The following is a 230,686-nucleotide window of genomic DNA, read 5'->3' as shown; positions in this document are numbered from 1 at the left end:
TCGAGGGTGCGGGGCATTGCGCCGAATGCCACACGCCGCGCAACTTGATCGGAGGGTTGCAATTATCCAAATGGTTGTCGGGTGCACCAAACCCAGATGGGCCAGGGTTCATCCCCAATATTACCCAGCATGATGATGCGCTTGGCACATGGTCAGCAGGCGAAATTGCGGAATATCTTGCCACAGGTTTCACACCCGAATTTGATGTGGTTGGCGGATCAATGGGATCTGTTGTTGAAAATATGGCGAAACTGCCCGATACGGATCGCGCAGCGATTGCGGCATATCTGAAATCGCTGCCAGCACTCGAACGCAGCCAACCGCGCCAATAAGGATCATTCATGAAATATTCGGATTACGGTAAATGGACCGCGCGGGCGACAGCGTGGATTGAACGCTATTTTTCCACCCTGCCCGATCAACCTGTGCGCGCCCAAACCAGTGCGGGTGACATCGCCGCACGCCTGCCCCAATCGCCCCCTGATGCACCTGTTGATATGGATGTTATCATGGCGGATTTTGAACGGATTGTGCCCGATGGTTTAACCCATTGGCAGCACCCGCGATTTTTCGCATATTTCCCCGCCAACGCCGCCCCGGCATCAATGATCGCAGAACAGCTCACCAATGCGATCGCGGCGCAATGCATGTTATGGCAAACATCCCCCGCCGCGACAGAGATTGAAACCGTCATGGTCGATTGGATGCGCCAAGCGCTTGGCCTGCGGGATGGATTTGTGGGAGTGATCCAAGACAGCGCATCATCCGCAACCCTGTCCGCGGTGTTAACCATGCGCGAACGCGCACTCGATTTTCAGGGAAACACAACGGGGTTATCAAACACGCCCCGCTTGCGGATTTATACATCCGAACAGGTGCACACATCAGTGGACAAGGCCGCATGGGTTGCGGGCATCGGTCAGGACAATTTGGTGCGCATCCCAACAGATAAAAACCACGCCATGCGCGCGGATGCGTTACAAACCGCAATTAATGCCGATCGCGCCGCGGGCTACACCCCCGCTGGGTTAATCATGTGCACAGGGGGTACATCGATTGGCGCCTGTGATGATTTGACCCCATTGATCAAAATAGCCAAGGCCGAAGGGTTATACACCCATCTGGATGCCGCATGGGCGGGATCGGCAATGATTTGCCCTGAGCTTCGCCATATCTGGGCGGGTGTCGATGATTGCGACAGCATCGTATTCAACCCCCATAAATGGCTGGGTGCGCAATTTGATTGTTCGATTCAATTCCTATCCGATCCATCAGCACAGCTAAAAACCATGGGGATACGGCCAACGTATTTGCAAACCCAAGGCGCGGATGAGGTGACGAATTACAATGAATGGACTGTGCCATTGGGGCGGCGTTTTCGTGCGTTGAAAATCTGGTTCCTGATCCGTGCATATGGGCTGGACGGGCTGCGCACACGTATTCGCAACCACATCAAATGGGCGGAAATGCTCGCCGATAAATTACGCGACGAGCCCGATTTCACAATCACCACAGAATGCCAATTTTCGCTGTTCACATTTCAATACACGCCGCGTGGCGGTGATGCGGACAGCGCCACGGCCGCATTGTTGGAACGTATCAACGATGATGGGCGGATATATCTGACCCAAACCAAGCATGACGGCAAATTTTGCATCCGTTTCCAAGCGGGGCAATTCGATTGCACGCGCGACGATGTGATGTTGGCGCATAACGTGATTTTGGAACTGGCGCGTGGTTGACCCCAAGATTTAACCGTCAACACCTCTGGGGATAAAGGTATCACAAAAATTATCGACGCTCAGGTCATCAAGCGATGTGTCATGCAAAATAATGCGGTTACCATCAATCGTTGTGACGACATTCGCGCCACGCTCAAACGCGTTTTCCATAAATAAATCAAATGCCTGTTGGGCCGTAATCGTTTCATAGCTGATATCATAATCAAAGGCGACGCAGTCCTCATCGACGTTGAAATCCTTTATCCGGACATCGTAATCGCCAGCATCACGTGTAAACAAAAACCTGTCAGCATCTGCACCACCAGAGATGTTGTATGTTCCTTCGTCGATCAAAAAATCATCACTGCCTTCGCCGCCATATGCACGTATATTTTCGCCATTTTCAAGAAATATGGAATCATCGGCACCGCCACCATAGGCAACGCCATTGCTGCTGGTTGTTGTTCCGACTAGCTCACCATCGATGTATTCAGCATAAGAATTGATATAGATGAAATCCACTACGTGGCTACCAGCAATGCGAAAATCATCACAACCAGCTACGCCTGTTTCATTGTGGGGGGTGAATGGCTCTGGCAATGCTCCGCCGCCTGTGGAGATGTAAACATCCGAAGATAAGCGCACACCGATCGAATCTCGACCATCACCCCCAAGAATGCGGATACTGTCAGAATCAATGACGGTAAGGGAAGAACGATTTTCGCCAATTTTAATGCGTGTTTCTGCCACATCTTCTATCCAAACATGCGAAGGAGTGTTCATGAAAATATTGCTGTTCACGCCACCAATAAGACCAAAATTAATTATCCCATTTGCACCTGCATCCATTCTTAATTGAACGCCATTTGCATCGCCTAAATCAAACGGCGCAGTCGTACCAAAACTAGCATAAACCGAAAGCGATGCATTATCGTTTTGGGCAAGCCACAGATAGGGATCGTTTTCCAATTCATCCAAATGATCGCCGATTTCGACACTAAGATTTGTCGCACGCCACGCAGGCGTAGTTGTTCCGTCAACTTCGGAATAACCAATAACACGCGTAATAATTCCCGATACCGGCATGCCAAATTCATCAAAGGTAAAATCGCCATAATATCGATACAGGCCATCTGGGGTTTCGTAATATGTAATCAACAGTTTATCCTTTTGAATTTATGAATGCTTTGCCTTAACCAATCGGCCCTGAATCGTAGAAATTATCAACGCTCAAATCATCAAGCGATGTGTCGTGTAGCACGATTTGATTGCCCTCAACGGTGGTAAAAACATTGGCGCCGCGTTCAAATGCATTTTCCATGAACATATCAAATGCCGCCTCTGCGCTGATCACGGGGCCTGCTTCAGTATAAAATGCAACGATGTCTTCGGTTGCATCGAAATCTTTGATGCGTACGGAATAACTGGTGTCATCTACATCAAAAATAAAAGAATCCTCGTCCGCACCGCCAAATATATTTGCGCTCCCTTCGGTGATGCTAAATTGGTCGCGACCATTACCGCCAAAAATGCGAATGTCATCGCCATCAATCAAAACAATTCGATCGTCGCCATCACCGCCATAAACAACGCCATTGGTGCTTGCATTTGTGGCGACTACCTTGTCGTCCACGTATTCGTAATCGGCATCAATATAGATGAAATCAATTTCATCTCCACCGACAATGCGAAAATCATCACAACCAAACACGCCTGTTTGGTTTAACGGAGTTGAGCCACCATCCGTGGTGGCCGACCCTAACGAAATGTAAACATCAGAGGAGGACGCCACCTGAATTTGGTCTTGGCCATCACCGCCCAATATGCGGATACCCTGACCATCACTTGCCTGAACGTATGAATCACCGTCGCCAAGTTTGATGCGTGTATCATTAAATTCCCGAACAAAAATACTGTCAGCGCCATTTGCAATGATGTTGGTTCCAACGCCGCCATCAATCAGAAAATCCTGCGTTCCATTTTCACTATCCAACTTGAAACGCACGTCACTTGTTTCACCAAGGTCAAAGCCAAACAGCGAAACACTATAGTCAAAAACCGAAAGCGATGCGCCGTCGTTTTGTGCGAGCCAGAACTGAGGATCGTTTTCGAGTTCATCCAAATGATCGCCGATTTCGACACTTAGATTTGTCATGCGCCACGCAGGCGCAGTGATACCGTCGATTTCAGAATATCCAATCACACGAGTGATCATTCCCGATACCGGCATGCCAAATTCATCATAAATAAAATCGCCGAAATAACGGGTAAGGTTATCTGGCGTTTGGTAAAAATCTGGCATTTAAAAATTTCCTAGCATTTAAAAATAGATAATCTTGGCCCCACGTTAGTAAGGGTCAATTGACATCGCAATGATTTAAAGAAAGATTTTCGTGGTGCGGGCGGGGGGACTCGAACCCCCACTCCCTTACGAGAAACAGATTTTAAGTCTGCAGCGTCTACCATTCCGCCACGCCCGCACTACTGCCCAAAGGCTCGCGCAACATGGCGATTTGTGGAACATTTGTAAAGTTCAGAAAACAAGATTAGCCGAAGAAATTTTCGCCCATCTGATCGCGCAGGATTTTTGCCATATCGGCGCCGATTTTCGCACCGTCCTTGGCCGCGCCTGTCATCATATGTTTGATGCTTTCTGATCCATCGGGGCGCAAAACTTCGCCGCGTAATGTGATAGTATCGCCATCCAATGTGGCAAGCCCCGCAATCGGTGTATGGCACGATCCATCAAGCCCAGCCAATAACGCACGTTCTGCATTCAAACGAAGCCCTGATTCATGATCATGAATAAGCGCAAGTGCCGCCGTCGCATCCGCATCATCCACGCGCCGTTCAATCCCAATGCACCCCTGTGCAATTGCTGGCAGGATTTCATCGGTTTCAATCGGGTTTGCAATGTCGGCACTGCCCAAACGGTTCAGCCCCGCCATCGCCAAAAACGTGGCATCGGCAACGCCATCATCCAATTTGCGTAAACGCGTTTGCACATTGCCGCGAAACTCGACCAGTTTCAGATCGGGGCGCACGGCGGCCAATTGCGCGCGGCGGCGCAGGCTGCTTGAACCCATCACAGCACCTTTGGGCAATTCGGAAATGGATTTGTATTTACGCGAGATAAACGCATCGCGCACATCTTCGCGGGGCAAATAGCAATCCAACATTAAACCATCGGGAAATGCCACGGGCATGTCTTTCATCGAATGAACGGCAATGTCGATATCGTGGGACAGCATCGCATCTTCGATTTCTTTGGTGAACAAACCCTTGCCGCCAATTTCGCCCAACGGGCGATCCTGTACACGATCCCCCGTGGTTTTAATCACCACGATGTCAAATGCGATTTCGGGCAAGCCAAGTGCATCCATCAGACGTGTGCGTGTCTCATGTGCCTGGGCCAGTGCAAGTGGCGACCCGCGGGTGCCAATTTTCAGCGGTGTATCTGGGCTAAATCTCATGAGCGCAAACTATCGTCCGCGGCAAAGGGGTGCAATCACAATGATCGCCCTTTCGCTGGGCGTTTTGCCGCGATAGAAGGGCAGCATGAAAACTGATGAAAAACTGATGATGCGCGCCCTTGCGGGTGAAACCTTAACCACGCCACCCGTATGGATGATGCGCCAAGCGGGACGGTATTTGCCCGAATATAAGGCCACACGTGCAGAGGCCGGCGACTTTTTATCGCTGTGTTATAATCCAGATTTGGCAACTGAGGTCACATTGCAACCCATTCGCCGATATGGGTTTGATGCCGCGATTCTGTTTGCGGATATTCTGTTGGTGCCCCAAGCATTGGGTGCGGACCTGTGGTTTGAAACCGGCGAAGGCCCGCGTTTATCAACGATTCAATCAAAGGCCGATTTTAACAAATTGGGCAATCCAGAGGATGTGCACGAAACCCTGTCCCCGATTTATCAAACCATTCGCAACCTGCGTGAAGCATTACCAAAAGAAACCGCATTGATCGGTTTTGCCGGTGCACCGTGGACGGTTGCCACATATATGATTGCGGGTCGTGGCACCCCTGATCAGGCCCCAGCATTGGCATTGATGAAAGAACACCCAGCAGTGTTTGATGCCTTGATGGATAAAATCACGGATGCAACGATTGAATATCTGATTCAGCAAATCAAAGCAGGCGCAGAGGTGATTAAATTATTTGATAGCTGGGCTGGTGCGCTCACCGGATTCCAATTCCCCAAATATATCACGCGCCCCGCCGCAAAAATTGCATCCGTATTGCGCGAAGAACAACCACATGTGCGTCTGATCGGATTTCCCCGTGGCGCCACACCCGATGGTTATGTCAATTTTGTGCGTGAAACGGATGTGGATTGTGTGGCAATTGATGGATCAATTGATGCGCAATGGGCGGCGGATAATCTGCAAACGGAAACCTGTGTTCAGGGCAATCTTGATCAACGTTTGTTGGTTGCGGGTGGTGACAAGCTGGTTTCAGAAACCAAGCGGATTGTTGAAACCCTGTCGCATGGGCCGCATATTTTCAACCTTGGGCATGGGATTACACCAGACGCGGACCCCAAGAATGTTGAAATCATGATCAAGGCCATTCGCGGTTAAACCAGCACAACTACCCCGCGGCGCGTGCAATTTTTGCACGATCTGCGAGGGGAAACATGTGTAAGACATTGTTTCAATAATATAAGGCGGGCCCACCATTGTGGTTGTGTTTACGGGGGTGATAACCCCGTTTTCAATGGCGATCCTGCCACGGATTGCCATGCTCACCAGTGATTGCGAAAGACGCGGGCGTTACACCGCGCCAAAACCACGTTTTGTCGACGCTTAGGATATTGCCAGAAATGGATTGCGATTGCGTTACAGTTGCGTTCGCTGTCTGGGGCGCATGTTAATCGCAATGATCCCCAGCAACACAAGGATCAGACCAACACCCACCATCGGTGTGATCGTCTCGCCCAGAAAAATAACGCCGAGCATGACGCCAACGCCCGCGCGTAAATATGCTTGGCTGGCGACCCCCATCGACCCAAGGGTTTTCAGCAGGCGAAAATAAATCAGTAACGCAAAGCCTGTGCAAAACACCGATAACATCAATGTGGCACCAATCGCTTGTGCAGTTGGGCGCAGCTCTGTTGGGTTTTCCAAAACAAATGCCAGTGGCCATAACACCACCACCGCCCAGATCATGGTACATGTTGCTGTCACAGGTGCGGATAAATGCGACAAACGTTTGCCATAGATCGCCGCAATCCCATAAAGGAACGCACCCATCAGCGCCGCCAGTTGCCCCGCCACCTGTTGGCCAAGCCCTGCTAAAACATCGACCCCGATAATCAACACCACACCAAACAGGCCAAGCACCGCGCCGATAAATCGCAACGGATTGGTTGGTTCGTGGCGCGTGATAAACAGGGTTATGAAAAACACGAATATCGGTGATGTGGAATTAAGGACACTTGCCAATCCGCTATCAACGAATTGCTGTCCCCATGCCAAAATCACCCATGCGCCAAAGCTGTTGAAAAAGGATTGAATGAACAATTTGCGCCATGATTGCGCATCGCGCGGGAATTGATCGCGCCGCCACGCCATGACGCCCATCAAAAACACCGCCGCGATGGAAACGCGACAGGCAATCAATGTGATGGGCGGAATTTCGGTGACCGCGATTTTTAAGAATAGATAGGATGATCCCCATAACAACGCCAACACGCCCAACAGGGCAAATTCAAACGCTGGCTTTGGTGTGGTGGTCAATACCATTTCGCCACGGGTGGCAGGCTCATTAACACCGCACTTGGGTCATGTCCGCTTTGCAATCCAAAATGTGTGCCACGATCATAGACCAGATTAAATTCCGCATATCGCCCGCGCTTGCGCAATTGAATTTCTCGATCTTCATCTGTCCACGCTTCTGTGCGGCGTTTTTCAGTGATGGGCAGGAATGCGTTTAAAAATGCGCGGCCTGCGTCCTGTGTAAACGCAAAATCAGCATCCCAATCGCCCGTGTCGAGATCGTCAAAAAATATGCCGCCAACGCCGCGGGGTTCATTCCAATGTTTGATCATGAAATATTCATCGGCCCATTCTTTGAACCGTGGGTAATATGCGGGGTCGTGTTTATCACAGGCCTGTTTTTGCACATCGTGGAAAAACGCTGTGTCCTCTGGGACTTCGATCATTGGGTTCAGATCAGAACCCCCGCCAAACCATGCGGCATGGGGTGTCCAAAACATGCGCGTGTTCATGTGAACGGCGGGGCATTTGGGACTGTTCATATGGGCGACCAACGAAATGCCCGATGCCCAAAACCGATGATCATCGCCAAAATCAAGATCCTTGCGCGCCGCCATGGATTTTTGCGCCACGGGTGACAGGGTGCCATGCACGGTGGAAATGTTCACACCCACCTTTTCAAACACACGCCCACCACGCATCACCGACATTTCACCGCCCCCACCAGCGCCACCATCGCGCATGGTTTTTGTGCGCTCAAACCGCCCAGCGGGCAGGTGCGCATGCGGGCCTGTGGTTTGCGTATCCTCAAGCGTTTCGAACGCGGTGCAAATATCATCGCGAAGTGTTTTGAACCAATCGCTTGCACGGGTTTTGCGGGTGTCAAAAATATCTGTCATGGCGTTGCTTTAGCGAAAGTTATGCGATGATGCCAGTGGGCAAGGTGCATTGCAACTTATTGTCGCGCTGGTTAGCGTGCCGCGTAATATCAAAGGATTCGAAATGCCCACCCCAGCTGTTCACGACAATTTCCGAGGCATGGTCTGGGCGTTGATCGCCGTTATCACCGCAAGTGCCATGACCATCGCCATTCGTGGTGCCGCTGCCGAAATGGACAGCAACATGATCGCCATGGCGCGGTTTTCCATCACGGTGATGTTGGCAATCATTGCGATGTGTTTATTGCCAAGCCTGCGCAAACAATTGCGGTTTTCGCAACCTTGGCGTCATGTGTTGCGCGGCATCTTGGTTGGGTTTTCCACATTGCTCGGATTTTATTCCATCACCCAAATTGATCTGGCAACGGTATCAGTTCTGTTTTTTACTGCCCCGATTTTTGCAACTGTCTTAAGCGTTTTGTTTTTCAAAGAACAAATTGGCCCGCGACGCATCATCGCCATTGCGCTTGGCTTTTTGGGGGCGATCATCATTTTGCGCCCCGGTGTAGAATTAAACAGCGGCATGATCGCCGCCTTGGTCAGTTCGCTTATGTTTGCGGGTGTCTTGGTGATGTCGCGGGGATTGGCCGATGCGGATGGCCCGTTTTCAACGTTTTTCTCTGCCAATGTGATGACCGTAATTGTGACGGTTCCCTTTGTCTGGTCCGATCCAGCACTACCATCACAAACGGCGACTTGGGCGTGGGTGATTGCGTTGGTGTTGCTCGGCATCGTGCGCCAATTTGCGGATATTTTGACATATCGTTATGGCGATGCGGCGGTGGTGGCACCGTTTGCATATCTGCGTTTGGTGATTTTGGGGATTGCGGGATATTTGATGTTTGATGAAACACCAGATCGATTCACCCTGATCGGTGCAACGGTGATCATTGTATCAACGTTTTACATCACACAGCGCGAACGCAAAGCGATGCGCACCAAACCCTAAACAGCCTTTCGCGCATTTAGCGCCGCTGTGATTGTACCATCGTCCAGATAATCCAATTCGCCACCAATGGGCACACCTTGGGCCAATGATGTGACGCTGACACCCAGATCTTCCAATTGATCGGCGATGTAATGCGCCGTGGTCTGGCCATCGACAGTGGCGTTCAACGCAAGGATCACTTCGGTAATGTTTTCATCGCCAACACGCGACACCAGATTGGGAATGCGCAATTCTTCGGGGCCAACACCATCAAGCGCGGATAATACACCGCCCAACACATGATAGCGCCCCTTGAACACAGCCGCGCGTTCCATCGCCCAGAGATCAGACACGTCTTCGACCACGCAAATCTGACCAATGGCGCGGCGCAGGTCAGAACACACATCGCATTGATCCATCGTTCCGATATTGCCACAGGTCACACATTCGCGCGCAGTTTGCGCCACGGTGAACAGGCTGTCGGCCAAGGGTGATAACAATATATCGCGCTTTTTAATCAGATGCAGAACCGCACGGCGTGCCGAACGCGGGCCAAGCCCTGGGAGCTTGGCCATCAATTGAATCAGAATATCGATGTCTTTGTTGTTGCTGTTCACGCGTGCGATCCGAACACCCTAAAACGGGAGCTTCATTCCCGCAGGCAGGTTCAAACCTTCGGTGACTTTGCCCATTTCTTCGGCTTGTTTTGCCGCGGCTTTGGTTTGGCCGTCTTTGACAGCGGCGATGATCAAATCTTCGACCACCTCTTTATCATCCGCATTAAAAATGGATGGATCAATGTCCAATCCACGCAATTCGCCTTTGGCGGAAACGCGCACCTTGACCATGCCAGCACCTGCTTCGCCTTCGACCTCTATGTCGTTCAGCTTGCTTTGTGCATCTTCCATTTTGGATTGCATATCTTTGGCCTGTTTCATCAACTTGGCCATATCGCCCATGCCTTTAAGCATCACAATTCTCCGTCGTTTGTGTTTGATTAATATGTAGCATTAGATTGTCCAAAATGCCAGTCATCCCGTGTGATGGGTTAGTCATCCTCGAACGGGTCCCAATCATCGTCAACCTCTGGGATTTCTTCCAAAAATTCGTCGCTGTCGATATCTTCGGGTTTGCGTACCTCTAGTATTTCGGCACCTTCAAAGGTGCTGAGCGCGGCCTTGACCAAGGGATGTTCTTCGGCCTCTGCCTGTAAATTATCGCGTTCTTCAAGGCGCAATTCGTTGATTGTGGCACCACCACCATCATTCACCAGTGTTACACCCCAACGCGCACCTGTCCACGTTTGCAAACGTTGCCCCAGACGTTGCGCCAGATCATTTGGCGCCTCGTCCGTCGGTTGAAATTCAATGCGCCCTGGTTTGTAGCTGGCAAGGCGGAAATAGGTTTCAACCTCGACCAACAATCGCATATCACGCCGTGCACGGATCAATTCGACCACTTGGTCAAACCGCGCATATCGTGCCAATGCCTCTTCGGGTTGGGCAACGGCGACAGCGGCATTGCTGCCTGCGATCATGGTTGTACCCGCAGTCGCACCCGATACGCTGCCCGCTGCACCCATATTCACATCACCCCCACCGTTTGGTGCAGGTGCGCCGCCACCCGTTGGCGGCGTAGGTTGTGGGCCGTCTTGTAATTTACGGATCAACTCTTCGGGGCTGGGCAAATCGGCGACATGGGTTAATCGGATAATTGCCATTTCGGCGGCCATCATCGCATTTGGTGCATTACCAACCTCTTCCAGCGCTTTCAGCAGCATTTGCCACATGCGGGTCAATGCGCGCATCGGCAAATCCGTTGCCGCCGCTTTGCCCCGTTCGCGTTCATCAGGGGCAACCGTGGGATCATCCGCGGCCTCTGGTGAAATTTTGATGACTGATACCCAATGTGTGATTTCCGCCAAATCGCGCAACACCGCCATTGGATCGGCGCCCTCGGCGTATTGACCAGATAATTCGGTTAAAGCACCCGCCGCATCGCCCTGCATAATAAAATCAAACAGATCAAGCACGCGCCCGCGATCGGCCAAACCCAGCATCGCACGCACCTGCATGGCGGTGGTTTCACCCGCACCATGCGCGATGGCCTGATCAAGCAAGGATAGCGCATCACGCACCGAACCTTCGGCGCTTCGTGTGATTAATGCCAGTGCGTCTTCGGCGATTTGCGCGGTTTCTTGATCGGCAATTTTGCGCAAATGTGACATCATCACTTCTGGTTCGATCCGGCGCAGATCGAAACGCTGACAACGTGACAGCACGGTCACGGGAATTTTGCGAATTTCGGTGGTGGCAAAGATGAATTTCACATGTTCTGGCGGTTCTTCCAGCGTTTTGAGCAACGCGTTAAACGCGCTGGTCGATAACATGTGCACCTCGTCGATGATGTAAATCTTGTAACGTGCGGATGCAGCGCGGTAATGCACGCTGTCGATGATTTCGCGAATGTCGCCCACACCTGTGCGGCTGGCGGCGTCCATTTCCATCACGTCAACATGGCGCCCTTCGGCAATCGCCTTGCAGGGTTCACATTGATCACAGGGTGAAATTGTGGGGCCGCCGTTGCCATCGGGACCGATGCAATTCATCCCTTTGGCGATAATCCGCGCCGTGGTGGTTTTGCCCACCCCGCGCACACCCGTCATCACGAATGCATGGGCGATACGATCGGATTCAAACGCATTTTTCAGCGTGCGCACCATCGCATCTTGTCCAATCAAATCTTTGAACGTGGCAGGGCGATATTTGCGCGCGAGCACTTGATAAGCAGTTTGATTTTCGACAGATTCGTTTGACATGAGGTCCGATGCGTTAAAAGTTCACAATCAAACGTAAAGCCTTGGCACGGTCACGGCAAGGAACAGTTTGGGATAACCTGCGATTTGGGCCAAGTTTTATCCGCTTTGGATTAATCGCCCGTGTGGGTTTGGAAAAATTTCCACGTCTCTTCGCTAATCTTATGGCCGATGATGTAATACCAATGCGTATGATTGGGGATTTCGGTAAAATAGACATCATGCCCATTTTCGGCGAGCTTTTGTGCGGATGCCAATGCCTGTCCCATCGGGAAATTATGATCACGTGATCCAAGGAATATTTGCACGGGTGCCGCATCGGTGCGCGGTGTGAAATTTCGCCAGTAAGGCGTGCCCGCATGTGCGCCCACGCCCGCCCATTTCAACGTGCCACCATTGGCAATTTCTTGGGCATGTATTGCACCCGCTGAATGGCCGAATAGATAAATACGGTCAGGATCGATCCCGTATTTTTCATCCGCTTCCTCCAAAACATGTGCAAAAAATTCTTCGGTGTCATATTCGCGAGACCAACTGGCACCAAATGAATCGGGGGCGATAAGCACCACATCATTGAGCCGCGATACGCCTTGCCACATGTCCAACATCGACACGCCCGTGCGTTTGGCACCGTGCAACAACAATATCGCAGGCTTTGGCGTGTCTGATCGTTTGCCAAACCCGCGCCATACCCGTGATTTTCCATCAAAGGTTGTTGAAAACCGCTGATCGCCGAAAATACGCGGGTTATATGCGCCGTTGCTGGGTGCTTTGGGGGTTAAATCGCCCCGCTGGTCATAGAAAAATCGCCCTGTGACAAACCCATCGGTTTGATCGGTGGTGGTTTTGGCAGTGCTGGTAGAGCCGATAGGAACGGGGGTTGGATGAAACAAAAACCGCTGCACACCAATTTCCGCAAACAAATAGATGCAGAAAAATATAACTGCGGCGCAGACGATGCCAAAAACAAATGAAATGAACTTTTTCAAAAAACCGCACGCATTCAGAATAAAAGTGAGAGGCTGGACAGCGACCCAAACGGGGCTCGTTGCGGCTGCTTCCTTCCGGATCTGACCGGGTTGGCGAGGCGTTCACCCGCGCCAACCTCTCGACTCGTCATATAATGAAAGTCTTGCGCGGCATCAAGGGCGCGATTGCACTTGTTATTTTTGCGTGGCAAAAGGCAAGCATGAAACATGCAGAGACAGTGACATTTGGCGGATCGGGTTTTGATCGAGCAGCCCATATGCGTGATGACAGCGCAAATATGGTGCTTGAAACATCGGCGCGGTTTACGTTGATTTGGCGCGGAAAACCGTTGATCGACACCCGCGATCACAGCTTGGTTTATTTGGATGGTGCGCATCCGATTGTACGCGAACACCAAAAAACCGCGCTGTTTTTGGGCGTGGCGGAAAAATCACCGTTGTTTGCGATTGATATTTCACATTGGCAAGACCCCAATCTGGATGCCGATGAAATGAAAGCGTTTTTGGATCAATCCCAAAACCATCATCCCGATTTTCCAGAACATCAATTGTTCTGTGAATTGCGCGGTGCCATGGCGATGTTAACCCCGCGCGATGCCGAATTGGCCGCCACCAAGCGTGGATTGTTTGCGTGGCAACAAGGACATAAATTTTGCCCCCGTTGTGGTGGCAAAAATACATTTAGCGCTGGCGGGTGGCGCGCGGATTGCATTGACTGCAAGCACCCCCAATTCCCGCGTACTGACCCCGTTGTCATCATGTTAATCACCCATGGAAATGATACATTGTTGGGGCGTGCACCCAACTGGCCCGAGGGCATGTATTCCTGTCTGGCTGGTTTCATGGAACCGGGCGAAACCATCGAGGCCGCTGTTCGGCGCGAAACATTAGAGGAAACAAATGTAAGCGTTGGCGACGTAAGCTATCTGGCCAGCCAACCTTGGGCGTTTCCGTCATCATTGATGATCGGCTGTCATGGTGTTGCCACCAGCCGCGACATCACTATCGACCCCGTGGAAATCGAATCTGCCAAATGGGTTTCGCGCGAAACGGTGCTTGCGGCCTATGCCGGCAAGGATATTGGCCTTAAACCTGCAAGAAAAGGCGCGATTGCCGCATTTTTGCTAGAGAACTGGTTAAAAGACACGCTGGAATGATTAACTGTTACATCACATATTTGAATTAGGGCAATTTGATGGAATTAAAAACGAAACGCACCGTACAGGCACCAATTGATTTGGTGTTCCAAGAATTCACAAATTTCGTTTGGTTTGAAAGTGTCGCGTTATCGCGAGGGCTGAACATTGAACGCACGGATGCGATGGTGGATATTCAGACGGGCATTTCGTGGCATTTGTCAGGGCGCATTCGTGGAAAACAACGCGATGTTGATATTGCGGTGACACAATTCATCCCACAAAAATCCACGGGTTTTCGTTGCGAAAGCAAGGCACTCGATTCACAGATCGATATCAATTTTACACCCGATGGACCCGCCCGCACCAAAGTGAAAATCACCATCGCACCCACCGCCAAAAACATATCAGCACGGCTAATGTTGCAATCGGTCAAGCTGGCGCAAAAGACGATTGAAAAACGCATTTCATCGCGGATGAAAGATTTCTGTACCACAATCGAAGAAAAACACGCATCCGCGTGATTGGTGAACGCAGGCATCGCGCCGATTGATCAGGGTGATTTGGCGCGCCCTAGCCCGGGTGTTTTGATTTATAAACGCCCAGAATTTCCAAATGCGTGGTAAAATATCCCAGCTCTTCCAATGCGCGTGCAACTGCGGGTTCATCGGGGTGACCAATGATATCGGCGTAAAACTGTGTTGCAGTGAACGAACCATCAACCATCGCGGATTCCAGCTTCACCATATTCACACCATTGGTCGCAAATCCTCCCATCGCCTTGTATAATGCAGCGGGGATGTTGCGCACGCGAAATACAAATGTGGTTTTCATTTCCTCGCCATTCAATGCAGGGCGCGCATAATCGCGCGATACGATCAAAAACCGCGTAGTGTTGTTTGACGCATCTTCGATGTCTTTGGCCAGCACATCCAAACCATAAAGTTTGGCCGCAAATTCGGATGCAAGTGCCCCTTGCGATGGATCATCTGATTTTGAAACGTCTTTGGCCGACCCTGCAGTGTCGCCACCCTTGATCGGTTTAATACCGTGTTCATTTAAAAATGTAGCACATTGCCCAAGCAATACAGGATGGCTGAGCGCGGTTTTCACCTGTTCCAGCTTGACGCCCTTTTGCGCCATCAAGCTGATGCGCACACGCACGTAATGTTCGCCGATAATTTTTAACCCCGATTGGGGCAACAGGCGGTGAATATCGGGCACACGCCCATAGGTCGAATTTTGCACGGGCATCATCGCCAAATCGGCGTCGCCATCCTTGACCGCATTCAATGCATCCTCAAACGAGTGAAACGGAATAACATCTGCATCTGGGTACGCTTCGGCGCAGGCTTGGTGCGAATATGCGCCCAGCGCACCTTGGAATGCGATTGTCAGATTTTCACGCGTCATTTTGGCTACCTTTGCAATCAGGGCGATTGGTCGCGGTTCTACAGCTTGCAACGCCCTATGGGAAGAGGCTAGAAGGTGGCGAAGATTCGAAAACATGCAATAGCTAAAGTGAGCAAAGCCATGGACACAATGGAAACAACAAAAATCGTCGGCGGTCTGTGCGGCGCATTACTGATTTATCTGATGATCAATTGGGCTGGTGAAATTATTTATCACGTTGGTTCAGACGATCACGGCGACAGCCACGGCGAAGAAGTGGCAATGGCACCTGCTGATATTTATCAGCCAGAAGATGCTGGCGCTGGTGCAGCAAACGCATCAGAAGGTCCATCATTGGACGAATTGCTGGCAGCAGCGGACGTTGATCGCGGCGGCAAAGTTTTTGCAAAATGTAAGGCATGTCACAAATTGGACGACGGTGCGAACGGCACTGGCCCACATTTGTTTAACATCGTTGATCGCCCCAAAGGTAATGTCGATGGTTTCGCATATTCTGGTGCAATCACTGGTTTGGGTGGAAACTGGGACGCGGCTGCGTTGGATGGCTTCCTTGAAAATCCGAAAAAATACGCATCAGGTACAAAGATGTCTTTTGCAGGCCTTAAGAAAGCAACAGATCGCGCAAACCTGATCGCCTATCTGGCAACAATCAAATAATTTGCCCAAGATTTCGACGAAAAGCCGCCTATTTGGGCGGCTTTTTTGATTCTAACGTTAAATTTACGCGATTTGACATAAACGCGTATTGCAGTTGATCAATTTTGCCCGATACTCTGCACCGCAGAATAAACGGGAGTATCAGGGTGAATTTATTATCGAAATCAATCTGTGGCGTAGTGATAAGCATAAGCGTTGGCGCAATCAGCGTATCGGCCGAAACGATTATCAAATCCCACGGTATTTCCACATTTGGTGAATTGAAATACGACGCAGGCTTCGCACATTTCGATTATGTGAATCCAGATGCGCCCATCGGGGGCACCTTTTCCACATGGGGATTTGGCACATTCAACAGCGTCACCCCCTATATTCTAAAAGGTCAGGCAGCAACGCTCGCATCTGCCCCGTATGAATCTTTGATGACGGGTGGCGCGGATGAACCCGATGCGATGTATGGTCTGTTGGCCGAAACCATCGAATACCCTGAAAGCCGCCAATGGGCGATTTTCAACATCCGACCAGAGGCACGTTTCTCCGATGGATCGCCCGTCACGGCAGAGGACGTCGTATTTTCCTATAACGTCTTATACGAAAAAGGCCGCCCCAGTTTTAAGGCCGTGTTTAGCGATTTTGAAACGGTCGAGGCCTTGGACACATTAAAAGTTAAGTTCACCTTCAAAGAAGGTTCCAACACTCGCGAATTACCCCAAACCGCCGCAGGGCTCCCAATTTTTTCCAAAGCCTATTACGAAGATCGCGACTTTAGCGAAAGCACGCTTGAACCCCCGCTGGCATCTGGTCGGTATGTCATCGACAAGGTAGTGCCAGGTAAAAGCATCACATTCAAACGTCGCGATGATTATTGGGGCAAGGATTTGAACGTGAATATCGGGCGCGAGAATTTTGAAAAAATTCAGATCGAATATTTCACTGATTACACCGCCGCATTCGAAGCGTTCAAAGGTGGCGCATATCATTATCGCCAAGAATATTTGTCCAAGCTTTGGGCAACATCATATGATTTTCCATCGCTTGAAAAAGGATGGGTAAAATCCGAAACCCTACCCGATGGCAATCCTACGGGGACGCAGGGGTATTTTTTCAATCTGCGACGCGAAAAATTCCAAGACCCGCGGGTGCGTGAAGCGATTGGTTTGATGTTCAATTTTGAATGGTCAAACAAAACGCTGTTTTACGGGCTGTATAATCGCACTGACAGTTTTTGGGAAAATTCCAATATGCAGGCATCGGGTCCCATCACCCCCGAAGAGCTAGCCATTTTGGAACCTTACCGCGATGAATTACCAGAATCCGTTTTCACCGAAGATGCGTTTACCCCACCCGTATCCAAGCCAAGCCAAGTTGACCGATCCGCCGTGCGTCGTGCGGGGAAACTGTTGGATGACGCAGGTTGGAAAATTAAAGATGGCGTTCGTCAAAACGAAGCTGGCGAATATTTGACCGTGAACTTTTTAAACGATTCACCATCATCCGAACGCATCACCAATCCGTTCATCGCCAATCTGAAACGTCTGGGCATTCAGGCATCAATGGATTCCGTTGACGCCGCACAAGGTGCAGAACGTGAAAAGATTTTTGACTATGATATCACCACCGTGCGTTATGCGATGTCATTGTCACCAGGCATTGAGCTGCGCCAAATTTTTGGATCGGCCACCGCGGATTCCGAAGGTTCGGCCAATCGCACAGGTCTGTCCAACCCCGCAATTGATGCGATCATCGAAAAGGTTGAACAGGCCAAAACACGTGATGATCTTACCGTTGCTGTCAAAGCATTGGATCGTGCGTTGCGCGCCATGCACATCTGGGTACCGCAATTTTACAGCGGGCAATATTTCGTCGCATATCTTGATATTTACGACCACCCCGAAAATTTACCGCCCTATTCTCTGGGCGAAATGGATTTCTGGTGGTACAACGCTGAGAAATACAAAAAACTACAAGCGGCAGGTGCAATAAAATAGCACCCTAAACCGCCAGCAGAGAACAGATATGGGCGCTTATATATTACGCAGGTTATTGCTGATGATCCCGACATTGATTGGGATTATGGTAATCAACTTTACGCTGGTGCAATTTTTGCCCGGCGGCCCTGTGGAACGCATCCTGAGCCAATTGGAACAAGAATCCAGCGCATCCGATCGCATCAGCGGTGGCGGCGGCGAGGTATCGGGTGGCCAAGGCGAAGGCGGATACCAAGGTGCGCGTGGTCTGCCCGATGGATTTGTCGAAGATTTGGAAAAGCAATTCGGGTTCGACAAACCACCATTGCAACGGTTTTTCCTGATGATGGGGAATTATTTACGCTTTGATTTTGGCGAAAGCTATTTTCGATCCATCAGCGTGATTGATCTGATCTTGGAAAAAATGCCTGTGTCGATCACGCTTGGGCTTTGGTCCACTTTGCTTGCCTATTTGATATCCATCCCGCTTGGCATCAAAAAGGCTGTCCGCGAAGGGTCGCGTTTTGATACATGGACATCAAGCATCATCATTTTCGCCTATGCGATCCCCAGTTTTCTGTTCGCGATTTTATTGCTGGTGTTATTCGCAGGTGGTTCGTACTGGCAGATTTTCCCATTGCGCGGATTAACATCCGAAGGTTTTGCCGACCTGAGCTGGTTCGCCAAGGTAAAAGATTACCTCTGGCATATCGTTTTGCCCGTGACGGCCGCATCAATTTCGGCATTTGCCACGCTCACATTGTTGACCAAAAACTCGTTTCTGGATGAAATAAACAAGCTTTACGTCATGACTGCACGTGCCAAGGGGCTGTCGGAAAACAAGGTGTTTTATGGCCATATTTTCCGCAACGCGATGTTGATTGTGATTGCGGGGTTCCCTGGCGCATTCATCGGCATTTTCTTTGGCTCATCTCTGTTGATCGAATTGGTGTTTTCGCTGGATGGCTTGGGCCGTTTGGGGTTCGAGGCCGCGGTTGATCGCGATTATCCTGTGTTATTTGGCACGCTGTACCTGTTTGGGATGATCGGGTTATTGGTGCGGCTGATTTCGGATTTAACCTATGTCTGGATTGATCCGCGTATTGATTTTGAGAGCCGCAACACATGAGCCGTATTTTCAAATCACCCATCGCCAAACGCCGCTGGAACAATTTCAAATCAAACCGCCGCGCATTTTGGTCATTGTGGATTTTTTCGGTAATTTTCATCATCTGTTTGTTTGCTGAAATGGTAGCTAACGACAAACCATTATTGGTATCTTACAAGGGTGATTTATACACGCCAGCATTCAAATTTTATTCCGAAACTGATTTCGGCGGCGAATTTGAATCAGAGGCCGAATACCCCGCACCAGAGGTGCAATGCCTGATCCGATCTGGTGGGTTGGAATCCTGTTTGGATGATCCAGAAGGCATCTATGCCGATGCCGACGATGGGATTGTGGACGGTCAAAAAATCGACAAAGGCTGGATTTTAAATCCACCCATTCCTTACAGTTTTAACACCATCAATTATGATGTCGCCACCGCACCATCCGCGCCCGATTCAAAACATTGGTTGGGCACGGATGATCAAACCCGCGATGTTGTTGCGCGGATCATTTACGGGTTTCGTATATCCACAATCTTTGGATTGCTGGTTGTGTTCATGTCGTCATGCATCGGGATTTTTGCAGGTGCCGTGATGGGATATTTTGGTGGTTGGGTTGATCTGGTTTTTCAACGTTTGGTGGAAATCTGGGATTCAACCCCGTCACTTTATATCATCATCATATTCTCGGCGATTTTTACGATGAATTTTTGGATATTAATGTTCCTGATAACCTTGTTCAGTTGGACAGGATTGGTGGGATTAATCCGTGCAGAATTTTTGCGCGCGCGCAATTTTGAATATGTGCGCGCCGCACGTGCCTTGGGTGTGTCAGACATGAAAATCATGTTCCGTCATTTGTTGCCAAACGCGATGGTGGCGACACTAACATTCCTCCCGTTTTTGGTGACAGGTGCGATTGGTACGCTGACCTCGCTTGATTTTCTGGGATTTGGTTTGCCTGCATCATACCCATCATTAGGTGAATTGGCATTGCAGGCGAAAAACAATCTGCACGCGCCGTGGCTTGGTTTTAGTGCGTTTTTCACATTCGCGATTATGCTCTCGCTATTGGTGTTCATCTTTGAAGGTGTGCGCGATGCGTTTGATCCACGAAAGACATTCAAATGACCACAGTTCTTGATGTCAAAAACCTGACCATTGCGTTTAACAAAGACGCCCCTGCCGTTGATAACATCAGCTTTGATGTATCGGCGGGTGAAACCGTGGCATTGGTGGGCGAAAGCGGGTCTGGCAAATCTGTCACCGCGTTATCGTCGGTGAAATTATTACCCGACAGCGCGAATGTTTCGGGCAGCGTGCAATATCGTGGCACCGAAATGATTGGCGCAGATGCCGCCACGTTGCGCCGTGTGCGCGGCAATGACATCAGCTTTATTTTTCAAGAGCCGATGACATCGTTAAACCCCTTGCATGTGATTGAAAAACAATTGGGCGAAAGCCTTGCGTTGCACCAAGGGGTGCGCGGCGATGCCGCTCGTCCGCGCATTATCGCATTGCTGGAACAGGTTGGTATTCGCGATGCTGAAAGCCGATTGAACGACTATCCGCATCAATTATCTGGCGGACAACGTCAACGCGTGATGATCGCGATGGCGCTGGCCAATAAACCCGATCTGTTGATCGCGGATGAACCAACAACGGCGCTCGATGTCACAATACAAGCACAGGTTCTCGAACTGCTTGCGGATATTCAAAAACGCGAGGGCATGGGCATGTTGTTCATCACCCATGATCTGGGTGTGGTGCGCAAAATCGCCGATCGTGTTTGTGTTATGCAACATGGCAAGATTGTTGAATCTGGCAATACGGGCGAAATTTTCGATAACCCGCAACATCCATATACCAAAATGTTGCTCGACGCCGAACCAACAGGTACACCCGAAACCATTGTTGACGATGCGCCAAAGGTTTTATCGGCCAAAGATTTGCGCGTATGGTTCCCGATCAAACGCGGATTTTTGCGCAAAACCGTGGGCCATGTTAAGGCTGTGAACGGCGCCGACTTTGCCATTCGCGCGGGTGAAACTTTAGGCGTGGTCGGCGAAAGCGGGTCGGGCAAAACCACCCTCGCCCTTGCGGTGATGCGGCTGATTTCATCAAACGGTGAAATTATGTTCCAAGGGCGCGATGTGCAGGGTTTGAAAAACAAACAGCTCACCCCATTGCGCCGCGATATGCAAATGGTGTTCCAAGACCCATTCGGAAGCCTGTCACCACGCATGACCGTTGGTGAAATCATCGCCGAAGGTTTGGGCGTACATGGTTTGGAACAAGGGCAGGATCGCGAAAAGCTGGTATCAGATATATTGATAGAGGTCGGATTAACCCCCGATATGGCGCATCGCTATCCCCATGAATTTTCAGGTGGTCAGCGCCAACGCATCGCCATTGCGCGCGCGATGATTTTAAAACCAAAACTTGTTGTCTTAGATGAACCGACATCCGCACTTGATATGACCGTACAGGTGCAAATTGTCGAATTGTTGTTGGATTTGCAGAAAAAATACGGTTTGGCCTATTTGTTCATCAGCCACGATTTACGCGTTGTGCGCGCATTAAGTCATAAGGTATTGGTGATGAAACAAGGCGATATCGTTGAAACGGGCACAGGCAGCGAAATTTTCAATGCCCCAAAAACCGAATACACCCGCGCATTGATTGCCGCTGCATTCAATTTGACCGCGAGCGATGCGGTGTCTCAATAAAATACCTGTTAAAACTTGCATTTGCCTCTTGCAAACCCATGCCAGCCCGCGTAAATCCCCCCTCACGGACCGATAGCTCAGCTGGATAGAGTACCTGACTACGAATCAGGGGGTCGGGGGTTCGAATCCTCCTCGGTCCGCCATTTCCCCATTTTTGACAGTTTGTTTTGATCGCTTTCATTGGCGTATTTCACTGTAAAATATAAATAATATTACAGTTGTGCTTTTTATTAGGTTTTGTTCAGTTATGCTCATATCGTTACCTTGCGTGGTACATAATGGGGTATATTTGAGATGGCGATTTCTGGAAAGCTAACAAAGAAGCTGGTCGAGAATCTTGGCAAGGGTCGCCACGGTGATGGGAATGGGCTTTATCTAGTTGTTGATGCCTCTGGGGCGCGGCGCTGGATTGTTCGTGTTGTCGTAAAGGGGCAGAAGGGTAGGACAGGCGCACCGCTCAGAACTGACTTTGGTTTGGGTGGTGCGGATATTGTCACGCTAAACCAAGCCAGAGAACGCGCATTGGAATATCGGCGCATGGCAAAGCAGGGGTTAAACCCGCGTTTCAATGCCAAACGTGAAATACCGACATTCGCAGAAATCGCCCAGCAAGTGCATATTGACCGTTTGCCAACGTGGAAAAATCCCAAGCACGGGCAGCAATGGATTAACACCTTGCGCGATTATGCATTCCCCAAGATCGGGCGGATGCCTGTTGATAGCATTGGACAGCCAGAGGCATTGATGTGCCTTGCACCAATCTGGACAGAAAAACACNCAAACGCAACACCATCAATCAGCGCCGCTTGCAACACTTCAGAAAAGCGGCATAATCAAATCAACGACGAACCAGAGCCTCCATTAATTTATAAGCTCACGTGTTCCAATTTATCTGACGACGGACACATTCAAGAATAACACGTAGTGCAGCAGATTGATCGTCACCTTCGATTTGGATATGACTTGTCGTACGCGCCAAATATTTTCCACCGTGTTTTGTGATGATATCTGTCACTGAACCAACATAATTTGGTATCCAATCTTCGTTAGTTGGCGTGACGGCAAGAACTGAATAAGCGGTCATGATCGTAGTCCTTTTGATTAGGGTAGTTGCCCAAATCACAATATTCGCTGACAATGAAATAAAAATGATTAAAAAGAGAATTCATAATTTCGATTTTAAATATAATGAATGAACAGTGGAGCATCCTTTAGCAACAGTTTTTGAACTACTCATGTTTAGGAAACTGGCTTTCACCCGAGTGATATTTCTAATTTTGGCATGCGCTTATTCAAGCCCACAAATCTGTCCAACCTGCGCTGACGTCAGACACTATTGGCATACCATTTCGGGATTGAGGGTTTGTCAATCAGGCTAGTTTCACCGGGTTCGAGATAGGCAGTACGCCAGCGATAAAAGCTCGCACGACCAATGTCGAAATGACGACAGGTTTTAACGACAGAACCGATTTCGGCGGCATAATTCAAAATACGAAGTTTGCGGCTAATAGCCCGTTGATTATCATTCTTAAGAAACATCCTCTCTCTTCTATATGAGAATACAGAAAATATCTCGCGAGTACGCTAATATCTACAGGCAATCCACCACTAACCATTAGGCATTTCATTTCTAGTCGCGCCGAGGGTTAAGCCCAAACTGTTTGCGAGCATGTCTGGCGTCGCTCGACTGGCAATGTAGCAAATCCGAAATCCCATTACCTACCTCTCCGTAACATTTTTCAAAAACCCTAGTGCCGTAATAGGCCAATTACAACTATCGTATTGTCTGGATTTAATTTTGAAAAATAGTGATCCAAGGGTCATGCTGGTTCGTATTTAAACTATGACACAGCAATGTTTTGATATACCTTGTGCGATGACGCTTACACCTATTGCAGTTGGACGTGAAAGAAAACTAGTGACGAATAAACGCACAAAGGTATCTGAACAAACAGAATGGATGCTTGCGGTGCGCGATTCTCGTGACCGTGATGCGTTTTCCCATTTGTTTGATTACTTTGCGCCCCGCCTGAAAGGTTTTATCATCAAAACAGGTGTGTCAGGCGCACAAGCAGAGGAAATCGTGCAAGATGTGATGCTAACAGTTTGGCGCAAATCAGCGCAATTTGATCCCCACCGTGCGCAGGTTTCTGCGTGGATTTATCAAATTACACGTAATCGCCAAATTGATATGATGCGCAAAGGTGGCCGCCCAATCCCAGAAGAATTGAAAGCAGAGCCACATCAAGAAGACGATGCCATGCAAATTTTGGCAATGGATCAAGAAGCACAAAAATTGAAACACGCCATTTCGAAGCTAAGCAAAGATCAGCGGATCGCAATTGAGCAAGCCTATTTGGGCGAGTTGACCCATCAAGAAATTAGCGATCAAAGCGGTGTACCGCTTGGAACGATTAAATCGCGTATCCGTCTGGGACTAGAACGCCTCCGACTAGAGTTAAAGGGATTGCGATCATGACCCATGCTAATCACCATATCCCTGATGCGATGTTAAAAGCCTATGCCGCAGGTAACATTTCGCCCCATTTTGCGACACTTGTCGCTGCGCATATTTCCATGTGCGAAACCTGTCGAGTTGCACTTGGTGCGCATGAGGCCGTTGGGGGTGCATTGCTTGATGTGACGAAAGCTGTGGATGTTTCATCGTCGCTCAAAACAGATGTATTTTCAAAACTTGATGCGCCGTTTGTGCCAAAACCTGTGTTTGATCGTTCTGGCATTTATCCAGGCCCTATCGTGCAAGCGATGAAAGGTCAGGAGCCGCGCTGGAAATCTTTGGGCATGGGAATCCGCCAGCACATTATTTCATACGATAAACAGGGATCGTTACGTTTGTTGTATATCCCTGCGGGACAGGCTGTGCCCGAGCACGGTCATAATGGTCTTGAACTCACGCTTGTCTTGCAAGGAAGCTTTAGTGACGAGACAGGTCAGTTTGGCGTTGGCGATGTCGAAGTTGGCGACGAAGATTTAGCCCATGTGCCAACGGCGGATGCAGGGGCGCCTTGTATCTGTTTGGCAGCGACGGATGCGTCGTTGCGATTTGCAGGGTTGATCCCACGTATGTTGCAACCAATTTTTAAAATTTAGCGCGGGATTATTTTCCGCGATAAATCAAAATATCGGGAAGATAGGGCAACAGGCGAATAAACCATGAAAACGGAGCGGGGAAATCTGTGCGGAATCGATTTGATTTCATTGCTTTGTGCACATGTAACGCGGCCTGTTCTGCAGACATCAACATGGGCATCTTAAACTCATTTTTCTGGGTCAACCGCGTTTTAATAAAACCAGGGTTCACCACACGCACAACAATCCCTGTATTTTTTAGGTCATGGCGCATGGTTTCTGCCAAGCTGATCATTGCAGATTTGCTCGCACCATAACCGATTGATGCGGGCAATCCGTGATACCCCGCCAATGATCCAATTAATGTAATGTCACCTTTGCCGTTTTTTGTGAACTGCGGGATTACGCATCCAAGTGCGCGTATTGCGCCCGCGAAATTCACATCAACCATCTTTAAAATTGCACGAGTATCCCATTTTGTTGTGCGCATCGGCTCATAGGTTCCAACATTATATATCACACCATCAATTGCACCGACATCTTTTCCAGCCTGTGTAATCGACGCGTTATCTGTTATATCAAGGGGAATGGCGTGCGCATTGCTCAATTCTGCCGCAAGGCTGTTCAACCGATCCGCATTACGGGCAGACAAAAATAGCGTTGCACCATCTCGATCAAGGCGTTTTGCCAATTCGCGCCCCAAACCTTCGCTCGCACCAATCAACCAATAGGTTTTGTTGTTAAGGTCGTTCATTGTCTGGCTTTCTAAAATTGTAGCTGTCACTCATGAGGTTTTTGGGCGGCGCAGGCGTGCGTCTGAAAGGTGCGCGTTTGATATAAAGAAACAACGCTTGCCAATATATCAATGTCAAAACGCGTACCGCACCAAGAGGGCGGGTAATTGCGGACTGTATTAGCGAGCGATTGGTTGCAGGCTTTCGTTTTCCCGCAAGTGTAGCAAGGACACCCTGATCGCCATTTTTGTAATGTATACGGATGTTTATATCGTCATCGTTAATGTCAAAATTAAAATGATATTGGCCTTCAACCCTTTGAAATGGGGACACATGCATCAATTTTTCGGCGATAATATTAGTATTCTTTGTAATGGGCTTAAATTTATCCAAGGCACAGAAATAGCAATGGCGATCACCAAATGTATTGTTCACCTCTGCTACGAAGGCACAGGGCTTCCCTTGTTTCAGGGCGATCCAGAAGCTAACTGGGTTGAATTGAAACCACAAAAACTTAGGCTGGGCGAGTAGTAAAATTTCTGTTTCCTTAGTGGGAAATCCGCGCTGTTGCAGAATGTTTTCAAACCATTCTTTGCCATGTCCGAAATTGCGTTCACCGCCGTGGTTTTTATCCCAAAGTGACCAAAGGTTGAAACGGTTGTGTGATATGACATGTGGCGTGAATTCACCAAAATCGGTCAACACTAAATCCACGCGATACCAAAAGGAATTTTTGATTCCACCAGATCGGGCATGAAATGTTTTCGCGCGGATGTGTTCTAACATAATTGTAATACGTGCGCTGTTCGTCGGTGGATCAGTTGGTTGCTAAATAAAATTAATTTTCAGTTTATGATCCAAAGCGCACTGGGCAACGTAACCCTTATACAATAATAAGGAAAACGTTTAAATGTTGGACCAAACACAGGGTAGACGACGAAAAATAGCAGTCGTCGGGGGGGGCATATCTGGATTGTCCGCGGCATATTATTTATCTGCGCAACACGATATCACGCTTTTTGAATCCGCCGATCGGCTGGGTGGACACGCCCGCACAGTGCTTGCAGGTAAAAATGGTGATCAACCTGTTGATACCGGTTTTATTGTTTTTAATCACGTCACCTATCCTCATCTAACAAAGCTGTTTCGTGAACTGGATGTACCTACAATCAAAAGCGAAATGAGCTTTGGTGCCAGCATTGATGATGGCCGCTTAGAATACGGTTTGAACAGTTTGCGCGCAATCGTAGCGCAAAAACGTAATTTGTTGCGGCCACAATTTTACAAAATGATATGGGATATCCTGCGGTTTGGAAAATTGGCAGAATCGGCCGCCACGGATGATGACAAAACCATTGGTGATTTGGTTGATGAATTGAAATTAGGGCGGTGGTTTCGGGACGATTATTTGATGCCCATGTGTGGTGCGATATGGTCGACGCCTGTGGATGATGTGGATGCCTTCCCCGCAAAATCATTGGTCCGGTTTTTCAAAAACCACGCTCTTTTGGCTTATGGAGGTCAACACCAATGGTGGACGGTCAAAGGGGGGAGCATCGAATATGTAAAACGTCTGGAGGCTGCGTTGATCGCGCGTGGATGCGATTTGCGTCTTAAATCACCCGTAACGAATATTGCCCGCGAAGGTGGTCGTGTGATCGTGCAATCACAAACTACACAAGAGAGCTTTGATGAAATCATTTTTGCGTGTCACTCTGATCAGGTTTTAAACATCCTCAAAAACGGTGCAACAGCAACAGAGCGCCGCGCGCTTGGTGCGATCCGTTATCAACCAAACCGCGCTGTTTTGCATTGTGACACAGGTCAGATGCCAAATCGCCGTGCATCCTGGACAAGTTGGGTTTTCAAATCGCAGCAAAAATCGATTTGTGTAACCTATTGGATGAACAGTTTGCAAAATATCCCAAATGATGACCCACTCTTTGTCACGCTCAACCCACCTAGCGATATTCACAACGACAAAATTTACGACAGCGCGGAATTTTCCCATCCGATATTTGATCGCGCTGCGTTGCGTGCGCAAAAAACGCTGGCAGGGATTCAGGGTGAAAACAACACTTGGTTTATTGGCGCATATCATCGCCACGGATTTCACGAAGACGGGATCGCAAGTGCGATGCGCATCGTCAGAAAACTAAATGCCCCCGAATTTACGAAAGGACTGAGCCATGAGATTGACCGACAAAGCGTTGAAGACGGAGTTTCTTGCGACCTGTGAGCGCCTCTCTGATGGCCAATTGACGCTGCGCACGCCAGAAGGGGAGCGTTACAATTTTGGCAATACGGGTGATCATGCGGAAATGATTATCCGCGATTGGTCGGCCGTGTCGGCCATGGCCGCACATGGGCAAATTGGATTGGGCGAGGCGTATGTCCAAGGGTTATGGGAAACACCATCGGTTGATGGTCTGATGTCTATGGCGATGCGCAATCGAGATCAATTGAGCGGGTATGACCAAGCAAGCCTGTTTAATAAGGCAAAGTTTCGATTGGTTGATACGGTGCTGCGCGCCAATTCACGCCGTGGGTCGCGCAAAAATATCCGTTCGCATTACGATGTGGGAAATGAGTTTTACCAACTGTGGCTGGATGATGGGATGACCTATTCCTCAGGGTTGTTTGATACGCATGACGATGATCTGGGCGTTGCCCAACATCGCAAAAACACACGTGCATTGTCACGTTTGAGCGCTGGTGAACGGGTGTTGGAAGTTGGGTGCGGGTGGGGTGGCTTTGCGGAACACGCCGCAACAGAAGGGCGCGATGTAACGGGGATCACGATATCGCGTAATCAATTTGGGTATGCGGATTCTCGTCTTGATGGGCGCGCGGAAATATTGTTTCGCGATTACCGTGATGTGAACGAAAAATTCGACAATATCGTTTCCATCGAAATGATAGAGGCCGTTGGCATGAAATATTGGCCAAGCTATTTTTCAACGTTGAAGAACAATTTGGCCATAGATGGACGGGTTTTGCTACAGGCGATCACTGTTGATGACGATTATTTTGATACCTATAAAACCCAATCCGACTACATCCGCCAATATGTGTTTCCAGGTGGAATGTTGCTCAGCGATAAAGTGATTGCAGAACAGGCGAAAGCGGCGGGTTTCAAGGTGATGGACAATTTCGCCTTTGGACAGGACTATGCAAAAACCTGTCGGATTTGGGCCAAAGATTTAGTCGCCAAAAAAGACAAGATTCATGCGCTTGGATTTGACACGGCATTTTTTCGCAACTGGCAATATTATCTTGAGATATGTGCCGCATCATTTGCGATTGGGCACACAAATGTGGTGCAGGTGGAATTGGCGCATGCCTAGGCTTATCACCGCAATATTATTGGTTTTGGCATTGCCACATCTGGCAATGGCAAACTCTGTTGACGCGGTGTTTGCTGGCGCAGAAAAAATTGGGGAATCCACATTTAGAGCCCTTGGCCGCCCAATTTATAATGCGCGATTATATACCCAAAATGGTCGCGCATTTGATTGGAACCAAGATTTTGCATTGCTGATAAATTACCAACGAAACATATCGCAAAAAGACATTGTTGAAACGACTTTGCGTGAAATGAAACGCATGGGGAGTCGTCCGCCAATTGATAATCAATTACGCAATTGTTTTTCTGCTGTCGGCAAGGGGGACCAATATCTTGCGGTTACGGATGGCCCCAACCAGGTTTCGTTTTGGCGCAATTTCAAACCTGTTTGCACGCTGATAAACCCGCAAATCAAACGCCGTTTCATGTCGATATTTTTGGGTGAGAATAGCCGTTCGGCAAAATTCACAAAAGAACTGCGAGGGGAATGATGGTTCATGCTCGCGTAGGTTTTTATGCGTTGATGTTAGCGACCGCTGGCATCCCATTATATATTCATTTGCCACGATTTGCATCGGTGAATTTGGGCATTGGATTGGGAACTGTTGGTGCGATATTGCTATTGATCCGATTGATCGATCTGATCCAAGATCCGCTGATTGGTTGGATCATAGATCGCTGGCCAAAGGCGCAGAGCATGTTTGCGATGGCGGCGGCGGTTGGGCTAGCGATCGGGTTTCCATTGTTGTTCACACGCACTGCCGAAGGAATTGTCAATTTAGAACTTGTTGTCATTCTGATCTTACTGTTTTCGGCATATAGCCTTGGTATGATCCTGCTTTACGGGCGCGCGGCAACATTCGCAAAAACCCAAAACCGGTCTGATATGATGACTTTAGCAGCATTTCGCGAAATGGGTATGTTGGCGGGTGTGATCATCGCTGCAATCGCACCAAGTATATTCGTCGCGCTTGGCTGCGCGGGTGGTGGTTACCCCGCATTTGGATGGTTTTTGGGGGCAATTGCAGTATCCACTGCGGTGATTACGCGCCCTATATGGCATCGCGCACCCATTTTGGGGGATTGTTTTTCAATGTCCGATTTGGCATCGGGCGGGGCGCTTCGATTATTGATACTGGCCCTGATTAACAGCATGCCAGTTGCAATCACATCAACATTGTTTCTCTTCTTTGTCGAAGATCGGCTACACCTTGTTGGTAAATCTGGCCCGCTTTTGATTTTATTCTTCCTTTGCGCTGGGATCAGCGTGCCAATTTGGGCGCGGGTTAGCAGCGGCATTGGTGGCAGGAACACATTGTTGATTGCGATGCCTCTTACCATTGCAGGGTTCGTTTACGCAGGCTTTTTAAACGCTGGTGATATCGTTGGATTTTCCATCATCTGTGTCGTATCGGGGATTGGATTGGGCGCCGACATGGTTGTGCTGCCCGCAATGTTTAGCGTGTCGTTAAACCGCGCTGGTATCAAAGCATCACAAGCGTTCGGAATCTGGTCATTTGCAGGCAAACTTGGCTTGGCCTTGTCCGCATTTATTGTGCTCCCGCTTCTTGAATTTAACGGGTTCAAACCTGGCCAGGCAAACACGGCGTCTGCATTAGCGACCCTTAATATCGCCTATGCTGTTGTGCCGTGCTTTCTAAAACTTATCGCATTTGGCTTCGCCCTTATGCTTCCAACTGAGGACGAAATCTCATGAAATTAGTTACGTTTATACTCTTGCTGATACTGGCACTTATCACTGTTCGAAGTTTATTTTTAAGCTTTCGTTCGCAATCACCATCAGATTACGCACAGTTGGGGCCAGAGTTTGTTCTTAAAAAACACCTCTCTGGGCGGTTCCAATCCGAGGGTTTGATTTATGGCCCAAATGGTAAGGTTACAAATACCTTTGTTGCGGTCATGAATGCAGAATGGGACGGCGATACGGGCACAATGACCGAAGATTTTACCTATTCCAACGGCACAAAGCAGCAACGAATATGGTATATGACCGCGGGGGCGGACAATACGTTCACTGCGACAGCTGATGATATTGTTGGTAAAGCAACGGGAGTACTGTCGGGTGCAACGGTGATGTTAAACTATAAAATAACACTGCCAGACGATGCGGGCGGGTATACGTTGACTGCGACCGATTGGTTATATTTAACTCAAGATGGGGTCATTATGAACAAATCAGAAATGCGAAAATTTGGGATAAAGGTTGCCGAGTTAATAGCGACGATGCGTCGCGAATAATTTATCAAGTTACTCTCAAGATTCAAAGGGTTTAGCGCTTGTGTATTTGATTTGAAAATACGCAGTGGGCTTGCCCAATGAATGCAATGGATTGTTGCGTGCTACTGTTCGTCAACAACTTAACGATAAAAATTTCCACATCATAGCTTCGTCCAGCGTTAGTTTGATTATTCGCTTTAATGAATTGGCGTTTGTCACCCTACTGTTCTTGCAAAATTGAACTAGCCCATTCCTGCATCAACCGTTTCATAAAACCTCAAGGCAGTTATTCGTCCTTTAATCGTTTTGTAGCGATACTGGCTTGTGCGGTTAGCACGAGCATATGGCGGTGTTACCTTGCAACGCTAATCTAGCTTTATCTCGAAATTTATCCCATTATTACAAGCTAATGAAAAGCTTGTGTTATCGAAAACTAGTGGATGGTGTGTGGCGTGTTCATTTTGCTTGGCTCAAAGAGAGATGATGCTCTGTTTCAATGCAAAACTTCCCCAATTTTCCATCATGTCACGTCTTTGTTCCAATAAATCTGTACGATGATACGCAGATTCTGTTTCGCTTTTAATTGCATGTGCAAGTGCCCTTTCCGCGAGATCACGAGCATAACCGTTTTCTGATGCCCAATCGCGAAAGCTCGAGCGAAATCCATGAACTGTGGCAAAGCGCTGGGCAGTATCACTTGCGATTTTTGAATCACGCAATATTTTGCTCAGCGTCATGTCACTGAGCGGGCTACGCCCGGACTTTGAAAATACCAAAGGGCCTTCGTGTGCAAAGGGCTTGCGATGCTTTAGTAGATTGAGGGCGGGTGGCGATAATGGAACATTGTGCGGTTTGCCGGTTTTGGTGCGATGTGCAGGGATTGACCAAACATTATTTGGAAAATCAATTTCATCCCAGGTTGCTCCGCGGACTTCTCCTGATCGCGCTGCAGTCAAAATGAGAAACAGTAATGCTTGTTTCCCGCAAGTCATATTGTCAGCTTGGAACAGTTGTTTTGCTGCGCTGGGCAGATCCCGCCACGCAACTGCTGGGAAATGTTGAACACGGTCGCGTTTTTTTGGTTGTTTTGGAAGCAGAGCACTCACAGATGACACAGGATTATGTTCGATATACCCCTGCGCGATGCACCAAAGCATCACACGTTCGCAGCGCTGTTTTAATCGACTGGCTGTTTCGGGTTTTGTGAGCCAGATCGGGCGGAGCGCATCTGCAAAATCAGCAATTCGTAATTGATCAACGGTAACATTTCCTATCTTTGGAATGGCATAGCTACGTAACGTGTTTATCCATTGCTGCTTGTGTTTGTTGTTTTTAAAGGCTGGAGAAATATCCGCAAAAACCTTTTCGCAAGCTGTCGCGAAGGTTGGAATATTATTCTCTTGCTCTTGAATACGTGCATCCCGTTCGCGCTGATCAATAGGATCAATGCCGTCAGCGATGAGCGCTTTATATTGAAGGGCTGTGGCCCGCGCTTGGGCAATGCTGACATGAGGATAAGTACCCAAACCCATATCGCGCCGCTTACGCGTTTCTGGTGAGACAAATCGCAATGTGAACTTACCTCTTCCATTTTGCGAAGAGGGCTCAAAGCGCAGGCCAGGTACACCACCAACACTTACCGGTTTATCACCAGCTTTGCATTTTCGCGCTTTTGTATCGGTTAACAACTCTTTCTCAGCCCCACATCCAGCCCCACATTTATTCTGTGATTTGTTGATATTGATTGAGGTGGAATGAAGCAAGGTAAATTATTTGAGTGTTAAAATACATTTAATAACAAATGTTTAGTGCGCGAATATGATACTTCATGCAACATGACGTTGGCGGACTGTCTGTCCGCCAACTACCCATCTTTAGCAGTTTGTTTTGATCGCCATCACTGTCATATTGCGCTTAAAAATATAGGTCTTATCGCAATTATCCTTTTTACTGGTTTTTGTTCAATTATGCTCATATCGTTACCTTGAGTGGTACGGAATGTGGTATTTTTGAAATGGCGATATCTGGAAAACTTACAAAAAAGCTGGTCGAGAATCTTGGCAAGGGTCGCCACGGTGATGGCAATGGGCTTTATCTGGTCGTTGATGCCTCTGGGGCGCGGCGCTGGATTGTGCGTGTTGTCGTAAAGGGGCAAAAGGGCAAGACAGGCGCACCGCTTCGTACAGACTTTGGTTTGGGTGGTGCGGATATTGTCACGCTGAACCAAGCCAGAGAACGCGCATTGGAATATCGGCGCATGGCAAAGCAGGGGTTAAACCCACGTTTCAATGCCCAGCGCGAAATACCGACATTCGCAGAAATCGCCCAGCAAGTGCATATTGACCGATTGCCAACGTGGAAAAATCCCAAGCACGGGCAACAATGGATTAACACCTTGCGCGATTATGCCTTTCCCAAGATCGGGCGTATGCCTGTTGATAGCATTGGACAGCCAGAGGCATTGATGTGCCTTGCGCCGATCTGGACAGAAAAACATGAAACCGCCAAACGATTAGCCCAACGCATGAAGGTTGTTTTGGATGTGGCAAAATCCAAAGGGTTTCGCGATGGGGAAAACCCGATAACGGCAATTAAAGAAGCACAGGTCTTGCCCAAGGTAAAAGCCAAGCCCAACCACCACAAGGCAATGGCATGGCAGGACGTACCCGCGTTTTATGTCGATCTGAGTGGGCGCAGCGCTATGGCAGCCAAGGCGTTGATGTTTACGTGCCTAACAGGATCGCGCACGTCAGAGGTATTGGGAATGCGCTGGGCAGAGATTGATTTTGATGCAAAGCTTTGGACATGCCCCGCTGAACGGATGAAAACAGGCGAAGAACACCGCGTACCGCTTACAGATGAAATGCGGAAAATCATTGAACCGTTGCAAGCGATGCAATCGGAATATGTGTTTGAGGGGCAGAAACGAAACAAGCCGCTATCAAACATGTCTATGTTGATGTTGTTGCGGCGCATGAAGGTCGAGGGCGTCACCGTCCACGGGTTCCGCTCAACATTCCGCGATTGGGCGTCAGAGGTTGCAAATGCACCCAGAGAGGTTGCGGAAATGTCATTAGCGCATAAAGTGGGTTCAGATGTTGAACGCGCCTATGCGAGGTCTGATTTATTGGAGCGGCGCAGGGAGTTGATGGAGAGTTGGTCTAGCTTTGCGGCTGGGGAGAGTAAATAGGAAGAGGGGAGATTATATGGCCAAGCGCAAACTGTTGGAATTGCCCGAAGGTATACAAAACAAATACCAACGTGCGCTAGGTCTATCCGACGACGATATCCGCTTTCAATTATGGGAGGTTGCTACAGACTGTTTACCTGCATTCCCAAATTGGGATGAAATAGAAGCTCTGGTTGAACAAAAAATTGATGAGAAAGCGAAAAGTGAAATTGAAGATTTGTTCAGATTAGAATTTCAACGTCGAATGGTTAATTTTCTAATGGTATCCGTCCATGACTTCCCTGCATCGCCAGAAATTACCCAGACCGAACTATCGCGTAAATTCGAAAAAATTAGTGGGTTAGCTGCGAAACTGGAGGAAGAAATAAATCAGCTAGCTGAAATTGGGTCTGGCTTAGTTTTCAGACCTAAGACGACTGGATGGCGTATTTCTGTGGATAGAGAAGAATTTGATTTAAGTCCATTTATAGTTAGGCAAAAGTTGCCAACTGACGAAGATTTCTTTGACTATATTGGTTTTCGCAAAAACCTAGACTATTATAAAAGAATTGGCGAAATTCATTCGATGTTTCATACGTATATCGGTAGAAGAAGCCAGTTTGCTCATGGCTACAATTGGTACGAAACTTTTATTCGCCGGGTTTTTTTTGCTCTTTTTCCTACAGGTTTTGACCTCTCCATAACAATACCGACCGATACAAATATCGATTATGAATCCAAATTGATTGTTTTGCTAAACATATTATTAGAGCATTTTAGAATTCATTCAAAGAAGCATGAATGTTGGAGCGATTTGGATGTTGAATTTTCGTACCGTCAACACGCCAGATTGCTCTTGAAGCTTAGAAAGGAATTTGAATCTTTTCCATCTGAAGAAAGTCTTTTCTGGCTTTATAAATACGCGAAAGAATAATCCGAATTTGCATCGTAAAAAAAATCATTAGCGGATTATGAAGCCAAAATAAGCTTGGTTAATCATGTGTCATTGAAGCCATAAAAGGAAAATTCAATGACTGAACAAACCTCCCTGTTCGATACAAACCGCAACTATCAGCCCACTGATCCTGAGATTGTCGAGCTACTTGGCAACACAGCCAAACAAGCCCAGATGCGCCACTATGGGCGTTCCCCAAGCTTTTACCGCCTAGGGCGCAAGATTATCTATACTGGGGCAGATTTGAACGCATGGGCAGATGCCCAGCGCGTGGATACTTTATGCAAGGAAAAGCGCACCCGCGCAGGAGGTGCATAATGAAAAACCCCAACTCGCCAAAAGCTGGGGCTTTTCAGATGTCATTTATGAACACCTTGATCGGCTCTATGAATGACACAAAAGCCCTTAATAAATCAACCCCACCGTCGCGCCGCTTTTATTGGGATAAGCGTTCCAATTCCTATGAGGTCTGGCATTCAAGCAAGGGGGTGATGTTATGAAGATAGATCGCCCAGATAATTCACATTGTGAATACGCGCATGGCTATTCCAAGGTGATTGTCGTCTCTGGCAAATATCGGATTATTATCTGCAAGGATGACTGGCAGTGGGTAATTCAAAAGAGGCGCGGAATAAGACGTGCCCAGCCGCGTTGGTGCAATCTTTCCTACTGTCGTAGCAGCAAGGCATTGTTGCGGCTCTGGTCTGGGCTTCACGGTTGTTTGGGTGATATTACCCATTGGCCTGAGCTACACGATTTACCGCCAATCTTTGGGGGTCATTGCGATGGGTAAGGGCAAGAGATCAAAAGAGGGGCAGTATATCCCATTGCTCTATGCCCAAGCCAAAAGTGCAGCGTGGCGTTCCCTATCTGGGAGTGCTGTTAAGCTCTGGGTCGAGCTACACACGCGCTATAACGGTGGTAACAACGGCAAACTAATCCTATCACAAGGAGAGGCCGCCAAGGCGCTGAGCATGGGTAAAGCAACGGTAAAACGTGCTTTTGACGAATTGCAGGTCAAAGGGTTTATCGTTTTGAAAAAACAGGGAAGTTGGTATTCTAAGAGGGCGAATGAATGGCAGATTACCACTAAGCGCGACGATGCCGATCCAAAGGCCAGAGTTCCGACAAATGATTGGCGAAGCTGGCAACCAGATTCTAAGGGTCAATCTTAGGGTGATTGCAAAAGGGCGGCAAAGGAATGCGCCGCCCAGTTCACAGTTCAACTTGTCTGGTTATATGCAACGTTTAGCAGCTTGTTGACGCTCAATTGCGTTTAGCTTGCCTTTGGTCACCGCAATTTCCGTTTCCTTGTCAGCACCCGCCATTGACGACATTGGAACACCAATCAAGAATACACCCAATGCATCACCTGTTTGAGCGCTCTTTTGTGCCGCGCTTTGCGCTTCTAAGTTTTGGCGAAGAGTAATTTGATTCTTTGCTAATGTTGAGCAAGATGCGTCCGAATAATGACTTGCACCCAGATTAGCTGCTGGAATTTTATCAGGTGATTTGGCGCAAGCAGAGATCAATAGAATGGTGGAAATGGTTAGAATTTTTTTCACAATATTTGCCTTTCAAAACAAAAAGTAATTTTGGGTGACGATAGTTGTCACTGTTCACCTTTTATTAACTAAATTGTGATCGCAATGAGGCGAAACTTGAGCCAAAAAGCAGCTTGTGGTTGTTTTTCTGGGGATAAGTTGTTTTCTATTTTTTGTAAAAATGGGCGTCATGTGTGTGACTTAAAAACAAAACACGGTTCTGAAATGGAACTGTAGAGGTTTGTTAAGGTTCCGTTATAGAACCGTGAGCGTTTTTATGGTTCCAATCTAGAACCTGTTGGGCATGTTTCTGGCAGGTTCTACGGTTCTGAAATGGAACACTAATATATACCACTCCTTAGTGAAGAGAGAGGGGGTAGCGCAAAGTTTACGGGCATGGAGGATCAGTACCGACTGCCTAGGCTTATTCGCGTTTCCACAGTTCAGACATTTGAGCCACAATCAAAAGTTGTTCAAATGTTGACACGACATTCCTTATTTGGTGAGCTTCGATCATATTTGAGACGTAATTTAATTTTATTCTAAAGCCATTAGGGATTTTTTATTGGAGTTGTATGCAATGCTAGAGATTGTAGTAGTGTTGATTTTCTTGATATCTGCCGTTGGAATAATAGTAACCGACTCAGTTGTAGATGGGGAAGACGTTACTGCTGCCGGTATTGCCACCGGTGCAGCCACAGGTCTTGTAGGCGGGGTCTCTGGAGCAGATCCAGATTTGGACTGAGAGGTTACCAATTGAAGTCAAAAGACAATCAAAAGGCAGCTTTCAAGAAGCTAAAGGAAACCTTTCTAAGTGACGTAATACCTGTGCTAGAAATCGTCGAATTTCAGCCCTCCACCTTCTCTTCTCATCATTTTGGAGATGACGGCAGGGACGCCACTTACACCTTTGTTTCTATGCAAGATTCTCGAACTCTGGATATTCTTCGCTTCGAACTAAGTTTCGAAGGGCTGTCGATTATGGTCATATACAATAGAATTGGGCTAGACCAAGCTGTGAGTGATGTAAGCAAGCTCAAAGGTAAAAATGGATTAGAACTGCTCTTAATGCCTTTCCGGCGGACCGAGAAAGAAATCCATCGGTGGGTTCCAATTCCTTTTCTAAAAATACCCAAAAGCTACTCCGTAAAAAGAGGCACTTCCGAAAGCGATTTAGAAAAGGCCATCAGCAAGGTCATCGCCGACCTTTCCAACGACATCATGCAATTCGACATCATTCGATCCGAGTGGGATCGCGAACACCGCCCCATTACGTTGGAAACGTCTAAACTAAAATAGAATCTAAACTCTATCCAACTAGGGTCAGGACCCATTAATTTCGCACCTCTGGCTTGGCAGATTTTTTGTCTAGCAAGGCGCGGAGCTGATGAGGGGATTACCGAATGCCAATGATCTTTGACGAGAGCACTTACGCATATAATCAGTAACCGACGGAAGCTGAGGACATGGCCGATTGAGGCCAAGGCGGAAAATCCTTGCCATCCTTCATCGTAACCGGTGCGCCAACCCCTCACCCGCAACAGTTTCTTTAAGATATTCAAAAAATATGTGGCACTGGTGGCGCTACCAGATACGATTACGCCTCACTCAGCTCGCGCTACCTTTATCACCCAAGCCTATGAAGCTGGTATGCAAGGTGAGGATATTCAACGCACCGTTGGGCATAGCTCGATAACGACCACGGAGGGGTATAATCAATCAGCGAAGAAGCTGAGGAAAAGCGCGAGTTTGGGGATGCGGTATTAAGAGGTTTTGACACTATTTCAGTGCAAAATTTCCTGTTCTTCGGCTTCTTTCCAAACATGGCTATTACCTGAGATTTCAATATTGAACATCCAACCACTTGGTAAGCCCAAAAACCTTAACACATTCAGATTATATTGTTTTAATAACTCGCCAAGCGAGGCATTTAGAAATGGGTTTCCTTGTTCCTGATCCATGGCCGTATAAACAAACCACCCACAATCATGCTCACCCTTGGGAATATCTCTAATTCCTTCAATTGTACTGACCGCTACTAGATTAAATGCATTTGGTGTAAAAAATACCTGATGTTCTAGCTCAATAGAATGCCAATCAATTTTCTGGGAATTATTTACGGCACTTTGTTCTTGCCATAACTTTAACGACTTATCCAAATTATCCACGTAAGATTTAGCATCAAAGTCATACTCATACAGTCGTAAATTGCTACCGATTTCACATAACTTTACTGGCCACATACCAAAATAGAAAACCTCTCCAACATTTAAATCTAATACCTCGTTAACAAATTTTTGAACGCCAAAAAGCACCTCATCAGAATAGGCCCCGCTATACTTGAACGTGGCAGTATTGGATTTAATAGCTATAGAATGCTCATTCATTGTAAGCGTTGTTTCACTTCCCAAAATTCCACGGCAATAGCAGTTCGATATCTTTCTGTTTGTGACCATGCGCAATGGCTGTGAGGACACCTGTCAAATAAGCATGCGGTTCGATCTTGTTGAGCTTACAGGTTTCAATGATTGACGCAAGCATGGCCCAATTTTGTGCACCAGCATCATGCCCTGCAAACAATGCGATTTTGCGGTTCAGCGCAATGGGGCGCATGCAGCGTTTGTTCAGTATACTTCATCTGATTGGTTTCGTTGAAAAAGTGACTGCTTGGCATGATGGGGTCTCTGAGCCTTTCGTGGCGGCTAGGTTCCAGAGAGATAATAATTCCTCAATCTGGGAATGGATTGATGAGCAGCCAACAGTTTTGCAGCGTGAAATTCTAAAATCTTTATCTACGTCCAAAGAGAGCATTCTTAGATCTCATGGCAGTCAATATCACAAAGACATAACGCTTCTTGCTAAAGATAAGCGTGCCATACGTGACATGTTGCTAGCTTACGATACGATGCGGGGGAGGTAGGGGAGTCTGATCCTAAGATCAAAGGCTATCTAGACCGCCGCATTCCGTATATTTTTTGTCTGTCCAGTTGAAAAGTTTTGAATGTTGTCCTAGCGCTGGGCGTTCATTGGATATGATTGGACATACAGACCAGGATTGCTAACATCACACAATGTGTGGTGCGCAAATATCAGGAAATATGACTTGGGCTGAGATTTACAGTATCCAACGCGCATTTCTTGACAGCTTTGAAATGGTGCAACTGGACGCGCCGCCAGCCGATTTGGGATATAATATCCGACCAACGCAACAAGTGCGCATGGCAACGCTTGGCAATGGGGCATTTAACATGTCCACAGCACGGTGGTGGTTTGTGCCAGAGAGTTTTCAAGGCGTGTCTAAGGATTGGAAGGCAACCACATTCAACGCCAGAATAGAAACAGCGAAAGAGAAACCAACATTTGCAAACGCATGGCAAAGCAAGCGATGCGTTATCCCAGCGATTGGATACTATGAATGGACGGGCGATAAGGGGAATAAGCAACCTTGGTTTATTGCGCCCAAAACAAATGAACCGTTCTTTTGGTTTGCAGGGTTGTATTCAGAACGCAAAGGTAAGGGGGCAAGCTGCACGATCCTAACGCGCCCCGCATTATCTCAGATTGAACATATCCATGCTCGATCCCCTGTGATGCTGTCTTGTGCAGAGGTTCAGGAGTGGTTGGAAACGGATAACGTGGATCGCGATGCGCTGGGCACAAGATTTGATAATCGTATGCAGTTTCATATGGTAAAACCCATTAAGCCCAAAGATGATGGGGAAAGCCTGATAGAACCATTTGACCCACCTGAACAAATTGGGTTTGCGTTTTAATGAAATATGGCATCAGGCATAACAAGTATGGTATTGATAGATAACACCGAGAAGCAATTTGCATAACACCCAAGTTTGATTTCTTTGATTGTTTTTCAAAGTATCATTGATCGAAAAGCTTGCGCATAATTCCGCAATAAATTGTTATTGTGAGGTATTAAATGTGGTACTTTTTTATACTAAAATAATTTAAGTTATTTAATACAATGACTTATGTAATAATTTAGGCGGATCCTCGGTCCGCCATTTCAATATATTTATTATTTTAAAACAAACATTTGTGTATGAAGTTGTCTAAATTACTTCAGATTTAGACAAAATGCAGATCTGTAATTTCCTCCTTACAGTAAATCCGTGCGTTATTTTGATTGCGATTATGATTTAGGTGTAGTCGGTAGACAACAGTAGACTGGGTTATAATCGCTAATAAAATAAATCAGATTTTATTAGTGAATGACTCTTTGCTTTGTTCCTGCCACAGCCGGATCGAATACGTCTAAAAATTTTAGCGTCCTGTTTCCGATTTTCTTCTACCTGCCGTTCACTATGAGAAATGAATCGCCACATGGCCTTGAACTTTTAGTCAACACATTGATCCAAATGGCTTACCAGAGGAAAAGCGGCACTACACGTTTCATGCAACGAAGGTCAAAATAAGCCCATATTGGCAGATGCTGCGCATTGCATGAGCGACCGCTTTTTGATCAAATGGTTTATTGGCTAAATTGGAGGTCAACTCTTAGAGTGCGCATCATGAATGAAATTAAAAAACTCAGTTTACCTAAGATTCAAGCCATGAAGGGTAGAGATCGAAATGCCCCATGCTGGTGCGGGTCTGGCAAGAAGTTCAAAAAATGCCATTTCGGCCGAGATGCTCAGCCGAAGGGGAACCCTTGGGACGCTGTGGATGTAAACCGAAAATCCTATTCCCAAAAGAAGTGCTGTGCGCGAGACGTAGGTTTAGGTGAATGCGATGGCCGCGTGATCAAAGCTCACACTGTCTCGCGCGGACCGAACCTGGCCAAGATCGCCAAAGATGGCCACGTGCTGCACTATGTTGCGAGCATACCGGACATGAACAAGAACGGCGGAAAGCTTTCTGTGAAGAAGATAGGCATCAAAGATGCCTCAGTTTTCCATGGCTTTTGCAGCAAGCATGATCGAGAGCTTTTCTCCTGTATCGAAAATGAGGTGTTTGTTGGACGACCCGATCAGTGCCTTGCTGTAGCNTCAACATTCCGCGATTGGGCGTCAGAGGTTGCAAATGCACCCAGAGAGGTTGCGGAAATGTCATTAGCGCATAAAGTGGGTTCAGATGTTGAACGCGCCTATGCGAGGTCTGATTTATTGGAGCGGCGGCGTTTACTGATGGAGAGTTGGTCGGGATTTGTTGCTAGGGAAGTGGAAAAGTTGTGAGGACTGGTTAATGTTTTGCCCCCCCCAAATTATATGATTACGGACAATGCTCAATTTTTGACGCAAGGGGGCCACCACTATGGGACGGCTGATGTTACATGCGCGAATGTCGGAACCTGAGAACCAATACTGGTTAAAGCTATTCTCAATTCAACTCGCTGACGACCATATCGATGAAGCTTCTGACTTTAGGTTCAAGATATTTTTTGTGAGGATAAAGAGCGGCTAAAGGCACTTCGTCATGCACCACATTCGGTAACACCATTATCAAACGACCGGAGGCTAAATCGTCTTTCAAAAGTATTTTGGGCAGGAGTGCAACGCCCATCCCGCAAAGGGCCGCTTCGTGCAGCGCCGCTGCGCTATCGAACCTCAATCGAACCCGCCCTGGCGCATTTGTCCAGAATTCAGAGTTATCTTGCAGTTCCCAAGGTTGACGTTCACCGCCGCTGGCAAACTGCAAGAGGTCATGTTTGCTCAAGTGTTCAATACGCGTGAGCGCTCCATGTTTGCTAAGATAGTCTGGTGAAGCGCACAATGCTGGCGTGTCGGTGAAGATTTTGCGCGAAATCAAAGATTGGTCAGGATTGGTGACACCAAAACGCAGGGCAAGGTCGAACCCGTCTTCGATAATAGGAGATACCGCATCGGAAAAGCTGACGTCCAACCGCATTTCCGGCCATGTTTGAAGGTACGTCCGAATTATTGGCATCAATAGTTTACGACCAAGGGCATCGGGCGCTGTTATCCTTAATGTGCCACTTGGGACACCGAGCTTTTCGGTCATGGTTTGGTCAGCGGTGTCCATCGCCGAGCGGATGGCGAGACCATGTTGGTACAATTTTTGACCTTCTTCGGTGAGGCTTACAGCCCGCGTTGTGCGGTTAAACAGTCTCACCCCATAATTGTTTTCAAGGCGTGCAATAGCCTTGCCTGCCGTTGAGCGTGTCAGTCCGTGTATCTTTCCGCCCTCAACAAAATTTCTGGCATCAGCGACCGATAAAAAGATCAGAATGTCGTTTACCCGCGCGCCGTTCATTTGTTGGCCCCTTTGTCGCCTTTAGATCGCCATAGAGACGATCACCATTCGTTCATCTCTAGCCATATGTAGGGTTAAGAAACATCAATGCAAGAGGAACAAGATGTCTAAATCAATATCACGACTAAACCCAAAAACACTGCCCGATGCCGCGAGCATAGGCTATTCTCAGATATCAATTTCTGGTCCAACGCGGCTCGCTTTAGTATCAGGTCAAGTCGCGTGGCGCCGCAACGACGGCAGTGTTTCTGACCGCTTGGAAGAACAGACAGAGCAGGTCATAAAGAACTTGTCATCTGCATTGGATGCATTGGATGCGACAACGCATGACATCGTTCAGATGCGGATTTACATGACTGACCTCAACGATGAAACAATGGCCGAAGCGATGGGACAGATCATTGCGTTCCTGGATGGAAGCCAACCAAGTCTGACTGGTGTTGGGGTTTCAAAACTGGCAGCCCCCGAGCTGCAAATCGAAGTTGAAATGGTCGTTCACACAGCAGGTTAAACCTATTCATTATTTGACGTTTGTAGGTTATTCAGTGCTCTGCGCGTGTCCGTAACTGATGATGGACACTTAGATATTAACGTACTCGCGAGACATTTTCTGTAATCCTCATATTGAAGAGGGCGGATGTTTCTTATGAATGATGATCAACGGGCAGGATCGGATTTAGCGAGCACCGCCGCCGTCGCGAATCCAGCCAAAATAATCTTTGCTACCCATTTGTCCGCCTTTTAATGCGAGTTCCAGGCCATCCATTTCCCCCTCTGCATGTGCCTTGCAGATGGCGGCACCAGCAATTGTAGGGGCAAGGGCGGAAAGTGCGAAGATACCCAATTGGTGAGTAGCATATCCAGAAGTGTCACCTCCCGAAACAATCGCACGTCGAATACCACTTTGACTTAGAATGCGCTGCAAAATAATCCCAAGAGATTGGCCGATAATTTCACTAGCTTGCGACATCCCTAACGATGATTCAGCGAGTGCTGTTCTAAATTTACCGACGGCTGGGTCATCGGGACCTTCGGCAGTGTGAATGAGCGGGTCTAGATTGTTGGAAAGAGCATCAAACGCGCAGTTTATGCAATGTTCAATTTCCGTATCGATCGCAGTTTGACCACGGAAAACAGATGTTGCATCAAAAGATATACTGGCGAAACCATTGTCTTTGGACCAAGCTATTTGTTCCGCGGTGGTCGGTGAAACCGAGCCAGATATGGCTACAATATTCTTTGCTTTCCCGATGCCAAGGTGGGGCTCCGCGGTGGGTAGGGCGCCAGTATCGCGCCAATGCTGAACCAAAGCATATTCAACACCTTGAGAGCCGACGATAAACGGATTTTCATGTCTTTTGGCCCAGATAAATTCGCCGATCAGAGACTCCGATATTTCATCTGTGCAATCGAACGTTAAGGTTTTTATTTTGCCTGCTCTGGGTGGTTGAAATTGTTGATTTTGCGCACTGAAATTTAGCGGTACATAGTCAATATCCAGCCGCTTGGATTGGTTCCCGATATGGATGGCTACGTCAGATTCCGTCATCGGGGTTACTGGGTGGCGCGACATGACTGGATGGCGGTCCAATCGGTAAGTCTTGTCTCCTGAACGCGCGAAGAGATGACCAAAATATTGGTATCGGCCCATTTGCGGCGCTGCGACCAACACAGAAACCATTTGCGGGTGAAAAAGGTCTGAGCCAATTTCAATAACTCGTCCAATGGAACCAATTTCTGGTGATGAATCGAGTGTTGTGCATATTTTGTAATGGATCAACGCGGGATCAAGTTCATGCAGTTGTTTGAAAATTGAGGGAAGATGTTCATCCATCCATTGTGGTGATTTTGTCCGGGCGGTTGATGCAACACCAACCGCGCGTAGTTTTGGGTAGCGCTTCAATTGATCGCTTGTGGGGGGCTGTAAAAATAACATTGAAGGAATTCCAGAAAATTCCAACACTTCCATCACAGCGGCCGCGCCTGTAAAATCGTCAGCATACCACGCTAGCAAAACATCATTCGTCAAAGATGGGTGAATAGTTTTCATTTTATCATCAAACTTTGCGCTGATATGCTTCTCCAACGCGATCAATTGCTTCTACGTTTTTTGAAGAAGCACCGTTTGCGTCAAACACAGATTGCAACCAAACATCTGCGATGTTTTTCGCAATCTCAGCACCAATCACACGTGCGCCCATTGTGATAACTTGGGCATTATTTGATGTTGTTGCTTTACCAGCCGAATAGGTATCATGAGCCAATGCTGCGCGAATGCCTGGAACCTTGTTCGCGGCGATACACACCCCAATTCCAGTACCACAAACAAGAATAGCGCGATCAAATTGACCATTTATGACACTGTTACATACACGATCTGAAAGATTGGCGTAATATTCGACACTCCCATCTGGGGGAGCCGATAGGTTTACAACTTCTAACGTCGCATTTGCGCTCAGATGATCAGTTAATATTTGTGCTAACGTTGCGCCTGCACTGTCGCCTGCAATTGCGAGTTTCATATGTTTTCCTTTCAAATTTATAAGACCGCGGCACATTTGTTTAAAATGGAAAGATATCCAGCCAATTCCCAAGCCGAACGACCAATGAACAATCCATCAATATGTTCGCATTGAATGAATTCGGCACAGTTGTCTGAATTGACACTTCCTCCGTAAAGACAGGGAACAGGGCGGTTCAAAACGGCTAGTGCGGTTTGTTTGATCAAATCATGTTGAGCGTTGGCATATTGCGATGTTGCGGGAATACCTGTGTCGCCAATTGCCCAAACGGGCTCGTATGCAAACAAGATATCTGTTTGGTGTGCATTCGTGTCCACGTATTGCAATGCGTGATGTACCTGATTTTGCAATACCTCTGCCGTGCGATTATTTTCGCGCTCTGCAAATGTTTCCCCAATGCAAATCAGCGGAGACAAATTATGTCGTAATGCTGCGGCAACTTTGCGACCAACGGTTTCGTCTGTTTCGTTGAAAAACGCTCGCCGTTCTGAATGCCCAAGTTCTACTATGTCACAACGGCAGTCGGTTAACATTGTGGGGGATATTTCACCTGTCCAAGCTCCAGCATCATCCCAATGCATGTTTTGCGCACCGACCAAAATATCGGTGTCGGTCAACAAGTTTTTAATGTGACGAATATGCGTGAAGGGTGGGATGACAAAGCGTTGAATATTAGCGTTTTTTGGCATTTCGAATTCAACCAAACCGTTGGCAAAACCTTCTGCTTCTGCACGGGTCTTGTTCATTTTCCAACTTGTACCAATCCAAACTTTTTTAGCGTTCACGAAACATGTCCCCTTTTCACAAAGTTTGTTGAGTAAGAATTAGCGTTCGAGATTTAAGCGTTGATGCGAAACGCGGCTTTGCTTAAAACTGGTATAATGACTTAATGAGTATGTCAATACAGGAAGGCGGAACGCTAACCAAGATTCCTGTCTTCTATAGGGAAACGCGATCCAATCATATATACTCATCATACCTGTTGACAGGGTGATGATTATGGGTAAGTGTGGAGTAATTCAGTAGCGTCGGTAAAGAGCGGCGTCATGAAATCGAAAATTTTGGGAGGAATTATAATGCAAACAAATCGTCGTATATTTGTGTCTGGGTTGGCCAGTGTCGTAAGCTTAGCATCATCAACCATTAGCTTTGCTGCCGATGGTAAGCTGATTGCAATTTTAACACCAAGCCATGATAACCCGTTCTTCAAAGCAGAAGCTGTTGGTGCCGAAGCGCGTGCCAAAGAGCTTGGGTATGAAACGATCGTGTTGGTTCATGATGATGATCCAAACAAGCAATCAGAACTTTTTGATACTGCAATCGCGCGTGGAGCGTCGGCGATCATACTGGATAACGCGGGTGCGGATGCAACCGTTGCCGCAGTTCAGCGCGCGAAAGATGCCGGTATTCCGTCGTTCCTAATCGATCGCGAGATAAAAGAGTCGGGCATCGCTGTCAGCCAAATCGTGTCCAACAATTATCAAGGGGCACAGTTGGGCGCAGAAGAGTTTGTCCGCATTATGGGCGAAGAAGGTAATTATGTTGAATTGGTCGGGCGCGAAGCTGATACCAACGCTGGCATCCGTTCGTCAGGTTATCATGACATAATTGATCAGTATACAGATATGGTAATGGTTGCTCAGCAATCTGCCAACTGGTCGCAAACTGAAGCGTTTGAAAAAATGGAATCCATTTTGCAAGCAAACCCTGATATCAAGGGGGTAATTTGTGGTAATGATACAATGGCAATGGGGGCATGGGCCGCACTAGAAGGCGCTGGGCGTACCGATGTATTGGTTGTGGGTTTTGATGGTTCAAACGATGTGCGTGATAGCATTCTTGCTGGGGGTATCAAGGCAACTGTCTTGCAGCCAGCTTATCGTCAGGCTCAGGTGGCAGTTGAACAAGCCGATCAGTACATCAAGACGGGTTCGACGGGCCAAAAAGAAAAGCAGCTGATGGATTGTGTTTTGATCAACGCAGAGAATGCGGCAAAACTAGAAACCTTTGCCTTGGTTGAATAAGTTCGATCAAAAATTGAAGCGCGCGCTGTTACTTTGCAGCGGGCGTTTTACTGTCTCAAAGAGGGTGAGGGCATGCGAGTAATAGGTGTAATACCTTTGATTGTTTTGAGCTTGGTGAACGCGGTATCTGGGTGCAAAGTTGTACGCAATCCATCACCCGAGGCAAAAAATGCGGCTCAAACAGATCAAAGTGACGAGGCGCGTATGGCGAATTACGCCCAGGAAATCTGGGAGCCAAAGGTGTTGCCCGCTGTACAAGAAAATCTTGTGCCATTACTCGAATTGCGCAAAATTCTTGACCAGGACATCGAAAAGGCAGGAAATGCTCACGGTTTACGACCAGAAGGCGAAGCCAATCTTTGGAATTTTGCTGTAAGCGGCACTGGAAAAATCATCGAAGCAAAAACAAAGAGCAAGGCTGCCAAATTACAGGTTGATACCGATGCGGATGGGATTGCAGATGTCACAGTACAACTGGGTCCCATCATTCGTGGAACCGCATTTCGTGACGCGATGCCATTTATAAATTTTTCAGATTTTCGAGACCAAATTGAATACGCAAAATTGGCGCGGGCAATGAATGATTTGGCTCATCGAGGAATAACAATTCCAGAGGGCGATGTTGTTGGCCAAACCGTTACGTTTGAGGGTGTTTACACGCTGAACAATCCAACGGACAAACCTGAAATTGTGCCTGTTTCAGTGATTTATGGTGCACAATAATGAGCCATAGTATTGGTCTTTCTATTCGTAATGGAACCAAAGTTTATCCAGGCACTGTTGCGTTGGATAAGGCCGACTTTGATTTATATATGGGTGCGGTCAATGTGCTTGTCGGAGAAAATGGCGCCGGAAAATCCACAATGATGAAGGTCATCGCGGGTGTCGAGCAGCTTACCAGTGGTGAAATTTCAATGGAAGGGGATATTATCCAGTTACGCAATACCGATGATGCCGCAAAGCGCGGCATTGGTATCGTATTTCAGGAATTGAATTTATTTCCTAACATGACTGTTGCCGAAAATATTTTTATTGCTCGCGAAAAAACTCGCGGTGGAATTGATATCGACACAGAAGCGCAAGAACGCGAAACACGGGCATTAATGGAGCAATTGGAACAAGATATTGATCCCAACGATCTGGTGGGTGATTTGCGTGTTGGGCAACAACAAATTGTCGAAATTGCAAAGTCGCTCGCACAAAATGCGCGCATACTGATCTTGGATGAACCAACCTCTGCGCTTTCTGCTGCCGAAGTGGAAATTTTGTTTCGTGTCATTGCTGATCTAAAACGCAAAGGTGTTGGTATTGTTTATATCTCGCACCGCTTAGAGGAACTGATTCAAATCGGGGATTATATCACCGTCTTAAGAGATGGGGTCATTACCGGATCGCGGTCGATGGATGGCGTTGATGTCGATTGGATCGTTCGCAATATGATCGGCGATAGCGGCAAGGATTTCGCCAAAGAAATTGAACATCCATTTGGGGGAGAAATTTTCCATGCGGAAAATGTATCTCTTGGGAATTCTGCGGGCGGATTGACCGTAGATAATGTTTCGTTGTCGTTGCGCGCAGGCGAGATCCTTGGCGTATACGGGTTAATGGGGGCAGGGCGCTCTGAATTTCTAGAATGCGTTATCGGCCGACACCCACATGCCACAGGTAACATGTTTATCGATGGTGAACCGTTAGTTGAAAAATCGGTATCTGCACGCATTGGTCGAGGACTGGCCCTGATTCCTGAAGATCGAAAAAACGATGGTCTGGTGCAAATCCTGTCCATTCGCGAAAACATGACTTTATCCAGTCTGCATAAATTCACCCGTGGTTTTGATATGAATTTGAGATTGGAAAAAGAGACCGTAGCGGATTTTGTGAAAAGCATGACCGTTAAGATCGCATCGCCAGAACATGCCGTTTCGTCTCTTTCAGGGGGTAATCAACAAAAGGTGGTAATTTCCAAGGCTTTGATGACAAACCCCAAAGTTTTGTTAATGGATGAACCATCACGTGGCATCGACATCGGGGCAAAGGCCGAAGTTTTTCGCGTAATGCGCAAACTCGCGGCCGATGGATTGGGGATCATTTTCGTGACCTCTGACTTGGAAGAGGTTTTGTCTCTATCTGATCGTATTTTGGTCATGTCCAATGGCCGAATAACAGGCGATTTCACACATGATACGGCAACAAATACCGGTTTGGTCGAGGCATCTGCAATTGGTCATACCCCGTTAAATAACAATAAGGAGCTCGCATAATGGCTACTCAAACTACCAGTTCATCGCTCGCCGCGCGTTCCAATGTGTTACTTGTTTTGCTAAAGGCACGAACGTTTATCGCACTCATAATTGTATTTGCATATTTTGCATTTTTTGCGCCCAACTTTCTGTCAACAGCGAATATGGTGATTATGTCAAAGCATGTCGCTTTAAATGCATTTTTGGCGATTGGCATGACGTTTGTCATTGTCTCAGGTGGTATTGATTTGTCCGTAGGCTCTATCGTTGGGCTTTGTGGAATGGTAACGGGATACTTGTTGTTAAATGGAATTGATGTCGGGCTGGGTTGGTCAATTCAATTCAATACATTTGAAATATGCTTATTGGTCATTCTCGTGGGGGTCGGGATCGGCGCGATTAACGGGTTTTTGATTACAAAACTAAATGTCGCGCCGTTTATTGCCACACTTGGTACGTTATATGTTGCGCGCGGTGCAGCGATGTTAAGTTCGGATGGACGTACATTTCCAAACTTAAACGGAAACCCCGAATATGGTTCACACACCTTTCGTTGGATTGGTTCTGGTGAAATTCTGTGGGTGCCCGTTTCTATTTGGATGTTAATTGCGGTGGGATTACTTGCGGCATATATCGCAAAAAGAACCCCTTTGGGCCGTCATATTTATGCGGTTGGTGGCAATGAACGCGCTGCGGGATTGTCCGGGATCAAAGTTAATCGCACAAAGTATTTTGTTTATATTTTTTCTGGCTTTTGCGCAGCATTGGTGGGGATAATTATTTCGTCACAGCTTGTTGCTGCACATCCTGCAACTGGTAATACGTTTGAGCTTAACGCAATTGCGGCGGCGGTTTTGGGCGGCACGTCCATGTCTGGTGGGCGTGGTAAAATAGGTGGCACAATTATCGGTGCGTTTGTGATTGGTGTGTTGTCAGATGGCTTGGTGATGATGGGGGTTTCGTCGTTTTGGCAAACCGTTATCAAAGGATTGGTCATCATAGCAGCGGTTGTCATCGATCAAGCACAACAAAAGGTTCAAGCGCGCGTTGCTCTACAGGCGCAATCCGCAATTGGAAAGTAAGGGATTCATCATGAAAGGCGCACTTATTGGTTGCGGGTTCTTCGCACAAAATCAACTTCATGCTTGGCGCGATATTGACGGGGTGGAAATTGTTGCACTGTGTGATCAAAATGAAATTGCGCTGAATGCCAGCGCGAAATTATTTGGCATTGACCAGGTTTATACCGATGCTCAAGAAATGTTTGCTGATGGTGGGTTTGATTTTGTCGATATTGCCACAACCGCGCCATCACATCGCACACTGGTTGAAATGGCGGCTAAGGCAGGTGTGAACATTATTTGTCAAAAACCTTTTGCCGAAAATATGGATGATGCACGTGCCATGGTTGCGTCTGCAGATGCGGCTGGTGCAACCTTGATGGTACATGAAAATTTCCGTTGGCAATCTGCCATTCAATCTGCATTAAAAGTTGTGCGATCAGGCGCCATCGGTGAACCATTTTTTGGGCGGGTTAGTTTTAGATCGGGATATGATGTATTTTCAGGTCAACCATATCTGGCCGAAGGACAAAGGTTCATTATCGAAGACCTCGGTATCCATATTCTCGATATCGCGCGTGCTTTTTTTGGTGATGTTGATCGTATTGCGGCGACCACACAACGCATGAACCCAAACATTAACGGAGAAGATGTGGCAACCATGCTTCTTGAACACCATAGCGGGGTATCGTGCATTGTTGATTGTTCATATGCAACCAAACGCATTCCAGAAAACTTCCCTCAATCACTGTTAGAAATTGATGGAAGTATAGGCTCGCTTCGACTTGATGCTGGATATAAATTGACGGTTCAAACTGATGATGAAATCACTGTTGATGTATCACCACCATTGTTACCATGGGCCGAGCGACCTTGGCACAATATCCAAGAAAGTGTGAAGATTATTCAGCAGCATTTTGTGAATTGCATCAGATCAGGTTCACAACCAGAAACATCAGGTGCTGATAATTTAAAAACACTTGCGTTGGTAGAGGCTGCCTACATATCAGCAGAACATGGCCGCACTGTATCGTTGTCAGAGATATGACCAACTTGCAAAGCCTCTATGGAACAGACATAGCGCCGCTGAAAGCGTCAAAGCTCAAAGCGGGGCCAATATCATTGACTTTGGAAAATGGTATATTACGACATGTCAAATTGAATGGTTCTGAAATTATCCGTTCCATTGCGTTTTTGGTTCGCGATGCTGATTGGGGTACTCTGGCACCTGATATTGATAATCTTATCATAGATGAACGTTCGGATCAGTTGGTGATCTCCTACAGCGCGCAATATCAAAGTGGTGATGCTTTGTTGAATGTTGATATTTCTATTGATGCTTCTGCCGGTGGTTTGAAAATGTTGGCGAATGGTGTTGCAAATGGAAAGTTTGAAACCAATCGCGCGGGATTTACAGTATTGCATCCAATCAAGGATGTTGCAGGTTGTCCCGTAGAAATTCAACACTCAGATGGTTCAGTTGAACATGGCAATTTTCCAGCGTTAATCGAGCCTTGGCAACCTTTTGTGGATATTAACGCGATAACCCATCAAGCTGGTAATCATACAATAAGATGCCAGCTTGTTGGTGATACGTTTGAAATGGAAGATCAGCGCCAATGGGGTGATGCGTCGTTCAAAACTTATAATCGTCCGCTTGCGCAACCTTGGCCTTATACAATTGCTGATGGGGATTCAGTGGAACAATCTGTTTCGCTGACTTGGGCGCAAAAACCAGCAATAGTTGCACCTGAATTCTTAGAGAGATGTATCGATGCTAATTTTCCCGAAATGGCGCTCGTTATTTCCCCAGAGGATGCTGTGCGACTGGCGGCAAATCCGAACGATTTGAATGTGGTTCAGCCCCAGCGATTGTTGTGCCATCTCGACACACAATTAGGGGATTTACGGGATCAATTTAACGCATTTGCACATGCGCAATCTTGCTGTCCAGATGTTGTCTACGATCTTGAGTTAATCATTGCGAATGACGATAACTTAGATCAGATCGCGACTGTCATGAATAGCACTGGGTTTTCACCAGACAGTGTAATGATCTGTCCGTCAGTTGACCGTCAATCAACACCTCCAGGTTCTGAATGGCCGGATTGCCCACCATTGGAAATCATTCACAAAGCTGGCGAAAGCGCATTTCCAAATCTGAAACGTGGTGGAGGAATGGTTAGTTTTTTTCCCGAACTTAACCGCAAACGACCACCCATTGAAATGTTGGATTTTGTAAGCCATGGTTTGTGTCCAATTGTTCATGCCGCCGATGACTTTAGTGTGATGGAAACGCTCGAAACGATTGCGCATATTACAACGTCTGCAAGGGCAATCATCGGGACGTTACCGTATCGCATTGGCCCTGCAACCATTGCTATGCGTCAAAATCCATACGGTAATCGCACAATTCCAAATCCAAACAATGACCGTGTTTGTATGACAGATAACGATCCTCGTCACCGTGCGAAATTTGGTGCTGCGTATGTGGTTGGCCTTGCTACTGCTTTGGCGCAATCTGGAATTTCTGTTTGGACTCCTGCCTATTTGTATGGTCCACGAGGGTTAATTGGCAGCAAAGGTTGTTGGCCGATCGCAGAGCCACTTGCAGCATTGGCCAAGATGGCAGGGCAGGGCGTGAAGAAAGCGGATATATCGGACGGACGAGCACTGTTGTCATCGCGTAAGATGAAAATTGTGGCAAACCTAACACCCTTACAGAATGATGGGTTGGCTCCTTTTGGCGTTGATATTTCGCCTGTTCTCTAGGATTTTTTGAATTGTTTTATTGCGGCTGCTAGCTCTTGATGTGTTTTGGAATATTCTAACATGTCTTGACCTTGAATGGCTGCATCCCATGCTTGGCGAATGGCCTTCACACCCGCACTCGCGCCCATTGGGTGTCCATGAATTCCGCCGCCGCCAAGATACATGAGATCAAGCGCACCCTTGGTCCGTTGATAGGTTTCAGCTGCTTGTCCGCCCCATTGACCCGAACACACAACAGGAAGTGCACGATCAAGGTCAGAGAAAATTGGCGTTAAGCAATCGGAAAAACTTTTTACAAAGCTTTCATTTGGCTCCCAATATTTCGCATCGATACCGTTGACTTGAAACTGATCAACTCCTAGCAAGCGCCAAATTTTTTGATAAACACGAAATTCCATACCCAGAGAGGGGTGTCGCGTTAAAATATCCCAGCCATTACGATGCGCATGAAGACATAAATTAGATCGTTTGCGCAAAAAGCTCATGCCGCCATAACCAATCGAATTGATATTAATAACGGCCGCTTGGCCTCCAGCAGCACAGACAATATCGTGGTTGCGCATCATTTGATCGGGGTCAGCACTTGAAATGCCAAATGCGTATAACACGCGCTTTCCTGTTCGCTGTTCATAATCCTTGATAACAGGCATGATCGCACTCACTCGCCGCTCAAGGGGGGAATATGTCGGTGACATCAGTTTCTCGTCATCCTTTATAAAATCAACTCCAGCTTCACACAGTCGTTTCACGACATCAGCCGTGTCGTGCGGGGATAAGCCCAAAGAAGGTTTGATAATTGATGCAATCATGGGGCCATCCGAAACGTTCATCAATTTTCGTGATCCCATAACCCCAAATTGCGGTCCTGGATGAACAGACCATGCCTGTGGTAGGGCGATATCCATTACGCGCACACCCGATAAGCCGCGCACGGCATAAACCCCGCCAACGGTTATTGTCATCAAGGCCGCTATGTCCGTCCCAATAGCATCAAGAGGAAAATCGATAATCGCATCACCGCGTAAATAACGCGTACCCGTTGGATCTTGTAGTCTGGGAAATGCTGGGGTTGCGACCGATCCTAATTCGACGACATCCACAACACGTGCCGCATATTGTGCCTTCAAGGCAGTGGTTTCGTTTGGGAGCGCCGTAAACGTTCCAGTTGATTGATCCGATGCTATTTTCTCAGCCATCGCAAAAACGCTCGCACCTGCCATATCTGGAACTTCTAGGCGGTATGTAACTCGGATCACATTTTGCAACGTTGCTAACGACATGAAATCCCTTTCTTCGTATTGCAATTGGAATACTCATTATACCTATTATTGTAAGCTTGTATTCGAAATTTCATATAAATCGTGAAAAATAACGGCTGTTGTAACATTTGCTATGCAGTAATGGATTGAAATTTCACATTCAGCTTGATGATCCAAAGTATGGTGGGTAGGTTAATGTGACATAATCTGATTATACCAATTAACCTGTCAAACGGTGCCGGAGAAATTGGAGCCAACATGGCGTTCCCAAAATGGGCCAGCGGCGCCGACAAAGAGAGCAATTATGTCAGCAGATTTTTCAACCGAAACCAATACTCAGAAAACAGTTAAAAGCGAAAAGATCGTGCGTCGAAAACTGTCGGACGAGGTTTTCGACCGTTTGCGCGAGATGATGACATCTGGTGAGCTTGAATCAGGTGATCAGATGCCGTCCGAACGAACGTTGATGGAACGTTTCGGTGTTGGCCGACCGGCTGTGCGTGAAGCGATGCAATCAATGCAGTCCATGGGTTTTATAACGATTTCACATGGCGGACGCAGCCGCGTGAATGAGTTGTCGGTGGACAAAGTTCTTGATCGTGCGGACGAGGTTGCGCAGATGTTATTGTCGTCTGAACCCGATCAGCTAGAACATTTAAAAGAAGCGCGGCGTATGTTTGAAACGGGCATGGTGTCCCTGGCCGCAAAGCGTGCAACGCCAGAAAATTTGGATGAATTGAGTGGAATTCTTGAAGAACAACGTAGCTATCTTGGACAGGCCGAGCGTTTTATGGAGGCCGACACTCGGTTTCATACTTGTATTGCGAATATGACAGGAAACCCGATTATGGGTGCCGTAAGCAGCGCGTTGTTGCGCTGGCTGTTTAAATATCACACCTCGACATTGCATTGGTCTGGAAACGAAGAGGTAACGTTATCAGAGCACGCGGCAATTTTAGAATTATTACGTGCAGGTGATGCCAGTGGCGCTGTGGAAAAAATGCGAGAACACCTCGATCGCAGCAATGCACTTTACCAGCACGAAAAATAGATTGAGTGGCAAAATTTGGTCGTGCCATCAATTGATTAGGTAATGCGTTCAACGCTCGCGCGGATTTCGTCGCGATCAAAAACCTTTTTCCAATCATCCTTCATTAACGTTGGTACACCGTATTCAATTGCGCGGTTGCATGCATCTGAAAATACGCCGTCGACCTCGTCAAAAATAACTGCGCCAAGTATGTTCATATGACCGAGCAAAAAGTCACGCGCGCAGTCATAGGAAACACCAGTTTTCACAACCTCGTCCATCGCTTGTCGCATAACGACCAAGAGTGATGCGCACACAGTCTCGGATAAACCTGGTTCCAAAAATGCCATCTGTTCGACGGTGCAGCGGTGGCTGCGGGCGACGGGGGCATACATGGCACGAGCGACTTTTTCACCCAAGTCATAATGTTCTTCGGGCCCTTGCATCAAAGCATTTACGATCCCTTGGTGTGCGGCGATTCCCCCAAAATGATCGTTACGCCCAGCTTCGGTTTTTTCATTGTTGAAAATCGGGGGATGGCAGGGGTGAGAAATGAAATATGTTATATCTTCGCGTTTTGGCAAATGCCCCGCATATGGCGCGGCGGCGTCCAAGATCACTACGATAGTGCCAGGTGCGATCTTGGGAATTAGATTTTCGCAAACTTTGCCGATCACGGTATCAGGGATGGCTAAAATCACGACATCCGCGCCATCAATAGCAGTGTCCATAGCGATGGGATCAGCTCCGATTTCCTGCTTTAATCGTGCGATGCCTTCTTGTGCCACTTCAACGTAGCGCATATCGAAATCAGATTTTGCTAGGTTCGTGCCAAGACGAACTCCCATTTTTCCACCTGCACCGAATAAAGCAATTGTTGTCATGGCCATTCCCCAAATTTGCGTGATTTCAACTGGTATGATGAGATAACAATATAATCATACTGTCAAGTGCAGCAAGCGATTAAGTATCAAAATATTTCGCTAATTTATACGACGGGTGATGACCTTCGGTTGGGTGGATTGAATTTTTGGCTATAGAGATACCTGTAACATCAGCGTAGTCGCGCAAGTTTGTGTCGCACAGCAGGCGGCATCAAAATTCTACTAAGGCTGAAGGAAACCCGGGGTGCAGGTCGGTCATAGCAACGCCAATCGCGGTCTATTGGAGTTAGTTGGCACTAACGTTTTGAGGGAAGGGGCTCCCAGAATTGTTTTTACGATATCAGGTGCGCTCATAGCCTGCATGACAGCACTGTAGTTCATTTGAAATTTAACTTCCTGTCCGACTTGAAGATGCGCATGGGATTTGCACACAATCATGTGGTCGCTCGTTGCACCAAAACTGGTGACACCTTCAGGCAATTTGAGTCCTCCTATATCCGTATCTTGAAGGCCAATTGCAAGTATTGAACGCGCTACTGATCCTGTGCCATGAACAAGAGACGAAGGATCCTTCAGATTTGTGTTAATAAATTTAAGCTGCACAACGTCGGTCTTGATTTTTGTTTCGATTACTTCTGCTACAAGTGTAAAAGCATCAGTATGCAATCCGCTGATTTGTGTGCCGCAAACTGGGTCAACCCCTAACAAGATGGCTTCACCCAATCTAAGATTGTTTACACAGCCATTCTCCCTATTCCCAAGCGCCCATGTTAAACTTGCTGAGTTCCCCCCCGATACAGTCGTGAAAGCTAAACCACATGCGGTTTCAACTTCGCGGACAAGTGAAGAAAACTTATTCATAATATCAATATCTGGAGGTATTCCACCTAAACAGGCGAAGTTAGTTCCTATTCCCGTTAGCGTAAGGCCTGGAATTTTAATTACACGCAGTGCAAACGATTTTAAATCTTTTGGCATAATTCCTTCACGCATATCCCCCATTTCGACCATAAGTACGATATTGTGGAGTTCGTTACTTTTGCGTGCTGCAGCAGCAAGGCCAGTGACGGTGGAAATTTCGGTGTTAAAGCTGGTATCGCTGTTTTGAACGATAGCATCCAATTGACTTAACATTGGCGAGCGGATCATCGCCATAGAACATGCTATACCCGCTTTGCGCATTCGCAAGATATTCTGAACCCTTGAGTCGGCGAGATTAATTGCTCCACCATCTAGCATTGCTTTTGCTACGGCTGGATGACCGCAGACGGCTTTGGTCACGCCAGTTACAGTAATGTCACGCAAGTTTAGACGTTCAACAAGGTAGCGTGTATTGTATCTTATCTTGTCTAAATCAATTTCGATGCGGGGAGTGATCATGTTTCCGCAACTAAGGGAATTTTTCGCAAGGCAGGATAGGCTCTGACTATAACATTCAAGAGATGTGCAGGAGGGTAGATCAGAACGTCAGTTACAGGCATGTCTAGCTTCAAAGTGTAATCCGTAATTGCCTGTTTGACCTCACTCTTTGTCATGTTTTCATGATTGATTGTTAGGCCAATTACTTTGGTGTTGGCGAATGACTCAATGAGTGCGATCTCATCCGCTGGATCAGGCATAGACATATTGGGAAAGTCACAGCGGTGAACACGTTTGGGTGCGTGTTGAAGGATAACTGCATCTGGTTGGCTACCGCGCAATATGAATGCAGACGTGCAGAATGCAGGATGGCTAAGCGCCCCTTGGCCTTCGATTAAAATTACGTCGGGTTGTTCACAATCAGAGGCCGCAACGATTGCCCCTTCAAGCTCGCCACAACAAAATTGCGGTGGAATCGCGTCCATCGCGACACCATATTTGGCACCCTGCATAAGCCCGGTTTGCCCCGTGCCAACAAGCACTGTTTTGATACCTTTTTCGTTCAATACACGTGCAAGAATTGTTGCGGTTGTTCTCTTGCCAATAGCGCAGTCTGTACCAAGTACAGCTATACGAAGCGCTTTCACATTGGCAATACTACCGTCAAATAAGCGCATGTCTCTACTTGCCTTGGGTTTTCGAATGTCTCTGATTGTCGTGCCCATAAATTTTGCACAGCCCGAAATTTCGGCATCCTCACTCAAAAATTCATGTAGTCCGCTGACAATATTCATACCCCGAGATATTGCATCCAATATGACACGGCGATCTGCCAAAGTTAGCTTGCCGGTGGTTGGTGCCATGCCATAAATTAACGTATCTGGCATAACTGCTTTGTGTTTTATGGCTGCATCTAGGTTTTGAAAGATTGGGATATGATTGGCGCCCATACCCAAAATCTCTCCGCTGTCTTGACCCGCGTGGCAGCTATCTATGACAGAGACGATGTTATAAGCTTGGGAATGCCGAATAAGACCATTTGCGGTTTTTCCATCTATTCTTGCGAAATTTCCTTCACAATAAATGATTGCGGTCGGCGGTGAATATATGCCCGCTGGTGAGTGTAATACAGAGTGTAATGGCTGATCTGGTGGCAAAGCTTGCGTCGTACAGTTATTATTTTGGGTGGAGTGTGCCATTTTGGGTTCGGTTTCCATGTGTAATCCTTTGCAGAATCCATCCACACGACTGGTAAGTCGTGGAGATAGATTTGAGTTCAATTGAAAAAGAGAGGCAATGATGACTAATTATCGAGAATGCACTGGCCTTTTGTTTTTCTGAAGTTTTGGTGGCATTCCCACCTGTTTCCCGATCTGTTGAGATGGGCGTTTGTCGGAATTATCAACGCTTCACATATGTCACCAGATTCTGAATAACCTCGTTCACACTTCCACCCTTTGCCATAAGTAGCTGTGTCAAAATAACCGTTTGTCGGAATTACGATTGCTTTACACTGATCGTCGCGTTGAAAAAATTTACGCTCGCATGTCCATGGCTGACCATAGCTTGCGCCGTTGAGAAACGCATTGGATGGAACCTTTATTGCGGTACATATGTCATTGATCGCTTCATATCCGCGTTCACATTTCCAAGCTGAGTGATAGGTGTCAGCAACAAGATAAGCATTGGTTGGAATGATTAACTCTTGGCAGCTATCTTTGAGTTTTTGGTATCCACGTAGGCAATGCCACTTATCTCCGGATGGGGCCAGAAACCCGCCAAGAGGTACATCCACCTTAACGCAGGCAGCAGCTTTCGTTTCTTTGTATCCGTGATGACATTCCCAACCCGGGCCATAGCTCCGGTTGGTTAATAATCCGTTTTCAGGCACAAAAACGGCAAAACAACCACTGTCCTTAATTCTATATCCAATATCACATTCCCATCCGTCACCATAGCTCTTGGCGTGCGCGTGTTTTGGCACCGTCTCAATAGAAATCTGGGCTAAAACAGATGATGAAAATATATTCAGAGCGCAAACAAAACCAATCAAAATAGAAAGTAATCTTTTGGGCTTCGAAATCGCGAGCAATGAAAGGGAAAGCCAAACAAATATGCTACTTCTTTGCAACTTAATATTAGAGAAATTATACTTCATTATGTGCATATCCTTAAGGGTGTTGGAAACGAAGCCACGAAAAGAAAATTCCGTGACCGCTCGCTCCATTAATAGGATCGTCTTTATTGAATTTTGCGTTGTTCCTTTCGATCCTGAGATGGGTCGAACACTGGAGTGATATTTTTTTTAGATACCTGCGAACGCGCACGATCATTAGCAAGCGCTACTTCCAAATCGCGATGATCAATTGAATGCAATTGACAGCGTCCAGATGTTGCAATCGTAAGATAGGTTTGTGCTCGTCTATATGCGAAAAAACTAAGGCTTTCTAAAATTTCATCTTCTGCGATGATTTCGTAGCTTCCTGATGGAAATACACCTTTGTGCCCACCCAGTATAAATGGGTAACAGAAGGTCACAATCGATTTGGTCGTACGCGATGTCATCGGCAAAACTCCCAAAAAATCAAATCCTCCGAAAAGGATGTGACAATTTATTTTTTGATGATTAAGGAGTGCTATTTGCTTTGGTAGGCGATGCGCCCAAGCGTTGGAAATAACACTTCTGATATGACACGCCTAACACTATAATGTCCGAATAGCAACGATGAAGTGTCCATCATGAAAACGTAAAGGATGCTTTTGGCGGCGAAGATACAGGTACTATGTCTACCTTCAGTGACGCGACGGCCATGCGTTCTGATTTGGTTCAACCACGAGAATCCCAAGTAATATCAAGCCGATTACAGACTAAATCCGCATCGTTGCTTGGCGGTCAAACCGCAAATGAGCTGTTGTCTGTAATAGAAAAAGTTTCAGACGCGCCAGATTTGTCTAAAATGACCGATCTGTTATTCACTTGAATATGTGTTTTGGTTTGGCGCAGTCCCGTAATGGTCAGAATTATGTACCATAAACCAAACGAAACCCTTGGTGTGATGTTGAGCTGTCGGGTGATGTGCCAGAACGCGCCGCGATGCGATATCGGTAACAATAGCTGGCGTGGCATAAAAACGATCCCCCTTTCAAAAGTTTGAAACCTTGTTTGCCGGCATGTGCGGCCATCACATCCTTTTTGAGGGATCGAATTTTAAATGGTTGTGATGTCCATTCCCAGACATTCCCGACCATGTTGTATAACCCATATCCATTGGGCTCATATGATTGCGCAGGAGCGGTTGCAAAATATCCATCTTGCGCCGTGTTATGATCGGGGAATTGCCCCTGCCAAATGTTGCACGGAAAGAAATCCGTATCATTTGGTTCATGATCCCCCCAAGGAAAACGTACATCGGCCAAACCACCGCGCGCGGCGTGTTCCCATTCGGCCTCGCTCGGTAATCGTCCACCCGCCCATTTGGCAAATGCTTTGGCGTCATGCCACGTTACATGCGCGACGGGATGATCGGGTTCGGGGGATTGCCCCGTGCCAAAGGGGTCGTGCCAACATGCGCCCGCAACTGCGTGCCACCACGGTGCGGATTTAAATTGGGGGGCGTTTTTTTGATCATCGGACAACAATCCTTTGAACACAAATGAATCGCCGATGCGTTCGGGTTCGGTGACATAGTTTGTCGCATTTACGAATGTTTCAAAACGCGCGTTGGTGACGGTGGTGCGATCCATGCGAAACGGTTTGATCCGTGTTTTGCGAAGTGGGGATTCTGCGTCAATTGGCAACTGTGGGTCATCTGTTCCCAGAAATGATTGCCCACCTGGGATATCAGCAATGCCATTATGGTCTTGGTCGCCACTGGCCGCAGATACCGCATCCATTGGTCTTGAAATCGGCGCGACGGTGGTATCCGATTGACGGGTTGGTGAACAGCAGGACGACATTTCAGTCAGTTTGGCTTGGATTGATTGGCAAGGGTTGCGTTGCGCTCTGCAAGTGCCAGTTTAATGTTATCAACTGCGTTGTTCATGTGTTGACGCAGCGCATCTGATGCGCCCTGTGCGTCGCGTGCCATCAATGCATCAACAATACGCTGGTGCATATTTTGTTGATTATGTTGGCGCGATCGTGTTTTCGCAGAAACAAAACGTGCGCGCCACAAACGCGCGTTGAATTGGCGGTGCGCTTCTGTCAGGGATGGATTGCCCGCGGCCTCTACTATTTTGCAATGAAACGTCATGTCCAAGGTGAATAATTCAACGGGGGCAAGCGTGTCTTTTTGTGTTTGCATCTGGGTGTTGAGCGTCTGTATTTCCGCAAGCATTTCATCGCTGGCATTGGCACAGGCCTGTTCGCCTGCCAGGCCCTCCAATGCGCCAATCACGGACAGGTCGGCAGCCAGTTCATCAATGGTCGGGTCGGCCACATAAAACGTGCGCCGCGCGCCTTGGTGAACAACTAATCCTTCGGAGACCAAAATACGCAACGCATCGCGCAGCGGTGTGCGGCTGATGCCCAATGCATCGGCAAGCTCGGTTTCAGGTAACTGTTCGCCTGCGGGATATTTTTCCGTAAGGATCATATCGCGCAACTTATCCGCCGCTTCTTCGCCCAAACTGGGACGGCGTGATAGTTCGTCATTTTTATTGAACAGTTCTTTTACCTTCACGATCAATCCTTTTGTGCTTTGTTGTGAATAACTTAACTTTTGAAATTTGTCTTGAAAATATGATCGTTACGGCCCCAACGGGATTGCTGATACCAATCCGATAGGGGCCGTAGCGTTATTATGCTTGGACCAGCTCTGGATGCAAGAGGTCTGGTGCACGGGAACGCTCACAACGCTGAGCCGATTTTGTTGGTGGGATGGTCCCAAACAAATATCGCCAGCGATCGAAACTGGCGAATAAGCGAGGGGCGCGCATTTGCACGCCCCTGGTGTTTTTTCAACGGCATTAGCTGACTTGGTCCAGCCAACTATCAACTTCTTTTTCCGCTTCTGACTTTGCCTTGCCATAGCGTTCTTGAACCAAGCCAACGAGCTTGTCGCGTTTGCCTGATGCTTGATCAAGCTCATCATCGGTCAGCTCGCCCCATTGTTCTTTGGCGTTACCTTTAAGTTGTTTCCATTTACCTTCGATTTGGTCCCAATTCATAATGGTCTCCTTTGTTGCTGTGTAATGATTCAACGCATCAAACCAGAAAGAGTTCCAAAAAAATATGGATCAAGTATCTGCCTGAAAGGCTTGTTTTTTAAATGAAATTGCCAGCGCATACTTATCGCCGTTATCTGTTATGGATGATTGCGCCTCTAGCTGTGAAACAAAGGCTGAGATCAGCTGTGTACCAAGTCCGGTGCCTTCTTCGGTTGTGGTGGTGTTGGGCTGTGCGGGGACGGAATTGGCGATGATAAGTTGAATATTTTCACCATCATCTGCAACGTCCAGTGTGATTGATAACCACATGTTTTGATCATTCGTTGGCGTACCGATGTATTTCAGCGCATTTGTGACAGCCTCTGCCGACAACAATGAAAATGGCACAGCTTGATCGGGATAGAGCGATACTTCGTCAAGGTTCATCGTCAGATCAATCGTGGCATCGGCCGTTTCACCTAGAACATATAGTTTATCGACAATTTCGCGCAGCAACGCATCTGCGCGAACTTTGCTTAACGATGGGGTTTCGTATAGTTTTCCATGTACCATAGCCAAGCCCATCACGCGATCTTGGATACGTTTTAACGCCTGTTTGCCTTCTTGGCTGTGCAACTTTCGCATCTGCAAATTTATGATTGATACGATCAATTGCAGATTATTTTTGACGCGGTGGTGAACCTCTTTCAACAATACATTTTTTTCGTGAATTCGGTTTTCGTTTTCCGCTTCTTCATGGGTGATTTGTTCGGCCATATCGGCGAATGTTTCTTCTATTTCACGAATTTCAGATGGTGCGGGAATCTCCGGTGTTGTTGGAAATTCGCGTTCACCTTCGGCAAAACGCTGCATCTTTTGGCGTAAATCATCAACATGGCGAATGACCAGCCGATGCACGGCCAAAAATGCGACACAGATACTAACTAAAACCATTAAAAGTGGGAAAACCAGCGCAAGGCGGCGTATGCGTTCTGAGCGTAGTGTAATGCGGTCATTTGGCCAAATGGCCATCGAATAAACCGCATCAGACATCAACGGTGCGACGGTATAAATAAAGTCATCGCCAAATTGCGAGCGATCCGCAAAGACTTGTGCATCGGTTCCAAACAGGTCTTTGAATGTTTGGTTTGCGGGTAGGCGCGGTGCAATTTCCATTGGCGATGTGTTTGCTGTTAAAATTTGCCCGCTGTCATTAAAGGTTAGCAAAAAATCGGGCTTTTTCTGATCTTGAGGCAGGTTTTTAAAGGCATAGATATCTGGTAAGAGCGACAGGGATAAGTATCCGATCAATTGATCGTCGGAAAAAATTGGCGTTTCAACTGACAGATCAGATGAATGGGATTGGTCCGACGGTACAGACCAATAAACGCGTTCTTTTGGATCGTCGATCATGTCTTGCACACGCGAAATTGGTATGCTGTTTTCGGTATCGAGCGCAGAAGTACAGGTAACCGCACCGTTCAAATTTATGAACCTTGCGCGTGAAACCACGCCGCGTTGATCCACCAATGTTGACATGATTTTGGCGCAGGCAAGGGGATTATCCAACAGCGCAACCACCGCAGTACCAAGCGTCTTTGCCATACCAAATGCATTTTGCACCGCTTGGCTTTGTTCGCGCGCATCATTGATGGTTTGATTGATCAACGCAGTTTCGGCGGTTGCGACGGTGATTTGCGTTACTTTGTTGGTTTGCCAGACCGCAATTAACCCAACAGGGGTGAGCGCGATTAACAATAACACAGCGATTTTTACGCCAAGGTTTTGGGGCAAATTGCGCAGGTTCACGCGATGAAACCTTTGGCTGCGTTCAATACAGCCATGGATGCATTATCGGTTAACTCTAGGCTTTCATCGTCATCAAGTTCCATTAACTCTGCGAGGTGTTCTCGCCCACGGTTTACACGGCTTTTGATTGTGCCTACGGCACAGCCACAGGTTTGGGCGGCCTCGGCATAAGAAAAACCAGATGCACCAACCAAAATCAATGCTTCGCGTTGTTCATCCTTTAATTGTTTAAACGCTACCCAGAAATCTTTGAGTGCAAGTCGCCCATCGTGATCGGGTTTTTGCGCCAGCTTTGATGTGTGGATGCCATCAATATCGGCCACTTCGTGTTTGGCTTTGCGCCGATCCGAATAAAATGTGTTGCGCAGGATCGTAAATAACCACGCGCGCAGGTTTGTGCCCACCTCGAAAGTGTCAATTTTTGTCCATGCTTTGACGATAGTGTCTTGGACCAGATCATCGGCCGCAGAGGAATTTCGCGTCAAGCTCATGGCAAAGCCGCGAAGAGCGGGCAGATGCTCCACCAGCTGATCTCTTGGATCTTGATGGGTCATTTTGATTGCTCTTGTTTTTTCAACTGCTCAAGAAGTTCCTTGAAACGGTCGGGCAATTCTTCTTCCACCTTGTCTTGATAAACACGGCGCAAATTTTCATCGATCTGTTTTTTGATATTCTTTTTTGTCATTTGCTTAAAAGGGTCATAAGGTTTCCAAGATTTATTTTACTTTATTCGGAACCCAACGCATGTACCAAGCGTTTGGTTCCCGAAAATAATAAAAAAGGTGAAAACCATGTCGGAAAACAATGATACAAACGATTTTGCAGCCTCGATTGCGGATAATTTACCTTATTTGCGCCGCTATGCACGTGCGCTAACGGGAAACCAGCAAACGGGCGACCGGTTCGCAGAGGCAACATTAGAGGCCATTATTGCCGATGCAGAGGCTGCAGCGCGATACGCAAATCCAAAGGTCGCATTATTTGGTGCGTTTCACAGTATCTGGTCATCCACCGGCGCCCCTGTGTCAAACACAGATACCGCGCTGGAAGCGCGCGCGCATGAACATATGCAGGATTTAACCACAAACACCCGCGAAGCAATCTTGTTACATGTGATCGAAGGATTTTCATTCACTAACATCGGATTGATCATGGGTGTCAGCGCAAAAGAAGCAGAAGAAAATGTTTCTATTGCCCTGTCTGAAATGGCGAATAGTTTTAGCGGAAAAATCATGATTATCGAAGATGAAGCAATCATCGCGATGGATTTGCAAGGGATTATATCGCAAATGGGTCATGCAAACACGGGTGTTGCGCGCACACATACCGCAGCGGTCGAACTGAGCAAGAAAGAACGCCCCAATTTAATCCTGGCAGACATTCAGCTTGCGGATAATTCATCTGGTATCGAAGCGGTGAGCGAAATTTTAGGTGCACTTGGCGATATTCCTGTCATTTTCATCACGGCATTTCCAGAGCGTTTGTTAACAGGCGAACGCCGCGAACCGGCGTTTTTGATCGCCAAGCCGTACACAGAAGAGCAAGTCAGCTTGGCGATTAGTCAGGCGATGTTTTTTGCATCGACTGAAACGTTAAGCGCATAAATTATTGGGATGCTGTCGCGCGCAGCATCCACGCCGCTTGTTCGTGGAAACGTGACCGCCCCACGGCCATGTCTTCGGTGACGATATCATTGTTATCACCTGCGATTTTCGCCAGCGTGTGCATGCGCGTGGATACCAGAATATGATCATCGGCAAGTTGGCTTACCATTTCACCAGCGGTGGGCGATTTTTCAGGTTCCGTCAAACACGATTCTTTAATCATTTTTGTCAGATTGATCGGCGCGAGTTGACCAAGCGCGCGCAAGCGTTCCGCCAATTCATCTATCGCACCAAACAGATCTTCGTAATGCTCTTCGGTCAGTTTATGGATCGGGAAAAATAACGGCCCTTCCACATTCCAGTGATATGCCTGCGATTTGAACATCAAATGATAGGTGTCCGACAATGCATCTTGTAACGCGCTCGCAATATCGGTGGTGTTTTTGACATCTGTTTCAATGTCCGTTTGATGTGGTACAACGTTAAGTGGTTTTGTCATGATTTGTCTCCTTTTATTGAATGTTTAATGCGTGATCGTTAGGGTGCTTTGCCCTGCATAAGACGCATGAATACAACGACAAGAAACAGGATGATAAAGATCACAAAGAGTAGCTGTGCAATACCTGCAGACGCACTTGCAATCCCGCCAAAACCAAAGAATGCGGCGACAATTGCAATAAGAAAAAAGACGACGGCCCAATATAACATTTTATATCCTTTCAAAGTGTAAGCGCGTTTTGCGCAATCTGTAAGAACAACGCTTGATCACCATCATGGTTCCAAAAATTCTTTAAATTTTTTTTGGAACCTTTTTTGATCGATGAGCGTTGACCTTGCATGAACGAACAAAAAATGGAGACTTAAAATGGCTACTGCTAACGCTAAAAAAACCACGACCGAAGATCTTGCTAAACAGATTGAAACGTTAAAGGGCGACTTGGTCGATTTGACGGAAATGATGGGTAAAGTTGGCAAAAACAAAGGCCAACAAATTGCGCAATCCGCACGCGAAACTGGCGAGGCGCAATTGGCCAAGGTTCAGCATGGTGCAGAACGCGCAGTTCACAAGGCCGATGATTTTGTGAATGAAAAACCTGCAATGGCGCTTGGTATTGCCGCTGGTATTGGTTTTTTGGTCGGCATGACCGCGAGCCGTCGATAAGGATGATCAGATGTTGAACGGCATCAAACAATCCGCACAGCGCGCTGCCAAGAAAAGCGCGCTGACGGCACTTGCGATCATTGCAGTGCTTGTCGGCTTTGGATTTTTTACGGCGGCGGCCTGGACGGGGCTGGCGCTGGCCTATGATCCTATGATGGCATCACTGATTATTGGCGCTGCTTTCATCGGTGTCGCAGTAATCTTTACGATTTTTTCGCTGACGATGGGGCATCACACGGTCGAACAATCATCGCATCACGATCAAATGAATTTCACACAATCCGCGTCGTCGTCTGAAAACAGCAACCTATCAAAGCTGATAGAGGCGTTTGTTTTTGGCATGAACACGGGCATGAAATCGGATCAAAAATAGGCGAACACCCGTTTTATTAACGGCTCTGTCAGCAGCCAAAACGCGCTGATGCGTGTTGGCTGGTGGGCGAAGTGAACCTAATCCAGCGTTCCAATTTTATAGATATTTTTTGGAACCAAATGCAAGTTTAAGCATTTAATTACATATGGCTACCGCGCATTGTTCATGTCGAACGGTTCGGGCGGCGCCAATCAAAAGGAGAAATATAATGCACGGTATTATTTATCTTGTCGGTCTTGTTGTTGTTGTTATGGCGATCCTGTCATTCCTTGGCATTGGATAATTGACGCATCTTTTTCAATTTTCTGAAAGGAATAGATTATGACAAATACACCACCAAATATCATTCACGCCAACGGCGGCGATACCAGTTATGTGGATTGGTCATCAATCCTATCTGGCGCGGTCGTTGCTGCGGCGATTTTTTACGTATTTTCAACCTTTGGCGCGGCCTTGGGATTATCACTTGTTTCACCCTACACAGGGTCAGGTTCCGTGGTTGCCGCCATTGTGGCGACCGGCTCATGGATGCTCTGGTCTACGATTTCGAGCTTTGCCACAGGTGGTTATATCGCGGGACGTATGCGTCGACGCATTGATCCGATCAATTCGGACGAAGTGGATATTCGTGATGGCATTCATGGGCTAACCGTCTGGGCGGTTGCGGTTTTGTTGGGCGCGGTTGCAATTTCATCAACGGCCGGCCCTGCAATTGACGCAGCACCAAGCATTGCAAACGCAGTCATCATCCCAGGTGATCAAACAGGAACAGTTGCCGAGAACGGCGACATTTCCAAACAAGCCTTGGAAAATGTGCGGATATATTCCGTGATCTCCGCCTTTGTGGTTGCGTCTGCTTTGCTGATTTCAGCAGCGTCGGCATATTGGGCCGCTGGCGTCGGTGGGCGCCACCGCGACGAGGGTACAACATTCGCGCGTTTTGGCCGTTGGATATAGGAAAGGAAAAATCATGAGAGTTTTATTTTTATGGTTACTGGGTGTTCCAGTTTGGATAATCCTACTGTTTATCTTTCTGGCATAATAATCGACAATTATTGGCCATAGTCTGTCGTTGGTTCAACGTTTGCAATCAGCGACAGATTGCGCCTCTATCGCAAGTTCACACACTCGAAACGTGCGTGATTGTGGGCAAGCGGTTTCTGTGCGGTTTCGAATATCGGCGAGCAGATTATCGAAATACGGAAGCGGGGCATCGCGACAATCGATATGCTTGCAGGTATCTTTGTTGACCAAAAACAGGTGGTTATCGCCAGTGCGCCCATCGACATCGACATATTTTCGCAATTCAATTGAACCTTCAGTTCCGGTCAAAAATAGCCGCCCATCGCCCCAGTTGGGCAATGCATCGGCAGTGTACCAATCGACACGAATATAACCCTGCGCGGTTTCAGATCGCAAAGAAAGCTCGCCAAAATCTTGAAACTTCGGATGATCTGGATTGGCAAAATTTCCGACATTTGCCATGGTGATTTCTGCGTCTTCGCTGTTGGTAAAATGCAAAAACTGTTCGATTTGATGGGACGCAATATCGGTTAAAATCCCACCATAGGTGGCGGAATCGAAAAACCAATCTGGTCGGCTTGGCGCGTTTAATCGATGCGGTCCCAGACCCGTTGTGTGAACAACACGTCCAATAGCACCATTTGATACCAGTTCTGTGGCACTGGTCACGGCGGGAACCTCGAAGCGTTCCGAAAAATTCACCGACCAAATCTGGCCTGTTTCAGCAACGGTTTTGCGCAAGCGTTCAACCTCTGCTTGGTTGATACAACCAGGTTTGTCGACCATCACATCTTTGCCAGCGGTCATCGCCTTTATTGCAAGATCTGCGCGCAGATCAGGGCGACATGCGATTAAAACCAACTGAATGCTTGGATCCTGTAAAATCGTATCAAGGTTATCAATGCGCGGCGCGTTGGGAAAACGTTTTTCATACCCTGTGGTGGGTTGTGGCTGACCATCAGTCCACCAACCCGCCAGTTCACCACCCGCATCAATGATACCCTGTGACATGCCATAGATATGGCGATGATCCATCCCAAGTGCTGCGAAACGTATTATATCCATCAAACCTGTGCCACCTTGGTTGTTGTACCATCTGCGCTGGATCGTATCATCGCATCGATCAATGCGTGAACGCGCAATGCTTCGCGGCCCGAAATACAAGGCGCGTGTTTGTCACGAATAGCGCTGGCAAAATCAGCGATCAAATCGCGATGCCAATCGCAGGGAAATGCCATCGGATCGGCGCCACCCCCTGTGCCCGACACATCGCCGATGTTCTCGGTTTTTCCATCGCGCCAAGTGACGGTTAACTGTCCGCCTTTTAATGATGCGGTTGCTTTGGTGCCATCAATTACCAGCCGCTCTTCTTCGCCGGGGTAGGTGGCGGTTGTGGCCACAACAGACCCGATGGCGTTATTTGCAAAACGGATGCCTGCGGTGGCGAAATCTTCGGTTTCCATATTATGGAGCTGGCTTGTCGCGGTGAATGCCTGCACTGTTTCTGCGGGGCCTGTCAGGCTAAGCATGAGGTCGAGCACATGAATCGCTTGTGATATTAAAACCCCGCCGCCATCGCGGGCAAGCGTACCGCGCCCAGGGACGTCATAGTAACTTTGATCGCGCCACCACGGGATTTCTGCGCGTACCAATGCAATATCGCCCAATGCGCCCTGATCGATCAGGGTGCGTAACCGCCGCGCACCGTCACGGAAACGATGCTGAAAAACAATGCCAAGCGTGATGTCGTGATTTTCACAGGCCGATACGATATCCTGTGCCCGATCAAGCGTGCGTTCGATCGGTTTTTCCATCAAGACATGTTTGCCAGCCTTGGCCATTTTTGTGACAATTTCTATGCGCTGGTTAGGTGGCGTTGCAATGATGACGCCATCGGTATTTGGATCATTTGCGATGTTATCAAGGCTTTCAAACACTGGAAATCCAAATGTTTTGCCAACTTCGACAGCTTTGGCATGGGTGCGGTTGAAAACGCCTGAAACATTCACGCGACCTTTGAGTTCTGCCAATGCCTCTAGATGGGGTTTTGTTGCCATGCCAAGACCAATGACGGCAAGGTTTGCAATGGGGGTGTCTTTCATCGGTAACTCCTTACGGGCCAAACCATTGTATTGGCAACAGCGTTATTTGAGGGATCATCGTCACCACCAGCAAGACGATGATTTGCGCGGCGATGAACGGTAGGATTGCACGAAATACCGCGCTTGATGGGGCGCCACCAACGCGCGCAGTGGTGAAAACCAGCACACCGAGCGGGGGTGTTAGCGCACCAATAACAAGGTTCATCACCATGATTATGCCAAACTGTAACGGATCAACACCCGCGGCAATCACAACGGGAACAAGGATAGGAACAAGGATCACCATCGCCGCGATCATTTCAATGAACAGCCCGACAAAGATCAAAAACAGATTGATCAATAACAGCAAGTAAATCTTGTGACCTGTTAGTGCCGCAAGCCATTGCGCAATTTTTTGGGGTGTTTGTTCAAACGTTAATATCCACGCAAATGGAGATGCAGCGGCGATGATGACGGCGACGGCGACGGTGTCTTCGACCGCTTCACGAAAGGCTTCGGACAGGTTTTGCGCGGTCAATCCACGATAGATCAACGCACCACAGAACAAGGCAAAAACAAAGGCCATAGCACCTGCTTCGGTTGCGGTGAATATGCCGAAACGGACACCACCAACAATCATCACAGGCAAACAAAGTGCAGGTGTTGCCAGCAACAATGAACGCCAGCGTTCGGGCGCGGTTGATCGATCTTTGGTCCCGCCATATCCGCTTTTGACTGAAATGATCCAGGCGACGATGGACAAGGCAGTAGCGACAAGCAAGCCAGGTAAAATCGTGCCGACAAACAATGCGCCAACGGACACAGATGCAAGGGCGGCATAAATGATCAATCCCAATCCGGGTGGAATCATATTGGCAAGGGTCGATGACGCAGCCGTTAACGCACAGCTGAACGCGCGCCCATAGCCGTGTTTTTCCATTTCTGGAACCAATAACTTGGCCGTGGCGGATGCATCCGCCGTGGATGATCCCGAAACACCCGCAAGCATCACATTGGTGACGATATTTGCCTGTGCGAGCCCGCCTCTGAAATGGCCAACCAGATGATAGGCCAAATTTACAATGCGCACCGTGATACCACCCGCATTCATTACCGCGGCCGCGAGGATAAAGAATGGAATGGCAAGCAATGTGAATGAATTCAACGCACCCGACATATTTTGCGTGATCGTCACCAACATCAATGGTGGCAATGGGGTCAGACCCGCAAACGAACCAACGACAAGCGCGTAAACGATGGGGACTTCGGCAAAGATTAGTAACATGGTGACGATCATCAAGATTGTTGTACTACTTGCACCAGCAAATATAACGCCGCCTGCTTCGCGCAAGGCATAATAACCGATCAGCCCCAGAACCAAGGTGGCAAGCCCGCTCCACCAGCCGAAACCACGGATGGGTGCGCTCAAAAACACCAAGGCGATGGCGCTGCCAACGGGGACGGCCATAAACAGATATTTCAGTGGAACGCGCAGGGCAGGTAACACCTGTAACGTGCGGTTCATAAAATCAATGCCGTGAATAACGAGAATTATACAGGCAATGACGGTGATCACCTTTGTGAAAACCGTATGTATTGATTGGTGTTTTGGTGAAAGTTTAGGAACAAATAACGATATGGCGATATGTCTGTCGCGAAATGTCAGTAACGCCATCCCCAAAAAGACAGCCCAGACAAAACAGAATTGTGCGGCCTCTTCTGGCCAAGGGAGTGATGCGTTTAAAACATAGCGACAAAACACCTGTAAGACGACAACACTGGTGGCGCAAAGCATTAGCACAACCGCAATGGTTTCCAATGCTTTTTCCAGACCGCGATACGGCAACGCCGGTGCGTTCACCGTATTTGATATATTTTCCAAAACCTTCTCCTCGTTGTCGCCTGCCTTGCGCATTATTGTGCAAGGCAGGCGAAACAAAACCTACTAGCCAAGCGCGCGGATCTTTGCGATCATCTCTGCGGTTTCTGGGCTGGTTGCCCCGAATTCATCAAAAAGACTTGCGGATTTTTCTTCCCATTTGGCTTTCTCTTCCGCGGGGAACGGGCTTACGGTACAACCCGCGGCCTTAAGGTCTTCGAGCGCTTGATCTGCACCGGCGCGATTGATTGCGCGCTGTTCACCAAATGCTTCTTTTGCAGATGTGCGACACAGCTCTTGCAGATCATCAGGCAGGCTATCCAACCACGCCGCATTCATGCGGATCGCTTTGGGCAAGAACCAGTGGTATGTTGGCAAAACATATTTCGCTTGTTCATGCCATTTAAAGCCAAGCACAGAGAAATAATCTGAATCAAGCCCATCAATAACACCTGTGGACAAGGCAGAGTATTGCTCTGAATAGGGCAGCGGAGTTGGGTTCGCGCCAAGTTTTTTCCAAAAATCAACCCATATGCGCACTTCTGGAACGCGCAGTTTAACACCCTGCAAACTTGCCAGGTCCGTAACTGGCGTTTTCGTCAACAAATGGCGAAAACCAACTTCGCCATAAGCGATAAATTCAACGCCGGTTTTTTCACGCGCGATTTGACTGATTTCTTCACCAATGTCGCCTTGTAAAACAGCGTCAACATGGGCCTCGTTTTTGTATATAAAACCAGGTGCACCAGCGGTTGCCGCGATTTCGGGTGCGATTGCCTCTTCGCTATCGGGGCCCGCGGCGGTGACTTGGATTGTGCCAATGCGGCTCATTTCAAGAAGTTGGGCTAATCCGCCAAGCTGGCTTGCGGGGAAATGCTGTGCATCGATGCGCCCATCGCTGCGTTCATTCAGCATTGCGGTCCATTTATCGAACGCATTGGTAAATGGTGATCCGATTGCTTCGGAGTGGGCTATTTTACAAACGAATTTTTCTTGTGCCCAAGCTGTGCGCATCAGGGCAGGTGTGGCCAATGCCGCGGCCCCAAGTTGTAAAACGCTCCGCCGTTTAAAATTGTTATTCAAAGTCATGTCTCTCTCCCATGGTTTTCCCTGAAAATTGGCATTATGCCGTGCAGGGATTGTTTTGATCAGGGCAGAACCCGATCATTGAAATGTCATAATTTATACGCCTTCTTTGCCAGTCCATGCGCGAGCAACGCGGCAATGTCATAGGCTTCTGTTTCGTCTAATCGATGTGTTACGATCATCTCTGCCAACCAACCGCTATCAACGCGGCGTGCAACATCGTGACGGGCAGGGATCGAACACAGCGCGCGCGTGTCATCGTTAAAACCAACTGTGTTAAAAACACCTGCGGTTTCCATCGCCATTTCGCGAAAACGGCGCATGCCTTCAAAACTGTCATGAAACCACCATGGCGGGCCAAGCCGCAGACACGGCCAAACACCCGCAAGTGGTGCAAGTTCACGCGCATATGTTGTTTCATCCAAGGTAAACAAAATCAGCGTTAATCGCGGGTCCATTCCCACCGCATCAAGCAATGGGCGCAATGCGACGGGAAAGCTGACGGGAATAGGGATGTCAAAACCACGATCAGGGCCATAATCACGATAAACCTGCGATGAATGCCCGCGAAATGCGCCTGAATGAAGCTGCATCACCAACCCATCTTCAAGCGACATACGCGCCATTTCGGTGAGCATTTGCGCACGGAACAATTCCGCATCGCCATTGGTCATTTTACCGCCGCGAACACGATTAAATAATGCGCGCGCATCAGCAATGGATAAATCGGCGGTCATTGGAGTAGGGTGCCCGTGATCGGTCGCGGTTGCGCCCAATGCGCGAAACGCCAAACGGCGCGAACGATGCGCATCCAGATAACCATCCCAAGTGGTTGTGTCACATCCGGTTATTTCACCTAGCCGATCAAGATTGGCGTTAAAATCCTGTGCGTCGGGGTCGATAATTGCATCGGGGCGATACGTTGGCACAACACGCCCATTCCAATCGCTTTCACGCGCGGCGATATGCCATGACAGATCATCCAATGCACTGTCGGTGGTTGCAATTGCTTCGATCCCGAAACGATCAAACAGGGCACGTGGGCGCGTGTCCGGGTGGGGGAGACGTTCTGCAATCGCATCATAAATGTCATTGGCGGTTTTGGGTGCGAGGCGTTCATTCACATTGAACAATCGGGAAAACGCATCATCAAGCCATATCCGCGACGGCGTGCCTGCAAACAAATGATAATGCTCTGCAAATGTTTGCCAGATTTTGCGCGGATCAGTTTCGCAATCTGTGCCAATCCCCAGTGATTCAAAGCTAACACCTTGGCTAATCAACATGCGTGTGACGTAATGATCTGGGGTCACGAACAGTGCGGCAGGGTCAGAAAATGCAGGGTTTTCACCCCACCAACGCGGATCGGTGTGACCGTGGGGCGAAATGATTGGCAGGTCTTGCACCGCGTAAAATAAATCCCGTGCCAATGCGCGGGTGGCGTGATCGGCGGGAAACAATCGATCTGGATGCAACAACCCGTTTTCCATCATGCTCTCCCGGAAACGAAATGCGAGGGTTTTGATGCCGCAACTGTGTGCAAGTCTTCTAATATTCGACGCAAATGAATGCGCATGTTTTGTTCGGCGACACTTGCATCCCCAGATTTTATCGCATCCACAATTTGACGATGCTGTGCCAACAGGATTTCGCGCGGAAATTGACGCGCGCTGAGATGTCTTACGCGATCCATCTGGGTCTTAAGTGGTTGTAAAAAATCCCAACTTGCATCTTGGCCAGCGCATTCCGCCAGTTTGCGGTGAAATGCTTCGTCTTGGACCATAAACGGGTGGGGATCTGTGATGTTAATTGCATTGCTTTGAAGGGTGAGGATGGCGTCAAGCTCTTGCAGCATGGTGTTATTTGCGCGCTCTACAACTGCGTTTACGATATCGGCTTCGACGGCTTCGCGCACGAATTGCGCGGCCAAGACAGATGCGATGTCGATTGGGCTGACAAAGCTTCCGCGTTGCGGGCGAACGTCGATCAATGCGGCTTCGGACAGTTTAATGAATGCCTCGCGCACGGGTTGGCGGCTGGTGCCATATGCGCTGGCAATGTCCACCTCTGACAGACGTGTGCCAGGTTCCAATTCGCCGCGAATGATCCGGTCGCGCAGACGTAAAAACAACTGTGGCCCGACAGGTCGGGTTTCATCAAGCGGCTCGCCCGATTTGGTTTTGTTGTCTAGGGTCTGTGGCATGTTTCCTCCCGGAATTATCTTGCAAGATAACTACCATACTAGTCAACAATAAAAATCCGTGCTATCGTAATCCAAGATTTGTAATGATAACCTTAGGTGATTGGGTGGAGAACATATGAAGCAAACATGGCGCTGGTTTGGCCCCGTAGATCGGACATCGGTTGATGATATGTTGCAGGCGGGTGTTGAAGGGGTCGTTTCGGCCTTGCATCATATCCCGTCGGGGCATGTTTGGTCTGTGGATGAAATTTCCAAGCGCCAACGCGAAGTTGCGATCAGACCAAATGGTGCGCCGTCCAATTTGGCGTGGGATGTGGTTGAAAGTTTACCCGTGTCAGAGGACATAAAACGCCAATCGGGTGATTGGCGAAATCACCTCGCGGCGTGGAAACAATCGCTTCACAATTTGCATGCTTGTGGGATCAAAGTTGTTTGTTACAATTTTATGCCCGTTCTGGATTGGACCCGAACAGACCTTGGGTTTATGTTGCCAAACGGTGCGACATGTATGCGTTATGAATTACCAGTGTTTGCGGCATTCGATATTCATATTCTGGAACGCGATGACGCGACAGATGATTATCCATCCGAAATTGTCGCTGCTGCCAAATCCATTTTCGCATCAATGAATGATGCTGACAAAGCAGCGCTGACGCGTAATGTTGTTTTTGGGCTGCCAGGGGCGGCGGAAAACTTCTCGCTTGCCGATTTACGCGTCCATCTTGCCGCTTACGCTGAATTGGGCGAGGATCGTTTGCGCGCAAATCTGATTGATTTCCTGTCAGAGGTTGCACCGATCGCACAAAAATTGGGGATGCGTTTATGTTGCCATCCCGATGATCCACCCGTGCCGTTGCTTGGCTTGCCGCGTATTATGTCAACCGAACAAGATTATGCACATGTTTTGGGTGCGGTCGATTTAATGGCCAATGGTGTGACCCTGTGTTCGGGTTCTCTTGGGGCGCGGCCCGATAATGATTTGCCTGCGATGATGGATCGTTTGGGTGATCGCGTGCATTTCTTGCATTTGCGAAATGTGAAACGCGAAAGCAATGATATTCAAGGAAGCTTTTACGAAGCAGCACATTTGGAAGGGGACACAGATATGGTTGCATTGATCGCAGCCGTATTGAAGCAAGAGCAACGACGACGTGCCGCTGGCAGAGATGATATATCCATCCCGTTTCGCCCCGATCACGGACAAAATATATTGGATGATATCGGGCGAAATGCGCAACCGGGGTATCCATCAATTGGACGATTAAAGGGGCTCGCGGAATTGCGCGGTATTGTGACGGCGCTGTCCCATCCAGATGTGCAAGGTCGGTGATAGCAGATCGACGATTGGCAAAATATACCAATCACCTGGCAAATTTATTGATGCGCTAGGCATCATACAATTTATGGGCGCGGGCGCCTCGCAGCGTTGGATCGAAAACCAACGGCGGTATTTGCGGTTATATTGCGTTATCCGTAAACCAGTTGTGGTTTCCTGATTTTATTTCCTTAATCAAGATGAAAATCCGATTGAGATGTTTGGAAATCGCTTGTGATGCAGCATCTTCGTTCTGCGCTTCAATCGCGTCGATCATTTGGATATGTTCATCCAGCGCAAGCCGCTGAGATGTTTGATCAAGAGACAACATTCGGATGCGATCCATATGTGCCTTGTTATCGCGAATAATATCCCACACATATCCAACCCCTGCGACGATGCAAATCTCTTGATGGAATTTGTCGTCCAGCGCATGAAACAAAACACGATTATTGGATTCTACCGCCTCTCTTTGCGCGTTTATCAATGATCTCAGCGATTTGATATTTTCGCTCGTCACCGTGTTACAAGCGGTTTGACATGTTTGAATTTCAAGCGCGATACGGATGAAACGCGCGCGTAACACCGCACTTTCAGAAATAAGGCTCACCTTTGTGCCGCTTTGCGGGCGGATGTCCAAAAAACCCAGCTTTGACAACCGTTTGAATGCCTCTCGCACGGGTTGGCGCGACACGCCCATTTTGGTCGCGACTTCGGTTTCAGAAATTTTTGTATTTGGCGGAAGTTCCAAAGTTAAAATCCGTTTTTGCAATTCGTCAAAAACCTGATCCGCCACCGTGGGTATGGGGGATTGTTGAATCGGTGACAGGGGCAATACCTTGTCTGATTGTTTGGTGCGTCCACCCATATTTTTGCGCCCTCTGATCGCCACGTTTACCATTCCAATCATACAGCCCACGTCAAATTTCGCAACTGGGATATTAGTTGACATGATACCATGCTAAAACTAGGTTATCAGTTTGAGGCGCTGAAATTACTTTTGGCTGAGTGCCAATGGGGGATCAATGTTATTAGACGAAAATCGGTTGTTTCCAACAGACCCCAAGGTGCGCGATTTGGCACGCACCCTGTACGAAGGGGTGCGCGATTTGCCGATCATCAGCCCACATGGCCATACCGACCCACGTTGGTTTGCAGAAAATCAACCGTTTGATGATCCTGCACAATTGCTGGTGACACCCGATCATTACATTTTTCGCATGTTACATTCCCAAGGCATTCCATTGGATGCACTGGGTGTGCCCCGCGCAGATGGGCGCGCCGTGGAACAAGATCCACGTAAAATATGGCAAGTTTTCGCAGATAACTATCACCTGTTTCGCGCCACGCCATCACGCATTTGGGTTGATCACGTTCTACAAGAGGTATTCGGTGTTGATCAGCCGCTGTCAGCGTATACGGCCACCGCGATTTACGATCATATCGATGATTGTTTATCCAAAGATGGATTTCGTCCGCGTGCATTATTTGAACAGTTCAACATCGAGGCAATCTCGACCACCGAAAGCGCCATTGATGATCTTAAGTGGCACCACATGATCCGCGAGAGCGGGTGGGGTGGCAAGGTTGTCACCGCATATCGCCCTGATGCTGTGATCGATCCAGAATTTGATGGGTTTGCAGAAAACGTGCAAAAAATGGGTGAAATGGCGGATGAGGATGCCACCACTTGGCAGGGATATCTGGCCGCACATCGTAATCGCCGCGCATTCTTCAAATCATACGGCGCCACGTCATCGGATCACGGCCATCCAACCGCACGCACCGAAGATTTTGCGCCAGACGTTGCTGCCAACCTGTTTGACAAAGCGCTGCGCGGCGATTGCACCGCAGCAGAGGCCGACGCATTTCGAGGGCACATGTTAACTGAAATGGCGCGGATGAGCTTGGATGACGGGTTGGTGTTGCAAATCCATCCTGGATCATCACGCAATCATTCTAAGGACATTTTTAGATTGTTTGGTCGCGACAAAGGGTACGATATTCCATCGCGCACCGATTATGTGACGGCGTTGAAACCCCTGTTAAATGCCGTTGGTGGTGAACCGAACCTGACTATTATTTTATTCACGCTTGATGAATCCACATATGCGCGTGAATTGGCACCCCTTGCGGGTGTTTATCCCGCGCTAAAACTTGGCCCGCCGTGGTGGTTTCATGACAGTTACGAAGGCATGATGCGATTTCGTGAAATGGCCACGGAAACAGCGGGTTTTTATAACACGGTCGGGTTTAACGACGACACGCGCGCATTTTGTTCCATTCCTGCACGCCACGATGTGGCGCGCCGTGTTGATAGTTCATTTCTGGCCACCCTGATCGCCACTGGTCGGTTGAATGAGAACGAAGCGCACGAAGTTTCATATGATTTAGCCTATCGACTGGCGAAACAGGCCTATCGCCTTTGATCTATAAATTCACTCAATAACAGAGAGACGTATTATGCTAAAAACTCAAGTTCGACATGCCATTGATCCCGTATCCGCAAAATCATTGGATACCGATCAATTGCGCAAACATTTCCATGTGGGGGGATTGTTTCAGGATAACGAGATTAATTTGGTGTATAGCCATTATGATCGCCTGATCCTTGGCTCTGCTGTGCCCAATGGCAAAACGCTCACGCTTGATGCCTGTGCGCCCACGGGAACGCCATCCATTCTTGATCGTCGTGAAATGGGTATATTGAATATCGGCGCCACGGGAAACGTTCGTGTGGCGGATACCGATTACACCATCAATAATGGCGAAGTTTTGTATATCGGTATGGGTGCTGGGGCGATTGAATTTAGCGGCGACGGTCGGTTTTATATCCTGTCCGCGCCTGCGCATCAAACCTATCCCACACGGATGATTAAACCCGCCGATGCGCGGCGTGTTGAAATGGGTGCACGTGAAACGGCAAATGAACGTGTGATCATTCAGTTTTTGCACCCTGATGTGTGCCAAACATGTCAACTTTCGATGGGGTACACGCAATTTGTGCAAGGGTCTGTTTGGAACACGATGCCCGCGCATTTGCATGATCGACGGATGGAGGCGTATTTGTATTTCGAACTTCCTGATGATCAACGCGTGTTTCATTTCATGGGCGAACCATCCCAAACCAGACATATCGTTATGGCGAACGAAGAGGCGGTGATTTCACCCCCATGGTCAATCCATTCAGGGGCAGGGACAGCGGCATACACATTTTGCTGGGCGATGGCGGGCGACAATGCCGATTTCACAGATATGGATATGGTCGCGATGGAGGAATTGAAGTGAGCAATCCCTTTTCTTTGGACGGGAAAACTGCATTGGTAACGGGTGCTAATACGGGCATCGGCCAAGCCATCGCAATTGGATTGGCGCAGGTAGGTGCATCCGTGATCTGTGTTGGGCGACGTGAGTGCAGCGATACGGTTGATCAGATTAACCGTGCGGGTGGCCGCGCAACATCTGTGTTGGCCGATTTTGCCGATCCGATGGCGGGACAAGATTTATTCAACGACGAAAATGTTGATATCTTGGTCAATAACGCTGGCATCATTCGGCGCAATGACGCGATTGAATTTACTGAATCCGATTGGGATGATGTGATGGATGTGAACCTAAAGGCGCTATTCTTTACAACCCAATCATTTGCCAAGGCTGTATTTGCGCGTGATGGGCAGGGCGCGGTGGTAAACATCGCATCGCTTTTGTCATTCCAAGGTGGCATTCGTGTGCCATCCTATACCGCATCAAAACATGGGGTTGCGGGGCTTACGAAATTATTGGCCAATGAATGGGCGAGTAAGGGGATAAATATCAATGCCGTCGCGCCGGGTTATATCGAAACCAACAACACCAAAGATTTGCAAAATGATCCTGTGCGCAACGCTGCCATATTGGATCGCATTCCGGCTGGGCGTTGGGGGCACGCATCCGATATTGCGGGGGCTGCAACGTATTTATGCACCCCAGCGGCGCGTTATGTCCACGGTGCAATTTTAAACGTAGATGGAGGCTGGCTTGCCCGTTGATAGTTTGAAACCATCGGGCGCACCGCGCCCAAACACAGGAATTGTGCATTTGGGCTTAGGCGCGTTTTTTCGCGCATTTGGCTGTGTATACATCGCCGATGCCATGGCTGCCTCTGGCGGTGATTGGGGGGTGGTTGGCGTTTCATTGCGCAGTGCGGACACCGCCGATGTACTACGCCCACAAGGATGGGCATATACATCCGTGAGCCTTGGCGCAGATGGCGAACAACCCCGCGTGATAGAGGTGTTGAATGATGTCCTGGTTGCACCTGAAAATCCAGCGGCGGTTCTGGCGCATATGTCAGATCCAAATGTTAAAATCGTATCTTTGACCGTTACCGAGAAAGGATATTGCCACAACCCAGCAACGGGGGCGTTGAATTTGGACAATGGCGATATTCAACATGATTTGGCACATGAAACGCCAAAATCGGCCATTGGTTATTTGGTGCGCGCATTGCAAATTCGCCGCGCGGCGGGTTCTGCGCCGTTTACGGTAATGACCTGTGATAACCTACCAGAAAATGGAAAATTGGTGCGCGGTTTGGTCTTGGAATTTGCGGAATTGATCGATCCTAAATTGGCATCTTGGATTGGTTCTAATTGCCGATTCCCATCCACAATGGTTGATCGCATTACGCCGGCCACCACCAAAGATGACATTGAACGCGTGGCCAAAATCACAGGCACATATGATGGTGCACCCGTAATGCACGAACCCTTTTCGCAATGGGCGATTGAGGATGATTTTGTGGCCAATCAGCGCCCCGATTTTGCCGCCGCAGGGGCGGAAATGGTGGCTGATGTTACCGCGCATGAACATATGAAACTACGCATGTTGAACGGTACACATTCGGCACTTGCATATACTGGGTATTTGGCTGGGCATGAAACGATTTCGGATACTGTTGGCGATCCAGTATTCGCCAAATTTGCGCGCCGGTTGTGGTCTGAAATCATCCCAAGCGTGATTGCACCTGATGGTGTTAACTTATACGATTATTCCGATGCTTTGTTCTCCCGATATGCAAATCCTGCAATCCGCCACAAAACATGGCAAATCGCCATGGACGGAAGCCAAAAGCTCCCCCAACGTATTTTGGGAACGATGCGTGAAAATTTGGATGCAGGACGTGATAATACCGGGTTATATCTCGCGGTTGCTGCATGGGTGCGATACGTGTCGGGAACAGATGAACAGGGCGGGGTGATCGACGTGCGTGATCCCTTGGCGGTGATGCTGTCCGATCTTTGCAATGCACAGTCAGAGCCCGCGGAAAAAGCGGCAGCACTGTTAGGTGTGACCGATATTTTTCCAACCGATCTGGCCGCTCAGATACGTGAACCAATTGGTGTTATGGCAAATCGCATATGGGATGTGGGCACGCGGCGCGCCATTCAAGAGATTTTGAATGACTGATCCGATTGTTTTGCATCCAAACGATGTTGTCGAGGTTCTGACAACGCACGGATCGTTTGTTTCGAAAAATGCCTGACGACATGGATTTGACAGCGGGCGATATCGTATCGCCCGCTGTCAATTTTGATCAAAATGGGCAAGTTTTTTTGCCATTTTAAGACCACGATATCGGGTCAACGCACCAAGTCAGTATCCCTTGGGTTTGGTGACAACGAATTTGTTCCATGGCAGATCGGCGCGGTGATGTAATCAGGGCCGTGCCTTGTTCAAATCAAACCCTAGACATCGCCACGTACAGGGCGATCATTGTCGATGGTAAAGATCATTCCATCCAAAAGTTCATCCAGATCGGGGCGTGCCGCAGGGCCATTGGAAATCGCGATAATTTGTGTGGTTCCATCTGGGCGAATACAAAACACACCTGGTTCCGAAAAACGACGATCCGTTTCTTGGCTTGATAATGGGTCGCTGACATAGACACCCATTTTGCGCATCTCTGCTTCTTGCAGATCGTATCCGATGTCAAAGGTCCAACCGAATTTTTCGATATCGTCGTTGACCTTTTCAATCGGGTCGGCGGAAATACATACAACATCAAATCCAGCGGCCTGCCAGTTGGCATAGGTTTGTTCAAGCTTGTTAAGATAGTTTTTACAACGCCCGCAATGTTTGCCCCGATACACAATCACCAGTGACCAGCGATCGCGCGCGCCACCGATTTGAATCTTTCCGCCACCGACCTTGTCGATTTCAAATGTAGGAAAGGGCGCGCCGCCAGCGAGTTTGTACGTTTGTGTCATGTGATTCATCCAGTGTTGGTTTATTTGTAAATATTTGTAATCTATCTTTTCGTGAATTGCAATGCATCGTGGATAGGGTTGGATGGTCTAATGTTCGCAACGCAAGTGATGTTTTCCGTGAACAGTTTTGCGATTCCAGCAGGGAACTGCTGTTTATGTGCGACGATAGTGAGGTTGTGTATCAAGCGGCTAGAAGATTTTGCAATGGAAACAAAGATTTGGCAGTGCGTTTCAGTGAGCATAGGTAAGGTGAAATAAAAACTTGTAAATATTTGTTAGTTCTGTAAGTTACCTTTTGTAAATATTACACTTGGAGGAGTAAAATATGAAACTTAGCAAAAACTTTGCATCATTGGCGCTGAAGGCGACATTTGTTGCGAGCATGGCATTGGCCGCAACGGGGGCACAGGCAAAGGATTGGCGTGGTTGGAATATCCACGTTGAGGATTATCCAGTGTCTCACGGCATGGAAGCGTTCATGGCGGAAGTAACCGAAAAAGCCGGTATTGGCGGCAAGGTATTCCACGCGGGCGTTTTGGGCTCACAGCCAGATGCGATCGAACAAGTCCGCTTGGGCATCATTGATTTTGGCGTATTTAGTCTTGGGCCGATGGGTCAGGCTGTACCAGCAACGAACGTTGTTTCACTGCCGTTTATCTTTAAAAGCGTTCCACAGATGTATGAACTGATGGACGGTGAGCCAGGCGCCGCGTTGAACGCAGCACTAGAGGAAAAAGGCATTGTAGCACTTGGTTATTACGATGCAGGTGCGCGTTCGTTCTATAACTCTATCAAGCCGATCAACACACCTGATGATGTTGCAGGCATGAAAGTGCGCGTGATGAACAACGATTTGTTCGTTGGCATGATCGAAGCAATGGGCGGCAACGCTACACCAATGGCATTTGCCGAAGTATATCAATCAATCAAAACGGGCGTTGTTGATGGCGCGGAAAATAACCCACCATCATATGAATCAACAAGCCATTTTGAAGTTGCGAAATACTATTCAATGTCAGAGCATTTGATCATCCCAGAATGTCTATGCATGAGCAAAAAGACATTTGATGCGCTAACACCAGAGCAACAAGATATTGTCAGAGCAGCGGGCAAAGCGTCCACCGATTTGCAACGCAAACTTTGGCAAGAACGCGAAGCGGCTTCTATGGAAACTGTGAAAGCAGGCGGCACAACCGTAAACAGCATCGAAGACAAATCCGCATTCCAAGCGGCAATGGTTCCTGTTTATGACGCCTATCTGGCTGCAAATCCAGAAATGACTGATTTGGTTAACTTGTTCCGCAACGCGGAATAATCCTCTCAAATCCTGTTCGCGCCTGTGCTCTCGTGGGCGCGAACACCTTATTCAAAGGAATTTTCAGGTGGATCAGAATTCTCGTTTCATAAAAAGCACTGAACGATTGATGGATCATCTTTGCACTTTGTGCATTTTGCTCGCCTCAATTGCCTTGGTTATCTTGATTGCCACCTTTGGTTGGCTTGTTTTTGGCCGCTACGTGTTGAATGCAACGCCGACGTGGGTTGAACAATTGGCGCTATTGTTGGTGTGTTACATCACATATCTTGGTGCGGCCGCCGGTATTCATCAGCAAACCCATTTGGGAGTTACGCTGTTTCGCGATGCATTGGGGCGCCGTCTTCAGACATATGTCAAAATATTTACCGATTTTGTTTTGGCTGGCTTTGGTTTGATCATGTTGGTTGCCAGCATCGAGCTGTTTAATTTTGGCTGGGACACGATGTTGCCCATGCTTGATATTCCAGAAAGTTTCCGCACCCTGTCTGCTGCGCTGTGTGGTGGGTTGGTGTTTGTTTTTGCAGGGCTTCGTACTGTGTTTCGGGTGATGTGCCTGTTCAGCGGCATCGATTACAATGAAAGGGAGGCGTTTTAATGGGCCTGACGATATTATTGGGCATTTTCTTTGCCTGTGTGGTTCTGGGCATGCCTGTTGCATTTGCAATGGGGATCGCCGCACTGACCGCCTTTTGGTACGAAGGTTTCCCGCTGTTGATCACATTTCAACGCTCCTTGTCTGGAATTTCGGTGTTTTCACTTCTTGCCATTCCATTCTTTGTGTTCGCGGGTGAATTGATGTTGCATGGCGGGATTGCCATGCGATTGGTGCGGTTCGCATCTGCCCTTGTTGGGCACGTTCGTGGGGGCTTGGCCTCTGTGAATATCTTTTCCAGCATGTTGTTTGGTGGTATTTCGGGATCTGCGGTTGCGGATATTTCGGCACTTGGTTCAATCTTGATCCCCGTGATGAAGGAACGCGGATATCGCGCTGATTATGCGGTGAACGTCACCGTTACATCATCCATTGCGGGTATCGTTATCCCACCTAGCCACAACATGATTATTTTCGCGGTGGCGGCTGGTGGCGGTATTTCGATATCGAAACTGTTCTTGGCCGGTGTGATCCCTGGTATGCTGATGTGTATCTGTTTGGCGGCTGCGGCGTATTTTATCGCTCTCAAACACAACTATCCTGCGGAACCGTTTCCCGGTTGGCGTGCAGTTGGCAAGGCATCAATCGAGGCGATCCCGGGCCTGATCACGGCTGTGATTATCGTGGGTGGCGTTTTATCTGGTGTGTTTACTGTGACGGAATCGGGTGCGTTTGGCGCGATCTATGCGCTTTGCCTGACGTATTTCGTATATCGCAGTTTGGACTGGAACGGATTTAAAACAGCGGTGGTTTCCGCAGTGCGTACTACCGCGATGGTGATGGTATTAATCGGCTTTGCCAGCTCGTTTGCATATCTGCTCGCACTTTACCAAGTGCCCGATAAGCTCAGCTCGTTTATGCTCGGCATTTCATCGGAAAAGGTCGCCGTGTTGTTGATGATCAACTTAATGCTGTTGGTGTTAGGGATGATCATGGATATGGCCGCGCTGATCCTGATTTGCACACCGATCTTTTTGCCAATCGTCAAGGATCTTGGCATGGATCCAATCCAGTTTGGCATCATGATGTTGGTCAATCTTGGTCTGGGGTTATGTACCCCACCAGTGGGCACTTGTTTGTTCGTTGGTTGTGCGGTTGGACGGATCAAGATCGAGGAAACGTTGAAATCAATCTGGCCATTCTATTTGGCGATTTTGGTGGCGTTGATCTTGGTAACATACGTTCCAGCGGTATCGCTGTTCCTGCCATCCTTGTTCGACTGATAGCGCGATGGGCGCGATGTGAATAGTTGCGCCCATTCCATTGATAAATAACAGCTTTGTACCAGTATCATTTTGTTTGATGCGGTGTGGGGCAGGCGAAAAAACAAGAAGAATTAGAAAAGTCGTCAAGTTGATTTGTTCATCACTTACAGCTTTGACGCAACTTAGTATCGATAAAGAAAGCCAAATTCGGCGATCAAATAACCCAATGTGCGAGGCATATCAAAATGACCAAATTAAAACCAGAAACCCATGAAAAACTAATGAATGTCAGTACGGCAACATTAACTACAGCGATGTTTAAACACGGATTCCATAACATCTTTGTCCAAGGACCACAGCGTTTGCGTGCTGGGAAAAACATGGTCGGTTTTGCATATACACTACGTTATATCCCATCACGCGAAGATCTGGATGGTTTGGAATCCTTTGCGGATCGTGAAAATCCACAGCGCAAGGGCGTTGAAGAATGCCCCGCAGGCGCTGTTTTTGTAATTGATTCACGTGAAGACGCCACAGCGGCATCTGCTGGTTGCATCCTTGCGACACGTCTAATGACGCTTGGCTGTGTTGGCATCGTAACTGATGGCGGGTTTCGCGATACACCTGAAATTACCGAGTTGGACATGCCTGCGTATCATACACGCCCAAGTGCGCCGACCAATTTGACCAAACACCATGCCGTTGCGGTAAATGATCCAATCGCGTGTGGTGGTGTGTCTGTTTTCCCAGGCGATATCATGGTTGGTGATAACGAAGGTGTTGTCTGTATTCCTGCACATATGGTAGACGCCATCGCGGACGAAGCCATAGAGATGACAGTGTTCGAAGATTTTGTCATGGAAATGGTACAAAAAGGCGCATCAACGTTCGGTTTGTATCCACCAACTGACCCAGCTACGAAGGACAAGTTTAGCACGTGGAGAAATCAACAAGGCCGATGAAAACACCAATGCCACGTACAGTTGCAGCAGAAAAACCAGTTCGTGACCGCACACTGTCCGATAGCGTGTACGAGCGTATTTTGGCAATGATCGTCAGCGGGGAGTTCCCCGTTGGCGACAAGCTGCCAACAGAACATGCATTGTGTAGCCAACTTGAAGTGTCGCGCCCCGTATTGCGCCAAGCATTGACACAATTACGCGACGACGGGGTGATCGTATCGCGCCAAGGATCAGGATCATTTGTACAACAACGACCAGAGGTCGCAGTGCTGGATTTCGCACCAATTGGTTCCATCGCGGATATTCAACGTACATTTGAATTTCGCGCAGGGATCGAGGGCGAAGCCGCGTATTTGGCCGCACAGCGACGCACGGAAAACGATGTAAAACGGTTGTACAACGCGCTGGTCGAATTGGATCGCTGTGTCAAAGAGGGCGAGCTTGGCGTGAACGCAGACGAGGCATTTCATTCCGCCGTTTGCGCGGCATCCGACAACCAATATTTTTTGGCCGCGCGTAATTCCATTAAAACCAATATTTTAACGGGTATGAATTTGACACGTAATCTGTCGTTGACCAAACCCCAAGAGCGTTTGGAATTGGTGCAACAAGAGCATTACAAAATCTATCATGCGATTGAAAAGCGCGACCAAGACGGCGCGCGCGATGCGATGCGGGCACATGTTGAAAACGCCCGCAAACGTGTTTTTGAAGGATAGTTAATTTATACCAACATCAATCCAGCGGGATGTTATGTGCTTCCAAAAAATCATCGCGGCGTGGTGTGAATGAATCCAGCAAAACGCCTGCCTCTAGACAAACGCATGAATGAACCGCATTTGATGGGATCAGCATGCCATCACCGGGCCCCAATATTTTGGTAACACCTGCGACGGTAAATTCGAATTTACCCGACGAGATATAGGTCGTTTGCGTATGGGGGTGATTATGCGGCAATCCTTCGCCGTCTTTTTTAAAGCGGAATTCAACCATCATCAGGTCTTTGTCATGGCAAAGAATGCGGCGTTGCGCACCTGGTCCTGATGTCATCCAGGCATCTGGTGTATCGGAATTTACAATCATAAGGCTCTCCCTGTAATTACAAATTTTTATATTTGTAATAATTTGTAATTACCAGTAAAGATAGAATTGCTGTACGTCAATCTTTGAATTGTGCAATGTATCCGCAAATCGCCAACAGGCAAAAGAAACTGGAATGGTCATGACGTCAATTTTGGGTATCGGTGAAGCAATGGTTGAATTGTCTCCAGCGGGGCAGGGAACCTTAACTCACGGGTTTGCTGGCGATGTTTTCAATACGCTTTGGTATGCGCGCGCTTTGACGCCAACCGATTGGGATGTATCATTCTATTCGGGGTTTGGCGGTGATGTGATGGGTGCAAAGATGCGCCAATTCATTGCTGATGCTGGAATCGATTGTCAGAATGCACCGACAATCGATGAATGCCCAACGGGGCTTTATATGATCCATCTTGATGGCGCTGAACGCAGTTTTAGCTATTGGCGTGATACATCTGGCGCACGCCAAATGATGCGCACCCCTAACTTGCTCTGGCAACAGGTTGCGAATGCCGATCTGGTTTACCTTTCTGGCATTACGCTTGCGATATTACAGGGCACGGATGCGGAAATGTTATTGGATAATCTGCGTAGTCATATGAAGCCAGACGCACAAATTGCATTCGATCCCAACATTCGTCCGCGTCTGTGGCAAGATGAAGATCGCATGAAACGCGTTATTTCACGCGCTGGCGGCATTGCGGATATCGTATTGCCCAGCTTTGATGACGAAGCAGCCTGTTTTGGTGATGAAACACCAGACGACTGTGCTGATCGATATTTACGGTCGGGGGCAAAGCTGGTGATTGTTAAAAACGGTGAATTGCCAACCTTGATCGCAAAAGGACAAGATCGCGAAACGCGCGATGTTCCGCGCTACACTGGGGTGGTTGATACCACGGCCGCAGGGGATTCATTTAATGGCGCATTTTTGGCACGCCATATGGCCGGTGCAAAACCAATTGATGCCGTGCAGGCAGGGCAAATTTGTGCAGGGCGTGTTGTGTGCACCAAGGGTGCGCTTGCGCCATTTGCAACCGTGCAACAGGAATTCGTATCCCCAGACTAATTATTGCCTGCTGTTACAACCTGAACCCAATAACGCATATAGTTATGCACGGCCCAATCATAAACGCTGTGCTAATTATTTGATTTAGATCAATTTAATTTGGCTTTTACTTGGATTTAATATTTGTAAATATTTGTATTGTCACGTTGTAAATTTTGGTATAATAATTGCGATATCGACCCGCATGGAGGATGCAATGTTTGATTTGGAGGAGTGGGAAAGCCAACAAAAATTCGTAGAATTTTTCAAGATTTTGCCCCGCGTAACCAATCATGAATGCAATAGCTGATGCACAGAAATGGTGTAAAACAACGTTTCCTCTGTCTGTGCTTCTGAACACCGGTTTTCGAGGTCAAAAACATGTCGATCATCCAGCGCAGATGAGGCATTCGATACTCATTCAAGGCAACCTAGACGTTGCCAAAATCAAAGGAAGAGATGATGAATTTCAAAGGTAAAACAGCGATTGTTACTGGTGGTGGCCGCGATATTGGTCGTGCCGCAGTGATGGAACTGGCAGCGCAGGGCGCAAATGTTGCAATCAACTATTTCGCAAGCGCAGATGGCGCTGACTCCGCTGTTGCAGAAATCAAGGCAGCAGGCGGCAACGCGTTTGCAATGCAAGGTGACATGACCAAGGAAGCGGACGTAAAAGCATTGGTTGCAAAAACCGTCGCTGAATATGGCCAAGTTGATACATTGATTCACGTCAGCGGTGGTTTGTTGAAACGCGTGACAATGAATGAAATGACCGTGGATCATTGGAATGCGGTAATGGATGTGAATTTAACATCATTTGTTTTGGCGGTACGCGAGGCATTGCCACATATGACAGATGGTTCGTCAATCGTTTCCATGGCATCACAAGCCGGGCGCGATGGCGGTGGACCAGGTGCATTGGCATATGGCGCGGCAAAGGGCGCGATGATGACCCTGACACGTGGTTTGGCCAAAGAACTGGGGCCAAAAACACGCGTGAATGCATTGTGTGCGGGTATGATTGATACAGATTTCCACAACATTTTCACAAAACCAGAAGTGCGCACACATGTTGCAAACATCACGCCATTGAAACGTGAAGGCACATCACAAGAGGTGGCCAAAGCATTGGTTTATCTTGCCTCTGATGATGCATCATTCATCACGGGTGCAAATATCGATATCAACGGCGGCATGTTGTTTTCATAAACAAGCATTGCTTGAAATCTATGACGATTTAGATCCTTCGCGGGTATTTTGCATCCGCGAGGGGAAAATTCAAAACACTACGACTTTTATCACAGGAAAACATCATGAGCTTAAATGGCAAGCATCTGGTAGCGGGAAAATGGATCGCTACAGACGAAAAATTTCAGTCAGAACCAGCACATGGTGACATCCATGATTTCAGCGTTGGCACGCCTGAATTGGTTGACCGAGCAGCGCAGGCTGGCGAAGAAGCATTTTGGACCTATGGTTATTCCACACGCCAAACCCGCGCCGGTTTTTTAAACGCAATTGCCGATGAGATTGAGGCGCGCGGCGACGAACTCACAACAATTGGTAGCCAAGAAACCGGCCTGCCAGAGGCACGATTGCAAGGTGAACGTGGGCGGACCACGGGTCAGCTACGCTTGTTTGCAACGCATATCCTGTCGGGCGATTATCTTGATCGCCGCTTTGATGGTGCATTGCCAGATCGCGCACCGCTTCCGCGCCCTGATATCCGTTTGATGCAACGCCCCATCGGGCCTGTTGCGGTGTTTGGCGCATCAAATTTCCCATTGGCATTTTCAACGGCTGGCGGCGATACCGCGGCGGCATTGGCCGCAGGTTGTCCCGTTGTGGTCAAGGGCCATTCAGCCCATCCAGGGACGGGTGAAATCGTGGCACAGGCCATTGATGCCGCTATCAAGAAAACCGGTGTTCATCCCGGTGTGTTTAGCCTGATCCAAGGGGGCACACGCGAGGTCGGGGCATCATTGGTGAAACATCCATTGATAAAAGCGGTTGGTTTCACAGGGTCGCTGGGCGGTGGTCGCGCACTGTTTGATCTGTGTGCGCAACGCGATGAACCCATTCCATTCTTTGGCGAGTTGGGATCGGTCAACCCGATGTTTATGTTGCCTGAAAAAATGAAATCCAGTGCCCAAGACTTGGGTAACGGTTGGGCGGCATCCCTGACCATGGGGGCAGGGCAGTTCTGCACAAATCCTGGTATCGCCGTGGTTATCGAAGGATCGGATGGCGAAAAATTTGCCAAGGCGGCAACCGCTGCATTAACAGAATCCGCACCACAAGTGATGTTAACCGATGGCATCGCCAAGGCATATCGCGACGGTAGCGAACGTGTGGCAGCCGGCACAGGTGTGCAAGCCTTGCTGACATCCACATGTGACCAACGCAATGCCAGCCCCTATTTGTTCCAAGTCACGGGGGCAGATTGGCTTGCCGATCATAATCTAAGCGAAGAGGTGTTCGGGCCACTTGGATTGATTGTGACGGTTAAGAATGCAACGGAAATGGCCGCGATTGCAAAATCATTACAAGGCCAGTTGACCTGTACTATTCACATGAATGATGACGACGCCGATCAAGCGCGCGCACTTTTGCCGATTTTGGAACGCAAGGCGGGGCGTATCTTGGTGAACGGTTTCCCAACGGGCGTCGAGGTTTGCGATGCAATGGTTCACGGAGGACCATATCCCGCGTCCACCAATTTTGGGGCGACATCGGTTGGCACAATGTCAATTCGCCGCTTTTTGCGCCCAGTCAGCTATCAAAATATTCCCACAAACGTGTTGCCAGACGATTTGGCATAATTAGTCTGTTTGATAAACTTGGCGCGATGCAACGGTGCGAACCGCAGATACAGCATCGTTGCCAAGTGGAATTAACAAAGCCAGAGTTGTTACACACATAATGGCAATAAAATGTTGCCCATACCCCAAGCGAGTTTACGGTTTGAACGACGGAATGGCGTAGTTGAACTGTGCAATATCTGAACTATGAGTTTAGTAAGAGGGACGAAAAATCTGATAAATGCAAAACATACGCGCCACCATCGAATTTCACGCCTTGGCCATGGTGCCCGACATCAATCAACGATGATAATTCCACCTGTTGTGTTGAACGAAATAAGAAAACAGGCAAGTCGTGAATAGTTGTTTGGCGCAGTGCAATGTATTGTTAAGCATACAGACCCCATAAATATTTTATGTTCGCTTAGGGCGGAAAATAGATATTCATATAGTTTCGATTGAAACGCGCAGAGGGGTGATGTTTTACGTCATCGAATTCAGCTTCGAGTGGATATTTGATGCACTGTTTTATGGGGTGAATGCGAACCCGCTACGCCGATAGACCGGCATTCGTATTGAGCAAAAACTGTCTAAAAATTGGACCCGTTGCAGCGCCAATCGCCCGCGCGTTTTCGCCAACGCTTCCAGGTTCAACATTTGGGGCAATCAAACCACGCACGTCTTGATTAACAATATAACGTTTGACGCGCGCTACGAGTTCATCGCGGACATCAGACGGGAAAGCGCCATCTATGATGATGGCTTCGAAATCGAGAACAGAACAGATCGATAGCGTGGCTTTGGACAGTTCCTGCGCGGTTTCACCAATCCAAGGTTCTACATAATTGGTAAGTGTCGACCAATCCTGCGGCTTATGCCACAGCACTGTTGGATCGACACCCGCTTCAACCAATCGCGCTTCGAGTAGATGTAGAGAGGCTGTGTCTATTAATTGCTGGCTTTCCCCCAACGGCCCGGTGGTTCTCATCGAACCCAAAGCACCAGCATTGCCTTGATTGCCCTCAAATACGGTGCCGTTCAATACGACGCCACCACCAACAAAGGACCCGATATAAAAATACGCGTAATCGCGATATTTAATGCCGCGACCATATAGGTGTTCTGCGTGACAGGCCGCAGTTGCATCGTTCAAAACAAAAACAGGTAAATCGGTGAACGCCGATACCTCTGCGGCGAAATCGACGTCTCTCCATGATTTAAAACGGTTGGCGGCATCCCCGACCAGATCGTGCCATTTCCATAGTTCAAATGGGGTGCCAATACCAATGCCACAAATTCGACCGCGCTGTTTGGCGGTGCAATTATCCAGTATTTTGGCGAGACCAGATTTAAGAAACCCAAAGATCGCATCGGGTAGGGCATAGTCGTATGTCGTGTGAATTTGCTGTCGGACCTGTCCCGAAAAATCGATCAGGGTCAAATCGGCAGAGCGGCGACCGATTTTCAAGCCAATTGCAAACACACCTTCTGGGTTTAATTCCATCGGGATTGAGGGCTTTCCAACCTTGCCGCGCAGGGGGTCGCCACGCCGAAGGATGCCATCTTTTTCTAACTTGCGCAGGATGATTGAAGCTGTCTGTGGTGATAACCCAGAGCGGCGCGCGATGTCGGCGCCAGGCATCGGGCCACGGTGTTTAAGCATGGACAGAATCAAGCGTTCATTATGGTCGCGAACCCCACTTTGATTCACGCCACCTGTTATTTCCAAACCTTTTGTACCATCCATCATATCAAAATAAACTCTTACATGCGCCTTATAAATAAGGCAATCATAATTAATAAATAAACTTTATTTATATATTGACAGGGCGCGCGGAATAGAGTTTTTTAATATCCAACTTGCAAGAATTGTTTGCAGGCTCGGGTTCCGGGAGGCCCGTTCGATAAAACGTAGTTCATAGGGAGGACACCATGAAAAAACTATTTGCAACAACTGCAATCGCATTGGCCACAATGGGCACAACTGCATTCGCCGAAACAGGTGCGTGCCTAATCACAAAAACAGACACCAACCCTTTCTTTGTTAAAATGAAAGAGGGCGCATTAGAAGGTGCGGCAGCAAACGGCATTAATTTGTCTACTTTTGCGGGCAAATATGACGGTGATGTTGAAACACAAGTCGCCGCGGTGGAAACATGCATTGCATCCGGCGCTAAGGGTATTTTGATTACACCAACCGACAGCCGCGCATTGGCGCCTGTCGTAACACAAGCACGCGAAGCAGGGCTTTTGGTGATCGCATTGGATACAGCATTCGAACCCGCAGATACAGCAGATGCCACATTCGCCACAGATAACTTCAAAGCGGGTGTTTTGATTGGTCAATGGGCCAAGGCAAAAATGGGCGCAGATGCTGCAAACGCAAAAATCGCGTTGTTGGACCTGAACGCATCTGAAATCTCTGTTGATTACCAACGTGACAACGGTTTCTTGCAAGGCTTTGGTATCGACATCAAAGACCCTACAGACATCGGTGACGAGGATGATCCACGCATCGTCGGAAACGACGTAACGAATGGGTCGCCAGACGGTGGTCGCCAGGCGATGGAAAACCTGTTGCAAATTGATCCTGAAATCAATCTTGTTTACACGATCAACGAACCTGCGGCAGCTGGTGCATACGAAGCATTGAAAGCAGCGGGCAAAGAGGACGGCGTTTTGATCGTTTCTGTTGATGGTGGTTGCCCTGGTGTGAAAGACATTGCAGGCGGCGTGATCGGTGCCACTTCCATGCAATTCCCATTGCTGATGGCATCCAAAGGCATCGAGGCGATTAGCGCATTCGCAGCCGATGGTACGAAGCCTCAGAACTCTGAAGGTTTGGATTTCTTCAACACAGGGGTTGAATTAATCACAGACGCGCCTGTCGATGGCGTTCCTTCTTTGACCTCTGAAGAAGGTCTGAATAAGTGTTGGGGGTAACCTCCATCTCCTAACGGTTGTCGTCGGTCGGGCACGCGTGCTCGGCCGAACAATCTTGGGCCAATCCTTTGACAGTTTAGCATAGTTCGAATTACCTTGCTAAGAGGAGAGATCAAAATGTCAGATGCAACAGATAAGGCCAGTGAAGGTCAAAGCTTTGAACAGAATTTGGACCAAAGCGCCAAAGAAGTGGCGCAGTTCAAAGTTAAAAACACAAGCTTGCTGAACCGTATTCAGCATCTACTTCACAACAATCCAACATTGGTACCCGTTATCGTGCTGGTCATCAGTTTGATCGCATTCGGTTTCATTGCAGGAAGCAAGTTTTTTTCCGCGTTTAATCTAAGCCTTATCCTTCAGCAAGTGTCGATCATCGGCATTCTTGCGGCGGCTCAATCATTGATTATTATCACTGCTGGTATCGATCTGTCGGTTGCGGCGATCATGGTGTTGATGTCCGTTGTCATGGGAAATCTAGCCGTGTTCATGGGCGTACCTTCTGGTCTCGCAATCCTAACGGGTATGGCCGGTGGTGTTGGTGCAGGTCTGATGAACGGTTGGTTTATCACCAAAATCAAGCTGCCACCGTTCATTACGACATTGGGCACGTGGTCGATTTTTTATGCACTGTTGCTTTGGTTGTCTGGCGCACAATCTATCCGTGGTCAGGACATCGATGCGAATGCGTCTTTCTTGAAGTTTTTCGGGCAGTCGTTCAACATCGGTGGGGCCCGCATAACATTCAGTGCCATCCTGATGGTGCTGGTCTTTGTTGTACTGTGGTACATGTTGAACAAAACGGCTTGGGGCCGCCACGTTTACGCGATTGGCGATGACAAAGAAGCGGCCGAAATGTCTGGCATTCGTACCGATCGTACATTGTTGTCGGTCTATGGTTTGGCTGGTTTGGTTTGCGCATTTGCGGGCTGGGCGTCAATCGGACGGGTTGGTTCGATCTCTCCGCAATCATTTTACGAGGGGAACTTGGACAGTATTACTGCCGTGGTTATCGGGGGCATCTCGCTCTTTGGTGGGCGTGGCTCGATCATGGGGGCGTTATTTGGCGCTCTGATTGTTGGTGTGTTCCGCTCGGGTCTTCGCCTGTCAGGTGTCGATGTATTGTGGCAAGTCTTTGCTATCGGTTGGCTCATTATCATCGCGGTCGCTATCGACCAATGGATCAGAAGGGTATCTGCGTAATGACTAATCCAGTTGTAAAAGCAAGCGGCATCGTGAAGCGCTATGGCCACGTCACCGCAATCGATCATTCCGATTTCGAACTATATCCCGGCGAGATTTTAGCAGTTATCGGCGACAACGGAGCGGGCAAATCCTCGATTGTAAAAGCGATCTGTGGGGCGACAATTCCGGATGAGGGTGAAATTCTGATCGAGGGAAAAAAGGTTAACTTTACCTCTCCGATTGATGCCCGCGATATGGGGATCGAGATCGTGTATCAGAACCTTGCGCTTTCGCCAGCGTTGTCTATTGCCGACAATATGTTTACTGGTCGCGAAATTCGCAAAGAGGGCTTCTTAGGGAAATTCCTGCGCATGTTGGACAAACCCGCGATGGAGACCTTTGCGCGTGAAAAATTGACCGAGCTAGGTTTGATGACGGTTCAGTCAATCAAGCAACCCGTTGAAACACTTTCTGGTGGTCAACGCCAAGGTGTCGCAGTTGCCCGTGCCGCCGCATTCGCGACGAAATTCATCATCATGGACGAGCCAACAGCCGCCCTTGGGGTGAAAGAAAGCCGCAAAGTGCTGGAGTTGATGAAAGATGTGAAGGCTCGGGGTATACCGATCATTCTGATCAGTCATAACATGCCGCATGTGTTTGAGGTTGCAGATCGCATTCATGTTCATCGTCTGGGCAAGCGTTTATGTACGATTGATCCAAAGGATTATACGATGTCGGATGCCGTCGCATTCATGACTGGCGCGAAAGAGCCGCCCGCAGAGATTACCGCTTGATCTCACCCGATAAAATTGCAGAGGCGTTGCTGGATCCTATTCTTGCTGCGCCCCGTAAATCATTAAGAAAACTGATTGCGATAGCCGGACCACCAGCATCTGGCAAATCGACAATTGCAGCCGCTCTTTCCCGATCATTGAATGATGGCGGGCACAAGGCTCAGGTTGTCCCGATGGATGGTTTTCACCTTGATAACACCGCATTGAAACAGCTAAATTTACTCGATCGTAAGGGCGCGCCCGAGACCTTCGATGCGACGCGGTTTCTCAACCTGGTCAAGGAACTCTCAATTGAAAAACGGGTTACTTATCCAATTTTTGATCGCGGCCAAGACAAAACTATCGTGCAAGGTGGGACGATAGAACCACATTGCGATATTGCTGTGTTGGAGGGTAATTATCTTCTACTTGATGCGCCAGTTTGGCGCGAGCTGATGGATTTTTTGGATTTTAGCATTTTCGTCGAAATACCAACTGATATTCTAAATCAGCGATTGATCGAGCGGTGGATTGCCCACGGCTACACATTAAGCGAAGCTAAAGTTCGCGCGGAAGCTAACGATCTAATAAACGCCAGACAAATTTTGGAAATGTCGAACAAATCCGACCTGACAATTCAGCCAGACGGTGACAGTATTTTTGTGTCACGATAGTATAAACACCTGCCCAAAAGTGGCTCATTTAAAGTGTATCCCATGGCGGGCGGTTTTCTCGTGCCCCAGATCCGTGAACGAATGTTTTTCAAAGGTGCCAAGTTCAAACAGATCTCCGATCTATGCGATAAATTTGCCCGTGATACGCGATTGGCGATGACCTCAATCGATTGATACGCGCACCGAACGAATACAACAGAGCGCCTTGATGTAACGCTATCTATCACCACAATCCGTAATAATCGTGTTTTGTTTATCAAAGCTTCACCCCAAAGTAACATGTTACATACTTCTTGACTTCTTTATCTGCCATGTTGCATGGTAGATTTGAGATTCCAAAAATCAATCGTGACGGCAACAAAACTTAACTCGGTGGAGGGCATGAATTGAACGAAGTCATTCTGAACGTTGACGTTTCACCGTTCGTCGATGCGCTTGCGGCGGTCGTTGGCGAAGCAAATGTTTTGACTCAACTTGATGATGTTGCTGCGTATGTCCAAGATTGGACATCAGCCTATCATTCATCTGCTCTTGCTGTTGTACGTCCCAAAACGACAAGCGAAGTTTCAAAGATTGTTGGACTGTGCAGTGCCGAAAATATCGCAATTGTTCCCCAAGGGGGGCGGACGGGTTTGTGTGGCGGCGGTGTTCCCATAAATGGGCAACCCTCTGTTGTTGTTTCGTTGACGCGAATGAATGCGGTTCGTTCCTTTGACGTCGCAGGCCGAACGGTGGTTGCCGAAGCAGGTACCGTGCTCGAAGCATTACATGCCGAAGCAGAAAATAACGATCTTATCTTTCCCTTGGTGTTTGGTGCAAAAGGAAGCTGTACCATTGGCGGGAACCTAGCGACAAATGCAGGTGGATCAAATGTTTTGCGGTACGGCAATGCGCGCGAATTATGCCTTGGGGTTGAGGCGGTTATGCCAGATGGAACCGTGATAAATACCATGACGGGACTTCGCAAAGACAACACGGGTTACGATTTAAAAGATCTTTTGATCGGGGCCGAAGGAACATTGGGGATTATCACTGCGGCGGTGTTCAAACTTTTCCCTATGCCGACCGCGCGATCGACTGCATTTTTGTCCGTTGGTGAATTGGATGACGCAATCACGGTGTTGAATCGTCTGCAAGACCACACGGGTGGTTGTGTTGAAGCATTCGAATTCATGCCAAAACCAGCCGTGGACGTTATTTGCAAAGTTTTCCCTGATATTCGCACCCCTTTAGATACGCCAGCAGAGAACGGAATTCTTGTCGAAGTCGCTTCTTCACGGCCCCATGATGCCAAAGTGATGGAAGATGGCAGCATCTGTCTGGAGCTGGAGGTTATGGAGTTATTGAGTGTATTGATGGAAGAGGGGGTTGTGCTGGATGCCATGCTTGCGCAATCAGAGCAACAGCGCGCGGATCTTTGGAAAATGCGCGAGTCAATTCTTGAGGCCATCACAGAGGCAGGCCCTGCATATCATTTGGATATTTCTCTCCCGCTTTCCCAGATTGCTTGCTTTGTCGGCGAAATGGATGCGAAGATGGCAAAACTCGGTTTTCAACCTTTGACTGTCGGGCATCTTGGGGATGGTAATTTACACTATGCGCTATCCGCTGCTGAAGGCCGCGATTGGGAAGAGTTGCCGCTAGATACCGCCAAAGAAATGGTTTTCACACTTTTGACGGAACTCAACGGATCGTTCAGTGCTGAACACGGAATTGGTCAGAGCAAGTTAGATGTGATGCGCAAGTTAAAAGAGGCGACTCAGATCGCCGTGATGCGGCAAATTAAAACAGTGTTGGATCCAAAAAACATTATGAACCCAGGTAAGTTAATACCCACGGAGTGACAGAAAACATACCGATTGAGGACGCGATACGAGGGTATTTTGAGAGGAGAGGATATGGAAATTACTTTGAAGGTGATAAGGAATGTCGCCCATGCATCCGCGTTGATCGCCATGAGCATGACAGGAACTGCGTCTGCCAAATCGTTATTTGACGGTTGTCCTTCGGGTCCGATCCTGCAGCGCTTTGCTGAATTTGGTAAAACTGGTAAAATGCCCGCAGATTTGGGGAAATGGCTCAACACACCTGCTGATCAAAATGTTGAACCGTGGAAACCGTTCGACAATGTTGACTATGTTGGCGCTTGTTGGGTTTCGGCGTGGTTGGTGCATACCGATGATGGTGTGGTGTTAATTGATACGCTTTATGGGCCGTTTCGAAAAATGATCGTTGAAAAGATCAAGCAAACAGGCACTGATCTGGCCGATATAAAATATGTTTTGATGACCCACGGGCATTTTGATCATGTTGGCGGCGCGATTTCATTGAAACCGTTGTTGCCCAACGCGACATTTGTGATGACACAAAAAGGCTGGGATGAAGCAGCGGCTTCTTCGGCCAAATCGCAAGGCAGTCCGCGCGCTTGGGATATGATTGCACCTGAAATGATTGTATCCGATGGCGACGAGATTACAGTTGGTAATAACACATTTTCTGTGATCGAGACCCCGGGTCATACATGGGGAACAGCCTCTTATACTTACGATGTTCATGATAATGATCAAACTTATCGTGCCATTACCATTGGCGGTCTTGGTCTCAATGCAATCGAAGGCGCCAGTCAGGTTGAGGCATATATAGAAAGCGTCGATCGTGTGCGTCAGATGATCGAAGCGCACGATAATCCTGTAGAGGTACACTTAACCACGCATGGATTTTCAGCGGGTTTGGACGAAAACCGCTTAAAACTCGCCGCGCGCCAAGATGGCGAGCCGAATATTTTTGTCGATTCAACCGCAATTCTTAACCAAGTCGCTGGGCTTCGCGATGGGGCGGTTAAGCGTCTGGCACTTGAAAAATTAAAGTAAACGAAAGCAAAATTTCATAGGGAGGAAACCAAAATGAAACTTAAATCTAAACTACTTGCGCTCGCGGCCACCGCTGCAATGGCAATTACAGCGCCGGCATTTGCCCAAGACTGGGCACCTGATGGGCCGCTGAAGATCCAAATCGGCTTTGGTGCTGGTGGCTCTACAGATACGATGGGCCGCGTTCTTGGTAAAGTGATTAAGGATAACACGGGTTGGAATGTTGTTGTTGAAAACAAGCCGGGTGGGGGTGGCGTTGCGATGTTCACGTCGCTGTCGCAAATGCCTGCGAATGGAACAACTGTTGGTATGGGAGTAAGTATTCCTGTGCTGGTTCAGCTTGTGCAGCGTGGTGATCAATTGCCGTTTGACCAAGATAGTTTTGATTATCTTGGCACAATCGCAAAGGCAGAGCTAGCGTTGGTCGCTGGCAAAGATGCCCCGTTTGACGATTTGGAGGGGATGATCGCCTATGCCAAGGAACAAGGGCAATTGCCAGTTGCGACAATGGCACCGCCACAGGTTTTGATGATGAAATCAACTTCCAAACAGACAGGTGCTGATTTTAATTTGGTGACAGCAGATGGCGGCGCAGAGGTGATGAAGCTGATCCTCGGCGGACAGGTTCTTGCCGGTTTTGGATCTGGTGAGCATTTCCCCTATCTTGAGTCAGGCGATATGAAGGTTATTGCTGGTGCTAATCAGGAACGCTTGACTTATGCACCTGATGTGAAAACATTTGTGGATAACGGTCTTGGCGTATTTGTTGATCCAGTGTTTTTCCTTGCGATGACCAAAGGCACGGACCCCGCCGCAGTTGCCGCAATCGCTGCTGCAATTGATGAAGCCGTCAAATCCGACGAAATTGCCGAAATCGTTCAAAATGCGGTAAAAGGTGCTCCGATCAATATGGGCCCTGAGGGCGCACATAAAATGATGACGGATGGTCTGGCGGCGGCACAGATCCTGTTCGCGGAATAAATAACAACTGCCCCGCAAGCGTGTTGACGGGGCAGTTTTCGCAAATGGTTGGAGGACGATATGGATTTAAGTGCTGATCGCGTTTCGGGCGCGTTTTTCCTGTTTTTCGGGCTAACGATGTATTTTTTTGTTATTCCCAACTTTGTTGAATCTGTTGACGAGGGTAATATTGCGCCAGCGACAATGCCTAATCTCATTTCAATGGTCCTCGCGCTTTGTGGTGCAATATTGATGTTAAAGCCCACGGATTTTGAAGTGCGAAATCCAAGTCTTATTGCAAAAACATTCCTCTACGTTGCTTTGTTGGCTGCTGGCATATATGCGATGTCGCTGTTTGGGTTTGAATATGTCGCGCCCGTTCTGGCCTTTGCCATTATGTGGTTGATTGGCGAACGTCGTCCCCATTGGTTGGTTTTAGGTGTTGTCGGAATGCCGTTGATCATTTGGTTTCTTGTCACCCATGTGCTCGGCCGCGCATTACCATAAAGGACCAAGATCATGGTAGATTTTCAAACAATTCTCGCAGGTTTCGGAGACGCTTTTTCGCTGTATAACTTGGCTTTCGTCTTATTTGGTGTGGTTTTGGGACAATTTGTTGGTGCCGTTCCGGGCATTGGCCCGATCATGGCAATGGCAATTGCGATACCATTTACCTTTGGTCTTGATCCGTTGCCTGCGATTGCCTTTCTTGTTGGCGTGAACAAAGGCGGACTGGTCGGGGGGGCGGTCCCCGCAGTTTTGATGAACACCCCAGGCACACCTGATGCAGCGGCCACCGCGATGGATGGTTATCCGTTGGCAAAGCAGGGTAAACCATTGAAAGCCACCAAAATGGCGCTGTTTTCGTCGGTGACTGGTGACACGTTCAGCGACATTGTTTTGATCACTGTCTCTGCGCCATTGGCGGTACTAGCCTTAAAAATGGGGCCCATCGAAATCGTTGCTCTAATGATCTTTGCCTTTTCTGTTCTTGCAGGTTTGATTGGCAACTCTTTGACCAAGGGGATCATTGCGGCGATGCTGGGTTTGCTGGCTGCATCAATCGGACAAGATCCCGAGAATTTCACGCCGCGCTTAATCTTTGGTTATTGGGATCTGTTTAATGGGCTCGCTTTACCTTCCGTTGCGATTGGCATGTTGGCCATTTCTGAAATTCTACATCGCATGTCCGAGGCGCACGGCAACATGCGGCCGGCCATCATCGCCAAAGAAACAGGAAACCCTGATGATCAGCGAGTCACATGGGCTGAATATTGGTCGTGCCGTTATACGATGCTGCGCGGTGCGATAATCGGCACTATTTTGGGCGCGCTTCCTGGTATCGGTTCAACCGCCGCTGCCTTTATGTCTTATGCGATGACGAAAGCATCCTCCAAAGATCCAAGCAGTTTTGGCAAAGGAAATATTCATGGGATCGCCGCATCGGAATCTGCCAACTCTGCTGTTGTTGGGTCCAATCTTATTCCGCTACTGACATTGGGCATTCCCGGCAGTGTTGGTGCGGCATTGATTATCAGTGCCTTTATGATCCACGGAATGCAGCCGGGCCCACTTTTGTTCGAAAATCAGGGGCGGTTGGTCTATGGTTTGTTTGGTGCAATGATCATGGCAAATTTCGTAAACCTTTGGGTTGGGCAACTTGGCTTGCGTCTGTGGGTCAAGGTCGTTTCTGCACCTGAATCGATCATATTTTCGTCGGCACTTTTGCTCTGTTTCGTGGGGGTTGCTATGGCGACCAGCGGCCTGTTCGGTGTTTCAATCATGCTGATTTTTGCGGTGATCGGTTACTTGATGGCCAGCTTTGGATATTCACTGGTGATTTTCATCATTGCATTTTTCCTCGGCCCACGGTTTGAAAAATCCATCGCTCAGTCCTTGGCGCTAACCAATGGCGATCTTACTCAAATTCTTAGAAGCCCTGTTGCTGTCCTGCTTTTGGTTCTTTCGGTGATTTCGGTGGTCTGGTTTTTGCGCAAAGGCGCGCAAGAAGCCTCTGATTAGGGTCATCATAAACGGGAAACACATTTCAAAGGATCGTCCAATGTCGGTAAAATGCATATTAAGCGCCTATAGTGGCGATGCTTCACGGGGCAGTGGTTTGCGCTATGCGCTCCATTTAGCCCAACAACGAAATGCTTGGATTACGGGTGTTCTTGCGCATAGCCAGAGTGATCTTGAACGCACATTAAGAGGACGTGTTCCCAAACGGTATTTGGAAACTTTTTTTGAGGCGGAGAAAGGTAAAATTCAGGATGTCTCTCAAAGATTTCATGAAATTACCAAAGAGGCAGGTCTGGAACAGCGATCTGAATTCGTCGACCTCAGCGAAGAGAACGGCATATCGTTATCGGAATTTGCACGCTCTTTCGATCTGATTGTGACTGGCACGCATTCCTATACCGTTGACGAAGAACACATGTCTGCGAACCCAGATTTGATCGCGCTGCAAAGTGGTCGTCCAGTTTTGGTCGTACCCGATGGATATCACGCGGATCGTTTGGCGGAACATGCGCTTGTCGCTTGGGACGGTAAACGCTCGTCTGCGCGTGCGATTGGTGATGCCATGTCAACATTAGAGGAAAAGGCGAAAGTAACGGTTCTGACCGTTGGAACAAAGCGGATTGCCGGTACGGATGCTCTTCTTCGAAATTTGGAACGCCATGGAATTGAGGCTAATTTTATCCTCATGTCGAAGGGGGGCACAATTGCCAAAACAATATTGTCCGTCGCCGAGGAAATTTGTGCGAAACTTGTGGTGATGGGCGCGTTCGAGCATAGCAAGTTTAGCCAAGATGTGTTTGGCGGCGTTACCACGGATGTGATCAACAAAACGGATGTCCCCGTTTTGCTTTCCCATTGAAACAGCACTAAACGGTAAGGGAAATTCTCAATGACGAAACGTCCCAATTTTTTGTTCGTTATCACCGATCAGCATCGCGCCGATTGGCTCGGTTGTATGGGGCATCCGGTTGTAAAAACACCGAATATCGATGCGATCGCGGCCAAGGGTGCTGTGTTTGAAAATTTTCACGTCGCAGCGCCAATTTGTATGCCAAACAGGGCGTCATTGATGACGGGGCGTATGCCAAGCGTACACGGATTACGCCATAATGGTCTGGCGCTGAGCGAACGGGCGAATACCTTTGTGGATGTGCTGGCGACGGCAGGATATCAAACGGCCTCGATCGGCAAGAGTCATCTTCAACCGTTTCTTGATATGCCATCAGATCGAGCAGGGGAAACGGATGGCCGCCCGATACCAGAGGCATGGAAGCCCGACCATTCTGCTTACATCGAAGAACAGCCAGTCAATTATAGTGCGGCCAATTCTTATGAATTGAAATTGCCATATTACGGTTTTCAACAGGTCGATATGGTGACGGGGCATGGTGATCGTTGTGGCGGACATTATCAGCAATGGTTTCGTGAACATTGCCCGAATTGGCAGGAACTTTGTGATCCGGTAAATGAGATCGCACATGATTATACCTGCCCGCAGGCATATCGCACGCCCATTCCAGAAGAATTTTACCCGACGACATGGATCGCGGATAAGGCGATTGAATATTTGGGGAATACAGCAAAAAAGGCCGACCCGTTCTTTGCCTTTGTATCGTTTCCCGATCCGCATCACCCATTTAATCCACCTGGAAAATATTGGGATATGTACGCGCCTGAACAGTTCCAAGTTGATCTGCCCTATGAGGCGCATCAAAACCCATCGCCGCCGATGAAATATTTAAATGATCTTTGGGAAAAGGGGCAACAAGCCCCCAACAAACAGGTCGCGTTTCGCACCGAACCGCAACACATTCGCGAGGCAATGGCGCTTAGCGCTGGTATGATTACCATGATTGACGATCAGGTTGGCCGTATTGTTGCGGCGCTGGATGAAACTGGACAGGCAGATAACACGGTGATTGTATTCACCTCTGATCATGGTGATTACCTTGGCGATTTTGGTATGCTGCTAAAGGGGGCATTGCCAATGCGTTCTGTAACCCGTGTTCCGATGATCTGGTCAGAACCAAATGCGCAGGGCGGGCATCGTTCCTCGGCTTTGGCATCGACCATCGACATTCCCGCCACAATCCTTGATCGGGCAGGCCTGCTTGCGTTTAACGGTATGCAAGGGCGTAGCTTTCGACAATGCTTATCTTCTGATGCTGAACACCGTGATGATATCTACATTGAATATAATGACAGCGGTTCACGACTTGGCTTTAATCCGCCTGCGCGCGTGCGTTCGCTGTGCAATCACGACTGGCGCTTCACGACCTATGGTGTTGAAGACTGGGGTGAGTTGTATGATTTGAAAAACGATCCAAACGAAACCTGCAACCTGTGGGATGATCCCCGCTACGCCGAACAAAAATCCATTCTTTCATTGCGTTTGATCGCACAATTAACAGCGCATATGGATGAAAGCCCACTCGCAGAACGACTTGCGTAAACGGCGAGCACGGTAACATTTTAAACAGCAAGTCGCGGTTATGCACGACTTGCTGAGACCATTACATCCGCATGCGTGGAACGTTGTTTGCATCCAGTTTCAGTTCGACCATAATTGGGCCTTTGCGGTTTTTGATGGCTTCGATCGCTGTCTCCAGTTCATAAGGCGATGTCACTTCGACAGCTTGCCCGCCAAGAGATTGGGCGACTTTGGCAAAAGAGGGCCATTGGAATTCTGTCAATGCAGGGTCCATTTGTCGATCAATCATTTGAATGTGCTCCGCACCATACGCGGAATCGTTGCAGACAATCACAATCAAATCGCAGTTGGTTCGCACCGCCGTGTTAAATTCGTTCATACCACCCATCATGAAACCGCCGTCACCTGTAAACAGAACAACAGGACGGGTAGGGGCGCCGTGGGCTGCGCCAATCGCTTGTTGCATGCCTTGCCCAATGGCCGCGAAATTATCGCTCATGTGAAAACTTTTGGGGTCTGGCACATCCACGCGACACCAGACTTCGGTAATAAAACGTCCGCCATCGGTCAACATAATGCGATCTTTTGGCAATGTTTCATTCAAACGATCCAGCGCATATTCAAAATTAATGAACCCAGGTTTGGCCTTGTTTGGGTCGCCTTTGGGGTGTGTGGCGATATTATGCGCGGGGAGCTCGGTGGAAAATCCTGTTGGTTGAATTTCGGCTTCGTCCAGCCAATAAATTATATTGTCTGCTGTTTTTGCCGCGTCAGCAATCAGGACAGCATCGGGTTGATAGAATGTTCCGATGTCTGATGGATTGTTGTTCACTTGAATGACGCGCTTGCCTTTCAGCAATTCGCCACGATCTGTCGTCAAAAAATGCATCCATGCGCCAAATACGATAACGCAATCGGCGGCACCAATGACATCATATGCCTCTGCTGTACTCAGCGTGCCAAAATACCCAATGTTATTGGGGTGGCCCGCGAATAATCCGGTGCCTTTCAATGTGGTGGCGAGTGGTGCCTCCATCCGTTCAGACAGAGCGATCAAATTTTCCTTGGCTGCAACAGCGCCTGACCCCGCAAGAATTAGGGGACGTTTAGCAGAGGCAATCATGCCAATTGCCTCTTCGTGAACCGTGCCCTCGGTAATCACACCAGCAACACTTGGTCGGGGGAATACGACCGATTGATGTTCAACTTCGGCCCACATGAAATCTGACGGGATGTTCACAACAATTGGGCGGCGTTCTTTATGTGCCCGAAAAAACGCATTCGCGACATCGCGCGCGGCTGTTTGGGGTGATTGCACCTGTTCGAAACCAGCACCCGTAGCTTTGACAACTTCGCGCTGATCAATGTTTTGTGGGTGAAACGCAGCCGTGACAGGGGTATCACCACACAAGAGGATCATGGGACGACGTGCAACCACACCTTCGCGAAGTGCTGTAAAACAATTGGTCAGGCCAGGGCCTTGTGTCACTGTTGCAACGCCGATTTTACCAGCGCTCTGCGTGTAGGCGAGCGCCATCAAAACTGACCCGCCTTCGTGGGCTGCTGGAACAAGTTTTCCCCCGCATCCGTTCACAAAGTGGTTTGCCATGAAAAGATTTGCATCACCCACCAACCCAAACATGATATCAACACCATGATCGCGCACCGCCTGTGCGATTGATTGGTGCATATATTCTTTCTTATCTGACATTGTCGTTTCCTTGGAATAATTGGAACGTCGAACACGACGTATATTTGAGTGTCTTAAATTTTTTACAGCGCAACGTGGTTACGTCGATGTATCCGTTGGTTGATTGGAGTGACCGATACGGAATGCTGTTGCGAGATGTTCGATATGTTTTGCAATAAGCGTTGTCGCCAGATCGGAATCCTTGTTGCGACATGCCTCGAGAATTTGAATATGTTCACCCATCGAGCGGTCAGTATTTTCATCAAATATCGTGAACAGATGCGTGCGTAATGCTTTGGCGCGACTGATTGTATGGTTGTAAGATTTTATGATCGAACGGTTGCCCGACGCATCAAGGATGAACTTGTGGAATTGGTCATCCGCAATCGAATAATTCTTTGGGTTTGGTTTATCCAACGCGCGTTGCATCGCATCACAAGACTCTTCTAAACTTTTGATAAGTTTATCATAATTGCGATCCATCCCCATGCGAATTGCGGCAATTTCGAGGATTGTGCGATGTTCGCACAGCTCATCAACATCACGCATGTCGGGTGTAAACACAAACGATCCGCGTTTGGGTGAAACATTTACAAGCCCCTCGATTTGCAATGCAGCGAGCGCGTCTCTTACCGGTGAGCGACTGATGCCGAGCATATCTGCAAGGCGTTGCTCGGATAATTTGGATCCCAACGACAATTCACCAGAAACAATTGCATCGCGGATTTTACCCGTCGTCACTTCCATCAACGACTTTGGCTGTTCAATTGGTTGCATATAGTGTCTCCTTGCGGCGCGAATGAGTTGGTTTATCGCCAATTCCAACTAACATGTTACATGGTTGATTGCAACTAAATGTATCACAAAGTTTTCGGCAAAAAACACCGCCAACCAGTTACAACAAACCCACAGCCTATGAGCGCCGCTTGGGCCAAATACTACGCTTTCTTAACGGGCTTATCATGCAAAGACCCACTTTTTTAGCTTGGCAATTGACATGTAGGAACGAGAGTAACTGTAATGGAATTTTAAGTGAACAGCGACGCCGGCAGTGGTTGATGTGCCGTGGGGCATGTTTGACTAGTGCTGACGATTATACAGCATTGATAGGAAACAATAGATTTGGGTTCGTCGCACAAAGCTTCGATGCGCATCTATTTGAACAATTCGCGTCAACATTCGTAATGTGTGCAACTAATTTAACAGTGTTTGAAAACGCGAGAGAGCGACAACAGGGCCGCCGCTCTCTCCAATATGCTGTTTGCTACCGCCCCCTATGGCGTAGATGGGTTAGGTTAGCCCCATTTCATCTCGCCTGTCAGAACCTTGGCGCCGATAGAAATCGCAATGTCCATGCCCAGATCGGGATAGCGTGCTTGCATCGCTGCGATCAGCTCTTCAGACGTATTGGCCTTTTCCAGTTCTTCCTCAATCGCGAGAAGATAAGCTTTGGTAAAGGTGACTGCTTCCAACCCCATGGGCGCATCCGTTGTCATATGGCCAGGGACAACAACCTTAGGTTTTCGCGCAATGATGGCGTCCAGATTGGCGATCCACGCGGCGCGTTCTTCTTTGGTTTGGGTGTCCGCGACCCAGACATGTGTGTTTGAAAAGACCATGACGCCACCAAAAACGGCTTGCAGGTCGTCGCTCCATAGATAGCGCCGGTTGGCCAAACCATCGGCTGGCACGATGTCGATTGCATACCCATCGACGTTCAAGCTGTTGCTATCGTCTGCCTGTGCAAAAACAACATCGTCAACTGTTTGTGGGCCATTTTCGCCAAGCTGCGGGCTCCATGTTTCGACCTTTTTGGCAACATTCGCTTGAATCGCAGCAACGGTTTCGCTGGCTGCAATGATCCGCACCTGTGGAAAGGCATCAACAATGGGGCGCAAGCTGAAATAGAAATCAGGATCGCTCTGACTGATGTAGATCGTGGTCAATTTTTTACCAGTGGCTTTGATAGTGTTGGACAACGCCTGACCATCGGCAAGAGTAAAGCCTCCATCAATTAGCACAGCTTCTGTTGGGCCAGAGATCAGAGTCGGCGCGCGGTAAAAACCGTTTTCGCCAGCGGGGAAGTGGGCCCAGTTCAAGCCCTGATCGTCTGCGAATGCCATGCGAAGAGGTAGAGCAGAGGTCAACGCGCCAGCGGCGGTTACTTTTAGTGCAGTTCTGCGGTTCATGTTTTTAATCCTTTTGTTCAGTTGGTTATGTTAAGTTCAGAGTAGTCAAAACCCTGTCAATTCCTGCGTAGAGGACACCTGAGTCCAAAACGCTTTGTGTGCCGTTAATTGTTGCGATTAAGGCGGGGACGCCTTGCTGTCCGAAGCGAGACATAAGTTGGCGTGCGGCGTCAGTTCTGACATCAACTGCGTGCAAAAGGTCATCATCTGCGGCAATGACCCGCGCACCTGCATCTTCCAAATCCATTTTTGTCAGAAGATCGGAAACCACAGCGGCCGAGGTCACATCCTTGCCGTCTACGTAGCGAGCGGATTGAATGGTGGCGAGCACTTCGATCACACGCGATGGCGCGATCTCTGCGGTGGAAATGACGGCGCGGGTTGCAACAGTTGAATCCAAGGATGCATCCGTGTCGCCAAGCACATTGCGGTGATACTCTTCGCTAAATACCCGACCGCTTAACTTGGCGATACGCTGATCGTTGGCCCAAGCTTGGGCGGCAAAGCCTGCCATCGGGCGTGCCTCAGAGCCAGCAAACAGCCCCGTTGGCATCGGTCGCAGGTCAATGGCAGGGTGTTTTGCAAGTTGAGTTACCGAGCGCGAGGCGCCGTAACACCAGCCGCACAGCGGATCGAATAAGTAACGTAGTGTGATGGTTTGTGTCATGTTCTGTCTCCTTGTTTGGTATATGCGCGTTTTTATTTCACATGATAAGACAAACCTTTTTGACACTGTGTTTGCCAAAGGCTAACAACCGTATATGCCAAAATCGCGTAATCTGAATCGACTGGCCTATTTTGCTGCTGTGGTGGAAACTGGCTCTTTTACAAATGCAGGCGTGCGTTTGGGGGTGACCAAGGCCGTGGTCAGCTCGCAGGTGACACAGTTGGAACAGGAATTGCAGACAACGCTGTTGGTGCGTAACACGCGCAAAGTCAGCGCGACCGAAGCAGGGCAGGCGTTTTACATCGCTTGTGCATCTATTCTGCATGAGGCCGATGATGCCTTTAACCAAATCTCGGAACGAACACAGATGCCCGCGGGCACCTTGCGAATAACGGCTCCTAACGATTACGGAATTGCCATTATAACGCCAGTTGTCGCCGCATTTCGTAGCCGATACCCTGATTGTAAGGTCGAGCTATACCTGAATGACGGGCATAGCGATCTGATGGCGGGTGATCTTGATTTGGCTATCCGTGTCGGTTGGTTGCGCGATTCAACCCTGCGCGTACGCAAAATCAGGCGTTTTCGACAAATTCTCGTAGGGGCGGCAGACCGAGTTGAACAGCTTGGACGTATCAATCATCCCACTGAATTAAGAAATGTAGATTTTATTGCAAACAAAGCACTATCTGACCCAATGAATTGGAACTTTGAAAACGACGATGCGCAATCTGTTTCTGTCAAATTGAATGGTGGCCTTTGCATCGACAGTGCCGGTGCGATTTTACAGGCCGTAAAAGACGGGGCGGGGCTCGCCATCCTTCCGGACTATTTGGTTCACGAGCAATTGCAGCGCGGCGAGTTGCTACATGTTTTGCCAGATTGGTCGCTAGCCGAGGGCGGTATCTTTGCGGTGCTTCCAGTGTCAAAGTTTCGCCCCGCCAAAGTTACTGTGTTTGTCGAAATGCTGCGCAGTGCCGAGAAAGAACGCAATTAACTTTGTGCAATAGTCGGTACTTTGGTCAACATCATGCGGTTGCGCCGTCGTCATGCGTTGGCATTTATCCAGAAAAAATGAAACACTAATCCGCTAATCTTGGCTCTGTGCGATGATCAAGGATGGCCTGTAAAATAATTGTTCATTGACATAACAATTATTTTTACGAACACTATATGGAGGAGGATGGTTATGATTCTAGATGGGCAAACAGTTGTTGTTACAGGTGCAGGAAGCGGCTTGGGTGCAGCAACCGCGCAAAGATTAGCGGCGGCCGGGGCAAAGGTTGGCTGTATTGATCTGTCACTTGACGCTGCACAAGCAACGGCCAAGGAAATTGACGGCATTGGTTTAGCGGCCGATGTTTCCGATGCTGTGGCCGTAGAAGCTGCATTTGCCCAAGTCGAAAAGACATTCGGCATTGCGCGCGTTGTGGTGTCCTGTGCTGGGATTGGAACGGCTGCGCGTATTTTACCGCGTGATGGCAGTTTAAGCATTGATTCATTCGCACAGGCGATCAAGGTCAATTTGCTTGGCACCTACACGGTGATGAATATTGCCGCGCGTGCGATGGCATCCGCAGAGCCGATTGACGCCGATGGATCACGTGGGATTATTATCAATACGTCATCCGTTGCTTACGAAGACGGGCAAATTGGACAGGCGGCGTATTCTGCGTCAAAGGGCGGTGTTGCATCTATGACATTGCCAGCTGCGCGAGAGCTAGCCCGATTTGGCATTCGTGTTATGACAATCGCACCGGGTCTTTTTGAAACCGCGATGAGCGCGGGGCTTCCCGACGATATTCGCGCTGAAATATTAAAAGCTGTTCCGTTCCCATCGCGCATGGGCAATGCCGAAGAATATGCGCAAATGGTTCAAAGCATTGTTGAAAATGCAATGTTGAATGGCTCGGTAATTCGATTGGATGGCGCAGCGCGCATGCCGATAAAATAAGGAATAACGATGTCTGAAAAAAAACCAAATTCAAACACGGATCAAGTCGATAACGTTCTGTTGGTTGAAATCGATGGCCCAGTTGCGACGCTCACAATGAACCGTCCTGCAAAGCGAAACGCGATGTGTGATGCATTGCTGGAACAGATCGACAAATTTTTTTCGTATCCGCCAGAAGGGGTGCGCGCTGTTATCCTTACGGGAACTGAGGGGCATTTTTGTTCAGGATTGGATCTGTCCGAACATGTCCAACGCGATGCAGAAGGCACGATGCGACACTCACGAAATTGGCACCGTGTGATGGATCAAATTCAACGTTCTGGATTACCTGTGATTTCTGCGATGTATGGTGCGGTCATTGGTGGGGGATTGGAATTGGCAGCTTCTACGCATGTACGTATCGCCGAGCCATCAACGATTTTTCAACTGCCCGAAGGGCGGCGCGGAATCTTTGTGGGTGGTGGCGCGACGGTGCGCATCGGGCGCATATTGGGTGCAGATCGTATGTGTGAAATGATGTTGACTGGGCGCAAGTTCAATTCGAAAGAAGGCTTCGCATTAGGATTGACGCATTATGATGTGGAAGCGGGAGAAGCATTGCCAATGGCGCGCAAGCTGGCGCAGAAAATTGCTAAAAATGCGAGTCTTTCAAATTACATGATGATTCAGGCAATCAGTCGTATTTCAGACATGTCGCAAGCCGATGGTTTGTTTACCGAAAGCCTTGCCGCAGCGGTATCGCAAACCAGCGCAGATGCCGAAGAAGGATTGAAAGCGTTTCTTGAAAAACGAACACCCGTTTTTCGTTAACACATAGAATTAAGAAACCGTCAGTTAAATTTCAGGGAGGAAACGAAATGACCAAATTGACACGACGTACAGCAATGACCGCACTTGGGGCCGCGTTGGCTGCACCTGCATTTGTTTCACGCGCAAACGCAGCAGAAGTAACGCTTCGATTGCATCATTTTTTGCCACCAGTGGCACCAATGCATTCGAAGTTTTTTGAAGTTTGGGCTGGGGAAATTGCAGAGGCATCAAATGGTGCGATCGATGTTCAGATTTTTCCAGCGATGCAGCTTGGTGGCAAGCCACCGCAACTAGCCGACCAAGTGCGCCAGGGTATTTGTGATATCGCTTGGACGTTGCCTGTTTACACACCGGGTCGTTTTTTGGTTGCTGAAACTATGTCAAACCCATTCATGACAACAAACGCAGAAAAATCGTCTGTGGCGTTACATCAGCTAATGGATGAATTTGGCCAAAATGATTACCCAGGTGTGAAGCCACTCGCTTTTCATACTCATGATGGTGGTAAGTTGCACACGCGCGATGCGCCCGTGCTAAGCCAGTCAGATTTACAGGGGCTCAAGCTTCGCGCACCAAATCAAGCCACAGGGGACATGTTAACAGCTCTGGGTGCCGAGGTTGTATTTTTCCCCGTGACCGATATGGTGGTTGGCCTTTCGAACGGTGTGATTGATGGGTGTTGTTTACCCTACGAAGTGGTGCCAGCGTTCAAATTGCAAGAATTAACATCCTTCAGCGCCGCACCTGCGCCCGCTGCGCGCGGCCTATATGGCAATACATTCTCATTGTTGATGAACGAAGCGAAATACAACGAAATGTCGGATGATCTGCGCGGAGTGATTGATGCCGCGTCGGGTGCTGCATTGTCACAACGCATTGGTAAACAATTCGATGCGTTCGAAGCGTTTGGTAAATCAATGGTCGAAAAACAAGGCAATGAAATCGTGGAGATCCCCGCAGAGGAAATTGCCAGATGGCGCGAAGCAGCCGACCCGATCCACGCTGCGTGGATTGAAAAACTGAATGACGCAGGCCATGATGGGGCCGCGATCATGGCGCGCGCCAACGAACTGCTTGACGCGGGTTAATCGATGCGCAGCAGCACAAACAATAAGCAGATACATTGGGAAAAATCCCCAATGTATCGCTTACTACACCGTGTTTGTCTTGGAATGGCGGGGTTGGGTGGAATCATCATTTTCGCGGCTGCGTTTTTCGTGACCCTATCGGTTGTTATGAGCAATCTTGGATTCGGCGGCATTCGTGGTGAATTCGAATTGGTGGAACTTGCTTGTGCGACGTGTGCATCGCTGTTCCTGCCATTGTGTCAATTGAATCGCGGCCATGTAATGGTTGATGTTTTCACGGGTTGGATACCCCCAGCGACGTCTGAACGAATAGATGGATTGTGGATGCTCATTTTCGCAATTGGTTGGGCATTTTTGTTTTGGCGTTTATGTATTGGACTGGATGAAATCCATACCTATGGCGACAAGACAATGTTGCTTCAGGCACCCGTCTGGTGGGTTTACATTCCGGCAGTGATTGGAACGGGGCTATCTGCAGTTGTCGCCGCTTGTATGGGGATGTTCATTGTCCTTCCCAAAGTTTTCCGTGCGGAGTTAAATTAATGGATCCCTTCACACTTGCGGTCTTGTTGGTGATCGCTTTGTTCATCTTAATTTTTATGCGTGTTCCGATTGCGCTGGCGATGGGTTTGGTGGGCGCATTTGGTTATGTACAGCTTAGTTCATTTTCCAGTCTTAAGGCATATTTATCAACGGCTTGGGTTGATAAATTCATGTCGTACGATCTCGCTGTTGTCCCACTGTTTATTTTGATGGGTCATCTGGCAACACATTCAGGAATTTCCGCGTCTATCTTTGGTGCCGCACGGGCATGGATCGGGCATCTTCGCGGCGGTTTGGCAATGGCCTCTGTTGCTGGGTGTGCATTGTTTGGTTCAATATCTGGATCGTCGTTGGCAACCGCATCAACCATGGCGCGCGTGGCGTTGCCCGAAATGAAAAAACATGGATTTTCGGGGGCATTGTCATCGGGTTCGTTGGCTGCTGGTGGCACGCTTGGAATTCTCATTCCACCATCGGTTGTTTTAATTATTTACGCCCTATTGACGGAACAAAACATTGTAAAATTGTTCCTTGCGGCGACGATCCCCGGTATTTTGGCCGTTATCGGTTTTATGATCGCAATATCAATTTATGTGCGATTATATCCCGAAGAAGGTCCAACCAGCCAAAAAGCCAGTTTCGCAGAACGGATACGATCACTGGGCGATATTTGGCATGTTGTTGTTATTTTTGTCGTTGTTTTAGGCGGCATTTATGGTGGCTTTTTCACCCCATCCCAAGGTGCCGCTGTTGGGGTGGTTTTAACCTTGATTATGGGTGTTATTAAAGGTGGCTTAACAGTCAACACAGTAATGAGTAGCCTTATTGATACTGCGGGTTCCACCGCGATGATATTTGCGATTGTGTTTGGTGCGGACATATTCAACGTAGCGCTTGCGCTGAGCCGAATGCCGATGGAGACGGCCGCATTTATTAGCGGCTCTGGTATTTCCCCAATGGCGGTTATGATCGCCATCATCGTGTTTTATCTGGTGATGGGGTGTTTGATGGACAGCCTGTCAATGATCTTGTTAACCGTGCCTGTGTTTTTCCCAACGATTATGGCGCTTGATTTTGGGTTGCAGCCGGAACAACAGGCCATGTGGTTTGGTATCATTTCTTTGGTGGTGGTTGAGCTTGGGTTAATAACGCCACCGGTTGGGATGAATTTATTCGTGATATCCGCGATGGCACCTGAAATACGCATGACCGAAATTTTTCGTGGCACCATACCATTTATCGCAGCAGAATTTACACGCATCGTAATTCTCGTGTCTTTTCCAGTGCTGAGCTTTTGGTTGGTTGACCTCATCGCAAATTAGAAAGATTTAAAATGACAAAACAACATTCAAATTCTGTGGTGAAGATAAAATCAATGAACGAGTCTGATGCGCTTTTGCGCCAATTTGTCGGCTATCGGATGAAACGCATTTATATGTTGATACAAGAAGATATGACGCGGGTTCTGGAACCATTTGGTTTGCGTATCGGCACGTTTTCTGCGCTCGCAGTGCTGATGGATAGCCCAGGTATTTCGCAAACACAGCTATCGCGTATTTTGAACATCAAACGCTCGGGTGTTGTGGTCGTCGTCGACGAATTGGAAAACGTTGGGGCGTTGGAACGACGACCTGTAGCGAATGATCGGCGTGTGTATGCATTACATGTTACTTCGGCGGGGATAACGCTTTGGGAAAGAGCAGAACGCGCCGTCCAAGGCCATGAAACGGCAATGTTTTCTGAACTGGATACAGACGATATTGAGCAGCTTCAAATGTTGCTTGGTCGCGCGATAAAAAGTGTGTCTGGCAGGGGCGAAAGCGACAAAAAATGACGAATTTGACGACTGATCTTAATTTGGTTTCGCATTCGGTTGATTGTAACCGTGGCAACGATGCGATATTTCTCCGGTCTAATATCCCACTTGACCCGATTGTATTGCGCAGTGCTGATTGGTTGCACCACTGGGCGCTAAAAACGCCCACGCGTGTTTTTCTAGCAGAACGTTCGGGGGCAGGTTGGCGCGAAGTAACCTATCGCGAAGCATTGGAACAAATCCGTGAAATTGCGACTGCACTTGTTGGGCGTGGCTTGAACCAAGATACGCCAATTGCGATTATGTCGGGCAATTCCATCGATCATGCGTTGCTTTCGTTTGGGGCACAATATGCTGGTATCCCCAGTGTCCCATTGGCTGAACAATATTCATTGATCCCTGATGCACATGGGCGTTTGATCTATGTGTTGGACAAGGTAAAACCAGCAATGGCATTTGTTGATGATGCCGCGCGATATGGGGCCGCATTGTCATTGCCCCAGTTTGATAAAATCGAAATAGTCGCATCTAACACCAAAGGTGCGCCACGCAAGGTCACTGAATTTTCCGCCTTGTTACAAGGGGACAGTGGAGTGAATGCAGACACTGTTCTGTCTGGTGTTGGTCCTGATACGGTTGCTAAAATATTATTTACGTCGGGATCGTCTTCTGATCCCAAGGGCGTTTTGACAACACAACGGATGATGTGTGCTAATCAGGCACAAATGGCATCAGTGCTTCCATTTCTGAAAGATACGCCGCCACGCATTTGTGATTGGTTGCCGTGGAACCATGTTTTTGGCGGGTCGCATAATGTGAATATGATGCTGGCCAATGGCGGAACATTGGTCATTGATAACGGAAAACCAACACCAGCACTTTTTTCACAAACCATCCGAAATGTAATTGAACGTCCGGGGACATTGTCATTCAACGTACCGATCGGGTTTTCGATGTTGGTCGAAGAAATGAAAACCAATGCCGATTTGCGCAACGCGTATTTTGGTGACCTTGATATGATTTTTTATGCGGGCGCATCTCTGCCACAGGAAATTTGGACCCAGCTGGAAGTTATGGCAATGGATGTACGCGGGCGATTACCGTTGATGAATTCCAGTTGGGGCATGACCGAAACGGCGCCTTCCACATTGATGGTACATGAGCCCATCGGACGATCAGGAGTTGTTGGCGTGCCATTACCGGGCACAGAAATAAAACTGATCCCTGATGATGATATGCGTTGTGAAGTCCGTGTGAAGGGGCACAATATAATGCCTGGATATTACAATGATCTGCAAAAGACCAAAGAAGCATTTGATCAAGATGGATATTTGATCACGGGTGACGCGATGCGTTTTTTGAATGAAAATGATCCTGATCGCGGATTGGTATTTGATGGCCGTGTTTCCGAAGATTTCAAGCTGTTGACCGGAACATGGGTTCAGGCGGGTAAATTGCGGTTAGAGGCCTTGGATGCCTTGCGCGAACTGGCTGCGGACGTGGTTGTATGTGGGCAGGATCGTAGCGATGTTGGCTTGTTTATTTTTCCGCGTTCCAAGAGTTTGAGTGACCAAAACGTCAAACAGGGCGCCGTCGTGGACCCAAGCATTTATAGAGCTTGCGAAAATGTGTTGGCCGAAATGGCCAAAACCGCTACGGGGTCCGCCAAACGGATCAGTCGCGCCATTATTTTGGCCGAACCGCCGTCTTTGAAAGATAGCGAAATTACGGACAAAGGATCACTGAATACACGTAAAATTCTGACCCGTCGCGCTGCATTTGTTGATCGGCTTTATGATCATAACGACCCAGCGGTCATTCGCGTTTAAGGAGCATTCAAATGGTTGATTTTTCAAAAGTTCGCGCCATCGATTTTCACACCCATGCAGAAGAGGCATGTGGTTGTCACGACGATGATGGCTATGATGATTTGCAACGCACGATGGCAAATTATTTTGGCGCTCCGTGGGAACATCCCCCGACGATTGACGAAACGGCGGCGCATTATCGCGAGAAAAACATTGCTGCCGTAATCTTTCCTGTCGATGCGGAACGCGAGACGGGTTATCGGCGTTACAACAATTACGAAGTGGCGGATGCTTGTGCGAAAAATTCAGATATCCTGATCCCGTTTGCGTCTATTGATCCTGCCAAAGGAAAAATGGGCGCACGCGAAGCGCGTGATTTGGTTGAAAACCATGGGGTCCAAGGTTTTAAGTTCCACCCAACAATGCAAGGTTTCTATCCCAACGATCGATCCGCCTATGTGCTATACGAGGCAATTGCAGAATCTGGCAAACCGGCATTGTTTCACACGGGTCAAACAGGGGTTGGTTCTGGCATGCCTGGTGGTAACGGGATGCGGCTGAAATATTCCAACCCGATGTTTATGGATGACATCGCTGTCGATTTTCCTGATATGCCCATCATCCTTGCGCATCCTTCATTCCCTTGGCAAGAAGAAGCACTGTCCGTGGCCACACATAAGCCGAATGTTTACATTGATCTGTCAGGCTGGTCGCCGAAATATTTTCCGCCAATTTTGATCCGTTACGCTAACAGTTTGCTTAAGAAAAAAATGCTGTTCGGGTCTGATTGGCCGATGATTGCACCTGAAAAGTGGTTGGATGCATTCGATCGTGCGGAGTTCAAAGACGAAGTACGCCCATTGATCCTAAAGGAAAATGCAATGCGTTTGTTGGGGGTGACGGGGTGATCCCGTTTACGGCACCATCCGAGGATATTCTGTTTTCACTGCGCGAAGTTGCGGATGCGAACAGCATCACCGATTGGGATGATGATCTTGCAAGCGATATAATTCAAGCATTTGCGAGTTTTGCGCAAGACGTCATCGCACCGCTTGATGAGATTGGTGATCGCGATGGGTGTCGGCTTGAAGATGGGTGCGTGCGCATGCCAGGTGGATTTACACAAGCGTATTCACAAATGGCTGAAATGGGGTGGCAAGGGTTAACGGCACCCCAACAATTTGGTGGAATGGCGCAAAATACATTGATTGACGCGGCTGTTTCGGAAATCTTTTCTGGCGCGAACCATGCCATGCAAATGTTGTGCAATCTGGTGCCAGGCGCCATCACAACATTATTGCGATACGGAAGTCGAGAACAACAACGCGAATGGATTCCCAAGCTCGCATCTGGTGAAGCACTATCAACCATGTGCCTCACCGAGGCGGGTGCAGGATCAGATTTATCGCAGATCCGCACCAAGGCGGTTATGGATAATGATGGTTGGCGCATTCACGGAGAAAAGATTTTCATATCAGGTGGCGACCAAGATATGTCCGATGACATATTGCACTTGATCCTCGCGCGCACGCAAAATGATCCAGGCACGATCAACGGCTTGTCATTGTTTATAGCAAGCAAAAAGGCATCAAAATCCAACATTCAGATCACGCGCATCGAAGAGAAAATGGGATTGCACGCGTCGCCCACATGCCAAATGTCGTTTGATGGAACATCTGCGGAATTGATTGGCGAACAGGGGCAGGGGCTTCGGGCGATGTTCACCATGATGAATCATGCCCGTCTTGATGTCGCTCTTCAGGGTGTGGCTCATGCAAGTCGCGCTTTCAAAATCGCGCATAGCTATGCGATGGAACGCAAGCAGGGGCGCAATCCTGATGGTGGTGATGCCAGATTGGCGGATCATGCCGATGTGAAACGCATGTTGAATGAACAACGCGCATTGATGATGGGGGCACGCGCGATGGCTCATGCTGCGTTGGTCAAATCGCAAAATGAAAACAACGCGGTACTTGTTGATTTTCTAACACCCATTTGCAAAGTTTTTTGTACACAAGCCGGTATTCGCGCCGCAGACTTGGGGATACAAATTTTGGGTGGTTATGGATATCTTAATGAATACCGGATCAACCAGACATGGCGAGATGCACGTATTACTGCGATCTACGAAGGTGCGAATGGTATTCATGAACTTTCGACGGTCACGCGTGGTGTTCTTCATCATGACGGCGTTGGTGCTGATGCGTTTTATGGGTTCATTGGTGAAATAACAGACCACCCAGCGGTTCTGGCACTTCGTGAACTCTGGTGTAAACAACGTGTGCGGGTTGAAAACGCGGCAAACCCATCTGAATTTGCACATGAATTTGCTCAGCTTAGCGGTGAATTATTTTACCGTGCAGTGTGGGTGAAAATTGCGCGCAAAAAAGACGAAGTTCAATTTGATGCCCTGTTAAAATTCGTTTTGAGCCAACCGTTACCTCTATCTTTGGATTTGGATAACTGATTGCGTTGGAATTGCGCCGCGACGTTCGATAATTGCCACAAGGCAACTACCGTTTCCAAGTTTGATGAAAACTAAACCGACATGCCACCATCAACCATCAACAGATGCCCCGTGGTGAACCCCGATTGTGCAGACGCAAGATAGAGCATCGACGCTGCAATCTCTTCTGCCGTGCCATGTCGGCCAAGCGGTATCATTTCATTAAAAAACGCAGTGCCGTCGCGCCCAATTTCCGCGCCAAGCCCATCTTCGACCCTTTGTTGAAAGTCATTTGTGATTGGGCCAGGTGCGATTGCATTAACGCGAATGCCACGTGGAGCAAGATCCTTGGCAAGCACTCGCATCAAACCAGTCAGCGCATGTTTCGCTGTGATATAACCATAAACCCCAGGATCACCGCGCGTGGCCGCCACACTGGAAGTGATGACAATACTACCCCCGTTTTTTATATGGGGAACTGAATATTTTGATATCAGAAAAGCACCACGAACATGCACGGCCATCACCTCGTCAAATGTTTCGGTGGGATAATCTTCGATCGCGGCCACGGTGCCAAAATTACCAGCGTTGGACAACACCACATCAATTTTTCCAAAATGCGCTACGGTTTGTGCGATGACCTGTTTGACTTGTTCCTCGTTTGATACGTCGGCGCTTAGGCACAATATATCGGAACAATTTTCACCAAACGTTTCATGTGCCAACGTCCGCAGCGTGTCGAGGTCAAGGTCAATCAATGCCAATCGGGCACCGTGTTTGTGCAACAAGCGCGCCGCACTCATCCCCAGTGAACCAGCGCCACCAGTCACGACGCAAACTTTTCCATCTAGATTGAACATAGCGTTTACCATCAAATCGGATAATGTGGTTGGCCATCTTGGATCGTGATCCAACGCAGCGTCGTGAACTCTTCGATTGCTGCCATGCCGCCAAAGCGGCCGTAACCAGAATCCTTTACGCCGCCAAATGGCATTTGTGCCTCGTCATGAACCGTAGGTCCATTAATATGGCAAATTCCGCTTTCGATCCGTTTTGCGACATTCATCGCCTGTACTGTATCACGTCCAAACACACTCGCGGATAAGCCGTATTCAGTATCATTCGCAACGCGTACCGCTTCGTCAATGCTACCAACGCGCACGACAGATGCTGTGGGGCCAAAGCTTTCTTCGGCATAAACGCGCATAGAAGGGGTGACATGATCGAGTAAAGTTGCCTCCATCAAGACCCCGTCGGCGTGCCCACCCGCGACAATGCTTGCACCTTTGTCTTGTGCATCACGTACCAAGGACATGATCCGCGTGACTGCACTCGCATCAACAACGCAACCAAGTTCCGTGTTGCCTTGGCGCGGGTCACCAACCTTAAGGCCACGGACCTTGGCCGCTAGTTTTTCAACAAAGACATCGGCGATATCTTGGTGAACGATAAGGCGCTCTGTCGACATGCAAATTTGGCCCTGGTTCATATAGGCACCAAACGCTGCGGCAGCGACTGCGGCATCAAGATCAGCGTCTGCGAGGACGATCATCGGTGCCTTGCCACCCAGTTCAAGCAAGGCAGGTTTCAGATTTTCTGCGGCAAGTTTTGCAATGATGCGCCCAACACGCGTTGACCCCGTGAAATTGATCCGGCGCACGGCGGAATGTTCAATGAGGGTTTCAACGATTTTATTAGCGTCTTCGGGTGCGTTAGACAGAACATTGAGCACACCATTGGGTAAACCTGCTGCTTGTATGGCTTCAACGATCAAAGCATGGGTGCGTGGTGACAATTCAGAGGATTTTAACACAACTGTATTCCCACAGGCCAACGGCATTGCGATTGATCGGACCCCTAAAATTACGGGCGCATTCCACGGCGCGATAGAAAGCACAACACCGGCGGGTTGGCGGATCGCCATGGCCATGGAACCCGGGCGGTTTGATGGGATGATTTCACCCTTGATCATGGTTGTCATAGACGCGGCTTCGCGTAACATTCCAGCAGAGAGCATCACGTTAAAACCGGCCCAAGCCGCCGTAGCGCCCAATTCATCGGCCATCGCTTTTGCAATGTCATCACCGCGCGCTTCTAAGTTATCGGCAGCGGCGAGCAATAAGCGCCGCCGTTCAGTGGGAGCAATATGTGACCATTCTTGAAATGCACGAGCGGCGGCGTCGGCGGCACGTTTGGCGTCTTCGACGGATGCCGCCGCAGCCTCGGTGGCAACATCACCCGTCAAGGGGTTGTTGCGGGTAAATGTTTTCCCATCGATGGCCGCCACTTTTTCGCCGTCAATCAAAAGATCTAACACATTCATGTTCTTCTCCATTTATTTGTCTCCACCCAAAAATGCTTGTCTTACAGCGGCATCGTTTATTAATTCTTGGGAACTACCCGAGCCAGTGATACGCCCCGCTTCCAATAGATAGCCACGATCCGCGTGGCGCAGGCTAATTTTTACGTTTTGCTCTACAATCAAAAGCCCCACGCCCGTTTCACGCACACGATCCAAGGCTTTGAACATGTCGCCCACGATAATTGGGGCGAGCCCTAGGCTCGGTTCGTCTAGCAATAGGAATTCAGGCTTGGCCATCATTGCGCGTCCGACCTCGACCATGCGTTGTTCACCGCCCGACATGGTTTGTACGAATTGGTTTTGCCGTTCTTTCAGTCGGGGGAAAATGTCAAAAACCTGTTCGAGAGTCTCATCTTCAAATGCGCGTGCTCGTGCAGGGGTTGCGCCAAGACGTAAATTTTCCTCGACGGTCATTTGCCCAACAACGCCGCGCCCTTCGGGCACAAAGGCGATGCCTTTGTCTGGGATTTGATGCGCAGGTATGCCATTAAAAATCTGGCCATCAATCGCAACAGTTCCAGTCGCGATGGGAACCATGCCGGCAACCGCTTTCAGCATGGTGGATTTGCCCGCGCCATTTGCGCCTAAAACAACGACAATCTCTCCTTTGGCAAGGGTGATATTCACCGTATCAACCGCCAAATGTTTTCCATAAAATACCGTGATGTCATTCAATTCAAGCATGATCGTCCCCCAAATATGCTTTGATCACGCTGGCTTCTTGTAACACTTTGGAACACGCGCCCTGAGCGATTATTTCGCCCGCGCTCATAACGATACATCGCGAACATAATGCGCGCACCGCTTCCATAATATGTTCAACCAGCAGGATGGTCATACCCTGATCTTGTAAATGTCGCACAAGGTCGATACCAATTTGTAATTCTGATGGGTTTAACCCCGCAAGCCATTCATCCAACAATAATAAATCTGGATCGGACGCCAAGGCGCGTGCCATTTCCAACCGCTTTTGATCAATATAGGTCAGGTCACCCACTTTTTCCTGACCACGCCCCGCCAATCCAACAAAGGCAAGTTTGTCCTCTGCCATTTCACGTGCTGTGCGGCCCCAATGACGCTGTTTGCCAAAAGCGAGTGCGAGCATTACGTTTTCTGAAACGTTCAACGTTGGCAATGGACGGACAAGTTGGAAAGTGCGCGCAACGCCATGTCGGGCCACTTTGTGTGGTTTCATTTTGGTGATGTCTGTGCCGTTGATACGGACAATTCCACCATCACAGGCGAGCGCACCAGAGATCATGTTCATCACTGTGGTCTTCCCAGACCCGTTTGGGCCGAGTAGCCCCACAACTTCGCCTGGTTCAAGGTTGAAAGATACATCATTGACAGCAACAAGCCCACCAAATCGCTTGTTAAGGTTTGCTATTTCAAGTTTGGCGCTCATAGTTTTGATCCTTTTCGAAGGCTGTCGAATTTTGCCAATACGCCGTTTGGCATTACAAAAACGATAAGAATGAACATCAATCCAAGGATGATCGAGAAATGGTCGGGAAAGGTGCCTGACAGCCACTCAAAAAGCAGAAATAAGGGTATCGCACCAACAAGAGGGCCCCACAACCGCATTGCACCACCCAAAAGAGCCATGATGAGCGTCATAAAGCTAACCGTCGGATTAAACACGATTGATGGTTCAATATATGTCCAGCGCGGTGCCTGTATCGCCCCGACCAACGTGATGATCGTAGACGAAATGACAAAGAGCAAAAGCTTGATACGTGTGACATCGACACCTGAATGTGCCGCGACGGTTTCATCATCGCCCAACGCTTTGAGCGCGAGCCCGATACGTGAACGCCCAATTGACCAGGAAATTAAAAACGTAACAGCTGCCAAGGCGAGTAGTTGCCAGTAAATGTGACGTCCTTCGAAAGGCAAAAACACATATCGCCCCATGGTGTATGTTACGTTGACCTCCCACCAGCTTACGGTTTGGCGAACCAATTCCGCTAAGCCAAAGGTGAATATAACAAAGTAGACCCCCGCAAGACGAAGCGTCGAAAGTCCAACAACCAAAGCCATCGTAATGCCAATCCCAGCCGCGCACAAAAGCACCAAAGGGTAGGGCATAATGTCATTGAGAACCGCAACCGTGTACGCGCCCACGCCGAAAAATGCCACGGTTGCGAGTGACACGTAGCGCGTTGGGCCAGAAAATAGCGCCCAAGCCGTAGCAAGCGTGACGTAACCTGTCATCCCAAGCAAAACGCCCGTCCAGTAATCAGATATGAATACTGGTGCTGTTGCCAGCAATGCCAAGACGCCACCCGCCAAAATAAATGCATAAGAGGTTTTCATTTTTAAACCTTTCCAAACAATCCGTTAGGGCGCACCAAGAGGAGCAACAAAAACACGCTATAGACCGCTGCTAGCGTCAAGCCTGGATCCACATAGGCGGCAACAAATGTTTCAACCAACCCCAAGAGCAATCCCGCAGCAATCGCCCCTGGGATGCTTCCTTTGCCGCCAAGGATGACCACGATCAGTGCTTTCATGGTGAATACAACACCGGCCGTTGCGGTGAATGTTTGAAACATTGAAACAACAACACCACCCGTTGCCGCCATTGCTCCGCCAATGGCAAAGGCTGTTCGCGCGGTGCGATCAGTGTCGATGCCAAATAATGGTGCAGATTGGGGGGACAGTGAAACAGCCCGCAAAATCATGCCCCAGCGTGTGCGATATAAAATGAACACCAAGACTGCGCCAATTGCGAGGCTTAACACCAATGCAAGCAAACGATTGCCAGCGACGACTGTGCCAAGCATTTTAACCGGAGTGTTTAGAAAGCTATAGCTGTTATAGCCGCCGCCAAACATAATCAACAAAATCCCTTGGATGACGAACAAAACGCCAAAGGTTAAAAGAATGCTGTCAACTTCTAATGCACCTTCGTCGGCGGCACGTGAAACCAGTGGTTTCATCATTACTTGATAAATACCAAGGTTGATTGCGTAGCTCGCTGGGACGATGATCAAAAGTGCTGCAATTGGGCTGATCCCGAGTGCGGTAAATAAAACATGTGTGGCAAAACAGGCAGCGATAATCATGTCCCCAAAACTTAGGTTCATGATCCGCGCGATCCCGTACTGCATCGTTAACCCCATTGCGACAAGCGCGTAAGTGCCACCGAGCACAAGCCCATTAATGACGTGTTCAAGCATAGATTATCCAATTGTTACGAAAGGGAAGGTGGCGAGTTGATCCGCCACCTTCTGCAAGGTTTAACGAAGACCGGAATTTATTCCCAGTCGGGCTTGGGCAGTTTCACCGCAGCAGTGCCAGAACCACCAGCAGGTGAAACAGCGACGAACTGACCGTTTTGCCATTGGCCGACCCAATTGATCGCGCGCAACTGATTGTCTTCTAAACGGGTTTCATCGCCCAAGACCGTTGCAAATGTGCCTGTGGATAGCTCCTTGGCCACCGCTGCTTTATCCAGACCCACACGTTCAATCGCTTGGCCAAGCATTTGCAATGAAGCATAGATCAAGACAGAGCCCCAATAATCTGGTGCGCGTCCAACGATTTCCGTGTGTTTTTCACGATATGCGGTGTTCAACTCGTTGTTTGGATCAATTCCTCCAAGGCTCATCACACCGTCAACCGAACTGCCTGCAATTCCTGGATAAACGGGGAATCCTGCACCCACACCAAGGTATTGAACGGGCGGATTAAAGCTCGCGATCTTTGATTGTTTTGTTAACGCGAAAGTATGTGGAGGATAGGTAAAGGCCACAAATGTATCTGCTTGTGAGTTTGATGCTTCGCTTACAATGGTGGCGAAATCAGATGTTTGTGGTGGGAATGTTTTATCATAAGCGATTTCAAAACCGGCGGCTTTAAAACTCGGCCGCGCTGCTTTTACAAGGTCGATACCAAAGCCGTCCGCAACCGAAACCATCGCAATCTTGTTATTAATACGACCAGCATCACGTTCTGCGACAAGGATTTTGGTAAATGCTGAAACGTAATCGGCGCTGCCACCCATGAACCAGAAGCTAGTATCCCAACGCTTTACAAAATCAGGTGCCTTGTCGGTTACCGCAGCCCCCGCAAGATGTGGATAGCCAAATTTTGCCATTAATGGTGCCACGGCCAGATTAAACCCAGTTCCCCATGGTGGGAGGATAAAATCAACTTTGTCTTGTGTTGCAAGACGTTCGACCGCGCGTACGACTTCTTCTGCTGAGGATCGGTCATCATACGCAATAGCTTCGATCGGAAGTCGGCTACCATCGGGTAGTTTAAGTCCACCTGCCTGATTTACCTCTTTGATCCACAATTCGTAATTGGGCGTAACTGTCATATCCGCGCCACCCGCATTGGGGCCCGATTTAGATATGGCATAACCAATCGATATCTTGTCGCGATCTTGTGCGCTGACGCTTGTCACGCTGGCCGCGATGGCAAGCGATGTAACCGCATAGGTCGTGAAATGACGCGCTACGGATGCAGCGCATGAAAATGCGTTCTTCATAATATTCCTCCCAAATGGTCATTCGGATAACGGTTAAAGTGACCGCTGTTCTCGAAATCGTGTCTCTCCCAGCACGATATGGGATAAAGCCTATGCGTTTTAGTTTGTCTCGATAATAGACTTATTGAGGGAATAATGGTACATTTGACGGAATATTTGCCGCCAATCAGAGGTGTTATCCGTTTTGGAACGTCAAACCATTCAAGCCGAGCGTATTAAAAGCGCGTTGACCAATACTGAATTCTCCACCACTGGTCAGCGCGCTGTGTTTGTATTGCTCGTCTCTGGGCGTGGGGAATTTATCTCTCAAGAGATTGCAAGAGATGTGATTGGCCCTTGTTTGATTTGGGCACCTACTGGTTGGTCGACGCGCATTTCTTTGGCGGCAGGGACGCGGGGTTTCTTGATCCGAACACCAGAACATGTTCTTGGGCGCGCATTACCGACAGATTTGATTTCCGCCCATGTGCGGCAAGTTGTTAATCGTCGCATCTTTTTATCGGATATTCCCAAACCAACGATCCATTCGTTTGAAAATTTGTTCGACAAAATTGAATCCGAAACACATGAAATGGCAGCGGGTGTCGACACTGTTCTGTTGCATTGTCTGTCTTTACTGTTGATTGAAATTTGGCGTATCGCGGCACCACCGTTACATACAAGCGAACCTCAACCCCATCATATCTCGGATAATTTTTTGAATTTGGTGGAACTTCACTTGTTAAATCATTGGACTGTAAAGGAATATTCCTCTCGTATTGGTGTGTCGCGCGATCGTCTAAATGACGCGGTGCAGCGTGCTATCGGAATTCCTCCGCATCAACACATTCAGCGACGTTTGATGGAAGAAGCCAAAGCGTTGTTAGTGACGACGAATCTTCAAGTTGCGGAAATTGGGTATAAGCTCGGCTTTACGGATGCCGCATATTTCACACGCTTTTTTCGGCGACACGAGAAACTTGCCCCGAAACAGTTCCGGCAAACCTTTACGCCTATTTGGCGTTCAAGGTCCGAAGAAATTTCGTTTTCAGATTGGCCGTGATTTTCAAGGCTGCGCGGCCATTCTTGTGGAACGATCAATGCTCTGCGACCCAATATTCTGCTACTTCGGGTTGGAAATTGGTCTTTTCATCATGAAGCGCCGGTTTCACCATCCGCGTTAACAAGCAATATCAGGGGGATATTTCCCGTGCTGATATGTGGTTGTTCGTTATTCGAGAATATTCGCAAAGCTTAACCCGATGCGGGGGTAATCGCTTCCTTGCAAATTTAAGTGATAGAGTTAACATGAACCTCTTGGGAGGATATCATAATGAAAATACTTAACTCACTTTTGACGAGCGCTGCTGTGGCGCTGTCGTTCTCGTTGGCAGGTGCTGCGACAGCACAAGATTGTCCGCGCGGAGATTTGGATAAACGATACTGTGATTTGGATGGCGATCTTGTTGCGGATACGCCAACTGATCCTGCGGATCAGGTTGATCCAGACACGCTCATCTTTGCCTACACCCCAGTAGAAGACCCCGCCGTTTACAAAGCTGCATGGTCTGATTTCTTAACGCATTTGGAAAATGAAACGGGAAAACCGGTGGTGTTTTTCCCAGTGCAAAGTAACGCTGCTCAGATCGAAGCAATGCGATCTGGCCGCCTACATATTGCGGGTTTCAACACGGGTTCAAATCCGCTTGCTGTTAATTGTGCGGGTTTCAATCCGTTTACCATCATGGCATCAAAAGACGGTAATTTTGGGTACGAAATGGAAATCATTACTTATCCAGGTTCTGGCATTGAAAAAGTCGAAGACCTTAAGGGGAAGCAGTTGGCATTCACCTCTCCGACGTCAAATTCGGGCTTCAAAGCGCCAAGCGCCATCTTGAAGGGCGATTTCGATTTGCTTCCTGATCGCGATTTTGAACCAGTGTATTCTGGCAAACATGACAATTCCATTCTTGGCGTTGCAAACAAAGATTACATGGCTGCCTCTATCGCGAATTCGGTCAAAGCACGGATGATCAGCCGTGATGTGATCAAACCAGAACAAGTTGTGACAATTTACAAATCACAGACATTTCCGACCACCGGATTTGGAACGGCGCATAACTTGACCCAAGATTTAAAAGATAAGATCCGCAATGCGTTCTTGAATTTTGAATGGGATGGGACGTCTCTTCAGGCCGAGTTTGAAAAATCAAACGAAGGTCAATTCCTTGAGATGACGTATCAGGAATTCTGGGAAGTGATCCGGAAAATTGATACCGCAAACGGTGTGAGTTACGCCTGCGAATAAGCCCTAATTGGGCGGGCTTTGGTGCCCGCCCTTTCCAAAATAATTATTGAGCGGGGGGGCTTCATGCTGCGGCTTGAAAATCTTGTAAAGACCTACAAAACTGGTGATCAGGCTTTAAAAAGCTTGAAGTTAGAAGTGCCAGAGGGCCAAGTTGTGGCGCTCATCGGTCCATCAGGCGCGGGGAAATCCACCCTCATTCGCTGTATTAACAGATTAGTGGAGCCAACGTCGGGCAAGGTTTATCTTGACGATGTTGAATTGACGGGTCTGTCTGCTGCTGCTTTGCGGCGGGAACGGCGGCGCATGGGGATGATTTTCCAAGAATATGCGTTGGTCGAACGACTGACTGTTATGGAAAACGTTCTGTCTGGTCGCTTGGGCTATGTTGGTTTTTGGCGAAGTTTCTTGCGGCGATTTCCACAAACAGATGTCGACGAGGCGTTCCGCCTTTTGGATCGTGTCGGGCTAGCGCATATGGCGGATAAACGCGCGGACGAGCTTTCGGGTGGGCAACGTCAACGCGTTGGTATTTGTCGCGCACTTATTCAAAACCCCGCATTGTTGCTGGTTGATGAACCAACCGCGTCGCTTGATCCAAAAACCTCTCGTCAGATTATGCGATTGATTTGCGAATTGTGCAAAGAACGCGGCCTTGCGGCAATCATAAATATCCACGACGTGGCGTTGGCGCAGATGTTCGTGCAACGCGTGATTGGCCTGCGATTTGGCGCGATTGAATTCGATGGTTCACCCGAAGGGCTTAGCCCTGATGTGCTAACGACGATCTATGGAGAAGAAGATTGGGAAGCGACGATTGAAGAGGCAGACGAAGAAGAAGTAGAGGCCGCCGAATGAGCGAATTTACTGTTCCAATTGGAGAGCCTTGGAAAAAGCCACCCTTCATCAAACGATCATGGCTACGATGGACGTTATTGATAGGTTTTATTGCCTATCTCATCGCCGCCGTTTTGACGATTGATGTGAATTGGTCGCGCGTCTACGAAGGGTTGGAGCGCGGCAAACAGTTCGTTCTTGCCTTCACTAATCCTGATTTCACATCCCGCTCTGGCGATATTTGGGACGGTATGGTTGAAAGCATAATTATAACGGTGGCCTCTTCGGTTGTGGGGATCGCGATTTCCATCCCGATTGCGCTTGGTGCTGCGCGTAACGTCGCGCCACTTCCAGTTTATCTTGTCTGCCGCGCGATCATCGCGGTTTCGCGTGCCTTACAAGAAATAATCGTTGCGATACTTTTGGTGGCGATCTTTGGTTTTGGCCCACTTGCTGGTTTTCTGACACTCAGCTTTGCCACGATCGGTTTTCTTTCGAAATTGCTGGCGGAGGATATTGAAAGTATGGACAAGGTTCAAGCCGAGGCCGTCAAGGCATCTGGCGCCAAATGGTCTCAGTGGATCAATTATGGCGTACAGCCTCAGGTAATGCCACGGCTGATCGGATTAAGCATTTATCGTGTGGATATAAACTTTCGCGAGAGCGCCATTCTTGGTCTGGTCGGGGCAGGTGGTATCGGTGCGACGCTTAACACTGCTTTTGATCGATACGAATACGACACGGCAGCAGCAATATTATTGATCATCATCGTTATTGTAATGTTGCTGGAATATCTGTCTGGCATAATTCGCGCGAGGGTGCAGTAATGCCAGTGCAAGAACTTAAAGGCCAAAAAAATTGGCAACGCCGAACCAGCCGTGAAAGCTTGAGCCATTGGGTTCTATGGCTGATCGGCGTCGCAATTTTTGCCTATTGCTGGCAGCAGATTTCGGACGCAACGACTTGGTTTTTTGTTTGGGATGCACCACGCATCGCGGATGACATCTGGAATCGGGCAACCCCGCCGCGGTGGTCATATTTCTCACAACTGGGAAAACCGATATGGGACACGTTGAATATTGCGACGCTTGGCACAATTATTTCGTTAATCATTGCGGTCCCCGTGGCGTTTTTGGCGGCACGTAACACCACTCCGTCACAATATATCATTCGCCCGATTGCATTGCTCATCATCGTATCAACGCGTTCGATCAATTCCTTGATCTGGGCGTTGTTACTGATCGCCATAATTGGCCCTGGGGTGTTCGCAGGGGTGATCGCAATTGCGATCCGATCTGTTGGATTCTGCGCAAAGCTGTTGTATGAGGCGATCGAAGAGATTGACACTTCACAGGTTGAGGCGATTACCGCCACTGGTGCATCACGCTGGCAGGTTATGGCATATGGAATCGTTCCCCAAATTTTGCCCGCTTTGGCAGGAATTGCCGTATTCCGCTGGGATATTAACATCCGCGAAAGTACGGTGTTAGGGTTGGTTGGTGCAGGGGGTATCGGTTTACAACTTTCATCATCGCTCAACGTTTTGGCATGGCCCCAAGTGTCGTTGATATTGCTGGTGATCTTACTGGCGGTTGTTATCTCTGAATGGGTTTCTGCTAAGGTAAGAGGTGCAATCATTTGAATATGAAAGAGGCATTTGTTGCCTATGAAAACGTGCGCCACCGCTTACCACAGGTATGTTCTCAAGGTCGGTGTGTGACGTGCCCCGATCTTGATGCAATTGCGGATGATTTCGATACATTTTTTCTCGATGCTTTTGGCGTTTTGAACATTGGTGAAACGGCGATTTCGGGGGTTCCCGAATGTGTCGCGGGTCTTCAAAAATCTGGCAAGAGAGTGCTCATCGTATCAAATGCAGCTGGCTATCCTCATGCAAGTCTCATGCAAAAATACAAACGGCTTGGTTATGACTTTGCTCCAGAAGATGTCATTACAAGCCGCAAAACGTTGTTGCATTTTTTGCGTTCTGAACCAAATCTTCATTGGGGTGTGATGGCCAACGAACAACTTGGGCGTGCTGATCTCGAAGATCTGAACATCACATACCTTGCTGATGATCCGGTTGCATATAATTCGGTCGATGCGTTTTTGATGATCGGAAGCGCGGTCTGGACACAAGATCGCCAAGCAATGCTCGAGGCGTCGATCAGGTATAACCCGCGTCGGGTTTATGTTGGAAATCCCGACATTGTCGCACCGCGAGAGACGGGATTTTCTACGGAACCGGGCGCTTTTGCACATCGCCTCGCTGATCGTACAGGTGTGATCCCACAGTTTTTTGGAAAACCATTTAAAAACATCTTTGATCGCGCCTTTGCGGCACTAGGGACGGTCGATCCTGCACGAACGGTCATGGTCGGCGATAGTTTACACACCGATATCCTTGGCGGGCAGATCGCGGGTGTCAAAACTGCTCTTATCGCAGGTTTTGGATTCTTTGCTGGTGCCGATGTGGATGAGTTCATTGCGAAATCGGGCATTCATCCTGACTTTATACTCGATCGCCCCTAAGGACAGCGACGTGTCGACAATCGTAGAGTTTCAAAAACTTTAATCCGGCGCTAAGCAATAAAGATGAATAATCACAACTATTTGCAACATTTCAAGAAAGTGGCATAATCAAAATACAGGTGAACCGTTGGGGCATAAAGTTTACGGTATATAGCCCGCAATTATATGATGATAGCGTGCCAAATCAGAATGCGGCGGTGCTTTATCTGTAATCGAAATTGGGGACCTCGGCGCAAGTTCTGAAACCTGCATCAACTTTTAGATTGACCAAGAGAGTGTAATTTGAACGATCATAGTTTAATAAATTTTTTACTAAGCATCGCTGGTGCCGCTGCCTTGCTGATCTGGGCCGTACGATTAGTGCGCACTGGTGTCGAACGTGGTTTTTCCAATCAGCTCCGGCTCTGGTTTCGGCTATCTGCGAACAATCGTCTGATCGCCGCAGGGTCGGGCATCGGTGCCGCAATATTTTTGCAAAGTTCTACTGCCGTTGCCGTACTTGTTTCCAACTTCGTGACGAAAGGTGGGATATTAGCGGCAACAGGACTGGCAATATTATTGGGTGCGGATGTTGGCTCGGCCATTGTGACCCAGCTGTTATTGGTGCGGCAATCCTTTTTGGTTCCGCTTTTGATGTTAATCGGGGTGGCGCTGTTTTTGCGTTCTGAAAACAGTACTGCGCGACAGGTGGGGCGCATCCTGATTGGTCTTTCCTTGATTTTTGTCTCGCTTGATATGATACGAGCAGCAACTGGTCCAATGGTTGCAAATCCTGGAACACAAATGGTGATGGGATATCTTGGGCGTGATCTTTTGACGGCCTTCGTTATTGGTGCAGGTTTTGCATGGATTGTTCATTCGAGTGTCGCTGCTATATTACTTTTCGTGACGCTCGCTGGGCAATCCATCCTACCGTTGAATGCAGCCGCTGCGATGGTGCTGGGTGCCAATTTGGGCGGCGCGATGATTGCATATGTGTTGACACTATCGGCGTCACACGCATCACGAAAGATGGTTGTGGCGAACCTTGTGCTGCGCGGTGGCGGCGCGATGGCCATCACCGCTTTCATTGCTGGGTTTCCAGACCTGTTGGAGTGGCTAGGATCAGAACCTGCGCGGCAGGCGATCAATCTTCATTTGGCATTTAATCTGTTGCTTGCCATTTTAGCACTTCCTTTTGTTGGAATGGTATCCACTTTCGTTGGACAGTTTGTCGTTGATAAAACAGCCGTAAATAACGGTTTGCTGCCGACCAGTGCGTTGGATCCTTCGGCATTAGACCGACCGCAGCGCGGCCTAGATTGTGCGGCAAGAGAATTGCTAACCATGGGTCAAAAAATCGAACAAATGTTGATCGCTGTTGAACCACTTTATGATACGTGGGATGCCGCGAGCGCTCAATCTATTCTGGATCAGGATGCGGCGATTAAACAAACCCATCTTGATCTAAAGCTCTATTTGGCACGTTTGGGACGGTCGGGGTTAGACGATGATATGGGGCGTCGATCCATGGAACTGGCGGCGACCTCAACCAGCTTGGGCGCCGCATCTGATATTATTGCACGTATCATGCTGGGGCTTGCCAAAAGATTAGATTCACAAAATCTGCAATTTTCCCCCAAAGGGCGCAAGGAGATTGGGAATTTTTTCGACAGGGTTCAACACAATATTCAACTGGCATTGAATGTCATGATGAATCAAAACCCAGCAGAAGCAAGAGAACTGATCGCGGCCAAGGAAAAGGTGGGGCGGGTGGAGCAAAAGCTGCAACGATATCACATCGGAAGATTGCGCGAAGGTCTGGTTGAAAGCATCGAGACAAGTAATCTTCACCAAGAAACGCTGCGCGCGTTGAAACAAATCAATGCCGGATTTTCCGTGGTAGGTTACCCAATTCTCGCGAAATCAGGTGACCTATTGAAAAGTAGGCTAAGCTAAAACATTTCTTGGCTTATCAGGGTGTTTACACGCGGTCGGAATAAACCTGTTTCGTGTTCACATTGTGGGTTTGCATCACGTGCTCAGCCCATTGAGGATAAAAAACACGATGGCGGAAATGAGTGCTGCGGCCGCGACACTTGCACCCACGACACCACCAAACACCGAATGCGTCGTTGAAACGGGCGGGCACATACCAATAACGGGTGATGACCAGCCCCTCGCAGGCGCCGTAACGCTATTCAACGCTAAATTGGCGCGTTTCACTGAGCACAATCGCACCTTGATCATCTTGTGCAATCACGCGCCAGAAATAACGTTCGTTCGGATCAAGCGATGTTATTGTTTCGTTCAATGTTGGGCTGCGTCCAACAAGAGTTGCGATGATAAACGCAGGCAACAACAGCAACAATGCGATCAACAATAGCAAGCGTGGTTTATGGCGCAGTGCGGTTAAATATAAAATCAACAATAACAATAGAACGAGGAAAACCACGATGATGAAATATTGTATGGTTTTTTCTGTGAATATTGGCTCTGACACCGCCGTGCATTTGTTAAAATCGAATATTTCCCCTGCTGTCCACAGGCATAATTGATAGCCGATACCATCGCCCGCATCATCGGATGATTTTGTCCAAGTAAATTTGATGGGTTGCACCAAATCTTGATCTAAATCCTGTGGAAACCCAAGCACAGGGTCGCTTGGCCCCACGTTGCGTTCCAGTGCGGCAGAGGCGATATAGGTTTGCGCGAAATTTGCATCCCCCGTGGCCGTTACATCGGCAACACAGTTTTGACGCCGATCTGTATCGTCAATTTCCGCACAAAGCTGTGTGGCCTCTGCGGCCTCGATCACAACAGGGGGGGTGGTGTTTGGCGAGCCACCCGCAATGGGTGGTGCAACGCAATTGTTTGGCGCAAATGCTGGCCACGATTGATTGGTGAATGAGGCGCTGGTTCTGCCTGCTTCATAATCAAACAGGCTGGTTGTGTTATCAACGCGCCATGAATCTGCGAATGTTTCATATAGCTGTTGATAACGCAGTCCCAGATCGCTGGGGCGCACGCCCAGATGTGTGCCATTCGCCAATGCTGGAAGCCAATTTCCCGGTGCAATGTTACCCATGATACCGTCCGTTGCGCGGGTTTTGCGCACATTGATATTCATGTACCAAATTTGGTGATGCGTCCAAAATCCAGGTGTTACCACAACCACGGTTCCACCAGGATGCTCAATTTGTATGCCGCCATCACTTGATGTTTGGCGAATGCGCCCACCAGATGCCAATGTGATTGGCTCTGATCCGAGTGCCACCAATTTTCCATCTATGCGCAAAACAAGTGTGCCCGGTTTGACGCGTTGAACGTCGTCGTCGTCATTTGAATCCGAACGGGTCGCGGGTTGATAGGTGATCCGTTGCCCACCACTACGCAGTGCGACGGCGGTGTTGACGCTGACACAGGTTGATAACCCAGTGTATGCGTTTGGCCCCAATGGACCCGCCGTTGTGACAGGGGTGTGGCGTGCTTGCAATTCGAAACCCTCATCGCGTAGCAATACAAATTCACCCGCGGTTTGAAGATCGTAATTGGTGCCGTCAACGGTGCGAATATGTGGGTCGCCCTCGGAATAGGTTGCGCCGCCATCGCTCCAGCGGCGAAAGGTTTCGATGTCAGACCAACTGAGCGGGGGGCCGCCACATGGCATCAAACCATATGGGCAACTTTCATCCAGAACATCTGGATCGCTTAAATCGTTAGGATTGGACAAATTATAGGGTTCATCTGGATTATATGGATGATCAAGAAGCCCGCCATCGGTCATGCGATTAAGCAAATAGGTCGGATTTGCCGATGCATGTTGCCACGATCGCGTTAAGCGTCGATCACCCGGCGCGGGATCTTTGTTTTCGGAAAAATTCAGCTCGATTTCATGGCGGTCAAAATCATTAGGGTCGCTCGGATTTGGGCGATAGGAATGATAGGGGGGATAGCCCAAACCACCGTGGCATTCGATACAGCTTTTGTTGAAAATGCGCTGAATATCGGTGAATTTTGGCATCGCACCTGTACCCGACGCGTCGGGTAAAACCGTTGGTGCAAGGCTCGCCTCGACCATTGGGATCACCGCCGCACAGGTGTCGGTTGTGCCCAAGCCGTCCAAACCAAGCTGCGGTTTTATTTCCCCCGCAATGGCATTGTCATAACGCCCCATGAAAATATCAGCCATGGTATAGGTTCTGGAACGCCCACGCACCGCGATCGACCATTTATCAACGGAAATACCAAGTGGTTCCAAGAAATACCGATACAGCGCCATTTGAGGAGCGGTTCCCAAAACCTCGCGATCAACATAGATGCCACCCATCAATGTTGAATCGGCTTGGCTGCCGCTTGGGGTGCGGCGAAATACTTCTGCGCGTAATGCTTCCAACATACCCGCTGAATCCAATGGGCCACTGTTCGGGTTGAACAATTCTGTGTCCCCACCATAGGTTTGAACCAACCCGTCAATCAACGCGGGTGGTGGTGGTGGGGTGCCAATGTTTGGATCAAAAGCATAGGGATCAATCGTGCGATCCAGTGTAAGTTTTTGCAAATCCGCCTTTCGTAATGGCATATATGCTTGGCGCAATCGGGTATCATCGAATAATTCATCAAAACTGGTCACCGCATGGCGTTGGTTGAAAAATGTCAACGCCGCCTGCGCCGCTGGCGATAAGGCAGGGTTGCTTGAAATCGATTGGGTCTGTGTGACATCGTTACCGCCTGCCACGCTAAAACAGCGTTGCGCAATGGCCAATGCCAATGGTCTGGCATCAAATTCAACGGAGCCCGTTGCGACTCTATGATTTGCGACTTCGTCCGCGACACGCACGGGGTTTAACACCCCGAACAATTCATCGAATAAATCAACGCCGCGTCCTTCGTCACTGGTTGCCGAACAGCCGCCAAGACATCCAGCAAATGTTGAATGGTGAAGCGTCACACGTTCGCCTTCGCGTGCGTAATCTGTATTGCCACCCGTTCTGGGCGCACCATCAAATTGATAATTGCTGGATCCATTTTGCGATGGCGTGGGTGATAGCTCTTCTTTTGGTTCTTGGGTGACAATGGCACCTGCGTCAAAGGAAAATGAAATATGCCCGTCATTGGCACCACCTGCGGTGTTGCGGGTAATGATATGATTTGTGGGCACACCAGCGGGTTGCAGATCCAATTGTTCCATGATTGCGCGCGCGGTGTCGTTGTCTTGCCATGTCCATGGATTGAATAATTTTCGAAACGCGGCAACCTCGACCGAACCTTGATATAATCGGTCGCGGTTAAACGCGAGCAATCCGCCCCAACTGTCGTATGTATCCCAATTGGGTTTGGATTTATGCGGAATGGATCCTGGCGGTATCCCATCCGTGCCGGGCGTTGCACCCGCGGCGTCGTTTAAAATGTTGCGCGTGGAATGACAGGCAAAACATTTTTCATCATCGGGTGAAACGCCCCGCGAACGCGCAGGAAACCGCATCACATCAGGTTGCCCGGGCGTGCGTTTAACCACATCACCCAACGCGGGTATCGAACCCAAAATAATTTCGTGAAAGCGAAAGTTTTTTTCAACTTCGTCCCATTGCATATATTCAATCGCATTGGGGTGTGAACCAGGATAAGAGCTATGCTCGATCATCCCAATCGTAAAAACCGCACGGGAATCTTGGCTTGGCAACAAGATACGCGGCGCGGATGCAATTCCTGTTTGCAGACTCTCAGAGCGCACCATCAACAACCAGTTTTGACGAAAATCAGGGGTGAGGGCGGCGATGAATTCTGCAGGGGTGTCAATCGCGCTATTTGCTGGGTTGGATAAGAATGCTTCGATCCCAGCAGGTGTAAGATCGGTCAGGCTTGGAAGCGTGATGATCGGTGAAAATTTCACCCGAACAGAGCTTACATCGGTGACATTCACGCTACATGTCCCTGTTGCGGTTCCTGCGCCCGTGCCCGTGGCTGCGCAATCTCCACCCCATGATTCAATTTCAAATCCTGTTGACGCATTCGCCGTCAGCGTTACCGCCGTATTGACTCCAAAATTTTCATTACAATCGCTGCCACAAGATATCCCTGTGCCATTCACCGTGCCATCGCCAAGACCTTGTCGTAATACGCGCAATGATTGGGCATCTGATGTGTTCACCATCACAAACAGCCATAAAATGCAGGCCAGAAATATGGCTATGACCGCTCGGGCAAGGCACGTAAAATCGGCACAGGTTTTATTGGCAATCGTTTTGGTCTGATTATTCGAAACAGTATAAATCATGGGAACACCTTATAAAATGCAGTTGATTTATTCTTTCGCTGGAATTTACTGTCCTTGTGTCAAAATCCAATCAACCAGCGCGTCAATTTCTGCGCGTGATAACAGGTTGGAATAGGGCGGCATGGTTAACCCACCGGTGATCTCGGTCCAGTTACCTTTGCCGCCATTTAAAATTATGTCTTGTAATTGCGTGCGGTCCAAATCGTTGATTTGATACCGCCGTGCGATTTGTTCAAAGCTGGGGCCATTGGTACGATTTTCTGTGCCATGACATTGTACGCAACCAACCCGATCAACAAAAGATTGATCGATTTGAGCCTGTGCAAAGGATGCACAAATGGCAAGCGGAGTCAGTAACACGGTAATCAATTGAGGTCTCATAATAATACCTCGCTGGTGCAAATGTCTTTGTAAATATATTCTGAAATTCGTGCTATGATTGTATCAACATCATGGGCTTGCGTCAAGAATTTGTGAAGGCCGAGCAAATTCCATAGGGTGAAAACCTGCCAATGCGGGCACAGCATTGGTGCGCGATCGCAAGGGGTAGTGTGTGTGATTATCGCGGCTTGGTGGTGCCAAACCAGCGGCGAAACCAACCGGAAATGCCCGCGCGTTTCGTATTGATGGAATGTTGCACGCTATCGCCATAATCGCCAATGCTTTCGGCGACATCGCTAATGTGATCGGTCACAGGGGTGATGCGGCGCCTTTTGAATTGACGAAACTTTCGCACAACCACGAACAAAATCACCGCCAACAGCCCAAGAATTGCGATGTTAAACCAAGGTATCAAAAACACATTCGGCCCCTCGACTTGGCGAATTTTGACGGCATTTGGAAAGATCGAAAATAATTTCACCCGCCAACCGTAATGCGTGACCGCAACCCAAGTATCGCGTTGCTGTGTCAGATTTTGCACCTCAGCGGAAAGATTGCCACTGTCAAATTTCAGATAGGGCGGCCAAGACCAATCAGTATCTTCGTTGCGATAAACCTTGGCCTTTCCCGATGGTGTTACCGCATTGATAAACCGCACATCACGTGTAAAATTCTGGTTGGTTCCCGCATCTGGATTTGCCCAAAACACAGCATATCGCCCCACGTCCATGCGTTTCACATCCGTACCCACCAACCGCACCACATCGCGCCCGGGCAACGTGTAATGCAAAAAGCCAAGTACGATAATTGTCAGAACCGCAAGGGTCAGTATTTTAAGCGCTTGCATGTTTCCCCCCTAAGCGTAGGCCGCCAAATAAATTAGGATTGCCATCAATACGAATGGCACCAAATAGACGCAAAAAATCAATTTTGGTTTCAACGATCTGCGATATTTGATCATGCCGTGTGCGATAAATTCATCCTCTGGTTGATCTTGCTTGATCGTTTTGTGTTGGTCTTTCAATTTTCTGCGCTGTTTGCGCGCATAATGCGCCGATAATATCAGGTAAACCACGCTCAAAATTGCGAAGATCAGAACAAAATTACGCACCCATATGATCATTTCATATTCCTTACTGCGCCCCATGGGCCGACACGGCGGATGATGGTTTCAATGTCATCTGCGTCTGCGTCATCTTCTTTCATTTCTGGCTCGTTGCCAAACAGCGCTTCGCGAGCACCTTCTTTATCCATTTGGTATTCGGCCTCTAAAAACTGCACGACATAGTTTTTCTTGGCGTCTGGCCAATTGCGATAGGCTGCGTAAAATAATTCCTTGTGACAGATAAATAGCGTACGAAAATCCATTGGGGTTAGCTGTGCCAACAACGCATTCACCAAATCTTTGTCGCCATGGTTTGTGGCGCGTAGGGTATAGAAAAACGCAGGATGATCTGATGTGATATGTGGCCATTTTCCACCCGCAGCAGACCAGCGGTATAAATCCATCAAGCCATCAAATTCAGCGGGCATTTCATCGCCATATTGTTGGATCAAACGGCGAATATCGCGCCGTGTAATATTCGAAATCGACGGCAATTTTTGCGCGAGCACGTTTATAACAATGAAATCGATTTTCTGAAGCAGCACCGCCGCCACATCCATCGATTTCGCATTCACAATGGGTTCGACCAATTCGTTTTGTGTCAAAAACTTTGCGACATCATTGCGATTATTGATATCAATCACATGATCAATTGGCAGATCGTCAAATTGATCGGATATTTGCGATGCGATCATTGTAGGGTTTTCCAGATCACGGAAAATGTAGACGCCGCCAAAATGTTGGGTGTGGTAATTGGTTTGCGCATATTCGCGCTGTTCCAGATTGATCGGATTGCGATTGATATCGCCCGCGATTTTTGCGGTTTCGATCATATCGGCAATCAACACATCATCCCACCAAGCATCCTGTTGCGTGTTGAATGTATCCAACATTTTTTGAAGTTTCTGCCCATCCGCCACATGGGATTGCACCGTGTCAGCCTCGACTTCAATATGTTGAATTTTTAATAAATCGCGTGGGTGGTCGACGTTGAATACTGAATTCATCAATTCTCCCGCCACGGCCTCGCGCGCGGTGAGCGCAAACAGTTGTTTTTCATTGGTGGTGATGAAATTGCGCAAAATGCTGCGCGAACTGGAAAATTGTGCATTTAACAAAGGCGCGGTTTTTTGATCCGTTGTCAGCAAGATAAACTGGCGGTTACAGCCGTTGGGGTTAAGATATAAAATATCCCCCAATTCATCACCAATTTCAGGGGAGTACCCCGATATATCAACATGAAATTCAGAAAGCTTGGTTTCTTTGCCTGTCAAATGTTTCAACGCACGGTTATATCGCGCGATTAATGCGGGGGATCGCACCTCCACCAGATTACCAAACATAAGTCCAGCTTTGACAAGACGCATCATGGAGTTGGGCCCACCGATTTATAGCACAGTGGGGCGGTAAACCCGTGCAAAACGCTTGTTTTATGACAAGGAAAATACTTCTGATTGTTCAACCTTTCCCCTCCAAATATCGCCGTTTGGCTTCTTCGTTGCGGCCAAAATCGCGGACCATATTTTCAATCGCAACCTCGTCAGATTTATCGGCGTAACGAAATTCTGAATCTGCATAGCGGTTGATTTCTTGGATCACCATTTCCACGGTGATGGGTTGGGCAAGCTCGCTGATCATGGATTTTTTGGTGTCGTAATCCTTCGTCAAGAACAGGCTTGTGTCCTCCATCCACTCATCAGGCAGCTCGAAATCCATGGCGCGGACTTTGACCGCATCCGTGATGTTTTTAATGGCACGCCCCGTGAACCGTTCATCGGCTTCTTGGATGCCCTTTAGGTATGTGCCCATTTTTGCAATCGTGTCCAATGCGCCGATCTCGTGGTTGATGCGATCAAATACATTCATCAAACCCTGTTCATGCGGACGTGCGTGGCTCTCGTATGATGCGGCCACGGCCTTTTGTATTTGTTGGGCTTCGAATAACGTGTGTTTGCCAACGGGAATATCGTGATTTTTTCCCATCAGCAGATGCAAAATATCAATATAATCTTCGCGGGTTTGGGGGCCATCCACCAAAAAACGTGCACCTGCGCGCTGGCGCAACGCATCATCGACATTTTCGGGATAGTTTGAAAACATCCCAAACGTACAATTGCCCCGCACCACGGTGTTGGCACCGGCAAAGCTTTCCATCAAAACGGCGGTGATTTCCAGTTGTCCCGCACTCGATTGGCGATCACCGCGTTTACCTGCCAGTTGATCGATATCGTCGATTGTGCCAAATCCAATGACCTTGGGGTCAATGACATTTTTGATAAATGCCTTCGCGTTTTGCGCTGATTTGCCTTGGTAACTGTCGATGCTATCGGTGGACAGGTTTTGATAGCGAAACGCATAGCCCGCATTCGCACAATAATCGTTGATCAAACCCGCCATCATTTGGATCAGCGTGGTTTTACCCGTACCGGGTTTACCATCGCCCATGAATGTGAAAATAAACCCACCCAGTTCGGCAAACGGGTTCAGCTTGCGATCAAAATCATATGCCATCAGCATTTTTGCCAGCTTCATCGATTGATATTTTGCGATGTGATTACCGACAACTTCGTTTGGTTTTTTAAACGTCATGGTCAGCTTGGTTGATTTCGCCGCAGTGGTGGGCGTGAACCCGTTCACCTCAAAATCATCGGCCTCAACACGGTAATTGACGTTGGAAAATGGCTCCAGACGCGGGGTATTGGCCGCACGTAACGCCACCTTTTCCATAAGTTTTTCACAAAACGCATGCACAACCTGTGCCAATTTTTCGGGGCTGTCAGCAAACAGCGCAATGTCTTGGTCCAATTCCCAAAGCGCACCTGATAATGCCAATTGTGGGTTATCGGTTAACACCTCTTCGACATCATTGATATCGACGGTGGTTTCGGGCGATTTAGGGGATGCAAGTGACACCAAATGCCCCGCCATATTCGCAAACACATGCAGCGAGATCAGCGAAGATGCTGCCAATAATTCGGAAAATTCCGCCTTTTTTGCAGCGGCCAAACGACCACCAAGGTTTTCTTTCATCAATGTGGTCAGCTCAGTTTGATCGCTATATTGATCGGATACTAACATCGCGGTGGCCAAGGCGCGGCGCAATCCAACGATAATTGATGCTTGTAATGGGCTGGTCAGCGGATCGTCATCATCTGTTGACAAAATACGCGCGGCAATATGAACGCCGTCTGGGCGCGCGGTGCTTTGCGTGACCAAACCCGGTGTGGTTGATCGAAATCGACGACGTGTGCCGATGCCGCTGGATTTTTCACGGGCAGGGGCCGGTGTGGTTTTTTTTGCCAAACGCGGGGTGTGGTCGAACCCATCCAGCAAACCTTCGCTTGCGCTGTATTTTTCGCGGATTAGGTCTTCTTTTAATTCCATCAAGTCAGATGCGTTCGACATGAAACCTCTCTTATATTTTAATAGCTTAGGACTTCGCCGTGTTTGCCCAACACATATTTTCGCGTGGTCTTCAAACTGGGCAGATTTTTTTCTTCCATCACTTGATATGCACGATGGGGCAGCAACAGTGATTGGTGATAATCGGTCAAACCTTGCATACCCAACCGATCCTTATCGACATCATAAATCTGGCGCTCTGCCGAACTGAAAAAACCTGTTTTTTCCTGCGTGGTTGATTGTGATTTCAGCGTTTCAACGCGCCATGATAACGCCCAATCCAATCCAGGTTCGCCGCTCGCCTCTGACAAAATATCGCGCAAGGGGCCGTGTTGTTCGGTGAATGCGTGGCTATACATTGGGCCGATGCGAAAACGGCGAAGACGCCGCGGGTGCAGATCATCAAAGTCATGATCAAATCCACGCGCAATCGTTAACAATGTCAGCTCTGATATGGATTGCGCCATCAGGTGGCTTTGTACGCGTGGCCATCGGCGTTCGTCGCGAGGCAGTGCCTTGCGCCCCGAATCCTCTAGCTCCATCAAATAAATCGCAGGCAGGTTTGTTTGGCTATCATAGGTTGCCCAATGCACCAAAAATCGCCGCCGCGCATCGTCTTGGTCAGAACCGATCCAAATCGCTTGTGGATCATTTTGTGACAGGAACAATTCGCCGCGTTGCAAATATTCGTAATAAATCCGTTGCGATAGGGCGTATTGTAATTTGGTTGGATGCTGTTTTTCACGCAAAATATGTGTGATCATTTGCTGTTTAAGGCGATCTTGTGTTGGTAGCGATTTCAGATGTGTCGGCGCTTGTAATGCGTCTGCCGCCATCTGAAGCAATTCTTGAAATATGGGAAAGCCGCTGTCGGATTTATCAATGCTTAACAATCGGTTGGAATGATCGCCAACGCGGTTCGCCATCAGAAATTTATACGAAAGTGCGGTGAATGTGTTTGATAGCGAAACAAGATAGGTTTCTAATATGTTTGCATCGGTTTCGCTGATTGATCCTTCGGATTGGGATACTTTTGATACTTGGATCATATGTTGAATGATCCGCTCAAATTTCGCGAAATAACGCCGTGTGGCGGAGGCGCCTTCCAGAACTTTGTGATCAAAAGTATAGTCTGTTTTCATCGTCGTTTGTTATTCTTTCATATTTTTCAAATGCTTAATTTGAATACCACCTTTGCAAAGATGAAGTATCAGAAACCAAAACCTGTGTTTTGTGATCAAAACCCGCGCGAATGGCGAGAAACGCGCGCATTTATCCAGACACAATCAATGGGGGCGTTGTTCACGCCCCGTATGCATTTTTGTCATGTTTTTCGACGATTTGTTCGAACCGACGGGCAAAGCGTTCATCGGATTTTGCTTTTTCTTCCAACACTTTGCGCGCGAAAACCATGTGGTCTTCGTGTTTTTCCATCATCTCGGCCATGCGTTGGTTGGTTGCAGAACCGATTGCCGCCATGGCGGATTGTGCCTCTTGGTCGGTTGCGACACCGATTTCATTGATTTGATGTGCAACGTCTTGTTGTTGCGCGGTTTTCAATGATTTGGTCAAGGCATCGTATAACACAACGCGCTGTTTGGTATCCGTTTGCAATTTATTGATCAAAACCATTTGCGTCGCTGCTTGGTTTTGCAAGCTATCGACCCAAGATTTACCTTTTTCGATATAACGTTCCAATGTCTGGCTTTCGGCAAGTTTTACTTGTTCTTGCTGTGCCAAGGCGTTGAATTCACCGTTAATTTTGGCCAGTTGCGTTTCCAATTTGGTGCGTTTGGCCGCATCGGTTTCAACGGAAATTTTGTTTTCCAATTCAATGATGGACGGATCCATCGCCAGTAGTTTTTGTTTGATCTCTTCCAATGCACCAACGGCCGCTTCGCGTTCGGAAAGTGTGGTCGTTAGGTTTGTTTCGACCCGCTCTTTATGCGTGTTCAAAACGTTCAACTGCCCTTCCAATAATTGTGTGATTGTGTCGGATTTTGAAATCAAATCTTGCAGCTTTTCATCGATTGATGCGGTACGCATGCGTTCTTGGCGTAGGCTTTCTGAGCGTTGTTTTGAAAATACACCAATGAATTTTTCCCAACCAGATTTGGTGCGCATCGCATCAAAATCCTGGCTAAACCCAGCGGTGACATCGTCCAATCCCATGATCAATTCGGCAATATTTGCGCTCATCGCTTCGGAATGGGAATGCACATCGTCCAATGTGGCGTTTTCGATGTCGATGGAAATATCTTGGCCGCTTTCTAACTTGTCGCGTGCCGTTTCAATCTTTGACGAGAGTTCGGCAATTTTTGCCTGAGACTCTTTAACTTGTTTCTGAGATTCAGCGATAGTTTGGGCAAAGTCCGTCATATAATTTCCTTTTGTGTATCCACAGATATTTAGTGCTTAACGCGCATTTTTCAATCTTTAACTCTCCAGTTACGGGTAACGATAAACACTTTTACAACGTAAATACACGCATTGAATCGCAATGAAATTAGCGGCTTGAACCATCACAAATCAGGTTTCGGATTGCGGGCGACGGCCATTTATCCAGCCAAACGCACGGAACAGTTTACGTCTAATACCTCTAAGTCGGCTTTCGCCACGCCCAAGCCCAAGAAATCTTCGAGCACCGCGTTCAAGAGTTCACCTTCGGCCGATACCGCATCGACGACATTCCCAACGGCGGTTGAAAGTGTGCCAGATACCGTTTCCAACAGCGGGCGAGCCAAACACCCGATCAGGCCTGCACAACTTGCAGCATCCACATCCACAGCATCGCGCACGCTTGTCAGCATAACGCTCGTTAAATCGCGAATGCTTTGATTAACATCCATCAATTCGCCGCTGCTTTGGGGGCCGAATGATTTCACAACACCAGCGTTAACTTCGTGATGGGTAAATTCGACGGTTTGTGTCGTTGTTTCAACCATCGATGATGTGCGCACCGGATCAACAATCGAGAGTATTGGTAAATCCAAAACCTCCACCTGTAGATCAAGATCAAGCAAGGTCGCCTCTACAGGGTCAAATACGGCGGCGCGCATTAATGGTGCACCGCTGCAATGTTCACCGTCTTTGGACAAAGTCGCAGTTGCATGGGCAAGGTTTGCTTCCAGTGACAGGTTGAAAATCCCCGCAATATTCAAATCGTTTACTTCCAATTTGATTTGCGCGGTTTCTGCAACCGCATTTGGATCACCAGGGCGCGCGCCGACGATCACTTTGCGTGGTTCTGTGACCGTCAGCTTCGCACCTACTCCTGCAAGGGGGCCAAGATCAATTTCAGTTTCCAAATTAACCACGTTCTCCCCCAAAACCTCTAATCCACCGAAAATCAAGTCAGCAGCGTTTAACTCAATTGGTGGAATGGGTGATCCCACCTTTGCGTTGCGTATTTTGTCGCTTACTTGAAGAATGTCGCCAAGGCGGATTGAGCCAAGCATGTCTGGAACAGCCGTGTCCAAAACCATTTCGAGCATGTCCGAGTAATTAATTTCCGCATCAAGGATGTCAGAATAGGTTGGGTTACCGGGGGTCAAAACAGACCCGCTGACGGCGATCTGATCCAACAGCTCGATCATGTCGATGCGCAGACCCGAGCCAGAACACAAAACGCCAATGTCCGCGCCCAACAATGGTTCCAGCATGCCACCAAGCAAATTCATTGAAAGCAAACAATTGGACAGGGCAAAGCTGACTTCTGGAAGGGTTTCCGCAACCGCGCGGCGCGATACCAGCGCTTTTTCCATACCCAACAGTTGGCTTAATATATGAAAATCTGCGTCGGATTCGACGTTCACCGCAACCGCGGACACATTCACGATTGTGTCTTGATCCAGATTTGGGGTGAATTGTTTGGTGGCATCATCAATATTACCAAAGACGATTTGATCGTCACGCAATGTATGTGCAACATAATAATCATTGACCCTTGCCGCTTCGCGGGCCGCGTCTCTGGTCGGGGCAACGCCCGTCAGATTTAAAATACTTGAAAGTGCGGAAAGATCGGCTTGTGACTGTACGTGTTTGCGTTGTGCATTAAGATTGGAAAAATCAAAACCGATACCGGCAACGACGAAGAATAACGGGATCATTAATACGGTTAATACCGAAATTGCCCCGCTTTCATCCGCAGCTCTTGGGGGAGTCCTGCGGATGAAAGTTTTAGGCGACCAACGTTTCATAACATCAGCACCGCTTGGCGTGTTACTGTTGTTTTTGACCAGCCCAAGTCACTTAGGAAGTTCATGAAAACCATGTTCTTCAAATCGTAAGTAACAGAAACCGTGCTAGAGCGCCCATCAGAGGCAAGCTGACAATTAATGTCGCTAATGTTTTCACCGTTCAGGAAAACCAATTGGCTTGCGATCATCGGCTGAACGTTTTGTTCAAGCTTCTCGCAAAGCTGTTCTTCGCTCGGTGTATCGTAAACATAAGTGAGTGATTGGCGCGTCATATCCGATGCAAGCTGTTGTACATCGCTGATCGTCGCGATCAAAAGGCTGGTTACGATCATACCCAAAATGAACAACAGAAATGACGGAAGGACGACAACGAATTCGACGGTTACGCCGCCGCTTTCACATCTATTGAATTTGTTGAATGCTTTTTTAACGCTCAGTTTTCTATTTACCATCGACATGCTCATTACCCCCTAAGTTGTGTTGATACCACAATCTATGAGTGTGTAATTTGTCATAAATAAGGATGGTTGACCTGCGACTTAGGTATTAGTGAAATTTTAAATAAAACTGTATTTTTGCAAGGTTACCCGCCAATTTCCAACTTATTGACATAGGTTCCAATATCCATTGATACTTTTCTGTCATGGCCAAATACTTTATTAACTTTCTGTTAACGAGTAAGGCGGAAATGTGGCACAGTTTGAGCGGTTTTTAGTCAACGAATCAAGGAATCGTAAAAAATTGTACTTTCGGACCTGTCTCTTTAGTCAGGTTAACCAAAGACGTCTCATTGCCAAATTTTCGCGTTGCTTAGATCATCGGGGGGTACCGAACGTCGTACTGGCGAAAACTTGCGTCCCCATACAGGTATTTTTTGTAAAATTCAACTAAAGGATGATTTTGTGACGTTTGGTAACTTTGCTTGATCGTGGTTACTAAATGCGATTAGTCGCTTTAGGGGCGAGTTATTGACCAGCTGGTAAAAGATTAATCCGCAAAAACACCAGATGTTACATCTTCTTCGTGTGAATTGGGTTTGCGGTGTCACGAACAACTTGAAACCAGCGATAGTGACGCTTTGGAGAGGGGGGTTGTTGAGATCACCACGATGTTTTTGCCATCGCGCAGCGCGGTTTGGATGGCCGCGGTATTTTCCGCCTCTGATCGATTTTGAAAAACTTGGCGTTCACGTAATGCATCACGTCTGGCAAGTTCCAAAATCGATTGGTGATCAGTTGTTTCATATATAATCAGGTCACTTGATTGCAGCGCACGCAGATCGCGCAACGATATTAAATCGGAATCCTTGGTGCCAGCGGCAATGAAATGAAGCGATCCGCGAATGGTGGTATCGGGTTGGGGATCTGTGATCGCTGATTTGATCATTGAAAAGCTTTGGCGTTCATTCCCGGCATCAAACGCGATACGCGGCGATGCGTTAAACACCCAGTTCCAAAAACGACGATGGTGTTTGATTGGAATGTTGTTTGCCACATCTGCACGCATCCGACCCGCAAATTCCACCAGCCGCCCCAACGTGGGTTCCAGCATAATTTCGATTTTGCTTTTGATTTGGCGCCCCAAAATCGGCGCACAGCCTTCGGTGCCAATCGCGATCACCAATGGATCACGATCCACGATTGATGGCGTCATCGCCACGCACAGGGCAGGCATGTCGACCACGTTAATAATGGTATTCGCACGTTTCGCCATTTTCGCATGCCTGGCACCTTGCGTTGGGCATTCGGTTGCAGAAAACACCAATATGGCGCTTTGCATCAATTCCACACTGACAGTTTCATCCAAGTGTTTGACGCGCCCTTGTTGCACCACTGTTTGAATTTCACTGCAAATCTTATCTGCGACAATGCAAATTTCAGCCTCTGTTTTCAGAATAAGCCTCATTTTTTGCGCCGCTTGTTCGCCGCCCCCGATGATTAAAACTCGACGGTCGGTCATTTTCAGAAACATCGGAAAGTTTTTCATCTTGGCTCCTAAGCACTGGCGCGATTTTGCTGGCGATCGGCCCATAATGCCGCGGCCCAATTGGATGCATCATCCAAGGTCAGCATGGGATCACATGTTTTCAACGCCAATGTCGTGGTGGATAAAACGATCTGTTTTGCAAATTCATTTTCAATCGAACCCTGCCAGAGCGCGGCCGTTTCATCGCCATCACCAGATGCGGCAGACAGGCGTTGATGTTCATCCATGCTGGCGGGCAGGGTGATTTGATCTTCGTGATCTTGGTTGCACATGAATACTTGCGTGTCTTTGCAGGGATTACATTCAAACTCACCACCCCCACCTTTGATGACTGTCATGTTTTTCTGGTCGAGCAATGCAGCGGATGCCTGTTGTAAACCACGATAGCTTGGATGAAAAACCCCCTGAACCGTGGCGGGGGCAATGCACGGGTTTAACGCACGAAGCGCTGTGTTGATCGCAGAGCGTAATCCCAACACCTCGCACAGGCGTAATAAATCAAGGGCGGATTGATCAATATCGCCCAGCGGGCAGTACGTGATCCCATGTGTTGTCAGTGCGGTTTTGGTTTTGTCTGGGCTGTCGCTGATTGGGATATTTAGGTTATTCACCGCATTCACAACCGATGCCACTGGATTTTGGTGTGAATTCCAGCCATGCAAAACCACAGAATACCCCGCCCGTGCCACAAGTTTAGCCGACAACAGGAACCACGGGTTCCCGCGCGTACGCCCCGCGGCATAGCTTGGCCAATCCAAATCAACATTCACATCTTGCCACGGCAACAACCGCATGCGCATCGCATCTACAAAGCCTGCGATTTCATCGGGCGTTTCTCCGCGATACCGCATGAGCATTAATAATGCGCCAACGGCCTCGGGTGCGGCGCGGCCTGATAATATTTCGCACATCGCATCAGTGGATTCCGCGCGTGTTAAATTACGCCCCTTGGATGGGCCGCGCCCCATGGCATAAACATATTTGGATAGATTGCTCATTCTGCTGCAATCTTTGGTGCATGGCGATGAATGATCGCGGCTAGTTCTGGTCGGCATGAACCACAATTAGTTCCCGCCAATACAGCATCACCAATTTGCGCGATGCTGATTGCCTTGCCAGATTGAACAAGTGTGGCCAATTTATTCGCGCCCACATTGAAACAAGTGCAAACGATTGCGCCTTGATCGGGTTGATCTGCACCACCGATCCCCGCCAACAGATTGTGATCTGCGCCCGTGTTCATGGCATTCACCACAAACGTGCGTGACAGGGCAACGGGTTCGTTGGCCGCAAATATTGTCGCAACAACACGACCATCACGCATGAATGCGGCACGATACTGGCCCGTGTTTTTATCCTCGTAAACCACGGGCTCTTCGTCTGACAGGCCAAGTTCGGACTTGGCAAATGTGATAAAATCAAGTGGCGCACCTTTGGCCGCCAATTCCACACGCCAGCCCGATTTTGTTTGCGCCTTGGCCCAATAGGGGGTGGTTGGATGGGGTTCATCAGCGCTCACCGCAAAGGCATACCAATGCGCGGCGTAAGGGGATATTTTCACAGCGGCACGTTTTAGTTCTGGTTGCCCTGAATGCGGATCGCACAGCGATGGCACCAATGTATCAATACGCGCCCTAGATGCCCAAAGGCTTGTCCAGTGAAGTGGCGCGAAGATCTGACCACGCTGAACCCGATCAGTGATTAACGCACGTAAAATGACGCTACCGTGGGGGCTTTCTGTCATGACCAAACTTGCGGGTTTAATATTCAGCGCCCTGGCGTCATCTGGATGAATTTCGGCGTAGGGTTCCCCCATATGAGTACTTAACGTCGGTGATTTTGCACTGCGCGTCATGGTGTGCCAATGATCGCGCACACGTCCAGTGTTTAGTGTGAATGGATATTCAATACTTGTCACACTTGCATTTGATTGTGGCGCCACCGCCAGCATGTTTGCACGTGCATCAGAAGTATAAAAACCACCATTTGCAAAAAAACGTGTGTCGGATTGATCTGATTTGATCGGCCATTGAATGGGCTCCATCGCGTCATATTCAACATCATTGATCATAGCGTATGACGTTAAATCCAAATCCTTGCCTGCATCACGGGATAGTTTTGTCATCGCCGCCCATTCGGAAAAAATATCAGATGGAGTTTTAAACGCAAATGCGTTGCCCCATCCCATTTTGGCGGCAACGTCACAGATAATTTGCCAATCGTGTTTGGTGTCTGCGGGCGCGGGTAGGAAACCACGTTGGCGTGAAATGCGGCGTTCCGAATTCGTGACCGTCCCATCCTTTTCGCCCCAACCCGTCGCGGGCAGCAGTACATCGGCCAATACTGTGGTGTCGGTTTTTGCGATAATGTCCGATACTGCAACGAAATCCACATTTTTGATCGCGGCGGCCACATCATTGGCACGCGGCATGCTTACGGCGGGATTGGTGCATATAATCCAGAGCGCCTTGATCTGACCGCTTGCGCAGCCGTCAAACAAATCAACCGCCTTTAACCCTGCTTGTGTGGGCAGGGTGGGTGCATTCCAAAAATCCGCAACAATTTCGCGATGATTTTCGTTTTCAATATCCAGATGTGCCGCGAGCATATTGGACAATCCGCCAACCTCGCGCCCGCCCATGGCGTTGGGTTGACCGGTAATTGAAAACGGCCCCATGCCGATGCGCCCGATGCGCCCCGTGGCAAGATGGCAGTTGATGATGGCGTTCACCTTGTCCGAACCATCGCGGGCTTGGTTCACGCCTTGGGAATAAATCGTGACAACACGTTTGTTTTCAATCCAAGCTGAATAAAAAGCGGTAAGTTCATCGCCGCTTAACCCCGTTAGGTTCATAAGCTGATCTAGCGATGTTTCACGTGCGGTGGATATTGCCGCATCAAACCCGTTCACATGTTGATCGATGTAATCTTGATCAATCGCACCCGCATCCACAATTGCATTCAACAATCCATTGAATAGCGCAACATCACCCCCCGATTTTATCCCCAGATGCATATCCGCCAAATCAGAAGTTGCTGTGCGACGTGGATCGATGTTGATGATTTGTGTGCCGCGCGTTTCCTTGGCCGCCAAAATGCGCTGATGCAAAACAGGGTGGCACCACGCAAGGTTTGATCCAACCAACACGATTAAATCGGCATTTTCCAAATCTTCATAAGTGCACGGAACCGTATCCGTGCCAAATGCGCGTTTGTGCCCGACCACGGATGATGCCATGCACAGGCGTGAATTGGTGTCGATATTGGCAGACCCGATGAAACCTTTCATCAGTTTGTTCGCGACATAATAATCCTCGGTCAATAATTGGCCAGATACGTAAAACGCCACGCTATCGGGGCCGTGTTCGCGAATGGCCGTTTGGAATTTTTCCGCCATCAGGGATGTTGCGCTGTCCCAATCGGATTGCACGCCGTTAATCATGGGATGTAACAGACGATCTTCGGTACTGAGCGTTTCACCAAGGTTTGTACCCTTGGCACAGAGGCGGCCATAATTTGCAGGGTGGTTGGGATCACCTTTGATATCAACACTGCCATCGGGCTGTGGCGTGGCGATCACCCCACAGCCAACACCGCAATATGCGCAAGTGGTGCGAACCCCTGTCATTCAGCGGCCTCTGCACGCGCGATTGCATCGCGGTTGATCAAGATGCGTCCGTTGTCCAGTTTGATATCATAAGTGCGCACCGATCCTTCGTCCGCACCCTTGGCCATGCCAGTATTCAGATCAAACACCCAATTATGAAGCGGGCAGGTGATGCTTTCGTCATGTTGGATACCATTTGATAATGGCCCACCTTTGTGGGGGCATTTATCATCCAGCGCATAAACCTTGTCCGTGGCGGTGCGAAATACGGCGATACAGCCGTGCATGGTTTTCACAAGGCGGGCTGCGCGAATTGGAATGTCAGTGATGGCGCCAATGTCGATGTAATTGCTCATTCTGCTGCTACCTTTGTGAAATCGGCAAGGGGGCTGTATTCATGTGCATCCACACCTTTGCTTGCGCGTTCGGCCCATGGATCAACGCGGTAAAATTGCTGGCTGTATTCAAATCGATCCGACAATGCCTTGCGGTTTTCCAAATCTTCAACACATTGCTCTTTGATCCAATCAAGCCCGACCTTTGCGATCCATTTGTATGGACGGTGCAAATATTGCGCACCTTCGCGATACAGCTGATAAAACGCTTGGGTCAGTTCAATCGCCTCTTCTTCGGTTGGAACCTGTGCGAGCAATTCAGTTTCCAACAGATCAAGCCCCGCCGCACCACCAACCAGCACCTGATATCCGCTATCAACACAGATAATGCCCAGATCCTTGCACGTGCTTTCGGCGCAATTACGTGGGCAACCTGATACGGCCAGTTTGAATTTTGCGGGCGACCAAGCGCCCCACATGGCCTTTTCGATTTTGATACCTAACCCCGTGCTGTCTTGGGTGCCAAAGCGACAATGGGTTTTCCCGACACAGGTTTTCACCGTACGCAACCCTTTGGCATAGGCTTGACCAGACACCATTCCTGCGGAATTCAGATCGTACCAAATTGCGGGCAAGTATTCCTTTTCAACACCCAGCAAATCAATGCGTTGCCCACCTGTGACCTTGACGGTTGGTACATTGTATTTATCCGCCGCATCGGCAATCGCGCGCAATTCATCAGGGGTGGTGATGCCACCCCACATGCGCGGCACTACGGAATATGTGCCGTCCTTTTGGATATTGGCGTGGACCCGTTCATTGATAAATCGGCTTTGCCCATCGTCCATATATTCACCGGGCCAAGCGCAAACCATGTAATAATTTAACGCAGGGCGACAGGTGGCGCACCCACATGATGTGTTCCATTGCAATTCTTGCATTGCGGCGGGGATTGTTTTCAAACCCTTTGCCACGATTAATTTTCGCACATCATCATGGGACAGATCGGTGCATTTGCACACAGTTTCGCGTTCAAGCAGCACAAATTCATCGCCTAGCGACATTTGCAAAACCTGCCCAACCAATCCCGAACAAGTGCCACAGGATGCGGATGCCTTGGTATTGGCCTTGATCGCATCCAATGTGTTTGATCCCGCATCAATCGCGGCCATGATGTCGCCTTTACTTACGCCGTTACAACCGCAGATTTCAGCATCAAGCGGCAAGGCTGCAACGGCTGCCAACGGGTCCGCATCGGCCCCGCTTGCAAAGTTTGGGCCAAAGATCAGGGTATCGCGAATGTCGGAAATATCTTCGCCCGATTTGATTTTTTGCAAAAACCACGCGCCATCGGCGGTGTCACCATACATAACCGCGCCAATGATTTTGTTGTCTTGCAAGATCAAACGTTTGTAAACGCCGCGCACCGCATCGCGAAATACGATTTCTTCGCGATCATCCCCATCCAAAAAATCCCCAGCCGAAAACAGATCACATCCTGTGACCTTTAATTTTGTGGAAATTTCAACTGGGGTGAATGCGGCGGGTTCACCGAGCAAGGTTTTTGCCAATACTTTTGCCTGATCATAAAGGGGTGCGACCAAACCATAAAGCTGGTCATTATGTTCCAGACATTCGCCAACACAATATATATCAGGTTCGGATGTTTCCATCGCGTCATTGACGACGATACCACGTTCCACGCGCAATCCGGCATCATTGGCAAGGCGTGTTTCAGGGCGGATACCCGCGGCCATCACCACGATATCGGCGGGATAAACTGTGCCATCTTCCAGCAATACCGCCTCTACTTCTTCTTCGCCCAAGATTGCTTTGGTGAAACCCTCGGTGTGAACGGTGATACCTTTTTCTTCGAGCGATTTTTTCAACAAATAACCCGCGGCGGGGTCAAGCTGGCGATCCATCAAATGCCCTGCGATATGCAACACGGTGACATTCATGCCTTGTTCTTTCAGACCTGCCGCGGCTTCCAACCCCAACAGCCCACCACCGATCACAACCGCATTGGCATTTGGTTTGCGCGATGCAGATAGCATGCTGTTAACATCGTCCAAATCGCGATAGGCCATGACACCATCCAAATCCTTGCCCGCGACGGGAATGATGAACGGTGCAGAACCAGTTGCGATGACCAGCTTGTCATATGAAATCGTATGTGATTTTGATGAAACGATTTTTGCAGCCTTATCAATTAATGTCACCGCTTCGCCGAATATGGTGGTGACGTTGTTTTCAGTGTACCAATCGTCAGAATGGGTGATGATATCTTCATATGTTTTTTCACCAGACAGAACAGGTGACAACATAATGCGGTTATAATTGCCCCGTGGTTCGGCGTTAAATAATGTGATGTCATAGGCATTTGGGTCAGCGTCGATCAAACATTCGATCAAACGGCCCGATGCCATGCCAGCGCCGATAATAACCAGTTTCTGTGACATTATGCTGCCTCCTCTTTCGATTTGGTTGGGGTTTCGTCCACAGGATCGCCGTGTTCGTAATCCTCTAGAAATTGCAAAACCTCGGCGCGGTATTTGTAATAATCGGGGTGTTCCAACAATGCCTTGCGGGTGCGTGGGCGGGGCAGATCAACGCGCATCAATTTGCCCACCTTGGCCTGCGGGCCGTTGGTCATCATGCAAACGCGATCGGATAATAAAACCGCCTCGTCAACATCATGGGTGACACAGATTGCTGTGACCTTGGTTTTGGCCCAAACATCCATCAACACATCTTGTAATTCCCAACGTGTTAGGCTGTCCAACATGCCAAAAGGTTCGTCCAACAACAACAATTTGGGGGATAATGCGAATGCACGCGCGATCCCAACACGTTGCTGCATTCCGTTGGACATATCTGCGGCGGGTTTGTCCATGCTATCGGCCAAACCAACGCGTTCAAGATAATATTCAACCACCTCTTGGCGTTCAACTTGTGTCGCTTTTGGGTAAACCTTGTCGACACCGATGGCGACGTTTTCTTTGGCAGATAACCACGGGAACAGGCTGGGTGATTGAAACACCACGGCGCGTTCAGGGTCCGCGCCTTCGACGTGTTTACCGTCCAGAATGATACCACCCTTTGAAATCGGGTTTAATCCCGCCGCCATGGTCAGCGCGGTTGATTTACCGCATCCCGAATGGCCAATGATGGATACAAATTCGCCCTTGTGCAGGGTCATGTCGAAATCTTCGACAACCGTTAATGGCCCCTTTGGTGTTGGGTAAACCTTGTGCACCTTGGAAAATTGCAGATAGCGTTCGTCGTGAAAGCTTTCTGATTTTCCGGCTTCGCGCAAGGCGCTGGGCGCAAGGTGATGAATTGCGGTCACATCGGGCAGGGTGCGGTTTTGTTCGGCGGCGGCCTCAAACCCCACATCCATCAGATATTTCGTCACTTCAAGGCGCAGCTCGATGAATTTGGGATCGTCATTCATTTTTGTGCGATCACGCGGGCGCGGGATGTTCACCGTGAAATCAGGGCCAAAACTTGCGTTTGGACCTGGGTTCAGTGGGATAATCCGATCCGCGAGCAAAATGGCCTCGTCGACATCATTAGTGATTAACACGATGGTCTTTTTCTCAATCTGGCTAATCTCTTCGATCTCGTCTTGCAGATTTGCACGGGTTAACGCATCAAGCGCGGACAGGGGTTCATCCAACAACAATACATTGGGCTGCATCGCCAATGCGCGTGCCACAGAAACTCGTTGACGCATCCCGCCCGATAATTCGGATGGGCGCCGATCCGTTGCGTGGGACAGACCAACCATATCAACGTATTTTTGCACCATCGCGGCGCGCTCGGCTTTGGGCTTTTTCTTATGAACAGAATCCACTGCCAAGGCGACATTGCCCGCCACCGTTAACCATGGCATCAAAGAATAGCTTTGAAAGACCAGCCCACGTTCGGGGCTGGGTTCGGTGATTGGCATATTCTTGTATAATGCCTGACCGCCATCGGGCGTTTCCAACCCTGTTAGAATATTCATCAAGGTTGATTTCCCCGATCCTGAAAACCCAAGGATCGCAACAAATTCACCCTCTTTGATGTTCAGATTGATATCCGACAGGATATGAGAATCTCCGTAAGATTTTGATACGTTTTTCAGCGATAAAATATCCATATCAATCACCGATCCGCAGAAAAGGTGAGCATGGATTGTAGCGCATACATCAAGCGATCCAACAGATAGCCGATAATTCCGATGGTCAGCACCGCAACCATAATTTTCGCCAAGGATTGTGATGATCCGTTTTGAAATTCATCCCAAACGAATTTGCCAAGACCAGGGTTCTGTGCCAGCATTTCCGCCGCGATCAACACCATCCAGCCCACACCCAATGACAATCGCAAGCCAGTGAAAATAAGGGGTAGGGCAGATGGCAAAACCAGTTTGGTGATTTTGGTCCATGTGCCAAGCTTCAACACTTTGCCAACATTCACCAAATCCTTGTCGATGGATGCCACGCCCAACGTGGTGTTGATCAAAGTTGGCCAGATCGAACACAAGGTTACGGTGATTGCCGACACTAAAAATGATTTGGCTAGTAACGGTTCTGGGGATGTGACCGTGGCCGAAACAACCATGGTAACAATTGGCAACCATGCCAGTGGCGACACGGGTTTAAATATTTGAATGATCGGGTTCATGCCCGCACCGACCAGTGGTGATAAACCACCTGCAATGCCCAATGGAATGGCAATCGCAGTCGCAACCAGAAATCCAAAGAACACGGTTTTAAGCGATGTCCAGATTTGATCGTAATAGGTTGGCGCACCTGTGAAGGTGCGATATTTCACCTTGTCCGCATTGCCATCGGCGACCAATTTAGCGTTGCGCAGGTCTTGGCGTTCGTAAAACGCCGCCTGTTTGTCACGCTGGCGATTGTGATCGGCATTTAAATTGATAAATTGCGTCCAAACCTGTGCAGGTCCTGGCACCGCGCCAAGAGATGTGACAACCTTGGGCGCCAAAATCCCCCATGCGCCCAAAAACAACAAGATCGCGATCAGTGGCACGCCGAGCAAGCGCCATATTTCTTTGCCGTTGCTGCGTAAATCGTCCCCACCAATCATTTTCAACAGAGGCGTTAACCATGCAAGCCCCAGCAGGGATACATATTTATCCGCCTTGTTGATTTTCGTAAAAAACCGCTCTTTGCGTTCTGATTTTGCCAATTGCGGATCAGCCATTGCTGTCATTTGTTCGTACCTTTCGAAATCGGTTTGCTCTGGCGCAATAGTGCGCCAGATGTTCCGTTTTGATGGGTTAGGATGCGCCGTCTTTCAGGCCAATTTTCAATGCCTCAAGATATTCGAGTGGCTTTTTGCCGTCATATTCGATGCCATCAATAAACGCGGCGGTTGCCGGTTTGTATCCATCGGTGCCAAAGGGGATGTCGGCGGCATTCACGTAACCCTCGTCCACCAACATTTGCGCGGCCTCTAGGTAAATTTCAGGCTTGTAAACGTCCTTGGATACTTGTTCGTACCAGCTTGCGTCTTTGGGTTCGGTGATTTGCCCCCAACGGCGCATTTGGGTCAGATACCATGTGGCATCTGAATAAAACGGATATGTCGCGTTGTAGCGGAAAAACACATTGAAATCAGGTACATCGCGTTTATCACCTTTTTCATATTCAAACGTACCTGTCATCGAATTGGCGATAACTTCGGCGTCTGCACCAACGTATTCAGGGCGGCTCAGGATTTCCACCGCTTCGGCACGGTTGGCGTTATTGTCTTCGTCCAACCATTGTGCCGCGCGGATTAATGCCTTGGTCAATGCAAGGGTGGTGTTTGGATATTGTTGGGTGAATTCATGGGTCATTCCGAATACTTTTTCGGGGTTATCTTTCCAGATTTCGTAATCGGTGATGACGGGAACACCAATGCCTTTGAATACGGCGGCTTGGTTCCACGGTTCACCCACGCAATAACCCAAAATTGTGCCCGCTTCCAATGTTGCCGGCATTTGTGGGGGTGGGGTGACAGAGAGCAATACATCTGCGTCAACTTGGCCTGAAATATTGTCTTCGGTGTAAAAACCAGGGTGAATTCCCCCTGCTGCCAACCAGTAACGCAATTCATAGTTATGTGTGGACACAGGGAACACCATGCCCATGTTAAATGGCTTGCCCTCATCCTTGTAACGTTCAACGATGGGTTTCAATGCGGTGGCCGAAATCGGGTGTACGGGTTTACCATCGTTGTCCTTGGGAATGTATTGTTTCATTTCATCCCAGATCGCGTTGGAAACGGTGATACCATTACCATTCAGATCCATGGAAAATGGCGTTACGATATGCGCCTTGGTGCCAAAACCGATGGTTGCGGCCAATGGTTGACCCGCCAACATATGCGCACCGTCCAATGTACCGTCAATCACACCATCAAGCAGAACTTTCCAGTTGGCTTGTGGTTCGATCGTCACGAACAGGCCTTCGTCCTCAAAAAAACCTTTTTCATAGGCGATGGCGAGCGGGGCCATATCGGTCAGTTTGATAAAACCCAGTTTCAATTCATCTTTTTCAACGTCCAGCATTTCGGCAAAGCTAGGCACAGTTGAAATGGCAGATATGACAGCGGATTGTAGGATCGTTTTGAGCTTCATTGAGCGTCTCCAAATAGATAAAGCCGCTTGATCAAAACACACGTAACCCTCGCGATGATGCGATGTGTTCAGACCAAGCGGCATTGCTTGTGATGGTGGGGAAGCCCAAATCTCTGGGCGAAATCTGCGAACGCCATTGTTTGCAGTTGCCTATATTCATAACCTGATTCGTAGAAAGGTCAATGTCATTGTCATAGATTGCGTCATTTTGGATCAAACACCGATCCATCATAAAAACGATCTGGGCCAAGGTAATAGTCTTGCGCCGCATTGATTGTTTGGCGTTCGTTTAATGTGCCTTCGACCTTGCTATTACCATCTGGCATTGGTGTGCTGATTGACATTAATGCGTCGCGATAAATATCTGGTCTAAAACAATTTTTTGCAGTTTCAATCGCCCATTTTTCATCCACCCCCCATGCGGATGCTTCGTTTTGGGCGATCCAAATTGCGGCGCTGATCCAAGGGAAACCAACGCTGCTCCCCCCGATACGAAGCGCAAGTGGATCATGGCCAACGCGCCCTTTGGCATCTAAAACCATTTGGCCGCTGAATGCTTGTTGGATCAGATCGGCTTGGATGCCAACATATTTTGAACGCGCCAGAATTTCGCATAATGTGTCTTGCGAACTTGGCCGTTCAATCCAAAGTTGGGCGCGATAAATTGCGCGGATCAGGCGGTGTAAAACCGTTTTGTTACGCTCGCCCCATTCGTGGCGCACGCCCAACACCTTTTCTGGGGCGGCGGCCCAAATGGCACTTCCGTTTAAGGCTAGCGAACCTGTCCCTGAATCGGTGATCTGTGCGCCCCAAGGTGCTCCAACAAAAACGCCATCAACCTCGCCACTTTTTAACACTTCGGCCAAAACGAATGGTGGTGCGACGGAAAAATCAACAACTTCGGCTGGGTTTAATCCCGATTGTTTGATTAAAAATCGTAATAGGGCCACATGCATACTGTGCATGAAAGGCACGCCAATGCGTATTGGGGCATCAGCGGATTGTTTTACCAAATATTGTATAAAATCGTTGGTGTCGTTAAATCGCGGTGGCGCTTCGCCATTTGTTCTGAAAACAAAGCTGTCGCCATTCATGCTTAACACCATTGGCGCGATGATCTTGCTGTTCACTTGGCCTTTGCCAAGCGACATCGCAATGGGCATTGGGGCAAGCATATGCGCGGCGTCATAAACGCCAAAGGCCAGTTTATCGCGAATGGATGACCAGCTATGCTCGCGTGTCAAATTCAGCGCGATATTCTCTTCTTCGGCAAAGCCAAGCTCGTGTGCGACAATCAAGGGTGCCGCATCGGTCAGGGGGATAAACCCACAATGAATCGGCGTCGTCATAACAAGAGCCCCGCCGCCGTGACCAAACCATCGGCAACCTCGGACACGCGCCGCCCTTGATCCATGGCGGTTTTGCGCAGAACGGCATATGCTTCTTCTTCGCTCAGGCCGCGTGCTTTCATCAACAAACCTTTGGCACGATCAATGGTTTTGCGCTCTGCCAATGCGGTTTTTGTCGCTTCTAGCTCTGCTTTCATCCGACCAAAGGAATGGAAACGCGCAATCGCGGTTTCAAGTACGGGTTTAATCCGATCCTTGCGCAAGCCATTCACCACATATGCACTGACCCCAGCATCAATAGCGGCGCGCATCATTTTATCGTCCGTTTGATCGACAAACATCGCAACAGGGCGTTCCGATGGGCCAAGCGCGGTGATCACCTGTTCAAAACTGTCACGCGATGGGTCTTCAAGATCGATCAGGATGATATCGGGTTCCAAATCACGCAGTTTTCGCGCAAGTCCCAGCGTTTCACCGATCACGGAAATCTTGTAATCCATCGTTTCGCGCAGCCCGTCAACAATCAGGAACGCGCGTTCCTTGTCTGGGTCAATCACAACGATATGAAGCGGATCTGTCACAGTAATCTTTCGTTTGCTTGACAGAGATTTATGCACCCTGAGGGTGAATGGACATTGCATGGGAGAGGGTGATTGCGAGAAAATGCGGCAATGCCTAATAATTGGGCATTGCCGTTTGAGTTTGTTTGAAATTCAGAGCGATTGAAAATCTATGGTTTGATTAGCTCACGCTACTAAATCGGTTTTGTGTGTCGTCTGAATACACATCAAAGCGACGCGCAATGATGCGCGCCAATGCGCGCTGGTGATGGGTAATTTCAAAGCCATCGACGCTAAATTGTATATAGCGTCCAAAATCACGTTGTAACTGCAAGATCGGCTTGGCCAAGATCGTCATTTCGCAGGCATAGGTTTGTGAAAGTTCGCTAAAATCGGCGCGAAAATCGCACATGATCATTTCGATCAACCGTGCAATCATCCGATCACGTTGCGTTGTGGCGATCCCGCGATAGGTTGCCAATTTTCCTTGGGTTATCGCATCTGCGTAATCCGCTGATTTTGGGGCGTTTTGGGAAAATCCATTTGGGAACTTGGAAATCGCACTGGCGCCCAGTCCAATCAATGTATCCAAATCGTCGGTAGTGTACCCTTGAAAATTACGCCGCAATTTTCCCGCTTTAGCAGCGATTTGCATGGCGTCATCGGGTTTGGCGAAATGATCAATGCCAATGGGAGCATATTGCGCTGACTCTAACTTTGACGCCATAACATCAAACAATTCGCGCCGATTTTGCCCCGATGGCAAGGCATCATCTGAGATCAGCTTTTGGCGTTTTGCCATCCACGGCACATGAGCATAACCGTATAATGCGATACGATCGGGTGACAGGCCCAGCACGGTTTCAATGGTTTTAGTCACTGTTTGAACCGTTTGGTGGGGCAGACCATAAAGGATGTCCATGTTCAGCGAATGAATATCGGCACGGCGTAGCATATCCACACAGGCCAGCGTGGTTTCAACGCTTTGCTTGCGGCCGATGGCGGCTTGGACGCGTGGATCAAAATCCTGCACGCCGATGCTGGCACGCGTCATGCCCACATCGGCCAGCGCATCAATTTTTGCCGCTGATACCAATGTGGGGTCAATTTCCACCGAAAATTCGAAATTTTCGTGGCGCGGTGTCATTTGGTGCAATGCGGTGCTGAGCGTGCGAATTTGATCTGGTGACAGGATGGTGGGCGTGCCACCGCCCCAGTGAATTTTCCCCACAGACACGCCAGAGGGCAGGGTGGCACCCACCATTTTAATTTCGCGTAACAACACATCCAAGTAATGCGCAATTGCCGATTTGTTTTTGGTGCCTTGGGTGCGACAGGCGCAAAACCAACACAACCGTTCACAAAGTGGGATGTGGACATAAATCGAAATCGGGCGATCCGCAGGCAGTGTACGGATTTGCTCGGTGCTAAATTCAGCCCCCACATCCGTGTGAAAATGCACAGCGGTGGGATAGCTGGTGTAGCGCGGGGCGCGGGCGTCATAGACGCCAAGATGCGCAAGTTCTGGATCAAAGCTCATAGGGGCAAAGTAGCGCATGGAAATTTTCACGCCTTGATCTAGATCAAACAAAAGTGGTTTAGTGAAGCATGAACATGAACATCCCAGCGTTGAACACAAAAATTGGCGATAAATGCGCCGACTGCCCGATTCATCATCGGGCGGTGTGTGCATATTGCGAAAAATCCGAATTGATGTTGTTGGAAACGATGAAGTCATATTCCAGCTACGCCGCCGGTGACACGATCATCATGGCAGGTGACAATATGAAATTTGTGGGATCTGTTGTTACGGGTGTTGCCAGCCTGTCGCAAACAATGGAAGACGGGCGTCGCCAAATGGTGGGGCTGTTATTACCCAGCGATTTTGTTGGCCGCCCGGGGCGCGAATTTGCCAGTTTTGATGTGGTAGCGACAACGCCTGTGACATTGTGCAAGTTTGAACGCATCCCGTTTGAAAAAATGTTAAAATCAACGCCGCAACTGCGCGAACGCATGTTGGAAATGGTGCTGGATGAATTGGACGCCGCGCGCGAATGGATGTTGTTGTTGGGGCGCAAAACAGCGCGTGAAAAAATTGCCAGTTTGTTGATGATTATCGGCAAGCGGCAAAATTCATTATCCCCGTTTGATATCAACACCAGTATGAAATTCGAGTTGAGCCTGACGCGAGAGGCGATGGCCGATTACCTTGGCCTGACACTTGAAACCGTCAGCCGCCAAATCAATGCGTTGAAAAAAGATGGTGTGATTGAATTGGAAAAGAAACGCCATGTCATTGTCAAAAATTTCAACCGTTTGTTGGATGAAACGGGTGACGACGGCGATGGTGGTTACGTTACCTAGGCCCTGTAAAACCGAGGCGCTGTAAATTTTCTAAAACTTGATCCAGATCAAAGAGCGATCATTCTGGCTGTTCCATAAGCGGGAACAGAACAGGACGAAAAGGTCGCGTTATGGAAATCATCAAGTTAATTGTCTTGGCGATGATTGCTGTGCTTGCAGCAATGGCCGCCAATTTTGGGCAGGATTGGCCCTATTCGGTGCATATGTTCATTATTATGGCATGTGCGTTTTATTTATTTGTCAAAGGTTTGCAAAAATTCGGTGATGTGCGCCCGCCCATTGACACGGGGTATCAGGATGATGTGGTGCGCGCTGGTGTGATTGCCACATCGTTTTGGGGCGTCACGGGGTTTTTGGTTGGCGTTTACATCGCATTCCAATTGGCATTTCCCGCGCTCAACCTTGATCTGCCGTTCACCACATTTGGTCGATTGCGCCCGTTGCATACATCTGCGGTGATTTTTGCGTTTGGCGGTAATGCGTTGATCGCCACATCATTTTATATCGTGCAACGCACCTGTGGGGCACGCCTGTGGGGCGGAAATCTGTCTTGGTTTGTGTTCTGGGGATATCAATTATTTATCGTGCTGGCCGCAACGGGTTATCTGTTGGGCGCAACCCAAAGTAAGGAATACGCCGAACCTGAATGGTATGTCGATATCTGGCTGACCATTGTTTGGGTCGCCTATTTGGCGGTGTATCTGGGCACGATTATCAAACGCAAAGAGCCGCATATTTATGTGGCCAACTGGTTTTTCCTCGCGTTTATCGTGACCGTTGCGATGTTGCATATCGTTAATAACCTCAGCTTACCCGTGTCGATCTTTAGCTCGAAATCAATCCAGTTGTTTTCAGGCGTTCAAGATGCGCTAACACAGTGGTGGTATGGCCATAACGCGGTTGGCTTTTTCCTGACCGCTGGGTTCTTGGGCATGATGTATTATTTCGTGCCAAAGCAGGCGCAAAAACCTGTGTTCAGCTATAAATTATCGATCATCCACTTTTGGTCGTTGATCTTTCTTTATATCTGGGCAGGGCCTCACCATCTGCATTATACTGCATTGCCTGATTGGGCACAGACATTGGGCATGGTGTTTTCCATCATGTTGTGGATGCCAAGCTGGGGCGGGATGATCAACGGTTTGATGACGCTAAATGGCGCATGGGATAAATTGCGCACCGATCCGGTGTTGAAAATGATGGTGTTGAGCCTTGCATTCTACGGCATGTCCACGTTTGAGGGTCCCGTGATGTCGATCAAGGTGGTGAATTCGCTGTCCCATTACACCGACTGGACCATTGGGCATGTGCATTCTGGCGCGCTTGGCTGGAACGGGATGATTACCTTTGCCGCGCTTTACTATCTGACACCACGTTTGTGGGGGCGGGCACGGCTTTATTCTACGGCGATGGTGAACTGGCATTTTTGGCTCGCCACAATTGGTATCATTTTTTACGCCGCATCCATGTGGGTGACGGGCATCATGGAAGGGTTGATGTGGCGCGAGGTGGATGCGCAAGGGTTCTTGGTGAATTCATTCGCTGACACGGTTGCCGCCAAATTCCCGATGTATGTGGTGCGCGGTACGGGTGGGCTGATGTATCTGTCTGGCGCGATCATCATGTGTGTGAACCTATGGCTGACCGCACGCGGCGTTGGGCAAACAGATGCCCAACTCACCGCCCAAGCCATCCCCGCAGAATAAGGAGATTATGATGTCATTTTTGAACAATCATAAAAAAGTAGAACGCAACGCGACCTTGTTGTTGGTGTTAAGCCTTGGCGTGGTGTCCATCGGGGGTATCGTTGAAATCGCACCGCTGTTTTATCTGGACAACACGATTGAAAAGGTGGAGGGCATGCGCCCCTATACGCCGCTCGAATTGGCGGGGCGCAACATTTATGTGCGCGAGGGCTGTTACACCTGTCATAGCCAAATGATCCGACCCTTGCGCGACGAAGTGGAACGCTATGGCCATTATTCTTTGGCGGTTGAAAGTATTTATGACCACCCGTTTCAATGGGGATCAAAACGCACTGGGCCAGATTTGGCACGCGTGGGGGCGCGTTATTCCGATGAATGGCACGTGGATCATCTAAAAGACCCGCGTTCTGTTGTCCCCGAAAGCATTATGCCAGGTTACGGGTTCTTGCTTGAAACGCCGCTGAAACCAGAGCAAAGCCGCGATATGTTGGTAGCCAACATGCGTGTTGGCGTTCCCTATACGACCGAAATGATCGAAAGCGCGGTGTCCGACTTCAAGGTTCAGGTCGATCCCGATGGTGATTGGGAAGAGATGGTTGAACGATACCCCAAGGCCCAAGTGCGCAATTTTGATGGCCAAGAAGGGTTAACCGAAATGGATGCGCTGGTGGCGTATCTGCAAATGCTGGGCACGTTGGTGGATTTTTCCACCTTCCAAGCCGACGCAAGCCGATAAGGGGATCAGACATGGATACCTATTCAATTTTCCGCGCCTTCGCAGATAGCTGGGGATTGCTGGCAATGATGTTGTTTTTCATCGGCGCGATCTTGATGTTGTTCCGCCCCGGTGCGCGTGCCATGCACCATGATGCGGCAAACATTCCGTTTCGTGATGATGCTCCGCGCCCCGCGCCGACAAATGCAGATGTGAAAGGGGATCGTGATGCGTAAACCCAAAATGAACGACGAAGACTATCCAACAACGGGTCATGAATGGGATGGCATCCGTGAATATGACAAACCCATGCCGCGTTGGTGGTTGTGGACGTTTTATCTCTGTATCCTGTTTTCAATTGGCTATGTGGTTTATTACCCAGCCATTCCGCTAATTAATGGCGCGACCAAAGGTGTTTTGGGATATTCATCACGCGCAGAGGTACAGGGCGAAATTGATCGCGTGAACGCACTGAACGCGGATATTGAAAAAACGCTTTTGGCAACGCCGATGGATGACATTGCTCAAAACCCCGAATTGTCCCGATTTGCCAGTGCGGGTGGTGGTGCGGTGTTTCGGACATATTGTGCGCAATGCCATGGTGCGGGTGCGCAGGGTGGCAAGGGTTATCCAAACCTGCAAGACGACGATTGGTTGTGGGGTGGCGATTTGGCCGCGTTGGAAACCACCATTCGCCACGGTATCCGCCATGATGCGGATGACGATACGCGTTATTCCGAGATGCCAAAATTTGGTGAAATCCTGCCCCAAGAAGAAATCAAACAAATCGCCGAATATGTGTTAGCGGTTTCCGATCAAGATCATGATGTTGCGTTAGCAATGTTAGGTAAGCCATTGTTTATGGATAATTGTTCCGCCTGTCACGGCGAAACAGGCCTGGGGGATCGAGAACAAGGTGCACCCAATTTGGCCGATGCGCTCTGGTTGTTTGGCGGTGATCGCGACAGCGTGGTGCAAACAATCACCAACAGCCGTTTTGGCGTCATGCCTGCATGGCAAGGGCGCATCACAGATGTGCAAATCAAACAAGTGGCATTCTACGTTCACCAGTTAGGTGGCGGAGAATAAGCGCGATTGCATTGGCGCGCTGGCACCAGCCCCCGTCCTGTTCCGGTTGGGGCTGGTGTTTCTTTCTCAAAACTTGATCTGCATCAAAGTAATGCATCCCGATTTGCACGATATTGCGATTGAACAGGACATAAGGGGTTCCCAATGACAACCCAAACAGAGCAACCGCCACGTCTTTTTGAAGGGCGCGAACCGGTATTTCCCCAGCGCGTTTCGGGCTGGTATCGCCGTCTGAAATGGTGGCTGATGATATTCACACTTGGCATTTATTATATCACGCCGTGGATCCGTTGGGATCGCGGTGCGAATCTGCCCGATCAGGCGGTGTTGGTTGATCTGGCAAATGCGCGGTTTTTCTTTTTCTGGATCGAAATATGGCCCCATGAATTGTATTTCGTGGCAGGCCTTTTGATCATGGCGGGGCTGGGGTTGTTTTTGTTTACATCCGCGCTTGGGCGGGTCTGGTGTGGATATGCGTGCCCCCAAACCGTTTGGACGGATTTGTTTATCCTTGTGGAGCGCTGGGTCGAAGGTGATCGCAATGAACGCATTCGATTGCTTCGTGCGAAATGGTCATTTCGCAAGGCACGATTGCGTATTACCAAATGGGTGATATGGTTGTTGATCGCGCTGGCAACGGGGGGCGCATGGGTGTTTTATTTCGCCGATGCCCAAACATTGTTGCGTGAATTATTCACAGGACAGGCGGCAATGGTGGCATACGGCACGATTGCGGTTTTGACTGCCACGACATTTTTGTTTGGCGGTTTTTTGCGCGAACAGGTGTGCACCTATATGTGCCCATGGCCGCGTATTCAGGCCGCGATGATGGACGAAGATTCATTAACCGTGGCTTATCGCGATTGGCGCGGCGAACCACGCGGCAAATTGGGCAAGGCCGAGGGAGATTGCATCGATTGCATGGCCTGTGTGAATGTCTGTCCTCAAGGGATTGATATCCGCGATGGCCAGCAGGTGGAATGCATAACCTGTGCGCTGTGCATTGATGCCTGTGACAATGTGATGGAAAAAATCGGCAAACCACGTGGTTTGATCGATTATTGCGCATTATCCGATGAACCGCTGGAACGTGCAGGCGCCACACCCAAAACCATCTGGCAACATATTTTGCGGCTGCGCAATTTTATCTATTTCGGGCTTTGGTCATTGATCGGTGTTGCGATGGTTGTTGCATTGTTCATCCGTTCGGATTTTTCCGCATCCATCAAACCAGATCGCAATCCACGGTTCGTGACATTGTCCGATGGTACATTGCGCAATGCCTATGATCTAAAGATCAGCAATCAAACAGGTGCGGCGCGCGAATTTCATCTGTCGATCAAAACAGATGATCCGCTGCGCCTTGATTTGCAAGGGGTGGATGGGATGAACATCACCGTGCCCGCCGATGAAACCATGCATCAACGTATCTATGTTTTTGCAAAACCAGAATATGAAACCAGCCGCATGGATAATGCGCCCATCCGTTTCTGGGTAGAGGATCGCGCAAGCGGTGAGCGCAATCACGTAGACAGCTTTTTCGCAGGAGACTCAAAATGAATATGATCGCAAAACGCCCCCTGACAGGGCGTAAAGTTTCGTTGATGTTTTTGGGTGCGTTTTGCACGATTGTTAGCGCAAATGTTGCGCTGATCTATTCCGCCGTGGGATCATTTCCAGGGTTGGAAACCCGCAAACCTTATGTCGAGGCGCAGCATTTTGAAACCCGTCGCATCGCACAAGAGGCATTGAATTGGGACAGCAATGTTGAATACAGCAATGGACAGATCATTCTGCATCTTACGTCCGCTGGGAACACCGTTGTGTTGCCCAATGTGGCGGTGCGCGTGGGGCGGGCAACGGCGGATCGATTTGATCAAACGCTTGTGTTGGAATTTGACGGTAAATCTTATCACGCCCCCATCACGCTTGATGCTGGCAATTGGCAGGTTCAAATCAAAACCACGGCACTTGATGGCACCGGTTTTCGCCGCATCATTCCGCTGATTATTCGCGGGGATCACATATGAACACCGCCGTTTGCCCCGCATGTGTTGCAATCCCCAATGAAAAAATTGAACAGATCCGCACGGATATTGGGGCCTTGGAAATATCCGTACCCACAATCCATTGTGCAGCCTGTATTCAGAAAATCGAACGCGGGCTAAATGCGCTTGATTGTGTGTTGAATGCGCGGGTGAACCTGTCACTAAAACGTGTCAGCATTCGCCATAATGATAATCCTAATTGCGAAGACATCATAATGGATACGCTCGCCAATTTGGGGTTTGATGCGCATTTATTGGATGATCACAAGCTAAACCAAAATGGCGATGACGTTGGGCGTGGATTGTTAATGCGCCTTGGCATCGCGGGGTTTGCCGCGATGAATGTGATGTTGCTGTCTGTTTCCGTCTGGGCGGGCGCGGATGGATTAACACGTGATTTTTTGCATTGGGTGTCGGCGGCGATTGCGCTCCCCACGGTGGCCTATACCGCGCAGCCGTTTTTCAAAAATGCTTACGCCGCATTGCGTGTGGGGCAGTTGAACATGGATGTACCGATTTCGCTGGCGATTTTAATGGCGGCGGGCTTGTCCATTTATGAAACATTTCACGGTGGCGAACACGCCTATTTCGACGCGGCATTGTCGTTGACGTTTTTCCTGTTGGCGGGGCGGTATTTGGATCACCAAACCCGTGCGCGCGCACGATCTGCGGCAACCGCTCTGTCCGCGTTGGAGGTTCCGCGTGCGCAACAGATCAAGGATGGACAGATCACCACCGTGAATGTGTCTGATTTGGCGATCAATGATCGCGTTTTGGTGCGAAAGGGTGCGCGCATTCCCGTTGATGCGGTGATTGTCAAAGGTCAAAGCGATCTGGACGTATCCTTGATCAGCGGCGAAACCATGTTGGCAACGGTAACCGTGGATGATCAAGTTTATGCGGGCACATTAAACGTGGGCGCACCGTTGGAAATTTTGGTCACCCAAACGGGGGCTGGTACAAAGCTCGCTGAAATTATGGATCTGATACAACAGGGTGAAAATCTAAAAACCAAATACACCCGTTTGGCGGATCGCGCCGCGGGGATTTACGCACCATTGGTTCATTTGCTGGCCTTGGTCGCATTTGTGTTTTGGCAATTTTACAGCGGTGATACTCGTTTGGCCGTGGGTATTGCCACTGCCGTATTGATTATCACATGCCCTTGTGCGCTTGGCCTTGCGGTGCCTGCCGTGATGACGGCGGCAAGCGGGCGGTTGTTTAGATCGGGCGTCTTGATCAAAGATGGCGCCGCATTGGAACGTTTGGCGGGTGTTGATACGGTTGTGTTTGATAAAACGGGAACACTCACCACCGGTGAATTTAGCGTCATCAGCGCCCCCAAAGGCGAGGATTTACAGATCGCGGCAAGTTTGGCGGCACAATCCGATCACCCCATTGCACAGGCAATTGTGCAATACGGCCCCAATCAATCCTTGTTGTCGCTGGATCATATCAAAGACACGGCTGGGAAAGGTGTCAGCGGTATGTATCACGGCCAGATTGTAAAGTTGGGACATGCCGATTGGGTTGGGGCAGAGCCCGTGCCAAATCATGTGCAAACATGGCTACGTATCGGGCAAAATCCGCCCGTGCCATTCTTGTTTGACGATATGTTGAAAGACAGCGCAGAACCCGCAATTGATGCCTTGCAAAAAAGTGGCTTACGCGTGGTCTTGTTATCGGGGGATACGCAATCCGCCACGGATCGTTTGGCGAAAAAACTGGGCATTGATGATGCGCGCGGCGGGGTGCAACCACGCGAAAAACTACAAATGGTTCAATCGCTTGGCGAACATGTGTTGATGGTAGGGGATGGGTTGAATGATACGGCCGCACTGGCGGGCGCGCACGTATCCATGGCGCCAGCGCGTGCGATTGATGCGGCGCGCACAGCATCTGATTTCGTGCTGATCAAGGATGATTTGATGTTGATCCCAGATTGCATCGCGTTGGCACAATCGGCGAAACGGCGCATGTTGGAAAATTTCGCCATTGCGGGCGCTTATAATGCCGTGGCTATCCCCATTGCGTTGATTGGTTTGGCAACACCGCTGTTGGCGGCACTGGCGATGTCTGCATCATCAATTTGCGTGTCACTCAATGCGCTGCGCTTAACGAAAGGGTAAACATGTCTGTATTGATCTATCTGATCCCGATTTCATTATTTCTGGGCGGCATTGGATTGCTCGCGTTTTTCTGGGCGATCAAAACCAAGCAGTTTGACGACCCAGACGGAAATGCCGCGCGGATATTGTTTGATGATGACGCGCCCGATGACGAGGTGGGTTAATCACACAGATCGGCCAAGGTTTTTGCAGCAATATCAAATGATTGCAATCGCGCCGTGTGATCATGGATCATGCCCGTGATCATCAATTCATCGGGTTGGTGCGTGGCAATGATCGATCGCAGCTGTTGTTTCACCGTATCAGGCGAACCCGTTGCCGAAAATGACATCGCATGTTTCACACCTGTCATGATATTTGGTGCGATATGCGCGGTGATATCATCAACAGGACGGGGCAGTTTCCCTGGTTTTCCTGTGCGTAAACGGGCAAAGGCCAACATTTGTGACGTGCGCAGATATTGCGCCGCGGCGTCGGTATCGGCCGCACAAACACCCGCCGCCAGCATCAAATACGGTTTGTCCAAAAATTGGGATGGCTGAAACGTGCTGCGATAAATTGAAATGGCCTGTTCCAACATGGATGGTGCAAAATGCGATGCAAATGCATATGGCAATCCAAGATATGCCGCCAACTGCGCACCAAACAGGCTTGATCCCAGTATCCAAACGGGAACATGTGTGCCAGTTCCAGGAATGGCACGCACAGCGGCGTTGTCGGGGGCATCGGCGAAATAGGCGATCAATTCTTGTACGTCTTGGGGGAATGTATCCTCGGGCGTCATATGACGGCGTAATGCTTGTGCGGTGGCACCATCGGTGCCCGGTGCACGCCCAAGCCCCAAATCAATACGATCAGGGTAAAGCGTTGCAAGTGTGCCAAATTGTTCACCAATGATCAGAGGCGCATGGTTTGGCAACATAATCCCACCCGCACCAATACGCATGGTTTTGGTTTGCCCCGCCACATGCCCAATCACCACGGATGTCGCCGCGCTCGCGATCCCTGGCATATTGTGATGTTCAGCCAGCCAGAAGCGATGAAACCCTGATTTTTCAGCTGCTTGCGCCAATTCAACCGTGTTATTGAGCGCATCGGCGGTTGAATGGCCCTCTGATACGGGGGATAAATCAAGGAGCGAAAATTTTTGCATGGGTGGCCTCATTTCTGTTACGCCAACCTATGCAGGATCGAAACCAAACCCAAGCGCAATAGGGCGCGCAAAGATCACATTTTCGCGCCTAGTGTGAATCCAGCGTCGCAATCGCATCATAAGATCGATCAAGGATACATTTACGCCCAAATATCGGTTGGTCAATTTCAGTGTTTTTGGTCACGGTTAGGCCACGCATAAAGCTCGCGTTTGGGTATGGGCTATTGGGGTCAGGCTGCAACGCGACCCCATTTTCATCTGTGATCGCATATTTGTAATACGCGTTGTAGGCATAGATGCCGTTCACAAACCTGATTTTGCCAAAGCGAATGCGCCCAATGTCATCATGTGTTTCGATTAAAACATCATCCACCGCGCGATCCAAAACCAATTCTGGCGCGCCCATCATTGGGCCATAGACATAGCGCATGCCATTGGGCGTTTGTGAAATGGTTACCGCGTGAGTGTTGCCATCAAGGCGACAGTAAAACACCGTGTTGGTGGGGACACGATCAACCAGCATCGGATCCTCGGCCAGTGTAACACCGCGCATTGTGTGCGATTGATCTGGCACAGGATCACAATGTGCCAAAATAGATGTGACAAGCAATACTGTGGCAGCATCACAGCCAGAATGAAACGCATATTATTCGCATTTGCGGCGCATTTATTTCAACCAATCAGTGCTGAAAATCACTTTGTTGAAATGAAAACTACCATAACCTGTGGATATGGCGACAATGAATATTTGCGTGTGCCTGTAATATTTTTCTAGAAAACTATTGGGGACAAATATGTTTATGCAAAAAATTTATGGTGCTCTTTGTGCGGCAACTTTTATCGGGGCACCCATTAGTGCGCTTGGTGCTACGATTGATTTCGAAGGCACGAATTTTGGCCGAAATTATTCACAAGATGGCTTTAACGTCACCACCAATTTTACCACCGGGTATTTTGGTGATTTGCATGTTGATCAGTTCACGGGCCCATTTGGCAGTTCTTACACCATCACCCGCGACGATGGCGGCGCATTTGATGTGATGTCGCTGGATATTGGCGCGCTGGGTTTTGGTGTTGATATTGAAACGCATCATCAAAATGGTGGATTTGAATCAATGCCTTATGTCTGGGACAATGTGTTGTTTCAGGGATATGATTCAACGGGTCTGGTTGCGACCACAGTGGCGGGATCAGAGGTTGATACATTGGGCTTTGTCATGGGATCAGATTTCGCATCGCTTGAAAGCTTTGTCATTAGCGGGATTTATACCCCACCCACATTGGGCGCCAATCAGTCGGTGAACCTGACAGCAGGGGATACGCATTTCACCATTGATAACATCGAAATTGCACCCGTGCCGTTGCCCGCATCAATCGTGTTATTGCTATCTGCACTTGGGGCACTTGGGTTGTTTGGTCGAAAACGCAAAGGCGGGCAAGCGCTGGCCTAGCGTTTGCCGTAATATAAGCCAACAACATGTTCGGCTTGCGCGAAAAACAACCACCGCGCAACGCCAAGACCCACAATATGCGATAGTAACAAAACTGCGCCCCACGTATGCCCCATGTTTGGCATCAAGAACATCATGCTCAACGGGATAATCCCTAATGTTATCAATGATATGATGCGTAGCTTGGCCGCGTGTTTACGCCCCACCACATGCACCATTTCACGCAAAAGATAATTGTCACCCGTGTGGGGTGGTTCGAATTGGCGTACCTTACCAATATGCCCAAGCCCCGTCGCCGTTTCCATCGTGGAACCCGCGGCCTTGAACAACCCATCACCAATCGTCCAATATGCCACCTGCGCAATGATCAAGGCGATCATCAGATATTTCGCCAGCCAAATTTGATTGGATAACATCGCACCACCTGTCAGCGCGAATAGGAAAAACAACACAGGCGTTAACCAGTGGTTCCAGCGGGGTATAGTTTTTAGCTGAGCATAGATCATGGATGTGCTGCCCACGGTGGCCAAACACAGGATGGATGCGATAATCCCAATAGCGGGGAGTTTGGTATTCAAAAATATTGCGGCGGCCGCGTAAATGCCCATCACCGCCAATGCGACAACGGCCAAAATGCCTTCGCGTGATAACCACGATGTGCGCCATTGCGAAAATGCCTTGAGCGCGTTTTTGGGATTGCCAAGGTGAAAGGTTGACGCGAGCAACCCACCAACCGCCAGTGCATAGGCCAGAAAGAAAAAGATGAACGCCGACGTGCCCGTCACATCAGGGCGACCAAGACCCAAAAAAAACAACATCCCAAAGCCAAGCCCAGACGCCGCAGTGAATAAAATGACTGATGGTGCTGGATGCATGGGGCAGGGTCTCTTGTTATTGTTTAACGCTGTTTTGCAACATAATGGTGTGAAATGAAATAGGCCAAGCCGCGCAAATGTGATATTTCGGAAAACCTAAAAGGTGCTTCGGGATATGGCGTATTTATACATCTGCATTGACTTGCAACCTATTGCTTTAAATGAATTTTGTATTTTGCGCGTAATTTTCCATCCAACTCTGGATCAAAGCCAACAGCGGATGGTTTGGACAAAATGTCATTTTTAAACTTGATCGCGTTTTCGATCAGGTTGGGTTTTCCGCGCTCAACCCATTCCTTGGGCGATGTGCGATCGCCAAGGCGGGGGTAAACATAATCACGCTGCATCAGGTTCAATGTTTGATCCGAGCCCAGATAATGCCCCGGCCCATTCAAACAGACATCGCGCATGGTTTCCAGTGATAGGCTATCGTCTGTCACCTCGATCCCGCGCACACAGCGCAATGATTGCCCCAACAGATCATCACCAATGATCAGACTTTCAAGACAAAAGCCAAGTAGCGACGCATGCATACCCACGGATTCATAAACCATGTTCAATCCCGACAACCCCGCCATCACGTTGGAATGCGCCTGTTCATATCCCGCCTGCATATCTGGCATTTTCGCATCGGCAATTCCCGCCGCCGCACCACCGGGCAGGCCGTAAAATTTATGCATCTGTGCACAGCCAGCGGTTAATAATGCCTGTTCGCCAGATCCACCAGACATCGCACCTGTGCGCAGATCAGACACAAACGGCCATGTGCCAAAAATCGCGGGGTGTCCTGGTGCAATGGCATTCACATAAACCACACCTGCCAGACATTCCGCCACGGCCTGAACAATCGCCCCTGCAATGCTGGCAGGGGCGGTCGCGCCCGCTTGCCCAGCGGAAAGCAACAGCACGGGCATGCCTGCGCGGATGCAGTATTCCATCACTTCCGAACTCTCGGTTGCGAATTTCATGGGGGGGACGACGAAACAGTTGGAATTGGATACAAATGGTCGGGCACGAAAATTCGCCTCGCCCCCCGCAATGTCATAGATTAGATCAAACATGCCTGGCATGAATGATGGTTCGGTGAAACTGGTTCCCACATGTTTGGTTGTGCCCGAACAGGCCGCATAGATCGTATTTTGATCCATTTCAAAATTGTCGGGAATGTCGCGGCAAACCATCGGGCGTTGAAAAAAGTGCACGTTATCAAGCTGTTGCGTGATTTTCGCGGCATCGTGCAGATCCTGTACCGTGCATTCGCGATATTCGTTGTTTTCCACATCAACCAAATGCACCGCCGCACCCGCCGTGCCGTAATGCACACGATTACCCCAAAGTTCGAGATCATTTTTGCCATCGCGTGAATATAACGTAACCTTTTTCGCAGCCTTGGCCAACATATCCTCGACCAAGGCACGCGGATATCGCAAACGTCCATCATCGCCAAGGATTGCCCCCGCCTTTGTCATCACATCCACACCCGATGGCGGCGCATCGGCCAAACCAATGGTTTCCAGCGCATCTAATGCGGCGTGATGGATGCGCAAAACTTCGGCATCGGACAGGGGTTTATAATTGCCACCTTCCATTCCGGATCGAATGGGGCGGATATCTTCGGCTAATGGGGCTGCACGCATCGCTTGTCTGGCTGCGCGGCCACCAGATCGACGGGTTGTTTTTGTTGTCATGTGATTATCTCTGAATAAGGGTTTCAATTTGGTTGAAAACCTTAGGCGGGCGAACCCCGTGCGGCACGACCACGCTGTGCACCAATTGTGCGGATAATCAGCGCTGTCATCCAATCAAGATCAATCATGGATAAAACGCTTGCACGGTTTTTTTCACCGCGCAAGAAAAATGTTCAAATCACCAACGGCCACCGCCACCACCGCCAGACGATCCACCACCGCCAAAGCTGCCACCGCCACCTGATGAACTGCTGCTGCGTACGGGGATGATGTGGGTGTGATCATCGCGATAATCGCAATGCCGGCAACGGGTGCGCAATATCTGTTCACCCGGTGTGGTGCGGGTGACCGTTTGTGTGGTTTCGCGATTTCGCGACAACCCGCGACGCCCGCAATTGGGGCATGATTTGGTGCGCACCCATGTATCCGACATTTTGTTGCGAAACAGGATGAACAGGAAGAACAGTAAAAATACAAATGGAATCAGGATCGGGACAATCTTGGCCGCGATACGTTCGAACAGCGGTGTTTTGGGTTCAACCCAATTATCAGCGGTGCGTTCAATAGTTTCGGTCACGCCGATTTCGATACCTTTGGAATAATCGCCCTTTTGAAAATGCGATTTTACATGCTGGTCGAACAGATAATCCATGCGTTTGTCAAATTCACGCGGATAGCCAGAGCCAAGTCCAATGAACATTTCGCGATCAAACTTGGACACCAAAAACATGATACCGTTGTTTTTGGTCGCATTCCCCACGCCCCAGTCGTTGAACAACCCTGTGGTGAATGTGGGAACATCCGTTTTATCGCCGTAATCCGCAGTGGAATTGATAGTCACCACCGTCATTTCCACGCCTTTGGTTTCGCGCAAATCGGTGAGCGTTTGCGTGATCCGCGCCTCTGTATCCGCATCAATGATATCGGCGTAATCATTCACATATGATGTTAATGAGGCAGGGTAATCCTGTGCCATTGCCATAATGGGCAGGATTGAAGCGATAAGAGCGATAAATAAACGGCGCATAAATTTCCCCTGTATTGTTCCAATCAATGTGGGCGTTTGATGGAAAATTGCAACCGTCAAACGCTACCCTTGGCCAAAAGCGCATCAATATCGCCGCCACTTGCACCACCAGACAGGCTGGCAAATTCCCCGTCATGCAGGATGGACTGGCTGCAATTAACGATTGCCTGATGTGTGACGCGCGATAATGCCGATCCCAGCGATATACGTGCGACCCCGATATTGGCAAAATCCGCGCGGTTATATTTCGTGTATGCACCCGCGGCGAGCGCATTGACGGGTTTAGAAACACTATCACAGATCAATTTCAAATCATCCATACTGGCAGGGAGCGGGGCGTATAAACAATCCGCACCCGCCGCGTCAAACGCTTGGAGGCGCTTAATCGCCTCTGTCACATCATATTGCCCGTTCATAATCCCATCAGCGCGTGCGACCAGCACGAAATCACGGGGCAGGTTACGCACGGCATCCACACCCGCACGGAAACGATCCACGGCAAGTTCGAAATCATAGGGTGTTGCGCTGGGCAGCGCGGTATCCTCGATCGAACAGCCCGCCAATCCTGCTTCGCAAGCCAATCGTATGGTCTCTGCCACATCTTCTGGTGCATCGCCAAATCCGTTTTCAAAATCACCCGACACGGGCAGGGATGTTGCCGCCACAATGTCGGCGGCATGATCCAAATGTTGATCGCGCGTTAAATGCCCCATATCGGGCAAACCTTGGGTAAACCCAAATCCCGAAGATGTCGTGCCAATCGCCTGTGCCCCCATTGCCGCCATTATCCGCGCACTGCCTACATCCCATGCGTTCATCAAAATAAACGGATTGCTGCGCTGGTGTAATGCGCGAAATGCGGGGGCGGGATCATGTTTGGGCATATCAATTCTCCTCAAAGGCTTGCGTTTGTTGTGAAACTAGCATTAAGAATACCCCATGAGAACCAATTGCATCATTATTTGCTGTATTATTACCTGCTGATTAATCACGCGGGCGGTTCTCTTATTTTCAAACATGGATACAAGTGATATGCCCGCGGCAAAACCGCGAGATAGACCATGACCACGATCAAGCTACATAATTCAAAGACCCGCAAGAAAGAGGAGTTTAAACCCCTCGATAAAAATAATGTGCGGATGTATGTCTGTGGCCCCACGGTGTATGACCGCGCCCATCTGGGCAATGCCCGTCCTGTGGTGGTGTTTGACACGCTGTTTCGTCTGTTGCGCCATGTGTATGGGGATGATCACGTCACCTATGCGCGCAATTTCACCGATGTGGATGATAAGATTAACGCCAAGGCCGCCGAAACAGGGCACAGCATTCGCGATATCACCGATGAAACCATTCAGTGGTATCTGGATGATATGGGCGCACTTGGCGCAATGGAACCAACACTTGCCCCGCGTGCCACCGAATATATCCCACAAATGGTCGATATGATTGGCGAGCTGATCGAAAAGGGTCACGCATACGCCGCCGAGGGGCATGTGTTATTCGCAGTGGATAGCTGGAAAGAGCATTACGGCAAATTATCGGGGCGAAGCGTTGACGATATGATTGCAGGCGCCCGTGTCGAGGTTGCTCCGTATAAACGAAACCCCATGGATTTTGTGCTGTGGAAACCATCGGATGGCGACACGCCAGGCTGGGAAAGCCCATGGGGATATGGCCGCCCGGGCTGGCATATCGAATGTTCCGCAATGGCGCGTGAATTATTTGGCGAAAAATTCGACATTCATGGCGGCGGGCTTGATTTACAATTCCCCCATCACGAAAACGAAATCGCCCAAAGCTGTGCATGTTGCGGGACGGATTCATTCGCACAATACTGGATGCACAATGAAATGTTGCAGGTGGAGGGCAAGAAAATGTCCAAATCCCTTGGCAATTTCTTCACAGTGCGCGATTTGCTGGATCAAGGGTATAGCGGCGAGGTCATCCGCTTTGTCATGCTGAGCACGCATTATTCCAAGCCAATGGATTGGACGGTCGAAAAGGCAGTTGGTGCTGAATCTAAACTAGATGACTATCTGAGAATGGTAGAGAGTTACGCAGATATGGGGGCAGTAAAATCTACGCCACCATTCAACGCAATTGTTGATGCGTTGTCCGACGATCTAAACACACACGCAGCGTTGATGGGGCTGGAACATCTGGCAAATCATGCTCAGGGAACGGAATTGGCAGCCAATCTCATTTTCTTAGGTTTGTATTCATATGATGAACTGGTTTCCAAAATATCTGCCATCCAGAATGCCAAAGCCTCGTTGCTTCCACTTGCTGAAAAATTACATCAGTTACGCTTAACAGCAATGGAAACAAAAAACTTTGCCGCTGTGGATGAAATGAAAGAAGCATTGAGTAATGCTGGCATTACTGTGAAAATGTCTAAAGAGGCCGTTACGTTGGAAGCGAACCATAACTTCGACCCATCCAAACTGGAGTCCCTCAAATGACCCGCGAACGTCTTTACCTTTTCGACACGACCCTTCGTGATGGGCAACAAACCCAAGGGGTGGATTTTTCGGCGGATGATAAAACCCGCATTGGCAACGCGCTTGATGCGCTGGGCATTGATTATATCGAAGGTGGCTGGCCGGGGGCGAACCCAACAGACAGCGATTATTTTGACACATCGCCAAAATTCGAAAACGCGACATTCACCGCATTTGGCATGACAAAACGCGCGGGGCGTTCGGCGGCGAATGATGATGTTTTGGCGGCGGTGCTTAACGCAAACACACCTGCTGTTTGTTTGGTTGGCAAAACCCATGATTTTCATGTGACAACCGCGCTTGGCATCACGCTTGATGAAAACATCGAAAATATTGATGCGAGTGTGAAACACATCGTGGCACAGGGGCGCGAGGCGTTGTTTGACTGCGAACATTTCTTTGATGGGTTCAAGGCCAATCCAGATTATGCGCTGAAGGCTGCGAAAACCGCATATGATGCGGGCGCGCGTTGGGTTGTGTTGTGCGATACCAACGGGGGTGCAATGCCAGCGGATGTTCAAAAGGCCACATCTGCCTTGATCGCGCTGGGCGTTCCGGGTGATCACATCGGCATACACACCCATAACGACACCGAACATGCGGTTGCCAATTCATTGGCCGCCGTGGATGCAGGTGCGCGTCAAATCCAAGGGACACTTAATGGTTTGGGCGAACGCTGTGGCAATGCGAACCTTACAACCCTGATCCCGACGCTCTTGCTCAAAGAACCCTATGCCAGTGCATATGAAACTGGGGTTAAACCATCTGCGCTGGGCGGATTGACGCAAATTTCGCGTATGTTGGACGATATTCTAAACCGCGTGCCCCACAAACAGGCGGCATATGTCGGTGCATCCGCATTCGCGCATAAGGCAGGGTTACACGCATCTGCGATCCTCAAGGACCCAAGCACATATGAACATATCCCACCCGAAACGGTGGGCAATGCACGCATTATCCCCATGTCCAACCAAGCAGGGCAAAGCAATCTGCGCGAACGCTTGAGCAAGGCTGGGTTAAACGTGGAAAAGGGTGATCCGCGTTTGGGCAAGATGCTGGAAAAAGTGAAGCAACGCGAAGACGAGGGCTATGCCTACGATAGTGCGCAGGCGAGTTTTGAAATTCTGGCGCGGCGTGTCTTGGGCGCGCTGCCCAAGTTTTTCGACATCAAGCGTTACCGTGTCACGGTTGAACGGCGCAAGAACAAGCGCGATAAGATGGTCACAATATCAGAGGCCGTGGTTGTCGCCAAAATTGGTGATCACAAGGTTCTATCCGTATCTGAAAGCATGGATAACGAAGGCAAGGATCGCGGTCCAGTGAACGCCCTGTCCAAGGCGTTGGCCAAGGATTTGGGCCCATATCAGGCCGTGATTGATGATATGAAACTGGTTGATTTTAAAGTGCGCATTACCAATGGCGGGGTCGAGGCCGTGACACGCGTGATTATCGAACACAAGGACAGCAAGGGCGTGCATTGGTCCACCGTTGGCGTTTCGCCCAATATCGTCGATGCATCGTTCGAGGCCCTGTTAGATGCGATTAATTGGAAGCTAATCCATGATGGCGTGATGCCCGTATGACCATCGAGGCCTGTGCAGAATTGGTACAACGGGGTGATCCCGATCGGTTTATGTCGGCGATGACCGCACCGATTGCTGCACGTGAAAACTTGTTTGTGCTTTATGCATTCAACCTTGAAATCGCGCGCGCACCTTGGGTGACGAAAGAGGCGATGATCGCAGAAATGCGCTTGCAATGGTGGCTGGACGCGGTCGAGGAAATATATGCCGGTGGTGATGTGCGCCGCCACGAGGTTGTCACACCACTGGTTGATGTCATTCGCGAAAACAATTTGCCGCGCGATTTGTTAGATGCGTTGATCAACGCACGCCGCTGGGACATTTACAAAGAACCCCACAACGATTTAGCGGCGTTCGAGGCATATATCCGCGATACGGCGGGTGCGCTGTTGGCATTGTCGGCGATGGCGACGGGGGCGGGTGCGGATACGCGCCCCGCATTGTTGGAATATGGGTATGGCGTCGGGCTGGCCGCGATGTTTCGCGCAATCCCCGCGTTGGAAAATGCACAACGCTATCCGCTGATCGATGGGCGCAATGCAGCCGTTGGTGAATTGGCAAGTGACGGTTTGATCCGTTTACACGATGCGGGGGCAGAGTTGCGTAATATCGTAAAACCCGCACGCGCGGCACTGCGTTCAGGCTGGATGGCAAAATCGGTTCTGCGCGATGTAATTGCAAACCCCGCTTTGGTTGCGAATGATGGCTTGGTGCAATCAGAATTTTCGAAAAAATTCCGATTATTACATTTGAGTTTTAGAAACAGGTTCTAAAACGAGGATTTACACACCTGTGTAAATCCCATTTGGATATTTGAACAAAATGGAGAAGGGGTGCTTAGGCAAACCGTCGGTTTTGTTTAATCAACCAAACAAGTGATCCACCCGCAAGCAACAGGAACGGCACCATGGCAAGGTTGACGGAAACCCAACCCTGAACAGGTGTGCCACCCGAACAATTCATCAAACCACCTGATGCAATTGATCCGATTGTCACCATGCCAAAGACAAGCATATCATTCATGCCCTGAACCTTGCCGCCCTCGGCGGGGGTATGCGCGCCAGCCAGCATGGATGTAGCGCCAATGAAACCAAAGTTCCAGCCGATCCCCAACAGGATCAACCCACCATAGAAATTCAGCAGATCTGTACCCGCAAGGTTCACGATGCCAGCAAGACAAAGGATCGCAAGGCCTGAGCCAACGATTTTTTCAGTGCCGTATCGCGCGATCAAGTGACCCGTGAAAAAGCTGGGTACGAACATGCCCAAAACATGCGCCATCACCACGTTTGATGCGCTTGATTGCGCGTATCCACAGCCAACCACCGCCAGTGGCGTCGCGGTCATGACCAAGTTCATCAATGCATAACTGACCATGGCACAGATGATCGATACGGCGATGCGCGGCGTCATCAACAGTTCAAGTCGTGTGCGCGATTTACCGTCAGCCTCGGTCGGTTTTGCGGGTAAGGGGATGCGCAAGAATAGGAACGCGATGGACCCGATCACATTGATTGCGATGATGGTCAAATAAGCGCCCAAAAACGGAATGACGAATGCATCAGTTGTTAGGTTCAACAACTGTGGCCCCATGATCGCAGATACCAAACCACCCGCCATCACATAGGAAATCGCCTTGGGGCGAAATGATTCAGATGCGGTGTCTACCGCGGCAAAGCGGAAAAATCCTTGGGCGGACATGTATATGCCGGTGAAATAACTACCGATCATAAAGAGTGTGAATGACGATTGGGTGAGGGCGTAGGCACAGATGCTTGCCCCGATCACACCGCCCAATGCGCCAATGAAAAAGCCAAGCTTGCGACCATGATTTTGCATTACTTGGCTCAGCCACGGTGCGGTGGTCATTGATCCAAACACGATCATTGATATTGGCAATGTCGCCCAACACACATTTGATGCCAATGATTGCCCTGCAAGGCCGCCAATCACGAACACCATGGGCATTTGTGCGCCAAGGAATGCTTGGGCAAAAACAAGAAGGGCGACGTTGCGCCGTGCAGCTGATTCAGAAGTCATGCGCAAGCAGTAGAGCGCAGTTTATGCGCGGTCAATAACATGTGCGAAACTTCCGCTATATTGTCCGCGTATAAGCCCCATATCAGCGAGCAATACCCCATTGGCATCGGATGCAGAAAACAGCGGATCGCCGATTGCGCGTAGCGTGGTCGCATAGTGGAATTCATGTGCGTTCAAATGACCGTCAAAAATGCCGCCGTTGCTGGATAAGGAGCGATATCCAAGTGTCAGTTTTCGTTTGAAAAAACTGGTTTCAAGGCGAAGTAATCCAAGCATCTTATGTGCCACACCATCGGCGTCAACAATGCCATCCCCCATGGCCATATATCCCCCGCATTCACCGTAAACGGCATTGGCGTTTCGCACACCAGAAAGAAAGGTATCATTGCTCGCCAATTTACCTGCGTGTAATTCGGGGTAACCCCCGGGTAAAATCACCAAATCGGCGCTGGCAGGTGCTTCGTTGTTCAAAGGCGAGAAAAACGATAATGACGCCCCTGCGGATTTCCATGCATCCAACAAATGTGGATATGAAAACGCGAATGCAGCATCTGATGCAATCGCAATTGATTGCGCGGGCGGCGGCAGGATTTTGGGTGCATTATTCGTGGTTGCCATTGGTGAAAACAGCGATTGAAATGCGTGCAGATCAATGTGTTTGGCCATCACATCCGCAGCATTTTCCAAAAACACCTCTAAATCACCACGCTCGCTGGCCTGAACCAGCCCCAAATGGCGCGATGGGGTTTGTAAATTTGTATCGCGATGCACACATCCCAATATGGGGATTGGCGTATCAATCAGCGCATCGCGCAGCATGGTTTCATGGCGCGGGCTGCCAACCTTGTTCAGGATCAGCCCCGCAATGCGCACATCTGCGCGGTGATTGGCAAATCCTGATACCACGGCGGCAACCGATTGTGCTTGGTGTGATACATCAACCACCAACACCACAGGGATTTGCAAAATCCGAGCCAAATCGGCGGTGGCACCTTTGCCCGCAGGTGGAGCGCCGTCGAATAATCCCATCGCACCCTCAATCACCATCGGGGTATCGCCTAATGCCATTGTTTGAATACGCTCTGGCGTCATCGCCCAAGCGTCCAAATTCACACATTCATTGCCAGATGCGGCGGCATGAAAACGTGGATCGATATAATCGGGGCCGCTTTTGGCAGAACGGATCGCGATGCCTGCGTTGCGCAATGCGCGCAACAATCCAAGGGTGATGGTGGTTTTGCCGCTGCCCGAACTGGGCGCGGCGATGATCACGCCGTTCATGATGCTTCGGCAGGGCGACCACGGTTTAATGGGTCAAGATTGCGCGGTGTTTCACCATTCATCATGCCTTGCCAATCCAACACTTGGCGCATCAGCACAGATTTGCCCACACAAATGATCGCAGGGGGCGTCATGCCCGCTGCATCCATATCGGATTTCAAATTTCCAAGCGTGGTTTCCAAAACGCGCTGCTCGGGGGTTGTCGCACTGGTGACAACGGCGACGGGTTCATCCACACCGCGCCCTGCGTTTAACAATTCACCAGCAATCCGTTCGACATGTTTAATGCCCATATAGATCACCAAAACTTGGCTGCCATCGGAAATGGCCTGCCAGTTCAGGGAACTTGGGGTTTCACCACTTTGATCATGACCCGTGACAAAAGTGACCGATTGGTTCACATCGCGGTGCGTCACGGGAATACCCGCATAGGCCAGCCCGCCGATCCCCGCCGAAATACCTGGTATGATACGCACAGGGACACCGTGCTGAATCAATGTCTGTGCTTCTTCGCCGCCACGACCAAATACAAATGGATCGCCACCCTTCAGGCGTAAAACACGTTTGCCAGATTGGGCCAGTTCCACTAGATGCAGCGATATATCGCGCTGTTTCGCCGATGGTTTACCACCACGTTTACCCGCATAAATCTTTTCCGCCTGTGGCGCCCAATCCAGAATCGCATCATTCACAAGTGCGTCGTAGATAACCACATCCGCCTGTTTCAATGCATTCAGCGCATGTAGCGTCAGCAACCCCGGATCCCCTGGACCCGCGCCGCACAGCCAAACCCAACCCTGTTCAAGTGTTGGGAAATCGCCAGTTGGAAGTGTTATGTCTTTGCTCATACCCCCTTATGACTCGCAAAATAAGATTCTGAAAGATGTGAAGCGACGCATATCGGCAATTGGCGAAACCAATGAACCTGTTATAGTTGCGCTATGACACGCAAACCAACGGGTGATTTGCGCCGTGGCTGGACCACAGGTGCCTGTGCCACCGCCGCAACCAAGGCGGCGCTGATGGCGTTATGGGGCGATGGTTTTCCAAAATACGTTGGCATTACGCTGCCCCGTGGTGAAACACCCGAATTTCCGCTTGCCCATACGGATAAGGGTGATGGCTGGTCAGAGGTGGGCATCACCAAAGACGCCGGCGATGATCCCGATGTCACACATGGTGCGCTGATCATTGCACGCGTCGCAAAATCAAAGGGTGGCGTTGTGTTTGTGGCGGGTGACGGTGTTGGAACGGTGACAAAGGCAGGGTTGCCCATTGGTGTTGGCGAACCTGCAATTAATCCCAAACCACGTGAATTTATGTGCGCGGTGGTGGATGAGATGGCGGCGATATACGATATGCCTGCGGATGTTGAAATCACCATTTCCATTCCAAATGGTGCAGAGATTGCGAAAAAAACGTGGAACGGACGGCTTGGCATTGTTGGTGGGCTGTCGGTTTTGGGCACAACGGGGGTGGTGCGTCCGTTTTCCTGTTCTGCGTGGATTGCATCCATTCATCGCGGCATTGATGTAGTGCGTGCGGATGGCCTGCCACATGTTGCGGGCTGTACGGGTGCCACATCGGAACGCGTGATACAGGGGATGTATAATCTGCCCGATTTTGCCATGCTCGATATGGGGGATTTTTCGGGGGGTATGTTGAAATACCTGTCAAAAAAACCTGTGCCGCGCCTGACCATTGGTGGGGGCATTGGTAAGATTACGAAACTGGCACAAGGCGCGGTGGATCTGCATTCATCGCGAAGCCAAGTTGACTTTGACGCGCTCAACGATGTTGCGCAATCGCTTGGCCTGCCTGATGTTAGCAATGCGAATACCGCGCTTGAGGCGGTCACAATCGCAGGCAACGCACTGGCCCAAGAAATCGCGCGTCTGGCACAGATTAACGCAATGGAACAATCCAAAGGGGCAATTGATCAGATCGACATTGTCGTGATTGATCGCGCGGGCAAGGTGTTGGGACAGGTATAATGCGCATATTAATATTGGCGGGCACGTCAGAGGCGCGCGATTTATCGCAAATTCTGGCAACACGTTCGGATCTACAGGTCACGGCATCATTGGTGGGGGCAACCCGTGCGCCGCGCGATTTGGGTGTTGAAACCCGCATGGGCGGATTTGGTGGCGCGGATGGGTTGGCGCAATATCTGCGCGATACAAAGATTGATATGCTGATCGATGCGACACATCCGTTTGCCGCAACGATGACAAATACCGCCGCCAAGGTATGCGCGGATTTGGGGTTGCGCCATGTGATTTTGCAGCGCGATGAATGGATCGCGGGGGCGGGTGATGATTGGCATATGATTGATGCACCCAGCGATACGCCCGCATTGATCGCACGGGGCAAGACCGTGTTTTTGGCCACAGGGCGGCAAACCTTGGCGCAATATGAATGCTTGTCTGGGCGCAAACTGCTCGCCCGCGTGATTGATCCGCCGAAAAAACCGTTTCCGTTCGATGGCGGCGCATTTGTCCAAGGACGCCCACCATTTTCAATTGATGATGAAATTGCATTGTTCCAATTGCTCGGCGTTGATTGGTTGGTGGTGAAAAATTCGGGCGGGGCGGCCAGCCGTTCGAAACTGGATGCGGCACGCGCGTTAAAAATGCCCGTGGCGATGTTGCGCCGCCCAAAATTGCCCGTGGCAACGCGGGTTTCAACGGTAGATGAATGTATGACTTGGATTAATACATGACTGTTGGGCGCATTATCGAAACAGACGCCGATGTGGCCGAGGGTGCGGCGTGGCTTGCCGCGTATGATCCACGCTTTGAACATGCCTTGGAACAGGTGGGGAAATTGCCGTTACGCCGTCGCGGGGATGGGTTTCAATCATTGCTCGATGCGATTTGTGGTCAGCAAATTTCAATCGCCGCCGCCGCCAGCATTTGTCAGCGGCTGGCTGATGCGGATTTAATCACCGCTGCGGGTGTTGCCAACGCGAGCGTGGATGAATTGCGCGCCTGTGGATTATCACGCCCCAAGGTGAAATATGCACAAGCGCTTGCAACATCTGGAATTGATTTCAATGGCTTGCGCGGCAAAGCGGATGCAGATGTCATTGCCGAATTGATCACAGTCAAAGGTATCGGCACATGGAGTGCGGAAATTTATGCGATGTTCAGCCTTGGCCGTGCAGATGTATTTGCCCATGGCGATTTGGCATTGCAAGAGGCGGCGAAAAACCTGTTTGATCTGCCAGGGCGCCCCAATGAAAAACAAATGCGTGAACTGGCCGCAGATTGGTCGCCATGGCGCGGTGTTGCGGCGCGCCTGTTATGGGCGTATTACCGCGTGTTAAAGAACAGAGAAGGTATCAAAACATGACAAGTCTAACCACCCACACCAAAGCCGCCCAATCGGGTAAACCCGACAGCATGGTGATTTTCCTGCACGGATATGGCGCGGATGGTCAGGATTTGTTGGGGCTGGCCGATCCATTGGCGTCCCATTTGCCAAATACCGTGTTCCTATCCCCCGATGCGCCAAACACATGTAGCGTTAATCCAATGGGTTATGAGTGGTTTCCAATCCCATGGCTTGATGGATCGCCCGCCGAATTGGCAGAATTGGGCATGCGCGAGGCTGTCGTAACATTAAACACGTGGCTTGATGAAATGGCTGTTGAACATGGGGTTAGCGCTGATCGCACCGTGCTGGTTGGGTTTTCCCAAGGCACGATGATGTCATTGCACGTGGCACCACGGCGCACAGATGCGCTTGCCGGGGTAGTCGGGTTTTCTGGCCGCTTGCTCAACCAAGAAGATTTGGCCAAAGAGGCCGTGAACAACCCCCCCGTGATGTTAATCCACGGCGATGCGGATGATGTGGTGCCATATGATGATATGGCCAAAGCCGCCAATGGTCTGGCATCCGCAGGGTTCGAAGTGTACACCCACACATCCAAAGGCACCGCCCACGGCATCGCGCCCGATGGATTAAGCATGGCATTGCAGTTTATTAAGAAAGTGTTGAGGGAATAACCCCAGCACACCCCCCAAACATTTCACTTAACCATCATCCAGCCGTCATAATCTCGTTACGCAATCCTGTTACCGCTTCATATAGACACTTGCCATAACCAAAACACGATATATAGTTGTGGATAAGTGACTGGGACGGGGTGTCCCGTTCTGGTGTTTCTAACATTTCGGAACAGGAGCCTTTTTGACACTATGAATACCGAATTTTCTTCAGAGTTTGTTCGCAGTCCTTCTAACCTTCAAAAATGCCCAGCCCTTGTGCTGAACGCCGATTTTCGCCCATTGTCGTATTTTCCCCTTTCGCTTTGGTCGTGGCAGGATGCGGTCAAGGCGGCGTATTTGGATCGGGTGACGATTGTTGCCGAATATGACGAAGTGGTGCATTCTCCATCCACCGAAATTCGCATTCCATCGGTGATCGTTTTGCGCGATTTTGTGCAGCCGGCGAAAATGGCGGCGTTCACGCGGTTTAACCTGTTTTTACGCGATGAATTCACCTGTCAATATTGCGGATCACAGGGTGAAATGACGTTTGATCATGTGGTGCCGCGCGCGCGTGGTGGCAAAACCACGTGGCAAAATGTTGTGGCGTCTTGCAGCCCGTGTAACCTACGCAAAGGTTCGAAATCGGTGCGAGAGGCGCATATGTCCCTGCGCCAGCAACCCGTTGAACCATCATCATCGCAATTGTTGAATTCGGGGCGGCGTTTCCCCCCAAACCACCTGCATGAAAGCTGGATGGATTTTCTGTATTGGGATGCAGAACTGGACGCATAGCTTGGAAAATTTGTGCATCATGCCTATGTTATGGGGATGAACAGACGTGAATTTACCATAAGTCTTGGTGCATTATTTGGCGCACCTGCGATGCCGTTGGGCGCGGGTATCTTGCCATCGCCTCATCTGGCAAAGGCGGCCATGTTAACACGGGCCCATAGCCAATGTTCGGTTCCGTTTTTGATGCGCCATCTGAAGGTGGACGCAGATACCGCCACCAATGTTTTACAAGAATTAATCGGTAAAAACGTGATAAACGCACCGATGGCATCAGGGATTGCGCAGGCTGTAAATCCGATACATATCAATAAATTACCACAAGCGATTGATGTTATTTCACCCGATATTTCAGGGCAGTTTGATCAAGCAATGAAGCAGGTAAAAAAGCTAACGGCGCAGCGCCGCGGCCCAGATCAAAACGATACCCAAGCTGATGATCCCGTTCCAGCCAGCCATGCTGATCCCGAATAAATCCCACGGGATTTCATCGCAACGCACCAATGGAGCGTTCATGATTTTATCAAGCAATTCTGAACTGCTCAGTCCAGCGTTCGATGTGGATGTACAGGTTGTCGGACCCTCCCACCATTTTTGTTCAACGCCTGCGTGGTAAAACCCAATGCCGCTGGTTGTGGCGGCGGCCAATAATCCGCCAATGGCGAACAATTGTTTGCGTGTAAACAATGCCAATGCGCCAAATGCAATCGCGATCAGATGTGGCCAGCGTTGCCAGATGCACATCTTACACGGTGGTAACCCACCCAGATATTGAAACGCCAATGCGCCACCCAACAGGGCAACAGACCCAAGTGTCGCAATCAAAATCAGATGTCGTTTTGTCATAGATATTTCACCACATAAAATCCGCCCACCAACAGGACGATAAACAGGGTAAACATCAGCGGCAGACGTTTTTCAATGAAATCCCGAATGGGTGCGCCAAATTTCCATAACAATCCCGCGATCACGAAAAATATGATGCTGCGCGCGATCAATGACCACAACATGAAACTGGCAAACGGTAATCCCGTGGCGCCCGATGTGATGGTGATGACCTTATATGGAAATGGTGTGACGCCTGCGGCCAAAACGGCCCAGTGACCTTGTTCATTGAAACGGGCTGCGAATGCATCAAACGCGTCGGCCTTGTGATAAAAATCCAGAACGGGGCGTCCGATGGAATCGAATAATTCCGCGCCAATATAATATCCCAACGCACCACCCGCGACACTGGCGATGGTGGCAACGGCGGCAAACAGGAATGCGCGATGGGGTTGTGCAATGATTAACGGGATCATCAATACATGCGGCGGGATCGGGAAAACCGAGCTTTCTACAAATGAAACAGCAGCCAGTATCCATAATGAATAGGGGCTGTCGGCGAATGAAAGCGTCCAGTCATATAGTTTTCGTAACATTGCGCGCCCTTATTTGAATCACTTTAATCTGTGACGTGGGTTTAGCGTGGCCTGCGTGAAATGCAATAACCTTGCACCTTGGCTTTCTGATCTCTATTTATAATGGTCAAACAGTTTAAAGGAAGAAATCAATGAAATGGCGTGGCAGACAGGGTAGCTCCAATATCGAAGATCGTCGCGGGCGACGTACGGCGCAGGCGGGCGGGCTTGGCATTTTTGGCCTGTTGGCTCTTTGGGCAATTGGAAGTTTTCTTGGTGTTGATGTATCTTCATTGATGAATAGTGGCAGCGTGCCAGGGCAAGCGACCAGCACTAGCACCACATTAACTGCCGAAGACCAAGCCGCGGGCGAGTTTGTATCGGTGACATTGGCCGATACCGAACAAGTTTGGGCAACAGTTTTGGCGCGCGAAGCAAACCGCACATATCGCCCCGCAACATTGGTTTTATTCAAGGGTACAACGCAATCGCCATGTGGCAACGCATCGGGTGCAACAGGTCCGTTTTATTGCCCCGCTGATCGCAAGGTGTATTTGGACACGGATTTTTTCACCACGATGGAACGCCAAATGGGCGCGAGGGGCGATTTTGCCGCCGCTTATGTTGTGGCACATGAAGTGGCGCATCATGTGCAAAACGAATTGGGTATCCTGCCACAAGCAAACGCTGCACGCCAACGTATGAGCAAGGTGGAATCAAACCGCGTGTCGGTGATGATTGAATTACAAGCGGATTGTTTTTCTGGTATCTGGGCACGTTATGTTTCCGAAAAATTGGGTACGCTGGAAGAGGGCGATATCCAAGAAGCGATCAATGCCGCCAAACAAATTGGCGACGATATGATTCAACGAAACGCAGGGCGCCGCCCAATGCCTCATACATTCACGCATGGCACATCCGAACAACGCCAACGTTGGTTCGCAAAGGGATATCAAAACCCGCGTTTGGATCAATGTGATACATTCAACGGCCAACAGTTGTGATCGTAAATCGATAAAAATGCATTTTGTGTAACAATGATGTGGAATTGCCGTTGACGCCCGATGCTGTCTTGGCTAAATCACCCCTCGTGTACTACGCTGCACTGGTTTGATTTCAAATCACTGCATTGGCCCGAGTGGCGGAATTGGTAGACGCAGGGGATTCAAAATCCCCCGCCGCAAGGTGTGCCGGTTCGAGTCCGGCCTCGGGTACCACACCACAAAAAACGCTCCGCGATTGCGGGGCGTTTTTTGGTTTTACGCCTCCGCTTCGGGATCTGGATCATCCTGTGGTGCGTCATCAATTGCGACGACATCATCATGCACGGCAAATCGTTGATGCAACCATGCAATCCCTGCCAATGTCAGACCCAGCCCGATAAATGACGTGGCACGCCCCAATCCTTCTAGCCCTGATGTGTCGGCCAAGAATACCTTCAACGCGGTCAACCCTGCCAAGCCAAGGCCTATTTTGCGCAATATTTTATCATGGCGAATGATCGACCATGTGAACACCACCACCGTCGCGATCAACATCGCAGCGGTATAGCTGTACATTTCTGGTTTCAAAATTTCATGGGCGCTAATATTTGTGCCGTGCCAGAAACGGCGAATTTCCAAAATCGCAACCCAAGTGAACAACGCAGCCACAATCGGAATTTCCAACGGGCGTGGCAATAAGACCGGGATTTGTTTCACAAAACGATGCGCAATCATGATCAACGCGGGCAGGGCATAGGCCACCGTAACCGTATCAATCGGGAAAATGCCCGTGACCAAGGAACGCGACAGTAAATGATGCCCAAGGGGTGAAAACACCGTCAGCGACAGGAACAACGCAATCCCACCAGCAAGCAGATAGGCATAGCCCAAAATTTTGCGAAACCGCACAAAGCTGTCTGCCATTTCTGCGCGGCGAAATTGCACAAGTGCAAGGATCAAACCAACACTGGCAAACAGGCCAAGGATCACCATTCCTTCGCTTTGCCCGCTAACACTGCGCCCGATCAGGATGCAAACCAAAATCGCCAATGCGGCAATGCCTGCGGTTTCAAATTGGGTGATTTCGCTGCCAAGTTTGTGTTTATTGGCATGGAAAAATGCACCTGCAAATATCGCAACCACGGCGGCGAACAGGAATATCACCTGTCCCACGGGCGCATTCATCGCCCAGAATAATCCAGGTTGAACCACCAATTGCCCCATGGTGATTGCCGCAAACGCAAGGGATGTGAATTTGCTAAAGAAAAAGCCAAATCGCGTGGTGAACAACAACGCAAGGGCAGATAATGCCGCAAAGGCGATGGTTTGGATTTCACCGCCCAAGGTGATCAGCGCGGTATATCCAAGTGCCAGCAAGGCGGCATTGCCCAAGATATCGGTGCTGGGCAAATTATCCTTGATCCGCATGTTAAGCCAGCTCATCGCGCCCAAATACGCAGCCAACCCCAATGATAGCGCCGTCCAATTACCATCGTTTAATACCCCTGCGGGTGACCATTTTTCATATAAAAATGCAAAGCCGAGTAGCGGGAGCGTTGCAGTTAACAGGTTCCAATAAAACGGGCGTACAGATCCGTTTGTGCGCCAATAAGATGCAGCGAAAAATAATGCCATGCTGCCCAAAACCGAAAGCGTGGCAAAGGGGAAATAATCGCGAATGGCGGCGTGATAATCCGCGCCGTACATATACGTCAGATCGGATCCCGGAATATGCCCAATCGCACCCACCGCCCCGATAAGGCCAAGCCCGAAAATCCCCGCAAGCTGATCCAAATTCTGTGCGCGTTTGGTTGCAAATATCGCAAGTGCGGTCAGGATCAACAATGCAATCACACCAACCTGCCAATGATCCAGCGACTTGGTATTGGCCCAATTGATCGCAAGCCCCGCAATACCACCCGTAACCACCGCCAAAATCGTGGGATATTGATGGGATACTTCGACAATTGATTTCACATCGACCCAGCGTGTGGTTTCCCATTTTGGTGGCGCACCAAAAGCAGGGATCGTTGCCGCCATCACCGCAATCGCGGCAAAATAAAGCGGTGCAACCGCATCATTGGGTAACGACAGGTGCAACGCATATCCCCAAAATAATGCCGCCGCGATGGCAAGCGCGGACAGCCAAATCCAGCGTTGCGTGCGTTCCACAAACAAGGATGCGCCAAGGACAAGAAGGAAATACAAATACATCATCGGGCTGGTTTCCGGTGCGCTCACCAACATCGGCGAGAAAAACGCACCAAGTATGCCAATCACGGCCAACACGGGGCCATAAATGATGCCGCCCAACATGGCGATCCACGCGACCGCGGCCATTGATATAAAACCGATTAGGGGACTGGTAAGGTTATAGAGCGTATGCGCTGAAACTACGCCTGCGAACAGGGATGCAACGCCCCCAGCGGCCAGCGCAACGGGGACGGAAAACCAGCCATCTTCGCCTTCGCGGGCATGGCGGCGTACCCATTCTGCGCCCACAATCAAGGCAACACCAAATGCAAGTGCACCAATAACACGCGCAACAGGGCCAAGATATCCGTTTTCAATACCGTATTGGACGATAAAAATACCACCAAAGGCGAGTGACAACGCGGCGAGCCATATGACCCAGTTGGCCTGAAAATTGGCAACCATACGATCCATAAAATCGGGCGTTTTTGGAGGCGGGGGTGTTTTTACAATGGGTGCCGCGGGTGCGGGTTTTGGCGCAGCATTTTCGGGTGCATCAACAATGGGTAACGCTTTGCCCTTTTTTGCCTTGGGCGGGGATTTGGTGACAACAGGATCGGCGGTTGCCGCCGCCGCTGCGGCCTTGGGTGATAAAACGGGGGGGCGGGTTTTGTTTGGCTCTGCGTTATCACGTTCCCATTTCTGGTCTTGTAATTTGTCAATCTGGGATTGCAGGTGTTTGAATTTTTTTGACGTCGATACAAAAAGATAAATGATTGCAGCGATCAGTATTATTGTACCAACCATAAAATTCCCCTTTTTCGCGAGCCTAGCTCGCGCGGTTCTGGGCGTCTATCGTAAAAAACGTGTTGGTGAATGGAAAAAGGGCCCCGTTTGGGACCCTTTTGCACGATATACAATGCCGCGAAATTGCGGAGGTGCACCTTAATATTAGGAAAATACAGATGTGAGTGCGTTATCAATCGCATCACAGAGCTGATCCAAATCATCACGCGTTGAAATCAACGCAGGCGATAGGCAAAGCGTGTTGTTGAAACCGGGAACCGAACGGTTGGTCGCACCAATGATCACACCTTGTTGCATACAATTGCCCACAACGGCCTGAACCAGTTTTTCATCAACGGGTGCACGGCTTTTGCGATCGGACACAAGTTCTGCGCCCACAAACAAACCCTTGCCACGGACATCACCGATGACAGCGTGTTTGTCTTGTAATTCAGACAGCTTGCCCATCAGATATTCACCCATTTGGGTTGTGTTATCTAGCAAACCTTCGGCTTCGATGATTTTCATGTTTTCAATCGCGGCCGCTGGCCCCGCAGTACAGCCACCAAAGGTGGAGATATCGCGAAAATAGCTGAGCGGGTCTGTGTCGTCTTTGAACATGTCAAAAACCGCCTCGGTTGTGACCGCGCATGAAATCGCAGCGTAGCCTGATGCAACACCTTTGGCCATTGTGACGAAATCAGGTTTGATGCCATATTGTTGATAGCCAAACCATGTGCCTGTGCGCCCAACGCCACAAACGACTTCGTCGATATGTAATAAGATATCGTATTTTTTACACAAGGCTTGCACGCCTTCCCAGTAACCTTCGGGTGGGGTGATCACGCCACCACCTGCGGTTACAGGTTCCAATACGATCGCACCGATGGTATCTGCACCTTCGCGTAGAATAACCGCCTCGATCTGATCAACGCAATATTTGCCATAATCGCCATCGGGTGTTTGACGGCGATATTCCATGCAATGTGGCACCATGACAAAGCCCGGTGTAAACGGACCGTATTGTGCGTTGCGCTCTTCTTGGCCACCAGCGGACAGGTTAGCAATTGTTGTGCCGTGATAATCGCGTTCGCGATACAAGATTTTGGATTTCTTACCGCCGTGGTGTTTATGGCTGATCTGGCGTACCATTTTGTACACTTTTTCATTCGCCTCGGATCCAGAGTTTGCATAATAAACCCGCGACAGCCCCGGCATTTTTGACAACAGCATTTCAGAGAAAATCGAACCCGGGATAGACCCAGCAGAGCCAGCGAAATAGTTCATCTTGACCAACTGATCGCGCACCGCATTCGCAATGCTTTCGCGCCCATAGCCAACGTTAACCGTCCAAACCCCGCCAGACACCGCATCAAGGTGTTCTTTGCCGTTTTGATCCCAAACACGCATTCCTTTGCCCTCGACAATGATACGCGGATCGCTGGTTTCATATTGTTTATGTTGGCTAAGGTGATGCCACACATTTACGCGTTCTTGTTCAACGATATCCTGAATGTCGTTTGTTTGTAGATAATCCATCGCTGTCTCCTGAGACCTGATTGTTTGAAAATGTTGGCAGGGAAATTAGATTCTGTCAGCAAAGATTTTTATGCTTTGGGGGAAATACAGCGACATTCGGGAAAAACGAAACTTGGCCGTTTGGGGAAGTGTGGGTTTTTTGGATATTTAGAACATTTGGAGCTGGGGCGTTAATTCATATCCAATGCATGTGCGCGCAAAACCGCAAAGGGAATTGTTTCCAATGTGTTGATATGTGTGCATTCCAATAACACATGGGGGGCGGCGTTGAATGCATCGGCCTGTGCCCAGCGATCCGCGCAAAGACACCAGCGATCCCCAGGGGTGAGGCCGTCAAAGCCAAATTCAGGGCGTGGCGTTGACAGATCATTGCCGTTTTGTTTGGAAAAGGCGAGGAATTCAGCCGTCACTTGGATACATACCGTATGGCGGCCTGAATCTTGGGGCCCCGTATTACAACAGCCATCGCGGAAAAAACCCGTCAGCGGATCAAGCGAACAGGGTTTTAATGGTTCGCCAAGGACATTCACGCTTGGCTCAATTTGGACGGTGGGCGGTTTCATGGGCAGGTTTCCCAACAAAGGCGAAGTTAAATTTTGCCCCTGTTGGGTGAATATTGCAAGGGCGGGTTAATAATCTGTTGTGATATCGCCGCGAATTGCATTGGCTAGGGCGCGATACGGCCAGTTATCTTTGCCAGAAATGCTTGCGATTTCGATCAATTGATCAACCGCAGCCGTCATATCGCCACTGCGCACCATGCCTTGCCCCATGTACGAGCGCGCGGTGATGTTTGTGGGGTCAATGTCCAGCGCCGCGGTGTAATAGGTGTTCGCCAGTTCTGCGCGACCAGCCTTGCGATGGGCATAACCTTGGTAGGTGAGGATGCGTGGATCGCGCGGGTTTGCAGCCATGTCCAACAGGCGCAACGCATTGTCATATTGATTGGCATAGGCCAATTCGCGTGCGTTTAGATAGATTTGATCGTCGTTCAGGTTGCTTTCTTCGATTTCGACGCATTTTTCTGATTTTTCATTCCAAACAAAGCCCTTTTCACATTCCATGGTGGTTTCTGTTGGCTTTGGTTTTTCTGGTGTGCTGCTGCCAGCGGCAAATATTGGCATGGCGATGCTGATGGCGATGCTTGCGGTGGTGATCAGGGGGGTAAATTTCATGGGATATCTCCTGTTGGGGTGATGTTATACGTATAGTAACGCAGTTTCCCCGACAAAAGTTTCACAAAATTGCGATAAAAAAAGGCGCACGAAAATTCGCACGCCTTGATTTTTTGCAAAAAGAGGAAAGCTTACGCTTCGTCTTCTTCGTTTGTTTCGCCAGCTTCTTCTGAAGGAACGGCTTCTTCTAGCTCGTCCAGTGCCGCAGAACCGATATCGTCGAACAATTCAGCGATTTCGAAATCTGCTTCTGCGTCTGCTTCGGCAGCCAATTCCTGGATTGATTTACCTGATGCTTGCAATTCTGCTTCTTCAACAGAGCGTGCAACGTTCAGTTTAACCACACAAGAAACTTCTGGGTGCAGAGCAACAGTCACTTCGTGAAGACCCAATTCTTTGATTGGAGCAGCCAAAATGATTTGTTTTTTGTCAACTGTGAAACCAGCTTCGGTTGCGGCATCTGCGCAATCGCGGTTGGAAACAGAACCGTAAAGCGCGCCAGCATCAGATGCGGAACGAATCACGATGAACTGTTCGCCGTCCAATTTTGCAGACACTGCTTCTGCTTCTTTTTTGGTTTCGAGGTTCTGCGCTTCAAGCTGTGCTTTTTGCGCTTCGAACTGTGCTTTGTTTGCGTCTGATGCGCGCAAGGCTTTGCCCTGTGGCAACAGATAGTTACGTGCGAAACCTTGTTTCACGGACACAACGTCGCCCATTTGACCCAGCTTAGCAACGCGTTCTAGTAGGATAACATCCATGGATTTTCCCCTTACTTAACAGCGTATGGCAGCAATGCCAAAAAACGAGCGCGTTTGATTGCCTTGGCAAGTTCGCGTTGTTTTTTTGCAGATACTGCAGTGATACGAGAAGGTACAATTTTGCCGCGCTCAGAGATGTAGCGTTGCAGCAATTTTGTATCTTTATAATCGATTTTTGGCGCGCCTTCACCGGTGAACGGGCAAGATTTGCGACGACGGAAAAATGGTTTATTTGCCATGATTTACAGGTCCTTCTTAACGTTCACGGTCGCGACGTTTTTCGTCACGCGCGGATTTAGCTTGTACAACAACGGATGGGCCTTCTTCGTGTTCATCAACACGGATTGTCAGCACACGCATAACGTCGTCATGCAGCGACATCAGGCGTTCCATTTCTTTTACCGCTGAAGACGGAGAATCCGTTTTCAAATAGGCATAGTGGCCTTTACGGTTTTTGTTGATTTTGTAAGCCATCGTTTTCAGGCCCCAGTATTCTGAATCAATCAGCTTGCCGCCGTTGTCTGTCAGAACTGCGCCGAAGTGTTCGATCAAACCTTCGGCTTGCGCATTTGACAAGTCTTGTCGCGCAATAAATGTATGCTCGTAGAGCGCCATTTCATTCACCATTATCAAGCGTGCTTCAAAACAAGGGCCAATTCTTGCGCGCCCAAGTACGAGAGGCATCCGCGTTAAAATACTTGCGCAAGAAAGGTGGCTTATAACGTGAAATGGGGGAAAGACAACGGGAAAAAGTGGCGCGAGAAACTTGGATAAATACACTTTTTACGGGAAAATAGGCCGATATCGTCCTATTAATGACATTTTAATGCCTTGTTTCGATTATATCCATTATCGGACAACGGGCGGATTGGCGAATCTTCCTTAACGAAGAGTATCATAAGGGGGCTTTGATATGAATATTGAACAAAAAGAGACAACGACATCTCTACGAACGCGGATTTCAGCGTTTATTAACAATGAATCTGGGGCCGTTACGGTTGATTGGGTTGTTGTTGCGGCATTTTTGGTTTTGTTGGGGCTCGGGATTACCGTGCAAATCAGCGCGGCAATTGATTCAAATATGGGTTCTCTTGCCGAGATATTAACTGCTCAAACCGAAGAAATGGATCGTTTGAGCGCAACAAATAGCGAAGATGACGGTAGCTGATTTGGATAAACTCTGGTGTTGGGTTTGACGCGGCGTTATAACGGAGCCGAGGAACTAACACAGAGAATTTAATGACACGCGCATTTGTTTTCCCCGGACAGGGGGCCCAAACAATCGGCATGGGCAAAGAATTTGCGGATCAATACGCATCCGCGATGGCCGTTTTCCAAGAAGTTGACGATGCTTTGGGCGAAAACCTTTCCAAATTAATTTGGAAAGGTGATATCGCCGACCTAACGCTGACCCACAATGCGCAACCCGCATTGATGGCCACCAGTATTGCCGCCATGCGCGCATTAGAAGCACAGGGCGTTGATATCAATGCGGCGGATTTTGTCGCGGGGCATTCATTGGGCGAATATTCGGCACTATGTGCAGCGGGTGCGATTTCATTAACCGACACTGCAAAATTATTGCGCATTCGTGGAAACGCGATGCAAGAGGCGGTGCCTGTTGGGTTGGGCGCGATGGCTGCGATCTTGGGATTGGATTTTACCACAGTGCAGGAAATTGCCAATGCGGCCAGTGCGGATGGCGACATTTGTCAGGCCGCAAATGATAACGACCCAAGCCAAGTAGTGGTGTCTGGCCACAAGGCGGCGGTTGAACGCGCATGTGATCTGGCCAGAGAAGCGGGTGCAAAACGTGCGATGTTATTGCCCGTATCCGCTCCATTTCATTGTGCATTGATGCAACCCGCCGCCGATGCGATGGCGGCGGCATTGGCCGATGTTGATGTGAAAACACCAGCCGTGCCCGTGATTGCCAATGTTTTGGCAAGTGCGACATCCGATAGCGATGAAATCAAAAAGCTGTTGGTGCAACAGGTGACAGGTTCCGTGCGTTGGCGCGAAAGCGTTGAATGGATGGGTGCCAATGGCGTGACCGAAGTTTTTGAAATTGGTGCGGGCAAAGCATTGTCTGGCATGATCCGCCGTATTAACCGCGATATTAACTGTGTTGCCGTGAACAACCCCGAAGGCGCGGTTGCTGCCGCCTCTGCGATATAAAGGAATTCAAATGTTTGATCTAAAAGGTAAAAATGCACTGGTAACAGGTGCATCTGGTGGTATCGGTGGTGAAATTGCGCGTGCATTGCACGCACAGGGCGCACAGGTTGCATTGTCTGGTACACGTGTTGAACCGCTTGAAAAACTGGCAGCAGAATTGGGCGCGGGCGCGTTTGTGACCCCATGTAACCTGTCCGATGTTGATGCTGTCAAGGCATTGCCGGGCCAAGCGTCCGAGGCCATGGGTGGTTTGGATATTCTGGTCAATAACGCGGGTATCACACGCGACAATATTTTCATGCGCATGTCTGATGATGAATGGCAGAGCGTGATTGATGTGAACCTCACATCCACCATGCATTTGATGAAGGCAGTCATGCGCCCGATGATGAAGGCACGCTGGGGCCGTATCATAAACATCACATCAATCGTGGGTGTAACGGGTAACGCAGGGCAGGTGAATTATGCCGCGTCCAAGGCGGGTATGATCGGGATGACCAAATCATACGCCCAAGAAATCGCATCGCGCGGGATTACAGCAAACTGTGTCGCACCAGGGTTCATTGAAACGGCGATGACGGCTGAATTGCCCGAAAACGTGCAAACAGGCATCTTGGCGGGTATCCCGCAAGGGCGCATGGGCACACCAAGTGAAATCGCAGCTGCGGTCGCATTTTTGGCATCAAACGAGGCCAGTTATGTCACCGGGCAAACGATTCACGTGAACGGCGGCATGGCGATGATTTAATTGCCCAATGGATGGCGAATTTTGCATTTACCCTTGTAAAACAGGAAAATCGTAGCCATCATATTGGGACAGGCGCAGAATGATATGGCGATTGGTTGATAAAACTATTGCCATATTGAAACATTCTGTTATAGCGCAGCGCAGTTGTAGCGTTTTACATCTGTAATGCGCAAAAACCGGCCCTTGGGTCATTGTTGTCGCAGCAACGCGACAGTCTAACGGCCACTGGCCATAAATTGAGGATTGAGAATATGAGCGACATCGCAGATCGCGTAAAAAAAATCGTTGTCGAGCATCTGAGCGTTGACGAAGACAAAGTTGTTGAAGGTGCTTCTTTCATCGACGATCTGGGCGCAGACAGCCTTGACACAGTAGAGCTGGTAATGGCTTTCGAAGAAGAATTCGGTATCGAAATTCCTGACGACGCAGCAGAGACTATTCAGTCTTTTGGCGACGCAGTGAAATTCATCACAGAAGCTGCATAAGCTTTAGTGATCACGATCAAAGGCGGCGTTTCCCACGGGAAGCGCCGTTTTTTTATGGGTGCATGAATTTTTCCCATTGAAAACCCCCGCACAGATTCACAGATAACCCAACAAGTGTTGACGCAATGATATTTTGCGCAGCATGATTTGCGCAAAGCGCGCATAAAGGTTCGTCATGGACGTTATGAATATCTTTTATCTGATCATGGGATTTGTTGGCCTGATTTTTGGTGGGGAATTGTTGGTGCGCGGCGCAGTTGCGATTGCACAGCGTTTGGGTGTGTCGCCGATGGTGATCGGCCTAACGCTGGTTGGGTTTGGCACATCGACCCCAGAATTGTTAACCAGTGTGAATGCCGCCCTTGCAGGGGCGTCTGGTATTGCCGTGGGCAATGTTGTGGGCAGTAATATTGCCAATGTTTTCCTGATTATTGGTGTCGCGGCATTGATTGCGCCTATGGCAATTGCACGCACTGGATTTTTACGCGATGCAGGTATGTTAATGACCGCAACATTTGTCTGCCTTATCGCGACGCATGTCGGGATTTTGGGGCGATCCATCGGTGTTGGCTTTGTGTTGCTGCTGGTGGGATATTTGTTTTTTACCCTATTATCGGAACGGCAAAATAAAACCGTCGCTGGTGAAACCTTTGCGCAGATGGGCGGGGACGTTGCACCAACGCCGATGGGAAAACAGATAGTGTTTGTTCTGATCGGTTTGGGGTTAACGTTGATTGGCGCAAAGTTTCTTGTGCAAGGCGCGGTGACGCTGGCGGCGGGGTTTGGCGTGTCTGAGACCTTGATCGGGTTAACGATTGTTGCGGTGGGGACATCCATGCCCGAATTGGTCACATCGGTGATTGCTGCACGCAAAGGCCAGGCGGGCGTGGCCTTTGGCAATGTTTTGGGCAGCAATATTTTCAATATTCTGGGCATATTGGGTGTGGTTGCCATTGTGCAACCCATTGAAATTCCGCCTGAAATCGTAAGTTTCGATATCTGGGTAATGGTGGCCTCAAGCGCGATGCTGCTTGGCCTTGCGTTCACAGGTTGGCGCATATCGCGCCCAGAAGGTGGCGTGATGCTCGCTTGTTATTTGGTTTACACCGCATATCTAATTGCATCTGCAGCTTAAAGTTGTGAAATGCGCAGAAACGGGTTGAAAAAGCCATAGCGTTTGCTTGCCCTTGTATTCTCAAGGCGATAGATAGGGGCAAGCAAAATGAATGAGGGACTATTATCATGCGTCGCGTTGTTGTCACGGGTTTAGGAATGGTTTCACCACTTGCATGTGGTGTTGATGAAACGTGGAAACGTTTGTTGGCTGGTGAAAACGCCGCTGGCACGATCACACGTTTTGATGCGGATCATTTGGCAACGAATTATGCCTGTGAAATCCCGTTTGGGGATGGTTCCGATGGCACATTCAACCCAGATGACTGGATGGAACCAAAGGAACGCCGCAAGGTTGATGATTTTATCCTGTATGGCATCGCAGCGGCGCAACAGGCCGTTGATGATGCGAATTGGAAACCAGAGGACGAAGAATCCCGCCTGCGTACAGGTGTGATGATCGGATCTGGTATTGGTGGGCTTGGCACGATTGCCGAAACGGCCGTGACATTGAAAGAACGCGGCCCACGCCGTGTTTCACCGTTCTTTATTCCCGCATGTTTGATCAACCTGGTGTCAGGCCAAGTGTCCATTCGTTTTGGGTTCAAAGGCCCAAATCATGCGGTTGTGACCGCCTGTTCCACAGGTGCACATGCGATTGGTGATGCGGCGCGTCTGATCGCGCTGGATGATGCGGATGTGATGATTGCAGGTGGTGCGGAAAATCCGATTACCGAAATTGGTATCGCAGGTTTTAACGCCTGTAAGGCGCTGTCAACCAAACGTGGCGATGATCCTAAATCCGCATCGCGCCCATATGACGATGATCGCGATGGGTTCGTGATGGGCGAGGGTGCAGGTGTTGTTGTATTAGAAGAATACGAACACGCCAAAGCACGCGGTGCACATATTTATTGTGAAGTTTTGGGCTATGGTCTGTCTGGTGATGCATATCACATCACAGCGCCATCATCCGATGGCGACGGTGGTTTCCGTTCCATGCAAGCGGCGATCAAACGCGCAGGGATCACACCCGCAGATATTGATTATATCAACGCGCACGGCACATCGACCATGGCCGATACAATTGAATTGGGTGCGGTCACACGATTGATGGGCGATGCGGCGAAAAATGCGACCATGTCATCCACAAAATCCGCGATTGGCCACCTGTTGGGTGCAGCGGGTTCCGTTGAGGCGATTTTCTGTATTCTGGCGATGCGCGATCAAATTGCGCCACCAACATTGAATTTGGATAACCCGCCAGCGGATGCTGTTTTGGACCTTGCGCCCAAATCCGCCGTTAAACGCAAGATTGATACTGTTTTGTCGAACTCTTTCGGGTTTGGTGGTACAAATGCATCATTGGTCTTTGGTCGGGTAAAATAAGAATATGTTCGCACGCCACATTGCTGCAAATTTTGTAAATCTGCTGATTGTTTTGTTGATCGCGGGGGGCGTTGCCATCCTGTGGGGGAAATCCCAATTCAACAAGGCGGGGCCGTTGACGCAGGAAACCGAATTTGCGGTGAACCCCAATGATCGGATCAATTCGTCAAGCTCGAAAAAGGGCGTGGCGGAACGCCTTGAGGATGCTGGCATTATTTCGGATGCGTCCATTTTCCGTGCTGGCGCGAAATATTTGAATAAAAACAGCCAACTAAAGGTTGGCGATTATATCATCCCAGAAGCGGCATCAATGGCGCAGGTGTTAGAGATCGTGAATTCAGGTGTCGGCATTTCGCAAAATGTGACCTTCCCTGAAGGTTGGACAAATCTGCAAATCGTTGAACGTTTGATGGCGCAGGAACAATTGACGGGCGAGGTTACGACATTACCACCAGAGGGTGGGTTATCGCCCAATACCTATGCCTATAATCGCGCGGATACACGGCAAAGCATCATTAATAAAATGGTGGTCGCACAGCAAATTATTCTGGACGAGGTTTGGGAAAACCGCGCCGACGATCTGTTTTTGAAAACCAAAGAAGAAGCCTTGATCGTTGCATCCATTATCGAGGGGGAAACCCCGGTGAAGGAAGAATTGCGATTGGTTTCAGGGGTGATCATCAATCGTTTGCAAAAAGGCACACCATTGGGGATGGATTCCACCACCGTTTATGAATTCACGGGGGGTGATCCCAAAAAGATGCGCGATATTCGCCGTTCGGATTTGTTAAAAGACACGCCATATAACACGCGCCGTTTTGCCGGCCTGCCGCCAACACCAATTGGCAACCCAAGCCGACGCGCATTGGAAGCGGCGGTAAATCCAGAAAAGACCGATTTTATGTTTTTCGTGGCTGATGGCACGGGCGGGCACGCATTTGCCAAGACGTTGGCAGAGCATAATAAGAATGTTGCCAACTGGCGCCGTATCGAACGCCAACAAGCAGCGGATCGTGCAAAAGCCAATGATAACTAGGGTTTAGCCCAAGTGTTAATCAGAGGTTAATGCGTAGTGCGTTGATATATAACGATTTTCCTTGACTTTGCGAACGGTCCAACGTATAACTTTAGTCAAGCTGGAAGAAGTGGGTAAGCGGCACAGGGGTGAACCTTGTGACCGCTTTTTCTATTCTCTCTCTTTGGGCGGGCAACCGTGAAAGAGCATTCAATACATGACTGACACAATCCCAGTGGGGGAGTTTGATGAAGATAACAATCAATATTATGTTTATTTGGGAAACAAATGGCGGGCGGAAAAGCCAAGCCAGATTTCGAATGGGGCCGCGTTTGAATCTGTGGTTTTCCACCTTGATCACACCATCGTGGCAGGGGCAGATAATACCACCGCCGATATTATTCCGAGTCATTGTGTGGTGAGCGCCGTCACCGCGCGGGTGATCGCACCCATTGTGACCGATGGTGCGGCCAGCTGGACATTGGGCGTCACTGGTGCATCAGGACGATATGGTTCCCAATACGGCTTGGCATTGAATTCGTATGCGATTGGGGTAACTGGCCAACCACAAGCGTATTATTCCGATACACCATTGTTGATTGCACCAGAAACAGGTGCGTTTGTATCGGGTGAAATCCGATTTGCTGTGCATGCGATGGTGCCAACGCCACCCGATGCGGTGTAATGCGTCGCATTATTCACAGCGATATATTCGCCGCGGCGCGTGCATTATTGTGCGTGCCAGCGGATCAACGCGAACAATTGCTCGCCGCGATGTTTGAAACGGCACATATTGGGGATATCCTGCGCCGTAGGCTTGGCCAAAATGATCCAAATTTTGGTGATGGCACGTTGCGCGGAGCAGCGCATATCCACACGATGAAACCGCAGTGTTCGATTGCGGATATTGAATTTTTGCGATGCGTTTTGGTGGTCATTACTAAAATGTTAGACAAAATGCTGGCGCATCAGGCCAAAAAAACATACAAAAATCTGTGATTGACATCATATTGTAATCCTTTGGCGCAATGTTGTATAAAGACGTGAAACCAGAGGATTTGTCATGGCTGAAGTCGCAAAGAAAAATATCACACAGGTTGATCCTGTTTGGGAGCGCATTGTCGGCGAAGCAGAGGATTTGATTGCCAAGGAACCCATTTTGGGTGGCTTGGTACATTCATCTGTGTTGCACCATGCGCGTTTTTCCAAGGCTCTCAGCTATCGCATTGCGTTGAAGTTGTCATCCGATGAAATGCCTGCGCAAATATTGCGTGAAATTGCGGACGAGGCGTTATCAAGCGATAAATCGATTGCGCGGGCTGCGCGTGCGGATATTGTGGCAGTGTTTGATCGCGACCCTGCGTGTCATACGTTTATTCAACCATTGCTGTTTTTCAAAGGCTATCAGGCCGTGCAATCCTATCGGATTGCGCATTGGTTGTGGCAGCACGGCCGCAATGAAATGGCTTATTTTTTCCAAATGCGCGCATCAGAAGTTTACGGTGTTGATATTCATCCTGGTGCCAAAATTGGGCAGGGGATTATGATTGACCACGCCCATTCGGTGGTAATTGGTGAAACGGCTGTTGTTGGTGATAATGTTTCAATGCTGCACTCTGTAACGCTCGGTGGTACGGGCAAGGCGGATGGCATTCGTCACCCAACAATCGAAGATGGCGTGTTGATTGGGGCGGGTGCCAAGGTTCTTGGCAACATCACGATCGGCCATTGCAGCAAGATTGCCGCAGGTTCGGTGGTGTTACACGAAGTGCCCGCATGTAAAACCGTTGCAGGTGTTCCAGCCAAAGTTGTTGGCGAGGCGGGCTGTGATCAGCCATCACAAAGTATGGATCATTATTTTGGCGATTGTGACTGTGATGATTGATCGTGGTCATATCATAGGTCACAAGAATGCGATGACCCTTGGAATTTGTGAAAAACTACGTATATTGAGTGGGAACAACAAGGAAACAGATATGTCGCAACCAGATCCAATTGTATTTTAGGGATTAAAATCCCTCGCGTGTTTTGCCTACGATATATGGGCGGTATCCGCGTGTTGCCGATAGCCATCTGTAATTGCGTTTGAATTCGATCAAGATTTCATTCCCAATTTTTTCACATTCCGTCACATTATGCACAATGCGTTCAATCGTGGTTATTTTTGCGGCTGTTGAAACAGTTGCGAAACTGGGCAGATTCAATCCATTAATCTGCGCTGATATCTTATCCAACAGGCCATAAAACAAGACTAACCGTTTGATCAATCCATCCTCTATATAATGCAAATTTGTAATGTTGCGGCGGTAAACATGCGTATGGTTTGCAGCCGTGATATGTGGGATCAGTGCCGCATCATTTTGCAGCGCTATGTGCAATTTTGACAAATCACGCGAGCTTTCGATAAAGAAATACAAATCTTTAGTGTTAAAATCGACCTCGGCAAAAAGGGCGCGGATGAAGTTACGCCGTTCTGATCGGCGTGAATACAACCCTTCGAAAAAGCTATAAATTCGGGTCATCGCCCAAATTGAAACCGAAACCGTTGCGCCGACAAGGGCAGCATTTTCCACTATTGACGCTATCGTACATCTCCTGCTGATTGTGTGTATCAGAGCATAGCTGCGACACAAAGAAAAGCCCCGCAAAATGCGAGGCTCTAATTTTTACATTTGCATAAAATTAAGCAAAAATGGTCAGTGGGTTTTCCAAATAACGCACTATGGCATCAAGGAATGTTGCCCCCAACGCGCCATCAATCGCACGGTGATCGACGGATAACGTGACCGACATCACAGTGGCAACCGAAACAGATCCATCATCGCCGACAACTGGTTTTTTCATACCAGCGCCCACAGCCAAGATCGAACCGTGTGGTGGGTTAATCACCGCATCAAAATTTTCGATACCCATCATGCCAAGGTTGGAAATGGCAAAGCTGCCGCCCTGATATTCATGGGGGGCAAGTTTGCGATCACGTGCGCGACTTGCCAAATCTTTCATTTCGGCGGAAATGGTTGACAGAGTTTTGGTGTCGCTGTCGCGTATAACAGGAGTGAACAATCCACCCTCGATCGCCACCGCAACGGCCACGTCCGATGCATTCAGTTTCAAGATACGATCGTCCGCCCAAACAACATTGGCGTCTGGTACATCTTGCAATGCTTTTGCACATGCTTTGATGATGAAATCATTTACGGACAGTTTCACGCCGCTTTCTGCCAGACCTGCGTTAATTTCACCACGTGTTGACAAAAGTTTGTCCAATTGAATGCTACGGCGCAGATAAAAATGTGGAACGGTTTGTTTTGCCTCGGTCAAACGTGCAGCAATGGTTTTGCGCATCCCGTCGAGTGTGACCTCTTCGAATTCGCGGTCTTGGTACATCGCTTTGACCTGATCCGAACTTGGCGATTGCGCAAGACCAGCGGATGCAGATGGTGCGGTCGCAGCGCCTGGTTTGGCATTTTCAACATCAGCTTTTACAATGCGCCCTTTGGGGCCAGACCCGTCGATTGATTTCAGATCAATGCCTTTGTCCGCCGCGATGCGACGTGCAAGCGGTGTGGCAAAGACACGATCGCCTTTGTTTGCACTTGGTGCGGATTTTGGTGCTTCTGTTTTCTTTGGCGCGGACGCCTCTTTCGGAGCATCCGATTTTTCGTCAGCAGGTTTTTTATCCGCTTTTGGTGCAGGGGTGGATTTAACATTATCTGCGGCAGAGGTATCTTCGCCGTCTTCTAATAATACGGCGATGGGATCGTTGACCTTGACGCCTGCGGTGCCCTCGGCGATCAAAATTTTGCCAATTACACCTTCGTCCACGGCTTCGAATTCCATCGTTGCCTTGTCGGTTTCGATTTCGGCCATGATGTCACCGCTTTCAACGGTGTCACCTTCTTTGACCAGCCATTTTGCCAATGTGCCTTCTTCCATCGTTGGCGATAGTGCGGGCATAAGTATTTGAATTGCCATGTCTTTTCCCCTTAACGATAGGTGACTTGTTTCACTGCGTCGATGACCTCGGCGGTGGTAACAAGTGCCAGTTTTTCAAGATTTGCTGCATAAGGCATTGGAACATCCTTGCCTGCACAGTTGATGACGGGCGCATCAAGATAATCAAACGCGCGCTCCATGATCACAGCGGATAGGTGGTTGCCGATGGATGCCACTGGGAAACCTTCTTCGATGGTGACACAGCGGTTGGTTTTCTTGACCGATTCAATCAGCGTATCGTAATCAATCGGGCGCAAGGAGCGTAGATCGATAACCTCGGCGCTGATACCGTCCTCGGCCAATTTGTCGGCCGCTTCCAAGGCGTATTTCATCCCGATGCCAAAGCTGACCAAGGTTACATCATCGCCTTCGCGCCAAATGCGCGCCTTGCCGATTGGTACGGTGAAATCATCCAGATCAGGAACGTCGAACGATTGACCATACAGAATTTCGTTTTCCAAGAAAATCACAGGGTTTGGATCGCGGATCGCTGATTTAAGCAAGCCTTTGGCATCTGCAGCGGAATAGGGCATCACAACCTTGAGTCCAGGAACTTGTGCATACCACGCGGCGTAATCGTGGCTGTGTTGTGCGCCAACGCGTGCGGCGGCACCGTTTGGACCGCGAAACACCATTGGTGCGCCCATCTGACCGCCAGACATATACAATGTTTTCGCAGCAGAGTTGATGATGTGGTCGATTGCTTGCATCGCAAAGTTGAAAGTCATGAATTCAACGATTGGTTTCAAACCACCAAATGCCGCGCCCACACCCAAACCAGCAAAGCCATGTTCGGTGATCGGCGTGTCAATCACGCGTTTTTCGCCAAATTCATCAAGCAACCCTTGCGAGATTTTATAGGCCCCTTGGTATTCGGCAACTTCTTCACCCATCAAAAATACGGTGTCATCGGCGCGCATTTCTTCGGCCATAGCATCGCGCAACGCTTGGCGCACGGTTGTGGATGTGAATGTCGTACCTTCTGGCACTTCTTCCATTGCGATGGCGGCCGTGGCTGGTTTTTTGGCAACCTTTGGTTCGTCTTCGCTTGCCGCGGGTGCTTGATTGTCGTCGTCATCACTTGCTGGTGCGTCGGCACTGTCAGCGGCGGATGCATCTTCACCCTCTTCAAGGAGGACGGCGATGGGGGTGTTCACCTTTACATTGGCGGTGCCCTCGGCGATCAGCAATTTACCAATCACACCTTCATCGACGGCTTCGAATTCCATCGTCGCCTTGTCTGTTTCGATTTCGGCCATGATCTGACCGCTTTCAACTGTGTCGCCTTCTTTCACAGTCCATTTTGCCAATGTGCCTTCTTCCATTGTCGGCGACAATGCAGGCATAAGGATTTGAATTGCCATGATATTTTTCCCTTACGCGTAAATGTCAGTGTAAAGCTCATCCACGGATGGCTCTGGGCTTTCGATTGCGAAATCTGCAGCCTCTTGCACAATTTTTTTGATTTCTTTGTCGATGGCTTTCAAATCATCTGCACTGGCGTGTTTGCCCTGTGCGATCATTTCTTTGACCATATCAATCGGATCTTGGTTTTCCTTGACCTTTTGCACCTCTTCGCGTGAACGATATTTGGCAGGGTCAGACATTGAATGCCCGCGATAGCGATAGGTTTTCACCTCCATCACATAGGGGCCCTTGCCAGCGCGACAATGGGCAACAGCCTCTTCTGCGGCGGCTTTGACAGCCAGAACATTCATGCCATCAACGGCGGCACCTGGAATACCGAATGCTTCGCCGCGTGTGTAAAAATCAGGGGTTGATGCGGAACGCTTTTGGCTTGTCCCCATGGCGTATTGGTTATTTTCCACCACGAAAATCACAGGCAATTTCCAAAGCGCGGCCATGTTAAAGCTTTCATAAACTTGGCCTTGGTTCGCAGCGCCATCACCGAAATAGGTGAATGAAACCGTGTCTTCACCCTTGTATTTATTGGCAAATGCAAGCCCTGCGCCGATTGGCACTTGTGCGGCCACAATACCGTGCCCGCCATAGAATTTTTTCTCGGCGCTAAACATGTGCATAGAGCCGCCTTTGCCTTTGGAATAGCCATCTTCGCGGCCGGTCAATTCGGCCATCACACCTTTGGGGTCCATGCCACAGGCCAGCATATGACCGTGATCGCGATAAGAGGTGAGGCGGCTATCGCCTTCTTTGGCGGCGGCTTCGATGCCAACAACAACCGCTTCTTGGCCGATATACAAATGGCAGAACCCGCCGATTTGACCCATGCCATAAAGCTGACCTGCCTTTTCTTCAAAACGGCGGATCATCAACATTTCACGGTAGTAATGTAAAAGCTCGTCGCCAGAAACATTCGCACCAGACGCAGATTTTTTTGCAGCCATAGAACACCCCAAGGAATATAGTTTAACGTTGAACTATATTATATGCGAAGCAACCGCAAAACGCACGTCATTTTTGACGTGGCGTTAATGCATTGAAAAATATGTATAATAGGGTGCTAGCGAATGATAACTTCGTCAGGGCGCGCCATGCCAAGCAATTTTCGCGCCTGTTCATCCAGCAAATCCAAATCCAGATAGTCATCGGACATGCGGTGCGTTTTATTTGCGATCTCTTCGCGTTGCTGGCGTAGCTCGGCCAATTGCTGTGTCAACAATTGTTCCTCTGCTTCGATTTGCACACGTTGGAAATGGCCAAAATCGCCTTGAATTGCTGCGAAAACAAAATAAGCGGACAACGAAAGAATGGCGGCGAAAAAGATCGCCGCCCCAAGTCCAATACGTGAATTTCGCATTACCTTCATTCTTTGCCTCAACGCCAGTCTTTGTGCTGGTTATACCCGAATCATAGGGCAAGTGATTCGCAATGTGAATCCCAAAAATGCATTTGATTCGAAAAAAATGGGGCTCGGTGATCCGAACCCCAATAAAATAAGGTTTTCAGATGATTAGCCCGCGTTGGACGCCGCTGTGATTTCATCAATTGTGGACGCAATCGTCGCATTAAAGTCCTCATCGGATTGATCTGCGCTCAATCCTTCACTTAATGCGCGGGAAAAACTGGCGATCATTCCTGCGTTTTGCGCAAGCTTTTCATTGGCCTGTTCGCGGCTGTATCCACCCGACAGAGCAACAACGCGCATCACCTGTGGATGATCGATCAGCGATTTATATTGGTTTGGCGTTTCAGGCAGCGTTAGTTTCAACATAACCTTTTGTTCTTTGGGCAGGTTTTCCAAATGTTTGGCAATGCTGTCGCGCAGCATATTTTCCGCCTCTGCCTTGTCATCAATTGAAATGGTGACTTCGGGTTCAAGGATGGGCATCAAACCAGCGGCGATGATTTCAGCGCCGATTTCAAATTGTTGCCCCACGATTGCATCAATGCCACCCGCATTTGCGGCACTGATAACAGAACGCATTTTCGTGCCAAAAATACCAGCCTTATCCGCGCGTGCTAGTGTATCGGATAACCCATCAATGGGTTTCATCAATTGAACACCGTCTGTGTCGGCCTCTAGCCCTTTGTCCACCTTTAAAAATGGCACCACACCGCGTTTTTCCCAGATATATTGCGCTGTTGGCATCCCTTCGATTTCACGATCCATGGTCATTTCAAACAGGATAGCGCCAATCACCTTGTCCCCTGTAAACGCAGGGGCGGTAGCGATACGTGCGCGCATGGCGTGGATCAAATCATACATTTCGGCGTCATTGGTATAACCATCTTCGCCAATACCATAAAGCGCGAGCGCCTTTGGCGTTGAACCACCGCTTTGATCCAGTGCTGCGATAAATCCAGCGCCGGTTTCCATTTGTTTGGCTTGTGCTGACTTGCTCATGTGGTGATCCCCTTAAAATGTCTTTGATAAAATTAGTATTGAAGTACGGCGACACCGGGCAATGTTTTACCCTCTAGCCATTCTAAAAACGCGCCACCCGCAGTGGAAATATAGGTGAAATCTTTGCCAGCGTTGCTGCTGTTCAATGCGGCCACCGTGTCACCACCACCCGCAACGGACAGCAGTTTACCTGCCTTGGTCAATGCGGCCACATGTGTTGCGGCGGCGTCTGTGGCCGTGTTGTAGGGGTGAATTTCGAATGCGCCCAATGGGCCGTTCCAGATCACGGTTTTGGATTTGTCCAAATGTGATTTGATAATCTCGACGGTTTTTGGTCCCGCATCCAAAATCATGCTATCCGCGGGGCAGGCATCGGCGGGAAGCGTCTCATTATCTGAATATGCTTTGAATTCGCGTGATGTCACTATATCGACGGGCAATACGATTTCACAATTTGCATCCTTGGCATTTTTCAAAATATCGCGTGCGGTATCCAGCAAATCATGTTCGCACAATGATTGGCCTACATTATACCCTTGCGCGGCCAGAAAAGTGTTTGCCATACCACCACCAATGACGATTGTATCCATCGGCGTGATAAGGTTGGTTAACAGTTCCAGTTTGGATGAAACCTTGGCGCCACCGACAACGGCCAAAACAGGGCGTTCTGGTTTTGAAAGTGCGGCTTCAAGCTGTTTGATTTCTTCTTCCATTAAACGCCCTGCACAACTGGGAAGCAATTCAGCCACCCCAACCACGGATGCGTGGGCGCGGTGTGCGGTGGAAAATGTGTCAGAGACGAAAAAATCGCCTAGTTTTGCCAGTTCTTTGGCAAATTCAGGATCGTTGTTTTTCTCACCCGCATGAAAACGCGTGTTTTCCAACAATAGAACATCACCCTCTGGAAGGGTTTCAACCGCTTTTTGCGCAGTTTCACCAATGCAAGAAGTTGCGAAATGTACGCGGTGTTTTAAAACTTGGGACAATGCATTGACGGTTTGCTGTACCGAAAGGCTCAATTCAAACCCACGGGTAGGGCGGCCAAAATGGGACAGCAAAATCGGCTTGCCGCCTTTTTTCAACACTTCCAAAACGGTGGGAACGATACGGTCCAAACGGGTCAGGTCGGTGACACGCCCATTGTCCGTTGGTACGTTTACATCCACACGGATCAATACGTTTTTTCCAGTAAAGTCGAAATCGTCAAGTGTTCTTAGGCCCAATTTTTCATCTCCAAAATGTCATCCAATCCAGCAGTATCAGCATTTTTTTCCCAAGGAAAAGAAGCCCCTGTGCATCGTTCATCGAATAGTCGCCAATGATCGCCAAAACGATAACGATTCCCACAATTATAGACGTTCGATTTCCCACGGGCTATCCTTTTAGATGTGTCGACCCATCGCTACTGCAGTGTCGGCCATTCTACAAGAGAAACCCCATTCGTTGTCATACCAGCTTAACACGCGCACCAAACGTTTGTTGGTGACCTGTGTTTGCGCAGGCGCGAATGTGGATGAATGGGGGTCGTGATTGAAATCGATCGACACTTTGGGTTCTGGGTCATATGCCAATACACCCTTTAGGGGGCCATCGGCGTAATCTTTAACGGCGGCGTTGATTTCCTCGACAGATGTATCGCGCCCTGCGGTGAACGTGAGATCAACACAGGATACGTTTGGCGTTGGCACGCGAATGGCAGAACCGTGCAATTTACCTTCCAACTCTGGCAATACCAAACCAACGGCCTTGGCCGCACCTGTGGATGTGGGGATCATCGACATGGCACCAGCACGTGCGCGGTACAAATCCTTATGTTTCTTATCTAACATCGGCTGATCGCCTGTGTATGAATGCACCGTGGTCATGATACCCATTTCAATGCCCACAGTTTCATTCAACGCCTTGGCCAGTGGTGCCAAACAGTTGGTGGTACAGGATGCATTGGAAATGACTGTATCGTCCTTTGTGATGCTGTCGTGGTTCACACCATATACGATGGTTTTATCGGCGTTTTTGGCAGGGGCGGAAATCAAGACTCGTTTTGCGCCTTTTTCCAGATGCACAGATGATTGTTCCTTGGAATTAAATGCGCCTGTGCATTCCAGCACCACATCAATGCCATCCCAATTCAATTCATCAGTATTATACGTCCCTTGCATTTCAATGAGCCCTTGGCCCGCAAAAATCTTGCCATCCACGATGCGTACTTCGCCGGGGAAGCGCCCATGCACAGAGTCATATTTCAAAAGATGCGCCAAGGTTTCCAGCGGAGCAGGTGCGTTGATCGCCACCACTTCGATATCTTTGCGTCCAGATTCAATTATCGCGGCAAGTGTACAGCGACCAATCCGGCCCATTCCGTTGATGGCAACTTTTAATGTCATGTCAAACTCCGATAGTTTGGGCATCCACGTGGTGTGAGTGCAGTAAATCCTGCCCCTCAACTAATCGGAAAATGGTTTTTATAAAAGGCTAACAAGGCGGAAAAAATCGGATTTTTTCCTTTTTTATCAATCGTTAGCGCTAACTCTTAATGTGATAGCGCTAACGATTTTTGATATTACTTCAACAGGTCCTTGGCGGTCTTGGCAACAACCGCCGAAGTGATTCCAAATTTTTCGTATAATTCATCCGCGGGTGCTGATGCACCAAAGGATTCCATACCGACAAATGCACCACGACCCGCACGACCACGTTCGCCAAAGATCCAACGATCCCAGCCTTGGCGCGCACCTGCTTCTACCGCGACACGCACTGAACCACCTGGCAAAACAGATTTGCGGTATTGTTCGTCCTGCGCTTCGAACAGTTCCCAACATGGCATGGATACCACGCGTGTACCGATGCCTTCGGCCTCTAACGCCTCTTTGGCGTCCAGAGCGATTTCAACTTCGGAACCTGTTGCCATCAGGATCACCTGACGTTTGGCAACCTCTTTGGCGAGCGTATAGGCACCAAATGCGGTCATGTTCTTGTTCTTGTGATCGGTACGTACTGTGCGCAATCCCTGACGTGTCAATGACATCACGGATGGTGTTGATTTGCTGGTCACGGCCAATTCCCATGCCTCTGCCGTTTCCACGGTGTCAGCGGGACGGAACACGTTTGTGTTTGGTGTGGCGCGTGAAATTGCCAGATGTTCAACAGGTTGGTGTGTTGGGCCATCTTCGCCCAAACCGATGCTGTCGTGTGTCATCACATAAACCACAGGAACACCCATCAGTGCAGACAGGCGCATCGATGGCCGCGCGTAATCGGTGAAACACATGAATGTGCCGCCATATGGGCGAATACCACCGTGCAATGCCATGCCGTTCATCGCCGCGGCCATGCCGTGTTCACGGATACCGTAATACACATGGCGACCTTTGCGGTTATCCGCATCAAAACGACCCAGATCAGCGGTGAGTGTGTTGTTGGAACCCGTCAAATCCGCAGAACCACCAATGGTTTCTTGCATGATTGGATTGATTACCTCTAACGCCGCTTGTGACGATTGGCGCGTTGCCATTTTGGGCTGCTCTTCGCTGATCTTTTTCTTTAACCGTTTGATCACCGCGGACAATCTGTTTGGCACATCACCTGCAAACACGCGTTTGAATTCGCCCTGTTTGTTTTCGGACAGACCCGCAAAGCGTGCTTCCCATTCTTGGCGCTCGCTCGCGCCGCGTGCACCAATTGCACGCCAGCCATCGGCGACGTCTTTTGGGATTTCATACGCAGGATAAGGCCAGTCATAAAATTTGCGCATCTGTTCCAGTTGCGCATCTTTGATGTTGTAGCCGTGGCCACCAGATGTGTTTTCAACACCATCAACACCCGCCGCGATCACTGTTTTACATGCGATCATGGATGGAGTGTTGGTGTTTTTCGCAGCAGTGATTGCCGCATCAATCGCATCGGGGTCGTGGCCGTCTACTTCGAATACGGACCAGCCTGCGGCCTTGAACCGTTTTGGCTGATCTGTCACATCGGACAATTCCGCCGTGCCATCAATCGTGATGTTATTGTCATCCCAAAGAACAATCAATTTGCCCAGTTTTTGTTTGCCAGCCAAACCAATGGCTTCGTGGCTGACACCTTCCATCAGGCAACCGTCGCCTGCGATGACATATGTATAGTGATCGACAACCTTTTTGCCAAAACGCGCTGACAATGCTTGTTCTGCCATTGCAAAACCAACCGCGTTGGAAATGCCTTGGCCCAATGGACCTGTGGTTGTTTCGATGCCTTTGGCGTGGCCATATTCAGGGTGGCCCGCTGTTTTTGCACCCCATTGGCGGAAATTTTTGATTTCCTCCATGGTCATGTCTTTGTAACCTGTCAGGTGCAACAATGCATAAATCAGCATTGAACCGTGACCTGCGGACAGGATGAAACGATCGCGATCTTCCCAATCAGGGGCTGATGCGTCGAATTTCAAATGTTTTTCAAACAGAACGGTTGCGACATCGGCCATGCCAATGGGCATGCCTTGGTGACCTGATTTCGCAGCATGAACGGCATCAGCCGCCAAGATACGAATGGCCGCAGCCTTTTTCCAATGATCGGGGTGTGTTTTTTTAAGCTCGGAGAGTGACACGTGGCAGCTCGCTTTTCTCGTTGATGGTGTGGTTTATACGCAACCGTGATACCAAGTGTTGTGGGCTGGTCAAGCAACTGTTTGCCGATATGTGAAGTTTTTACTCCAACAAACTGATTTAATTGGGTTAAAATAAACATTAACAGAAAATACATACGATTCGCGTAGGGAATTAGGGGACAAAATGAGCGAAATTAAGGACCTAGAGGCCAGAGCAGAGGCCGCTTTGGCAAAATTCGCAACCGCGGCGTCTGATAAGGACGCGGGTTTTTCAGACAAAATCACCGCATTGGAAGCCGATTTAACCAAAGCAAACGATGCTTTGGAAAAAGAAGAACGTATCCATGCCGCGCTTCAAGAAGAATTCTTGGATGTTTGTCAAGATTTCGGCCAAATGGAATTGGACGTGATTAAAACAACAGATGCGCAAAACGCGGTGAATGGTGAAAAAGACGCAGCAATCATTGATGCATCTGAAACACTCGCCGAATTGCGCCGCCTGCGCCAAGAAGACATCGACGAAGTTGATGATATTTTGGCAAAACTCACACCAATCGTAGAGGGCTAAACCATGGCAGAAGTAACAATCACAATTGGTGGCCGCGATTTTCAAGTTGTCTGCCAAGAGGGGCAACAGGATTATCTGTATTCCGCCGCTGCAATGTTGGATACAGAGGCACAAAAATTGGATCAGGCAAGTTCGCGCCTGACCGAAAGCCGTATGTTGATGATGGCCGGTTTAATGCTGGCCGATCGCACCGCAGCACTCGAAGAGGCGGCAAAATCGGATGACACTGGTGCGCTTAAAACCGCGCTAGAGGGTGAAATCAATCGCGCTAATACCGCCGATAGCAAACTGGCCGCTGCCAATCAAAAAATTGTCGAACTGAAGGCAGAAAAAGATGCGCTTCAAACCGAAATTGACAGTGTAAATCTGGATGGTGGCGCGGATATGCATGCCGAGCTATCCACCGCACGCGCAGAAATTGAAATGCTAACGGGCAAATTAGAAGCCGCGGAACATGCGGTTGAACTGGCGCAAGAGCGCTTTGAAACCATGGAAAATGACGATAGCGCTGATGGCGCATTGGACACAGCCAAATCAGAACTGAGCGATGCGCAATCTGCACTTGCCAATAGTGAAGCGAAAATTAACGAATTAAACGCTGCATTGGAAAAGGCCGCCGAATTATCCGCCGAACAAGACGACGTGATTGAAAGAGCAGCGGGTCTTGATGATGAACTGTCATCTGCGAAAGCAGAAATCGAAACGCTGAACGCCAAAATTGCAGAGTTGGATGCAAAACCAACCCAAGATCCCGAAGTAATCACAGAGCGCGACGAAGCGAAATCCGAACGCGACGCGGCGATTGCTGTGCGTGATGAATTGCAGGATAAATTGGATGGGTTAACCGACGAGCGCGACGAAGCAATCAACGCATTGCGCCGTATCGTTACCCAAATTGAAACCGCGGCTGAATAAAGCAATTCAGAAAATATAAAATCCAACACTGCGAGATTGGTTTCTTGCAGTGTTTGTTCTTTGGCGCTGTTATCCCCGTCCGTTTTCGTAATCGTATCGAACCCAGACACGATCATTGGATATATTCGACAATTGGGTATTCAAATAAATACTGTGGTTCCAATACGCATTTAGCGCCAAAACATCGAACAAGATCTGTTTCAACGTTGCCACAGCGCAAAGAGCCGATGATCAGCATCGATATTTTGTGATTCAAAACCAGTTGAAAAAACCGCAACCATTTTGGAGGATGTTTTGGAACCCCGATCGGCATTTGACGCAGATACAAGCGTTTTAGAGATCATGGACAAATGGCCAGAAACGATTGGCGTGTTTATCAAATACAAAATGTTCTGTGTGGGATGCACCATCGCACCATTTCATTCGCTACGCGATGCCTGCAATGAACACCAACTGGATGAAGAAACAATCCTTGTGGAATTATTGCGGATGGTTCACCCATCAACCCCACTTAACAGAACCAATTGATGGGGTTGCGTTATGGTGATGTTGCTACGCTTGCTGACAACGATACCGTCGCGTTCCCATCCGCTGAGCAGGCGGCTTACGGTGTGTAATGTCGTTCCAGTCATTTCTGATATATTCTGGCGCGTGATGGGGAAATCAATTTCGATACCCGTTGCAACCTTTTTGCCAGCTTGATTTATCAGGCGTAACAACACAGCTGCCACACGTTGTTCAACGTGTCGCGTTGCCAATTCGACCAGCCGGTTATTCATTTCACCGATCCGATCACCAACAACTTTGTAGGTTTCTGTGGCGAACCCGTCGTATTTATCGACAAATTCAGCCCACAATTCATTGGGCCAAGACAGCGTTAAACATTCGCGCGCCGCGATCGCAGAGGCAGGATATTCATCTTTGCCCAATGCAACCGCGATACCAAACAATTGTCCACTGGCAATATGGAGCACAATAACCTGATCACCAACCGTAGTGTTTTTAACGACGCGGATATGACCATCAAGCAATAGATAAAAATGTGTCGCTGGCATGCCTTGGTCAAAAATGGCGTTTCCAGAATCTATTCTTTTGGGCTGCGCTTGATCCAGAATTTCACGAATTTGTTGCCGTTGAAGTTTCCGAAAGGGCGGAATGCTGGCGAGCAAGCTTTCATCAAGGTTTTTCAAAATATGCAGTCCAAGTTTGACACAGCGCAAAGAGCATTTGTGATCACTATCATAAAACGGCCCAGAGACAAACCCGTCCAAAATAGAAGAAAGGACATTTAGATGTTCAAAAAAATAGTGATGACATGCGCCGCAACATTTGTGCTTGCAAATGTCGGGCATGCAGAAACCTTCGAAGTGAAAATGCTGAACAAAGGCGCCGAAGGAACCATGGTTTTTGAACCCGCATTTGTCGCGGCACAGCCGGGCGACACAATTACCTTCTTGGCGACGGACAAGGGGCATAATGCCGAAACGATCCAAGGGATGCTGCCAGAGGGTGCTGAACCGTTCAAAAGTGCATTGGGCAAAGAATTTTCGGTAATACTTGAAACCGAAGGTTTGTATGGCATTAAATGTACGCCTCACTATGCCTTGGGCATGATCGCATTAATCCAAGTTGGGGCGGCCACCAACCTAGAGGATGCCACAGCAGTGAAGCAAAAAGGCAAAGCCAAGAAACGGTTTCCTGCGTTGTTTGAACAGGTAACTGAATAATAGATCACCAAATTATCTTGGGCGGTGCGCGATATGAGCGCCGCCTTTTTTGAATCAAAACAGGGTGGGCTTGCGCGTTTTGTTAAACCTCGCGAACCAGCCGAAAGCCCAAATTATCTGGGGGAACGCCAACCGCACATCCCCCACCTTTGGCGTCTCTTACGAAATCGATAATGAATGCGCGATGTTTTCCCTGTGCGGCGCGAACCCCGCAATAATCTTTGAATTCAATCAGTGTTTTGCCATCTTTGGATACCTTCCCATTTTTAAAACAGGTTGTTGTCCATTCCCAAATATTACCGTTGATATCAAACACCCCTAAATCATTCGCACCATATGCACCGATCGCGCGCAATTTGGGGTTTGAATTGCCTCTTTGATCTGCTTGTTCTTTGTATCGTTTGATCCAACGCTGGGATGGATCAGGGTTGTTGGAAATATCTCCCAGTATGGTTTCGTGAAACCTATCACCCGCAAACCGAACCCATTCTTGATCGCTGGGCAATCGCCACACTTGTTTCGTTTGAAGAGAAAGCCAAGCTGCATATTTTTGTGCATCGAGATAGCTCACGTTCACCTGTGCCAATTTTGGGGACGACCCACCAGTTGTCGCAAGACAAAAATGATCGGCAACACATGCTGAATACTCCGCTTGTGTCACATGATATTTCATGACTTCGAAATCATAATCAGCAAAATGGTGTTCTGTTGGTGCATCAACCATGCGGTTGTCGATGCGAAATTCGCCTACGAAACGATATTCAAAAGCCCCAGATTGAATGAAAACCGTTTCTGGTTCGAGGTAATCGGGGAGAGCAATTTTTGCATTCCACATGATCATTGCGGACAGCGCCAGAGCAGCTGAAAATACAACAAATACTCCAACAAAATATCGCATCATCACTCCTGTTTTTAAAAAGGCAGCCGCAATTGCGACCGCCCATCGGTGTGTTGAATTGTCAAAGGTCGCGTATTTATGGCAATGCGGTTTTGCCCTCATAGGCGACATCATACTCGGTTGGTGCAACGACCTGTTCCATCAGATCATTATTCCAATCGCCCCCAACAACAACATGCGCGGTTGCGCCAAGGTTCACCGCCTCTATCAGGTTGTGATTCACATAGGCATACACACCTGGTTGCAAGAAACGATATAGCGCCGCACCCGCAGACCCGCCGCGAATGAACCATGTTTCCAAATCACGATCCGGGGCGTTGTTAAATTTCCCTGCTTCCCACACAAGATCGCCATGCCCGCCGATCAAATGTGGGCGGCTGTCTCGGTTTGCTTGGCTATGAACAAACAGCACATTTTCCCCTTGTTCAGCGGTCAAGGCATTGTTGCCCGTCAGCGCGCCAACCTTGCCGTTGAACGTGACATGAGTGGGTATTAATCCGTTCATCACCTCCAAGGTTTCGGGATAACTTTCGCCCGCATCTTCGTAACGTTTGTAATTTCCGTCAGCGTCTTTGGGGATATAAAAATCGTTTTCACCGATGTAATAAACTCGATCATAGCTGACCGATTTGCCCTCATGATCCTTCAGGCCATCGCGTGGCAAAACCATGATTGCGCCCGACATGCCAGATACAACATGCCATGGGATCATTGGACCACCGGGCGCACAGTGATAAACAAACGTGCCAGGGCGGGTGGCCTTAAACCGTAAAACCACTTTTTCACCTGGATTTACGAGCGTGAGCGATCCACCACCCAGCGCACCAGTCGCCGCATGAAAATCAATGTTATGCTGCATCAGGTTTTCTGGCGGGTTAAACAGGGTCAACTCGACATAGTCTCCTTCGTGCACCACCATCAACGGACCAGGAACAGATCCGTTGAATGTCATCGCTTGCAGATATGCACCTTCGGCAACCTGTATCTCTTTCTCTATGATTTTTAGTTCAAATTTCACAAGAGCAGGGCCCGTTGATGCGATTTGTTCATGTTCGTGCACAAATGGAGGCGGGACCAACTTGTGGCTTCGCACTGGCAAGGCCGACAGATCAACGGGATCTGCGCCCGATGTATCCATCACTTCGTCTGCGGCGGCGTTTGTTATTACATATGGGGTGGCCGCCAACATTGCGCCCGCCATTAATGCAGCTCTTCGCGTAAACATATTGTCTCCTTTGGTGGATATATTTTCAAAGGAATAAATACATTACGTTTGCGCCGTGCTTATTGTTCTGGGACAATGTTTTCGAAGTTGTTCGCAAATTCAGGGTAGAAAGCGCATACGACCCGTTCATAGTGAACATCAGCACAACGACGAACCGCCGTTTGGTGACGATATTTTCCTCGATTCAACGTATCTTTTGCTTATGGTTTCTGGGAACGTTTGACAAAAGGATACTGTCATGAAACCCACCACACCAAATTTTGCCCCACCCAAAGATGCACAACAGCGGCGCGGCATTGCCCCGGTTATTTGTTATCCACCAAATGCGCGGGTTCGTGCGGACCTTGGCGCGTTCGCGGAATTGCTGGCACGTGCGAAACGTACAAATGTTGTAACCGTACCACCGCGTGATGCGGCATGTGTTGACATACCCGCGGGTGCATTTTTTCGCATTGTTTCTGTGCAAGGATCGCAAGTTGGCGATTTGAATCTGTGGAGCAAAGCGGATTTAAACGAGAGATTTTATTCGGGTAAAACACGCGCGTTACACGGTACACATTTATCAACGGGTGATCGGATGTGGTCCAGTTTTCCAAATTTACGCCCGATGGCAACGATAACGGCTGATACGCTTGATTGGTATGGGTTTGATGAATTTGGTGGGTCCGTGCACGATGTGATTGGCACGCGATGTGATCCATACACGGGGCGGCTTTTGTCGGGCGGGGATTACCATAACTGTTGTCATTCAAATTTGACGCGTGCGCTTGCGGATCACTGTGGCCTTTCCGTGAATGTTGCAGAAACCTATGTGCATGATGTTTTGAACGTGTTCATGTGCACGGGGTTTACGCGTGACACTGGGCAATATTTTATGAAAGCGAGCCCAGTTCGCCCAGGGGATTATTTGGAATTTTACGCTGAAATTGACCTGATCGTTGGCTTGTCCGCGTGCCCGGGTGGGGATTGCGGACAGGAACATACATCGGATGTTGCGCACTGTTATCCGCTTGAAATCGAAGTTTACGATCCAGGTGCAATGACGCGCGAAAAACATAACACGCCGTTAAAATCGTCGTATGACCGGAGTCATGGGCGAGGATAATTGCTCATGACTCGGGGCAGATAAGAATGGCACGAAAATCATTCACATTGGTGAGCGTGGGGCCCGTAATGATTTGCCCACCGATCTTTTCAAAAAACTGATGTGCATCATTATTGGCTAACGCCACACTTGGTTCAATGTCCTGTTTTAACGCTGTTATTAATGTGTCTGGCCCCGCATATGCTCCCGCCACCTCGGCGGCGCCATCAACACCGTCGGTATCACAGGCCAGTACATGGATGTTTGGTTGACCATTTAATGCGATTGCCGCGGCTAGCACAAATTCGGCATTTGGCCCCCCAATGCCATCGCCGCGGCGCGTAACTGTGCATTCACCCCCTGACAATAATAACAGCGGTTTACCTGTGTCATTTACCATTGGGCATAACGAGATCGCCAATTCTGCTTGCTCTGTTGCCAAATCGCGCGCTTCGCCTTCCAGCGCGTCGCCCAACATTTGCACTTCACAACCATCACGCGTCGCGATCTGTGCCGCGGTTGTCAGCGAAAGAGATGGCGCGGCGACGATATGGTTTTGATTATTGCGTAACCGTGGATCATGTTTTGCAACAACATTGGGATGTTGGGTAATTGCTGTGCGTATCTGTGGCGAAATTTCAATTTTGTATTGATCAAGAATGGCAATTGCATCTTGGGGGGTGCTGTCATCGCCAACGGTTGGGCCCGATGCAATCAGCGATGGATCATCACCTGGTACATCTGAAATCATTAATGTGATCAATTGCGCGGGGTAACACGCCGTTGCCAATTGCCCACCCTTCACGCGGCTTGTGTGTTTTCGCACAATATTGATTTGACCAATCGGTGCACCTGACGCCAGCAAGGCACGATTTAAATCTCTTTTGTCACGCAGGGTAAGCCCATCAATCGGCGCGCAAAGCAATGCCGAGCCTCCACCAGATATCAATGCGAGCACGGTGTCACCAGAACCAAGATTTGAAACGCGATCCAATAATTGGCGTGTTGCCAATTCACCCTTGGTATCGGGTACGGGGTGCGCGGCCTCTACGATTTCGATGCCTTTGCAAGGGCGGGCATATCCATAACGGGTGATGACCAGCCCCTCGCAAGGGCCGTAATGCTGTTCAACAGCCTCGGCCATGCGCGCACTGGCCTTGCCTGCGCCGATAACAATCAAACGACCAGCGGGGCGGGGTGGTAAAAAATTGGGCACGACACGCATTGGATCAGCCGTGCGCACTGCATTTTCAAACAGATTGGTTAAAAATTGACGCGGCGCTGATGTTGGTTGGGGCATTTATAAAATTATTCGCATGTACGCCTGCGCTTTCATTGTCCTTGCGACGGCGATAGTGGGGTTTGTTATCGTTAAGATTAACACCAATTCCAAATCCTAGCGACAGATAATTATGTCACGAGTTTAGTATTACCCTCATCGACGTATGCCGGTTTCAACATCAAAAAGATGAGCTTGATCGGCCATGACACTAAATCGCATTTCTTGCTTTGAACTTGTCTGTGGGTGCACGCCCTGAAGGCTGATCGTAAAGATGTCATCAGATCCATTCAGCGTGCCGTGAAACAGCGTATTCGCGCCCAAGGGTTCGGTCATGTGTACCACCACCCGTAACGGCCCATCGGCATCCACGATCATATGTTCGGGTCTGATGCCAAGTTTAACAGGGCCGTCCTTACTCGTTGTGGCCATGATGGGCAAATCGTTCACAAATGCTTGGCCATCGCTTATGTCTGCACCGATAATGTTCATCGCTGGGCTCCCGATGAATTGTGCGGCGAATAATGTGCGTGGTGTTTCGTAAACCTCAAGCGGGGTGCCAATTTGTTCGGCGATGCCCGCATTCATCACAATCATTCTGTCGGCCATTGTCATGGCCTCGACCTGATCATGGGTCACATAAAGCGACGTAACCCCTAGCTTTGCTTGAAGCTCTCTGATTTCCAAACGCATCTGCACACGCAGTTTCGCATCAAGATTTGAAAGGGGTTCATCAAACAAAAATACGGCTGGTTCACGTACAATAGCACGCCCCATCGCAACGCGTTGGCGCTGACCACCAGACAATTGTTTGGGTTTGCGATCCAAGAGCGGTTCGAGTTGCAAGAGCTCTGCTGCCTCTACAACCTTGGCGTCTATCTGATCCTTGGGCAAACCTGCAATTTTCAACCCATACCCCATGTTTTGGCGTACCGACATATGCGGATAGAGCGCGTAATTTTGAAATACCATCGCGATATCGCGATCCATGGGTTCCTTATCGTTGGCGATGTCGTCACCGATGAAAATTTCGCCAGATGATACCGTTTCCAGACCCGCAACCATCCGCAGCAACGTGGATTTTCCACAACCAGACGGGCCAACAATCACGATGAATTCACCATCTGCAATCTGTGCATCTATCCCGTGGATCACTTCCGTTGTGCCAAAGCTTTTCTTGATATTGTTTAAGGTAACAGTCGCCATATTTTATTTCTCGCTATCTACTAGGCCACGGATAAACAGCCGTTGCATGCTAATCACAACGATCACGGGTGGGATCATCGCAAGGATTGAAGTTGCCAAAATCACGGGCCAATTGGCGAAATCATCACCCGATGGGAACATCTGTTTGATGCCCATAACAATCGTGTTCATTTCTGGATCCGTGGTGATCAATAGGGGCCACAAATATTGGTTCCAGCCGTAAATAAACAGGATCACGAACAGTGCCGCGATGTTGGTCCTGCTCATCGGTAATACGATGTCCCAGAAAAACCGCATTGGGCGGGCACCGTCAACGCGGGCGGCCTCTGCCAATTCATCGGGGATGGTTAGGAAAAATTGGCGGAATAAAAACGTAGCTGTTGCCGAGGCGATCAGCGGA

The 230,686-nt window shown here is 49.0% G+C and carries 228 protein-coding genes, 3 tRNA genes, 1 other RNA gene and 2 pseudogenes (2 of these 234 only partly in view); 118 read left to right on the top strand and 116 right to left on the bottom strand.

What is annotated here, in order from left to right; translation table 11 throughout:
• Together IE094_RS03440 and IE094_RS03435 are read left to right on the top strand one after the other, a co-directional pair.
• Window positions 1–332, top strand: the 3' portion of a protein-coding gene (locus IE094_RS03440; protein ID WP_189639142.1) for a c-type cytochrome. Its footprint begins 586 nt before the window's first position; only the last 332 of its 918 coding nucleotides appear in the window; its start codon lies beyond the left edge, outside the window; the stop codon is at window positions 330–332.
• Between the two features lie 9 nt (window positions 333–341).
• Window positions 342–1,742 (top strand): pyridoxal phosphate-dependent decarboxylase family protein, encoded by a 1,401-nt coding sequence (locus IE094_RS03435; protein WP_189639141.1) that lies wholly within the window; start codon window positions 342–344, stop codon window positions 1,740–1,742.
• 9 nt (window positions 1,743–1,751) lie between these two features.
• On the opposite strand, the gene IE094_RS03430 is transcribed toward IE094_RS03435, so the two are convergent.
• The 4 genes from IE094_RS03430 to hemC all read right to left on the bottom strand — a co-directional run bounded on the left by IE094_RS03430 (window position 1,752) and on the right by hemC (window position 5,194).
• A complete protein-coding gene (locus IE094_RS03430) occupies window positions 1,752–2,699 on the bottom strand; it encodes a hypothetical protein (RefSeq protein ID WP_189639140.1) in 948 nt (315 codons plus the stop codon).
• A gap of 214 nt (window positions 2,700–2,913) precedes the next feature.
• Entirely contained in the window at window positions 2,914–4,023 is a 1,110-nt protein-coding gene (locus IE094_RS03425) for a calcium-binding protein (RefSeq protein WP_189639139.1), read from the bottom strand.
• 92 nt (window positions 4,024–4,115) lie between these two features.
• Window positions 4,116–4,201 (bottom strand) — tRNA-Leu (locus IE094_RS03420).
• Between the two features lie 66 nt (window positions 4,202–4,267).
• On the bottom strand, window positions 4,268–5,194 hold the full coding sequence (gene hemC, locus IE094_RS03415; RefSeq protein WP_189639138.1) for a hydroxymethylbilane synthase: 927 nt from the start codon (window positions 5,192–5,194) through the stop codon (window positions 4,268–4,270).
• Window positions 5,195–5,279: 85 nt separating this feature from the next.
• On the opposite strand from hemC, the gene hemE reads away from it, so the two are divergent.
• Window positions 5,280–6,317 carry a uroporphyrinogen decarboxylase gene (gene hemE / locus IE094_RS03410; protein ID WP_189639137.1) on the top strand — a complete coding sequence of 346 codons (1,038 nt, stop codon included), beginning with the start codon at window positions 5,280–5,282 and terminating at the stop codon, window positions 6,315–6,317.
• A 258-nt stretch (window positions 6,318–6,575) separates the two neighbouring features.
• On the opposite strand, the gene IE094_RS03405 is transcribed toward hemE, so the two are convergent.
• Both IE094_RS03405 and hemF read right to left on the bottom strand, forming a co-directional pair.
• On the bottom strand, window positions 6,576–7,475 hold the full coding sequence (locus tag IE094_RS03405) for a DMT family transporter (protein ID WP_229802005.1): 900 nt from the start codon (window positions 7,473–7,475) through the stop codon (window positions 6,576–6,578).
• Window positions 7,472–8,353 (bottom strand): oxygen-dependent coproporphyrinogen oxidase, encoded by an 882-nt coding sequence (gene hemF / locus IE094_RS03400; RefSeq protein ID WP_189639135.1) that lies wholly within the window; start codon window positions 8,351–8,353, stop codon window positions 7,472–7,474. The genes IE094_RS03405 and hemF overlap by 4 nt, the downstream gene beginning before the upstream one ends.
• Window positions 8,354–8,456: 103 nt before the next feature.
• On the opposite strand from hemF, the gene IE094_RS03395 reads away from it, so the two are divergent.
• Complete coding sequence (locus IE094_RS03395) at window positions 8,457–9,341, top strand: DMT family transporter (protein ID WP_189639134.1); 885 nt, start codon at window positions 8,457–8,459, stop codon at window positions 9,339–9,341.
• On the opposite strand, the gene recR is transcribed toward IE094_RS03395, so the two are convergent.
• The 5 genes from recR to ffs form a co-directional block, all read right to left on the bottom strand.
• Window positions 9,338–9,937, bottom strand: coding sequence for a recombination mediator RecR (gene recR / locus IE094_RS03390; RefSeq protein ID WP_189639133.1), 600 nt, complete (start codon window positions 9,935–9,937; stop codon window positions 9,338–9,340). The genes IE094_RS03395 and recR overlap by 4 nt on opposite strands.
• Before the next feature lie 18 nt (window positions 9,938–9,955).
• Complete coding sequence (locus IE094_RS03385; RefSeq protein WP_189639132.1) at window positions 9,956–10,291, bottom strand: YbaB/EbfC family nucleoid-associated protein; 336 nt, start codon at window positions 10,289–10,291, stop codon at window positions 9,956–9,958.
• A 77-nt stretch (window positions 10,292–10,368) separates the two neighbouring features.
• Entirely contained in the window at window positions 10,369–12,138 is a 1,770-nt protein-coding gene (locus IE094_RS03380) for a DNA polymerase III subunit gamma/tau (RefSeq protein ID WP_189639131.1), read from the bottom strand.
• 110 nt (window positions 12,139–12,248) lie between these two features.
• A complete protein-coding gene (locus IE094_RS03375) occupies window positions 12,249–13,040 on the bottom strand; it encodes an alpha/beta hydrolase (RefSeq protein ID WP_229802004.1) in 792 nt (263 codons plus the stop codon).
• Between the two features lie 108 nt (window positions 13,041–13,148).
• Window positions 13,149–13,245, bottom strand: an RNA gene (ffs, locus tag IE094_RS03370) — signal recognition particle sRNA small type.
• A gap of 79 nt (window positions 13,246–13,324) precedes the next feature.
• On the opposite strand from ffs, the gene nudC reads away from it, so the two are divergent.
• On the top strand, window positions 13,325–14,281 hold the full coding sequence (gene nudC, locus IE094_RS03365; protein ID WP_189639129.1) for an NAD(+) diphosphatase: 957 nt from the start codon (window positions 13,325–13,327) through the stop codon (window positions 14,279–14,281).
• 38 nt (window positions 14,282–14,319) lie between these two features.
• Window positions 14,320–14,784 (top strand): SRPBCC family protein, encoded by a 465-nt coding sequence (locus IE094_RS03360; protein ID WP_189639128.1) that lies wholly within the window; start codon window positions 14,320–14,322, stop codon window positions 14,782–14,784.
• A 49-nt stretch (window positions 14,785–14,833) separates the two neighbouring features.
• On the opposite strand, the gene IE094_RS03355 is transcribed toward IE094_RS03360, so the two are convergent.
• Complete coding sequence (locus tag IE094_RS03355; protein WP_189639127.1) at window positions 14,834–15,673, bottom strand: prephenate dehydratase; 840 nt, start codon at window positions 15,671–15,673, stop codon at window positions 14,834–14,836.
• 129 nt (window positions 15,674–15,802) lie between these two features.
• Here IE094_RS03355 and IE094_RS03350 point away from each other — a divergent pair, with 129 nt between their 5' ends.
• From IE094_RS03350 to IE094_RS03320, 7 genes are all read left to right on the top strand, one after another.
• On the top strand, window positions 15,803–16,330 hold the full coding sequence (locus tag IE094_RS03350) for a c-type cytochrome (protein WP_308429190.1): 528 nt from the start codon (window positions 15,803–15,805) through the stop codon (window positions 16,328–16,330).
• Between the two features lie 146 nt (window positions 16,331–16,476).
• Window positions 16,477–18,318 carry an extracellular solute-binding protein gene (locus IE094_RS03345; RefSeq protein WP_229802003.1) on the top strand — a complete coding sequence of 614 codons (1,842 nt, stop codon included), beginning with the start codon at window positions 16,477–16,479 and terminating at the stop codon, window positions 18,316–18,318.
• Between the two features lie 28 nt (window positions 18,319–18,346).
• Window positions 18,347–19,426 (top strand): microcin C ABC transporter permease YejB, encoded by a 1,080-nt coding sequence (locus IE094_RS03340; RefSeq protein ID WP_189639125.1) that lies wholly within the window; start codon window positions 18,347–18,349, stop codon window positions 19,424–19,426.
• On the top strand, window positions 19,423–20,538 hold the full coding sequence (locus tag IE094_RS03335) for an ABC transporter permease (protein WP_373295850.1): 1,116 nt from the start codon (window positions 19,423–19,425) through the stop codon (window positions 20,536–20,538). Before IE094_RS03340 ends, IE094_RS03335 begins: the two co-directional genes overlap by 4 nt.
• Entirely contained in the window at window positions 20,535–22,136 is a 1,602-nt protein-coding gene (locus IE094_RS03330) for an ABC transporter ATP-binding protein (protein WP_189639124.1), read from the top strand. The genes IE094_RS03335 and IE094_RS03330 overlap by 4 nt, the downstream gene beginning before the upstream one ends.
• 66 nt (window positions 22,137–22,202) lie before the next feature.
• Window positions 22,203–22,279, top strand: a tRNA-Arg gene (locus IE094_RS03325).
• A gap of 151 nt (window positions 22,280–22,430) precedes the next feature.
• Window positions 22,431–23,054, top strand: coding sequence for a tyrosine-type recombinase/integrase (locus IE094_RS03320; protein ID WP_229802001.1), 624 nt, complete (start codon window positions 22,431–22,433; stop codon window positions 23,052–23,054).
• Here IE094_RS03320 and IE094_RS03315 read toward each other — a convergent pair.
• Complete coding sequence (locus tag IE094_RS03315; protein ID WP_189639123.1) at window positions 23,011–23,220, bottom strand: DUF1330 domain-containing protein; 210 nt, start codon at window positions 23,218–23,220, stop codon at window positions 23,011–23,013. The genes IE094_RS03320 and IE094_RS03315 overlap by 44 nt on opposite strands.
• A 251-nt stretch (window positions 23,221–23,471) precedes the next feature.
• A pseudogene (locus tag IE094_RS03310) lies at window positions 23,472–23,675 on the bottom strand (helix-turn-helix domain-containing protein); the annotation flags it as partial.
• A 337-nt stretch (window positions 23,676–24,012) separates the two neighbouring features.
• Between IE094_RS03310 and IE094_RS03305 the strand changes: the two are divergent.
• Together IE094_RS03305 and IE094_RS03300 are read left to right on the top strand one after the other, a co-directional pair.
• Complete coding sequence (locus tag IE094_RS03305; RefSeq protein ID WP_308429189.1) at window positions 24,013–24,615, top strand: sigma-70 family RNA polymerase sigma factor; 603 nt, start codon at window positions 24,013–24,015, stop codon at window positions 24,613–24,615.
• Entirely contained in the window at window positions 24,612–25,247 is a 636-nt protein-coding gene (locus IE094_RS03300; protein WP_189639121.1) for a ChrR family anti-sigma-E factor, read from the top strand. The genes IE094_RS03305 and IE094_RS03300 overlap by 4 nt, the downstream gene beginning before the upstream one ends.
• 7 nt (window positions 25,248–25,254) lie before the next feature.
• On the opposite strand, the gene IE094_RS03295 is transcribed toward IE094_RS03300, so the two are convergent.
• Both IE094_RS03295 and IE094_RS03290 read right to left on the bottom strand, forming a co-directional pair.
• The gene (locus tag IE094_RS03295) at window positions 25,255–25,980 is read right to left on the bottom strand and encodes an SDR family NAD(P)-dependent oxidoreductase (protein ID WP_189639120.1); all 726 of its coding nucleotides are present in this window, start codon (window positions 25,978–25,980) and stop codon (window positions 25,255–25,257) included.
• Entirely contained in the window at window positions 25,967–26,746 is a 780-nt protein-coding gene (locus IE094_RS03290) for a DUF1365 domain-containing protein (RefSeq protein WP_189639119.1), read from the bottom strand. The genes IE094_RS03295 and IE094_RS03290 overlap by 14 nt, the downstream gene beginning before the upstream one ends.
• A 124-nt stretch (window positions 26,747–26,870) precedes the next feature.
• On the opposite strand from IE094_RS03290, the gene IE094_RS03285 reads away from it, so the two are divergent.
• Genes IE094_RS03285 through IE094_RS03265 form a run of 5 tightly spaced genes read left to right on the top strand, consistent with a single transcriptional unit; the run spans window position 26,871 to window position 31,565 of the window.
• The gene (locus IE094_RS03285) at window positions 26,871–28,199 is read left to right on the top strand and encodes an NAD(P)/FAD-dependent oxidoreductase (protein WP_189639118.1); all 1,329 of its coding nucleotides are present in this window, start codon (window positions 26,871–26,873) and stop codon (window positions 28,197–28,199) included.
• Window positions 28,150–29,307 carry an SAM-dependent methyltransferase gene (locus IE094_RS03280; protein ID WP_189639117.1) on the top strand — a complete coding sequence of 386 codons (1,158 nt, stop codon included), beginning with the start codon at window positions 28,150–28,152 and terminating at the stop codon, window positions 29,305–29,307. Before IE094_RS03285 ends, IE094_RS03280 begins: the two co-directional genes overlap by 50 nt.
• Entirely contained in the window at window positions 29,300–29,797 is a 498-nt protein-coding gene (locus IE094_RS03275; RefSeq protein WP_189639116.1) for a hypothetical protein, read from the top strand. Before IE094_RS03280 ends, IE094_RS03275 begins: the two co-directional genes overlap by 8 nt.
• A complete protein-coding gene (locus IE094_RS03270; protein ID WP_189639439.1) occupies window positions 29,797–31,023 on the top strand; it encodes an MFS transporter in 1,227 nt (408 codons plus the stop codon). The genes IE094_RS03275 and IE094_RS03270 overlap by 1 nt, the downstream gene beginning before the upstream one ends.
• Entirely contained in the window at window positions 31,020–31,565 is a 546-nt protein-coding gene (locus IE094_RS03265; RefSeq protein WP_189639115.1) for a DUF3833 domain-containing protein, read from the top strand. Before IE094_RS03270 ends, IE094_RS03265 begins: the two co-directional genes overlap by 4 nt.
• Before the next feature lie 449 nt (window positions 31,566–32,014).
• On the opposite strand, the gene IE094_RS03260 is transcribed toward IE094_RS03265, so the two are convergent.
• Complete coding sequence (locus tag IE094_RS03260) at window positions 32,015–33,307, bottom strand: tyrosine-type recombinase/integrase (RefSeq protein WP_229801999.1); 1,293 nt, start codon at window positions 33,305–33,307, stop codon at window positions 32,015–32,017.
• Window positions 33,308–33,528: 221 nt separating this feature from the next.
• On the opposite strand from IE094_RS03260, the gene IE094_RS03255 reads away from it, so the two are divergent.
• From IE094_RS03255 to IE094_RS03235, 5 genes are all read left to right on the top strand, one after another.
• Window positions 33,529–34,734 carry a tyrosine-type recombinase/integrase gene (locus tag IE094_RS03255; RefSeq protein ID WP_229801998.1) on the top strand — a complete coding sequence of 402 codons (1,206 nt, stop codon included), beginning with the start codon at window positions 33,529–33,531 and terminating at the stop codon, window positions 34,732–34,734.
• Window positions 34,735–34,750: 16 nt separating this feature from the next.
• Window positions 34,751–35,647: a hypothetical protein gene (locus IE094_RS03250; protein WP_189639113.1), complete on the top strand. Its 897-nt coding sequence runs from the start codon at window positions 34,751–34,753 to the stop codon at window positions 35,645–35,647.
• A 96-nt stretch (window positions 35,648–35,743) separates the two neighbouring features.
• Window positions 35,744–35,986 (top strand): MerR family transcriptional regulator, encoded by a 243-nt coding sequence (locus tag IE094_RS03245; protein WP_189639112.1) that lies wholly within the window; start codon window positions 35,744–35,746, stop codon window positions 35,984–35,986.
• On the top strand, window positions 35,986–36,168 hold the full coding sequence (locus tag IE094_RS03240) for a hypothetical protein (RefSeq protein ID WP_189639111.1): 183 nt from the start codon (window positions 35,986–35,988) through the stop codon (window positions 36,166–36,168). The genes IE094_RS03245 and IE094_RS03240 overlap by 1 nt, the downstream gene beginning before the upstream one ends.
• A 138-nt stretch (window positions 36,169–36,306) precedes the next feature.
• Window positions 36,307–36,843 (top strand): helix-turn-helix domain-containing protein, encoded by a 537-nt coding sequence (locus IE094_RS03235; protein ID WP_229801996.1) that lies wholly within the window; start codon window positions 36,307–36,309, stop codon window positions 36,841–36,843.
• Between the two features lie 60 nt (window positions 36,844–36,903).
• On the opposite strand, the gene IE094_RS03230 is transcribed toward IE094_RS03235, so the two are convergent.
• Window positions 36,904–37,233, bottom strand: a complete 330-nt coding sequence (locus IE094_RS03230) for a hypothetical protein (protein WP_229801995.1) — start codon at window positions 37,231–37,233, stop codon at window positions 36,904–36,906.
• Between the two features lie 735 nt (window positions 37,234–37,968).
• Between IE094_RS03230 and IE094_RS03225 the strand changes: the two genes are divergently transcribed.
• Window positions 37,969–38,511 carry a hypothetical protein gene (locus IE094_RS03225; protein WP_189639109.1) on the top strand — a complete coding sequence of 181 codons (543 nt, stop codon included), beginning with the start codon at window positions 37,969–37,971 and terminating at the stop codon, window positions 38,509–38,511.
• A gap of 219 nt (window positions 38,512–38,730) precedes the next feature.
• Window positions 38,731–38,979: a tyrosine-type recombinase/integrase gene (locus IE094_RS15625; protein ID WP_189639108.1), complete on the top strand. Its 249-nt coding sequence runs from the start codon at window positions 38,731–38,733 to the stop codon at window positions 38,977–38,979.
• A 17-nt stretch (window positions 38,980–38,996) separates the two neighbouring features.
• Here the strand turns inward: IE094_RS15625 and IE094_RS03215 are convergent, their stop codons facing one another.
• Together IE094_RS03215 and IE094_RS03210 are read right to left on the bottom strand one after the other, a co-directional pair.
• Window positions 38,997–39,599 carry an immunity protein Imm33 domain-containing protein gene (locus IE094_RS03215; RefSeq protein ID WP_189639107.1) on the bottom strand — a complete coding sequence of 201 codons (603 nt, stop codon included), beginning with the start codon at window positions 39,597–39,599 and terminating at the stop codon, window positions 38,997–38,999.
• 13 nt (window positions 39,600–39,612) lie between these two features.
• Window positions 39,613–39,834: pseudogene (locus IE094_RS03210) on the bottom strand (transposase domain-containing protein); the annotation flags it as partial.
• 476 nt (window positions 39,835–40,310) lie between these two features.
• Between IE094_RS03210 and IE094_RS03200 the strand changes: the two are divergent.
• Both IE094_RS03200 and IE094_RS15590 read left to right on the top strand, forming a co-directional pair.
• Window positions 40,311–40,985 (top strand): SOS response-associated peptidase, encoded by a 675-nt coding sequence (locus IE094_RS03200; RefSeq protein WP_189639105.1) that lies wholly within the window; start codon window positions 40,311–40,313, stop codon window positions 40,983–40,985.
• A 708-nt stretch (window positions 40,986–41,693) separates the two neighbouring features.
• Window positions 41,694–42,401 carry an SEC-C metal-binding domain-containing protein gene (locus IE094_RS15590; protein ID WP_444544069.1) on the top strand — a complete coding sequence of 236 codons (708 nt, stop codon included), beginning with the start codon at window positions 41,694–41,696 and terminating at the stop codon, window positions 42,399–42,401.
• A gap of 145 nt (window positions 42,402–42,546) precedes the next feature.
• Here IE094_RS15590 and IE094_RS03190 read toward each other — a convergent pair whose 3' ends face one another.
• Window positions 42,547–43,440 carry a LysR family transcriptional regulator gene (locus IE094_RS03190; RefSeq protein ID WP_189639103.1) on the bottom strand — a complete coding sequence of 298 codons (894 nt, stop codon included), beginning with the start codon at window positions 43,438–43,440 and terminating at the stop codon, window positions 42,547–42,549.
• A gap of 103 nt (window positions 43,441–43,543) precedes the next feature.
• Between IE094_RS03190 and IE094_RS03185 the strand changes: the two genes are divergently transcribed.
• Window positions 43,544–43,951, top strand: coding sequence for a RidA family protein (locus tag IE094_RS03185; protein WP_189639102.1), 408 nt, complete (start codon window positions 43,544–43,546; stop codon window positions 43,949–43,951).
• A 165-nt stretch (window positions 43,952–44,116) separates the two neighbouring features.
• Here the strand turns inward: IE094_RS03185 and IE094_RS03180 are convergent, their stop codons facing one another.
• The 3 genes from IE094_RS03180 to IE094_RS03170 are packed head-to-tail and all read right to left on the bottom strand — an operon-like array spanning window position 44,117 to window position 46,747.
• On the bottom strand, window positions 44,117–45,490 hold the full coding sequence (locus tag IE094_RS03180) for a four-carbon acid sugar kinase family protein (protein WP_189639101.1): 1,374 nt from the start codon (window positions 45,488–45,490) through the stop codon (window positions 44,117–44,119).
• Between the two features lie 7 nt (window positions 45,491–45,497).
• Window positions 45,498–45,962: an RpiB/LacA/LacB family sugar-phosphate isomerase gene (locus IE094_RS03175; RefSeq protein ID WP_189639100.1), complete on the bottom strand. Its 465-nt coding sequence runs from the start codon at window positions 45,960–45,962 to the stop codon at window positions 45,498–45,500.
• Between the two features lie 17 nt (window positions 45,963–45,979).
• Window positions 45,980–46,747, bottom strand: coding sequence for a triose-phosphate isomerase (locus tag IE094_RS03170; RefSeq protein ID WP_268247204.1), 768 nt, complete (start codon window positions 46,745–46,747; stop codon window positions 45,980–45,982).
• 291 nt (window positions 46,748–47,038) lie between these two features.
• Between IE094_RS03170 and IE094_RS03165 the strand changes: the two genes are divergently transcribed.
• The 6 genes from IE094_RS03165 to IE094_RS03140 all read left to right on the top strand — a co-directional run bounded on the left by IE094_RS03165 (window position 47,039) and on the right by IE094_RS03140 (window position 54,059).
• Window positions 47,039–47,986, top strand: a complete 948-nt coding sequence (locus IE094_RS03165) for a D-ribose ABC transporter substrate-binding protein (RefSeq protein WP_189639099.1) — start codon at window positions 47,039–47,041, stop codon at window positions 47,984–47,986.
• 72 nt (window positions 47,987–48,058) lie between these two features.
• On the top strand, window positions 48,059–48,709 hold the full coding sequence (locus tag IE094_RS03160) for a DUF2291 family protein (protein WP_189639098.1): 651 nt from the start codon (window positions 48,059–48,061) through the stop codon (window positions 48,707–48,709).
• Window positions 48,709–50,247 (top strand): sugar ABC transporter ATP-binding protein, encoded by a 1,539-nt coding sequence (locus tag IE094_RS03155; RefSeq protein ID WP_189639097.1) that lies wholly within the window; start codon window positions 48,709–48,711, stop codon window positions 50,245–50,247. The genes IE094_RS03160 and IE094_RS03155 overlap by 1 nt, the downstream gene beginning before the upstream one ends.
• A complete protein-coding gene (locus tag IE094_RS03150; RefSeq protein ID WP_189639096.1) occupies window positions 50,247–51,308 on the top strand; it encodes an ABC transporter permease in 1,062 nt (353 codons plus the stop codon). The genes IE094_RS03155 and IE094_RS03150 overlap by 1 nt, the downstream gene beginning before the upstream one ends.
• Before the next feature lie 10 nt (window positions 51,309–51,318).
• Entirely contained in the window at window positions 51,319–52,335 is a 1,017-nt protein-coding gene (locus tag IE094_RS03145) for a Gfo/Idh/MocA family protein (RefSeq protein WP_189639095.1), read from the top strand.
• A complete protein-coding gene (locus tag IE094_RS03140; RefSeq protein ID WP_189639094.1) occupies window positions 52,332–54,059 on the top strand; it encodes a D-apionate lactonase family protein in 1,728 nt (575 codons plus the stop codon). Before IE094_RS03145 ends, IE094_RS03140 begins: the two co-directional genes overlap by 4 nt.
• Here the strand turns inward: IE094_RS03140 and oiaX are convergent.
• Complete coding sequence (gene oiaX / locus IE094_RS03135) at window positions 54,056–55,339, bottom strand: 3-oxo-isoapionate-4-phosphate decarboxylase OiaX (protein ID WP_229801994.1); 1,284 nt, start codon at window positions 55,337–55,339, stop codon at window positions 54,056–54,058. The two genes, IE094_RS03140 and oiaX, sit on opposite strands and share 4 nt — an antisense overlap.
• A 283-nt stretch (window positions 55,340–55,622) precedes the next feature.
• Here oiaX and nanR point away from each other — a divergent pair, with 283 nt between their 5' ends.
• The gene (gene nanR / locus IE094_RS03130) at window positions 55,623–56,369 is read left to right on the top strand and encodes a transcriptional regulator NanR (protein WP_189639093.1); all 747 of its coding nucleotides are present in this window, start codon (window positions 55,623–55,625) and stop codon (window positions 56,367–56,369) included.
• A gap of 35 nt (window positions 56,370–56,404) precedes the next feature.
• Here nanR and IE094_RS03125 read toward each other — a convergent pair whose 3' ends face one another.
• From IE094_RS03125 to IE094_RS03070, 11 genes are all read right to left on the bottom strand, one after another.
• Complete coding sequence (locus tag IE094_RS03125) at window positions 56,405–57,232, bottom strand: phosphogluconate dehydrogenase C-terminal domain-containing protein (RefSeq protein ID WP_189639092.1); 828 nt, start codon at window positions 57,230–57,232, stop codon at window positions 56,405–56,407.
• A gap of 255 nt (window positions 57,233–57,487) precedes the next feature.
• Window positions 57,488–58,612 (bottom strand): alanine/ornithine racemase family PLP-dependent enzyme, encoded by a 1,125-nt coding sequence (locus IE094_RS03120; protein ID WP_189639091.1) that lies wholly within the window; start codon window positions 58,610–58,612, stop codon window positions 57,488–57,490.
• A complete protein-coding gene (locus IE094_RS03115) occupies window positions 58,609–59,808 on the bottom strand; it encodes an N-acetyltransferase DgcN family protein (protein WP_229801992.1) in 1,200 nt (399 codons plus the stop codon). The genes IE094_RS03120 and IE094_RS03115 overlap by 4 nt, the downstream gene beginning before the upstream one ends.
• Window positions 59,809–59,894: 86 nt before the next feature.
• On the bottom strand, window positions 59,895–60,749 hold the full coding sequence (locus IE094_RS03110) for a hypothetical protein (RefSeq protein ID WP_189639090.1): 855 nt from the start codon (window positions 60,747–60,749) through the stop codon (window positions 59,895–59,897).
• A gap of 83 nt (window positions 60,750–60,832) precedes the next feature.
• Window positions 60,833–61,156, bottom strand: coding sequence for a hypothetical protein (locus IE094_RS03105; RefSeq protein ID WP_189639089.1), 324 nt, complete (start codon window positions 61,154–61,156; stop codon window positions 60,833–60,835).
• 456 nt (window positions 61,157–61,612) lie between these two features.
• Complete coding sequence (locus IE094_RS03095; protein ID WP_189639087.1) at window positions 61,613–62,548, bottom strand: formylglycine-generating enzyme family protein; 936 nt, start codon at window positions 62,546–62,548, stop codon at window positions 61,613–61,615.
• A 5-nt stretch (window positions 62,549–62,553) separates the two neighbouring features.
• Complete coding sequence (locus IE094_RS03090; protein WP_229801989.1) at window positions 62,554–63,273, bottom strand: GntR family transcriptional regulator; 720 nt, start codon at window positions 63,271–63,273, stop codon at window positions 62,554–62,556.
• A gap of 286 nt (window positions 63,274–63,559) precedes the next feature.
• Complete coding sequence (locus tag IE094_RS03085) at window positions 63,560–63,760, bottom strand: CsbD family protein (protein WP_189639086.1); 201 nt, start codon at window positions 63,758–63,760, stop codon at window positions 63,560–63,562.
• Window positions 63,761–63,829: 69 nt separating this feature from the next.
• Window positions 63,830–65,548: a sensor histidine kinase gene (locus tag IE094_RS03080; protein ID WP_189639085.1), complete on the bottom strand. Its 1,719-nt coding sequence runs from the start codon at window positions 65,546–65,548 to the stop codon at window positions 63,830–63,832.
• Window positions 65,545–66,102 (bottom strand): RNA polymerase sigma factor, encoded by a 558-nt coding sequence (locus IE094_RS03075; RefSeq protein WP_189639084.1) that lies wholly within the window; start codon window positions 66,100–66,102, stop codon window positions 65,545–65,547. Before IE094_RS03075 ends, IE094_RS03080 begins: the two co-directional genes overlap by 4 nt.
• The gene (locus IE094_RS03070) at window positions 66,099–66,233 is read right to left on the bottom strand and encodes a NepR family anti-sigma factor (RefSeq protein WP_189639083.1); all 135 of its coding nucleotides are present in this window, start codon (window positions 66,231–66,233) and stop codon (window positions 66,099–66,101) included. The genes IE094_RS03075 and IE094_RS03070 overlap by 4 nt, the downstream gene beginning before the upstream one ends.
• Before the next feature lie 106 nt (window positions 66,234–66,339).
• Here IE094_RS03070 and IE094_RS03065 point away from each other — a divergent pair, with 106 nt between their 5' ends.
• Window positions 66,340–67,152: a response regulator gene (locus IE094_RS03065; protein ID WP_189639082.1), complete on the top strand. Its 813-nt coding sequence runs from the start codon at window positions 66,340–66,342 to the stop codon at window positions 67,150–67,152.
• Between the two features lies 1 nt (window position 67,153).
• Here the strand turns inward: IE094_RS03065 and IE094_RS03060 are convergent, their stop codons facing one another.
• Complete coding sequence (locus IE094_RS03060) at window positions 67,154–67,651, bottom strand: Dps family protein (protein WP_189639081.1); 498 nt, start codon at window positions 67,649–67,651, stop codon at window positions 67,154–67,156.
• Between the two features lie 38 nt (window positions 67,652–67,689).
• Complete coding sequence (locus IE094_RS03055; protein WP_189639080.1) at window positions 67,690–67,860, bottom strand: DUF1328 domain-containing protein; 171 nt, start codon at window positions 67,858–67,860, stop codon at window positions 67,690–67,692.
• A 157-nt stretch (window positions 67,861–68,017) separates the two neighbouring features.
• On the opposite strand from IE094_RS03055, the gene IE094_RS03050 reads away from it, so the two are divergent.
• The 3 genes from IE094_RS03050 to IE094_RS03040 all read left to right on the top strand — a co-directional run bounded on the left by IE094_RS03050 (window position 68,018) and on the right by IE094_RS03040 (window position 69,644).
• Window positions 68,018–68,314, top strand: coding sequence for an ElaB/YgaM/YqjD family protein (locus tag IE094_RS03050; RefSeq protein ID WP_189639079.1), 297 nt, complete (start codon window positions 68,018–68,020; stop codon window positions 68,312–68,314).
• A gap of 10 nt (window positions 68,315–68,324) precedes the next feature.
• Window positions 68,325–68,687, top strand: coding sequence for a phage holin family protein (locus IE094_RS03045; protein ID WP_189639078.1), 363 nt, complete (start codon window positions 68,325–68,327; stop codon window positions 68,685–68,687).
• A 321-nt stretch (window positions 68,688–69,008) separates the two neighbouring features.
• Window positions 69,009–69,644: a hypothetical protein gene (locus tag IE094_RS03040; RefSeq protein WP_189639077.1), complete on the top strand. Its 636-nt coding sequence runs from the start codon at window positions 69,009–69,011 to the stop codon at window positions 69,642–69,644.
• A 120-nt stretch (window positions 69,645–69,764) separates the two neighbouring features.
• Here IE094_RS03040 and IE094_RS03035 read toward each other — a convergent pair whose 3' ends face one another.
• From IE094_RS03035 to IE094_RS03010, 6 genes are all read right to left on the bottom strand, one after another.
• The gene (locus tag IE094_RS03035; RefSeq protein WP_229802055.1) at window positions 69,765–70,775 is read right to left on the bottom strand and encodes a Gfo/Idh/MocA family protein; all 1,011 of its coding nucleotides are present in this window, start codon (window positions 70,773–70,775) and stop codon (window positions 69,765–69,767) included.
• Window positions 70,775–71,812: a Gfo/Idh/MocA family protein gene (locus tag IE094_RS03030; RefSeq protein WP_189639075.1), complete on the bottom strand. Its 1,038-nt coding sequence runs from the start codon at window positions 71,810–71,812 to the stop codon at window positions 70,775–70,777. Before IE094_RS03030 ends, IE094_RS03035 begins: the two co-directional genes overlap by 1 nt.
• A 10-nt stretch (window positions 71,813–71,822) precedes the next feature.
• Window positions 71,823–73,673 carry a TRAP transporter large permease gene (locus tag IE094_RS03025; RefSeq protein ID WP_229801987.1) on the bottom strand — a complete coding sequence of 617 codons (1,851 nt, stop codon included), beginning with the start codon at window positions 73,671–73,673 and terminating at the stop codon, window positions 71,823–71,825.
• Window positions 73,674–73,736: 63 nt separating this feature from the next.
• The gene (locus IE094_RS03020; RefSeq protein WP_189639073.1) at window positions 73,737–74,759 is read right to left on the bottom strand and encodes a TRAP transporter substrate-binding protein; all 1,023 of its coding nucleotides are present in this window, start codon (window positions 74,757–74,759) and stop codon (window positions 73,737–73,739) included.
• Window positions 74,760–74,845: 86 nt separating this feature from the next.
• Window positions 74,846–76,246: a glucuronate isomerase gene (gene uxaC, locus IE094_RS03015; protein WP_189639432.1), complete on the bottom strand. Its 1,401-nt coding sequence runs from the start codon at window positions 76,244–76,246 to the stop codon at window positions 74,846–74,848.
• Window positions 76,246–76,959, bottom strand: a complete 714-nt coding sequence (locus IE094_RS03010) for a GntR family transcriptional regulator (RefSeq protein WP_189639072.1) — start codon at window positions 76,957–76,959, stop codon at window positions 76,246–76,248. The genes uxaC (IE094_RS03015) and IE094_RS03010 overlap by 1 nt, the downstream gene beginning before the upstream one ends.
• A gap of 115 nt (window positions 76,960–77,074) precedes the next feature.
• On the opposite strand from IE094_RS03010, the gene uxuA reads away from it, so the two are divergent.
• Window positions 77,075–78,289, top strand: a complete 1,215-nt coding sequence (gene uxuA / locus IE094_RS03005) for a mannonate dehydratase (RefSeq protein WP_189639071.1) — start codon at window positions 77,075–77,077, stop codon at window positions 78,287–78,289.
• 127 nt (window positions 78,290–78,416) lie between these two features.
• Here the strand turns inward: uxuA and IE094_RS03000 are convergent, their stop codons facing one another.
• Window positions 78,417–79,226, bottom strand: coding sequence for a GntR family transcriptional regulator (locus tag IE094_RS03000; RefSeq protein ID WP_229801985.1), 810 nt, complete (start codon window positions 79,224–79,226; stop codon window positions 78,417–78,419).
• Between the two features lie 73 nt (window positions 79,227–79,299).
• Here IE094_RS03000 and uxaC (IE094_RS02995) point away from each other — a divergent pair, with 73 nt between their 5' ends.
• Genes uxaC (IE094_RS02995) through IE094_RS02980 form a run of 4 tightly spaced genes read left to right on the top strand, consistent with a single transcriptional unit; the run spans window position 79,300 to window position 83,722 of the window.
• Entirely contained in the window at window positions 79,300–80,703 is a 1,404-nt protein-coding gene (uxaC, locus tag IE094_RS02995; RefSeq protein WP_189639070.1) for a glucuronate isomerase, read from the top strand.
• A gap of 34 nt (window positions 80,704–80,737) precedes the next feature.
• Window positions 80,738–81,562, top strand: a complete 825-nt coding sequence (gene kduI / locus IE094_RS02990) for a 5-dehydro-4-deoxy-D-glucuronate isomerase (protein ID WP_189639069.1) — start codon at window positions 80,738–80,740, stop codon at window positions 81,560–81,562.
• Window positions 81,559–82,302 carry a 2-dehydro-3-deoxy-D-gluconate 5-dehydrogenase KduD gene (gene kduD / locus IE094_RS02985; protein WP_189639068.1) on the top strand — a complete coding sequence of 248 codons (744 nt, stop codon included), beginning with the start codon at window positions 81,559–81,561 and terminating at the stop codon, window positions 82,300–82,302. The genes kduI and kduD overlap by 4 nt, the downstream gene beginning before the upstream one ends.
• Window positions 82,292–83,722: a mannitol dehydrogenase family protein gene (locus IE094_RS02980; protein ID WP_373295849.1), complete on the top strand. Its 1,431-nt coding sequence runs from the start codon at window positions 82,292–82,294 to the stop codon at window positions 83,720–83,722. The genes kduD and IE094_RS02980 overlap by 11 nt, the downstream gene beginning before the upstream one ends.
• Window positions 83,723–84,000: 278 nt before the next feature.
• Here the strand turns inward: IE094_RS02980 and IE094_RS02975 are convergent, their stop codons facing one another.
• The gene (locus IE094_RS02975) at window positions 84,001–84,522 is read right to left on the bottom strand and encodes a peroxiredoxin family protein (protein ID WP_229801984.1); all 522 of its coding nucleotides are present in this window, start codon (window positions 84,520–84,522) and stop codon (window positions 84,001–84,003) included.
• A gap of 382 nt (window positions 84,523–84,904) precedes the next feature.
• On the opposite strand from IE094_RS02975, the gene IE094_RS02970 reads away from it, so the two are divergent.
• From IE094_RS02970 to IE094_RS02950, 5 genes are all read left to right on the top strand, one after another.
• The gene (locus tag IE094_RS02970; RefSeq protein ID WP_189639430.1) at window positions 84,905–85,837 is read left to right on the top strand and encodes a TRAP transporter substrate-binding protein; all 933 of its coding nucleotides are present in this window, start codon (window positions 84,905–84,907) and stop codon (window positions 85,835–85,837) included.
• Between the two features lie 67 nt (window positions 85,838–85,904).
• Complete coding sequence (locus IE094_RS02965; protein ID WP_229801979.1) at window positions 85,905–86,435, top strand: TRAP transporter small permease; 531 nt, start codon at window positions 85,905–85,907, stop codon at window positions 86,433–86,435.
• The gene (locus tag IE094_RS02960; RefSeq protein ID WP_189639065.1) at window positions 86,435–87,715 is read left to right on the top strand and encodes a TRAP transporter large permease; all 1,281 of its coding nucleotides are present in this window, start codon (window positions 86,435–86,437) and stop codon (window positions 87,713–87,715) included. Before IE094_RS02965 ends, IE094_RS02960 begins: the two co-directional genes overlap by 1 nt.
• 227 nt (window positions 87,716–87,942) lie before the next feature.
• Window positions 87,943–88,659 (top strand): ribonuclease activity regulator RraA, encoded by a 717-nt coding sequence (locus IE094_RS02955; protein ID WP_189639064.1) that lies wholly within the window; start codon window positions 87,943–87,945, stop codon window positions 88,657–88,659.
• 8 nt (window positions 88,660–88,667) lie between these two features.
• On the top strand, window positions 88,668–89,378 hold the full coding sequence (locus IE094_RS02950; RefSeq protein ID WP_189639063.1) for a FadR/GntR family transcriptional regulator: 711 nt from the start codon (window positions 88,668–88,670) through the stop codon (window positions 89,376–89,378).
• A 16-nt stretch (window positions 89,379–89,394) separates the two neighbouring features.
• Here IE094_RS02950 and IE094_RS02945 read toward each other — a convergent pair whose 3' ends face one another.
• On the bottom strand, window positions 89,395–89,742 hold the full coding sequence (locus tag IE094_RS02945; protein WP_189639062.1) for a cupin domain-containing protein: 348 nt from the start codon (window positions 89,740–89,742) through the stop codon (window positions 89,395–89,397).
• A gap of 139 nt (window positions 89,743–89,881) precedes the next feature.
• Between IE094_RS02945 and IE094_RS02940 the strand changes: the two genes are divergently transcribed.
• The 3 genes from IE094_RS02940 to IE094_RS02930 all read left to right on the top strand — a co-directional run bounded on the left by IE094_RS02940 (window position 89,882) and on the right by IE094_RS02930 (window position 93,609).
• On the top strand, window positions 89,882–90,808 hold the full coding sequence (locus IE094_RS02940; protein WP_189639061.1) for a sugar kinase: 927 nt from the start codon (window positions 89,882–89,884) through the stop codon (window positions 90,806–90,808).
• Window positions 90,809–91,246: 438 nt separating this feature from the next.
• Window positions 91,247–91,996 carry an SDR family NAD(P)-dependent oxidoreductase gene (locus IE094_RS02935; RefSeq protein ID WP_229801977.1) on the top strand — a complete coding sequence of 250 codons (750 nt, stop codon included), beginning with the start codon at window positions 91,247–91,249 and terminating at the stop codon, window positions 91,994–91,996.
• A gap of 104 nt (window positions 91,997–92,100) precedes the next feature.
• On the top strand, window positions 92,101–93,609 hold the full coding sequence (locus IE094_RS02930) for an aldehyde dehydrogenase (NADP(+)) (protein ID WP_189639060.1): 1,509 nt from the start codon (window positions 92,101–92,103) through the stop codon (window positions 93,607–93,609).
• 529 nt (window positions 93,610–94,138) lie between these two features.
• Here IE094_RS02930 and IE094_RS02925 read toward each other — a convergent pair.
• Complete coding sequence (locus tag IE094_RS02925) at window positions 94,139–95,335, bottom strand: ROK family transcriptional regulator (protein ID WP_189639427.1); 1,197 nt, start codon at window positions 95,333–95,335, stop codon at window positions 94,139–94,141.
• A gap of 185 nt (window positions 95,336–95,520) precedes the next feature.
• Between IE094_RS02925 and IE094_RS02920 the strand changes: the two genes are divergently transcribed.
• The 11 genes from IE094_RS02920 to IE094_RS02870 all read left to right on the top strand — a co-directional run bounded on the left by IE094_RS02920 (window position 95,521) and on the right by IE094_RS02870 (window position 107,464).
• Window positions 95,521–96,531, top strand: a complete 1,011-nt coding sequence (locus tag IE094_RS02920) for a sugar ABC transporter substrate-binding protein (protein ID WP_189639059.1) — start codon at window positions 95,521–95,523, stop codon at window positions 96,529–96,531.
• 117 nt (window positions 96,532–96,648) lie between these two features.
• Window positions 96,649–97,731, top strand: a complete 1,083-nt coding sequence (locus IE094_RS02915) for an ABC transporter permease (protein ID WP_189639058.1) — start codon at window positions 96,649–96,651, stop codon at window positions 97,729–97,731.
• Window positions 97,707–98,507 (top strand): ATP-binding cassette domain-containing protein, encoded by an 801-nt coding sequence (locus IE094_RS02910; RefSeq protein ID WP_189639057.1) that lies wholly within the window; start codon window positions 97,707–97,709, stop codon window positions 98,505–98,507. Before IE094_RS02915 ends, IE094_RS02910 begins: the two co-directional genes overlap by 25 nt.
• Window positions 98,504–99,160 carry a nucleoside/nucleotide kinase family protein gene (locus IE094_RS02905; RefSeq protein WP_189639056.1) on the top strand — a complete coding sequence of 219 codons (657 nt, stop codon included), beginning with the start codon at window positions 98,504–98,506 and terminating at the stop codon, window positions 99,158–99,160. The genes IE094_RS02910 and IE094_RS02905 overlap by 4 nt, the downstream gene beginning before the upstream one ends.
• Before the next feature lie 386 nt (window positions 99,161–99,546).
• Complete coding sequence (locus IE094_RS02900; protein WP_189639055.1) at window positions 99,547–101,004, top strand: FAD-binding oxidoreductase; 1,458 nt, start codon at window positions 99,547–99,549, stop codon at window positions 101,002–101,004.
• Between the two features lie 54 nt (window positions 101,005–101,058).
• Window positions 101,059–102,030 (top strand): MBL fold metallo-hydrolase, encoded by a 972-nt coding sequence (locus tag IE094_RS02895; RefSeq protein ID WP_229801974.1) that lies wholly within the window; start codon window positions 101,059–101,061, stop codon window positions 102,028–102,030.
• Window positions 102,031–102,063: 33 nt separating this feature from the next.
• Window positions 102,064–103,011 carry a tripartite tricarboxylate transporter substrate-binding protein gene (locus IE094_RS02890; RefSeq protein ID WP_189639054.1) on the top strand — a complete coding sequence of 316 codons (948 nt, stop codon included), beginning with the start codon at window positions 102,064–102,066 and terminating at the stop codon, window positions 103,009–103,011.
• Between the two features lie 60 nt (window positions 103,012–103,071).
• Entirely contained in the window at window positions 103,072–103,497 is a 426-nt protein-coding gene (locus tag IE094_RS02885) for a tripartite tricarboxylate transporter TctB family protein (protein ID WP_189639053.1), read from the top strand.
• A 12-nt stretch (window positions 103,498–103,509) separates the two neighbouring features.
• Window positions 103,510–105,012: a tripartite tricarboxylate transporter permease gene (locus tag IE094_RS02880; protein WP_189639052.1), complete on the top strand. Its 1,503-nt coding sequence runs from the start codon at window positions 103,510–103,512 to the stop codon at window positions 105,010–105,012.
• A 40-nt stretch (window positions 105,013–105,052) separates the two neighbouring features.
• Window positions 105,053–105,871, top strand: a complete 819-nt coding sequence (locus IE094_RS02875; protein WP_189639051.1) for a universal stress protein — start codon at window positions 105,053–105,055, stop codon at window positions 105,869–105,871.
• 30 nt (window positions 105,872–105,901) lie between these two features.
• Entirely contained in the window at window positions 105,902–107,464 is a 1,563-nt protein-coding gene (locus tag IE094_RS02870; RefSeq protein WP_189639050.1) for a sulfatase family protein, read from the top strand.
• Window positions 107,465–107,525: 61 nt separating this feature from the next.
• On the opposite strand, the gene IE094_RS02865 is transcribed toward IE094_RS02870, so the two are convergent.
• The 4 genes from IE094_RS02865 to IE094_RS02850 form a co-directional block, all read right to left on the bottom strand.
• A complete protein-coding gene (locus IE094_RS02865; protein ID WP_189639049.1) occupies window positions 107,526–109,154 on the bottom strand; it encodes a thiamine pyrophosphate-binding protein in 1,629 nt (542 codons plus the stop codon).
• Between the two features lie 78 nt (window positions 109,155–109,232).
• Window positions 109,233–109,910, bottom strand: coding sequence for a GntR family transcriptional regulator (locus IE094_RS02860; RefSeq protein ID WP_189639048.1), 678 nt, complete (start codon window positions 109,908–109,910; stop codon window positions 109,233–109,235).
• Window positions 109,911–110,428: 518 nt separating this feature from the next.
• Window positions 110,429–111,322, bottom strand: coding sequence for an MBL fold metallo-hydrolase (locus tag IE094_RS02855; protein ID WP_189639047.1), 894 nt, complete (start codon window positions 111,320–111,322; stop codon window positions 110,429–110,431).
• Window positions 111,323–111,347: 25 nt separating this feature from the next.
• Entirely contained in the window at window positions 111,348–111,989 is a 642-nt protein-coding gene (locus IE094_RS02850; RefSeq protein WP_189639046.1) for a DsbA family protein, read from the bottom strand.
• 94 nt (window positions 111,990–112,083) lie between these two features.
• On the opposite strand from IE094_RS02850, the gene IE094_RS02845 reads away from it, so the two are divergent.
• The 10 genes from IE094_RS02845 (at window position 112,084) to IE094_RS02800 (ending at window position 122,475) form a co-directional block, all read left to right on the top strand.
• Window positions 112,084–112,986, top strand: a complete 903-nt coding sequence (locus tag IE094_RS02845; protein ID WP_189639045.1) for a LysR family transcriptional regulator — start codon at window positions 112,084–112,086, stop codon at window positions 112,984–112,986.
• A gap of 192 nt (window positions 112,987–113,178) precedes the next feature.
• Window positions 113,179–113,943 (top strand): SDR family NAD(P)-dependent oxidoreductase, encoded by a 765-nt coding sequence (locus IE094_RS02840; RefSeq protein WP_189639425.1) that lies wholly within the window; start codon window positions 113,179–113,181, stop codon window positions 113,941–113,943.
• 9 nt (window positions 113,944–113,952) lie between these two features.
• Complete coding sequence (locus IE094_RS02835) at window positions 113,953–114,753, top strand: crotonase/enoyl-CoA hydratase family protein (RefSeq protein ID WP_189639044.1); 801 nt, start codon at window positions 113,953–113,955, stop codon at window positions 114,751–114,753.
• A 47-nt stretch (window positions 114,754–114,800) separates the two neighbouring features.
• Entirely contained in the window at window positions 114,801–115,841 is a 1,041-nt protein-coding gene (locus IE094_RS02830; protein WP_189639043.1) for a TRAP transporter substrate-binding protein, read from the top strand.
• Between the two features lie 51 nt (window positions 115,842–115,892).
• The gene (locus tag IE094_RS02825) at window positions 115,893–116,384 is read left to right on the top strand and encodes a TRAP transporter small permease (RefSeq protein ID WP_229801973.1); all 492 of its coding nucleotides are present in this window, start codon (window positions 115,893–115,895) and stop codon (window positions 116,382–116,384) included.
• Window positions 116,384–117,706 carry a TRAP transporter large permease gene (locus tag IE094_RS02820; protein ID WP_189639041.1) on the top strand — a complete coding sequence of 441 codons (1,323 nt, stop codon included), beginning with the start codon at window positions 116,384–116,386 and terminating at the stop codon, window positions 117,704–117,706. Before IE094_RS02825 ends, IE094_RS02820 begins: the two co-directional genes overlap by 1 nt.
• A gap of 11 nt (window positions 117,707–117,717) precedes the next feature.
• Window positions 117,718–118,218: a MarR family winged helix-turn-helix transcriptional regulator gene (locus IE094_RS02815; RefSeq protein WP_189639040.1), complete on the top strand. Its 501-nt coding sequence runs from the start codon at window positions 117,718–117,720 to the stop codon at window positions 118,216–118,218.
• Window positions 118,215–120,029: a feruloyl-CoA synthase gene (locus tag IE094_RS02810; protein ID WP_189639039.1), complete on the top strand. Its 1,815-nt coding sequence runs from the start codon at window positions 118,215–118,217 to the stop codon at window positions 120,027–120,029. The genes IE094_RS02815 and IE094_RS02810 overlap by 4 nt, the downstream gene beginning before the upstream one ends.
• Window positions 120,030–120,040: 11 nt before the next feature.
• Entirely contained in the window at window positions 120,041–120,916 is an 876-nt protein-coding gene (locus tag IE094_RS02805) for an amidohydrolase family protein (RefSeq protein ID WP_189639038.1), read from the top strand.
• A complete protein-coding gene (locus IE094_RS02800) occupies window positions 120,913–122,475 on the top strand; it encodes an acyl-CoA dehydrogenase family protein (protein ID WP_189639037.1) in 1,563 nt (520 codons plus the stop codon). Before IE094_RS02805 ends, IE094_RS02800 begins: the two co-directional genes overlap by 4 nt.
• Before the next feature lie 71 nt (window positions 122,476–122,546).
• Here IE094_RS02800 and IE094_RS02795 read toward each other — a convergent pair whose 3' ends face one another.
• From IE094_RS02795 to IE094_RS02765, 7 genes are all read right to left on the bottom strand, one after another.
• Window positions 122,547–123,314: an SDR family NAD(P)-dependent oxidoreductase gene (locus IE094_RS02795; protein ID WP_189639036.1), complete on the bottom strand. Its 768-nt coding sequence runs from the start codon at window positions 123,312–123,314 to the stop codon at window positions 122,547–122,549.
• An 11-nt stretch (window positions 123,315–123,325) separates the two neighbouring features.
• Window positions 123,326–124,777, bottom strand: a complete 1,452-nt coding sequence (locus tag IE094_RS02790) for an aldehyde dehydrogenase (RefSeq protein ID WP_189639035.1) — start codon at window positions 124,775–124,777, stop codon at window positions 123,326–123,328.
• 12 nt (window positions 124,778–124,789) lie between these two features.
• Window positions 124,790–125,500 carry an ABC transporter ATP-binding protein gene (locus IE094_RS02785; RefSeq protein ID WP_189639034.1) on the bottom strand — a complete coding sequence of 237 codons (711 nt, stop codon included), beginning with the start codon at window positions 125,498–125,500 and terminating at the stop codon, window positions 124,790–124,792.
• Entirely contained in the window at window positions 125,493–126,221 is a 729-nt protein-coding gene (locus tag IE094_RS02780) for an ABC transporter ATP-binding protein (protein WP_189639033.1), read from the bottom strand. Before IE094_RS02780 ends, IE094_RS02785 begins: the two co-directional genes overlap by 8 nt.
• The gene (locus IE094_RS02775; protein ID WP_189639032.1) at window positions 126,218–127,132 is read right to left on the bottom strand and encodes a branched-chain amino acid ABC transporter permease; all 915 of its coding nucleotides are present in this window, start codon (window positions 127,130–127,132) and stop codon (window positions 126,218–126,220) included. The genes IE094_RS02780 and IE094_RS02775 overlap by 4 nt, the downstream gene beginning before the upstream one ends.
• 2 nt (window positions 127,133–127,134) lie before the next feature.
• The gene (locus tag IE094_RS02770; RefSeq protein ID WP_189639031.1) at window positions 127,135–127,998 is read right to left on the bottom strand and encodes a branched-chain amino acid ABC transporter permease; all 864 of its coding nucleotides are present in this window, start codon (window positions 127,996–127,998) and stop codon (window positions 127,135–127,137) included.
• 77 nt (window positions 127,999–128,075) lie between these two features.
• Window positions 128,076–129,314 carry an amino acid ABC transporter substrate-binding protein gene (locus tag IE094_RS02765; RefSeq protein WP_189639030.1) on the bottom strand — a complete coding sequence of 413 codons (1,239 nt, stop codon included), beginning with the start codon at window positions 129,312–129,314 and terminating at the stop codon, window positions 128,076–128,078.
• A gap of 451 nt (window positions 129,315–129,765) precedes the next feature.
• On the opposite strand from IE094_RS02765, the gene IE094_RS02760 reads away from it, so the two are divergent.
• The 7 genes from IE094_RS02760 to IE094_RS02730 all read left to right on the top strand — a co-directional run bounded on the left by IE094_RS02760 (window position 129,766) and on the right by IE094_RS02730 (window position 136,905).
• Complete coding sequence (locus IE094_RS02760) at window positions 129,766–130,356, top strand: helix-turn-helix domain-containing protein (protein WP_229801972.1); 591 nt, start codon at window positions 129,766–129,768, stop codon at window positions 130,354–130,356.
• 270 nt (window positions 130,357–130,626) lie between these two features.
• Window positions 130,627–131,601 carry a phosphate/phosphite/phosphonate ABC transporter substrate-binding protein gene (gene phnD / locus IE094_RS02755; protein ID WP_189639028.1) on the top strand — a complete coding sequence of 325 codons (975 nt, stop codon included), beginning with the start codon at window positions 130,627–130,629 and terminating at the stop codon, window positions 131,599–131,601.
• A gap of 63 nt (window positions 131,602–131,664) precedes the next feature.
• Window positions 131,665–132,456 carry a phosphonate ABC transporter ATP-binding protein gene (phnC, locus tag IE094_RS02750; RefSeq protein ID WP_189639027.1) on the top strand — a complete coding sequence of 264 codons (792 nt, stop codon included), beginning with the start codon at window positions 131,665–131,667 and terminating at the stop codon, window positions 132,454–132,456.
• The gene (gene phnE, locus IE094_RS02745; protein WP_189639026.1) at window positions 132,453–133,262 is read left to right on the top strand and encodes a phosphonate ABC transporter, permease protein PhnE; all 810 of its coding nucleotides are present in this window, start codon (window positions 132,453–132,455) and stop codon (window positions 133,260–133,262) included. Before phnC ends, phnE (IE094_RS02745) begins: the two co-directional genes overlap by 4 nt.
• Window positions 133,262–134,077: a phosphonate ABC transporter, permease protein PhnE gene (phnE, locus tag IE094_RS02740; RefSeq protein WP_189639025.1), complete on the top strand. Its 816-nt coding sequence runs from the start codon at window positions 133,262–133,264 to the stop codon at window positions 134,075–134,077. The genes phnE (IE094_RS02745) and phnE (IE094_RS02740) overlap by 1 nt, the downstream gene beginning before the upstream one ends.
• A 2-nt stretch (window positions 134,078–134,079) precedes the next feature.
• Entirely contained in the window at window positions 134,080–134,967 is an 888-nt protein-coding gene (locus tag IE094_RS02735; protein WP_189639424.1) for an HAD-IIA family hydrolase, read from the top strand.
• Window positions 134,968–135,249: 282 nt separating this feature from the next.
• Window positions 135,250–136,905: a Na/Pi cotransporter family protein gene (locus IE094_RS02730; RefSeq protein ID WP_189639024.1), complete on the top strand. Its 1,656-nt coding sequence runs from the start codon at window positions 135,250–135,252 to the stop codon at window positions 136,903–136,905.
• Between the two features lie 75 nt (window positions 136,906–136,980).
• Here the strand turns inward: IE094_RS02730 and IE094_RS15505 are convergent, their stop codons facing one another.
• The 22 genes from IE094_RS15505 to hemN all read right to left on the bottom strand — a co-directional run bounded on the left by IE094_RS15505 (window position 136,981) and on the right by hemN (window position 166,342).
• Window positions 136,981–137,151, bottom strand: a complete 171-nt coding sequence (locus IE094_RS15505) for a hypothetical protein (RefSeq protein WP_229801971.1) — start codon at window positions 137,149–137,151, stop codon at window positions 136,981–136,983.
• On the bottom strand, window positions 137,144–141,223 hold the full coding sequence (locus tag IE094_RS02725; protein ID WP_189639023.1) for a hypothetical protein: 4,080 nt from the start codon (window positions 141,221–141,223) through the stop codon (window positions 137,144–137,146). The genes IE094_RS15505 and IE094_RS02725 overlap by 8 nt, the downstream gene beginning before the upstream one ends.
• 45 nt (window positions 141,224–141,268) lie before the next feature.
• On the bottom strand, window positions 141,269–141,604 hold the full coding sequence (locus IE094_RS02720) for a c-type cytochrome (RefSeq protein ID WP_189639022.1): 336 nt from the start codon (window positions 141,602–141,604) through the stop codon (window positions 141,269–141,271).
• Window positions 141,605–141,782: 178 nt separating this feature from the next.
• Window positions 141,783–142,451: a DUF1523 family protein gene (locus IE094_RS02715; RefSeq protein WP_189639021.1), complete on the bottom strand. Its 669-nt coding sequence runs from the start codon at window positions 142,449–142,451 to the stop codon at window positions 141,783–141,785.
• A 9-nt stretch (window positions 142,452–142,460) separates the two neighbouring features.
• On the bottom strand, window positions 142,461–142,727 hold the full coding sequence (locus IE094_RS02710) for a hypothetical protein (protein ID WP_189639020.1): 267 nt from the start codon (window positions 142,725–142,727) through the stop codon (window positions 142,461–142,463).
• A complete protein-coding gene (locus IE094_RS02705) occupies window positions 142,724–144,079 on the bottom strand; it encodes a DUF6638 family protein (protein WP_189639019.1) in 1,356 nt (451 codons plus the stop codon). The genes IE094_RS02710 and IE094_RS02705 overlap by 4 nt, the downstream gene beginning before the upstream one ends.
• 88 nt (window positions 144,080–144,167) lie before the next feature.
• Complete coding sequence (locus IE094_RS02700; protein ID WP_189639018.1) at window positions 144,168–146,114, bottom strand: ATP-binding protein; 1,947 nt, start codon at window positions 146,112–146,114, stop codon at window positions 144,168–144,170.
• A 17-nt stretch (window positions 146,115–146,131) separates the two neighbouring features.
• Window positions 146,132–147,253, bottom strand: a complete 1,122-nt coding sequence (locus IE094_RS02695; protein ID WP_189639017.1) for a hypothetical protein — start codon at window positions 147,251–147,253, stop codon at window positions 146,132–146,134.
• A gap of 160 nt (window positions 147,254–147,413) precedes the next feature.
• Complete coding sequence (locus IE094_RS02690) at window positions 147,414–148,490, bottom strand: coiled-coil domain-containing protein (RefSeq protein WP_189639016.1); 1,077 nt, start codon at window positions 148,488–148,490, stop codon at window positions 147,414–147,416.
• Between the two features lie 179 nt (window positions 148,491–148,669).
• Complete coding sequence (locus tag IE094_RS02685; protein WP_268247201.1) at window positions 148,670–150,310, bottom strand: pilus assembly protein TadG-related protein; 1,641 nt, start codon at window positions 150,308–150,310, stop codon at window positions 148,670–148,672.
• On the bottom strand, window positions 150,307–150,768 hold the full coding sequence (locus tag IE094_RS02680) for a TadE/TadG family type IV pilus assembly protein (RefSeq protein ID WP_189639014.1): 462 nt from the start codon (window positions 150,766–150,768) through the stop codon (window positions 150,307–150,309). The genes IE094_RS02685 and IE094_RS02680 overlap by 4 nt, the downstream gene beginning before the upstream one ends.
• Window positions 150,769–151,354: 586 nt before the next feature.
• A complete protein-coding gene (locus IE094_RS02675; protein ID WP_268247209.1) occupies window positions 151,355–152,281 on the bottom strand; it encodes a siroheme synthase in 927 nt (308 codons plus the stop codon).
• A gap of 23 nt (window positions 152,282–152,304) precedes the next feature.
• On the bottom strand, window positions 152,305–153,294 hold the full coding sequence (locus IE094_RS02670; RefSeq protein ID WP_189639012.1) for a glycosyl transferase family protein: 990 nt from the start codon (window positions 153,292–153,294) through the stop codon (window positions 152,305–152,307).
• A complete protein-coding gene (locus IE094_RS02665) occupies window positions 153,291–155,924 on the bottom strand; it encodes a nitrate reductase (RefSeq protein ID WP_189639011.1) in 2,634 nt (877 codons plus the stop codon). The genes IE094_RS02670 and IE094_RS02665 overlap by 4 nt, the downstream gene beginning before the upstream one ends.
• The gene (nirD, locus tag IE094_RS02660) at window positions 155,921–156,259 is read right to left on the bottom strand and encodes a nitrite reductase small subunit NirD (RefSeq protein WP_189639010.1); all 339 of its coding nucleotides are present in this window, start codon (window positions 156,257–156,259) and stop codon (window positions 155,921–155,923) included. Before nirD ends, IE094_RS02665 begins: the two co-directional genes overlap by 4 nt.
• Window positions 156,256–158,700 carry a nitrite reductase large subunit NirB gene (gene nirB, locus IE094_RS02655; protein ID WP_189639009.1) on the bottom strand — a complete coding sequence of 815 codons (2,445 nt, stop codon included), beginning with the start codon at window positions 158,698–158,700 and terminating at the stop codon, window positions 156,256–156,258. The genes nirD and nirB overlap by 4 nt, the downstream gene beginning before the upstream one ends.
• Complete coding sequence (locus IE094_RS02650; protein WP_189639008.1) at window positions 158,700–160,385, bottom strand: ABC transporter ATP-binding protein; 1,686 nt, start codon at window positions 160,383–160,385, stop codon at window positions 158,700–158,702. The genes nirB and IE094_RS02650 overlap by 1 nt, the downstream gene beginning before the upstream one ends.
• A 5-nt stretch (window positions 160,386–160,390) precedes the next feature.
• A complete protein-coding gene (locus IE094_RS02645; protein ID WP_189639007.1) occupies window positions 160,391–161,464 on the bottom strand; it encodes an ABC transporter permease in 1,074 nt (357 codons plus the stop codon).
• Between the two features lie 67 nt (window positions 161,465–161,531).
• Complete coding sequence (locus IE094_RS02640) at window positions 161,532–162,875, bottom strand: CmpA/NrtA family ABC transporter substrate-binding protein (protein WP_189639006.1); 1,344 nt, start codon at window positions 162,873–162,875, stop codon at window positions 161,532–161,534.
• Between the two features lie 203 nt (window positions 162,876–163,078).
• A complete protein-coding gene (locus IE094_RS02635; RefSeq protein WP_189639005.1) occupies window positions 163,079–164,224 on the bottom strand; it encodes a CmpA/NrtA family ABC transporter substrate-binding protein in 1,146 nt (381 codons plus the stop codon).
• Complete coding sequence (locus IE094_RS02630; RefSeq protein WP_189639004.1) at window positions 164,221–164,805, bottom strand: ANTAR domain-containing response regulator; 585 nt, start codon at window positions 164,803–164,805, stop codon at window positions 164,221–164,223. The genes IE094_RS02635 and IE094_RS02630 overlap by 4 nt, the downstream gene beginning before the upstream one ends.
• A gap of 160 nt (window positions 164,806–164,965) precedes the next feature.
• Window positions 164,966–166,342: an oxygen-independent coproporphyrinogen III oxidase gene (hemN, locus tag IE094_RS02625; protein WP_229801969.1), complete on the bottom strand. Its 1,377-nt coding sequence runs from the start codon at window positions 166,340–166,342 to the stop codon at window positions 164,966–164,968.
• A 56-nt stretch (window positions 166,343–166,398) separates the two neighbouring features.
• On the opposite strand from hemN, the gene fnrL reads away from it, so the two are divergent.
• The 9 genes from fnrL to ccoS all read left to right on the top strand — a co-directional run bounded on the left by fnrL (window position 166,399) and on the right by ccoS (window position 174,999).
• Window positions 166,399–167,148 (top strand): transcriptional regulator FnrL, encoded by a 750-nt coding sequence (gene fnrL, locus IE094_RS02620; RefSeq protein ID WP_189639422.1) that lies wholly within the window; start codon window positions 166,399–166,401, stop codon window positions 167,146–167,148.
• Window positions 167,149–167,258: 110 nt separating this feature from the next.
• Complete coding sequence (ccoN, locus tag IE094_RS02615) at window positions 167,259–168,854, top strand: cytochrome-c oxidase, cbb3-type subunit I (protein ID WP_189639003.1); 1,596 nt, start codon at window positions 167,259–167,261, stop codon at window positions 168,852–168,854.
• A 10-nt stretch (window positions 168,855–168,864) separates the two neighbouring features.
• On the top strand, window positions 168,865–169,590 hold the full coding sequence (ccoO, locus tag IE094_RS02610; protein ID WP_189639002.1) for a cytochrome-c oxidase, cbb3-type subunit II: 726 nt from the start codon (window positions 168,865–168,867) through the stop codon (window positions 169,588–169,590).
• Between the two features lie 11 nt (window positions 169,591–169,601).
• The gene (locus IE094_RS02605) at window positions 169,602–169,805 is read left to right on the top strand and encodes a cbb3-type cytochrome c oxidase subunit 3 (RefSeq protein ID WP_189639001.1); all 204 of its coding nucleotides are present in this window, start codon (window positions 169,602–169,604) and stop codon (window positions 169,803–169,805) included.
• Window positions 169,798–170,658 carry a cytochrome-c oxidase, cbb3-type subunit III gene (ccoP, locus tag IE094_RS02600; protein WP_189639000.1) on the top strand — a complete coding sequence of 287 codons (861 nt, stop codon included), beginning with the start codon at window positions 169,798–169,800 and terminating at the stop codon, window positions 170,656–170,658. The genes IE094_RS02605 and ccoP overlap by 8 nt, the downstream gene beginning before the upstream one ends.
• A 144-nt stretch (window positions 170,659–170,802) precedes the next feature.
• Window positions 170,803–172,218 (top strand): cytochrome c oxidase accessory protein CcoG, encoded by a 1,416-nt coding sequence (gene ccoG, locus IE094_RS02595; RefSeq protein WP_189638999.1) that lies wholly within the window; start codon window positions 170,803–170,805, stop codon window positions 172,216–172,218.
• Window positions 172,215–172,688, top strand: a complete 474-nt coding sequence (locus IE094_RS02590; RefSeq protein WP_189638998.1) for a FixH family protein — start codon at window positions 172,215–172,217, stop codon at window positions 172,686–172,688. Before ccoG ends, IE094_RS02590 begins: the two co-directional genes overlap by 4 nt.
• A complete protein-coding gene (locus tag IE094_RS02585) occupies window positions 172,685–174,835 on the top strand; it encodes a heavy metal translocating P-type ATPase (protein WP_189638997.1) in 2,151 nt (716 codons plus the stop codon). Before IE094_RS02590 ends, IE094_RS02585 begins: the two co-directional genes overlap by 4 nt.
• 2 nt (window positions 174,836–174,837) lie before the next feature.
• Window positions 174,838–174,999, top strand: coding sequence for a cbb3-type cytochrome oxidase assembly protein CcoS (gene ccoS, locus IE094_RS02580; RefSeq protein ID WP_189638996.1), 162 nt, complete (start codon window positions 174,838–174,840; stop codon window positions 174,997–174,999).
• Here the strand turns inward: ccoS and IE094_RS02575 are convergent.
• Entirely contained in the window at window positions 174,996–175,988 is a 993-nt protein-coding gene (locus IE094_RS02575) for an LLM class flavin-dependent oxidoreductase (RefSeq protein WP_189638995.1), read from the bottom strand. The two genes, ccoS and IE094_RS02575, sit on opposite strands and share 4 nt — an antisense overlap.
• 88 nt (window positions 175,989–176,076) lie before the next feature.
• Window positions 176,077–176,598 (bottom strand): hypothetical protein, encoded by a 522-nt coding sequence (locus IE094_RS02570; protein WP_189638994.1) that lies wholly within the window; start codon window positions 176,596–176,598, stop codon window positions 176,077–176,079.
• Window positions 176,599–176,782: 184 nt separating this feature from the next.
• Between IE094_RS02570 and IE094_RS02565 the strand changes: the two genes are divergently transcribed.
• Window positions 176,783–177,439, top strand: a complete 657-nt coding sequence (locus tag IE094_RS02565; protein WP_189638993.1) for a VPLPA-CTERM sorting domain-containing protein — start codon at window positions 176,783–176,785, stop codon at window positions 177,437–177,439.
• On the opposite strand, the gene IE094_RS02560 is transcribed toward IE094_RS02565, so the two are convergent.
• The 5 genes from IE094_RS02560 to IE094_RS02545 all read right to left on the bottom strand — a co-directional run bounded on the left by IE094_RS02560 (window position 177,436) and on the right by IE094_RS02545 (window position 181,913).
• On the bottom strand, window positions 177,436–178,314 hold the full coding sequence (locus IE094_RS02560) for a dimethyl sulfoxide reductase anchor subunit family protein (protein ID WP_189638992.1): 879 nt from the start codon (window positions 178,312–178,314) through the stop codon (window positions 177,436–177,438). The genes IE094_RS02565 and IE094_RS02560 overlap by 4 nt on opposite strands.
• A 149-nt stretch (window positions 178,315–178,463) precedes the next feature.
• The gene (locus tag IE094_RS02555; RefSeq protein WP_189638991.1) at window positions 178,464–180,002 is read right to left on the bottom strand and encodes a trimethylamine methyltransferase family protein; all 1,539 of its coding nucleotides are present in this window, start codon (window positions 180,000–180,002) and stop codon (window positions 178,464–178,466) included.
• Window positions 180,003–180,043: 41 nt separating this feature from the next.
• Window positions 180,044–180,166: a hypothetical protein gene (locus IE094_RS15585; RefSeq protein WP_268247199.1), complete on the bottom strand. Its 123-nt coding sequence runs from the start codon at window positions 180,164–180,166 to the stop codon at window positions 180,044–180,046.
• A gap of 14 nt (window positions 180,167–180,180) precedes the next feature.
• Window positions 180,181–181,029 (bottom strand): TPM domain-containing protein, encoded by an 849-nt coding sequence (locus IE094_RS02550; protein WP_189638990.1) that lies wholly within the window; start codon window positions 181,027–181,029, stop codon window positions 180,181–180,183.
• Window positions 181,030–181,085: 56 nt separating this feature from the next.
• Window positions 181,086–181,913: an isocitrate lyase/PEP mutase family protein gene (locus tag IE094_RS02545; protein WP_189638989.1), complete on the bottom strand. Its 828-nt coding sequence runs from the start codon at window positions 181,911–181,913 to the stop codon at window positions 181,086–181,088.
• 177 nt (window positions 181,914–182,090) lie between these two features.
• On the opposite strand from IE094_RS02545, the gene cysS reads away from it, so the two are divergent.
• Genes cysS through IE094_RS02530 form a run of 3 tightly spaced genes read left to right on the top strand, consistent with a single transcriptional unit; the run spans window position 182,091 to window position 185,886 of the window.
• A complete protein-coding gene (gene cysS, locus IE094_RS02540) occupies window positions 182,091–183,491 on the top strand; it encodes a cysteine--tRNA ligase (RefSeq protein WP_189638988.1) in 1,401 nt (466 codons plus the stop codon).
• Window positions 183,488–185,113, top strand: coding sequence for a citramalate synthase (gene cimA, locus IE094_RS02535; protein ID WP_189638987.1), 1,626 nt, complete (start codon window positions 183,488–183,490; stop codon window positions 185,111–185,113). Before cysS ends, cimA begins: the two co-directional genes overlap by 4 nt.
• Window positions 185,110–185,886 carry a phytoene/squalene synthase family protein gene (locus IE094_RS02530; protein ID WP_189638986.1) on the top strand — a complete coding sequence of 259 codons (777 nt, stop codon included), beginning with the start codon at window positions 185,110–185,112 and terminating at the stop codon, window positions 185,884–185,886. Before cimA ends, IE094_RS02530 begins: the two co-directional genes overlap by 4 nt.
• Window positions 185,887–185,950: 64 nt before the next feature.
• Here IE094_RS02530 and IE094_RS02525 read toward each other — a convergent pair whose 3' ends face one another.
• From IE094_RS02525 to cobA, 3 genes are read right to left on the bottom strand one after another with little or no spacing between them, the layout of a single operon-like run.
• Window positions 185,951–187,153 carry an MFS transporter gene (locus IE094_RS02525; RefSeq protein ID WP_189638985.1) on the bottom strand — a complete coding sequence of 401 codons (1,203 nt, stop codon included), beginning with the start codon at window positions 187,151–187,153 and terminating at the stop codon, window positions 185,951–185,953.
• A gap of 21 nt (window positions 187,154–187,174) precedes the next feature.
• Window positions 187,175–188,434 (bottom strand): cobyrinic acid a,c-diamide synthase CobB, encoded by a 1,260-nt coding sequence (locus tag IE094_RS02520; RefSeq protein ID WP_189638984.1) that lies wholly within the window; start codon window positions 188,432–188,434, stop codon window positions 187,175–187,177.
• Window positions 188,431–189,282 (bottom strand): uroporphyrinogen-III C-methyltransferase, encoded by an 852-nt coding sequence (cobA, locus tag IE094_RS02515; RefSeq protein WP_189638983.1) that lies wholly within the window; start codon window positions 189,280–189,282, stop codon window positions 188,431–188,433. Before cobA ends, IE094_RS02520 begins: the two co-directional genes overlap by 4 nt.
• A gap of 93 nt (window positions 189,283–189,375) precedes the next feature.
• Here cobA and IE094_RS02510 point away from each other — a divergent pair, with 93 nt between their 5' ends.
• From IE094_RS02510 to IE094_RS02485, 6 genes are all read left to right on the top strand, one after another.
• Window positions 189,376–190,428: a cobalt-precorrin-5B (C(1))-methyltransferase gene (locus tag IE094_RS02510; RefSeq protein ID WP_189638982.1), complete on the top strand. Its 1,053-nt coding sequence runs from the start codon at window positions 189,376–189,378 to the stop codon at window positions 190,426–190,428.
• Window positions 190,428–191,156: a cobalt-precorrin-6A reductase gene (locus tag IE094_RS02505; protein WP_189638981.1), complete on the top strand. Its 729-nt coding sequence runs from the start codon at window positions 190,428–190,430 to the stop codon at window positions 191,154–191,156. The genes IE094_RS02510 and IE094_RS02505 overlap by 1 nt, the downstream gene beginning before the upstream one ends.
• On the top strand, window positions 191,153–191,788 hold the full coding sequence (locus IE094_RS02500; RefSeq protein ID WP_189638980.1) for a DNA-3-methyladenine glycosylase family protein: 636 nt from the start codon (window positions 191,153–191,155) through the stop codon (window positions 191,786–191,788). Before IE094_RS02505 ends, IE094_RS02500 begins: the two co-directional genes overlap by 4 nt.
• Entirely contained in the window at window positions 191,785–192,444 is a 660-nt protein-coding gene (locus IE094_RS02495) for an alpha/beta hydrolase (protein ID WP_189638979.1), read from the top strand. The genes IE094_RS02500 and IE094_RS02495 overlap by 4 nt, the downstream gene beginning before the upstream one ends.
• A gap of 192 nt (window positions 192,445–192,636) precedes the next feature.
• The gene (locus IE094_RS02490) at window positions 192,637–193,221 is read left to right on the top strand and encodes an HNH endonuclease (RefSeq protein ID WP_189638978.1); all 585 of its coding nucleotides are present in this window, start codon (window positions 192,637–192,639) and stop codon (window positions 193,219–193,221) included.
• Between the two features lie 36 nt (window positions 193,222–193,257).
• Window positions 193,258–193,692, top strand: a complete 435-nt coding sequence (locus tag IE094_RS02485; protein ID WP_189638977.1) for a hypothetical protein — start codon at window positions 193,258–193,260, stop codon at window positions 193,690–193,692.
• On the opposite strand, the gene IE094_RS02480 is transcribed toward IE094_RS02485, so the two are convergent.
• Entirely contained in the window at window positions 193,609–194,064 is a 456-nt protein-coding gene (locus IE094_RS02480; RefSeq protein ID WP_189638976.1) for a disulfide bond formation protein B, read from the bottom strand. The genes IE094_RS02485 and IE094_RS02480 overlap by 84 nt on opposite strands.
• The gene (locus tag IE094_RS02475; protein WP_189638975.1) at window positions 194,061–194,639 is read right to left on the bottom strand and encodes a YqaA family protein; all 579 of its coding nucleotides are present in this window, start codon (window positions 194,637–194,639) and stop codon (window positions 194,061–194,063) included. The genes IE094_RS02480 and IE094_RS02475 overlap by 4 nt, the downstream gene beginning before the upstream one ends.
• Window positions 194,640–194,770: 131 nt before the next feature.
• Here IE094_RS02475 and ypfJ point away from each other — a divergent pair, with 131 nt between their 5' ends.
• Together ypfJ and IE094_RS02465 are read left to right on the top strand one after the other, a co-directional pair.
• Window positions 194,771–195,622, top strand: coding sequence for a KPN_02809 family neutral zinc metallopeptidase (gene ypfJ, locus IE094_RS02470; protein ID WP_189638974.1), 852 nt, complete (start codon window positions 194,771–194,773; stop codon window positions 195,620–195,622).
• A gap of 128 nt (window positions 195,623–195,750) precedes the next feature.
• Window positions 195,751–195,835 (top strand) — tRNA-Leu (locus IE094_RS02465).
• Window positions 195,836–195,877: 42 nt separating this feature from the next.
• On the opposite strand, the gene IE094_RS02460 is transcribed toward IE094_RS02465, so the two are convergent.
• The 7 genes from IE094_RS02460 to rpsF all read right to left on the bottom strand — a co-directional run bounded on the left by IE094_RS02460 (window position 195,878) and on the right by rpsF (window position 202,667).
• Complete coding sequence (locus IE094_RS02460) at window positions 195,878–198,601, bottom strand: DUF2339 domain-containing protein (RefSeq protein ID WP_189638973.1); 2,724 nt, start codon at window positions 198,599–198,601, stop codon at window positions 195,878–195,880.
• A gap of 144 nt (window positions 198,602–198,745) precedes the next feature.
• A complete protein-coding gene (locus tag IE094_RS02455; RefSeq protein ID WP_189638972.1) occupies window positions 198,746–200,119 on the bottom strand; it encodes an aminotransferase family protein in 1,374 nt (457 codons plus the stop codon).
• Window positions 200,120–200,289: 170 nt separating this feature from the next.
• Window positions 200,290–200,682: a DUF2237 family protein gene (locus tag IE094_RS02450; RefSeq protein WP_189638971.1), complete on the bottom strand. Its 393-nt coding sequence runs from the start codon at window positions 200,680–200,682 to the stop codon at window positions 200,290–200,292.
• 66 nt (window positions 200,683–200,748) lie between these two features.
• Window positions 200,749–201,294, bottom strand: a complete 546-nt coding sequence (locus tag IE094_RS02445; RefSeq protein WP_189638970.1) for a tetratricopeptide repeat protein — start codon at window positions 201,292–201,294, stop codon at window positions 200,749–200,751.
• Between the two features lie 131 nt (window positions 201,295–201,425).
• Complete coding sequence (rplI, locus tag IE094_RS02440; RefSeq protein ID WP_189638969.1) at window positions 201,426–202,052, bottom strand: 50S ribosomal protein L9; 627 nt, start codon at window positions 202,050–202,052, stop codon at window positions 201,426–201,428.
• 11 nt (window positions 202,053–202,063) lie between these two features.
• Entirely contained in the window at window positions 202,064–202,291 is a 228-nt protein-coding gene (gene rpsR / locus IE094_RS02435; RefSeq protein ID WP_099593814.1) for a 30S ribosomal protein S18, read from the bottom strand.
• 16 nt (window positions 202,292–202,307) lie between these two features.
• Window positions 202,308–202,667 (bottom strand): 30S ribosomal protein S6, encoded by a 360-nt coding sequence (gene rpsF / locus IE094_RS02430; RefSeq protein ID WP_189638968.1) that lies wholly within the window; start codon window positions 202,665–202,667, stop codon window positions 202,308–202,310.
• 298 nt (window positions 202,668–202,965) lie between these two features.
• Between rpsF and IE094_RS02425 the strand changes: the two genes are divergently transcribed.
• The 10 genes from IE094_RS02425 to cysE all read left to right on the top strand — a co-directional run bounded on the left by IE094_RS02425 (window position 202,966) and on the right by cysE (window position 210,865).
• Window positions 202,966–203,220, top strand: coding sequence for a hypothetical protein (locus IE094_RS02425; RefSeq protein WP_189638967.1), 255 nt, complete (start codon window positions 202,966–202,968; stop codon window positions 203,218–203,220).
• Window positions 203,221–203,291: 71 nt separating this feature from the next.
• Window positions 203,292–204,230 carry an ACP S-malonyltransferase gene (fabD, locus tag IE094_RS02420; RefSeq protein WP_189638966.1) on the top strand — a complete coding sequence of 313 codons (939 nt, stop codon included), beginning with the start codon at window positions 203,292–203,294 and terminating at the stop codon, window positions 204,228–204,230.
• Between the two features lie 10 nt (window positions 204,231–204,240).
• A complete protein-coding gene (fabG, locus tag IE094_RS02415; protein ID WP_189638965.1) occupies window positions 204,241–204,978 on the top strand; it encodes a 3-oxoacyl-[acyl-carrier-protein] reductase in 738 nt (245 codons plus the stop codon).
• A 251-nt stretch (window positions 204,979–205,229) separates the two neighbouring features.
• Complete coding sequence (locus tag IE094_RS02410) at window positions 205,230–205,463, top strand: acyl carrier protein (protein ID WP_099594125.1); 234 nt, start codon at window positions 205,230–205,232, stop codon at window positions 205,461–205,463.
• A gap of 184 nt (window positions 205,464–205,647) precedes the next feature.
• Window positions 205,648–206,598 carry a calcium/sodium antiporter gene (locus tag IE094_RS02405; protein ID WP_189639421.1) on the top strand — a complete coding sequence of 317 codons (951 nt, stop codon included), beginning with the start codon at window positions 205,648–205,650 and terminating at the stop codon, window positions 206,596–206,598.
• A 107-nt stretch (window positions 206,599–206,705) separates the two neighbouring features.
• Window positions 206,706–207,965 carry a beta-ketoacyl-ACP synthase II gene (gene fabF / locus IE094_RS02400; RefSeq protein ID WP_189638964.1) on the top strand — a complete coding sequence of 420 codons (1,260 nt, stop codon included), beginning with the start codon at window positions 206,706–206,708 and terminating at the stop codon, window positions 207,963–207,965.
• 4 nt (window positions 207,966–207,969) lie between these two features.
• Window positions 207,970–209,001, top strand: coding sequence for an endolytic transglycosylase MltG (gene mltG, locus IE094_RS02395; protein ID WP_189638963.1), 1,032 nt, complete (start codon window positions 207,970–207,972; stop codon window positions 208,999–209,001).
• Between the two features lie 196 nt (window positions 209,002–209,197).
• Window positions 209,198–209,665 carry a hypothetical protein gene (locus tag IE094_RS02390; protein ID WP_189638962.1) on the top strand — a complete coding sequence of 156 codons (468 nt, stop codon included), beginning with the start codon at window positions 209,198–209,200 and terminating at the stop codon, window positions 209,663–209,665.
• On the top strand, window positions 209,665–209,979 hold the full coding sequence (locus IE094_RS02385; protein WP_189638961.1) for a DUF7742 family protein: 315 nt from the start codon (window positions 209,665–209,667) through the stop codon (window positions 209,977–209,979). The genes IE094_RS02390 and IE094_RS02385 overlap by 1 nt, the downstream gene beginning before the upstream one ends.
• Window positions 209,980–210,043: 64 nt before the next feature.
• Window positions 210,044–210,865: a serine O-acetyltransferase gene (gene cysE / locus IE094_RS02380; RefSeq protein ID WP_189638960.1), complete on the top strand. Its 822-nt coding sequence runs from the start codon at window positions 210,044–210,046 to the stop codon at window positions 210,863–210,865.
• Window positions 210,866–210,989: 124 nt separating this feature from the next.
• On the opposite strand, the gene IE094_RS02375 is transcribed toward cysE, so the two are convergent.
• The 10 genes from IE094_RS02375 to tkt all read right to left on the bottom strand — a co-directional run bounded on the left by IE094_RS02375 (window position 210,990) and on the right by tkt (window position 221,384).
• On the bottom strand, window positions 210,990–211,502 hold the full coding sequence (locus IE094_RS02375; protein ID WP_229801968.1) for a hypothetical protein: 513 nt from the start codon (window positions 211,500–211,502) through the stop codon (window positions 210,990–210,992).
• 160 nt (window positions 211,503–211,662) lie between these two features.
• On the bottom strand, window positions 211,663–212,955 hold the full coding sequence (locus IE094_RS02370; RefSeq protein ID WP_189638958.1) for a pyruvate dehydrogenase complex dihydrolipoamide acetyltransferase: 1,293 nt from the start codon (window positions 212,953–212,955) through the stop codon (window positions 211,663–211,665).
• An 11-nt stretch (window positions 212,956–212,966) separates the two neighbouring features.
• Entirely contained in the window at window positions 212,967–214,340 is a 1,374-nt protein-coding gene (locus tag IE094_RS02365; RefSeq protein WP_189638957.1) for a pyruvate dehydrogenase complex E1 component subunit beta, read from the bottom strand.
• Entirely contained in the window at window positions 214,268–214,432 is a 165-nt protein-coding gene (locus IE094_RS15655; RefSeq protein WP_505851489.1) for a hypothetical protein, read from the bottom strand. The genes IE094_RS02365 and IE094_RS15655 overlap by 73 nt, the downstream gene beginning before the upstream one ends.
• Window positions 214,353–215,342 carry a pyruvate dehydrogenase (acetyl-transferring) E1 component subunit alpha gene (pdhA, locus tag IE094_RS02360; RefSeq protein WP_189638956.1) on the bottom strand — a complete coding sequence of 330 codons (990 nt, stop codon included), beginning with the start codon at window positions 215,340–215,342 and terminating at the stop codon, window positions 214,353–214,355. The genes IE094_RS15655 and pdhA overlap by 80 nt, the downstream gene beginning before the upstream one ends.
• 116 nt (window positions 215,343–215,458) lie before the next feature.
• Window positions 215,459–215,755, bottom strand: coding sequence for an FtsB family cell division protein (locus IE094_RS02355; protein WP_373295848.1), 297 nt, complete (start codon window positions 215,753–215,755; stop codon window positions 215,459–215,461).
• Between the two features lie 153 nt (window positions 215,756–215,908).
• On the bottom strand, window positions 215,909–216,802 hold the full coding sequence (locus IE094_RS02350) for a fructose bisphosphate aldolase (protein ID WP_189638954.1): 894 nt from the start codon (window positions 216,800–216,802) through the stop codon (window positions 215,909–215,911).
• Between the two features lie 32 nt (window positions 216,803–216,834).
• On the bottom strand, window positions 216,835–218,025 hold the full coding sequence (locus IE094_RS02345) for a phosphoglycerate kinase (protein ID WP_189638953.1): 1,191 nt from the start codon (window positions 218,023–218,025) through the stop codon (window positions 216,835–216,837).
• Between the two features lie 159 nt (window positions 218,026–218,184).
• A complete protein-coding gene (gene gap / locus IE094_RS02340) occupies window positions 218,185–219,186 on the bottom strand; it encodes a type I glyceraldehyde-3-phosphate dehydrogenase (RefSeq protein WP_189638952.1) in 1,002 nt (333 codons plus the stop codon).
• Between the two features lie 176 nt (window positions 219,187–219,362).
• Window positions 219,363–221,384, bottom strand: coding sequence for a transketolase (tkt, locus tag IE094_RS02335; protein ID WP_189638951.1), 2,022 nt, complete (start codon window positions 221,382–221,384; stop codon window positions 219,363–219,365).
• A 184-nt stretch (window positions 221,385–221,568) separates the two neighbouring features.
• Here tkt and IE094_RS02330 point away from each other — a divergent pair, with 184 nt between their 5' ends.
• The 3 genes from IE094_RS02330 to IE094_RS02320 all read left to right on the top strand — a co-directional run bounded on the left by IE094_RS02330 (window position 221,569) and on the right by IE094_RS02320 (window position 223,395).
• Window positions 221,569–221,952: a hypothetical protein gene (locus tag IE094_RS02330; RefSeq protein WP_189638950.1), complete on the top strand. Its 384-nt coding sequence runs from the start codon at window positions 221,569–221,571 to the stop codon at window positions 221,950–221,952.
• A 3-nt stretch (window positions 221,953–221,955) separates the two neighbouring features.
• Window positions 221,956–222,867 carry a cell division protein ZapA gene (locus IE094_RS02325; RefSeq protein ID WP_189638949.1) on the top strand — a complete coding sequence of 304 codons (912 nt, stop codon included), beginning with the start codon at window positions 221,956–221,958 and terminating at the stop codon, window positions 222,865–222,867.
• 282 nt (window positions 222,868–223,149) lie between these two features.
• Entirely contained in the window at window positions 223,150–223,395 is a 246-nt protein-coding gene (locus IE094_RS02320; protein WP_308429186.1) for a DUF1858 domain-containing protein, read from the top strand.
• Here the strand turns inward: IE094_RS02320 and IE094_RS02315 are convergent.
• A complete protein-coding gene (locus IE094_RS02315) occupies window positions 223,362–224,057 on the bottom strand; it encodes a Crp/Fnr family transcriptional regulator (protein ID WP_189638947.1) in 696 nt (231 codons plus the stop codon). The genes IE094_RS02320 and IE094_RS02315 overlap by 34 nt on opposite strands.
• A 102-nt stretch (window positions 224,058–224,159) precedes the next feature.
• On the opposite strand from IE094_RS02315, the gene IE094_RS02310 reads away from it, so the two are divergent.
• Entirely contained in the window at window positions 224,160–224,594 is a 435-nt protein-coding gene (locus tag IE094_RS02310; RefSeq protein ID WP_189638946.1) for a pseudoazurin, read from the top strand.
• A gap of 82 nt (window positions 224,595–224,676) precedes the next feature.
• Here IE094_RS02310 and IE094_RS02305 read toward each other — a convergent pair whose 3' ends face one another.
• Both IE094_RS02305 and nirK read right to left on the bottom strand, forming a co-directional pair.
• On the bottom strand, window positions 224,677–225,495 hold the full coding sequence (locus IE094_RS02305; protein WP_229801967.1) for an SUMF1/EgtB/PvdO family nonheme iron enzyme: 819 nt from the start codon (window positions 225,493–225,495) through the stop codon (window positions 224,677–224,679).
• A 73-nt stretch (window positions 225,496–225,568) separates the two neighbouring features.
• Window positions 225,569–226,717: a copper-containing nitrite reductase gene (gene nirK / locus IE094_RS02300; protein ID WP_189638944.1), complete on the bottom strand. Its 1,149-nt coding sequence runs from the start codon at window positions 226,715–226,717 to the stop codon at window positions 225,569–225,571.
• 238 nt (window positions 226,718–226,955) lie between these two features.
• On the opposite strand from nirK, the gene IE094_RS02295 reads away from it, so the two are divergent.
• Window positions 226,956–227,822 (top strand): urea carboxylase-associated family protein, encoded by an 867-nt coding sequence (locus IE094_RS02295; RefSeq protein ID WP_189638943.1) that lies wholly within the window; start codon window positions 226,956–226,958, stop codon window positions 227,820–227,822.
• Between the two features lie 4 nt (window positions 227,823–227,826).
• Here the strand turns inward: IE094_RS02295 and IE094_RS02290 are convergent, their stop codons facing one another.
• The 3 genes from IE094_RS02290 to ugpE all read right to left on the bottom strand — a co-directional run.
• On the bottom strand, window positions 227,827–229,101 hold the full coding sequence (locus IE094_RS02290; protein ID WP_189638942.1) for a glycerate kinase type-2 family protein: 1,275 nt from the start codon (window positions 229,099–229,101) through the stop codon (window positions 227,827–227,829).
• 135 nt (window positions 229,102–229,236) lie between these two features.
• On the bottom strand, window positions 229,237–230,286 hold the full coding sequence (gene ugpC / locus IE094_RS02285; protein ID WP_189638941.1) for a sn-glycerol-3-phosphate ABC transporter ATP-binding protein UgpC: 1,050 nt from the start codon (window positions 230,284–230,286) through the stop codon (window positions 229,237–229,239).
• Between the two features lie 3 nt (window positions 230,287–230,289).
• Window positions 230,290–230,686 carry the 3' portion of a sn-glycerol-3-phosphate ABC transporter permease UgpE gene (ugpE, locus tag IE094_RS02280; RefSeq protein ID WP_189639420.1) on the bottom strand. The gene runs 440 nt beyond the window's last position, so only the last 397 of its 837 coding nucleotides appear in the window; its start codon lies beyond the right edge, outside the window; the stop codon is at window positions 230,290–230,292.

The organism is Paramylibacter ulvae, assembly GCF_014652655.1.
GTDB lineage: Bacteria > Pseudomonadota > Alphaproteobacteria > Rhodobacterales > Rhodobacteraceae > Amylibacter > Amylibacter ulvae.
This window is presented reverse-complemented; position numbering and strand designations above follow the sequence as displayed.

Coding starts and splice junctions, on each gene's coding strand:
- IE094_RS03435 (WP_189639141.1), top strand. CDS start 342: ATGAAATATTCGGATTACGGTAAATGGACCGCGCGGGCGACAGCGTGG.
- IE094_RS03425 (WP_189639139.1), bottom strand. CDS start 4,023: ATGCCAGATTTTTACCAAACGCCAGATAACCTTACCCGTTATTTCGGC.
- hemC (WP_189639138.1), bottom strand. CDS start 5,194: ATGAGATTTAGCCCAGATACACCGCTGAAAATTGGCACCCGCGGGTCG.
- hemE (WP_189639137.1), top strand. CDS start 5,280: ATGAAAACTGATGAAAAACTGATGATGCGCGCCCTTGCGGGTGAAACC.
- hemF (WP_189639135.1), bottom strand. CDS start 8,353: ATGACAGATATTTTTGACACCCGCAAAACCCGTGCAAGCGATTGGTTC.
- IE094_RS03395 (WP_189639134.1), top strand. CDS start 8,457: ATGCCCACCCCAGCTGTTCACGACAATTTCCGAGGCATGGTCTGGGCG.
- IE094_RS03385 (WP_189639132.1), bottom strand. CDS start 10,291: ATGCTTAAAGGCATGGGCGATATGGCCAAGTTGATGAAACAGGCCAAA.
- IE094_RS03380 (WP_189639131.1), bottom strand. CDS start 12,138: ATGTCAAACGAATCTGTCGAAAATCAAACTGCTTATCAAGTGCTCGCG.
- nudC (WP_189639129.1), top strand. CDS start 13,325: ATGAAACATGCAGAGACAGTGACATTTGGCGGATCGGGTTTTGATCGA.
- IE094_RS03360 (WP_189639128.1), top strand. CDS start 14,320: ATGGAATTAAAAACGAAACGCACCGTACAGGCACCAATTGATTTGGTG.
- IE094_RS03355 (WP_189639127.1), bottom strand. CDS start 15,673: ATGACGCGTGAAAATCTGACAATCGCATTCCAAGGTGCGCTGGGCGCA.
- IE094_RS03350 (WP_308429190.1), top strand. CDS start 15,803: ATGGAAACAACAAAAATCGTCGGCGGTCTGTGCGGCGCATTACTGATT.
- IE094_RS03340 (WP_189639125.1), top strand. CDS start 18,347: ATGGGCGCTTATATATTACGCAGGTTATTGCTGATGATCCCGACATTG.
- IE094_RS03335 (WP_373295850.1), top strand. CDS start 19,423: ATGAGCCGTATTTTCAAATCACCCATCGCCAAACGCCGCTGGAACAAT.
- IE094_RS03330 (WP_189639124.1), top strand. CDS start 20,535: ATGACCACAGTTCTTGATGTCAAAAACCTGACCATTGCGTTTAACAAA.
- IE094_RS03315 (WP_189639123.1), bottom strand. CDS start 23,220: ATGACCGCTTATTCAGTTCTTGCCGTCACGCCAACTAACGAAGATTGG.
- IE094_RS03305 (WP_308429189.1), top strand. CDS start 24,013: ATGACGCTTACACCTATTGCAGTTGGACGTGAAAGAAAACTAGTGACG.
- IE094_RS03300 (WP_189639121.1), top strand. CDS start 24,612: ATGACCCATGCTAATCACCATATCCCTGATGCGATGTTAAAAGCCTAT.
- IE094_RS03295 (WP_189639120.1), bottom strand. CDS start 25,980: ATGAACGACCTTAACAACAAAACCTATTGGTTGATTGGTGCGAGCGAA.
- IE094_RS03290 (WP_189639119.1), bottom strand. CDS start 26,746: ATGTTAGAACACATCCGCGCGAAAACATTTCATGCCCGATCTGGTGGA.
- IE094_RS03285 (WP_189639118.1), top strand. CDS start 26,871: ATGTTGGACCAAACACAGGGTAGACGACGAAAAATAGCAGTCGTCGGG.
- IE094_RS03280 (WP_189639117.1), top strand. CDS start 28,150: ATGAGATTGACCGACAAAGCGTTGAAGACGGAGTTTCTTGCGACCTGT.
- IE094_RS03275 (WP_189639116.1), top strand. CDS start 29,300: ATGCCTAGGCTTATCACCGCAATATTATTGGTTTTGGCATTGCCACAT.
- IE094_RS03270 (WP_189639439.1), top strand. CDS start 29,797: ATGGTTCATGCTCGCGTAGGTTTTTATGCGTTGATGTTAGCGACCGCT.
- IE094_RS03265 (WP_189639115.1), top strand. CDS start 31,020: ATGAAATTAGTTACGTTTATACTCTTGCTGATACTGGCACTTATCACT.
- IE094_RS03250 (WP_189639113.1), top strand. CDS start 34,751: ATGGCCAAGCGCAAACTGTTGGAATTGCCCGAAGGTATACAAAACAAA.
- IE094_RS03245 (WP_189639112.1), top strand. CDS start 35,744: ATGACTGAACAAACCTCCCTGTTCGATACAAACCGCAACTATCAGCCC.
- IE094_RS03240 (WP_189639111.1), top strand. CDS start 35,986: ATGAAAAACCCCAACTCGCCAAAAGCTGGGGCTTTTCAGATGTCATTT.
- IE094_RS03215 (WP_189639107.1), bottom strand. CDS start 39,599: ATGAATGAGCATTCTATAGCTATTAAATCCAATACTGCCACGTTCAAG.
- IE094_RS03200 (WP_189639105.1), top strand. CDS start 40,311: ATGACTTGGGCTGAGATTTACAGTATCCAACGCGCATTTCTTGACAGC.
- IE094_RS03190 (WP_189639103.1), bottom strand. CDS start 43,440: ATGAACGGCGCGCGGGTAAACGACATTCTGATCTTTTTATCGGTCGCT.
- IE094_RS03185 (WP_189639102.1), top strand. CDS start 43,544: ATGTCTAAATCAATATCACGACTAAACCCAAAAACACTGCCCGATGCC.
- IE094_RS03180 (WP_189639101.1), bottom strand. CDS start 45,490: ATGAAAACTATTCACCCATCTTTGACGAATGATGTTTTGCTAGCGTGG.
- IE094_RS03175 (WP_189639100.1), bottom strand. CDS start 45,962: ATGAAACTCGCAATTGCAGGCGACAGTGCAGGCGCAACGTTAGCACAA.
- IE094_RS03165 (WP_189639099.1), top strand. CDS start 47,039: ATGCAAACAAATCGTCGTATATTTGTGTCTGGGTTGGCCAGTGTCGTA.
- IE094_RS03160 (WP_189639098.1), top strand. CDS start 48,059: ATGCGAGTAATAGGTGTAATACCTTTGATTGTTTTGAGCTTGGTGAAC.
- IE094_RS03155 (WP_189639097.1), top strand. CDS start 48,709: ATGAGCCATAGTATTGGTCTTTCTATTCGTAATGGAACCAAAGTTTAT.
- IE094_RS03150 (WP_189639096.1), top strand. CDS start 50,247: ATGGCTACTCAAACTACCAGTTCATCGCTCGCCGCGCGTTCCAATGTG.
- IE094_RS03145 (WP_189639095.1), top strand. CDS start 51,319: ATGAAAGGCGCACTTATTGGTTGCGGGTTCTTCGCACAAAATCAACTT.
- IE094_RS03140 (WP_189639094.1), top strand. CDS start 52,332: ATGACCAACTTGCAAAGCCTCTATGGAACAGACATAGCGCCGCTGAAA.
- oiaX (WP_229801994.1), bottom strand. CDS start 55,339: ATGTCGTTAGCAACGTTGCAAAATGTGATCCGAGTTACATACCGCCTA.
- nanR (WP_189639093.1), top strand. CDS start 55,623: ATGTCAGCAGATTTTTCAACCGAAACCAATACTCAGAAAACAGTTAAA.
- IE094_RS03125 (WP_189639092.1), bottom strand. CDS start 57,232: ATGACAACAATTGCTTTATTCGGTGCAGGTGGAAAAATGGGAGTTCGT.
- IE094_RS03120 (WP_189639091.1), bottom strand. CDS start 58,612: ATGATCACTCCCCGCATCGAAATTGATTTAGACAAGATAAGATACAAT.
- IE094_RS03115 (WP_229801992.1), bottom strand. CDS start 59,808: ATGGAAACCGAACCCAAAATGGCACACTCCACCCAAAATAATAACTGT.
- IE094_RS03110 (WP_189639090.1), bottom strand. CDS start 60,749: ATGAAGTATAATTTCTCTAATATTAAGTTGCAAAGAAGTAGCATATTT.
- IE094_RS03105 (WP_189639089.1), bottom strand. CDS start 61,156: ATGACATCGCGTACGACCAAATCGATTGTGACCTTCTGTTACCCATTT.
- IE094_RS03095 (WP_189639087.1), bottom strand. CDS start 62,548: ATGTCGTCCTGCTGTTCACCAACCCGTCAATCGGATACCACCGTCGCG.
- IE094_RS03085 (WP_189639086.1), bottom strand. CDS start 63,760: ATGAATTGGGACCAAATCGAAGGTAAATGGAAACAACTTAAAGGTAAC.
- IE094_RS03075 (WP_189639084.1), bottom strand. CDS start 66,102: ATGACCCATCAAGATCCAAGAGATCAGCTGGTGGAGCATCTGCCCGCT.
- IE094_RS03070 (WP_189639083.1), bottom strand. CDS start 66,233: ATGACAAAAAAGAATATCAAAAAACAGATCGATGAAAATTTGCGCCGT.
- IE094_RS03065 (WP_189639082.1), top strand. CDS start 66,340: ATGTCGGAAAACAATGATACAAACGATTTTGCAGCCTCGATTGCGGAT.
- IE094_RS03060 (WP_189639081.1), bottom strand. CDS start 67,651: ATGACAAAACCACTTAACGTTGTACCACATCAAACGGACATTGAAACA.
- IE094_RS03055 (WP_189639080.1), bottom strand. CDS start 67,860: ATGTTATATTGGGCCGTCGTCTTTTTTCTTATTGCAATTGTCGCCGCA.
- IE094_RS03050 (WP_189639079.1), top strand. CDS start 68,018: ATGGCTACTGCTAACGCTAAAAAAACCACGACCGAAGATCTTGCTAAA.
- IE094_RS03045 (WP_189639078.1), top strand. CDS start 68,325: ATGTTGAACGGCATCAAACAATCCGCACAGCGCGCTGCCAAGAAAAGC.
- IE094_RS03040 (WP_189639077.1), top strand. CDS start 69,009: ATGACAAATACACCACCAAATATCATTCACGCCAACGGCGGCGATACC.
- IE094_RS03035 (WP_229802055.1), bottom strand. CDS start 70,775: ATGGATATAATACGTTTCGCAGCACTTGGGATGGATCATCGCCATATC.
- IE094_RS03030 (WP_189639075.1), bottom strand. CDS start 71,812: ATGAAAGACACCCCCATTGCAAACCTTGCCGTCATTGGTCTTGGCATG.
- IE094_RS03020 (WP_189639073.1), bottom strand. CDS start 74,759: ATGACTTTGAATAACAATTTTAAACGGCGGAGCGTTTTACAACTTGGG.
- uxaC (WP_189639432.1), bottom strand. CDS start 76,246: ATGGAAAACGGGTTGTTGCATCCAGATCGATTGTTTCCCGCCGATCAC.
- IE094_RS03010 (WP_189639072.1), bottom strand. CDS start 76,959: ATGCCACAGACCCTAGACAACAAAACCAAATCGGGCGAGCCGCTTGAT.
- uxuA (WP_189639071.1), top strand. CDS start 77,075: ATGAAGCAAACATGGCGCTGGTTTGGCCCCGTAGATCGGACATCGGTT.
- IE094_RS03000 (WP_229801985.1), bottom strand. CDS start 79,226: ATGTCAACTAATATCCCAGTTGCGAAATTTGACGTGGGCTGTATGATT.
- uxaC (WP_189639070.1), top strand. CDS start 79,300: ATGTTATTAGACGAAAATCGGTTGTTTCCAACAGACCCCAAGGTGCGC.
- kduI (WP_189639069.1), top strand. CDS start 80,738: ATGCTAAAAACTCAAGTTCGACATGCCATTGATCCCGTATCCGCAAAA.
- IE094_RS02975 (WP_229801984.1), bottom strand. CDS start 84,522: ATGACACAAACGTACAAACTCGCTGGCGGCGCGCCCTTTCCTACATTT.
- IE094_RS02970 (WP_189639430.1), top strand. CDS start 84,905: ATGGCATTGGCCGCAACGGGGGCACAGGCAAAGGATTGGCGTGGTTGG.
- IE094_RS02960 (WP_189639065.1), top strand. CDS start 86,435: ATGGGCCTGACGATATTATTGGGCATTTTCTTTGCCTGTGTGGTTCTG.
- IE094_RS02955 (WP_189639064.1), top strand. CDS start 87,943: ATGACCAAATTAAAACCAGAAACCCATGAAAAACTAATGAATGTCAGT.
- IE094_RS02950 (WP_189639063.1), top strand. CDS start 88,668: ATGCCACGTACAGTTGCAGCAGAAAAACCAGTTCGTGACCGCACACTG.
- IE094_RS02945 (WP_189639062.1), bottom strand. CDS start 89,742: ATGATTGTAAATTCCGATACACCAGATGCCTGGATGACATCAGGACCA.
- IE094_RS02940 (WP_189639061.1), top strand. CDS start 89,882: ATGACGTCAATTTTGGGTATCGGTGAAGCAATGGTTGAATTGTCTCCA.
- IE094_RS02935 (WP_229801977.1), top strand. CDS start 91,247: ATGATGAATTTCAAAGGTAAAACAGCGATTGTTACTGGTGGTGGCCGC.
- IE094_RS02930 (WP_189639060.1), top strand. CDS start 92,101: ATGAGCTTAAATGGCAAGCATCTGGTAGCGGGAAAATGGATCGCTACA.
- IE094_RS02925 (WP_189639427.1), bottom strand. CDS start 95,335: ATGGATGGTACAAAAGGTTTGGAAATAACAGGTGGCGTGAATCAAAGT.
- IE094_RS02920 (WP_189639059.1), top strand. CDS start 95,521: ATGAAAAAACTATTTGCAACAACTGCAATCGCATTGGCCACAATGGGC.
- IE094_RS02915 (WP_189639058.1), top strand. CDS start 96,649: ATGTCAGATGCAACAGATAAGGCCAGTGAAGGTCAAAGCTTTGAACAG.
- IE094_RS02910 (WP_189639057.1), top strand. CDS start 97,707: ATGGATCAGAAGGGTATCTGCGTAATGACTAATCCAGTTGTAAAAGCA.
- IE094_RS02895 (WP_229801974.1), top strand. CDS start 101,059: ATGGAAATTACTTTGAAGGTGATAAGGAATGTCGCCCATGCATCCGCG.
- IE094_RS02890 (WP_189639054.1), top strand. CDS start 102,064: ATGAAACTTAAATCTAAACTACTTGCGCTCGCGGCCACCGCTGCAATG.
- IE094_RS02885 (WP_189639053.1), top strand. CDS start 103,072: ATGGATTTAAGTGCTGATCGCGTTTCGGGCGCGTTTTTCCTGTTTTTC.
- IE094_RS02880 (WP_189639052.1), top strand. CDS start 103,510: ATGGTAGATTTTCAAACAATTCTCGCAGGTTTCGGAGACGCTTTTTCG.
- IE094_RS02875 (WP_189639051.1), top strand. CDS start 105,053: ATGTCGGTAAAATGCATATTAAGCGCCTATAGTGGCGATGCTTCACGG.
- IE094_RS02870 (WP_189639050.1), top strand. CDS start 105,902: ATGACGAAACGTCCCAATTTTTTGTTCGTTATCACCGATCAGCATCGC.
- IE094_RS02865 (WP_189639049.1), bottom strand. CDS start 109,154: ATGTCAGATAAGAAAGAATATATGCACCAATCAATCGCACAGGCGGTG.
- IE094_RS02860 (WP_189639048.1), bottom strand. CDS start 109,910: ATGCAACCAATTGAACAGCCAAAGTCGTTGATGGAAGTGACGACGGGT.
- IE094_RS02855 (WP_189639047.1), bottom strand. CDS start 111,322: ATGAACCGCAGAACTGCACTAAAAGTAACCGCCGCTGGCGCGTTGACC.
- IE094_RS02850 (WP_189639046.1), bottom strand. CDS start 111,989: ATGACACAAACCATCACACTACGTTACTTATTCGATCCGCTGTGCGGC.
- IE094_RS02845 (WP_189639045.1), top strand. CDS start 112,084: ATGCCAAAATCGCGTAATCTGAATCGACTGGCCTATTTTGCTGCTGTG.
- IE094_RS02840 (WP_189639425.1), top strand. CDS start 113,179: ATGATTCTAGATGGGCAAACAGTTGTTGTTACAGGTGCAGGAAGCGGC.
- IE094_RS02835 (WP_189639044.1), top strand. CDS start 113,953: ATGTCTGAAAAAAAACCAAATTCAAACACGGATCAAGTCGATAACGTT.
- IE094_RS02830 (WP_189639043.1), top strand. CDS start 114,801: ATGACCAAATTGACACGACGTACAGCAATGACCGCACTTGGGGCCGCG.
- IE094_RS02825 (WP_229801973.1), top strand. CDS start 115,893: ATGTATCGCTTACTACACCGTGTTTGTCTTGGAATGGCGGGGTTGGGT.
- IE094_RS02820 (WP_189639041.1), top strand. CDS start 116,384: ATGGATCCCTTCACACTTGCGGTCTTGTTGGTGATCGCTTTGTTCATC.
- IE094_RS02815 (WP_189639040.1), top strand. CDS start 117,718: ATGACAAAACAACATTCAAATTCTGTGGTGAAGATAAAATCAATGAAC.
- IE094_RS02810 (WP_189639039.1), top strand. CDS start 118,215: ATGACGAATTTGACGACTGATCTTAATTTGGTTTCGCATTCGGTTGAT.
- IE094_RS02805 (WP_189639038.1), top strand. CDS start 120,041: ATGGTTGATTTTTCAAAAGTTCGCGCCATCGATTTTCACACCCATGCA.
- IE094_RS02795 (WP_189639036.1), bottom strand. CDS start 123,314: ATGTTCAATCTAGATGGAAAAGTTTGCGTCGTGACTGGTGGCGCTGGT.
- IE094_RS02790 (WP_189639035.1), bottom strand. CDS start 124,777: ATGAATGTGTTAGATCTTTTGATTGACGGCGAAAAAGTGGCGGCCATC.
- IE094_RS02785 (WP_189639034.1), bottom strand. CDS start 125,500: ATGCTTGAATTGAATGACATCACGGTATTTTATGGAAAACATTTGGCG.
- IE094_RS02780 (WP_189639033.1), bottom strand. CDS start 126,221: ATGAGCGCCAAACTTGAAATAGCAAACCTTAACAAGCGATTTGGTGGG.
- IE094_RS02775 (WP_189639032.1), bottom strand. CDS start 127,132: ATGAAAACCTCTTATGCATTTATTTTGGCGGGTGGCGTCTTGGCATTG.
- IE094_RS02770 (WP_189639031.1), bottom strand. CDS start 127,998: ATGCTTGAACACGTCATTAATGGGCTTGTGCTCGGTGGCACTTACGCG.
- IE094_RS02765 (WP_189639030.1), bottom strand. CDS start 129,314: ATGAAGAACGCATTTTCATGCGCTGCATCCGTAGCGCGTCATTTCACG.
- phnD (WP_189639028.1), top strand. CDS start 130,627: ATGAAAATACTTAACTCACTTTTGACGAGCGCTGCTGTGGCGCTGTCG.
- phnC (WP_189639027.1), top strand. CDS start 131,665: ATGCTGCGGCTTGAAAATCTTGTAAAGACCTACAAAACTGGTGATCAG.
- phnE (WP_189639026.1), top strand. CDS start 132,453: ATGAGCGAATTTACTGTTCCAATTGGAGAGCCTTGGAAAAAGCCACCC.
- phnE (WP_189639025.1), top strand. CDS start 133,262: ATGCCAGTGCAAGAACTTAAAGGCCAAAAAAATTGGCAACGCCGAACC.
- IE094_RS02735 (WP_189639424.1), top strand. CDS start 134,080: ATGAAAGAGGCATTTGTTGCCTATGAAAACGTGCGCCACCGCTTACCA.
- IE094_RS02725 (WP_189639023.1), bottom strand. CDS start 141,223: ATGATTTATACTGTTTCGAATAATCAGACCAAAACGATTGCCAATAAA.
- IE094_RS02720 (WP_189639022.1), bottom strand. CDS start 141,604: ATGAGACCTCAATTGATTACCGTGTTACTGACTCCGCTTGCCATTTGT.
- IE094_RS02715 (WP_189639021.1), bottom strand. CDS start 142,451: ATGCAAGCGCTTAAAATACTGACCCTTGCGGTTCTGACAATTATCGTA.
- IE094_RS02710 (WP_189639020.1), bottom strand. CDS start 142,727: ATGATCATATGGGTGCGTAATTTTGTTCTGATCTTCGCAATTTTGAGC.
- IE094_RS02705 (WP_189639019.1), bottom strand. CDS start 144,079: ATGATGCGTCTTGTCAAAGCTGGACTTATGTTTGGTAATCTGGTGGAG.
- IE094_RS02700 (WP_189639018.1), bottom strand. CDS start 146,114: ATGTCGAACGCATCTGACTTGATGGAATTAAAAGAAGACCTAATCCGC.
- IE094_RS02695 (WP_189639017.1), bottom strand. CDS start 147,253: ATGAAAACAGACTATACTTTTGATCACAAAGTTCTGGAAGGCGCCTCC.
- IE094_RS02690 (WP_189639016.1), bottom strand. CDS start 148,490: ATGACGGACTTTGCCCAAACTATCGCTGAATCTCAGAAACAAGTTAAA.
- IE094_RS02685 (WP_268247201.1), bottom strand. CDS start 150,310: ATGAAACGTTGGTCGCCTAAAACTTTCATCCGCAGGACTCCCCCAAGA.
- IE094_RS02680 (WP_189639014.1), bottom strand. CDS start 150,768: ATGTCGATGGTAAATAGAAAACTGAGCGTTAAAAAAGCATTCAACAAA.
- IE094_RS02675 (WP_268247209.1), bottom strand. CDS start 152,281: ATGTTTCTGAAAATGACCGACCGTCGAGTTTTAATCATCGGGGGCGGC.
- IE094_RS02670 (WP_189639012.1), bottom strand. CDS start 153,294: ATGAGCAATCTATCCAAATATGTTTATGCCATGGGGCGCGGCCCATCC.
- IE094_RS02665 (WP_189639011.1), bottom strand. CDS start 155,924: ATGACAGGGGTTCGCACCACTTGCGCATATTGCGGTGTTGGCTGTGGG.
- nirD (WP_189639010.1), bottom strand. CDS start 156,259: ATGAGCAATTACATCGACATTGGCGCCATCACTGACATTCCAATTCGC.
- nirB (WP_189639009.1), bottom strand. CDS start 158,700: ATGTCACAGAAACTGGTTATTATCGGCGCTGGCATGGCATCGGGCCGT.
- IE094_RS02650 (WP_189639008.1), bottom strand. CDS start 160,385: ATGGATATTTTATCGCTGAAAAACGTATCAAAATCTTACGGAGATTCT.
- IE094_RS02645 (WP_189639007.1), bottom strand. CDS start 161,464: ATGACAGCAATGGCTGATCCGCAATTGGCAAAATCAGAACGCAAAGAG.
- IE094_RS02640 (WP_189639006.1), bottom strand. CDS start 162,875: ATGAAGCTCAAAACGATCCTACAATCCGCTGTCATATCTGCCATTTCA.
- IE094_RS02635 (WP_189639005.1), bottom strand. CDS start 164,224: ATGACGACGCCGATTCATTGTGGGTTTATCCCCCTGACCGATGCGGCA.
- hemN (WP_229801969.1), bottom strand. CDS start 166,342: ATGCGCTACTTTGCCCCTATGAGCTTTGATCCAGAACTTGCGCATCTT.
- fnrL (WP_189639422.1), top strand. CDS start 166,399: ATGAACATCCCAGCGTTGAACACAAAAATTGGCGATAAATGCGCCGAC.
- ccoN (WP_189639003.1), top strand. CDS start 167,259: ATGGAAATCATCAAGTTAATTGTCTTGGCGATGATTGCTGTGCTTGCA.
- ccoO (WP_189639002.1), top strand. CDS start 168,865: ATGTCATTTTTGAACAATCATAAAAAAGTAGAACGCAACGCGACCTTG.
- IE094_RS02605 (WP_189639001.1), top strand. CDS start 169,602: ATGGATACCTATTCAATTTTCCGCGCCTTCGCAGATAGCTGGGGATTG.
- ccoP (WP_189639000.1), top strand. CDS start 169,798: ATGCGTAAACCCAAAATGAACGACGAAGACTATCCAACAACGGGTCAT.
- ccoG (WP_189638999.1), top strand. CDS start 170,803: ATGACAACCCAAACAGAGCAACCGCCACGTCTTTTTGAAGGGCGCGAA.
- IE094_RS02590 (WP_189638998.1), top strand. CDS start 172,215: ATGAATATGATCGCAAAACGCCCCCTGACAGGGCGTAAAGTTTCGTTG.
- IE094_RS02585 (WP_189638997.1), top strand. CDS start 172,685: ATGAACACCGCCGTTTGCCCCGCATGTGTTGCAATCCCCAATGAAAAA.
- ccoS (WP_189638996.1), top strand. CDS start 174,838: ATGTCTGTATTGATCTATCTGATCCCGATTTCATTATTTCTGGGCGGC.
- IE094_RS02575 (WP_189638995.1), bottom strand. CDS start 175,988: ATGCAAAAATTTTCGCTCCTTGATTTATCCCCCGTATCAGAGGGCCAT.
- IE094_RS02565 (WP_189638993.1), top strand. CDS start 176,783: ATGTTTATGCAAAAAATTTATGGTGCTCTTTGTGCGGCAACTTTTATC.
- IE094_RS02560 (WP_189638992.1), bottom strand. CDS start 178,314: ATGCATCCAGCACCATCAGTCATTTTATTCACTGCGGCGTCTGGGCTT.
- IE094_RS02555 (WP_189638991.1), bottom strand. CDS start 180,002: ATGACAACAAAAACAACCCGTCGATCTGGTGGCCGCGCAGCCAGACAA.
- IE094_RS02550 (WP_189638990.1), bottom strand. CDS start 181,029: ATGCGCCGTTTATTTATCGCTCTTATCGCTTCAATCCTGCCCATTATG.
- IE094_RS02545 (WP_189638989.1), bottom strand. CDS start 181,913: ATGCCCAAACATGATCCCGCCCCCGCATTTCGCGCATTACACCAGCGC.
- cysS (WP_189638988.1), top strand. CDS start 182,091: ATGACCACGATCAAGCTACATAATTCAAAGACCCGCAAGAAAGAGGAG.
- cimA (WP_189638987.1), top strand. CDS start 183,488: ATGACCCGCGAACGTCTTTACCTTTTCGACACGACCCTTCGTGATGGG.
- IE094_RS02530 (WP_189638986.1), top strand. CDS start 185,110: ATGACCATCGAGGCCTGTGCAGAATTGGTACAACGGGGTGATCCCGAT.
- IE094_RS02525 (WP_189638985.1), bottom strand. CDS start 187,153: ATGACTTCTGAATCAGCTGCACGGCGCAACGTCGCCCTTCTTGTTTTT.
- IE094_RS02520 (WP_189638984.1), bottom strand. CDS start 188,434: ATGAACGGCGTGATCATCGCCGCGCCCAGTTCGGGCAGCGGCAAAACC.
- cobA (WP_189638983.1), bottom strand. CDS start 189,282: ATGAGCAAAGACATAACACTTCCAACTGGCGATTTCCCAACACTTGAA.
- IE094_RS02510 (WP_189638982.1), top strand. CDS start 189,376: ATGACACGCAAACCAACGGGTGATTTGCGCCGTGGCTGGACCACAGGT.
- IE094_RS02505 (WP_189638981.1), top strand. CDS start 190,428: ATGCGCATATTAATATTGGCGGGCACGTCAGAGGCGCGCGATTTATCG.
- IE094_RS02500 (WP_189638980.1), top strand. CDS start 191,153: ATGACTGTTGGGCGCATTATCGAAACAGACGCCGATGTGGCCGAGGGT.
- IE094_RS02495 (WP_189638979.1), top strand. CDS start 191,785: ATGACAAGTCTAACCACCCACACCAAAGCCGCCCAATCGGGTAAACCC.
- IE094_RS02490 (WP_189638978.1), top strand. CDS start 192,637: ATGAATACCGAATTTTCTTCAGAGTTTGTTCGCAGTCCTTCTAACCTT.
- IE094_RS02485 (WP_189638977.1), top strand. CDS start 193,258: ATGAACAGACGTGAATTTACCATAAGTCTTGGTGCATTATTTGGCGCA.
- IE094_RS02480 (WP_189638976.1), bottom strand. CDS start 194,064: ATGACAAAACGACATCTGATTTTGATTGCGACACTTGGGTCTGTTGCC.
- IE094_RS02475 (WP_189638975.1), bottom strand. CDS start 194,639: ATGTTACGAAAACTATATGACTGGACGCTTTCATTCGCCGACAGCCCC.
- ypfJ (WP_189638974.1), top strand. CDS start 194,771: ATGAAATGGCGTGGCAGACAGGGTAGCTCCAATATCGAAGATCGTCGC.
- IE094_RS02460 (WP_189638973.1), bottom strand. CDS start 198,601: ATGGTTGGTACAATAATACTGATCGCTGCAATCATTTATCTTTTTGTA.
- IE094_RS02455 (WP_189638972.1), bottom strand. CDS start 200,119: ATGGATTATCTACAAACAAACGACATTCAGGATATCGTTGAACAAGAA.
- IE094_RS02450 (WP_189638971.1), bottom strand. CDS start 200,682: ATGAAACCGCCCACCGTCCAAATTGAGCCAAGCGTGAATGTCCTTGGC.
- IE094_RS02445 (WP_189638970.1), bottom strand. CDS start 201,294: ATGAAATTTACCCCCCTGATCACCACCGCAAGCATCGCCATCAGCATC.
- rplI (WP_189638969.1), bottom strand. CDS start 202,052: ATGGATGTTATCCTACTAGAACGCGTTGCTAAGCTGGGTCAAATGGGC.
- rpsR (WP_099593814.1), bottom strand. CDS start 202,291: ATGGCAAATAAACCATTTTTCCGTCGTCGCAAATCTTGCCCGTTCACC.
- rpsF (WP_189638968.1), bottom strand. CDS start 202,667: ATGGCGCTCTACGAGCATACATTTATTGCGCGACAAGACTTGTCAAAT.
- IE094_RS02425 (WP_189638967.1), top strand. CDS start 202,966: ATGAATATTGAACAAAAAGAGACAACGACATCTCTACGAACGCGGATT.
- fabD (WP_189638966.1), top strand. CDS start 203,292: ATGACACGCGCATTTGTTTTCCCCGGACAGGGGGCCCAAACAATCGGC.
- fabG (WP_189638965.1), top strand. CDS start 204,241: ATGTTTGATCTAAAAGGTAAAAATGCACTGGTAACAGGTGCATCTGGT.
- IE094_RS02410 (WP_099594125.1), top strand. CDS start 205,230: ATGAGCGACATCGCAGATCGCGTAAAAAAAATCGTTGTCGAGCATCTG.
- IE094_RS02405 (WP_189639421.1), top strand. CDS start 205,648: ATGAATATCTTTTATCTGATCATGGGATTTGTTGGCCTGATTTTTGGT.
- fabF (WP_189638964.1), top strand. CDS start 206,706: ATGCGTCGCGTTGTTGTCACGGGTTTAGGAATGGTTTCACCACTTGCA.
- mltG (WP_189638963.1), top strand. CDS start 207,970: ATGTTCGCACGCCACATTGCTGCAAATTTTGTAAATCTGCTGATTGTT.
- IE094_RS02390 (WP_189638962.1), top strand. CDS start 209,198: ATGACTGACACAATCCCAGTGGGGGAGTTTGATGAAGATAACAATCAA.
- IE094_RS02385 (WP_189638961.1), top strand. CDS start 209,665: ATGCGTCGCATTATTCACAGCGATATATTCGCCGCGGCGCGTGCATTA.
- cysE (WP_189638960.1), top strand. CDS start 210,044: ATGGCTGAAGTCGCAAAGAAAAATATCACACAGGTTGATCCTGTTTGG.
- IE094_RS02375 (WP_229801968.1), bottom strand. CDS start 211,502: ATGACCCGAATTTATAGCTTTTTCGAAGGGTTGTATTCACGCCGATCA.
- IE094_RS02370 (WP_189638958.1), bottom strand. CDS start 212,955: ATGGCAATTCAAATACTTATGCCCGCACTATCGCCAACGATGGAAGAA.
- IE094_RS02365 (WP_189638957.1), bottom strand. CDS start 214,340: ATGGCAATTCAAATCCTTATGCCTGCATTGTCGCCGACAATGGAAGAA.
- pdhA (WP_189638956.1), bottom strand. CDS start 215,342: ATGGCTGCAAAAAAATCTGCGTCTGGTGCGAATGTTTCTGGCGACGAG.
- IE094_RS02355 (WP_373295848.1), bottom strand. CDS start 215,755: ATGCGAAATTCACGTATTGGACTTGGGGCGGCGATCTTTTTCGCCGCC.
- IE094_RS02350 (WP_189638954.1), bottom strand. CDS start 216,802: ATGAGCAAGTCAGCACAAGCCAAACAAATGGAAACCGGCGCTGGATTT.
- gap (WP_189638952.1), bottom strand. CDS start 219,186: ATGACATTAAAAGTTGCCATCAACGGAATGGGCCGGATTGGTCGCTGT.
- IE094_RS02330 (WP_189638950.1), top strand. CDS start 221,569: ATGAGCGAAATTAAGGACCTAGAGGCCAGAGCAGAGGCCGCTTTGGCA.
- IE094_RS02325 (WP_189638949.1), top strand. CDS start 221,956: ATGGCAGAAGTAACAATCACAATTGGTGGCCGCGATTTTCAAGTTGTC.
- IE094_RS02310 (WP_189638946.1), top strand. CDS start 224,160: ATGTTCAAAAAAATAGTGATGACATGCGCCGCAACATTTGTGCTTGCA.
- IE094_RS02305 (WP_229801967.1), bottom strand. CDS start 225,495: ATGATGCGATATTTTGTTGGAGTATTTGTTGTATTTTCAGCTGCTCTG.
- nirK (WP_189638944.1), bottom strand. CDS start 226,717: ATGTTTACGCGAAGAGCTGCATTAATGGCGGGCGCAATGTTGGCGGCC.
- IE094_RS02295 (WP_189638943.1), top strand. CDS start 226,956: ATGAAACCCACCACACCAAATTTTGCCCCACCCAAAGATGCACAACAG.
- IE094_RS02290 (WP_189638942.1), bottom strand. CDS start 229,101: ATGCCCCAACCAACATCAGCGCCGCGTCAATTTTTAACCAATCTGTTT.
- ugpC (WP_189638941.1), bottom strand. CDS start 230,286: ATGGCGACTGTTACCTTAAACAATATCAAGAAAAGCTTTGGCACAACG.